Here is a 221,529-nt window from a genome sequence, read left to right on the forward strand (position 1 = left end):
CCTGATCGGCCTGATCATGAACCTGGTGCTGGCGGGGCTTCTGCTCGCCGCGCTGACCATGGGCGTCCGGCTGAACCGCCGCCTGAAGGCGCTGCGCGACAGCCAGGACGGTTTCGCCACCGCCGTCGCCGAGCTGAACGCCGCCGCCCAGCGCGCCGAGCAGGGTCTGGCCGATCTGCGGGCCGCCACCGACGAGGCGACCGACGAACTCGCCGACCGCATCGAGAAGGGGCGCGCGCTCGCCGCCAAGCTGGAGCGCCTGACCGCCCAGGCGCCGGATCACATCCGGTCGGCGCCGGACGTGGACCGGGACGCCGAGCGCCGCCTCGGCGCCCTGCTGGCCGCGGCGCGCGAGGCCCGCGCCAAGCCGGAGCGTCTCGTGCGTGAAGAGCCCCGCCTGACCATGCGCCCCGTCGCGCGCCCGGCCGTGGACCCTGACGCCGACCTCTTCGAGGACGAGCCGCTGACCCTCGATGCGCCCTTCGGAGGCCGCCGGTGAATTCCATGCCCCGCATCCTGCCGCTGGTGGGCCTCGCCATCGGCGGCGTCCTGGCGGTGAATGCGCTGGCCGGCGCCCGCGACCTGCCGGGCATGCTGTCCGGCGCCCGTGCGTTCGCCGAGGAAGCCGTGAAGGGGGGGTGACCCCAAGGCCAGGCCGGAGGACGCCAAGGCCGACACGGGCGAGGCCAAGGACGCCGCCGCGGGCCTGCCGCCCCCGACCCTGCAGCCGAAGGCCGTCTGCGCGCCGACCGCCGCCGAACTTGCCAAGGCCGCCGGGCTGTCGCCGGCCGAGCTGCAGGTGCTGCAGAGCCTGGGCGAGCGCCGGGGAGTCCTTGACGCCCGCGAAAACGACCTCAACACCCAGCTTGCGCTCATGGCCGCGGCCGAGGCCAAGCTGGACGCCAAGATCAAGGCGCTGAACGGCCTGAAGGGCGAGGTGCAGGGCCTCCTGACTCAGGCCGACGCCATGGAGCAGGCCGAGATCGACCGCCTGGTGAAGGTCTTCGAAGGCATGAAGGCGAAGGATGCCGCGCCCCGTTTCACGGCGCTCGACGATTCCGTGCGCCTGCCGATCGCCGCCAAGATGAAGGAGCGTTCGCTGTCGGCGATCATGGCCCAGATGCCGGCGTCCGAGGCCAAGAAGCTGACCGAGGGCCTCGCCAAGCGCTTCACCGACGCCCAGGCCGCTGCGGCCCGCGCCCAGCAACTGGCGCAGAACGGCGCCGAGCCGCCCGCCGCGGCGCCGGCCGCCCCGCCGGCCAAGACCGCCAACGCGCCGCGTCGCCAGGCCCCGCCGCGCAAGGCCGCGCCGGCCAATCAACAGGCCGCCAAGCCCGAGGCCGCGCCGCCCGCCCCGGCGCCGCAGGCCGCCGCCCCGCCGGCCAAGGCCGGCTAGCCGATGCGCCTGCGCCAGGCCCTCCGTTCCGGCGTCGCCGCCGCCTGCATCGCCTCGGTGGCGGCGCCGGCCGGGATGGCTGCGCCCGCGGCGGAGGCCGGCGGCGCCAAGACGGCCACGGGTCCGCTGGACGTTCGGATCGCCCAGGCCGAGACCTTTTCGCGCATCGAGTTCCACTGGAAGGGCCAGGCCGCGGTCGCCGCGAAGCGCGACGGCCAGGTGCTGACCCTCAGTTTCAGCCGCGACGCCGACCCCGACATCTCGCGCCTGCGCACCTCGCCGCCCAGATGGGTGAAGACCGCCGAGAAGCGCCGCGCGGGGGGCAAGCTGCAGCTCGTCCTCACCCTGGCCGATGACGCCGACGCCAAGGTCGGGACCGCCGACGGCGCCTCCTACGTCAACGTCTTCGAGAAGCCGCCGGCCCCGGAGCGCGCGCCGGTGGACGTGGTTCAGGCCGAGCCCGAGCCGCCGCGGCCCGATCCTCTGCCGCCCGGCGGCGTGGTGAAGGTGGGCGTGAACGTCGCCGCCGGTCAGGCGCAGCTCACCTTCAACTGGGCCAATCCCGCCGGCGCCGCCGTCTTCCGCCGCGGCGGGGCCGTATGGGTGGTGTTCGATGCGCCCGCCAAGCTCGACGTCTCGGCCGCGCCCAAGGGGCTGAAACAGCTGGGCGCCATCCAGGCGTTCCGCGGGACCGACCACGCCGCGCTCAGGATCGAGACGTCCCCCGACACGCCGATCTTCGCCACCGCTGTGGGCGACACCTGGACCATCGCCCTCGGGCCCGGCGGCCAGTCCCAGCCCGGCATCGTCCGCGTCGGCCGCGACGCCGCCGGCGGCCCCCCGGTTATCAAGGCCCCGGTGGCCGGCGCCACACGCGTGGTCCGCTTCGCCGATCCGGTCGTGGGCGATGTCGTCACGGTGGTCACGGCCCTGGGCCCGCCCAAGGGCGTTCCGAGCCGGCGCGACTATGTCCAGATGGCGCTGCTGCCCTCGATCCAGGGCCTGGCGGTCGAGAGCTTCGTCGACGACCTCAGCGTCCGGCGCGACGGCGACATCGTCCGCATCGGCCGGCCGCAGGGCCTGACGCTCTCGCCGGCCTGGGCCACCAAGGACCGAGAACAGGCCGAACTCGGCGCGCCGAAGCCGGCCCCCATGCCGGCCCTGATCTCCGAGGAATGGGCGCAGACCGGCGAGCACGGCTTCCTGGCCCGCTACAATTCGCTCATGGCCGCAGCGGCCGCCGAGGGCGCCAACAAGGACCGCCAGGCCCCGGTCGCCGCGCGCATGGCGCTGGCTCGCTTCCTGGTGGGCTCGGAGCTCTCGTTCGAGGCGATCGGGATCCTCAACAACCTGGCGCGCGAACATCCCGAGATGCTCGACGATCCCGAGTTCCGCGGTCTGCGCGGCGTCGCCCGGGTGCTCGCCCGCCGGTACAAGGAGGCCGAGGCGGACCTCTCCGCGCCCGCACTGGCCGACGACCCGTCCAGCGCCATGTGGCGTTCCTACGTCTCGACGCAGCTGGCCCATTGGCCCGACGCCCGCGCCCAGTTCGGCAAGGGCGCCGAGTCCTTCGCGTTGTTCTCCCCCGCCTGGAAGGCCCGGTTCGCCCGCGCGGAGGCCCAGGCCTCGCTGTACCAGGGCGACCTCGTGGGCGCCGAAGCCCGAGTCAAACTCGCCCTCGCGGAGAAGGCCGGCGCGGCCGAGGAACTGCAGAGCCGCCTGCTGCAGGCGCGGATCATCGAACTGCAGGGGCACAAGGACCGCGCGCTCAGGATCTACACCGCCGTCGCCAAGGCCCCGGTCGATTCCATCTCGGCGCCGGCCCTTCTGCGCGCCACCCGGATCCAGCTCGAGACTGGCAAGCTCACGCCGCTGCAGGCGGCCACGGTGTTCGACAACCTGCGCTACCGCTGGCGCGGTGACGCGACCGAACTGGAGACCATCCGGGCGCTCGGCAACCTCTACCTCGACCAAGGGCGCTACCGCGAGGCGCTGGAGGCGCTGCGCACCGCCGGCGGCCGTCTGCCCGACCTGCCCGAGGCGCTGCAGCTCCAGGCCGACCTCTCCGCCGCTTTCCGGGCCCTGTTCCTCGACGGCATGGCGGATGGTCTGGAGCCGGTCCAGGCGCTGGCCCTGTTCTACGACTTCAAGGAACTGACGCCGGTCGGCGCGGACGGCGACCTGATGGTCCGCAAGCTGGTCCGCCGCCTCGTCGACGTCGACCTGCTGCCCCAGGCCGCCGAGCTCCTCAAGTACCAGGCGGACAACCGGCTGGAGGGCGTGGCCAAGGCCCAGGTGTCCACGGACCTGGCGCTGATCTATCTGATGGACCGCAAGCCGGAAGCCGCGATCCAGGCGATCAACGCCTCGCGCACGACGGTCCTGCCGACCGCCCTGAACAACGAGCGCCGTCTGATCGAGGCCCGCGCCTGGGCCGCCGTCGGCCGCCACGAAAACGCGCTGGAGATCATCGAGCGCGACGCCTCCCGTGAAGCCCAGGAGCTCCGCGCGGAGATCACCTGGAAGCAGAAGAACTGGGCGGCCGCCGGCCCGCTGTTCGAGAAGTCGCTGAGCGAGCGCTGGAAGAACCCCGATGCCCTCACCGCTGAGGAGGAGGGCAAGCTGCTCCGGGCCGGGGTCGCCTACAGCCTGGCTGGGGACGACGCCTCGCTCCAGCGGCTGGAGCGTCAGTACGCGGGCTTCTACGAGAAGGCCAACAACCCCGAAGCCCTGCGCATCGCGCTGTCGGGCGAACCCTCCGGCCGGCTCAGCGTCGGCGACTTCGGCCGCGTCAGCGCCGACAACGAGGCCTTCGCGGGCTGGGTCGACCGGATGAAGCAGCGCTTCAAGACGAGGCCGTCGCCGACGGGCAGGGCGGCGGCTCCCAATCCGGCTCCCGCGGCGGCCGGCAAGGCGGCGACGAATTAGCGCCTGCCAGCGCCGTGCAAGGGGGCCGCGCTATCCGCCGGCGCCGCGCTGAAAGCTCTCCACGAGACTGCCGCAGACCAGCCGCCAGCCGTCGACCAGCACGAAGAAGATCAGCTTGAACGGCAGGCTGACCACCGCCGGAGGCAGCATCATCATGCCCATGCTCATCAGCACGCTGGCGACCACCAGGTCGATCACCAGGAACGGCACGAACAGCAGGAAGCCGATCTCGAAGGCGCGCTTCAGCTCGCTGATCATGAAGGCAGGCGTCACCACCCGCAGCGGCGTCTCCTCCGCCGTCGCCGGCTTCTGGATCCGGGAAAGGCGGATGAACAGGCCCAGGTCCTCTTCGTCGACTTGGCTCAGCATGAAGGTCTTCACCGGGCCGCCGGCGGCGTCGAACGCGGCCGGCAGCTCCATCTGCTGGTCCAGCAGCGGCTTGACCCCTTCCTGGTACGACCGCTCGAAGGTCGGGCCCATGACGATGGCGGTGAGGAACAGGGCCAGCGAGACGATCACCGCGTTGGGCGGGCTCTGCTGCACCCCCAGCGCCGTGCGCAGCAGGCTCAGCACCACCACGATCCGCACGAAGGAGGTGGTCATGATGACGATGGATGGGGCCAGCGACAGCACCGTCAGCAGGCCCACCAGCTGAACGACCCGCTCGGTCAGCCCCGCGCCGGTGCCGAGGTCGATGTTCAGCGCCTGCGCCGCCGCGGCCGCCGGGAAGACCAGGGCCGCCAGCGTGGTGATGACCGCCAGGCCCGCGGCGCGGCGCCAATCGTCGGCGGGCAGGACGCGCATCGCCTTCAGGAGGTCGCGCATCAGCGGGCGTCCGTCATCTTGATCTGGGTCTCGCCCAGCAGCCGGCCCTCGCCCAGCAGCAGCAGCCGCTCCTGCCCGTCGCATTCGACGATCAGCAGTCGCCGCGCCGGGTCCAGGATCAGGGTCTCCACCACCTTCAGCCGACGCTCGCGCCGTTGCGGCTGGCCGAAGCGGGCGATTGCATTGGGCCCGTAGCGACGCAGCGCAAGCGCGCCGAGGCCCACAAGGCCCAGGGTCACGGCGAGGGCGAAGACGGCTTGGATGAAGTCGAGGAAACCCATGGGCGCTTCTGCGGCAGGAGGTGCTTTGCGGCCCATACCGGCCCGAGTCTCTTAAGAGGCGATTAACCCTGTTTATTCACCATCTTCGCCATGAACCTGGCCGAGATTCCGCTCTTCGCGATGCTCCGCGACCGCCTCGGCCACCTGTCCGAGCGGCAGCGGGTGATCGCCCAGAACGTCGCCAACGCCGAGACGGCCGGCTACGTCGCCCAGGACGTCAAGCCCTTCGCCGTCCAGGCGCAGCTGCACGGGGCGCGGGGCGCGCCGACCCTGATGGCGGCGACTCAGGCCGGGCACATGCATCCGAAATCCGAGCGCCGCCTGTCCACGGTGGCGGTCAAGGCGGTGGCTGCGCCGGGCTCCGAGACCACGCTCAACGGCAACGCCGTCGTGCTGGAGGAGGAGATGATGAAGATGTCCGAGGCCCGCATGAATTATGACGCGGCCATCGGGTTCTACCAGAAGTCCATGAACATACTGCGCACGGCCGCCCGTGCGCCGAGCCGCTGAGGACCTGATCGATGGCTGAACGCTCCATGGCCGGGGTGGCCCAGGCGATCGCGGCCTCCGCGCTGCGCGCCCAGCAGGCGCGGATGCGGATCATCGCCGAGAACCTGGCGAACGCGAACTCGACCTCCAAGACCGCGGGCGGAGATCCCTACCGCCGCCAGGCGCCGGTGTTCGAGCCGACCAAGGTACAGGGCGCGCAAGGCGTCCGCATGGCTCGCGTCGAGCCGGACCAGAGTGCGTTCCGCACCGAATACAATCCGGGCCACCCGTCGGCCGACGCCCAGGGCTATGTGAAGCTCCCGAACGTCAACTCCCTGGTCGAGGCGATGGACATGCGCGAGGCCCAGCGCGCCTACGAAGCCAATCTCAACGTCATCGAGACGGCGCGCGCCATGGAGACGCGCACCCTCGACCTGCTGAAGAAGTAGGGTCTTAAGCCATGATCACCGCGCTAGCCGCCTCCAAGGCCTACGCCGCCGCCCAGAAGGGGATCTCGCTCGATCCCGGCGCCGAGAGCCAGGCCGCGCCCGCCGCCGCCGGCCCGGGCTTCGGCGACATCCTGAAGGCCGCCATGGGCGACGCTATCCAGGCGTCGCGCCATGCCGAAGGCCAGATGGCCGCCCAGGTCCAGGGCAAGGCCGAGCTGATCGACGTGGTCACCGCCATCTCTGCGGCCGAGGCCAGCCTGGAGACGGTCATGGCCGTCCGCGACCAGGTGATCAGCGCCTACCAGGAAATCCTGCGGATGCCGATCTAGGGCTCTGCGATCCCTCCCCCGTGAAGGGGAGGGATTTGTCAGGGCTATTTGATGACTGCGCACGCCACGCGCGCGCCGGCCCCGCCGATCGGCTGGGTCTTGTGGTCGTCGGCGTTGGCGTGGATCAGCACCGCCGAACCGTCGGCGTCCCGCAGCGCCTTCAGCGTCGTCAGGGTCGTATAGACCTCGGCCGCCGCCGATCCGTCCGCGTGCGCGTGGATGTTCGGCAGGTCGCCGGTCTCGTTGGCTTCCGGGTTCAGCAGTCCATGCACCGCCTTGGCCTCGCCCCCATGGCCCTGATGCCGGGTGTGGGCGCCCGCGCTCGTGAAGTCCGACTTGGAGCAGTCCGCCTTCTCGTGGAAGTGCAGGCCGTGCCAGCCCGGCGTCAGGCCCTTGGCCTCCACCCGCATGACCACCCCCTTCGGGGCCTCGGTCAGGCTCACCGACCCCACCGTCTGGCCGGCTCCGTTCTTCAGCTCGGCCGTGAGCGTTTCGGCCTGAGCAGACCAGGCGGGCGCGGCGCCGGCGAGGGCTGAGGTGGCGGCGAGGACGGCGAACAGTCGGGACATTCGGCTACTCCTTGGGGATACGTGTCTGACGTCATAACGCGCGAGCGAGGCGGCCGGGAATGGCGAAGCGTGCTAGGCCTTGGAAGATGCCGCCCGTGATCGAACTCCAGGCCGTTTCGAAGCGCTACGGAGCCCAGGCCGCGCTGGATGCGGCCAGCCTTCGGGTCGCCTCCGGCGAGTTCGTGGCGCTCGTGGGCGGCTCCGGCTCCGGCAAGACGACGCTGCTCAAGACCATCAACGGTCTCGTCCGGCCGGACGAGGGGCGGGTGACGGCCCTGGGCGAGGACGCGGCGGCCGCTTCGCACGCCTTGCGCCGCCGCATCGGCTACGCCTTCCAGGAGGTAGGCCTCTTCCCGCATCGTACGGTGGCCGAGAACATCGCCGTCACGCCCACGCTGCTGGGCTGGGAGGCGGCCCGCATCGCGGCCCGTGTCGCCGAACTGCTGGCGCTCGTCAGTCTTCCGCGCGCCGTCGGCGACCGCCTGCCGGCGGAGCTCTCCGGCGGGCAACGCCAGCGGGTGGGCGTGGCCCGCGCCCTGGCGGGCGAGCCCGCCCTGGTGCTCATGGATGAGCCGTTCGGGGCCCTCGATCCGGTCACCCGCGACACCCTCGGCGCCGACTACCGGGCGCTGCACGATCGGCTGGGGCTGACCACGGTGATGGTCACCCACGACATGGCCGAGGCCGCCCTGCTGGCCGATCGTGTGGTGGTGATGAAGGCTGGCCGCATCCTCGCCGACGGCGCTCCTGCCGACCTGCTGGCCAGGAACGTCGACCCGGAGGTCCGCGATCTCCTGGAGGCGCCGCTGCGCCAGGCCAGGCGGCTGGAAGACCGGTTCGGCGCATGAGTCCGCGCCTTGCCGCCGCCTTCGAACGCCTGTCGGAATACCTCGGCGCGCACGTCCTGCTGAGCGCCTCGGCCCTGGTGCTGGGCGTCGCGACCAGCCTGCCCCTGGCTATCGCCGCGACCCGCAGCGCTCGCCTGCGCTGGCCGCTTCTCGCCCTGGCCAGCCTGATCCAGACGATCCCCAGCCTCGCGCTGCTGGCGCTTTTCTACCCGCTGCTTCTGGCGCTTTCGGCCTTGAGCCTGGCGGCCCTGGGCGTCGGCTTCTCGGCCCTCGGCTTCCTGCCGTCGCTGCTGGCGCTGACGCTTTACTCGATGCTGCCGATCCTGCGGAACACCGTCGCCGGCATCGGCGGAGTCGAGCCCGCGATCCGCGAGGCGGCGGACGCCCTGGGCATGACTCCGCGCCAAAAGCTCCTGCAGGTCGAGCTGCCGCTGGCCGCGCCCGTCGTCATGGCGGGCATCCGCACCGCCGCCGTCTGGACCATCGGCGCCGCCACGCTGTCCACGCCGGTGGGCCAGACCAGCCTCGGCAACTACATCTTCGCCGGGCTGCAGACCGAGAACTGGGTCTTCGTGCTTTTCGGTTGCGCCGCCTCCGCGGGCCTGGCGCTGGCCGCTGACCAGTTGCTTGGCCTGATGGAGGCAGGGCTGCGCCGGCGACGCCGGCTCTTGGTTCTGGCCGGCGCAGTGGGCCTCGTCGCCGGCGTTGCGTTCGCCTTGCTGCCGCTGGCCGGCCTCGGCAGGCCCGCCGCCTATGTGGTCGGCGCCAAGAACTTCTCCGAGCAGTATATCCTGGCCGAACTGATGGCTGGCCGACTCGAGCGTGAAGGCGCCCGCGTAGCGCGCAAGGACAACCTCGGAAGCGCCGTCGCCTATCGGGCGCTGGCGGCCGGCGAACTCGACGTCTACGTCGACTATTCGGGTACGCTCTGGACGAACGTCCTGGGCCGCACCGACAACCCCGGCCGCCAGGCCGTGCTCGACCAACTCACCGCAGAGCTCGCGCGACGCGACGATGTCCGGGTCCTGGGCTCGCTGGGCTTCGAGAACGCCTACGCCTTCGTCATGCGGCCCGACCGCGCCCGCGAGTTGGGCGTCGCGTCCATCGCCGACCTGGCCCGCCAGGCGCCGGGCCTGAGGCTGGGATCCGACCTGGAGTTCCTGTCGCGCCCCGAATGGAAGGCGGTCGAGACCGCCTACGGCCTGAAGTTCCGCAGCGCCACCGCCTACCAGCCCACCTTCATGTACCGCGCGCTGGCGGGCGGCGAGGCCGACGTCATTTCGGCCTTCTCCTCGGACGGCCGCATCGCCGCCGACCGCCTCGTCGTGCTCACCGATCCCAAGGCCGCGATCCCGCCCTACGACGCCGTGGTCCTCGTCTCGCCCAGGCGGCGGGACGACGCTCGCCTGCTGGCCGCGCTCCAGCCGTTGATCGGCAAGCTACCCGTCGAGGCCATGCGCGCCGCCAACTACAGCGTGGACCGCGACGGCGGGAAGGCGAGCCCGGCCGAGGCCGCCCGCAAGCTCCAAACCGACCTCGGCCTCTGACTGTCCAACTGGGCAATTCCTGCCCACCGGTAGCCGTTCGTTAACCATAGCGGTCGACTCTGCCTCTCGCGGATTCTCCGCGGGTTTCAGTGCGTGTGGGCGGGGGATTCGATGAACGGCGCCGAGGTTCTGGATGTCGGTCGCGAGGCCATCTGGCTGACGATCCAGCTCTCCGCCCCGGTGCTCATCGTCGGCCTGATCGTCGGTGTCGCCATCGGCCTGCTGCAGGCCCTGACGCAGATCCAGGAAGCGACGCTGGTCTACGCGCCGAAGATCGTGGCCATCTTCGTCTCGCTGCTCATCTTCCTGCCGCTCATGGGCGCGCTGATGAGCGGCTTCATGCAGCACATCGCCGCCCGCATCTCGGCGATGTGAGGCGGGGCGCCCAACGCCCCATGGAATCCCCCTAGTGGAATCCTATGCAACAGCCCAGCAGGTGTTCGCCGGCGGCCTCGTGTTCGCCAGGCTCGGCGCCATGGTGCTCCTGCTGCCCGGGCTGGGCGAGACCTTCATTCCCGCCCGGATCCGGCTGTCGTTCGCGCTCGCGCTCGCGCTGATGCTGTTCCCGGTGCTCAGCGCCGGCGCACCGCCGCTGCCGGGGTCGGTCGGCGCCATGGCCGGCGAGGTGATCCAGGAGGTGCTGATCGGACTGATGATCGGCGGCATCCTGCGGATCTTCATGATGTCTCTGTCGACCGCCGGCGAGTTCGTGTCGCTGGGCACCACGCTGTCCTTCGCCCAGACCGCGAACCCGATGCAGGCCCAGCCGTCGCCGACGCTCTCGACCTTCCTCGGCCTGATGGGCGTGGTGCTGATCATGGCGACCGACCTGCACCACATGTTCCTGGCCGCGATCGTCCGGTCCTACAGCCTGTTCCCCTTCGGCCGCGACGTGCCCATCGCCGACGCCGGCCAGCTCGCCATCCAGACCGTCAGCAAGTCGTTCGCCCTGGGCCTCCAGCTCGCCGCGCCGGTCCTGGCCTTCTCGCTGATCTTCAACGTCGCGGTGGGCCTCGTGGGCCGCGTCATGCCGCAGTTCCAGGTCTTCTTCGTCGCCACCCCGCTGATCGTGCTGCTGGGACTGGCGATCTTCGCCCTCAGCCTGGGCACCATCGGCCTCGTCTGGGTCGAGCGTTATCGTGAGCTGGTGGGGGGCTTTCCTCGGCCAATGAGCGAAGACGCCGCCTCCAAGACAGAAGAGCCGACACCGCGAAAACTATCCGAGGCGCGGAAGAAGGGCGACGTCCCGAAAACGCCGGACCTGTCGCCCTTCGCCGTGCTGGCGGGCGTCTCGGCGACGGTCCTGTTCCTGGGCGAATGGCTGGCGCGGAGCCTGACCCTGAACCTGCTGCCCTACGTCGCCCATCCGCACGAGATATCCGTCGACGGGCAGGGCGGCGTCGGCATCATCCGCCATGCGGTCATGGCCGCCGCCCCAGTGCTTGCCGTCGTTTTCGGCGTCGCCACCGTATGCGGCGTGGCCGGCAACATTTCCCAGACCGGCCTGATGTTCAGCGGCGAGAAGCTCAAGCCGGACCTTGCCAAGCTGTCGCCGCTCAAGGGGTTGAAGAAGATGCTCGGCCCGGACGGCCTGATGCAGTTCTTCAAGTCGGTGGTGAAGGTCTGCGTCATGGGCCTGCTCGCCTGGTGGATCCTCGAACCCCACGCGTCCGAGCTCGCCAACCTGGCAGCCCGCGATCCGATGGCGATCCTGCCTTTCGCCGTCGAGATCCTGAAGCGGCTGCTGTTCGCCGTCTGCGCGATGTCCCTGGCCATCGCCGGCGTCGACTGGCTGTGGCAGCGCCAGCGCTTCATGAAGCGGATGCGGATGAGCAAGGAAGAGGTCAAGGAGGACCACAAGCAGAGCGAGGGCGACCCCCACGTCAAGGCGCGCCAGAAGCAGATCCAGTTCACCCGCGCCCGGCAGCGGATGATGGCCGCGGTGCCCGAAGCTACCGTGGTGATCATGAACCCGACCCACTACGCCGTGGCGCTGAAGTACGAAGCCGAGAAGGGCGGCGCCCCGCTGTGCGTCGCCAAGGGCCTGGACAGTCTCGCCCTGAAGATCCGCGCTGTGGCCGAGGAGGCGGGCGTCACCGTCATCGAGGACCCGCCGCTGGCGCGCGCGCTCTACGCCGCGGTCGAGGTCGACGACATGATCCCGCCCGCCCACTACGAAGCCGTCGCCAAGATCATCGGCTTCATTCTGAACGCGGCGTCAGCGCGCCGTGCGACCGCTAAACCCTTGTGACAGAATGCCGATGACCGAATCGCCGGATGCCGTCATGGCCGAGCCGCCGTCCAATGCGAAATCCCGCTTCGACCCCCTGACGGGGGCGGCGGTGGTGTTCTTCCTTCTCGCCGTGGCCTTCGCCGCGGCGCTGGCGCTCGACGCCGGTCCGGCGACTCTGGCCAGCATGATGCTGCTGATCGGCCTGGCGGGCGTGTCCTGCCTCGGGCTGTTCGTCCTGCGCACCGGCGCCGAGGCGCCCGCCGAGAGCGACCAGGGCGCCGAGACCTTCCTCCAGGCGCTGGACGAGCCCGCCGCCATCGCCTCGCCGGACGGCAAGCTGTCGGCGGCCAACGCCGCCTGGCGCGAAGCCATGGGCCCGGTCATGCGTCTGCCGAAGAGCGGCGCCGCCGCCGCCAGCCTGTTCGGCGCACTGGCCGCCGCCCGCCGGGGCGAATTGGGTCGCGCCCTGCTGAAGGTGGCCGGCGAGGAGCGCAAGGCGCTGATCTCGCCCGTCGAGACCCGCGGCGGTCCCCGCCGCTACCTCGTCCGGTTGACCGGCCAGTCCGGCACGCTGGCCCTGCCGTCCGCCGCCATGGAGGTGCTGAACGCCTTCTCCGGCGCCAAGGCCCCGCCGCCCAAGGTGCTGGACGCCTTCGCCGCCGCCTCGCCCTTCGGCGCGGCCCTGCTCGAGGGCGAGGACCCGTTCCTCGCGACCATCGTCGAGGCCAATCCGGCGCTGAAGGCCGTGGCCGGCGAATGGGAGGCCGGCCAGCCATTCGGTGAGCTGATCGAGGCCGGCAGCCGCGCCGACGCCGCCCAGCGCCTGGACGACGGCAGGGCGCCGCTCGAGGTGCGCCTGGCCTGCGATCCGACCCGGATCGCCCACCTGTACCTGTCCAAGAGCGACGGCCGCTGGGTCGCCTACCTGGTCGACGTCTCCGAGCAGAAGCAGATGGAGGTGCAGCTTTCGCAGAGCCAGAAGATGCAGGCTATCGGCCAGCTCGCCGGCGGCGTGGCGCACGACTTCAACAACCTGCTCACCGCCATCCTGATGCAGCTCGACGTGCTGGCCACCCGCCATCCCGTCGGCGATCCCTCCTACGAGGGGCTGAACGAGATCAAGCAGACCTCGATGCGGGCCGCCGACCTGGTCCGCAAGCTGCTGGCCTTCTCACGTAAACAGACCGTCCAGCGCGAGATCCTCGACATCGGCGAGATGATCTCCGAGTCAGAGGTGCTGCTGCGCCGCCTGCTGCCCGAAGACATCAAGCTGGTCACCGACTACGGCCGCAACCTGCCGCACGTCCGCGCCGACCGCGGCCAGCTCGACACCGCCATCATGAACCTGGTGGTCAACGCCCGGGACGCGATCCGCACCCACGGCGGCAGCCGCATCAAGATCAAGACCGGCCGCGTCAGCCAGGAGGAGGCCCAGAAGCTCGGCTATCCGTCCGCCCAGGGCGACCAGGCGCTGATCCAGGTCTCGGACGACGGCCCGGGGATCCCGCCCGAGGCGATGGACAAGATCTTCGACCCCTTCTTCACCACCAAGCCGGTGGGCGAGGGGACCGGCCTGGGCCTCGCCACGGTGTACGGCATCGTCAAGCAGTCGGACGGCTGGATCTCGGTCGACAGCCGGCCGGGCAAGGGCGCGGCCTTCCGCATCTTCCTGCCGGTGCACGTGCCGGCCGTGGAGGTCGCGCCGCCGCCCGAACCGGTCGCCAAACCGAAGCGTCCCGCCGCGCGCGACCTCTCCGGCGCCGGCCGCATCCTGTTCGTCGAGGACGAGGACGCGGTGCGCGGCGTCGCCGCCAAGCTGCTCCGCGCTCGCGGCTACGAGGTGATGGAGGCGGCCAGCGGCGAAGAGGCCTTGGAACTCGCCGAGACCCACGCCGGGGAGATCGACCTGATGATTTCCGACGTCGTGATGCCCGGCATGCAGGGGCCCGAGCTGCTCAAGCAGGCCCGCGGATACCTGGGCTCCGCCCCGGTGATGTTCATCTCGGGTTACGCCGAGAGCGAGTTCTCGGACCTTCTGGAGGGCGAGAGCAACATCTCGTTCCTGCCGAAGCCGATCGACATCAAGACCCTGGCCGAGCGGGTGAAGCAGGAGTTGCAGAAGGCCGCCTGACGCCGCGGGATGCGCCCGCGGCAAGCCGCAGCGGGCGGCCCGAACGGGCTTGCGCGCCACGGCGGGCGCCTCCAAAGATCGCCGCTCGTTTGACCGCGCCGGTCGATCCTGAAGAGCGCCGCCCCTTGAGTTCCGAGCCCCAGACGATCCGCCTGACCCCGCCGCAGGTGCTGGACTATGCGCTCGCGGCCGAGCGGGCCGGCCGGGTCGACGAGGCCCGGCGGCTCTACGGCGCCCTGCGCGCCGCCGACGCCGTCTCCGCCACCACCAACGTCGCCCGAATGGCCGAGGACGCCGCCCGCGACGACGAGGCCGAGGCCCTGTTCCGCCGCGCCTGCGAGATGGCGCCCGACGATCCCGAGCCCGCCTTCCTCCTGGGCTGCCTGCTGCTGAAGCGCGGCCGCTACGCCGAGGGCTGGCCGCTGTACGAGGCGCGCATCCGCCGCCGAGGCCGGGTGAAGCCCGTCTTCCCATTTCCGGAATGGCAGGGCGGCCCGGTTGGCTCGCTGCTGATCCTCCAGGACCAGGGCCTGGGCGACCAGATCATGTACGCCCGCTTCGCCAAGGTCCTGAAGGATCGTGGCGTCGACGTCACCCTGGTCTGCAGCCCCTCGCTCATCCGCCTGTTCGAGCCGCTGGGGGTGCGCCTGATCCCCAGCCCGCTGAGCGGCGAGCCGCCGCGGCACGACGCCTGGGTCCTGGCCGGCTCGTTGCCGCTGCTGATGGGCGTCACGCCCGAGACCCTGCCGGCTGATCCCTATCTGCCCGGCGCGCCATTTGGGTCGGGGGTCGGCTTCATGGCCCGCGGCAACCCGGCTCACGTGAACGACGCCTGGCGCTCGCTGCCCGACGACCTCGCCGACGAGGTGCTGTCATGGCCCGGCGTGCGCAGCCTGGCCCCAGAGGCCACCGGCGCCCTCGACATGGCCGACACCGCCGCGATCGTCCGCGACCTCGATCTGGTGATCAGCGTCGACACCGCTGTCGCCCATCTGGCCGGCGCGATGGGAAAGCCCTGCTGGCTGCTGCTGCCCTTCGATCCCGACTGGCGCTGGATGCGCGACCGCGCCGACAGCCCCTGGTATCCCTCCCTGCGCCTTTTCCGCCAGCCGCGGGCGGAGGATTGGCGCAGTGTCCTGGCCGAGGTGCGCGCCGCCCTCGACGCCCGCTGAACAGGTCCGTTCGAATGTCCCAAGCTCATCCCAAAGGCCAGCTCAGCTTCGTCCGGCTGTTCGAGCTCGCGCAGAAGGCGACCGCCGAAGACCGCCTGGACGAAGCCGAACAGATCTACCGCCGTCTGCTGCGCGACGGCCCGGCCCCGCCTGTCGCCCGAAACCTGTCGGTCTTGCTGGAGCTCGAAGGCCGCTACCAGGAATCCGAGCAGGTCCTGCGTGAGGCCCACGAGCGCTGGCCGGACGACAAGCCCACCGCCTGGTTCCTGGGAATGGCGCTGCTGCGCCGCGGCGCGTACGCCGAGGGCTGGCCGCTCTACCACGAGCAGGACTCCCGCGCCCACTGGACCTCGGCGCTCAGCTTCCCGGAGTGGCAGGGCGGTCCGGTCCGGAGTCTGCTGGTGCTGCCCGACCAGGGGCTCGGCGACCAGATCCAGTTCGCTCGCTTCGTCCGCATCCTGGTCCAGCGCGGGGTCGAGGTGACGCTGTATTGCAAGCCGCCGTTGGTGCGCCTGTTCTCGGGGCTCGGCGCCAACGTGCAGTCGGCCGAGGGCTCGGCCAGCATTCCGCGCCACGACGCCTGGACGATCCTGTCGGCCCTGCCGTGGCGGATGGGCGTGACCGTCGGCACTATCCCGGCCGAACCTTATCTGCCGTCGAAGCCGTTCGGCAGCGGCGTCGGCGTCGTCGCGCGCGGGAACCCGGGCCACCACAAGGACCGCTGGCGCTCGATGCCGGACGAGGTGGCCGCCGAGCTGATGAGCTGGCCGGGCGTCGTCAGCCTTCAGCCCGAGGACACCGGCGCCAAGGACCTCGAGGACACACGCCGGATCATCGAAGACCTCGAACTGGTGATCACGGTCGACACCGCCGTCGCCCATCTGGCCGGGGCCATGGGCAAGCCCGTGTGGCTGCTGGTTTCCACGGTGTCGGACTGGCGGTGGCTGTGCGACCGCACCGACAGCCCGTGGTATCCCTCGATCCGCATCTTCCGCCAGCGGGAGCGGGGCGACTGGACGAGCCTGCTCGCTGAGGTCCGCGCCGCTTTCGACGGCCGCTAGGCGACCCCAGCCGGGGCCGCGGCCCCGTAGGGCGCAAGATCGATGCCGGGGTAGCGCAGGGCGACGTCGGCCAGGGTCTGGGCGTTCCAGTAGGGATCGCCCGGGGGCGGCCAGCCGAAGAGGTCGCGCTGGCGCGGCGTCATCCGCACCATGGCTTCCTTCCAGCCGGGGTTCAGCGTCCGGTCGGGCCAGGCGAGCTTGCCCTGCCAGCGCCAGCCGCGCGGCTTGAAGTCCACTGGCATGACGAACCGCGAGCGCCCCTCGCCCTTGAAGTTCGATCCCCGGTGGAAGACGTCGGTCTTGTAGATCAGGATCGAGCCGGCGGGGCCGGTGACGGCCACCTCGTCGTCGAAGAATTCGCCCATCTGGGTGCGTGTCACCCCGATCGGGATGTGCCGGGTCCTGTCGATCGGCACGGCCTTGGTCGGCCCGTCCAGCTCGCTCACGTCCGACAGCAGGATGAAACAGGTCATCTGCGGCATCAGCTGGTCGGCGCGGGGCACCACGATGGTGTGGTTCTCATAGTCCCGGTGGTGCGCCTGGTCGTAGTCGACCGCGCCCGAGTACTTGGCCCACAGCTCGATCTTGTAGCAGTCGATCTCGTCCGTCTGCAGGAAGCGCTCGGCCGCGTCGATCAGGTCCGGATAGACCGGCACGCGGTTCAGCGCCCAGCTCGGATAGGGGAAGAACCGCAGTCCCGCGAACTGGCTCTTGGCGAAGCTCGGATAGGCCGACGGATCGGCGAAGTAGGCCTCCGGCCGCGGATAGAGCTCCCACAGCGCGTCCTGCGCCGCCGACAGTGTGTCCTTGTCCAGGAAGCCTTCCACCACGGTGAACCCGCGGTCCCAGACCTCGGCGAGCTTGGCGTCGGGGATCCTCATGGGCGAATAGAAGCCCGCCTGCGACGCTACGCGCAAGCACGGTGCGCCCCTGCGGCTTGCCAGCCAAGCTTGACCGTTCGACACTTCCCCCGTGACCGGCAGCAAGACCCCGACCGAGCATCTGCGCCCCGTCTTTGAGGCGGCGGCCGCCAGTCATCGCGCCGGCCGGCTGGACGAGGCCATCGGCGGTTACCTCCAGGTGCTGCGCGAGGCGCCCGACCTCGTGTTCGTGAAGGACAACCTGTCCCTGGCCCTGCTGGCGGCTGGCGACTACGCCCGCGGCCTGCGGCTTTACGAGGTCCGCTTCGATCGCAGCCGGGAGCCCGTGGTGAAGCCGCAGGTTCCGTTCCCGGAATGGCAGGGCGAGGACCTTGCGGGCCGCTCGCTGCTGGTCTGGCCCGAGCAGGGGTTCGGCGACCAGATCATGTACGCCCGCTTCGCCCGTGTGCTCCACGACCAGGGCGTGAAGGTCACCTGGGCCGCGCCGCCCGAGCTCGCGCCGCTGTTCCGGCATCTGCCGGCCACGGTGGTCGAAGCCGGGCCCGAGCTGCGCCTGCCGCGGCACGACGCCTGGTGCATGTCGGGGTCCCTGCCGCTGCGGACCGGCGCGACCCTCGACGCCCTCCCGGTCGAGCCCTATCTGCCTTCGGAGCCTCGGGATGCGCCGCCGCACGGCGTCGGCGTCATGCTGTTCGGCCGCGCCACTCCCGATCCGCTGCGCTCCCTGACGCCCGAGGCCGCCGCCGTGGTCCGTGGCTGGCCGGGCGTGGTCAGCCTCGCGCGCGAGGACGCCGGCGATTTCGAGAACACCCGCCGCATCATCTCCGGTCTCGACTGCGTGGTGACGATCGACACCGCCATCGCTCACCTCGCCGGCGCCATGGGCAAGCCCACCCTGCTGATGCTGCCCTTCGCCCCGGACTGGCGCTGGATGTGGGATCGCGAGGACAGTCCCTGGTACCCCTCGATGCGTCTGTATCGCCAGCCGGCGCCCGGGGACTGGACCAGCGTGCTTGCGCGCGTCAGGGCAGCGCTGGACGCACGCGGCCAGTAGCCGCCTTCAGCCGGCCTGAAAGCCGCTTCAGGTCTTCGAGGCTGGCGCTCCCGCGGCAAGGGCGTAGCGTTGTGGCCGCAAGGAGTCCGCCATGAGCCAAGCCCTGAAGATCCGCCGCGTCGCCGGCGCGTTGGGCGCCGAGATCTCCGGCGTAGATCTGTCAAAGCCGCTGTCCGACGAACTTGTCGCCCAGATCCGCCGGGCCTTCGTCGAGCACCAGGTGATCTTCTTCCGCGATCAGGACCTTACGCCCGCCCAGCAGGTCGCCTTCGGCGCCCGCTTCGGCCCGCTGAACGTCCATCCCTTCGTCGCGGCCATGGCGGGTCAGCCTGAGGTCATGGAGATCATCAAGGAGCCGTCGGATCGTGTGAACTTCGGCGGCGGGTGGCACTCCGACATGAGCTTCCTGGAGCGGCCGTCGATCGGCTCGATCCTCTACGCGGTCGAGATCCCCGAGTTTGGCGGCGACACGCTGTTCGCCAGCCAGGCCGCCGCCTATGAGGCGCTGTCGCCCGGCCTGCAGAAGACGCTCGACGGCCTGAACGCCGTCCATTCCGCCAGCCGCGAGTACTCGTCCCAAGGCCACTCGGCCCAGAAGCGCGGGTCGATGAAGGTGGCCGAGGCCGACGGCTACGTTGGCGAGTTTGTCCACCCCATGGTGTTGGTCCACCCGGAGACCGGCCGCAAGGCGCTCTACGTGAATCCGGCGTTCACCCTGCGCATCGAGGGCTGGAAGACCCGCGAATCCAAGGCGCTACTCGACTTCCTCTTCGAGCATTCGCGCTACGAGGGCTTCACCTGCCGCTTCGCCTGGCGCGAGGGCTCGGTCGCCTTCTGGGACAACCGCTCGGTCTGGCACTTCGCGCTCAACGACTACCCCGGCCAGCGCCGTCACATGCGACGGGTCACGGTCGATCCGTGGCCGGTGGGCGCCGCGGCGCTCAGGCCGGCCGAAGCCGTCGCTTAGGTCAGCCGCGCCAGCGCCCCCTGCGCCGCCGCCAGCCCCGTCGCGAAGCTGGCCTGCAGCAGGTAGCCGCCGGTCGGGGCTTCCCAGTCCAGCATCTCGCCGGCGACGAACACGCCCGGCCGATCCTTCAGCATCAGCTCCGCGTCCACAGCGTCCAACCGTACCCCGCCGGCCGAGGAGATGGCGCGGTCCAGCCTTTGGACGCCGATCAGCCTCAGGGGCGCGGCCTTGATGGCGCGGGCGAGCGCGCCCGGCTCGACCGGCAGGGCCTTGCCGTGCGCCTCGCGCAGCAGGTTCGTCTCCACCGGCGAGAGCTTCAAGACCTTCCGCAGATGATTGGACAGGCTCTGCGCGCCCTGCGGCTTCGCGAGCCGCGAGGTGAGGGCGCCCACGCTCATGTCGGGCCGCAGGTCGATCGCCAGAACGGTCGATCCGTCGGCGGCGATCGCATCGCGCAGCTCGGCCGATATCGCATAGATCGCGCCGCCCTCCAGGCCATAGCGGCTGACCATCGCCTCGCCGCGAACAGTCCGCGCGCCGTGCGTGAGGGCGATGCCCTTCAGCGGCTGGCCCGCGAAGCCCTGCATCACCGGGCTCCAGGTGACATCCACGCCCACGTTCGCCGGCCGGAACGGCGCGACGGCCTCCGGCAGTAAGGCCGCCCAGCCGCCGTCTGTCCCGAGCTTCGGCCAGGACGCGCCGCCCAGCGCCAGGACGACCGCGTCGCAGCGAACCTCGTGTCTGCCATCGGGGGCCTGGAAGAGGAGGGCGCCGTCGTCCGTCCAGCCGCGCCACTCATGCCGGGGCCGCACCTCCACCCCGAGCTCCGCCAGCCGCGCCAGCCAGGCCCGCAGCAGCGGCGAGGCCTTCAGCGCCTTGGGGAACACCCGCCCCGAGGACCCCACGAACGTCGGCTGGTCCAGCCCCTCCGCCCAGGCGATCAACGCGGCCGGCGGAAACCGCTCCAGGTACGGCCGCAGCCGGCCCGCCGCCCCGCCGTAGCGCGCGACGAACGCCTCGAAGTCCTCGGAATGGGTCAGGTTCAGCCCGCCGCGGCCCGCCATCAGGAACTTGCGCGCGACCGACGGCATCCGGTCGAAGACCGTCACCTTGAGCCCCGCCTGCGCCAGCCGCTCGGCGGCGAAGAGCCCGGCGGGCCCTGCGCCGACGACTGCGACTGTCCGCATCACGTCCTTAGCGGTTCGCCATGGCGATCAGCGCGGCCAGGCCGACGCCCATGCCACGCAGGCTCTCGGGCTTGGCCACGTCGATCCATTCGTCCGGCGCGTGCGCGCGGCCGCCCGTGCCGCCCGAGCCGATGGTCACGGCCGGGATGCCGAGGCTGATCGGCATGTTGGAGTCCGTCGAGCTGGCGCCCAGGATCGGCTTGTAGCCCGCCGCCCGCACCGCCGCGGACGTGATCTGCACGATCTCGGCGTCCTCGCGCGTCTTGCCGGTCGGCCGGTCGCCGATCAGCTTCAGCTCGGCGGTGATCTTGCCCGGCCCGGTGTTGCGCGCCGCGTTCTCCGCCGCCACCGCCTCGTCGACGATCTGCTTGAACCTGGCGTCCACCTTGGCGAGCTCGTCCGGGCTCTCGGAGCGCATGTCGACCTCCAGCCAGATCGCCTCCGGGATCGAGTTCACCGACGTGCCGCCGCCCACCACGCTGGTCGCATAGGTCGTCCTCGGGCTCTTCGGGACCTCTACCCGGTTCATCGCCACCACCGCGTTGCCCATCGCCGCCATCGGGTTGACGATGCCGAACGCGCCATAGCTGTGGCCGCCCGGCCCCTTGAAGGTGACCCGATAACGCTTGGAGCCCACCGCGCCGGAAACCACCCGGTCTGCGCTCGTGCCATCCATCGAGAAGAAGGCGGCGATCCGGTCCTTGTACTTGCCCTTGGTGAAGATGTAGCGCACGCCGCGCAGGTCCCCGGGGCCTTCCTCGCCGACGTTGCCGACGAACAGGATGTCGCGTTTGGTCTTCACCTTGCCGGCGTCCAGCGCCCGGATGTAGCCCAGCAGCACCGCGAGCGAATGCGTGTCGTCGCCGACGCCGGGGGCGAAGAGCTTCGTGCCCTCGCGGCGCACCTTCACGTTCGTCCCTTCCGGGAAGACCGTGTCCAGGTGGGCGGCGATGACCACCACCTTCCCGCCGGCCGGATCGGTCCCGCGGCGCAGGCCCATGACGTTGCCTTCGGCGTCCATCTCGACGTCGCTGAGGCCGTGCGCCTTCAGCATTTCCATATAGGCCCTGGCCCGCTTCTCCTCCTTGAAGGGGGAGCCTCGATCTCGGTCAGGGTGATGGTGTCGTTGACGATCCGCTCGTGCTGGGCGTCCAGCGTCGCCACCGCGGCCTTGAACCCGGCCGAGTTGCGGATCTGCTGGATCGTTCTGTCCGCCTGTGCGGGTGACGCCTGCGCCAGCGCGCCTGTCGAGACCGACAGCGAAAGAACAGCGGCCAGCCCCAGCCCCGTAACGCGTAACATCGTGATGGAATCCTTGCCTGAGAGCGGGGGCATATCAGCCGATCCCACCGCCTTTTCCTAGGGCGCGCGGCAAGCTCATGCCGCATTACCCGGAATTAATGCGCGCTTTCGTGCGCGTGCGCTTGCCCGAGCGGCGCCGCGGCCTCTAAGCCTTCGCGTCACAGGTTACGACAAGGGGAGGCGCGCGTGCACAACCGTCGCCAGCTGATGATCGCTGCGGGGGGCCTCGCGGCGCTCGCCGCCACCCGGGCCTACGCTCAGCCGCCCGCTAACGGCGCCGAAGCCCAGCTCGCCCGCTTCCTCGACGAGGTGTTCAAGGAGACCCTTGACGACAGCCCCGAGCTCGTCACGTCGCTGGGCCTCGACAAGGGCGAGCGCGCGGCGGCCAAGGCCCGCCTGCACGACGCCTCCCTGGCCGGCGTCGAGCGGCAGAAGGCCAAGACCGCCGACCAGCTCCGCCGCCTGCGCGCCATCGACCGCAAGCAGCTCTCGGGCATGGCGGCGGTGAACTACGACACCTTGCTGTTCGAGCTCGAAACCACGGACGAGGGCAATCGCCGCTTCGCCTACCCCACCGGCGGCAGCCCCTATGTGCTGGCCCAGATCTGCGGCTCCTGGCAGGAGGTCCCCGACTTCCTCGACAGCCAGCACTCTGTCGAAACCCGGGAGGACGCGGAAGCCTACCTCGCCCGCCTTGAGGCCTTCGCCGCCAACATGGACGCCGAGGTCGAGCGCGTCCGCCGCGACGTCGGCCTGGGCGTGATCCCGCCGGACTTCGCCATCAACGGCGCGCTCGCGGGCATGAAGGTTCTGCGCCAGCCCGCCGACAAGTCGACCCTGGTCACCTCGCTGGCCGACAAGGCGAAGAAGGCCAATGTCTCCGGCGACTGGCGGACCGCCGCCGCCAAGGTCTACGAGGGCCGCGTCATCCCGGCGCTCGATCGGCAGATGGCCCTGCTGGAGAGCCTGAAGCCCAGCGCCACCCGCGACGCCGGCGTGTGGAAGCTGCCCGACGGGGCCGCCTATTACGCCCACATGCTGAAGGCGCAGACGACCACCTCCATCAGCCCGGCCGAGGTCCACAGGATGGGCCGTGAGGTCACGGCCGAGCTGTCCGCCCGCGCCGACGTCCTCTTCAAGGAGCTGGGCTACACCCGGGGCACGGTCGGCGAGCGCTACATCGCCCTCTATGAAGCCAAGACCGGCGTCTATCCGAACACCGACGAAGGCAAGGCCAAGATCATCGCGGACCTCACCGAGGTGGTGAAGAAGATCACGCCGAGGTTGCCAGAGCAGTTCGGCACGCTGCCCAAGGCGCCGCTGGAGATCCGCCGTATCCCCGCCGCCACCGAAGGCGGGTCCTCCACCCACTACGAGGGTCCCAGCCTCGATGGCTCGCGCCCCGGCGTCTACTGGCTGAACCTGCGTGACACGGCCGAGAGCCCGTACTGGTTCCTGCCGACCACGACCTATCACGAGGGCCTGCCGGGCCATCACATGCAGATCTCGATGCAGCTCGAGGCCGACCTGCCGATGATCCGCCGCGTCATGGGCTTCGGCGCCTACGCCGAGGGCTGGGCGCTCTACTCCGAGCAGGTCGTCCAGGAGATGGGCCTTTACCAGGGCGAGCCGCTGAACGAGCTGGGCTACATCCACGACGCCCTGCTGCGCTCCGCGCGCCTGGTCTGCGACTCCGGCCTGCACGACCTGCGCTGGACGCGCGAGAAAGCCATCGCCGAGATGCGCGCCATCGAGGGCGACCCGGAGCCGCTCGCCGCCCAGGAGATCGAGCGCTACTCGGTCTGGCCGGGCCAGGCCTGCAGCTACATGGTCGGCAAGGTCACCATCCTGCGTCTGCGCGAGAAGGCCCAGAAGGCGCTCGGCCCGAAGTACGATCCGCGCAAGTTCCACGACGCCGTGCTGCTGTCCGGCTCGATGCCGCTGACTGCGCTCGAGAACGTCGTCGACCTCTACATCGCCCGCACCAAGCAGGCCTGACCGCATGACCCTCCACCGCCGTCACTTCCTCGCCGCCGCCTCGGCTGCCGCCCTTGCGCCGACGTGGGGCCACGCCCAGGCCCGCAACGCGGAAGACGCCAGGCTCCGGGCCCTGTTCGACGAGATCTTCGAGGAAGGGGCTCGACCATTCGCCCGAGAGCGTCACCCGCCTCGGCCTCCACAAGGGCGCCCGCGTCGCCCAGAAGGCCCAGCTTGACGCCCAGTCGATCGCCAGCCTCGAGGCCGACAAGGCGCGCACCGCCCGCAACCTCAAGCTCCTGAAGACCATCGACCGCGCCAAGCTCAGCGCCGGCGAGGTCCCGCACTACGATGCGGTGATGTTCACCAGCCAGGCCAACGACGAGGCGAACGCCCGCTACGTCTACGGCAACGGCGGCGCGGGCCAGCCCTACGTCCTGTCCCAGCTCACCGGCAGCTATCAGGACATCCCCGACTTCCTGGGCACGCAGCACACCATCGAGACCAAGGCCGACGCCGACGCCTACCTGTCGCGCCTTGAGGCCTTCGCTGCGGTGATGGACCAGGAAACCGAGCGCGCCCGCCGCGACGTGGGCCTCGGCGTCGTCCCGCCCGACTTCGTGCTGGAGCGCGCGCTGACCCAGATGGCCAACCTCAAGGTCGATCCGGGGGCCTCGCCGCTGGTCACCTCGGTCGCCTCCCGCGCCCAGGAGAAGGGGATCGCCGGCGACTACGCCGGCCAGGCCGCGAAGATCTATTCGGACAAGGTGGTCCCGGCCCTCGACCGCCAGATGGCGCTGCTGAGGTCCCTGCAGGCGAAGGCCGTGCACGACGCCGGCTGCTGGCGCCTGCCCGACGGCGAGGCCTACTACCGCGACGCCCTGAAGAGCTCGACCACCACCACGCTGACGCCGAAGGAAATCCACGCCCTGGGCCTGGAGCAGGCCAAGGCGCTGTCGGCCCGCGCCGAGGTCATCCTCCGTGGCCAGGGCCTGACCCAGGGCACGGTCGGCGAGCGCATCCAGCACCTCTTCAGGGATCCTGCGCAGCTCTACGCCGACACCGACCAGGCGAAGGAACAGCTGATCGCCGACTTGAACGAGCTGGTGAAGGCGATCGAGCCCCGCCTGCCGCAGATGTTCGGCCAGCTGCCCAAGGCGCCGGTCGAGATCCGCCGCGTGCCCAAGTTCATCGAGGCCGGCGCGCCCGGCGGCTACTACAATCGGCCCGCGCTCGACGGCTCCCGGCCCGGCATCTACTGGATCAATCTCCGCGACAGCGCCGAGAACCCGCGCTGGACGCTGAAGACGCTCACCTATCACGAGGCCATCCCCGGCCACCACCTGCAGCGCTCGCTGCAGCAGGAGGCGGACCTGCCGATGCTCCGCCGCATCGCCGGCTTCTCGCCCTACTCCGAGGGCTGGGCGCTCTACTCCGAGCAGTTGGCGCTCGAGATGGGCATGTACGAGAACGATCCGCTGGGCGAGCTCGGCCAGATCCAGGCCTCGCTGTTCCGCGCCGCGCGCCTCGTCGTCGACACCGGCCTGCATGCCATGCGCTGGAGCCGCGAGAAGGCGATCGAGACCATGACCTCCATCGACGGTTCACCGGCCAGCTCGGCCGCCACCGAGATCGAGCGCTACAGCGTCTGGCCCGGCCAGGCCTGCAGCTACATGGTCGGCAAGCTCACCTGGCTGCGCCTGCGCGAGAAGGCCAAGGCTGGCCTCGGCCCCCGCTTCGACATCCGCAAGTTCCACGACGCCGCGCTGCTCTCCGGCGCCATGCCGCTGACCGTCCTCGAACGCGTCGTCGACCGCCACATCGCCCAGCAGAAGGCCTGAAACGTCCGATGACCACCCAGTTCGACCGCCGCAGCTTCCTCGCCACCACGGCCGGGGCCGCGCTCGCCGCCGCCACGCCCGCGCTCGCCCAAGGGGGCGCTCAGGGCTCCGAGGACGCCAGGCTCCGCGCCCAGCTCGACGCCATGTTCGAGACCCTGGTTGACGACAGTCCCGAATTCGCCACCCGGCTCGGCCTCGACAAGGACCGCCGGGCCGGCCTGAAGGCGCAGCTCGACGACGAGTCCCTGGCCGCCCGGGACCGCCGCCTGCAGCGCACGCGCGACTGGGTGAGGCAGCTCAGGACCATCGACCGCGCCAAGCTCTCGCAAGGCGCGAAGATCGACTACGACACCGTGCTCTACGTCCAGGAGCAGGCGGTCTATTCCGGCGACCGCTACAAGTTCGGCAGCGTCGGCCGCAACTACAGCCCCTTCGTGGTCAGCCAGCGCACGGGCTCCTACCAGGACATCCCCGACTTCCTCGACAGCCAGCACAAGGTGGCCAACGCGAGCGACGCCGAGGCCAACCTCTCGCGCATCAGCGCCTTCGCCCGTCAGATGGACCAGGATCTCGAGCGCCTGAACCATGACGTCGCCCTGGGCGCCGTTCTGCCGGCCTTCGCCGTGCCGCTGGCCATCGGCCAGATGAGGGCGCTGCGCGAGCAGCCGGCCGCCCAGACGGTGCTCGTCACCTCCCTGGCCAGGAAGACCCAGGCGGCGAACCTGCCCGGCGATTGGGCCGCCCGCGCCGAGAAGATCGTTCAGACCGAAGTCTTCCCGGCCCTCGATCGCCAGATCGCCGCCATGGAGGCCCTGAAGGCCAAGGCGCGTCCCGACGCCGGCGCCTGGGCGCTGCCCAACGGCGAGGCCTACTATGCCGACGCGGTGAAGAGCTCGACCACCACCGACTACACGCCCGACCAGGTCCACCGCATGGGCCTGGACCAGGTCCGCGAGATCACCGCCCAGATCGACGCGATCCTGAAGTCCCAGGGGATGACGCAGGGCTCCGTCGGGCAGCGCCTCGCGGCGCTGAACAACGATCCGAAGCAGCTCTATCCCGACACCGACGAGGGCCGGGCCCAGATCATCGCCGACCTGAACCAGCAGATCGCGGCGATCTACAAGGACCTGCCCAAGGCCTTCCGCACCATGCCCAAGGCCCCCGTGGAGGTGCGCCGCGTGCCGGCCTTCATCCAGGACGGCGCCTCGAACGGCTACTATCAGGCCCCGGCGCTCGACGGCTCGCGCCCGGGCGCCTTCTACATCAACCTGAAGACGACGGCCGACTGGCCCCGCTACAACCTGCCGACCCTGACCTACCACGAGGCGGCGCCGGGCCATCACATGCAGATCGCCATCGCCCAGGAGAACCCGTCGATCCCGATCCTGCGCCGCACCGGCTTCGGCAACTCGGCCTACTCCGAGGGGTGGGCGCTCTACGCCGAGCAGGTCGCCGACGAGATGGGGGTCTACGCCAACGATCCGCTGGGCCGCGCCGGCTACCTCCAGTCCCTGCTGTTCCGCGCCGCCCGCCTGGTGGTCGACACCGGCATCCACGCCAAGCGCTGGACCCGCGCCCAGGCCACCCAGTACATGGTCGACGTCATCGGCTACCCGGAGACCCGCGCCCAGCGCGAGGTCGAGCGCTACTTCGTCAGCCCCGGCCAGGCCTGCACCTACAAGATCGGCCACGTCGTCTGGGTGAAGCTCCGGGAAGACGCCCGCAGGAAGCTGGGATCCAGGTTCCAGATCGCCGATTTCCACGACGCGGCCCTGCTCTACGGCAACATGCCGATGACGGTGCTCGAGCGTCACATCGCCGACTGGGCCGCCGCGCGGGCCTAGAACCAGCCTGCGGCCTTGAGCTGAGGCGCCTGGCTGCGGCTGACGGGGACCACGAGGCCCCCCGCCAGCCGGGCCTCGCCCGCCCCCCGGCGCCAGCGCACCTCCTCGATGGCGTCGGCCGCCACCCACCATGAGCGATGGGTCCGGAACCCGGGCGCCTCGGCCAGCTCCGCCAGCGCGTCGGCGAACCGGGCCGTCACCAGCTCCGACCCGGCGTCGGTATGGACCCGCAGGTAGTGGTCCTCGGCCTCGACGGCGATCAACGCCGCCGCGCGCCGTTTGGCCGACAGCCGCCCACGGAACACCGCGGTGGGATCCGACGCCGTCGGCGACACCGCCGCCGGCGGCTCCAGCTTGGCCAGCATCAGCTGCCGCAAGGCCATGGTCGCGAGGCTCAGCAGGAACACCTGGAACGCCAGGCCCGGTGGATCGAGCACCCGCAACGGGGCGCCGGCCAGAAGGTGCGAGACCACCACGACCAGCCCCATGATGCCGGGGGTCATCAGCACGCTGACCGTGAGCAGCCGCGGCCAGAAGCCGGGCAGGCGCCGCCGCACCGCCTCGTCGATGGCGATGCCGATCAGCCCGCCGCCGATCATCAGGATCAGCCAGTACACCAGCCGCTGCGACAGCGGCCGCTCGCCCGTTTCGTAAGGGCCCAGGAACGCCACCGTCACACCGATCGCCACCAGCAGGGCGAATTCGGTGGCCAGGCGTCGGAGCAGGGGCGCGTCGACTCGCTTCACGCGCCGACTTTGCCACCGGCGCCGTTCGCGCAGAATTGGCGCCGTTCGCGGATTTGCATCTTCCGCCCCGCGCCGGCCCCGTCACCTTCCGCTCGTCTCGATCAACAGGGCCGACCGATGCCGACCTTTCTTTCTCGTTCCGCCGCCCGCCTGGGGTGGGCGCTCGCCGCCGTGCTCAGCGTGGCGGTGGCGCTGTTCTCCTACCGCTATGTGACCTTCGCCGGCCTGCTGGCCGACAACGTCATGGCCAATCTGATGGCCAGGCCCTGGATCGCTGTCCACGCCGGCGGCGCCGCCACCGCCCTGCTGGTCGGCTGTTTCCAGTTCCTGCCCGCCGTTCGCCGTCGACGGCCGCTGCACCGCTGGCTGGGCCGCCTCTATGCCGCCGGCTGCCTGATCGGGGGCGGCGCGGCCCTCGTGCTTGCGCCCACCACCACCGCCGGGCCTGTCGCCGCCTTCGGCTTCGGCGTTCTCGGCGTGCTCTGGATCTGGACCACCGTCCAGGCGTGGCGCGCCGCGCACGCCCGGCGCTTCGACGACCATCGCCGCTGGATGATCCGTTCGTTCGCGCTCACCTTCGGCGCGGTCACTCTGCGGCTCTACCTGCCGATCGGCCCGATGCTGGGCCTGGACTTCATGCAGACCTACGTCGCCGTTTCCTGGCTCTCCTGGGTCCCCAACCTCGCCATCGTCGAGGCCTATCTTCGTCGGGAATCCGGGCGGAATGGCGAACATCGGTCGCTGCTGACAGACCCTGTCAGCAGCCGGGCGTAAGCTCGTCCCGGGTCTGGCGACAACCACCAAGGAGCCCCGCCATGTCGGATGAACTCGTCTTCTACACCAACCCCATGTCCCGCGGCCGGATCATCCGCTGGATGCTGGAGGAGATCGGCCAGCCCTACACCACCAAGGTCGTCAACTGGGGCGAGAACAGGAGCCCCGAGTACCTGGCCGTCAATCCGATGGGCAAGGTGCCGACCATCGTCCACGGCGGCACGACGGTGACCGAATGCGCCGCCATCATCGCCTACCTGGCCGACGCTTTCCCGCAGGCCAACCTCGCGCCGCCGGTCGGCTCGAAGCTGCGCGGCGAATACTACCGCTGGCTCTTCTTCGGCGCCGGTCCGATCGAGCAGGCGGTCTCGACGAAGTTCCTCGGCGTCGAGCCCAATGAGGAACAGAGGGCCATGGTCGGCTTCGGCAGCATGAAGGACGTGCTCGACACGCTCGAAAGCGCCCTGACGGGCCGCGACTATCTGGTCGGCGACAGTTTCACCGCGGCGGACCTGTACATCGCCTCGCACCTCGGCTGGGGCATGCAGTTCGGCACGCTGGAGAAGCGCCCGGTCTTCGAGGCCTATGTCGCCCGCTGCACCGCCCGTCCGGCCGACAAGCGCGCGGTTGAGATCGACGACGCCCTCATCGCCCAGGCCCAGCCCCAGGCGCAGGCTCAGCCGGAGCCCGCTGAATGAGGTCCCAGCCCATCCCATAGAGGTCTTCGAAGACCGCGACGGTCCCATAGGGCTCCCGTCGCGGCGCCTCGCGGAACCGCACGCCGGCCGCGATCATCCGGCGATGGTCGCGGTCGAAGTCGCCCGTTTCGAGGAACAGGAACACCCGACCGCCGGCCTGCTGGCCGACTGCGTCCGCCTGTTCGCCCACCGCCTTCGCCAGCAGCAGCGCCGTTTCGGCCCCGGGCGGCCGCACGACCACCCAGCGCTTCTCCGGACCCATCGACGTGTCCTCGACCAGCTCGAACCCGAGCTTCCCCACGAAGAACCCGATCGCCTCGTCATAGTCCCGCACGAGGTAGCTGAGCTGGGAGATTCGCATCCGCCGATCCTACCTCCCGCCATCGCTGCCGCGATGGGGGAGGTAGAGCGCTAGCCCCTACGCCCCTTCGCGCGCCAGCTTGCCCACATCCTCCGCAAGCCGGCCGTGCAGCTCGCTCATGTGGTCGAAGTCGGCCTCGAAGGCGCCGAGGCCCTGGGTCAGCCCCCCGCAGTTCGGCGATCAGGTCCTGGCGCTCGCTCTGCGGCAGGTAGGCCTCGATGCGCTCCCAGCCGCGCCAGTCCTCCCGCGGCCCGAGCCCCAGGATCTGGCCGCGCCGGGCGGTCAGGGCCGAGGTGACGTTCGAGGCGGCCGGCGAGGGCGAATAGACCACCAGCTTCTCGATGGGCTCGAGCAGGATGGTCCCGGCCGCCTTCATCGCCTCTTCGATGGCGAGGCGTCCCACGGTGCGGAACGCCATCTCCGAGGAGTCGACGCTGTGGGTCTGGCCATCGATCAGCGTCACCTCGACGTCGGTGACCGGATAGCCGGAAGTGCCCCTGGCGAGGCCGTCGCGAACGCCGTCCTCCACCGCCGGAATCCACTGTCGAGGCACGGCGCCGCCCACCACCTTGGACTGGAACACGAACCCCGAGCCGCGGGGCAATGGCCGGGCCTCGATGGTGACGTCGGCGAACTGGCCGTGGCCGCCCGACTGCTTCTTGTGACGCGACCGCTGGGTCACGGCCTGGCGCAGGGTCTCGCGGTAGGGCGTCTTCGGCTGCTGGGTGTCGATCTCCACGCCGTACCGCCGCTTTAGCCGCTCCAGCGCCAGCCGCACGTGGCCCTCGCCCTGACAGGCCAGCAGCACCTGGCGGGCCTCGGCGTCGTGCGTCAGCGACAGACCGGGGTCTTCCTCCACCAGCTTGGCGAGCGCGCCCGACAGGCGGACGTCGTCGTTCCGGTTCTTGGCGATCAGGGCCACGGCGAACAGCGGCCGCCGCGGCCTGGCTTCGGCCTTCACGCTCTGCGGCTGGCCGGTGGTCGACAGGATCTGCCCGGCCAGCGCCTCCTCCACCTTGCCGATGGCGCAGATGTCGCCGATGGCGGCCTCGGCGATCTTCTTCAGCGCCGCGCCCTGCACCGAGAACAGTCCGCCGCCGCGCCGCTTCTGGCCGTCGGGCAGCACAAACTCGGCGCCGTCCGGCAGCTTGGCCCCGAACACCCGCGCATAGGCCATCTTCCCCGACTGGCCGGCATAGGCGGCCTTCAGCACATAGGCCCCGGTGCTGATCCCGATCCGCTCGGCCGCCCGGGAGGGCGGCGGCGTTTCGTGACGCAGCGCCTTCAGCAGCCGGCGCACGCCGAAGCCGTTCTGCGCCGAGCCGAAGAACACGGGCACGATCAGCCCCTCGTTCATCTCCCGCACCAGGTCGGCGAACACCGCGTCGCGGCTGGGCGTCACGTCGGACAGGAGCTGTTCCAGGAGGTCGTCGTCGAAGTCGGCGATCTGCTCCAGCATGTGGAAGCGCGCCTCGGCCTCGGCGTCGGCCAGGTCGCCGGGGATGTCCACCTGCTCGGACGGCTGGCCCGGCCGGTAGACGAAGCACCGCTCGAGGGCGAGGTCGATGAAGCCCGAGACCTTGTCGTCGCCGCCCCAGGTCGGGATCTGCCGCGCCACCAGCGGCGCCGACGACACGGGCGCGAGCGCCTCCAGCAGCTCCTGAAGCGAACCCCGGGCCTGATCCATCTTGTTGATGAACAGCGCGTGCGGCACGCCAAGCCGTTCCAGCTCCCGCAGCGTCGGCTGCAGCAGCACGGCCTTGGCCGGATCGGGTTCGGCCACGACGACGGCCAGGTCCACCGCCGGAAGGGCGGCATCGATCTCGGCGCAGAATTCCAGGGATCCGGGACAGTCGACGACCACATAGCGGTCGCCCATGAAATCGAAGCCGGCGAGGTTCAGCTCGACCGAGTGGCCCCGCGCCTTGGCCTCGGGGCTCGAGTCGCCCACCTCGCCGCGCCGGTCGGCGGCGCCGGTGGCGTGCAGCAGGGCCTCCATCAGGGCGGTCTTGCCGGCGCTTGTGGGGCCCACGAGCGCGAGCGCCCGAACGGACCCCTTGTCCTGGATTGCCATCGTCGTTCTCCCAGCATCAGGAGCGTCCCGGATGCTGGATGGAGAGCGCATCCGTGGCGCGATGATTGGGCGGCCGACGACTGAGCAGGGGCTGGCCGACGCCGCCCGGGGGAAAACCCTACGCCCGAGTTTCTCCGAACGCCGTTCCCGAGTTCGTGATGATACCCAACACGATGCCTGTCATTCCGGCCGCAGCGAAGCTGCAGAGGCCGCGTCCACGGGGTTCGGCCCTGGGTCCGGGATCGGCCTGCGGCCGTCCGGGATGGCAGGTGTCTGTTCGGAAGCGGCGAAGCCCTACCGCGCCAGCGCCGGCCGGATCGCGGGCGGCTTCACCTTCAGCTCCGGCGTGTCCGCGGCGGCGCCGTAGTACCAGCCCTGGGCGTAATCCACGCCCGCCAGCCGCACGGCCCGCTCGGCGTCCGCCGTCTCGACCATCTCGGCCAGGGTCTTCACGTCCAGCTCCCGGCACAGGTTCACCAGGTGGCGGATGAAAGTGCTCTCGCGGCCGCCGTGCTGAAGTTCGCGGATGTAGCGGCCGTCGATCTTCAGGATGTCGATGGTCAGCTGCTGCAGATAGGCCAGCGACGCGGCGCCGGCCCCGAAGTCGTCCAGGCACACCTCGCAGCCCGCCGCGCGCAGCGCCTGCAGCCGTCGGTCGGCGGCGGCCAGATCGTCGATCGCGGCGCTCTCGGTGATCTCCAGGATGAGCCGGTCCTTCACGGTCGGCCGCGCCTTCAGCAGCGCCTCCGCCCGCGCCACGAAGGCGTCCGAGGCGATCGTGCGGCCCGAGATGTTGACCGCCAGCGAGGTCTTCGGCTGGGCCTCGAGCACGTCGAGCGCCTCTTCCAGGATCGCCAGGTCCAGCGGCTCGATGAGGTCCATCTCCTCGGCCGCGCGGATGGTCGGGAAGGGGCTCGCCTCCTCGCCGAAGCGCACCAGCACCTCGTGATGGCTCACCCGGCCGTCCATCAGCCGGATGACGGGCTGGTAGGTCAGGCGGAACTGGCGGTCGCGGATCGTGGCGCCCAGTGCGCGGGCGTCGGTCAGCGCGCCTTCGATGGCGGTGTCCAGCGCCTGACCCAAGGTCTCGGGACGGGCTTCGGTCAGCCCCTCTTCGACGAAGCTGTTCAGGGCGAAGCGCAGCGCCTTGATCGCCTGCTTGGAGCTCTCGACCCCGCCCATGGCGATCACGCCGGCCTCGGGCGTCACCGGGAGCTCGATCAGCCGCTTCAGCCGGCTCTGCAGCGCCCGTGCGTCCTCGCCCTTGGCGCGGACGAGGGCGAAGCGGTCCTCCCCCAGGTCGGTGGCGGCCTCGCCGCGGTGGGCCAGAGAGCGCAGCACGCCCGACAGCTGGTCGGTGAGGGGGCCGCGCTCGTCTTCCGGCGCGGCGTCCAGGGCGGCGCTCAGGCCCGCCAGTTCCACCAGCGCCAGCTCCAGCCCGGGATCGTCGGCCAGCTTGGCGGCCATCGCCTCGAAGTCGGCGCGGCTCAGCAGGCCTTCGCCGGCGGCGCCGCCGGCCCGGGCGAAGGCGCACGAGACGGCGCCCCCGTTCTGCGGCAGCCGAAGGGCGCAGAGGCTGGCCCGGCGGATCGGCTTTCCTTCGGCCGCGGCCAGGCTGACCACCAGCGGCCCGGCGCGCGAGCCGGGCTCCAGGCCGTCCAGCAGGGCGGCCACCATGGCGTGGTCGGCGCGGGCGACGAACTGCCGCCACGGGCGTCCGCTCAAGGAGGTCTCGGCCTCGCCCGACAGGGTCTCGCTGGCGCCCAGCGCGAACGCGATCCGCCCGTCCGCGCCGATCTCCAGCAGGAGGTCGGCGCCGGCGAAGGCGAAGCCCAGCATCCGGTGCGACATCAGTTCCAAAGCGGGTCAGAGTCCTCGAAGTTCAGCCCATACCTGTAGGGCCCGCGGCTTAAGCCCGCGTTTCGGAGGGTGGTTGACGGAGGGTTGACGGCGCGGCGGGGCGGCAGCTCAGGCCGCAGCGGGGGCGCGACGCGGCTTCAGCATGCGCTGGCGGTCCTTCAGCACGGCGTAGAGCCGCTCACGCTGGTGCTCGCCGGCCGGCAGGGGGATGCGGCTGTTCTGGATTTCCAGATCCTGTCCCGCTTCCCGGGCGAGCCTGTCCATCGCCTCCGGATCCAGCCGCCACAGCAGGTCCACCAGGTCGTGGACCAGCAGCTCGAGCGTCGCCACCCGCGAGACCAGGTCGCGGCGGCTGGTGCGGATCGCCTCGGGCGCGGCGGGCATGGCTGGCGTCGATCCTCGGGTTACGCTTACGATGCGGGCCATGCTGCGTGGCCACATCTTAAGGTTTCAATATCGCTACGGGTTTTCAGCCACCGGTTTCAGCTGCGGCGGGCGGGGCTGAGGCTTGGACGCGCTCCCCGTGCGGCCGACCGCCCGCGTCGTCCTGCTTGATCGCACCGACCGCGTGCTGCTGATGAAGGGACGCCTGCCCAGCCGGCCGGACGGCGAGGGGGCCTGGTTCACCATCGGCGGCGGGGTCGAACCCGGCGAGACCATGGCCGAGGCTGCGGCCCGCGAGATCCGCGAGGAGACCGGCTGGCTGGACTTCGACCTCGGACCTGTCCTCTGGCGGCGCGAGGGCGTGATGCGGCTGCCCGCGCCCACGCTGTTGCGGGAAGAGTACTTTCTGGCCCGCTGCGCGGGCGGCGACCCCGACCGCTCCGGCTGGCATCCGCACGAGCACGACCTGATCGACGACATCCGCTGGTGGGACCGCCTCGCGCTGCTGACCACGGCCGACCGCGTCTTCCCGCCCGGCCTCGCCCGCCTGCTGGAGGACGTCATCGCCGGGCGCCCTGCCCGCCAAGCCGCCCCTCATTCCCTGGACATGACCTGTCGCGCTACCGTCAAGCGCCGCCGCTAGAGGATGCCCATGCTCGCGCTCATCGCCGCCGCTGCTCTGGCCATCCCTGCCGACTGCGATCTGGAGCGGCCGTCCGGGGCCGCCGGCTGCACCCTCGCCGCCGTCGACGCCCTGCCGATGAACGCCCTGCAGGCGATCGGCACCCACAACTCCTACAAGCTCGCCATTCCCCCGAACGAGATGGCGCTCGTTCGCTCCGCCGATCCGCGGCAGGCGGACGCCCTGGACTACAGCCACCGCCCGCTCGCCGACCAGCTCGACGCCGGCGCCCGCCAGCTCGAGATCGACATCGCCAACGACCCGCAGGGCGGCCTCTACGCCACGCCGCTCGGCTACCGGATGGCCGGGGCCAAGGCCGAGCCTTACGACCTCACCCCCTGAAGGGCCCTGGGCTCAAGGTCCTCCACGTCCCGGACGTCGACTACCGGTCGAGCTGCCCCACCTTCACCGCCTGCCTTCAGATCGTCCGCGCGTGGTCGGAGGCCCATCCCGACCACGTGCCGATCCTGATCCTGCTCAACCTCAAGGAAGGCGCGCTCAAGCTGCCGGGCGCGGTCGAGGCGCCCGCCTTCGACGCCGAAGCCATGGATCGCATCGACGCTGAGATCCGCGCCGTGTTCCCGGAGAACGAGCTGATCACCCCCGACAAGGTGCAGGGCCGCCATCCCACGCTGCGGGACGCGGCGCGCGCTGGGGCCTGGCCAAGGCTTCGCGAGGCCCGCGGAAAGGTGATGTTCGCCTGCGACTGCCCCGCGGGCCAGGTCGCCCTCTACCGCGGCCCGCGCAAGTCGCTGCAGGGGCGCGCCGCCTTCGTGAACATCGAGGAGACGTCGCCGGCGGCGGCCTACATCACCCTGAACGAGCCGGTCGAACAGGCCGAACGTATCCGCGCTGCGGTGAAGGCCGGCCTGATCGTCCGCACCCGCGCCGACGCCGACACCTGGGAAGCCCGCTCGGGCGACCGCAGCCGCCAGGCGGCGGCCTTCGCCTCCGGCGCCCAGTACGTGTCCACCGACTACATGCAGCCCGACCCGCGGCTCGGCCCCTACGACGTGAAGCTCCCCGGCGGCGGCGTGGCCCGCGTCAGCCCCGCCCGCTAGGCAGGCGGCGGGTCCGCGAACTCCAACTCCGAGTTCGGCGCGGCCGGGTCCTCGGTGGGAACGCTCAGCACCGGCGGCGGCGTCTCTGCCAGAGGCGGACTGGCCGGCGGCGGCGCCTCCACCACGCGGTCCGATGCGTCGACGGCGACCGCAGGGGCTTCCGGCGAGGGCGGCGGCTCGGCCTGCGCCTGCGCCACCTCACCGTTCCTCTCGTCGTCATCCTTGTCGCCGTCGCCGACCACGGCCTTGCCGATCTGCTTGCCGACGAAGCTGCCGGCGATCTTGCCGATCGGACCGCCCGCGGCGCCGGCGAGCCCGCCGATCAGGCCGCCGACCGTCCCGCCGGCCTTCTCCTTGGTCACCAGCTTCTTCTTTTTCGTCTTCGAGCCGTCGACCTCGGCCGGCGCGACTTCGGTCGCGGGCGCGGGGTCGCCCAGCGCCGGGCCGGCCGCCGCTGGCGGCGGGATTGTGGCCGAAGCGTCCGCCGCGACAGGCGCGGGCGCAGGGGCCGGCGCGCCCAGCACGGGCTCGCCGGCGGGGAACTCGGATGCGGGCGGCAGCTGCGCCCACGCGCTGCCGGCCGTCATGGTGGCGGCGCCCATGGCTCCGCAGATGGCCGTGGTCAGCATGAGACGCATGGCGGTCTCCTCAAAAGCGCGTCCCTCCTGGTCGAGGGCTCACAACGCCTTTCGAGAGCCTGCGTTTCAGCTTGGCCGTGGAGGCCGGCGAGGACGCCGGGCCGAGTCGCCAAAGAAAAAGGGGGTCGAAGGCCGCCTGCGCGCGGCCTCCAACCCCCTCTGTCTCAACCGTCCCCCCGGGCGATCCCGGGAGCGCGGACCTCTTAGCCGGTGACCTTCAGGTTGGTCGCCGAGGTCTTGCCCGACCGGCGGTCCTGCTCGAGGTCGAAGTTGACCGTCTGGCCTTCGTTCAGGCCTGACAGGCCGGCCTGCTCGACCGCCGAGATGTGGACGAAGATGTCCTGCCCGCCATTGTCCGGCTTGATGAAGCCGAAGCCCTTGGTCGGGTTGAACCACTTCACCGAGCCCGAGCCCGAGCCGGCGGGCTCGCCGCGCGAACGCTCGCCGCCGCCGAAGCCGCCGCGACCGCCGCCGCCGTAGCCGCCGCCGCCGCCGTAGCCGCCGCCACGGTCACCGTAGCCGCCGCCGCCGCCGTAGCCGCCGCGATCGCCGCGGTCGCCGAACCCGCCGCCCGACCGACGCGGAGCCGGCGCGCCTTGCGCCGTCACCACGATCGACGTCGCGGCCAGCTTGCCGGAACGCCGATCCTGCTCGAGTTCGTACTCGACCTGGTCGCCTTCGTTCAGGGCGTCGAGCCCCGCCTGAGCCACCGCCGAGATGTGAACGAAGATATCCTGTCCGCCGTCATCGGGCTGGATGAAACCAAAGCCCTTGGCCGTGTTGAACCACTTGACCGTGCCGCTCGCCATTCGCCGTAACCTACCGAGATAGAAGAGTCTGCGCCGCCGCCCTGGGCGACGCCCGGCCAATCCACGCGACGGGCCGTGCCGACGTTGTAGCTGTGGAAATCTCGCGTGCCTAGCGCTCACGGGCGGGGCGCGTGACACGGGTCTGCAAACGGCCTATCTAGCGCGCCCTTTCCAGCACAGGTGGAGTTGAAGGCCTCGTGCAGAGCCTCTGCATCTATTGCGGGTCGTCCCCGGGGACCGATCCGCGCTTCATGGAAGAAGCCGTCACCGCCGGCACGCGCATCGCCGAGGCCGGGCTCACGCTCGTCTACGGCGGCGGTCGCGTGGGGCTGATGGGCGCCGTCGCCGACGCCGCCCTGGCCGCCGGCGGCAAGGTCGTGGGCGTCATGCCGGCCGACCTGGTCAGCCAGGAGATCGCCCACACCGGCCTCACCGAACTTGTCGTCGTGAACTCCATGCACGAGCGGAAGTGGAAGATGGCCGAGCTGTCCTCGGGCTTCCTCTGCCTGCCCGGCGGTCCCGGCACCTTCGAGGAAATCTTCGAGCAGTGGACCTGGGCGCTGCTGGGCTTCCACGCCAAGCCCTGCGGCTTCGTCAACGTCGCGGGTTATTACGACCTGCTGCGCCAGACGATCCAGCAGATGGCCGACAACGGCTTCATCAAGCAGCAGTACGTCGACATGCTGATCTACGCCGACACCACGACCGAGGCGATCGAGCGCTTCCAGGCCTACGTCCCGCCGCCGCCGAAGTGGGGCGTCGCCCCCCGTGGAGCAGCGCTACTAGGGCCGGATCGCCTGGCAGGGCGCGTGAACCACGCCGCGCCCGGGTCCCGACGCGCCGCCGCCCGCCCGCGCCAGCAGCGCCACGCGCACCTCCAGCGGGTGCCGCCCGCGCGCCGGCCAGTAGCAGCCCAGCGGCAGGGGCGTCGCGGCCAGCTGGGTCTTCAGCAGGGCGCCGGCGTAGACGCCTCGCGCCTTGGGCCGGCTGAGCATCACGGCGGCGTCGCAGGCCAGCTCCTGGTCCAGCCGCAGCAGCCGCGCCGCCAGGTGGACCATCGGATTGAACCAGCACAGGCACTGGGCGCCCGCCAGCAGCGCGATGGCGCGCGGGTCCTTTCGCGCCACGTGGATGCGCTCGTGGGCGCGGATCAGCGCGCGCTCCTCCGCCGAATAGCCGCCGTCGTCGGCCGGCATCACGATCCGCGGCGAGATGAGGCCCACCACCGCCGGGCCCGCGCGGCCGGCCCGCAGCTCGGCGTGGAACCGCGCCTGCGCCCGGGCGAACGCCGCGCCTATGGCCAGCACGCCGACCAGCCAGGCCAGCAGCGCCGGCCCGGCGAGGGCCGCCGCCGCCGGCGGGGCCTCGAACCCCCTCGGAAGGTTGACGAAGAACAGCACCAGGCCGGCCAGCGCCGCGGCGGGCGGGATCCGCCAGAGCTGGTAGGCCGTCTCGGCGCCGTACAGCCGGCGCACCGGCAGCCGCACCGCCGCCACTAGCCCGATGGCCGCAGCCGCCGCAGCGTTGGCCTGCAGTCCGGCCGCGGCCAGGGTCAGGCCCGGATCGGGCCCCAGGATCGCGTGCAGCGCCTCACCCATCGTCGCTCTCCCAGCCCCGGCCATTCGTCTTACGTCTGTAGCCTTGTTGTGCAGGCTACAAGTGTAATCTCGCCTGTCAAGCCGATCGGTGGCGCCCCGTCCACAGTCGGGCTAGCGTCGCGGCGGGGGAGATCGCATTGACCGCTCAAGCCAGCGTCGCGTCGGCGACCGTTCACGAGGCCCGCATCGGCGTCCTGGGCGCCACCGCCCTGGTCATGGGGGCGATGATCGGCTCCGGCGTCTATCTGCTGCCGGCGACCCTCGGCGCGGTGGGCTCGATCTCGATCCTGGGGTGGCTGGCCGCCACCGCCGCCGCGCTGGCCGTGGCCGGCGTCTTCGCGTGGTTGGGACCGCTGGTCCCCCAGGCGAGCGGCCTGGCGGGCTATGTCCAGGCGGGTCTCGGCCGGTTCGCCGGGGTCCAGACCACGCTCGCCTACTGGTGCTCCTGCTGGTTCGGCAGCGTCGCCATCGCGCTCGCCGTCGCCGGCTACGCCGCCTACCTCGCGCCCGCGCTGGCCGGCCCCGGGCCCAGGCTCGGCACGACGCTGGCTGCGCTCTGGCTCGGCATCCTCGCCGCCTGGATCGGGCCCCGCGTCGTCGCGCGGGTCGAGGGCTGGACCCTGGCGTTGGGCCTCCTGCCGGTCGGGCTGGCGGCGGTGGCGGGCTGGTTCTGGTTCGACCCCGACGTCTTCCGCGCCTCCTGGAATCCGCAGACCCTGAGCGTCCCCGCCGCCATCCGCGACAGCGGTCTCGCCGCCTTCTGGGCGTTCCTGGGGCTGGAGGGCGCGGCCGCCGTCGCTGCGGTGGTCCGCAATCCGGCCCGCGACGTGCCCCGCGCCACCCTCCTGGGCGTGGTCGGCGCCGCGGTCGTCTACATCGCCGCCTGCGTGGCCCTCATGGGCATCCTGCCGGCCGCCCAGCTTTCGGCCTCGACCGCGCCTTTCGCCGACGCCGCCCGCGTGGCCCTGGGCGTGGGCGGCGGCGCCGTCATCGCGGTCTGCGCCCTGGCCCGCACCACCGGCTGCGTCACCGCCTGGATCCTGCTTTCGGCCGAGACCACCCGGGGCGCCGCCGACGAAGGCGCGTTCCTTCGCCGCTTCGCCAGCCGCGACGGCCGCATGCCGGCGGTGAACCTGCTGGTCGTCGGCGTGCTGATGACCATCGCCGCCGTCGCCACCGTCTCGCCGACGCTGGGCGAGCAGTTCGGCATCCTGATCAATGTCGCGGCCCTGCTCAGTCTCTACGCCTACATCCTGGCCGGCGCCTCGCTGATCCGCCTGGCGCGCGGGCTGCCTGCGAGCAGACGCCTCGCGGCGATGCTGACGGGCGGCCTCGCCATCGCCTGCGCGCTCGGGCTCGTCTCGACCGCCAAGCCGATCGAGTGGCTCTACAGCCTGATCCCGGTGGCCTTCGGCGTGGCCCTGTATCCTCGGCCTCCGGCGGCGCTAGAACCTGAGGCGAAGCGGAGGAGGGGCCGATGACCATGCTGCCCGTCGAGTTCTATCGTGGCGAGGACGCGCTGAAGGCCGACCGCGCCCACATCCTGCGCCGCACCTGGCAGTTCGTCGGCCACGTCTCGCAGGTCGCCGCCAAGGGCGACTACATCGCCGACGTCGTCGGCGGCGCGCCGGTGGTCGTGGTCCGCGACGAGGCCGACGGTCACGGGGCCCTCAAGGCCTTCCACAACGTCTGCCGCCATCGCGCCGGCGGCCTGGTGCAGGACGGGACCGGCAACTGCGGCGACCAGTTCGTCTGCCGCTACCACGGCTGGCGCTACAGGCTGGACGGCCGGCTGCGCAGCGCAACCGACTTCGGCCCGGCGCCGGGGTTCGACCCCCGCAACTTCAGCCTCTATCCGATCCGCGTGGACACCTGGCGCGGCATGGTCTTCGTCAACCTCGACCTGGCCGCCGCCCCGCTCGCCGACATGTTGGCCCCGCTCGACCGCCGCTGGGCGGCCGACCTGCCGGAATATGGCCTCACCGAGCAGCGCACGCACCACATCGCCTGCAACTGGAAGACCTACGTCGAGAACTACCTCGAGGGCTATCACCTGCCGATGGTCCATCCGGAGTTCGACGAGGACATCGTGGTCTCGGACTACAGCGTCGAGATCGAGGGCGACCTCTGCTTCCACGCCGCGCCCGCCCGGGACGGTTCCGTCAACGCGGGCCTCTGGGCCTGGATGTGGCCGAACCTCGCCATCAACACCTATCGGCACGGCTACATGGTCGAGCGGATGACCGCGACCGGCCCCGAGAGCACCCGCCTCGACTACTTCTACTTCTTCGACCCCTCGAAGCTGACCGAACTCGCCGAGATGTTCGTGGTCTCCGACCGCGTCACCGCCCAGGACAAGGACATCTGCGAGATGGTCCAGCGCAACCTCGACGCCGGCGTCTATCTCCCGGGCGTGCTGTCGCCCAAGCACGAGGCCGGCATCGCCTGGTTCCAGTCCCGCGTGGCCCAGCACCACGACGGCCCCACCCCTCTCGCCGCGGTTTCTTGAGTACCCGAATGAAGCTTTCCGCCGTTCTCGCCGGCCTGGCGCTCGCCGTCTCCGCCGTCACCTCCGCGCTGGCCGCGCCCCAGCTCACGACCCAGGACTACCTGATCAAGGACTTCGGGTTCGCGACCGGCGAGCGCCTGCCGGAGCTGCGCCTGCGCTACCACACGCTGGGGACGCCGCACCGCAACGCCAAGGGCGAGATCGACAACGCCGTCCTTATCCTCCACGGCACAGGCGGCTCGGGGAAACAGTTCCTCAGCCCCCAGTTCGCCGACGTCCTGTTCGCTCCCGGCGGCCAGCTCGATCCCGCGAAGTACTTCATCATCCTGCCCGACAACATCGGTCACGGCGGCTCGTCCAAGCCTTCGGACGGCCTGCGGGCGAAGTTCCCCCGTTACGACTACGCCGACATGGTCGAGGCCCAGCACCGCCTCGTGACGGAGAAGCTCGGCGTGAAGCAGCTGCGCCTGATCATGGGCACCTCGATGGGCTGCATGCACGGCTTCATGTGGGCCACCCAATGGCCCGCCGGCGCCAAGGCGCTGATGCCGATGGCCTGCCAGCCCGTGGAGATCGCCGGCCGCAACCGCGTCTGGCGCCAGATGGCCATGACCGCCATCACCTCCGACCCGGCCTATATGGGCGGCGACTACAAGACCCAGCCCGAGCAGGGCCTGAAAGCCGCCGCCATGCTGCTGGTCCTCGCCGGCTCTTCGCCGATCCCCTGGCAGGAGCAGATGCCCACGGGCGCCGCCGCCGACGCCTGGGTGGCCCAGGAGCTGCCGCGCCGCGTGGCGACCATGGACGCTAACGACTTCGTCTGGCAGGTCGCCAGCTCCCGCACCTACGATCCCTCGAAGGACCTCGAGAAGATCACCGCGCCGATGACCTGGGTGAACTCGGCCGACGACTTCATCAACCCGCCCGAGCTGGGCCTTGCCGAGGCCGCCGCCAAGCGGCTGCCGACCACCCGCTTCATCCTGCTGCCCGCGACCGACAAGACCCGCGGCCACGGCAGCCACACCTGGGCCGTCCTCTGGCAGGACGAGCTCGCCGACCTGCTGAAGCGCTCGCAGTAGCGGGCGCTCTGTGAGCTCCGCACCGCGCTACACGCTCGCCTTCCTCACCAACGAGTGGGAGTGGAAGGAAGATCTCGACGTCGACGACTTCGATGCCGCCAAGGCCGCCACGCGCGCGGCCCTGGAGCGCGTCGTTCGCGAGGAGGCCCCCGAACTCGCCTGCGTCACCCTCATGGAAGGCGACGTACGGATCGGCGTCTGGGACTGGGTCCTGGACCGCCCCTACTGGACGCCGCTTTAGGCGCGGCGTCGGCTCACTCGCCCCCGTCGGCGGGCTCGGGCGGCCGCAGCACGCCGTCTTCGTCCTGCACATGCAGCACGGCGGCCAGTCCGCCGGACGAGGCCGCCAGCCGGCGGGCCGCACGTATTGCGCTCTCGCGTCGCCGGTAGCGTCCGACGTTCAGGTTCTGGCCGATGATCCGCCACCGACCGCTCTGCTTGACGACGCCATAGTGGACTTGGGGCATCCGCATCTCCTCTGGCTCGGGCTCAGCAGACTCGGTCGATGTGGCCAGACTGCGGCGGGAGGCGGGTCGCCCGTCGGTGAGCGATTTGCCGGGCTGGCGTGTTATCCTCGCGCCAATCAGGGAGGCCCTGCTCGATGAAGCTCTCCGACGAAGACCGCGACCGTCTCGCGCTGCACTCCGCTTTCGCCGTCCACCAGATCGCCCGCTGGATCGCCACGCGCCAGGACGTCCCCGCCGACATCCGTGAGCGCCTGCGCGGCCATATCTCGGCCCTCGAGGGCGTGCTGGTGACCAACGGTCACGACTGGATCAAGGACGAGATCGAGGCGACCGAGCAGGCGCTGAGCTAGTCCCTAGCGGACGAAGCTGGCCCCGTTCGCGTCCAGCACTGCGCCGGTCATAGACGCCGGCGCCTCCAGCGCCAGGTAGGCGGCGATGCTGGCGATCTCGTCGGGCGCGGCCACCCGGCCCAGCGGGATGTCGGCCAGCAGCTTGTCGCCGCCGCGGCTCGCCAGATAGTCGTCGGCCATGCCGGTCATGACGAAGCCCGGGCACACCGCGAACCCCAGGATCTCCTCGCGCGCATAGCCCCGGGCGATCGACTTGGTCATGCCGACCATGCCGGCCTTCGACGCCGCATAGTGCCAGTGCGCGGGGCTGTCGCCGCGATAGGCCGCACGGCTGGCGATGTTGATGATCCGGCCGCCGCCCCCGCGCTCGCGGAAGTGCAGGATCGCACGGCGGCAGAGGTCGGCCGAGGCCTGCAGGTTGATCTGGATCGTCCGCCCCCAGGCGGTCTGCCATTCGTCGGCCGGCGCCGCCACGTCCACGCCCTCGAACACGCCGGCGTTGTTCACCAGCACGTCGATCCGCCCGTTCAGCGCCTCCAGCGCCCGGTCCCACAGTCCGTCCGCTGCGCCGGCCTGGCTGAGATCGGCGCCGATCACGCCCGCTCCATCGCCGCGCCCATGCCCCACCACCTTCGCGCCCTTGGCCTCCAGCGCCGGCACGATGGCCGCCCCGATGCCCCGCGTGGAGCCGGTGACGAGGATGTGGGCGGGCATGTAGCGACTCCGAAAATGGAACTGTCATCCCGGCCGTAGCGCAGCCCCCCGGGTCCGGCCAACGGCCGGCCCGAGGATAAACTCCGCGCCGGGACCCAGGGGGTTTCTGCGTTGCGTCCGCCCTGGGTCCCGGATCGCCTGCGGCGTCCGGGATGACGACGAAGGGTGGACTACACCGTCGTCGAGGTCGGCCGCACGATCACTTCGTTGACGTCCACATCGGCGGGCTGGGCGATGGCGAACCGCACGGCCCGGGCGATGGCCTCGGCCGGCAGCGCCTTCTGGCGGTAGTCGTCGATGAACGCCGCGGTCTCGGCATGGGTGATCGTGTGCGCCAGCTCCGACGTCGTGACACCCGGCGACACCACCGTCACCCGCACCTTGTCGGTCTCCTGGCGCAGCGCTTCCGAGATCACGCGGACGGCATACTTGGTCGCGCAATAGACCGCCGCCGTCGGCAGGATCTGGTGGCCGGCCGTGGACGCGATGTTGACGATCTGGCCGTGGCCCTGCGCCTCCATCACCGGCAGCGCCGCGGCGATGCCGTGCAGGACGCCGCGGATGTTGACGTCGATCATCTGGTCCCAATCGTCGACCTTCAGGGCCGCGAGCGGCGACAGCGGCATGACGCCGGCGTTGTTGACGATCACGTCGATGCGGCCGAACCGCTGGCGCGCCGCGTCGACGAACGCCTGCACGCTCTCTCTCGACGTGACGTCCAGGCCAAGGGCCATCGCCGTGCCGCCCGCCGCCTCGATCTCGGCCTTCAGGGCCTCCAGCCGCTCCACGCGCCGGGCGCCGATCACCACCGTGGCGCCATGCGCCGCTAGGTCCCGGGCCACCGCCTCGCCGATGCCGCTCGACGCGCCGGTCACCAGCACCACCTTGTTCGCAACTTCAGTCATCGCCGTCTCCTTGCTCGTTTGGCGAAGCAAGGGATGCCAGGGCTGGAGGATCGGGCGTTAGAACGCTCCTCCGCGGTTCTTGCACGATCCTCTGAGAAGCGGCCCGCCGGGGTTGCGCGCCCTGAGCCCGCGTGGGAGGCGTGGGTCATGGAAAAGCTCGCGGAACTGATCGCCCGCCACGCGCCCGACGAGGGCATGCACGACATGCCTATTCCTGGGCTGGCGCTGTTCAAGCTCTCGGCTCCGACCGAGGGCGTCCCGGTGCTGCACCAGCCGGCCGTCTGCATTATCGCGCAAGGCGCCAAGGACGTGCTGCTGGCCGACGAGCTCCACCACTACGACGCCGACTGCCACCTGGTGGTCTCGGTCGACCTGCCGCTCACCGGGCGGGTGGTGCAGGCCAGCGCGGAGAAGCCCTACCTCTGCGTCCGCGTCGACCTCGAGCCCGCTCTGATCAGCGAGCTGATGCTGCAGCAGCCGCCGCCGCCGGGCGGGGAGGGCGCCCGCGGCCTGCACATCAGCCGCACCACGCCCGAGCTTGCCGACGCCGCGGCCCGCCTCGTCGCCCTGGCGGATCGGCCGCAGGACGCCGCGGTCCTGGCCCCGCTGATCCGCCGCGAAATCCACTACCGGCTGCTGACGGGCGACCAGGCCGGCATGGTCCGCCAGATCGGGGCGCCCGACAGTCGCCTGGCCCAGGTCAGCCGCGCCATCGCCTGGATCCGCGAGACCTTCGACCGCCCCTTCAGCATCGAGGCCGTGGCCCGCGCCGCCGGCATGAGCCCGTCTGCCCTGCACCAGCACTTCAAGGCGGTCACCGCCATGAGCCCGCTGCAGTACCAGAAGCAGCTCCGCCTGCAGGAGGCTCGCCGGCTGATGATCGGCGAGGCCCGCGACGCCCAGGCGGCCGGCTTCGAGGTCGGCTACGAGAGCCCCTCCCAGTTCAGCCGCGAATACGCTCGCCTGTTCGGCGCGCCGCCCGCGCGAGACGCCGCCCGCCTGCGGGCCGAGGCGCCGGCGTACGTCTAGTCCGCGACCCCCAGCACCTTCTTCAGGAACTGCACCTCGACCGTCCGAACGGCCTCCTGGTTGGCCTTCTTGTAGATGCCGTGGCCCTCGTCCCTGGCCAGCACGTACCAGACCTCGGTGCCCTGGGCGCGCAGCTTGGCGACCATCTGCTCGCTCTCGCTCTGCGGCACGCGCGGGTCGTTGGCGCCCTGGAAGACCATCATCGGCTTCTTCATCTTCGGGCTCATCTTGATCGGCGCGATGCGCTCGAACACCGCCCGCATCTTCGGGTCCCGCTCGTCGCCGTACTCGGCCCGGCGCAGGTCGCGCCGATAGCCCTCGGTGTTCTCCAGGAAGGTGATGAAGTCCGAGATGCCGTAGAGGTCGATCACCCCCGCCAGCCGGTCGTTGTAGTGGCCGGCCACCGCCAGCACCATGTACCCGCCGTAGGACTGGCCCACCACCGCCACGCGGCTCGCGTCCAGGTCCGGCTGCCTGGCCACCCAGTCCAGCAGGGCGCCGATGTCCTTCACCGAGTCCTCGCGCTTCTCGGCGTTGTCGAGGGAGAGGTAGGTCTTGCCGTAGCCGCTGGAGCCGCGGACGTTGGGGATGATCACCGCCGCGCCCAGCTCGTTCACCCACGACTGCCGGCGCGGGTTGAAGCTGGGCTGCTCCTGGCCTTCCGGCCCGCCGTGGATCTGGATGACGACGGGCAGCTTCTTGCCGGCCAAGGTCTTCTGGGCCGCGCCCTTAGGCCGGTAGATGAACGCCGGGATCGTGCGCTTGTCGAAGGTCGGATAGCGGAACAGGGTCGGCTCGACGAGGCGCTCGGCGTCCAGCCCGCCCAGCTCGCTCTCCGTCCACCGCACCAGCTGGCCGCTCGCCAGCTCATAGCTCCAGACGTCGCCCGAGCTCGTCGAGGTCGACAGCGACAGCCCCAGCTTCGTCCCGTCCGGCGAGAACTTCATCGCCGTCAGCACGCCCATCGGCAGCTTCGGCCCCGGCAGCTCGCGCCCGGTGGCCACATCGCGCAGCACGACCTTGGAGTAGCCCTCCTCGTTCACCGCCACCGCGATCGTCCGGCCGTCGGGCGAGACGTCCAGGTCCTCCGCGCCCCACTTGGCGCCCGGCGCCAGGTCCCGCACCCGTCCCGTGGCCACGTCGATCACCACCGGCCGCGTCACCTCCGAGCCGTCGTCCGACAGGATCACCACGCTGCGGCCGCCGTCCAGGAACGCCCCGCCCTGGTAGGCGATCTTGCGGCCCTGCGGCCCCAGCGCCGCCAGGTCGCCGGTCGTCGCGTCCAGCACGAAGATCTCGCTCTGCGCCGCCGAGACGTAGCGCGAGACCAGCAGCCGCTTGCCGTCGGCCGAGATGTCCAGCGGCGAGATCGCGCCCACGCCCTCGTGCGCCACCCGCCGGCTCGTCGGATCGGCCGGATCGGCGACCATGATGTCGTAGTTGGGATCGCCCGGCGTCACCTGGCTCCAGGCGACCAGCCTGCCGTCCTTCGAGAACTTGAAGCCCTGGTTGCGGGTCTTCGGCGCCGTGAGCTGCGCCTCGCGCCCCGCCAGGTCGCGGATGTAGGCCTGGTAGTATTCCGCCCCGCCCACGTCGATCGGATAGAGGAACCGCGCCGCCCCCGGTTGGGCGATCGCCTGGCTGATCGGCTCGCGCGCGAAGGTGAGCTGCGTCCGCGCCGCCCCCGGCGCCTTCACATGGTGGATCTGCTGCACGTCGCCGAACCGGGTGGCGATCAGCATCGAGCCGTCCGGCAGCCAGTCCTCGAACACCGCCGAGCGGGCGTTGTAGTACGGCGCGATCGCCGCCTTCAGCTCGGGCGGCGTCGCCGGCACGCCCTGATAGACGATCTGGCCCTCCTCGCGCGTCGCCACCTGGGCCGACGCCCCGGCCGCCACCATCAGAGCCACGGCCGCACCGGCCAGCCACGCACGCGTCGACATTCTCGAACACCCCCAACAGGACACAGGCCGGCGACCGAAGCGCGGCCGGCGCCTGCCGTCAATCCATCGGCGTGCTACCTGTTTCGCAGAACAGGAGTCGGGCCGAAGGGCCGGGGAGGGCTCGAACATGAAACCGCAGGACATCCTGCCCAGGCTGGCGCTGGCCGCCGCCATCGTCGGCGCGATCGCCTACGTCTTCACCTGGGACGGCGCCGCGCCCGAGAACATCGCCACCGCGGTGAAGGGAACCGGCGTCGGCTTCCTCGCCCTCTACTGCGCCATGCTGGCCCGCGAGCTCGACGGCTGGCTGATCGCCGTCGTCATGCTGCTGGGCATGCTGGGCGACGTGCTCCTGAACGCCGTCGGCCTCACCACGGGCGCGCTCGCCTTCCTGGCCGGTCACGTCGTGGCCATCGTCCTCTACCGCCGGAACGCCCGATCCAAGGCCGGGGGCCCTCTGACGCCCGCGACCATCCTCGGCGTCGTCCTCTTCACCGCCGCCGTCGCCGCCTTCGCCGCCTGGCTGCCGGGCGACCCCGCCCAGGCGCCGGGCGTCGGCCTCTATTCCGCCGGCCTCGCCCTGATGGCCGCCACCGCCTGGATCAGCCGCTTCCCCCGCGCGCTCACCGGCCTGGGCGCGCTGCTCTTCCTGGCCTCCGACCTGCTGATCTTCGCCCAGATCGGCCCGCTCGCCGGCCAGCCCTGGACCGGCTACGGCGTCTGGGGCCTCTATTTCGCAGGCCAGCTCCTCATCGCCCTCGGCGTCACCCGCACGCTGGCCGGGCGCTCCACCTGAACGCCTCCCACGAAAGGAGCTGTCATCTCGGAGGCCGCGCCGCGGCTATCCGGGACCCGGAAGGTTCTGCAGCGCGGCGGCCTTGGGGCCCGGCGCTCCGCGGCGTTCCGGCCGGGATGACGATCTGAGGGTGGTGCGAACACCCACGTCCGAATCCGACGCACCCCGCCCCTACACCTCGCAACATCGATGCGGACGGCCACACCGCCGTCCCCGCCGAACCGCACCACCCGCCGCCATCGCCCTCACGCCACACGGCCCGGGCGACGGAACATCTTGCGAACCTGGAACGAACCAGGTACGCATGAGTCCTCGGCTCTGGTTCGAGTTCGACGGCCGGGTTGGCGGAATCGTGGGATAGATGAGGGCTCGGAAATGACTCAGTCGGCGTTGAGGCTCGTGGCAAAAGAAGACGGTGAAAAGGCGCGGGCGCTCGAGGCGGCCCTGGCGCAGATCGATCGGGCCTTCGGCAAGGGCTCGGTGATGAAGCTGGGCGACAAGGGCAAGGTCGACATCGAGTCGGTCTCCACCGGTTCGCTCGGCCTCGACATGGCGCTCGGCATCGGCGGCCTGCCCAAGGGCCGGATCATCGAGATCTACGGCCCGGAAAGCTCGGGCAAGACGACGCTGGCCCTGCACGTGGTCGCCGAGGTCCAGAAGGCCGGCGGCACCGCCGCCTTCGTCGACGCCGAACACGCGCTCGACCCGTCCTACGCCTTCAAGCTGGGCGTCAACCTGGACGACCTCCTCGTCGCCCAGCCCGACACCGGCGAACAGGCGCTCGAGATCACCGACACGCTCGTCCGCTCCAACGCCGCCGACGTCATCGTCATCGATAGCGTGGCCGCGCTGACCCCGCGCGCCGAGATCGAGGGCGAGATGGGCGACAGCCTGCCCGGCCTCCAGGCCCGCCTGATGAGCCAGGCGCTGCGCAAGCTCACCGCCTCGATCAACAAGGCCAAGACGCTGGTCATCTTCATCAACCAGATCCGGATGAAGATCGGCGTCATGTACGGCTCGCCGGAAACGACCACCGGCGGCAACGCGCTCAAGTTCTACGCCTCGGTCCGCCTCGACATCCGCCGCACCGGCTCGGTCAAGGTCCGCGACGAGATCGTCGGCAACAACGTCCGGGTGAAGGTGGTCAAGAACAAGGTCGCCCCGCCGTTCCGCGAGGTCGAGTTCGACATCATGTACGGCGAGGGGATCTCCAAGCTGGGCGAGATCATCGACCTCGGCGTCAAGGCCGGCGTGGTCGAGAAGTCGGGCTCCTGGTTCTCCTTCAGCAGCCAGCGCATCGGCCAGGGCCGCGACAACGTCCGGGAGTTCCTCAAGAACAACCCCGACATCGCCGCCCAGATCGAGGCCCGCGTCCGCGGCGCCAAGGCCGCCATCGAGGAAGAACTCCTCGTCGGCCCCACCGAGCAGGAAGCCAAGGACGCCGCCGAAGACGGCTCGCTGTAAGGCGGCCTCCTCCGCTCCCCCCACCCAACCCTCGGATGTCATCCCGGACGCCGCAAAGCGGCTATCCGGGACCCCAAAGGGCGAAAGGGGGGAAGGGCAGGGCGCCAACCACTTAGCTCACCCCCGCGCAATCGGGGACGAAGTTCCTCTGAAGCCAACCCGCGCCGGCGTCGGGCCTCCCCGCCAACCCGGCCCGCCGCCACCCACCCTGCGCGCGAGCGCGGCCTCAGAGGACAGGACGCCCAGGGGACGCCCCGGGCGTCCTTTTTGTTGGGGAGACCTGGGCCCGGACGGCTGTTCATGACTGAGGCTGTGTAAAAACGCGAAGCAGGGCAGACTCCTGACACACGGGTCGGGAGGCGCTGATGAGCCGCTTCGTCGAGGGTGAAGATCGCCGTCAGCCGGTGCTGCTTCCCAGCTGTCTGGACGACTACGTCAGCGACGAGAACCCGGCTCGGCTGATCGACGTCTTCGTTGATGAGCTGGATCTCGGCGGCCTGGGTTTCGAGATCGTCCCGGCTGCGACGGGCCGGCCGGCGTATCACCCGGCGATGCTGCTGAAGCTATACATCTATGGCTACCTCAACCGGGTGCAGTCGAGCCGGCGGCTGGAGCGCGAAGCACAGCGCAACGTCGAGCTGATGTGGCTGACGGGGAAGCTCGCGCCGGACCACAAGACCATCGCCAACTTCCGGAAGGACAACGGCGCAGCGATCCAGGCGGCCTGCGCCCACTTCATTGTGCTGTGCCGTCAGATCGGCCTGTTCACTCAGGCGGTGGCTGCGGTGGACGGCAGCAAATTCAAGGCGGTGAACACCCGCGACAAGAACTTCACGCCGGCCAAGCTGAAGAAGCGGATCGAGCAGGTCGCGGAGCACATCGCCGGCTATCTCCAGGAGCTGGACACCGCCGACCGTCTCGAGGGCGAGGCGGTCGAAGCCCGCACCGTGAAGCTCAAGGACAAGATCGCCACGCTGCGGGCGCAGATGCAGGCGCTGAAGGCGATGGAGGCGCAGGTGGAGGCGTCCCCTGACGGCCAGGTATCGCTGACCGATCCGGACGCGCGATCCATGGCCACGAGCGGCCGCGGCAGCGGCATCGTCGGCTACAACGTCCAGAGCGTCGTCGACGCCGAGCACCACCTGATCGTCGCCCATGACGTGATCACCACGGGCAGCGATCGCCAGCAGCTCGCCGAGATGAGCGGCAAGGCCAAGGACGCCATGGGCGTGGAGCGGCTCGAGATGCTGGCCGACCGAGGCTACTTCTCCGGCGAGGAGATCCTGGCCTGCGAGCAGATCGGCGTGACGCCGTACGTGCCCAAGCCGCTCACCTCAGGTGCCAAGGCCGATGGACGCTTCGGCAAGCAGGACTTTGCTTACGTGCCCGAGCAGGACGCCTATCGCTGTCCCGGCGGGAGCCTGCTCCGGCGGCGCATGACGACCGTCGAGAAGGGGCTCACCCTGCATCGCTACTGGGATCGGGCGAGCTGCCAGGCCTGCGCGCTGAAGCCCCAGTGCACGCCCAGCGTCGAGCGCCGGATCACCCGCTGGGAGCATGAAGCCACGATCGAGGCGCTGCAGCGGCGGATGGATCTCGCGCCCTACGCCATGCGGGCCCGCCGGCGGATCGTCGAACACCCCTTCGGGACGATCAAAGCCTGGATGGGCCACACCCACTTCCTAATGAAGCGGCTCCCGAACGTGAAGACGGAGATCAGTCTCCACATCCTCGCCTACAACATGAAGCGGGTGATGCAGATGCTCGGAACGGGGCCGCTGATCGCGGCGATCCGGACCTGAGGGAGCGGCGCGTCTAGCCCGCCTGCCATCAGCGGCTCAGCGCCGGCAGCGAGTTTTTACACGGCCTCGACTCTCTAGCGGAACTTCGTAGAATCCGGTCTTAGGCGCGAAGGTGGGCAACGGGTCGGTTGCGGACGTTCGGGAGGTCTGCTCTGAACCCGCAGTCGAAGTCGCTTGGGCGCGGAGTTCGTTGGCCCTAGCTTCCTGAATATGGCTCTCGCTAACGCTGGCCAACGATCAAGCAGAGGTATGAGACCTGCCGCGGCAGTCATACCACTGCGTCTGTTGGGCCAAGTCGCTTTAGTCGGCGCCCTCGGGCTCTCGGCTTGCGGTGAGACGTCAAGTGCGCCCGTGGTTCAGGACTTCGGGGCTTTCAAACTGAAGGTGCCACGTGACGACGAGATCTGCGGCTCCGCACAGGTCGTGCCTGACACTCTGGTCTTCTACCTGCCGCCCGACAGCGGCCGTTGCGACGCTCCCGCCATCTTGGTGCAGGTAATAGCCGATCGCGAAGGCCCGGCCGCTGTTGGAGTGCCGTTCCGCGCGCAAGTCAGCCTTGCGCAAGCCTTACTTCGGTCCACCCCCAACGAGCGCTACGTCTTGACGGACCCAGGGCTCGGCGGCTTCCAGCCAATGAACTTTGAAGGAGCGATCGCCTGGTCCGCCTGCCGTAGCAGTTGCGTTGCGGTGTTTCGGCATCAGTCGGCAGTCGTGCGGGTGACGTGGAGTCGCGAGGCGACAGCGCGCGCCCCTGGCGAGATCGCATCCGTAGTTCGCGGTCACCTTGTGCGTTGGACCTCGGGCCCCTGAAGCGGTTGGGGGCGAAGGTCCACTTCCGACCGAGGCCGTGTAAAAAGCTCGCTGGCGGCCCTGAGCCGCTGATCTGCAGCGCGCGCGAGACGCGCCGCTCCCTCAGATCCGGATCGCCGCCGTCAGGGTCCCCATTCCGCAGAATGTGGGCCGCAGAGTCGGCGTTCCGGCCGTGACTCAGCGTCCGCTGTCGACCGAGGCCGTGTAAAAACTCGCTGCCGGCGCTGAGCCGCTGATGGCAGGCGGGCTAGACGCGCCGCTCCCTCAGGTCCGGATCGCCGCGATCAGCGGCCCCGTTCCGAGCATCTGCATCACCCGCTTCATGTTGTAGGCGAGGATGTGGAGACTGATCTCCGTCTTCACGTTCGGGAGCCGCTTCATTAGGAAGTGGGTGTGGCCCATCCAGGCTTTGATCGTCCCGAAGGGGTGTTCGACGATCCGCCGGCGGGCCCGCATGGCGTAGGGCGCGAGATCCATCCGCCGCTGCAGCGCCTCGATCGTGGCTTCATGCTCCCAGCGGGTGATCCGGCGCTCGACGCTGGGCGTGCACTGGGGCTTCAGCGCGCAGGCCTGGCAGCTCGCCCGATCCCAGTAGCGATGCAGGGTGAGCCCCTTCTCGACGGTCGTCATGCGCCGCCGGAGCAGGCTCCCGCCGGGACAGCGATAGGCGTCCTGCTCGGGCACGTAAGCAAAGTCCTGCTTGCCGAAGCGTCCATCGGCCTTGGCACCTGAGGTGAGCGGCTTGGGCACGTACGGCGTCACGCCGATCTGCTCGCAGGCCAGGATCTCCTCGCCGGAGAAGTAGCCTCGGTCGGCCAGCATCTCGAGCCGCTCCACGCCCATGGCGTCCTTGGCCTTGCCGCTCATCTCGGCGAGCTGCTGGCGATCGCTGCCCGTGGTGATCACGTCATGGGCGACGATCAGGTGGTGCTCGGCGTCGACGACGCTCTGGACGTTGTAGCCGACGATGCCGCTGCCGCGGCCGCTCGTGGCCATGGATCGCGCGTCCGGATCGGTCAGCGATACCTGGCCGTCAGGGGACGCCTCCACCTGCGCCTCCATCGCCTTCAGCGCCTGCATCTGCGCCCGCAGCGTGGCGATCTTGTCCTTGAGCTTCACGGTGCGGGCTTCGACCGCCTCGCCCTCGAGACGGTCGGCGGTGTCCAGCTCCTGGAGATAGCCGGCGATGTGCTCCGCGACCTGCTCGATCCGCTTCTTCAGCTTGGCCGGCGTGAAGTTCTTGTCGCGGGTGTTCACCGCCTTGAATTTGCTGCCGTCCACCGCAGCCACCGCCTGAGTGAACAGGCCGATCTGACGGCACAGCACAATGAAGTGGGCGCAGGCCGCCTGGATCGCTGCGCCGTTGTCCTTCCGGAAGTTGGCGATGGTCTTGTGGTCCGGCGCGAGCTTCCCCGTCAGCCACATCAGCTCGACGTTGCGCTGTGCTTCGCGCTCCAGCCGCCGGCTCGACTGCACCCGGTTGAGGTAGCCATAGATGTATAGCTTCAGCAGCATCGCCGGGTGATACGCCGGCCGGCCCGTCGCAGCCGGGACGATCTCGAAACCCAGGCCGCCGAGATCCAGCTCATCAACGAAGACGTCGATCAGCCGAGCCGGGTTCTCGTCGCTGACGTAGTCGTCCAGACAGCTGGGAAGCAGCACCGGCTGACGGCGATCTTCACCCTCGACGAAGCGGCTCATCAGCGCCTCCCGACCCGTGTGTCAGGAGTCTGCCCTGCTTCGCGTTTTTACACAGCCTCGACCCATAGCGGACGCGAACGGACGGCACACTTACTCTCGCGGCCAACGTCGCCTAGGCTCTTGAGCCGCTAGTTCGATGCTGAGGTCGGTGCGAGCTTTGGTGTCGATTATGTGCCGCGGACCGAATGGAAGCTCGGTACCGCTCCAGAGTTCTTCGTTCTGCTCGATCGCGTCTGGATCGTTGTCCAGCACCCCCAAGTAGGCTTCTAGTGTGCGCTCTCGAACGATCACCCACATGCGCTCGACAGAGACGGGAGCATCTCCATCGTCGACAGCGATGCGGAAGATCAGCTTGGCGTAGTCGCCGGGCTGGAGTTGCTCCCGCCCCCCCGCCTCGGGAATCCAGAACGTCGACGGCGCTCCACGGTGACGCTCTTCGCCGTCATCTAAGCACCAGCCGTCTCGCTCAAGGTCAGGCTCTCGCATGCACTAGAGCTAAAGCACCCCGTCGACGTCGGCAAACCACCCATAGCTGACGTTCAGCGCGGCAGCTGAGAGGAGCACCGTCGCGCAGCCACCCGAAGGTCCGCTTCCCGGCGCGTCGTCAATGTCCGTGTGTGGACGCCCCTTAGGAAGCAAGAGGTTTTCGGAGAGGTTCAGCGCCACGGGTTCAGGTGCTTCCGTGTGTCCGGCCTGTTGATGCGGCTCATCACGGCCGCTGGCCTGTATGGAGATCGCGGATCGGGTCCATACCGCTCGCTGCGCGCTCGAGGCGCCAGGACATTGTCTGGTTCTCCCGACCCCGTCTCTGACCGTTGCGCCATAACTCTCTGCTGACCTTCCCGCCTCCCTGACGGCTCTGGCCGACGGCTACATCGCCGCGGCCGGAGCTCTATAGGATCCGCCGTGGGCCATCAGCGCCCAGACGATCCTCGCCATCTTGTTGGCCAGCGCCACCGTCACCAGCATGCGCGGCTTCCTGGCGAGCATCCCCATCAGCCACGGGCTCCCGCTCGAGCCCTCGCGGGCGGCGTGGCTGGCGGCGGAGCTGGCGCCGAGGATCAGCAGCCGCCTCAGACTGCGCTCGCCCATCTTCGAGGTCCGGCCGAGCCGCTCCTTGCCGCCGCTGGAGTGCTGTTTGGGCGTGAGCCCCAGCCAGGCGGCGAAGTCACGGCCTCGCCGGAAGGTCGAAGGCGGCGGCGCGAGCGCTACGAGCGCTGTAGCCACGACAGGACCCACGCCGGGAATCGTCATCAGGCGCTTGGCGACGGGATCAGCCTTGGCCCGCGCTGCGATCTCGCGATCGAGCACGGCGATCTTCGCCTGGACCGACTGCAGGCTCTCGGCGATCACCGCCAGCACGGGGCGCGCCTCGGCCGGCAGCTCCGACGCAGGATCCGCCACCAAGTCGATCAGCTTGGCGACGTGGCCCGGTCCCTGCCGCACGACGTAGCCGAACTCACCAAGGTGACCGCGCAGCGCATTGATCAGCTGCGTGCGCTGACGGACCAGCAGATCGCGGGTGCGGAAGACGACGGCCGCGCCCTGCGCCTCCGCGCTCTTGGCGCCGACGAACCGCATCGTCGGTCGCTGCGCCGCCTCGCAGATCGCCTCGGCATCGGCCATGTCGTTCTTCTGCCGCTTCACGAACGGCTTCACGTACGCCGGCGGGATCAGCCGGGTCTCATGACCCAGAGCGGCGATCTCGCGAGCCCAGTAGTGCGCGCTGGCGCAGGCTTCCATCGCCACCAGGCACCTCGGCTGAGCCGAGAAGAACGCCAGTACCTGGTCTCGCCGAAGCTTCTTGCGGAAAGCCACCGCGCCTGACGCATCCGCGCCGTGCGCCTGGAAGATGCTCTTCGCCAGATCGAGCCCGATCGTAGTAACCTCGCACACGGACGCCTCCTTCGTAGTGGTGCTTCAACACCTCCACTCTGGCACTTCGATGCCGTCAGGGGGCGTCCACCCCATCGCTCCTGGCGCATCTCGGTAGTCACCCGGGGCGACGCCTACCTCCGGCAGGGACTGACATAGGCCTCTCGGTATGGCCTGCCGAAGCAGGCGATCAGACCATCAACGACATCCAGATTTGGCGGCCAGCTGAATCGCACTCCGAACCGCGCTTCCGCGTCTGCGACTGTTTGCGCCCAGGTAGGCGGCGGCGTCGCGGCGATAAGCGTCTCGCGGGCAGCCAGCAGTCGCGGCTTGTCACCCTCAAGGAAGGCGATTGTCGCGTCGACGTAAGGGTTCCAGGCCGCGGTGTCCGTGACCTTGCGAGACTTCGCGAGCAGAGGAGCAGCGCTGGGGGCGTCTCCGGCAAACGCACGCAGCTGACCCTCATGCCAATAGAGGATGCCCTCATTGGAACTTCGTGGATGGGCCAGCCGGTAATCGCGAAGGAGGTCGGCTGCAGCGGCTTCGCAGCCCGGGCGGTTAGCGATCGCGCGCCAGCCGCCTTTCGGATCTTGGTCGAATGCCTGCTGGTCGAGCGCAAGCAATGCCGACCGATCATAGCTGCAGTCAGGAGCAGTCGCGGCTAGTGCAGCGGCCAGGATTGCGCCGAGCATGGGACGAGGGCCTCAACGTTGCCGCACCCGCGAAGCTTGCCCCAACACCTGCGCCTGGCAAGTCAGCTTTCGGGTCGAGGCTGAATGTCTGCTGCTGGCGCTGACCCGAACGTCCGCTAACGGCATCAGCGGGTGGTGTCGGAGCTTAGACTGTTTCCCGACTACTCAGCAGCAAACTCTCCGCGACCTGCCTCGCAGCAGCAGGCGCCCAGGGAATATAGGCCGTGCGCGTCTTGCCGATGTTGCTTGTGATCCTCAGTGTCCCCCTGTCATTGCAGTCAACCTCACGAACGGAACCTAGGTTCAGGGCGACTGTTGTGACGCCATAGATTTTGACCTTCCCACCCACCATTTCTGCCACCTTGCCCCCAATGGCGAAAAATCTTACGGCGGCGATGAGGGCCTGCAACACCATCGCTGGGACGAACAAAACAGCGCCGACTAGCCATGTAGTTCGTGCCGCATCTGGATTGTAACTCAGATGCCTGAAAATCGGCATGCAATAGAAGAAGAACGTAGCGAGCGCGATAACTGCGACGTACTTCGCCATGCCGCTCTTGTTTCCGTAGATGGTGTGCAAATCATCGCCCCCGCGCATCTTGCAGGAAGGTATCTATCAGGTTCCGGCGCAGCTCGGCGATAGAGGCAACCAGTCCTTCGCCTAGCTGGTGATCCACGGCACTGAGGTTCAGCGGCAGGTCCGGCATCGCCGCACGCAACGAAAAGCTTGCATTTATGCCGCTTCCATGTTCTCTTTTTGTTCATGTCCGATCCCGCGGAAATGGCCGAGCGGCACGCGCGCATCCTGGCGGAGCTCTCCGAGCTCGGCTTAGGCCTCGCGCGGGCGGCGGCGCGGGATGCTGAAAGCGCCGAGAGCCCTGAGGATCGGGCCCGGGCGGCGCTGGTGTTCCACCGGATCTCCGCTCCGTGCGCCAGAGCCTGGCGCTGGAGGCGAAGCTCGCCCGCGACGCCCAGCGCGAGGCGCGCGAAGCGGCCGCCCGCGCGGCGAGCGCGGAGCGCGAGCGGGTCCGCCATCGCGAGGCGCAGGTCCGCGACGGGGTCGAGGCGCTGATCTGGCGCGAGATCGAGGGCATGGACGCCGAGGAGCACGAGGCCTTCGAGGAGGACCTCATGGAGGCGACGTGGGCGGAGTCCGCGTCCGACACCTTCTTCACCGACGACCTCGCCGACCAGGTGGCCCGCGTGCTGGCCCGCCTGGGCTTCCAGGCCGGCGACGACGGCGTCGTGCGCCGCATCCCCGACGACCAAAGGGCCCCCCACCAGCCTCCAGGCGCGCGCCCGCCTGGCAGGGCTCCGGCTGAGGTCCGCCGGCGGCTCGGCCTATTTCCCCCGCGCACCTGTCATCCGTACGGCGGCGTCCCCATATGCAAGGTCAGACGCCGTCGTCTCCTGTGCCGCGAGCCGCGCGGTCCGATCACGAGCCGACGTGGCGTCGCCTGGGACTGTCCCTGCCATGTCCGTACTGTTCCTGCTCTCCGCGCTCGGCGTGGCGGCGGCGCTCGCCCTGCCCGCGGCGATGCGCGTCCTCGCGCCGGCCCGTCGCCGATGAGCGGCGCCCCTCCCGTTTCCCCGCAAGCGCCCCCACCGCCGGACCTGGCCCGCGAGAACGCCTACCTCAAGCAGCGCGTGGCTCAGCTCGAGGGCGACGTGACCGACCTTTCCGCCGAGAACCAGCGGCTGCGCGAAGAGCGCGAGCGGCTGCACGCCCGACGCGCGGCCACGGCTCCGAACCCGCTGGGGGCCGGCCAATGATGGGCGTTGTCGGCACGCTGCTGCTGATCCTGCCGATGGTCCTGCTGGCGCTCGGCCTGTTCTGGTTCCGCGGCCGTCGCGGCTGACGGGCCAGGGAAGCGCCCCGCCTTCGCCCAGGGCGCGCTTCCCCTCAACCCCCGTCTTCGCGTAAACGGACCGCGCCCCCACATGTGGGGGCTGAAGTCATTGTTTCCGCAGACGAGACCCCATGCCGAGCCTGCCCAAGCCTTCGCTGAACGAGATCCGCGCGCAGTTCCTGCAGTTCTTCGAGAGCAAGGGGCACGCCGTCGTTCCGTCGGCTCCGCTGGTGCCGCAGAACGACCCGACGCTGCTGTTCGTCAACGCCGGCATGGTGCCGTTCAAGAACTACTTCACCGGCGCCGAGACGCCGCCCTGGCCGCGCGCGGCCTCCTCGCAGAAGGCCGTCCGCGCCGGCGGCAAGCACAACGACCTCGACAACGTCGGCTACACCGCCCGCCATCACACCTTCTTCGAGATGCTGGGCAACTTCTCGTTCGGCGACTACTTCAAGGCCGACGCCATCAGCCACGCCTGGGAGCTGCTCACCAAGGTGTGGGGCCTGCCCCCTGAGAAGCTGCTGGTCACCGTCTACCACACCGACGACGAGGCGGCCGACCTCTGGAAGAAGATCGCGGGCCTGCCCGACGAGAAGATCATCCGCATCGCCACCTCGGACAACTTCTGGTCCATGGGCGACACCGGCCCCTGCGGCCCGTGCTCCGAGATCTTCTACGACCACGGCGACCATATCCCCGGCGGCCCCCCGGCAGCCCGGACGAGGACGGCGACCGGTTCGTCGAGATCTGGAACCTCGTCTTCATGCAGTTCGAGCAGTTCGCCGACGGCACGCGCACCCCGCTGCCCAAGCCCTCGATCGACACCGGCGCCGGCTTGGAGCGCGTGGCCGCCGTGCTGCAGGGCGTGCACGACAACTACGACGTCGACCTGTTCAAGGACCTGATCGCCGCGATCAAGGCCGAGCTCGGCCAGCCCGACAGCGAGACCACGCCCTCGCACCGGGTCATCGCCGACCACCTGCGCTCGTCCAGCTTCCTGATCGCCGACGGCGTGCTGCCGTCGAACGAGGGCCGCGGCTACGTCCTGCGCCGGATCATGCGCCGGGCCATGCGCCACGCCCACCTGCTGGGCGCCGAGACCCCGCTGATGCACCGGGTGGCCCCCACGCTGGTCAAGCTGATGGGCGACGCCTATCCCGACCTGCGCCGCGCCGAGGCCAGCATCGTCCACACCCTGAAGGACGAGGAGGAGCGGTTCCGCCGCACGCTGGGCCGCGGCATGACGCTTCTCGAAGAAGCGACCGCTGGGCTCGCCGAGGGCGACGTCCTCTCGGGCGAGGTGGCGTTCAAGCTCTACGACACCTACGGCTTCCCGCTCGACCTCACCCAGGACGCGGTCCGCGCCAAGGGCCTGACCGTCAACCTCGACGAGTTCGACGCCGCCATGACCCGCCAGCGCGAGATGGCGCGCGAGGCCTGGACCGGCTCGGGCCAGCAGGCGGCGGCGGCCGAGTGGTTCTCCATTCGCGAGCGCCTCGGCCAGACCGACTTCGTGGGCTACGACAACACCGAGGCGACGGCCGAGCTCCTGGTGCTGGTCAAGGACGGCCAGGAGGTGGAGCAGGCGGGCGTGGGCGAGACCGTCCAGGCGCTGTTCGACCGCACGCCCTTCTACGCCGAGAGCGGCGGCCAGGCCGGCGACAAGGGCGAGGTCGAGTGGGACGGCGGGAAAGGCCGGGTCCTCGACGTCCAGAAGCAGGCCGGCGACCTCCACGTCCACGACATCGAGATCACCGAGGGCCGTCTCGCGCCCGGCGCCCGTGCGCACCTGATGGTCGACGCCGAGAACCGCACCACCACGCGGGCCAACCACTCGGCCACCCACCTGCTGCACGCCGCCCTGCGCAACGTGCTGGGGCCGCACGTGACCCAGAAGGGCCAGATGGTCGACGGCGAGCGCATCCGCTTCGACTTCAGCCACGGCGGCCCGCTCACGGCCGACGAGATCGACCGCATCGAGGCCGAGGTGAACGCCGTGGTCCGCCAGAACCTCGCGGCCGAGACCAAGAACATGAAGCCCGCCGAGGCCATCGAGGCCGGCGCCATGGCCCTGTTCGGCGAGAAGTACGGCGACACCGTGCGCGTGCTCACCCTCGGCAAGGCGCTGACGGGCGAGGGCGACTATTCCGTCGAGCTCTGCGGCGGCACCCACGTCGCCCGCACCGGAGACATCGCGCTCTTCAAGGTGGTGTCGGAGCAGGGCGTGGCGGCCGGCGTCCGCCGGATCGAGGCCCTGACCGGCGAGGCCGCGCGCCGCTACCTGCTGGAGCAGGCCGGCGTCGCCAAGGGCCTGGCCGAGCAGTTCAAGGTCCCGGTGGCCGAGGTCGTCGCCCGCGTCGAGGGCCTGCAGGCCCAGGCCCGCAAGCTCGAGAAGGAGCTGGCCGACGCCAAGCGCCAGCTCGCCATGGGCGGCGGCGGCGGCGGGGCCGCGGCGGGTCCTGAGGAGATCGGCGGCGTGAAGGTGCTGGCCCGCGTCATGGACGGCGTCGGCGGCAAGGACCTGCGGCCCATCGCCGAGGAGTTCAAGAAGCAGCTCCCCGACGGCGTCATCGCGCTGGTGGGCGTGGCCGAGGGCAAGGCGGCCGTCACCGTGGCGATCACCGGCTCTGCGACCGCGAAGTTCAACGCCGGCGAGCTCGCCAAGGCCGCGGTGCTCGCCATGGGCGGCCAGGGCGCCGGCGGCCGTCCCGACTTCGCCCAGGGCGGCGCCCCCGATGGCTCCAAGGCCCAGGACGGCCTCGACGCCATCAAGGCCGCGCTGGCGGGCTAGACGGCAAAACGCCCGCCGCGGGGTCCGCGGCGGGCGCTCTGAGTACCGCGTGAGGCGAGGGGGCCTTAAGCCGCCAGCGCCTTGTCCAGGTTCGCGGCCACCTTGTCGATGAAGCCCTCGGTGGTCAGCCACCCCTGGGTGTCGCCGACCAGCAGGGCCAGGTCCTTGGTCATCGAGCCGCTCTCGACGGTGTCGACGCAGACCTGCTCCAGGGTCTTGGCGAAGCGGGCCAGCTCCTCGTTGCCGTCCAGCTTGGCGCGGTGCTCCAGGCCCCGGGTCCAGGCGAAGATCGAGGCGATCGAGTTGGTCGAGGTGCTCTCGCCGCGCTGGTGCTGGCGGAAGTGGCGGGTGACGGTGCCGTGGGCGGCCTCGGCCTCCAGCGTCTTGCCGTCCGGCGTCACCAGGACCGAGGTCATCAGGCCCAGCGAGCCGAAGCCCTGGGCCACCTGGTCCGACTGCACGTCGCCGTCGTAGTTCTTGCACGCCCAGATGAAGGCGCCCGACCACTTCAGCGCCGAGGCGACCATGTCGTCGATCAGGCGGTGCTCGTAGACCAGGCCCGCGGCCTTGTACTGCTCGGCGTACTCGGCCTCGAAGATCTCGGCGAAGATGTCCTTGAAGCGCCCGTCATAGGCCTTGAGGATGGTGTTCTTCGTCGACAGATAGACCGGGTAGTTGCGGTTCAGGCCGTAGGCGAAGCAGGCGTGGGCGAACTCGCGGATCGACGAGTCGAGGTTGTACATGCCCATGGCGACGCCGCCGCCCGGGAAGTCGAACACGTCGTGCTCGATCTTCTGGCCGTCCTCGCCTTCCCAGCTGATCTTCAGCTTGCCCTTGCCGGGCACCACGAAGTCGGTGGCCTTGTACTGGTCGCCGAAGGCGTGACGGCCCACGATGATCGGCTGCGTCCAGCCGGGGATCAGGCGCGGAACGTTCTTGCAGATGATCGGCTCGCGGAAGACGACGCCGCCCAGGATGTTGCGGATGGTGCCGTTCGGCGACTTCCACATCTTCTTGAGCTTGAACTCTTCGACACGGGCCTCGTCCGGCGTGATCGTCGCGCACTTGATGCCGACGCCGTACTTCTTGATCGCCTCGGCCGCCTCGATGGTGACCTTGTCCTCGGTGGCGTCGCGGTGCTCGACGCCCAGGTCGTAGTACTCGATCGGCAGGTCGAGGTACGGGAAGATCAGCTTGTCCTTGATCAGCTTCCAGATGATGCGGGTCATCTCGTCCCCGTCGAGGTCGACGACAGGGTTGGCGACTTTGATCTTGGCCATGAGGGGGAGGCGCTCCGGACGGTAATTCGAGTGTCGGGGCCGTATAGCCGCCTCACGCAGCGACCGCAAAGGCCGAAGCCGCGACTTAACCGACGCTTGATCGAGCCAGCGCCGCGACGTCGGCCAGCAGTTTCGCCCGGGCCTGTTCGTCGAGCCTCAGCCCCGAGGCGAAGATCGTCAGCGCATAGGCGCGCCGCTCGGGCAGGGTGAACACGCCCACGTCCACCAGCGCCGGGGTGATGCCCAGGTCCGGCCGGGCCGTCGAGATCAGGTGGGCCCGGCCCTCGCCCCGCCGGATCATCCGGATGAGCTCACGCCCGGCGGCCCGCGAGACGAGCTCGCCGCCACCCAGCTTGCCCAGGAACTCCAGCATGCCCACCGGCGTGGCGGTGTCGCGCGGATCGGCGACGTAGCGCTGCAGGGCCGCCAGCCGCGCCGGCTGCGGCGCCTTGGCCAGCGCCTGTTGGAAGACGGCCTCGGTCCGCCACTCCGGCCGGAACGACGGCAGGCCGTGCCGCTCCACCATCACCTCGCGGGCGTAGCGGTCGACCCGTACGCCCCGCGCGCGCTTGGCGTCCAGCCAGGCGGTGACCGCGCCGGGACCGCCGATCCGCTTCATCAGGACGTCGGCCGCGGTGCTGTCGCCCGCCACCGCGGCGGTCATCAGCTCGCCCAGGGTGAAATCGCGCCGCGCCGGCCAGGCCTCGGCGATCGCAGAAGGAGGCGGCGACAGCTGCTGCGCCTCCAGAACCGTCCGCTCGTCCAGCGACAGGCGCCCGGCCTCCGCCTCGGCGGTGACCGCCGCCGCCAGGGGCAGCACGAACGCGCCGGCCATCGGGAACGGACGCTCGCCCTCGAAGCTGAAGTGCTCGCCGCTCTCCAGATTGGTCAGCCCGACGCCCAGCGCCCCGGGGGCGATCCGTTCGGCGATCTCCGCCACGCCGGTGTTCAGCCGGTCCATGTCGAGCCTCGGCGTCCGCGAGGCCGTCAGCGGCTGGTCCTGGCAGCCGCCAGCCCCGAGGACGAGCCCCAGCGCGGCGCCCCCGGCCAGCACGGTGCGCCGGCTGAGGGTTGCGTTCGCGCGGGATGGCTTCTCTAAACGCGGCATGTCCGAAGCTTCGCCTACTGTTCCTGTCGTCATCCTGAACGCGCCACAGCTCGCGGAGAACATCGGCAGCGTGGCGCGCGTCATGGCCAACTTCGGCCTCTCCGAGCTGCGGCTGGTGAATCCGCGCGACGGCTGGCCCCAGGAACGCGCCTGGGCTTCGGCCTCCGGCGCCGACTGGCCGCTGAACGGCGCGCGCGTGTTCGACAGCGTCGCAGACGCCATCGCCGACCTGACGCTGGTGTTCGCAACGACCGCCCGCCCGCGCGAGCTGACCCTGCCGGTGATCACGCCCCGCCAGGGCGCGGCCGAGCTGCGCCAGGCCGCTGGCGAGGGCCAGCGCACAGGCCTGCTGTTTGGCGGCGAACGCGCCGGCCTCGAGACCCAGGACATCGCGCTGTGCCAGGCGGTGGTGACCATCCCGATCGACCCGCGCTTCCGGTCGCTGAACCTCGCCCAGGCCGTCGCCATCAACGCCTACGAGTGGCAGGCCAGCGCCGCCGATCGCCCGCCGACCAACTTCCGCCAAGGCCCAGGTCCGGCCACTGGCGAGGCGCTTCTTGGCCTTTACGAGCACCTCGAACGCGAGTTGGAGGCCTCGGGCTTCTTCCACCCTCCCGAGAAGACTCCCAACATGATCCAGAACCTGCGCTCGGCGCTCGGGAAGGCGCGCTTCACCGACCAGGAGGTCCGCACGCTGCGCGGCGTCGTCACCGCGCTCAGTCGCGGCCGCGGCAAGGTGCTGGAGAAGATCGCCCGCAAGAAGGAGAACGACGGCGGCGACTAGCCTGCCTTCGGTCTCAGGATCACGTTCTGGGTCAGCGTGTACTGCCGGAAGGCGTGGGCCACTTCATAGCCGTGCTCTTCGATCCAGGCGAAGACCGCATCGCGGTTCGCCGTGTCGATCTCGAGGAAGATTGTCGGACGGTTGGCGGCCAGAGTCCGCTTGAGGCCGTTCAGCACGCCCAGCTCGTGGCCCTCGACGTCGATCTTGATGAAGTCGATCTTGCGGTCGGCGAACAGCTCGTCGCCGACCACCAGGCGCAGCCGGCCGTCTTCCTGCTCCACCATCCGGGCGGCGCCCAGGTTGTTGCGCGGGAACTGGGCCACGACCTGGCGGGGCGCATCGGACAGGCCGACGCCCACGTGCTGGGTGTTCACGACGAGGTAGTTGAGCGCCAGATTGGCCCGGAGCAGCGGGATGGCCTCTGGGTTCGGCTCGACTACGATCACCTCGCCCGGCTGGCAGTACAGCGCCACGTAGATGGCATGGTTGCCGACGTTGGCGCCCACGTCCAGGAACACGTCGCCCGGCCTCAGATAGCCCTCGATGACCGAGAGGGTGTCGGCCTCGTAGAAGTTGCCGTTCAGATGGAAGTTCTGCACGGCGTCGGCCATGTTCTTGACGAAGAACCGCACCTGTCGGCCGCGGTGGGAGAACTCGGTCAGGACGCCGGGAACGTGGGTGATCGACATGGCTCGCCTTTGCCATGAAATGCGCGGCCGTGAAACGCGGCGCGGGACGGCTTGCGAGACACGGATGACAACGCCCGCGCCAGCAGGCTTGATGGCGGCAAGACAGGGGGAACGTCGATGAACCGCAGACAGCTCGTGCTTGCCGCCGCGGCCATGGGGCTGGCGCCGGCCGCCGCCGCCCAGACGGTTGCAAGTCCGCTCCGCGCCGCTGCCCGCGAGGCCTGGCTCTACGGCCTGCCGCTGATCGAGATGGCCGGCACACGGGCGCGGGCGTTCGCGACCCTCAACCCCGGCGCCAATCGTTTCGCCCATGCCCGCCGGCTGGCGGGCCCGGAGAGCCGCGCCGTCACGGCGCCCAACAACGACACGCTCTATTCCAGCGCCTGGCTCGACCTCACCCAGGGGCCGGTGACGCTGACCATCCCGCCCACCGGCGACCGCTACATCTCGGTGGCGGCCATGAACATGTTCACGGACAATGACGCGGTGATCGGTACGCGCACGACCGGCGGGAACGGCGGCCGTTTCATCCTGGTCGGACCGGGCCAGGCCGGCGGCGGCCCCGGCGTCGTGCGTATCGCCACGCCACACGCCTGGCTGCTGGCCCGGACGCTGGTCGACGGCGAGGCCGACCTGCCTGCGGTCCACAAGGTGCAGGACGGGCTGATCCTCGAAGGTCCGACAGGCGCGGGGCTCATCGCCGCGTGGCCCAAAGTTCCCGGCCGCCAGGCCCCGGCGCTCGACTATCTCGAAGGCGTCGCCGCCATGCTCAAGGCCGACCCGCCGTCGGTCACGGACGGCGCCTTCTTCGCTCGGGTCGCCGCCTTGGGGCTCACCCCGCGGGGCGATTTCGACCGCGCGCGGTTCTCGGCCGCCGAGGTGGCCGAGATCGAAGCCGGCGTCGCCGACGCCAAGGCCGCCCTGCGCAGCGCGGGGCCCATCGGGGCGGGCGCCGGCCGGGTGGTCGACGGCTGGACCTATCCGCCCAACACCCTGGGCTTCTACAATCAGGCATACGCCTTCCGCGCCGCTGTGGCGCTCGGCGGCCTTGCCGCGCTTCCGCCCGCCGAGGCCATGTACATGCACCCCGAGGGCGACAGCGGCCGGATGTTCACCGGCGCTGGGCCCTATCGCCTCCACTTCCCTGCCGGCAAGCTGCCCCCGGTGGACGGCTTCTGGTCGCTGACGATGTACGAGGGTACGCCCGAGGGGCAGTTCTTCCTCGTGGAGAACGAGGCCAGGCGCTATGCCATCGGCGACCGCACGCCGGGTCTCGCCCGGAACCGGGATGGCTCGCTCGACATCTGGATCGCCCGCGCCAACCCCGGGGGCGCTCGCGCAGCCAACTGGCTGCCGGCGCCGAAGTCCGGGCCCTTCACCATGAGTCTGCGCGCCTACCTCCCCCGACAGGAGCTGCTGGACGGCCGCTGGCGCGTGCCGCGGATTGTGAAGGCCTGAGGGCTGAGGACGCGGACGGGAGTTTTCTTGACTCTCCGCGCCTCGCTCGGCATATCCGCGCCTCTTCCGCCGCCGGGCCTGCCCGGACGGTCGGCAAGTCTATGACGGATTGATGCGAAGCCGCCGTTGAGATCGCGCCTCCAATGAGGGAGGAGCCGGCCCGCGTCGACAGAGAGTGGAATATGTCCAAGCGCCATAGCGCCAAGTACAAACTCGACCGCCGGATGGGCGAAAACGTCTGGGGTCGTCCGAAGTCGCCGATCAACACCCGCGCCTACGGCCCCGGCCAGCACGGCCAGCGCCGCAAGAGCAAGGTCTCGGATTTCGGCCTGCAGCTGCGCGCCAAGCAGAAGCTGAAGGGCTACTACGGCAACATCACCGAGAAGCAGTTCGTCCGCATCTATACGGAAGCTGCGCGCCGCAAGGGCAACACCTCGGAGAACCTGATCGCGCTGCTGGAGTCGCGCCTGGATGCGGTCGTCTACCGCTCCAAGTTCGTCCCCACTCCGTTCGCCGCCCGTCAGTTCGTCAACCACGGCCACGTCCTGGTGAACGGCAAGCGCGTGAACATCGCCTCCTATCGCGTGAAGCCGGGCGACGTCGTCTCGGTCCGCGAGCGTTCGCGCAACATGGCCCTCGTGCTCGAGGCCCTGCAGTCGGGCGAGCGTGACACCCCCGACTACATCACCGTGGACGTGAAGGGCATGAGCGCCACCTTCGTCCGCGCGCCGGAACTGGCCGAAGTGCCGTACCCGGTGAAGATGGAGCCGAACCTGGTCGTCGAATTCTACGCGTCGTAAGACGCTGACCCGTTCGGAAAAGCTTGCGAAGGCCCCGGAGCGATCCGGGGCCTTTTGCTATGGTGGCCCGATGAACCGACGATGGGTGCTGCTGGGACTGCTGGGCGTGGCGGCCTGCGCGACGACGCCAACTCGCCTGCCGCCGCCACGACTGCTCACCCCGGCCGGCGCCACGCTGCCGGAACTGGAGCCGCTGCATCTCGCCTGGCCCACGGAAGAGGGACTGATCATCCGGGTCGCCTCGAAGGGCTGCACGGCCAAGGCCGACATGCGCTTCTACCTGGAGCGGCCGACCGGCGGCGGGCCCGCCCGGCTGGCGTTCGGCCGCGCCAGGGTCGACGCGTGCCGCATTCCGCCCGGGTCTGCGGCCGGCCAGGTCGATCTCGCCTTCACCTGGAGCGAGCTCGGATTGCCGCCCGGGTCGCAGGTGGTGTTGCTCAATCCGCTCATGATTGCGCCGGGGGCCCGAGCCGCAACGCCTCGACAGGCTCGCCGTGGTCGGTATCGTGAGGACGATGCAACCCTGGGTGATCGTCTCCATGTTCTGGGCCGTTCGGCTGCGACTGATCTGCGGCGCGTTTCTGGCGGCGGGCTTCCTGGCCGCTGGCCCGGCCAAGGCCGACTGGTATCGGGCCGAGACCGACCGGTTCGTCGTCTATGGCGAGGGCCGCGAGGCGAAGGTCCGTGATTTCGCGGTCAAGCTGCAGACCTTCGACAGCATGCTGAGGGTCTTCCATCCCGTCACCAAGACCAAGGCGACGGCGACCAAGGTGCATGTCTACCTGGTCGATGGCGTCCGCGACCTGCGCCGGATCCGCCCTGGCCTGCCGAACCAGGTCGCCGGCTTCTACTCGGCTTCGAACGAAGGGATCGTCGCCGCCGCAGCCACCGCAGGCGGCATGCAGGCCGACGACGTGCTGTTCCACGAGTACGCCCACCACTTCATGCTGGAGAACTTCCCCAGCGCCTATCCCGCCTGGTTCGTGGAGGGGTTCGCGGAGTACTTCATGACCGCCGAGATCACCGAGGGCGGGGTGAAGGTCGGCGGCTACAACCAGGACCGCGCCGAGGCGCTGTTCTTCGCCTCCTGGCTGCCGTGGGAGGACATCTTCGGCAAGACGACGGGCGAAACCCGCAAGCGTGACCGCTACGCCTACTATTCCCAGTCCTGGCTGCTCGCCCACTACATGTACAGTGATGACGCCCGGACCAAGCAGCTGGAGAAGGCGCTGACGGCCATCGCCGCCGGCGCCCGCGCCGCTTCAGGCCTTTCATGACGCCACCGGGCTGGACGCCGCGGCGCTCGACCGTGAACTGCGCCGCTATCGCAAGCTGCGGCTGTTCATGGTGCGCGTCCCGCCCCCGGCGGCGGAGAGTGTGAAGACCGACCGGCTCGGGCCGGGCGAGGCCGAGTTCGTGCTGGACCACGCGCGCCTCATCCTGAGCCCGACGGGCGAGCTCGACCAGGCTTACCTGGATGGCGTCCGCGGCCGCGCGCAACGTTATCCCGCCGATCCGTTCGCCCAGCGGACGCTGGCGCGGGCGGAGTTCGTCATGGGGGATGTGGCCAGAGGGGGAGGCCATTGTCCGGACGCTGCTGGCGGCCCGGCCGGACGACGTCGAGAACCTGCTGATGGCTGGGACGGGCCAGATCCTGGCCGGCATGCGCGAGCGGGAGCCTGAGGACCGCGTCGTCCGCTTCCGGGCGGCCCGGCCGCACCTGGGCAAGGCCTACGCGCTCGACAAGGAGGACTTTCGCCCGCTCTACGCCTATGCCCTGGCCCGGTCGGTGGAGCCCGAGTTCCCCACCGACAACGACATGACCGTGCTGCTGGAGGCTCGGGCCCTGGCCCCCTCGGTGCAGGAGAACGCACTGCGTGCGGGGCTTGCGCTGCTGAAGAAGGGCCGCCTGGAGGATGCGCGGCGCGTGCTGGCGCCGGTGATCAACAACCCTCACGCCGGCGCGTTCGCCGCCCAGGCGCGGGCCCTCCTGGCGGGGCGCTCCGAGGCCGAGGCGCAGGCCGCAGCCAAGGCCGCCGAGGCTGAGGAGGCCGCCGAGCCGGCGTCGCCGCCGAGGCCAGGCGCGCCCGCCCAGCCCGCGGCGTGAGCGGTTACTGCAGCGCCCGGCGCTCGTGTTCCGGCGTTTCGGCGGGGTAGACCTCCAGCCGGTCGCGGGGCAGGGCGTGCGGATACCGGTCGTTGAGGAAGGCGATCAGCCCCTCGCGGACCGCGCAGCGCAGGTCGAAGGCGTCTCCGGCGTTCCGGGCGCCCACCAGGCAGCGCACCTCCATCGTGCGCTCACGGGCGTCGGTGACCTGCAGCACGACAGTTTCCCGGTCCCAGAGCGGCGAGGCTTCGACGATCTCCTGCAGCTTGCGGCGCAGAGGCTCGAGGGGCGTGGAATAGTCCAGGTACAGCAGGACGACGCCGATCAGGTCGGCGGTCGTGCGGGTCCAGTTCTGGAACGGCTTCTCCAGGAAGTACTTCAGCGGCACGACCAGCCGTCGCTTGTCCCAGATGCGGATCACCACATAGGCCGAGGTGATCTCCTCCACCACGCCCCATTCGCCCTCGACGATGAGCGCGTCGTCGATGCGGATCGGCTGGGTCAGCGCGATCTGGACGCCGGCCATGATGTTGGCCAGCAGCGGCTGCAGGGCGAAGCCCACGATGATGCCGGCGGCCCCGCCCGCCGCCAGCAGGCTGACGCCGACCTGCCGCACGCCGGGCACGGTCATCAGGGCGAAGGCGCAGGTCAGGACGATCACCAGGATGGCGCTGGCCTGGCGCAGGATCCGCACCTGGGTGAAGTGCTTGCGGGCGATCAGGTTGTCGGCCACGTCCACCCGAAAGCGCTTCATGTAGAGCGCCGAGCCGATGTCGAGGGCGGTCAGCGCCACCCAGCCGACCAGGACGATGAAGGCCACCAGCAGGCTGTGCTGGATGAAGGCGGCTTCGCGGCCCGAAACGGGGCTGACGCGGATCGCCCAGCTGGCCGCCAGCAGCATCAGCGCCAGCCGGCCGGGGCCGCGGGTCCGGACGACCAGTGAGCGGGTGAAATCGCTGCGGCGGCGCAACCCTCTGCGCACGGCGCGGACCAGCAGGCCGTGCAGGCCGATGGCGGCGACCAGCGCGAGAGCGATCAGGACCAGGCCTACGGCCCAGGGCGGCGCCCAGGGCGCGAGCCCGTGGATGAAGCTGTCGATCGGCATCGGAGTCCAACCCCCGAACGCCGGTCGGGTTCAACCCTAGGTGAAGAGCTCCACCATCCACGGCGGCACCCGTCGCGGCTTGCCGGTGGCCTGCTCGATCAGCACCCAGGTGGTGCGCACCTGGGCGCACATCTGGCCATCAGGGCCGTCAATGCGGATGAAGCGGTCGAACCGCGGCCCCTCGGCCACGTCGGACACCCAGGTGCGGCCCTGGGCGGTCTCGCCTGGCATCAGGGCGCGGCGGTAATCGATCTCATGGCGCAGCGCGATCCAAGCCCAGGTGGCCTGGGCGTCGGCCGGCGCGAGGCTCCGCCAGTGGCTGGTGCCCATGTCCTGGGCCCAGCGCAGATAGACAACGTTGTTCACATGGCCGTTGTCGTCGATGTCGTCGGGCGTCGGCTCGAACGTCAGACGGAAGACCTGCCGGCCCTCCGGCGGCTCGAGCAGTTTCGTCACGCGAGAGCCTCCCCGATCTGGACAGTCCAAATCGGAACAGGAGGCTCGATTCTTGGAGTGCGGACGCGTCGAGCGGCGAAACCGGCTTCCACTTTCGCCTACGCGTCCGCCAGGAGGCCCTGTTCGGCGAAGAGCGTCTTCAGCTCGCCCGACTGGAACATCTCGCGGACGATGTCGCTGCCGCCCACGAACTCGCCCTTCACATAGAGCTGCGGGATGGTCGGCCAGTCCGAGAACGTCTTGATGCCTTCGCGCAGCTGCTCGTTCTGCAGCACGTCGACGCCGGTGAATTCGACGCCCAGGTGATCGAGGATCTGCACCACCACGGCGGAGAAGCCGCAGCGGGGCTGTTCGGGCACGCCCTTCATGAACAGGATCACGGGGTGGTCGGCCACCGCCTTGGCGATCCAGTCGTGCACGGCGGGGTTGGCGGTCGCGGCGTCGGTCATCTCGGTCGCCCTTTCGGCGGGAAATCGTCTGGCCCAGAGCTAGGGACGGCGACCCTCAGGGTCAAGCGCGCCCTGTGGTCCCTCAAGCCGGCGCCGACGTCTCCAGCGCCAGGGCGTGCAGCTCGCCGCCCATCTTCCCCTTCAGCGCCGCATAGACGAGCTGGTGCTGGCGCACGCGCGGCAGGCCGGCGAAAGCCTTCGACACGATACGCGCGCGATAGTGGTCGCCGTCGCCGGCCAGGTCCTGGATCTGGATGTCGGCGTCCGGAAAGCCCTCCTTGAGGGCGGCTTCCAAGTCTTCGAGGGCCATGGGCATGGCGGGGTTCTAACCCCGCCGCCCCGCCTCAGTCGATGCCCTCAATCGAGGATGGCCGAATAGATGATGTTCTTCAGCTGGCCGCGGAAGTTGAACGTCGCCGACGGCATCAGCTGGGTCATGAAGACGACGGAGAGGTCCTCCCTCGGGTCCACCCAGAAGATGGTCGAGGCCGCGCCGCCCCAGTAGTAGTCGCCCAGGCCGTAGCCGCCGCTCTCCACCTGACCCTGTGTGGACGCGAAGCCCAGGCCGAAGCCGACGCCGTCGTAGGCCGTCTCGGAGAACGCGCCGATGGCCAGCTCGGTCAGGCTCTTGCCCCCCGGCAGATGGTTCATGTGCATCATCTCGATGGTGCGCGGACCCAGCACGCGATGGCCGTCCAGCTCGCCGCCCCGGCGCAGCATCTCGCAGAACCGCAGGTAGTCGGCGCTGGTGCCGGTCAGGCCGCCGCCGCCCGACTGGAAGCCCGGCGGCTGGAGGAAGATCGAGGTCTCCGGGTCGTCGATCAGCTTGAGCTGCTTGTCCGCCCCGCGTTCGTAGTTGGCCGCGAACCGCTCGCGCTTCTCCGGCGCCACGTGGAAGGCCGTGTCCTTCATGCCCAGCGGCTCGAAGATGGTCTCGCGCAGGTACTGCTCCAGCGGCTTGCCCGAGATGATCTCCACCAGCGCGCCGACCACGTCGGTCGCCAGCGAGTACATCCAGGCGGTCCCGGGCTGATAGCGCAGCGGCACCTGGCCCATCTTGTCCATGAAGGCGGCCATGGAATCCTGGCCGCCGATCGAGCGGATCTTCAGGCTGCGGTACACCTTGTCGATCGGATGCTGCAGGCCCACGCCCGGCAGCCCGCCGCCGTACGTGAAGCCGGCCGTGTGGCTCAGGACGTCGCGGAAGCTGACCGGACGCGCCAGCGGCTCCGTCACCATGTCCTCGCCCTCGCCGGACACCCAGACGCGATGGTTCCGCCACGACGGCGCGTAGCGGTGCACCGGGTCGTTCAGCTGGAAGTGGCCCTGCTCATACAAGGTCATCAGCGCCACCGAGGCGATGGGCTTGGTCATCGAATAGATGCGGTAGATCGTGTCATCCCGCGTCGGCTTGTTCCGCTCGCGGTCCATCAGGCCGAAGGACTTGAAGTAGGCGAGGTGGCCGTGGCGGGCGACGCTCACCTGGCAGCCGGTGATCTTGCCGGGCTCGATATAGTTCCGCTCCAGATGCTCGGTGATCCGCTCGAGGCGGCCAGCGTCCAGCCCGGTCCACTGCGAATGGGCGTCCATCGAAATCTTCCTCCGGCTATGCTTCTCGTTCTAATGGTCGGCATCATGGGCGCCGAAGCGGGAGAGCGGCAATGCAGGAATTGGAGGCGCTTGGCGCGGAGGTCGGCGAGCGGCTGAAGGAGCTGGGCCATACGGTGGCGGTGGCCGAGAGCTCGTCCGGCGGCCTGATCTCGGCGGCGCTCCTCGCCGTGCCCGGGGCCTCGAAGTACTATCTGGGCGGCGCGGTGGTCTACACGCCCAAGGCCCGCGTCCTGTTCATGGACATCCCGCGCGAGGCGCTGGAGGGCATGCGTTCGGCCAGCGAGCCCTACGCCCTGCTGCTGGCCCGCACCGCCCGCGAACGCTTCGGCGCCACCTGGGCGGTGTCGGAAACCGGCGCCGCCGGCCCCACCGGCAATCCCTACGGCGACGCCGCCGGTCACACCTGCCTGGCGGTGGCAGGACCCGTCGAGGCGGTCGTCACCCTCGAGACCGGCGAAGCCGACCGGTCCGCCAACATGCACGCCTTCGCCGCCGCCGCGCTCCAGCTGCTGAAGCGGGCGCTGGACGCCTGAGCTTCCCCACAACGCCACGTCATCCGGGCCGCAGTCCCCCGGCCCGGCCGGATGGCCGGCCCGAGGGTTTCCCGGATGCCAGGTTTTGTGGAACCTAGAACTGCACGTTCGCCCCGACGAACACCGTCCGGCCGCTGGAGGTCTCGTTCCACAGGCGCTTGGCCTGCAGCCCGTTGTACTGGATCTCCCGCTCGTCGGTCAGGTTGATGCCGTCCACCGTCAGCCGGATCTTGTCGGTCAGCTGGTAGAAGGCCGCGGCGTCGACATAGGTCGTCGAGCGGAAGCCCCCCTGGTCGATCGGATAGTCCGAGCGGTAGTTCGACGACACCCGCACGCCCCACTTCGAGGTCTCGTAGTAGAGGGTGACGTTGTAGGTGGTGTCGCTCATCCCCCAGATCGGCCCCGTCTGGCCGTTGGGGTAGGTGGTCTTCGAGTCGATGAACGTGGCGTTGGCCACAACGCCCATGTCGCTCATGAAGCCCGGCAGGAAGAAGAAGTCGGTCTGGAGGCTCAGCTCGACGCCCGTCAGCTCCGCGTCGTTCAGGTTCACCGGCCGGGTGAACTCGTTGACGTTGGTCGAGCCGGTGACGCCGGCGATCAGGTTGTCTGGCAGGCCGGTGGTCGAATAGGGCACGTTCGTCACCCGCTCGCTCACCACGAAGCCGTCGATCTTCTTGTGGAAGACGCCGGCCGCCAGCATGCCCACGCCGCCGAAATACCACTCGGCCGCCGCGTCGAACTCATCCGAGGTGTAGGGGTCGAGCTCGGGGTTGCCGACGTTGACGGTGACGAAGCCGGAGTTGGCGTCCCGGCTCACCGTGCCGTTCATGGCGTAGGCCGTCAGCGACGGCCGGTTGATGTTCTGGGCGGCGGCGACCCGCACCTGCAGCTCCGGCGTCACCTCCAGCACCGCGTTGAACGCCGGCAGCACGCCGGAATAGGTGTTGCTCACCGTCACCGGCCCCGCGCTCACGACCCCGGACGAGGTCAGCTCGGTCTCGTAGGCCCGCGCGCCCACATTGCCGCGCAGGGTCATCCCGCCGACCTCGGCCCGCCAGTCCAGCTGGGCGTAGCCGGCGGTGGTGTCCTCCTCGACCGAGTAGATCGAGCGCGGCGCGCCCAGGAAACGGGTCACCCCGTACTTGGCCAGCGCCTTGTCCCAGTCGACGGTCACCCACGACTGGTCGTCGTGCTTGTCGAAGATCGTGTAGTAGTCGTTCACGCGGTCATCGAGCGTGCCGCGTTCCCACGGCGTCTTCAGCAGGTCGTCCGTGGCCTGCGAATAGCCCGAGTTGCGGAAGCCGCGGAACGAGCCGCCGGCCTTCAGCGTCAGCGCCTCGCTGAACGCATAGGCGACGTTCAGTTCGGCATTGTCCAGCCGGGTCTTCTGGTAGGTGGCCGAGAAGTCGATCTCGTGCGCGCGATAGCTGTTCGGATCGGCGGTGTTCCACTTGTAGGTGTTGCGCGCGCTGCGCCCGTCGGCCGCATAGTCGGTGACCAGTCCTCCGAAGGCCTCGGTGTAGAACTTGTCCGAGATCGGGATGTCGTAGTCCGACTGTTCGTGGCCCAGGTGCCCCTGGACCTTCAGGCGCTCCAGGTCCCATTCGCCGGTCAGCACCACCTGCTGGAAGGTGTTCTTGGCCTCCTGGCGCCGGGTCTCCGTCGCAAAGACCGTGTTGTCGACATCGGCGTACAGCACCGAGTTGTACGCGTCCCAACGCACCGCGAGCAGCCGCGGCGGCGGGCTGGTGACGCCCGAGTGCGGGACGCTGCCGCCCAGGATCGTCGAGTTCTGCGAGGCCCGCGTCGCCAGATGCCGTTCGTCGCGGTCGTTGGTGAACTCGCCGTAGAGGCCATCCAACGTGAAGGTCAGGGTCTCGACCGGGCGCCACTGCACGGCGGCGGTCAGGCCCAGCCGCTCCTGGTCCGAGCCCCAGACCGACAGGCGGTTCCCGCGCTGGAAGACCAGCGTGCCCGACTGCACCTTGGCGCGATCCTCGGCCGACAGCGCCGACAGGTCGGTCGCGCCCGACCCGATCGGGCTCGCCGCATAGGTGTTGTAGCCCTGCTCCTCGGTCTCCCGTTTCGACCAGGCGGCCGAGACCAGGATGCCGAACTTGTCGTCCCAGTTGTGGCTCAGCATCCCGGCCAGGCGCGGCTGGAAGTCCTCGGTGGCCGAGTTGGTGCCGCCCTGGATCGACAGCGCCGCGCGCGTGCCGCCGTAGTTGAACGGCTTGGCGGTGAACAGGCCGACGGTGCCGGCCATGCCGCCCTCGTCCTGCTCGGCCGAGAACGACTTGCGCACCTCGACCTTGGTGAAGAGCTCGGAGGCGAAGACGTTGAAGTCGAAGGCGCGGTCGCGCGAGGTCTGGCCGCGGCTGTCCATGGGGCTGTCGACGTTGCCCAGCACCTCCATGCCGTTCAGCTGCACGCGGGTGAAGTCGGGGCCCAGGCCCCGAAGGCTGACGCGCCGGCCTTCGCCGCCCTCGCGGTTGATGGCCACGCCCGGCAGGCGCTGCAGCGATTCCGCCAGGTTCAGGTCGGGGAACTTCGCCATGTCCTCGGCGACGATCACGTCCGAGGCGATCTCGGCCTCGCGCTTGGCCTCGCGCGCGGCGACCAATGAGCCGCGGAAGCCGGTGACGACCACCTCGTCGACGTCCTGGGCCTGGGCCCCGGCGGCGAACGCGGACAAGACGGCGGCGGCGGCGCCCGCGAAGAGCGCCTTCCTCGAACGATACATGCTGTCAGCTCTCCAAATCAGCCGGGGATCCCCCGTTTGGTCCGGCGGTTGGAGGCGCGGTTAAGCGGGCCGCATGACGGCCCCTTGACGGTTATGGCAAAGCTTCGTGACCCGGCGGCACGGGGCGCCTAGCCCTCGCGCAGGTCCGCCCGCACCTTGGACAGGATCAGGCTCACGTGGTCGTCCACCTCGGCGACGAAGGCCTGGAGCGCCTCGTCCGGACGCTGGGCCGTCTCGTAGGGCCCGGCCAGGTTGTCGATCGTCCCCGGCAGCTCGATCTCCAGCTCTCCGATCAGCCGCCGCAACAGCACCTCGTGGGCGGCTAGGCGGACACGGAGATCACGATCGGGGTCGCTGCTCATGCGAAGAAGGGAAGCCGCCCGCCAGAGTCGGTCAAGGCATATGCAACGCACGCCGATGGACTCGAAGGCCTTTCCCGTCAAGGATCGAACGGCGCCGGGGAGCCGTCATGAGCTTTGCTATTGCTGCCGCCGCGACCTTGCAGGCAGCCGCCTTCGTCAACGCCGGCGAGCTGCCGTCGGGGTTCGCTGCGGCGGCGGTCCCCGCGGACGGGATAGTTGTCTGTCAGGCGGACGCGGGCGGCGTCCTCACAGGATGCCGGTCGGCGCGAGAGCCGCCTGAGCGCGCGGATGAAGTCGCCGCCGGAGTGCTCGAAGGCCGTAAGACGCCCGCGCCCGCTGGTCCGCTAACCCTGCAGATCCATTTGAATGGCGCGCGCTGGATGCGGGTGGTCACCAATCCGCCGTTTGATCGCCCGGCCGGTCTCGCAATGCTCGAAGCTCAGCGCCGTGCCGGCGTGAAGATCCGGGCGGACGGCGCCGCCACCCTTCACTGCATCATCACCGACAAGGGGCGGCTCTCCGACTGTCAGGTCGCGCGCGAAGCGCCGGAGGGCGGCGGCTCGGCGGCGCTCGCGCTCAAGATCGCCAAGGAGATTCGGCTGCTTCCAGTCGGCCCGGACGGGCTGCCGACGGCGGGCGCGCTGGTCCGCATGCCATTCCAGTTCCGCATGCCCTTCGAAATCCGGCCCGCGAAATGACGAGCACCTGACCGCTACGTGCTGACCGCCGTGCGTCTACTGTGACGCCCCCCCGCGCCTCGATCGGGACGACGGCTTCCAGCACGTCGCCCCGGACGAGGTGCAGCACGTCGTACCGGTCCAACGTCGGATCGATGTGGCCAGGAGCAAAGGCGATGCGTTCGCCGCGGCGCACCTCCGCCTCGGGCCGCATTACCCGCCCATGCTCGTCGCCGAAGAAGCGGTAGCTGCAGCCCTCGAATTTCGCGGTCAGCGGCTGGGGCAGGGGGGCCGTCGGTGGAGAAGGCCTTGAGCCCCGCGTCCACCGTCACCCACTGGGGATGGTTGGCGCTGATCACCGCAGCCTCGATCGACAGGCTCTGGGCGAACGCGCCGTCCGGGTCCTCACCCAGCGCCTCGCGGTACTCGCGGTCCATGAAGGCGTAGGATCCGGGCTGCACCTCGGTCAGCACGCCAAGCGCCGCGTCGGTGGAGAACGTGCCGGTGCCGCCGCCGGTGACGACCTCGATGTCGAACCCGGCCTCCGACAGGGCGGCGCGGCAGGCCTTCAGCCGTTCCATGCCCTCCGCGACGGCGACGGCCCGCGCGCCGGCGCCGGGCATGTGCTGCCAGTGGCCGCCGTAGCCCTGCAGCCCGACCAGGCTCAGCTTCGGCTGGGCGGCGACGGCGTTGGCGGTCGCCAGCGCCTGGCTCGGTCCCGACACCCCGGTGCGCCCGAGCCCCACGTCCACGTCGATCAGCACCTGGATCGGCGAGGTCGCCGCCGCCCCCAGTTCGGCCGCCGCATCGGGATGGTCGAGCACGATGCGGAAGTCGGAGAGCCGCGCCGCCAGCGCCGCCGCCCGCGCAGCCGGGCCTGGGCCGGCGATGGGGGAGGTGATCAGGATGCCGTCGATCCCGGCCGCCGCCAGCGCCTCGGCCTCCGCCAGCTTCGCGCAGCAGACGCCCACCGCGCCCGCCGCGATCTGCCGGCGCGCCACCCACGCGCACTTGTGCGACTTCGAGTGCGGCCGAAGCGCCAGGCCGGCCCCCTTCGCCCGCTCCGCCATCAGCGCCACATTGGCCTCGAAGGCGTCGAGGTCGAGGACGGCGGCCGGCGTGGCGATCGCCTGCCGCGAGCCAGGCCGGCCGAGCAGGGCCAGGGCGGCTTTCAGGTGGGGCCGTTCGGAATCCATGAGACCATGGGATGGACGCACAATCGGAAGCCGTCTAGTCGCCAGCCCGTGAAGGCCACCGATCGAAACGACGCCGCCCTCCAGCTGTTGGAGGAGATCGCGCGCGACCCGCGCCCGGCCGATGCGGTGATCTCGGGCTTCTTCCGGAGCCGTCGTGACCTCAGCGACGCCGACCGCGGCGAGGTCGCCGAGCTGGCCTATGACGTGCTCCGTCACCACGCCCGCCTGACCTGGCTGCTGGATCGCCGTGGGCGCCCGGCCACCGCGCGCGACCGCCTCCAGCTCTTCCTGGCCGGCGGCGCCATCGACCATCCCGACATGCCCGACGACGTGCGCGGCGAGTGCCCTCCCTGGGCGGTCGCGCCGCTCCGCGCCCGCTTCGGCGACGCCTTCGCCGCCGAGATGGCGGCCATGCTCATGCCCCCGCCGCTCGACCTGCGGGTCAATCCGCTGAAGGCCACCCGCGAGGCGGTGCTCGCCGACCTCCGCCGCCTGCGCCTGCCCGCCGAGCCGGCGGCACGCGCACCCTACGGTGTCCGCATCCTCGAACGCATGTCGCTGGCCCGCCTGCCGATGCTGAAGAACGGTGCGGCCGAGATCCAGGATGAAGGCTCCCAACTGGTGGCGGGCCTGGTCGACGCCCAGCCCGGCGAGCGCGTCGTCGACTTCTGCGCCGGGGCCGGCGGTAAGACCCTGGCGCTCGCCAGCCAGATGCAGAACAAGGGCCTGGTGGTCGCCTGCGACGTCTCCGAGGGCCGCCTCAAGCGCGCCGCCCAGCGGTTCCGAAACGCCGGGCTCCACAACATCCAGACGCGCCTGCTCTCCAGCGAGCGCGACAAGTGGGTGAAGCGCCACAAGGGCGGCTTCGATCGCGTCCTCGTCGACGCCCCCTGCAGCGGCACGGGCACGTGGCGGCGCAATCCCGACGCCCGCTGGCGTTCAGACGGGTTTGAGACCCTGCCGCCGCTCCAGCGCGAGATCCTCGACAGCGCCGCCCGCCTGGTGAAGCCCGGCGGCCGCCTGGTCTACGCCACCTGCTCTCTGATCCCGGAAGAGAACGAGGCTCAGGTCGAGACCTTCCTCAGCCTCCACCCCGACTTCCAGCTTATGCCGCAGCAAGCCGTCGCGGACAGCGCGCACGACGCCTACCTGTCCCTCACCCCCGCCCGCCACGGGACGGACGGCTTCTTCGCCGCGGTGCTCACACGCGCCGGATCGGAACGCCCTTCGTCGTGAACTTCGTGCCCGGGTGACGGCGTGGGCCGCCCTGGGGCTTGCCGCCGGCCTTGCCCGTCCCCGGCGGCTGATGGGCCGGGATCAGCTGATCCGGCCTGGGCCCGATCAGGTCGGCGCGGCCCATGGCTCGCAGCGCGTCGCGCAGCACCGGCCAGTTCTCGGGATCGTGGTAGCGCAGGAAGGCCTTGTGCAGCCGGCGCTGCTTCAGCCCCTTCACCGTCTCGACCGTTTCGCTGGCCCCCCGCCGCACGCCCTTCAGCGGATTGACGCCCGAGTGGTACATCGCCGTCGCCGTGGCCATCGGCGACGGGAGGAACGTCTGCACCTGGTCGGCGCGGAAGTTGTTCGTCTTCAGCCACAGGGCGAGGTTCATCATGTCCTCGTCCGTCGTCCCCGGGTGCGCGGCGATGAAGTACGGGATCAGGTGGTACTTCTTGCCCGCCTTCTTGGCCGCCTCGTCGAACATCGCCTTGAACCGGTCGTAGGTCCCGATCCCCGGCTTCATCATCTTGGCCAGCGGGCCTTCTTCGGTGTGCTCGGGCGCGATCTTCAGGAGGCCGCCCACGTGGTGGGTGACCAGCTCCTCGACGTATTCCGGGCTCTCCACCGCGAGATCGTAGCGCACGCCGGACGCGACCAGCACCTTCTTCACGCCCTGGACCTCGCGCACCTTGCGATAGAGGCGGATCAGGTCGTCGTGGCTGGTGTTCAGGTTCGGGCAGATGCCGGGGAACACGCAGCTCGGCCGTCGGCAGGCGGCCTCCACCTTGGGGTCCTTGCAGGCCATCCGGTACATGTTGGCGGTCGGCCCGCCGATGTCCGAGATAACGCCCGTGAAGCCGGGTGTCTTGTCGCGGATCTGCTCGATCTCCTGCAGGATCGAGGCCTCCGAGCGGCTCTGGATGATCCGCCCCTCGTGCTCGGTGATCGAACAGAACGTGCAGCCGCCGAAGCAGCCCCGCATGATCGTCACCGAGAAACGGATCATCTCCCACGCGGGGATCTTGGCGTCGCCGTAGCTGGGATGCGGCGCCCGCGCGTAGGGAAGGTCGTAGACGCTGTCCATCTCCTCGGTAGTCAGCGGGATGGGCGGCGGGTTCACCCACAGGTCGCGGTCGCCGTGCCGCTGCACCAGGGGCCTGGCATTGCCGGGGTTGCTCTCCCGATGCAGCACGCGGCTCGCCCGCGCGTAGGCTTCTGAATCCTTTTCCACCTGCTCGTAGGAGGGCAGGCGGATCACCACCTTGCCCGGCTTGCGCGCGGCGCCTTCCTCTGCGCTGTCCAGATCGTCGGCGGGCAGTTCGACATAGTCCCCGGGGACGCGCCGCCACAGCGCCACGCCGCGCACGTCGGTCAGCTCCCGCGGGTTCTCGCCGGCCGCGATCCGGTTCGCCACCTCGACCACCGCCCGCTCGGCGTTGCCGTACAACAGGAGGTCCGCCTTGGCGTCGGCCAGCACCGAGCGGCGCACCTTTTCCGACCAGTAGTCGAAGTGGGCGATCCGGCGCAGCGAGGCTTCGATCCCGCCCAGGATGATGGGGACGTCCTTGAACGCTTCCCGGCACCGCTGCGAATAGACCAGGGTGCAACGATCGGGCCGCCGGCCGCCTTCGCCCCCGGGCGTATAGGCGTCGTCGCTGCGGATCCGGCGGTCGGCCGTGTAACGGTTGACCATCGAGTCCATGTTGCCGCCGGTCACGCCGAAGAACAGGCGTGGGCGCCCCAGCGCCTTGAACGCCTCGGCCGACTGCCAGTCCGGCTGGCTGATGATCCCGACGCGGTAGCCCTGCGCCTCCAACAGCCGCCCGATGATCGCCATGCCGAAGCTCGGGTGGTCGACATAGGCGTCGCCGGTGACGAGCACGATGTCGCAGGCGTCCCACCCCAGCGCATCCATCTCTGCGCGGCTCATCGGCAGGAACGGCGCGGCGCGCGAGCCGGTCCGCGCGACGTGGCAAGCCCCGGAAATCAAGGGCGTTTCGGTATAGGCCTCGATATCCATGGCGCCTCAGGGAATAGGCGCGCGCGGCCCAAACTTCAACCGAACCCCGCGCCGCAGGGCCTTGTCGAACGGCGATTGCGAGTGTGGCCTCCGGCGCACACTCGCGAGGATGCGGCGCCGCAGCATCTTGCGCGGCGCACGGCTTGGCCTAGATCGGTTCCATGCATCGTCGAGTTGTCACCGCCGCCGCGGCCGCAGCGGCGTTCTTCATGGCGGCCGCGTCCGCGCCACAGGTCGCCCAGGCTCAGCCGGAGACGGGCGACGCCTTCGGCGTCTGGCGCAATCCCAAGGACAACGTGCGCGTCGAGATCCGGCCGTGCGGCGCCGCAGCGTGCGGCACCGTCGTCTGGGCCTCGGCCAAGGCCCAGGCCAAGGCGCGCGAGGCCGGCACCGACAGCCTGGTGGGCACCCAGGTGCTCAAGAACCTCGAGCTGGACGAGCGCCGCGGCGTCTGGCGCGGCCGGGTCTTCGTACCGGAACTGAACCGAAACTTCACCGGCATCGCCGAGCCGGTGGACGACAGGCGCCTCCGCGCCAAGGGCTGCGTGATCGGCGGCCTGCTCTGCAAGAGCCAGATCTGGACCAAGATCACCTGATCGGGCGGCGTTGGCCTGGTCACATCCTCCGAGACCTCCGTCGCCGGACCTGCTAGATGCCGCGGCCTCATGCCGCTCAGCGATAGACCCGCCTACTGCACCGTCGACCGGGACCTGCGCTTTCTCTCGATCAACGAGACGATGCTGACGGTGCTGAAGAAGACGCGGGACGACCTGATCGGTCGCACCTATCTCGAGGTCTATCCCGAGGCCGAGGGCGCGCCGCTCCACCGGATGCTGCAGCAGGCGCTTCAGTCCCTGACGCCGCAGAAGGGGCGTCTCTGGTCCGTACCGCTGGCCCGCGAGCTCGAGGTCGAGATCTTTCCGGTCGGCGGGACCCTCCAGGTCGCCTTCTCACTCGCCGATTAGGGCGTCTCCGGACCGGCCTGCGCCGGAGACGGGCGGTCCAGGATCCGGCGCACCTTCTCCGCCAGCTGCTCGAACGTGAACGGCTTGGTGATGAGGTCCACGCCGGGGTCGAGGCGTCCGTTGTGCACGATGGCGTTGCGCGTGTACCCGGTGGTGAACAGCACCGGGACTGCGATGCCGCGCGCGGCGACGGCCTCGGCGATCTGTCGGCCGTTGTAGCCGCCCGGAAGCACCACGTCCGTGAACAGCAGATCGGGGCGGAAGCCTTTGTCCAGGCAGGCGAGGGCGGCTTCCCCGTCGCGGGCTTCGCAGACCTCGTAGCCGAGCTCCCGCAGGATGCCGGCGGAATAGCTTCGCAGGTCGTCGTGGTCCTCGACCAGCAGGATGCGTTCGTCGCCCACCAGGAGATCGACGCCGACCGCCCGGGACGGCTCCGGCTCGGCCTCCTCGCCCACGTGGCGGGGCAGGTAGATCTTGATGGTCGTCCCGACGCCGACCTCGCTGTAGATCGCCACGTGCCCGTGCGACTGGCGCACGAAACCGTAGACCTGGCTTAGGCCGAGGCCGGTGCCCTTGCCCACCTCCTTGGTGGTGAAGAAGGGCTCGAACACCTGCTTGAGGATCTCGCGCGGCATGCCGGCCCCCGTGTCGGTGACGGCGATCATCACGTACTGGCCGGGCGCGAGCCCTTCCGGCACCGAGTCCGCATAGGCCTCGTCCAGCGCCGTATTCGCCGTTTCGATGGTCAGCCGGCCCCCCTCGGGCATCGCGTCGCGCGCGTTCACCGCCAGGTTCAGCATGGCGTTCTCCAGCTGCACGGCGTCGGCCTGGATCCGCCACACGCCGGCGCTCAGCACCGTCTCCAGGTCGATGGTCTCGCCCAGGCTGCGGCGCAGCAGCTCGCCCAGCCCCTGCACCAGCCGGTTGGGGTCGAGGGTCTGCGGCTGCAGCGGCTGGCGGCGCGAGAAGGCCAGCAGGCGCTGGGTGAGGGTGGCGGCGCGCTCGGCGCCGTGCAGGGCCATGTCGCGCGCGCGCAGCACGCGGGCGCTCTCGGCGCCGCCGGGCAGCTTGGAGAGCTGCCGGCCGATGGTCTCCAGCCCGCCCATGATGACGGTGAGCAGATTGTTGAAATCGTGCGCCACGCCGCCGGTCAGCTGGCCCAGCGCCTCCATCTTCTGGCTCTGCCGCAGCGCCTCCTCGGCGCGCGCCCGCTGGGCCATCTCCTCGCGCAGCCGAGCGTTCGCCGCCTCGAGCTGCCCTGCGCGCTGCTCCAGCCGGATCGCCATCCGGCTGGCGAACCACAGCAGCAAGGCCGCGATGAGGGTCATCAGCCCGAGAGCCAGGTAGCGACCGAGGATTTCCGGCAGCGGATCGCGGGTCGTGACCAGCCGCACCCAGCCGAACGGCACGCCCTCCTCGACCACGGGTCGGGTGACCACCAGGCGGCCATCCTGCCGTAGAGTCCCGGCCTCGCTCGGCGGAACCAGGTGCTGGGAATCGCCCCGGAGCGCGATCGCTTGGCCGCGCATGTCGAAGACGATGGCCTCGGCGATGTCGGGATTGCGCTGGAAGGCGCGCAGCGCCTGGACCAGCGTCGTCCGGTCCTCGAACGCCAGCGGCGCCGAGATCGCGCCGGCCAGGATGTCGGCCTGCACCTCCGCCGCCTCCGCCGCCTGGAGGCGGTACGCGGCTTCCCGGCCGATGCCCAGCAGCAGGCCCAAAAGCAGCAGCACCACGGCGCTGACCCGCACCAGCTGGAACTGCCGGCGCTCGGTGCGGCGGAGGCGGCCGAGGTCTTCGGATTCCATCATCGTCATCGGCGCACCGAGAGGGCCAGAGCCAGGAGTTTCGAGCTGAGCTGCAGCCGGCTGCGCTCGGCCTGGATCGTGTCGACGTGGAAGCGCACCCGCTCGCCCGCCACCACGAAGTGGATCATCCCGCGCGTGCCGCCCGCGCCGGCGTCGGTGATGGTCAGCACCGGATGCCCGGCGACCGCCGCCAGGGCCTCGCGCACCGACTGCCGGGCGCTGCCGGTGACATAGGCCACGTGGCAGCCCGAGGCGGGCGTCACAGCCGGCAGGCGGCGCACCACCACCCGCGTCGCCGCCGCCCGCTCGATGGCGGCGCCGAAGTCGTCCTGGCCCACGATGCAGACGTTCAGCACGCCGCCGTCCGGCAGGCCCTGGGCGAAGGCCGGGAACTTGGTGATGAAGGCCGCCTTCACCGCCGTGTCCATCGGCTGGGCGCGCGCAGGCCCCCCACGCTCCAGACGAGCGCCAGGCCGGCCAGCAGGATGCGCGCCGCGCGGGAGGCCATCAGTGGGTCCAGCGCAGGCTCAGGAAGACGCTGCGCGGGATCTCCGAGCGGCGGGTCTCCGTGGCCTCGGCATGCCGCGCGTGCAGCAGGTCGCGGCCGACCACCGCGAACTCCAGGCCGTCCGTCACCCGCCAGGCCAGCCGCACATTGGCCTCGGCATAGCCCTCGACGCCCAGATAACCCGAGGCCGTCAGCCGCGGCGCGTCGTCGTACAGCCGACCGCCGACCGTCAGGTCCACCCTTTCGCCCAGCCGGAAGGTCGAGCTGGCCTTCAGCCACCAGCCGGGGTCCGCCCCGGCCGCCTCGAACCGCGCCACGTCGCGGCTGCCGGGCTTCAGCTCGAAGTCCTTCCGCAGCACCGCCCCGCCCAGGCTCGCCCGCCACCAGGGCGCGATCTCCACGTCGGTCCAGGCCTCCAGCCCCCAGGTCCGGCCCTGCATGGTGTTGCCCACGAAGATCGGCGGGTTGCGTCCGGGCACCAGCTCGTTGGTCCGCAGTTCGTCGTAGTCGTGCAGGTAGCCGGTCACCGACAGCGTGGCCGCCTCGGTGAGCCGTCCGCGATAGCCGGCCTCGTAGGCGATCAGCTTCTCCGAGCCCATCTGGCCCGGCTCCACCAGGCCCGCGATGGTGAAGTCCCGCTCGATCCGCGAGGGGTTGCGGATCGCCCGCGACACCGCCGCCCACAGGAACTGCCGGTCCGACACCCGCCAGCCCAGGCGCGCGCTCGGCATCCACTCGGCCCGGGTGTAGTCGTTGGTCTCCAGCTTGACGCCCACCGTGAGGTCCACGGCGTCGCCCAGCGCGATATGGTCCTGGATGAAGACGTTGCCGATATCGACGCGGCGGCGCGGCGGCGACAGGAGCTGCGGCTCGGCCAGGGTGCGGAACTCGTCCTTGGTGATCCGGTAGCCCGCGCCCACGACGATGGCGTGCGCCCCCAGGCTGAAGGCGTGCTGCGCCTCCACGTCCCATACCCGGAGCTCGTCGTGGAGGCCGCGCGCCTGACGCTCGATCTGGTCGTAGTAGGCCTGGACCTCGAACTCCCCGCCCAGCGCCGGCCCCCGCCAGCGGCCCAGCACATTGCCGCCCCGCACATAGCCGCCGTCGAAGCCCAGGCTCTGGTCGATGGTCGCGTCCTGCACGTCGCCCTGCAGGGTCAGGCTCTGGTCGCCCAGCAGCCAGTCGGTGCGGAACCCCGCCTGCCAGCCGTCCCAGCCGTCCTGCGCGTCGGATCCGTCCGCGAGCTCCAGGTCGCCCCGCTTGAAGGCGGTGGCGTAGATCCGCCCGGCGCCGGCCTCGCCAAGCGCGCCGCCGAGCCGCACCCGCACGTCGCTGTCCAGCGTGCCCACCGTGCCCGCCGCCAGCAGGCCGCGGGTCTCGAAGGCGCTGCGGGTGGTCACGCTGACCACCCCGTTCACGGCGTTCGCGCCCCACAGCGTCCCGGCCGGCCCGCTGATCACCTCGATCCGCTCCAGGTCGTCCAGCACCAGGTGGTGCTGGTCCCAGTCGACCCCCGAGAACAGCGGCGTGTAGAGGCTGCGGCCGTCCATCAGCACCAGCAGCTTGTTGGCCGACTCGAACCCCGCAAAGCCGCGCGCCGTGATCGAATAGTCCAGCGCGTCGATGCGCATCACTTCCAGGTTGGGAGCCAGCCGCAGCGCCTCGGGCAGCGTCTGGGCCCCGGCCTGCCTGACGGCGTCGGGCGTGATGACATAGATGGACGAGGCGGCGGTGTTCAGCCCCTCCGCCCGCCGCGACACCGACGTCACCCGGATCTGCGCCAGTTCGTCGAGGCTCAGCTCCGCCAGGTCGCTCGCCTGCCGCGCCGTGGCTGCGTCTTCCGCCTCGCCGGCGGCCGCCGATCCTGCCACGCAAACCGCCATGACGGCGCCGAGCGCCAGGGCGGCGCGGACAGACACGGCGAGGCCAGGGGCCGCGTCGCGCGCGGCCAGACCAGGAGAGCCCATCAACCCCTCGTTCCAAGCCCCCCGGCTCGAAGGCTGCGCTTAGCACATCCGGTCATCATGTCGGATCCCCCGGCTTTTCCCGCGCGGGTGGGGCGCCGCTCAGCCGCTCCATCCCTCCGGCATCACCATGCCCACCGGGTAGGCCGGGCTGTCGCTCGACACCACGATGCCCCGCCGGATCGCCTGCGCCGCCTCGGGCGTCTCGTCCTGCGGGTCGGTGAACCGCCGGGTGATCACCACGAAGGGGCGCGTCTTCTCCTCCATCTCCTCGACCATGTTCTGCGCCACCAGCCGCTCGCAATACTTGGTGGGCGCGCCCCGCGCCGCCTGCCAGCGGATGACGTCGAAGTGCAGGCGCCTGGCCCAAACATTGTCCCGGTCGGCCGACAGCGCCACCTCGCGAGCTTCGTCGAACAGGTAGTCCGCATGGAACTGGCGCGCCTGCGCATAGTCGTCGGCGAAGTCCGGCTCCTGCCGCAGCCACTTGTACACCGTCGCCGGCGCCGGCATCCCCGGATCGCGCAGGATCGAGATCAGGCTTTCGCCGTTCGCCAGCCCGAAGCAGATCTGCGCCCGCACCTCGGGCCCATAGCCGCCGCCCGTCTCCGTCTCCGCTTCCCGCGCCGCCGAATAGCGCCGCGGCCGGATCATCCGCTCGGCGGCGAGCGCGTGGGCGCGCGCCACGTCCAGCCGCCGCCGGGCGAGCCGCGCCCGCCGCTGCGCCGCCGTCAGCGCCGCCCCGAACTCGGGATGCGCATAGCGCCATACCCGGATCGACGGCCCGCTCGGCATCCCGGGCGTCCGGCTCAGCGCGCTCAAGGTCTCCCCCGCCGCCACCCGGGCCACGATCTCGCGCCCCAGCTCGTCCGAGAAGAACACGCTCTCCCGCCGCGGCGCAGCCTCGCCCGGGAGCGAGCCCTCGGAAGACCCGAGAGCCGCGCCCAAGGCGGCGCCCCGCGCCGGCCTGTCGCCGCCGCCATCCATGGCCGAAAGATCCAGAAATCAGGCGCAGTCCGCCCAGTCGTAGAGTGGCTCAGGCGAGGCGGAATGTCAAGAACAAACAAAGAACATTCTGGCCTCACGCAACCTCCAAGCCTCACCGTCGATTAGCGCGCCCACGTCGGACGGCAGCCGGCGCCGCCCTCCGGCGGACCTTCGGCCGCCGCCGTCGCGGAGCGCCGCTGATGAAGATCCTGCACGTCCTGGTCATGGCCGGGACTCTGAGCCTCGGCCTGCTGGCGGCTACGGCCGCCGCCGCCGACCCCTGCCGCGCTGTGACTGACGAAGGCTGGCGTCCGGCCGGCCTCGGCGCGGGCGCCGCCTTCGAAGGTCCCGTCGTCCACGTCATCGACGGCGACTCCTTCTGTGTCGCGGTGGCCGAGGGGGGAGGAGGGCTGGGTGGAGGTGCGGCTGGCGGACTTCTTCGCACCGGAACTGCGGGCGGGAGGCGCTGCGGCGAAGTCGACCCTCGAGGGCCTGGCGATGGGGCGCCGCGCCACCTGTGTCGCCGGCCCCACCAGCTACGACCGGATCGTCGCCCGCTGTCGGGTCGACGGCCGCTCTCTGGGCGACGCCATGCGCGCCGCCGGCGTCAGGGAGGGGCGGCGACGGCGCGGGCTGGCGGGACGATCCGGAGCCTCGGCGCGTCCGTCCCGTCTCACGGCCCGTCCGCCCCGCCACGGGGGACGGGATGACCTGCGCACAGCTTCGCGCCCTCGGCGGCGCCCGCCGCGGCCAACCCGGCTACCGGCCCGAGTGGGACGGCGACAACGACGGCATCGCCTGCGAACCCTACCGCCGTCGCCGCTAGGGCGGCGCGGGTTCGACGTTCCCACGTCAGTCCAGCAGCCGTCAGCGCGGCCTTGTCTTCCGCAGCCTGCTCCTCATCGCGTCGCGTCGTTTCCCCCGAGCTAGAGCGCGATTGGAACGGCAGCAACGTAACGGTGACGATTGGGCGCCTCATCGTGCCGTGTTGAACCTGCGGGTGCGCGAACCCGACAACTTCCTCGCGGTCCTGAGGTCGGCGAGCCCTCATCGCTGGCCAGCAAGACTTTCCCGGCGCGAGGACCGCAATGGGTCGGAAGCGGACGTTGGCGTCGGGGTGGGGAGCGGACCTTCCGACGTGCTACCGAGAAGGCTCATCTCTTCGCATCCTCGAGTGAGTTCAGTGTGATCTTTGCGCGCGTGAAGTCCTGATCGGCGCTCCGGCGCAGCCAGCGCTTGGCCTCATCCATGTCGACGGGACAGCCCACGTCGGGCAGGTGACATTCGCCGACGAGGAACTGCGCCTCTGCCAAGCCGCGGCCGCATCCGAAAAACGCGCGCGCGGCCCGCGGAAGACCGCCGATGCACGGGCGTCCCGTGGCAGCCGCTCGGAGGTGAGGTTGGGCGGCGACGAGCCTCGGCAATCGTTCAGGATCATCCATGCGGTAGGTGTTTGTGGCGCCGATCAGGCGCGCAGCCCGAAGGTATTCGGCGAGAGGGTCGCCCCTATCAGCCCAGCAAATAAGATCATCATCGCTGTAGAGCGCGAGGGTGCGATCAGGATCGAGCTGGCGTTCGGCGTCCAGCCCGATCAGGTTGTCCAGGTCCGCGGGCGTATTGGCTATGAGATCAGGTTGGCGTTCCTTGCGCCAATAGACCAAGGCCGGCGATGACCCGGCGCAATGACTCTTCGGTGTGCTGCTTTGTGCGCAACCTCGCCCTGAGAGGTCTACCTGTCCCACGCTGCTGCGGGCGCTGGGGATGTAGACGTACGCCACGTCGCATACCTTCGCTGCCTGCGCTTCCAACACGGGGACGGGAGTAGCGCACGCCCCGAGCACGAGGGCCATCAAGCCGGTGACGCTCGTGAGAAGTCGGATGAGTCTCGGTCGTGGATTTGGCTCACCCAGTCTGCGCATGTCGATCCCCTGAGCTCCATGCCAGGATGCCCGATCGACGCGATCTCACCAGCAGACTTTCCGAGAGTCTCATACCGACCCGTCGCCGACGCTTCGAAGGTCCGCTATGGGCGGTTAGCGGACGCCTATTACCGGCGCCTTCTTGCGGCGCGGCTCGCTGAATATGCGACCCACATCGTTGTCGCTCCTATGACGAACATCACACCGACCCCAGCAACGAACTGAGCGAGAACGAACGCAATCTCAGCAGTCGCAAGCGCGACGGCGACATACACCCAGGTCGGGAACATCGGCGCGGCTCCTCCGAAATTTGAGCGGCCAAGCTACGCCCCCCGGTTGCCCTGAGCAACTTGCGATAGGGGTCGAAAGCGGACCCTCGGAGCGTCTGCTCAGCGGCTTAGAAGTCGAGGGTCAGGAACAGGGCGGCTGTCCGCGGGGCGTTCACCTCGAAGGTCCCGCTGCTCACGACCTTCCAGTCGAACGCGTTCGTGACGTTGGTGACCTGCAGACGCAGCAACGCCGGCGTCTCGCCGATGTCGAAACGATAGCGGAAGCCTGCGTCGTAGATCGTGGCCGCGGGGACATAGGCGCGGTTCAACTGATCGGCGACGCGGCGGCCATGATGGTTGGCGGCGAAGGTGAGCGACAGCCCCTCGAGGGGGAGCGCCCAGGTTCCGCTGAGGGTCAGCACCCGCTCCGTTTGCCCGACGGGCTCGCGCCCGATGCGGCCCTGCGCCACCGGATCCCCGGTGACCCGCGGCTGCATCAGGACGGCGCCGGCGACCAGCGTCAGGCCCGCGACGGGGGAGCCGGTCAGGCTCGTCTCGACCCCTCGGTGGCGCACGGAGCCCATCTCGCGGAAGACATTGAGCTCATCGGGCGCGAAGTACGGTTTTTTCACCTGGAAGGCGCCGGCGACGAGACGCAGGTTGTGCGGCAGGATCCAGCGGACGCCGGCGTCCCACTGGTCGGTGATGATGGCGGGCAAGGCCTGGGTCCGGTTCGCCGCGCTGTCGGGGGCGACGCCGCTCTCCTCAAGGCCGCGCGCGAGGCTGCCGTAGAGTGCGAGCCGGGGCGTGGCGGTCCAGGACGCGGCGGCGTTGTAGAGCCACGCCGGATCGTGGACCCTGGCCTCAGCGGCGCCGGGCCGGCGGACGGTCTTGCGATAGTCCGTGCGCTGCAAGCCCAGCAGGAGCGAGGCGCGGCCGCGCCAGCGGACATCGTAGGCCACCCCGCCGGTCCACTGCTCGACGACGTCGCGGGTCCGGGCGCCCAGGACATAAGGTGGCTCCGGGGCGGCCATCACAGCGGCCACATTGGTGGAGCCGAAGTCGACAGCGGCGCCGCCCCCATAGAGGCTGTCACGCTCGCGGCCGCGCACCGAGGCGTGGAACGCGTGCGCCCACTCGCCGCCCGTGAAGGCGCGGCTGAGTCTGATTTCGCCGCTGGTGGACGCCAGCTCCTGTCGCGGATCGCGGCTGATGCGGCGGAAGGCCGATCCGTCCGGCTGCACGCCGGTCAGCAGGTGAGCGTGGTTCTCGCGCGTGTCGTTCACCGAGCGGAACAGGCCTGCCGCCAGGTCGAAGCCCCCCGGCAGCGGCGCGCGGCCGAGTACGCCGTAGTTGGTGGCGATGTTGCGGTAGTCGGCCCAGTCCGGTCCCGTGTAGCGGCGGCGCGCGACCTTGGGCGGCACGGTCCCAGGCGCCGCGACATAGAGCGGCGTCGCCTCGCGGTCCCAGGCGTCGACTCGACTCCAGAACGGCAGGACCAAGACGTCGTCCGCGGGGCGCCAGCGGGCGGCGATGGCATAGGAGCCGAACACCGCGTCGGAGCCGCTGGCGTACTCGTCGTCGAAGCCCGCTATTCCGGCCGCCACGCTGAGCGCCTCGCCGACCGGAAATTGGCCGTCCACCTCGATCCGGCCTCCGCCCATGGGGCCGTAGCCGGCCACCACGCTGAGAACGCGCCGCTCGCCCGCGGGTCGGATGCGGAAGTCGACCACGCCTGTGGGCGCCGTGAACAGGTAGTTCTGCGCGGCGAGGCCGACCCGCACCACGTTGCTCTCCACCAGCCGGTCGGTGAACGAGGCCGGCCGGTCGACGTAGAGACCTTCCAGCCGAATGTTGCCGGCCATGATCGGCGAGAACCCCCGCACCTCATTGCTGCTGTACAGACCGACGCGCTCATTGCCGATGCTGGCGCCGAAGGCGTCCTCGGCGCCGGCCACGGCGTTGTCGTTGACCCGCTGCGCCAGCGCTTCCGCGGGCAGACCGCATAGCCAGGCGAGGACTAGGCCCGCGAGGGGCCGACGCGATACGCTGGGCATGCGGGTCAGGCCGTGGCGAGATGCCGGGCCGGCCGCCGGCGCGGCCGCAGCAGGCCTGCCAAGCCCAGCAGCAGCGTCACAAGCACGACGCCGGCGAGCAGCGAGCCCGGCCAGGTGGCCCCTTCGACGCGCAGTGCGAAGGCCGGCGCGCGGGCGAAGTCGGCGCGGTCGAACGGACGCTCGTCGAACAGGTACGGATAGTAGAAGCGGCGGAGCTCGCCGTGGAACCCGCGGATGCGGTCGAGATAGGCCATCTGCGCCTGTGGATCGGTGTCGGCCAGGCGGTGCAGGGCCACCTGCACGCCCACGCCCGGCAGTACGTGACCAACCCGCTCGCTGAGTTCGGCGCGACGCAGCACGCCGGCTTTGTAGGCCCGGGCCAGTTCGGCGACGGACTGATCGCCCACCTGATGGAAGGCGAAGTACCATTTCCAGTGGAAGGGGGTGGTCACGGGCGGCGTGGCGGCCCACTCCGGGTGGGTCCGGAAGAAGGCGTCCATCGTCTCGGACTTCGGGATGTCCCAGGCGCGGTGGACGGCGGTCCGCTGGAGCAGGCTGAGCTCCATGCCTTGGCGCAGCGGAACCGCCGCGTTGATGGCCACATGCCCGGACGGCCGGGGCGATCAGGGTGAGCACGAGCCACGCCGCAGCCAGCGTCATGGCGTTGGCCAGCGAGCTTCGCGTCGCCCGCGCGACCACCAGGCAGACCACGGTCCAGAAGGCGAGATAGGCAAGGATCAGCGCGAGCACCGACGCGGTCTTCCAGGCCGCCGTCCCGGCCAACAGCGCGCCGACCAGGAACGGGAGCGAGAGCGCGCCGAACAGCGCCGCTTCGCGGACGGCGATGCGCATGGCCCACAGCCTGCGCGCCGAGCCTGCCGAGGTCTCCAGCGACCGCAGGCGTCCCGCTTCGCGCTCGCCTGAGCGCAGGTCGTGAAAGAGCAGGATCACGAACAGCGGCGCCAAGTAGACCAGCACGAAGGCGAAGTCGAAACGGCCCGGCAGGGCCGCCTCGGGATTGCCGATCTCGCCCTCATAAAGCTGCGCCTCGAGGCCCAGCGCCCGCACGCGGAGCACATAGGGCGCGACGTCGCGCGTGCCGAGCGCCGCAAACGCGAGGTCCGACGGCGCATCCCAGGTGGAGTGGAAGGTGTAGTAGGCGGCGTTCCCGGGATCCTTGTCGCGCGACACCCAGTCGGCGACGGCCTGAACGTCCTGCGCCTGCTGGGGACCGATCCGGGCGATCACCGTCTGCTGGCGCACGACCTCGGCGAGGCCCGCGCCAACGCCGGCGGCGGCCAGCAGGAACAGGCCCAGGATCGTGAGAACAGCCGAGCGCAGGCTGAAGAACAGCCGCGCTTCACGAAGGAAATCGGTCATGCAGCGCTCCGGGTAAGGCGGCGGGCCGCGACGCCAGCCAGGAGGCCGGCGGCGGCGAACCAAAGAACGAGCACCACGAGCGCCGGCAGGGCGCTGCGGGTCACCTCCGCCGGCTTCGGGCGATCGGGGTTGAAGTGAGGCAGGTTGCGCCAGTGATCGGCGGACACCCGGCTGCGCGCCTCGGCGGCGGCGTCGCTGCCCTTCGCCGCGTCGTCGCCGGCGTCCACCGCAGTGGCCTGCAGCCAGTTGAGCCGCTGGATGAGATCGTAGCGATAGGCCTCTGCCTGCCGGAGGAACCGCTGGTAGCCGCCGAGGTCGGTCTCGGCCGCGGTCATCGAGAGGCGGCGGATGGCGACGGTCGGGCTGATGACGGCCAGGCCGTCCATGATCTGGCTCTGGTCGCCCATGGCGGCGAAGGCCTGGTCGGCGTACCGGTTGAAGAGGCCGGATGTCAGCTTCTCGCCTTCCATGCCGAGCAGGCCGCGGTAGTTCAGCGGCAGGTCCTCGACGCGGCTGACGCCGTACTGCTGGAGGGTCTTCTGCTTGAAGGCGGCGAAGTAGGGGTCGTTCGGATCATGGCTGTCGCCCATCGCGCGCAGATCGCGGGCGATGGCGATGTCCGTCTCGATACGCGTCGGCAGCGGCCGGGCGGCGGCGGCCAGCTCGGGGGCGATGCGCGGGATCAGGATCACGGCGAAGGCCCACGCGCCGACCAGGGCCATCAAGGCCGTGCGGCTGCGGCCCGCCAGGGCCGAGACCGCGACGATCAGCACGATCCAAAAGCCGAGGTAGACGCCGTAGCCGCCCGCCGCCAGCAGCACGGCCGAGGGTCGCGCCGGCCCCGAGACGGCGAGCCACACGAGCAGCAGGATCGCCGGCGCCGCGATCGCCAGGGTGGCGACGCCGAGCGCCAAGGCCTTGCCGGCCAGGATGCTGCGGCCGGGAACGCCCGCCAGCAGCGCCTGCCGCAGCGTGCCGCGCTCGCGCTCGCCCGCTATGGCTGCGGCCCCGACGAACACCAGGAGCAGCGGGACCACGACCTGCAACACCAGGGCGGGCGAAAGCTGGCCGAACCGGACGAGCAGCGAGGACTGGCGCGCGTCGCCGAAGTTGGCGCTGTTCTGCCGGTGGCCCTCCAGGAAGATCATGTTGCCGGTGAAGGCCTCGACGCCGGGATCGAGGGCGGCCAGTCCGCTGGCCGGCCGGATCGCGAAGTGGCCGTAGTGCACCACGCGGTGCGGGTGCCGGTCCGGCTGGGATTCGAACTCGGTGTCGGCCGAGGCCTGCAGACGCGCGCGCAGGCCGGCCTGGTCCGCCTGGTATGCGCTGGAGGTCACGGCCGCGGCCAGGGTGAGGAGCGCGGTCAGCACCAGGCCGGTCAGGGCCACCCGGCTGCGCACGAGGTGGCGCAGCTCGTTGCGCGCGACGGAGACGATGGCGCTCATGCCGCCTTGCCCGCGGCCGGCGCCCGCTGGAAGCGGGCATGCAGAGCCCGAATGTCGAAGCGCTCGGGGCCTGAGGCCGCCATCTCCTCGACGATGCGGCCTTGGTCCAGAAAGCCGATCCGGTCGGCCACGTCGGCGGCGCCGAACAGGTCGTGAGTGACCACCAGGATCGCCGCGCCCTCGGTCCGAAGTCGGGAGACCAGATCGTTGAAGTCGGCCGACGCGCCGGGGTCGAGCCCCGAGGTGGGTTCGTCCAGCAGGAGGATCGAGGCCTGACGCAGCATCGCCAACGCGATGGCGGTCTTCTGCCGCATGCCCTTGGAGAAGCCGGAAACTCGGCGCTCCCAGGCCTCCTTCGGAAGACCCACGCTCGCGAACGCGGCCTCGACGTCGGCCGCCGTCCGGCGCGCGCCGGCCAGTTTCAGAAAGTAGTGGACGTTCTCCCGGGCGGAGAGGTGCTCGTAAAGCGCGACGTTCTCGGGGATGTAGGCGATGGCGCGGCGCACGGCCTCAGGTTCGGCGGCGGGATCGCGGCCCGCCACCTGGACGACTCCCGACTGCGGCTTCAGGAAGCCGAGCAGCGCCTGCAGGGTGGTCGACTTGCCAGCCCCGTTGCCCCCAGCAGGGCGTAGACCTCGCCTGCCGCCACCGAGAGCGAAAGGCGGTCCAGGACCCGCCGCTCGCCGTACCTCACGACCAGATCCCGCACGACAATACGCGCCGCGTCCGCAGCCATTCCGCTCTCCCTGGACACCCATCCCAGCCGCCGCAGCGGCGATGTGATGTTATATCGTAACATTCTGATTGACCGGCGATCAAGGCGCCGCTTATCCGTAGCGCCATCGGCGGACGACCGGCGTTACGCGGTTCGGGGATTGGGATGTTCAAGCAGTTCGTGTCGGCGCTTCTCGCCGGAACCTCGGCGGCGGCCGCCGCTTCGGCCGCGTGCGCTCAAGCGACGGCGAGCGACCTGGAGGCCGTCGTTGTCACCGGCTCCCGGGCGGCCAGCGCCAGCATCAACGGCATGGACATAGAGCCCTTGAAGCTGCCGCAGAGCGTGCGGGTGCTCGACGAGGCGCTGATCGTGAACACCGGCATCGCGAACCTGTCGGACATCTTCGACTACGCGGGCGGCATGGCCCGGCAGAACAGCTTCGGCGGCGCCTGGGACGCCTACGCGATCCGCGGCTTCTCGGGCGACATCAACCAGGGACCCGACCTGCTGGTGAACCGGTTCACGGCCAATCGGGGCTTCAACGCACGACGCGACGTCGCGACCGTGGAGCTGTTCCAGGTGCTCAAGGGCCCCGCCTCGGCGCTCTCCGGCAAAGGCGAGCCCGGCGGGTCGATCAACATCGTCACCAAGGCTCCTCGGAACCGGCCGCACGCCTCGGCCGAGCTCGCCTACGGCAGCTTCGACACCCGGCGGGCGATGGGCGACGTCGGGGGCCCGTTAGGGGGCGGCGTCTCGGCGCGGATGATCGCCGTCCATCAGGACACCGACGGCTGGCGCGACTTCGTGGGCAGCGACCGGCTGCTGCTGGCGCCCTCGTTGGCCTGGGAGCCCTCGGACGACCTGCGCCTGCTCTATCAGCTCGAGGCGAACGAGGTGCATTTCGTGCACGACCGCGGCCTGGTGGCGTTCGCCGGCGATGGCAAGGCGCTGCCCCGCGACCGCTTCCTGGGGGAGCCGAACGACGGCGAGATCGAGCAGAAGACGCTGCAGCACCAGCTCACCGCCACCTACAACTTCAGCCCGTCCGTGGCGGTCGAGGCGGGCGTGCAGTATCGGGACGGAAGTTTCGAGGGCCAGTCGACCCACAACGCGGCGCTGGTGGGTACGCAACTCCGCCGGCAGCTCCGCATCCACGCCTACGACTGGGAGGATCTGTCCGGCCGCATCGAGCTCAGCTTCGACGGCGCGTTGGGCGGCCTGGAGCACCAGTTGCGCGTGGGCGCCGACGCCTTCACCTACGACCAGCGTCGGATCTTCTGGCGCTTCAGTCCGTCGGCGGCGAACCCCTACGCCGTCGACATCTTCAACCCAACCTATGGACAGCCCAAGCCCACCGCACCGCTGAACCAGGACCTGCTGGAGGAGCTGCGCGGCGAGAGCCTCTATCTGCAGGACCTCGTCACTCTCGGCGAACAGTTCACCCTGCTGCTCGGCGTCCGCCAGGACTGGGTCCGGCAGACCAACACCAACTACCGCAATGGCCAGGTCACGCGGCAGTCGCCCTCCCAGGCCTCGCCGCGCGCCGCCCTGACCTGGTCGCCGACCGAGAGCTTCTCGGCCTACGCCAGCTGGGGCCGTTCGTTCCGTTACAACCAGGGCGCGGATGCGGCCGGCGGCGCCTTCCCGCCCGAGAAGGGCGAGGCGTGGGAAGCGGGCGTGAAATGGGATCTCGGGGACCTCACCGGGACGGCATCCTTGTTCCGGATCGAGAAGGACAACATCCTCGTCAACGATCCGGCCAACAGCGGCTTCTTCGTGCCCGTCGGCGGCGCGCGCAGCCAGGGTCTTGAGGTGGAGGCGAACCTCGCCCTGCCGGCCGGCGTCACGGCCACCGCCGTCTACGCCTACACCGACACCAAGATCACCCGCGACACCCGACCCGGCCTCGTCGGCAGCCGGCTGAGCAACGTTCCGCTGCATTCCGGCGCGGTTTACGCCAACTGGCGCTCGAACGGCGAAGCGCCCGGCTCGCTCAGCCTGGGCGGCGGCCTCATCTATGTCGGCAAGCGGCCAGGCGACGACGTCAACAGCGGCTTTCGGCTGCCGGACTACGTCACCGTCCGCGCCAACGTCGCCTACCAGCTGACCGACAGGCTCTCGCTTCACCTCGACGTCGAGAACCTGTTCGACGCCTACTACCTGGAGAGCTCCTACAGCGACGTCTGGATCACGCCGGGCGCGCCACGCACGATCACCGGGCGGCTGCGGGTGGCGTTCTAGCGCCTCTCCCGCCGCCTCCGCGATGGCGTCCACGCCAGCCCCGGCGGCTGGTCGCCGGAGTCGTCAGGGGCCGCCCGGCAGCGCGTAGGACACCGGCGCGCCCGGGCCGAGGGGGACGCCGAGCGCCACCCAGACCACCGCCAGCGCCATGCCCGAGATCAGCAGCCAGATCGAATAGGGCGTCATCGTCGCCGCCAGGCTGCCGATGCCGAAGTCCGCTTGCCAGCGCTGGCAGAACACAAGGATCAGCGGGAAGTAGACCATCAGCGGGGTGATGATGTTGGTCGCCCCGTCGCCCACCCGGTAGGCCGCCGTGGTCGCCTCGGGGCTGATCCCCAGCAGCATCAGCATCGGCACCAGCACCGGCGCCAGCAGCGCCCACTTGGCGCTGGCCGAGCCGACGAACAGGTTCAGGCCCGCGGTGAAGAGCACGATGATCGCCAGCAGCGCCGGGGCGGGCAGGGACAGCTGCTGCAGGCCGGCGGCGCCGTGGACGGCGGTGATCAGGCCCAGGTTCGACCAGTTGAACATCGCCACGAAGTGCGCCGCGGCGAACGCCAGCACGAGGTAATAGGCCATGTCGCCCATCGACCCGGCCATCATCTTCACCAGGTCCCGGTGCGTCTTCACCGTCCCGGCCGCCCGCCCGTAGGCCCAGCCGGTGGCCAGGAACAGGATGAAGAAGCCCGCCACCAGCGACTGGTAGAAGGGCGTCAGCCGCCCCGTCGCCGCCGCCGTCTCGTCGATCAGCGGCGTGCCCGGGCCCAGGGTGAAGAACAGCCAGAGCGCCGCCACGCCCGCCGCGGCGAGCCCCGCGCCCCGCAGGCCGCGCTTCTGTTCGGCCGTCAGCGGCGCGTCGGCCACCGTCTCAGCCGAGCTCTCCGCCGCCGCCTCGGCGGCCGAGGCGGGGCTGTATCGGCCCAGCCGCGGCTCCACCACCCGGTCGGTCACATACCAGATGACCGGCAGGAACACCGCCGTCATCGCCGAGATGAAGAACCAGTTGCCGGCGATGTTCGCGTCCCAGGCCGGCGCCAGGGTCTCGGCCGCCGCCTCGGTGATCCCGAACAGCAGGGCGTCCAGCTGGCCGGGCAGCAGGTTGGCCGAGAACCCGCCCGAGACGCCGGCGAACGCCGCCGCGATGCCCGCCACGGGATGCCGGCCCGCCGCGGCGTAGAGCGCGCCGGCCAGCGGGATCAGCACCACATAGGCCGCATCCGCCGCCAGGTTGCCCAGCATGGCCACCAGCGCCACCAGCGGGGTCAGCAGGACCCTCGGCGCGCCCCGCACGGCGGCGCTCATCGCCGTGCCGAACAGCCCCGAGCGCTCGGCCACGCCCGCGCCCAGCATCACCACCAGCACATAGCCCAGCGGGTGGAAGTGGGTGAACGTCGTGGGCATCTCCACCCACAGCCGGCGGATGTTGTCGGCCGAGACCAGGCTCTGGGCCGCCACCACGGCCAGCGCCCCGGTCTCCGGATCCCGCTGCGTCGGGTGGACCGCCGACACCCCCAGCGCGCTGGCCACGACGCTGATCAGGATGAGTCCGCCGATCAGATAGACGAAGAGGAAGACGGGATCGGGCAGCCGATTACCGGTCCGCTCGATCCAGCGCAGGATCCCGCCGGCCTGTTCCTTCGCCTCAGCACTCATCCGTTGAAGCCCTCCGCCGAACCTGGACCGCCGCTCGCGGCGGCGGCCATCTAAGCGCAGCCGCGCGCCGCTTGCATCAGGAACATGGCGCGATGGACGACGGACGGCCGGCGTTCGGCCGGCGGCGAAGCGTTCGCTAGTCGAGCTTGCCCGGGTGCGCCGCCGCGTCGACCGGTCCCTCGAAGGCGATGAACAGGGTGCAGGCCGCGCCCGCCTGGCAGTCCGCCTCGTGCGGCCGGCCCGCCGGCCCGAATGCGTACATGCCCGGCGTCAGGGTCACTGCCGGTGCGCCCTGGTACTTCACCCGCAGCGCGCCGCTGACCAAGATCATCCGCTCGGCCGAGGTGTGGGTGTGCGCCGGCAGCCGCTGACCGCCGGCCACCCGCAGGAAGACGTCGGCGTTGGGCTTGGCCGGGTCCCCGTGCAGCACCGCGATCTGGCATCCCGCCGGGAAGATCGGGGGCAGGGCCCCCAGGTCAGCCCGGGGTCGGCGGCCCCGAGCGCGATGGGAGCCTCGCCCGCGGGGGCGGCCCATCCGGCTGCGGCGGGCGCCGCCAGCGCCGCGGCCGCCGCCATTGCGGGAAGCATGGAGTTCATGAGAGCGCCTCCTTCAAAGCGCCCCCCGACCGGCGTTCACTGTACCACCCGCCCGCCGCGCGCTCCCGCCCATTATCTGAACCGGGTGCGGCCGCCCGGCGACCTCCGCGCCTGCGCTAGGCGGCCGGCCCCTCGTGCGACCGCGCAAGCGCCCGCTTGTACGCCTCGCGCTCCGTCGTGCGCGCCAGATACGCCTGCTCGGCGTCGCCCAGCGCGAACCCCGCGTGGTTCGCCCCCAGCCGCAGCGCATAGCTCACCGAGATGTCGGCGGCGGTGAACCGTTCGCCCGCCATGTAGGGCGCGCGCTCCAGTTGCCGCCGCACCAGCAACAGCCGCCGCTCGACGCAGTCCCGCGCCCAGCGGGCGCCCCAGTTGTCCCGATCCGCCTCGGGCGCCAGGAAGCCGCTCACCAGCGGAACCATCATCAGCGTCGCCAGCCCCGCTTCGCCCAGGTGCAGGAACTGCTGATAGGCGGCGAACGCCGAATCCATCGGCGCCGGCTGCAAGGGCGTCGGCCCATAGCGGCCCATCAGGTATTCCAGGATCGCCACCGACTCGACCATGGTGACGTCGCCGTCCTGGATCGCCGGCAGGAAGTCGCCCGGGTTCACCGCCAGCCAGGCGGGGTCCTTCGCCGGCGCCAGCATGTCCACCTGCCGCACCCGATAGGGCAGCCCCATCTCCTCCAGCAGCCACACCACCCGCAGCGACCGCGAGGTGCTCCCGCCCCAGACCGTGATCATGCCCTTGCGCCTCCGTACGTCCTGACGAGCTACACCACGCCCGGCGCCCCGCCCATCCCGACGGCCCACGCGCCCATCCGTTCAGGCTCTGCCTCCCCGCGAAGCGGCGGGAGGGGGACCGTCGGCCGAGGCCGCAGAGCCGATGGCGGAGGGGGCAGGCGGCTTCCGCGGCCCGCCCGCGCCACACCTTCAGCTGTCGTCCCCGTTTCGCCGCAGGCGAAGACCGGGACCCGTCAGCCCCTTAGGGTCGGCCGTGTACGAGACTGCCGACGTTACGCAGACGTCGCGGGCAGATCGCCGAGGAAGTCGCGCTTGCCCAGCTGCAGCCCGCGGGCCCGCAACAGGTCGTAGGCGGTCACGGCGTGGAAGTAGAAGTTCGGCAGCGCGTAGCCGATGAGGAAGTTCTCGGCGGTGAAGTCGCGCTTCATGCCCTTGAACTCGAAGCGCACGGGCTTGCCGACGAAGCTGTCGATCTCGGCAGGCTCGAGCGCCGCCAGGTCTGTGCGGGCGGCGGCGACCTTGTCGCGAAGTTCGGCGAACGTCGCCGGCGGCATCGCCAGGCTCGGCGTCGCGAACCCTTCACGGACGCTCTGGACGGCGCCGATGGAATGCTCGGCGGTGGATTTCACCTGATAGGTGAAGGGCAGCATGTCGGCGATCAGGCGCGCGTTGATGATCTCTTCGGCCGGCGTATTGGTCTCCGCGCACCACGCCTCGGCGCGGTCCACGAGGCGAGCGACCGAGCCGAGGATCTGCAGGTAGGGCGGGATGGTCGCCGCATGCAACGAGAAGCTCATCTGGTTTCCTGTTCTCTGGCGCGCGGCGAGCCCGAGCGCGCTGACGCCGGGGCCAACGGCCGGGACTGCGCCGAGCCTTACCAAATCGGTCCGCGAGACGACACCCAGCTCTCGGGTTCCGCCAGGACCGGCCGGCGCCTCTTGATCGTGCGGGCCGCAGCCTGGAGGGATCGCGCGCCTAGCGCTTCGAGTGGCTTTGCGGCAGATAGCCGAACTTCTGCGCTGACCTATGTGGAGCCCCTCGTTGGAACGCCTCAAGGCGGTGGTTAAGTCGCCCAGGACGGAGTGGGCCATAACCATCCTGATCATCGTCAATGCAGTGACGCTGGGGCTGGAGACCAGCCCCTGGGCCATGGCCAATTTCGGCCCGGCTCTGCTGGTGATCGATCAGGCCATCCTCGCCGTCTTCGTGCTCGAGATCGCGGCTCGGATCGCCGTGCATCGCTCGGCCTTCTTCAGGGACCCGTGGAGCCTGTTCGATCTCGTCATCGTCGGGATCGCCCTCGTTCCCGCCGCGGGGCCTTCGCGGTGCTGCGCGCCCTGCGGGTGCTTCGCGTTCTGCGGATGATCACCGTGGTGCCGTCGTTGCGCCGCGTCGTTGGGGCGCTCATCAGCGCCCTTCCGGGGATGGGGTCGATCGTCCTGCTGCTGGGCCTGATCTTCTATGTGGCCTCGGTGATGGCCACGAAGCTGTTCGGCGCAAGCTTCCCCCAGTGGTTCGGCTCGATCCCGCTATCCGCCTACTCGCTGTTCCAGATCATGACCCTGGAAAGCTGGTCGATGGGCATCGTGCGCCCTGTGATGGAGGTCTATCCCTACGCCTGGGTCTTCTTCGTGCCCTTCATCCTTTGCACGACGTTCACCATGCTGAACCTCTTCATCGGCATCGTCGTCAACGCCATGCAGAGCGAGCATGAGGAAGCGGCCAAGGGGGAGCGCCACCACATCGAGGTCGAACTCCTCCGCGCGAGCGAGGAGCGCAGGCGCGTCCATGAGCTGGAGGCCGCCGATATGGCCGCCTTGAGCGCAGACGTGTCCTCGCTGCGTCAGGAGATCGCCCAGCTCCGCGCCGCCCTTGCGGGACGAGGTTGAGCTCCGTCGGACTTCGCCCAGCATGGCGGCTTCCAGCCGCGCCGGCCTTGCCGGTCCCGAGGCCGTGACGCCGCAGGGCGGCGAGCTCGCGTCGGACAGATACCAGGCGACCCGAAGTGATAAGTCCGTCCGCGCGCCGGGGCGTCGCGCGCGGCTGCCGCCTAGAGGGCGGTCGTTGGGACGAGAGCGCTGACCTGGCGCTGGAAGGCGTCCTGTTCGCCGCGGATCATCGCCCGGAAGTCCTCCTGCTGCATCCACGCGAGCGTCGGCTCGGCCAGCACGGCCTCCACCCGACGTGCAAGCTCGCCGGATTGCAGGTCCTCCTCTGAAAACTTGAAGGCGTCGGGGAGGGGGAAGTCCTCCTGCACGGCGGCCGCGCCCTTCCGGTGCAGGAAGACAACCGCGCCGCAGATCGCGGCCTCTCGCGGCATGCGGTCCTGACCGGGGAAGTGACCGAAGTCGATGTAGACCCGGGTCTGGGAGAAAACCTCCTGCAGTTGCGCCTTGCTGAAGCCCTGCAGGCGCAGGCCGCTAAGCTGCGGGTGTTGGCTGAAGAAGCGGTCGCCAGCGTCGCCGCCCTTGGCGACATTGTAGGCGCAGATGCGCTTCGCCGACGGTGCGGCGGCCGGGCTGCGGGTGAAGATCGGAGAGGTGTAGTCCCTCAGCTCCCGCACGTCCGCGGCGCCCATCCGCTTCAGGAAATCCCGCGCGTAGGCGCTCTGGTGCAGATGGATCAGGTCGACACGACCGAATAGCTCCCGCTCGAACGCCCTGTCGCGGAGCTCCGGGATGATCGCGTAAGCATTGTCCACGGAAAGCCACCAGATCGCGACCTTCCCCACCCCGAACAGCCGATGCAGATGCGCCATGCCCTCGGGAAGGATGACGAGGCTCCGGGCATCCCAGGGCAGCCGAGCCGCATGCGTCGGCGCATACTGGGCGTAGAACTGCAGCATCTCGGGAGCTCGAGGCGCGTCGTTCTCGATGTGCTCGGAAGCCACGTGAGTGTGGTGGCGGGCGTCGGTGTAGATCATGGAGCAGTCCACGCCGCCGCGGCGCAAGGCGTGGGACAGCTGGTGCAGCGCTTCCGGTCCGCCGCTCGCCGAAACCGGACAGAAGACGGCCACTCGTTCGATATCGGCGAGGTCCATCGGGTCCTTCCGGCAGAGACGCGCCCCTGTTAGCCCGCCGCCAAACGCCGTCAAGTTGCTCCAGCCGAGGCGCCGCCGGGGGGCGCGCGTTCAGGCTGCAACCCACTCAGCGCCCTCGCGGCACAGGCGCCCTTACGCCCGCACCGCCGCCGTCAACCGCACCACCAGCCCCTCCGGCTCATACGCGGGCTCGGCGCTGCCCCGCAGATCCCCGGCCGCGAGCTTCGCGATCAGCCGGCTCCCGAAGCCCAGCGCCGCGGGCGGCGTCACCGGCGGTCCGCCGCGCTCGGTCCACGTGAGCGCCAGCCGCGGGCCCTCGCGCGTCCACACGACCTCCACCACGCCGTCCTGCGACGACAGCGCCCCGTACTTCGCCGCATTGGTCGCCAGCTCGTGCGCCACCATCGCCATCGCCACCGAGCCGGCGGCGTCGAGCTGCACCTTCGGCCCGCGCAGCCGCACGCGGTCGCTGTAGGCGGCGAGCTCGCGTTCCAGCACCGTCGACAACTCGGCGCCCGCCCAACTGTTGAGGGTCAGCACGTCGTGCGACCGGGCTAGGGCCAGGAGCCGCCCTTCGAAGTCCGCGAAGAACTGCGGCACGCTCTCGGCGCGCCGCGCGGTCTGGGCCGCCATCGACTGCACCGTCGCCAGGTTGTTCTTCACCCGGTGGTTCAGCTCGGCCAGCATCAGCGCCTGGTTCTCCCGATGCTGCACCTCCTCCGTCACGTCCTGCAGCGTCCCCAGCACGTGGGTGGGCGCGCCCGTCGGGTCGAACAGCACCTGCCCGTGGCCGCGCACCCAGCGGGTCAGCCCGTCGCGCCCCTCGACGCGGTGCACGACGCTGTAGCGGCCGCCGCCTTCCCCTTTGAGCGCCGCCTCGAACCGGGCGCGGATCTCCGGCGCCTCCTCCGGCCGCAGGCGGGCGGCGTAGGTTGCGTAATCCATCGGCGCGTCGGGGGCGACGCCGAACAGCTCACGGGTGCGGTCGTCCCAGGTGACGACGTCGCGCGCCAGGTCGAACTCCCAGAACCCGAGCCCGCCGGCGCTCAGGGCCAGCTCCAGGCGCGCCTGCTGCCGCTGCGCCTCCAGCTGGGCGAGCTTGCGCTCGGTGACGTCCACCAGCACGAACGAAATCCGCGGGACCTCGCCCGGGATCGGCGAGAAGGTGCCTAGGAACCAGCCGCTGCGGCCGGCGTGGTCGAAGGCATATTCGCGGCTGAGGGTCTCGCCACTTCGCCAGCAGTGGCGGAGCGTCTTCATGCGCGTCGTGAAATGCGGCTCGCCGACCCCCAGCTCGCGACCGGTCCGGCCGATCAGGTCCTCCGGCGCGAGACCGTAGAACGCGGCGGTCTTCGGGTTGGCCAGGAGGTAGCGGTAGTCGTCTTCCAGCAGCTCGAACGCGCCGGCCATCAGGCCCGAGCTTTCGAACATCGCCCGCCAGAGCGCCGCTTCGGCCGCCAGAGTCGCCGCGCGCGTGCGGGCGCCCGTCGTCGTCGTCCGAGGGGGTGGCGGTCATGCGCCCGTACCAGGCTCGCGCCCGGTCCGGCCGGCGGAGGAGGCGTCCGGCCCCGGCGTCAGAGACGAATTGCGCGCAAGCTGCACCGCCACGCCGCTTCCCCCCATGCTGCAGCTTGATGTCAACGTGCGCGACGGCGCTGCAGTTCCGGCCGGCTCGGGAAGGGGGGCGGTCAGTCCCCCATCCACCCCGGCATCCAGCCCTCGTGCGTCTGCCGCAGCTCGTCCAGGCTCAGCTCGAACAGCCCAGGGCAGCTCAGCGCCTCGCCACCGGCGACGCCGACCACGTCGGCCAGCACGCCGGCCTTGCCGGCGGCGGCAAGGACGTCGGCCGGGTCTTCGACGGCCACCAGGTAGCGCGCCTGGTCCTCGCCGAAGAGCAGCGCGTGCGCGCGGGGGCCGGGCTCGATGTTCAGCCGGACGCCGACATTGGACGCCAGCGCGATCTCCGCCGCCGCAGCCACCAGGCCGCCGTCCGACAGGTCGTGGACGGTCTTCACCTGGTCGGCCTGAATCAGGGTGCGGACGAGGTCGCCGACCCGCTTCTCGGTGGCCAGGTCGACGGGCGGCGGGGCGCCGTCCTCGCGGCCCAGGCATTCGCGCAGGTACATCGAGGCGCCGAGCTCGCCCAGGGTCACGCCCAGCAGGATGAGGGTCTCGCCGGGCTTCAGGTTGGAGAAGTCGGCGCGGTGGGCGTAGTCGGCGATCAGGCCCACGCCCCCGACCGTGGGGGTGGGCGGGATGGCCGCCCCGTTGGTCTCGTTGTAGAGGCTGACGTTGCCGGAGACGACGGGGAAGTCGAGCGCCCGGCAGGCTTCGGCCATGCCCTCGATGGCGCCGACGATCTGGCCCATGATCTCGGGCCGCTCGGGATTGCCGAAGTTCAGGTTGTCGGTGATGGCGATGGGCGTGGCGCCCACGGCGGTCAGGTTGCGCCAGGCCTCGGCGACGGCCTGCTTGCCGCCCTCGTAGGGGTCGTTCTGCACATAGCGCGGGGTGACGTCGGAGGTGACGGCCAGCGCCTTGCGCGTGCCGTGCACCCGCACCAGGCCGGCGTCGGCGCCGGTGGCGCTGTCCTCCAGGGTGTCGGCCATCACGTGGCGGTCGTACTGCTCCCAGATCCAGCGCTTGGAGGCCATGTCGGGCGAGCCCATCAGCGTCAGGACCGCCGCCTTGTAGTCGGTGGGGGCGGGGACCTGCGCCGGGTCCAGCCGCGGCTGCGGCGCCTGGGCCACATAGGGGCGGTCGTACAGCGGGGCGTCGTCGCTGAGCGGGGCCAGCGGCACATCGCAGACCACCTCGCCCCGGTGCTTCAGCACGATGCGGCCGGTGTCGGTGGTGGTCCCGATGACGGCGGCGTCCAGGCCCCACTTCTCGAAGATGGCGTGGCCGTCGCGCTCGCGGCCGGGCTTGAGGATGGCCAGCATCCGCTCCTGGCTCTCCGACAGCATCATCTCGTAGGCGGTCATGCCCTCTTCGCGCTGGGGCACCTGATCGAGGTCGAGCTCGATGCCGACGCCGCCCTTACCGGCCATCTCGACCGACGAGGAGGTGAGGCCGGCGGCGCCCATGTCCTGGATCGCGGCGACGGCGCCGGTGGCCATCAGCTCCAGGGTGGCCTCGATCAGCAGCTTCTCGGCGAAGGGGTCGCCGACCTGGACGGTCGGGCGCTTCTCCTCGGCGTCCTCGCTGAACTCGGCGCTGGCCATGGTGGCGCCGTGGATGCCGTCGCGGCCGGTCTTGGAGCCGAAGTAGACGACGGGGAGGCCTGCGGCGGGGGCGGCGGAGTAGAAGATCTTGTCCGCGTCGGCCAGGCCCACGCACATGGCGTTGACCAGGATGTTGCCGTCGTAGCCGCGGTGGAAGTTCGTCTCGCCGCCCACCGTGGGCACGCCCACGCAGTTGCCGTAGCCGCCGATGCCGGCCACCACGCCCTGCACCAGGCGCCGGGTCTTCGGGTGGCTGGGGTCGCCGAACCGCAGGGCGTTCAGCAGGGCGATGGGGCGCGCGCCCATGGTGAAGACGTCGCGCATGATGCCGCCGACCCCCGTCGCCGCGCCCTGGTTGGGCTCGATGTAGGACGGGTGGTTGTGACTTTCCATTTTGAAAACAACGGCTTGGCCGTCGCCGATGTCGACGACCCCGGCGTTCTCGCCCGGCCCGCAGATCACCTTCGGCCCCTTGGTCGGGAACTTCACCAGGTGCTTCCGCGACGACTTGTAGGAGCAGTGCTCGGACCACATCACCGAGAAGACGCCCAGCTCGACGTCGTTCGGCTCGCGGCCCAGCCGCTTGACGATCAGGTCGTACTCTTCCGGCTTCAGGCCGTACTCGGCGGCCTTCTCGGCCAGGGTCTGTGCAGGCTGGGCGCTCATGCCGCGCCTAATAGCGGGACTCTCCCGCAAGGGCGATAGCCCCAGGCCCTCGCCCGCGCTGCAGGCAAAGAAAAAGGGCGCTGCCAGGAACACAGCGCCCTTTCCCCCAAAGACGGCCGGCGGTTGTGGGCCCGCCGGCCGGCTCTCCCAGCTTTAGTACCGCAGGGTGAAGTTCGCGAAGAACACGCGGCCCAGAACGTCGTAGGTGTTCGGGTAGCCGCTGTTCGGCGGCGAGGCGTTGCCGCCCAAGACCGGGTAGGACTCCTGGGTCAGGTTGCGCACGCCGGCGGTGAACGCCACGTTCTCGGTCGCTTCCCAGTCCACGGACAGGTTGATGTAGTTCTTGGCCCCGATCTTCTCGACGGTGAAGTTGGAGGCCGGGTTGTCGTCGATCACGTCGTCCAGGTGGTTCCAGATGACGTTGACGCCGTAGTTCTTGTACGCCCAGCGAACCGAGGTGTTCACCTTGTGCCGCGGCGTGATGCCGGTGCCGCCGCCGTTGCAGTTCGGGCCGAACTTGTCGGCGCACTTCAGCGGAGCCGAAATCTCGTCCGGCGTGAAGGTGAGGTCCCACGTGTTGGTGTACAGCGTGCGGATCGCGAGCGAACCCCAGTCGGGCAGGCCAACGTCGACCAGGTCGAACTGATAGGAGACCTGGATGTCCACGCCTTCGGTCGTCTGCTTCGCGACGTTCTGCAGTTGCAGCGAGACGAAGTCGATCGAGCCGTTGGAGAGGCGGTTCACCGCACGGCAATACGGCGACGTCGGGTTCCCGTTCACCTGGGCGTTGCGGTAGCAGACGCTCAGAACGTTGGCCGTGCTGCCGCCGAACGAGGCGATGTAGTCGTCGATCTTGATGTTGAAGTAGTCGACGGTCACCGAAAGGCCCGGGACGAACGAGGGCGTCCACACAACGCCCGCCGTGTAGGTGTCGGCCACTTCCGGCTCGAGGTTCGGGTTACCGCCCGTCAGGGTCTGGGTCTGCTGGTTGGCTTGGATCACGCCGACCAGATTGGCCGCGACGCCCGAGTTGATACAGGCTTGGCGGACAGCCGCGGTCGGGTTGCCCTGAGCCGAGCAGGGGTCGGTGGCGGTCGGGAAGCCGTTGCTGATGGGGGGCGAAGAGTTCACCCACCGACGGAGCGCGGACGGCTCGGTTGTACGACGCCCGCAGCCGCAGGTCGTCGTTCACGGCCCAGTCGCCGGCGACCTTGTAGGTCTTGGTCAGCTTGTCTTGCGACGAGTAGTCAGACAGACGGCCAGCCAGTTCCAGCGACAGGTCCTTGACGAACGGGAGGTCCTTCAGAAGCGGGACCCGCGTTTCGCCGTAGAGCTCATAAACATCAATGTAGCCCGACACCGGCGGCGAGGCGTTGAAACCGGTCAGGTTACCGACCGCCAGGTCCTGGCTGGGCCGGAAGGCGAACTCGTCCGAGCGGTACTCGGCGCCGACGGCGAAGCCGATCGGGCCAGCCGGCAGGCTGAAGAAGTTTTCGGTGTCGCCGCTCAGGAAGGCCTGGGCGATGATCTCTTCGAAGTCTTGGGTCGAGTTGATGCGGGTCGAGATGAACCGCGCCGCTTCAGGGCTGATCCGGCCGAGGCCGAAGAAGTTCAGCGGGACGCAGCCGCCCGACGGATCCAAGCAACCGGTGCCGGAGGCATTCAGAAGCAGAGCCTGCTGGATGCGAGCCAGGCTCGTATCGCCGAGCAGCGAGTTCGAACCGTGCGTGTTGCCGTACTGGACGCCCAGTTCCCACGCCCCGTTGATCGCGTCGACCTTGCCGTTCAGGCCTCCCTGCATCTGGAAGCCGTAGAAGTTGAAGTTGGAAATACGCGGACCAACTTCAGTCAGGCGGCGGTTGAACACGCCCGTGACGGTCTCGAAGATCCCGTCGCCATCCGTGTCCACGTCGGTGAATGTGCCCGCGGTCCAGGACGAGGAGGCCGGGATCGTATACGGCGTCGTCGAACCCAGCGTATTCAGCGCCTGCTTGGCGGCGGCAGATAGGAATGGGTTGTTGTCCAGCGTGAAACGGAACGTCCGGCTGCCGATGGGCGTCGGGGCGAGCTGGGTCGTGATCCGGCTGTTGACGAAGTTGCCTTTCAGGGTCGCTTCGATCGTGTCGGTAAGGTCGTAGCGGCCGATCGCCGTGACGGAGTAGCGTTCCTGCGGGGTCTGCGTGTAGTTGACCGGAGCGAAGTTGTAGGTGTCCGGAGCGCCACGGTAGAGACGCACGTCGCCGTTCTGCAGGAAGAGCGCCGAATTGGCCGCCAGGTTCGGCTGGCCCGGGAGCGTGACGAACCGGCCGGCGACGAACGGGTTGACGCGACCGTTTTCCTCGGAGCCGGAGCCCGAGAAGATCAGCGTACCGGCAGCTGAAGCCGGCGGCTCACCGAGCGACAGGTGCAGCTTGTCGGAGGGGTGGTCACCCTGGAAGAAGGGCTCGCGCTTGTTGTAGCCGAGGCTGACCATGACGTTACCGCGATCGAAGCTGACGCCGGTCGTGGCGGAAGCGTCGTAGATCTTGGCGTCGCCTTCGTCAGTCGCCGAGAAGCCTCCGCGGAACTCGAAGCCCTCGAAGTTGCGCTTCAGGATGAAGTTCACAACGCCCGAGATCGCATCCGAGCCGTAGACCGCCGAGGCGCCGCCGGTCATCACTTCGATCCGGTCGATCATCGCCGGCGGGATCAGGTTGATGTCGACGGTGCCGGTCGAAGTCGTCGGAATTTGGCGCTTACCGTCAACCAGGACGAGCGTACGGATCGCGCCCAGGCCGCGGAGGTTGACCGTGGACACGCCGCCGTTGCCATTGTTCACGGTGCCGGTCACGCCCGGCGCGGCCTGCGGCAGGGTGGCCAGCAAGTTCTCGGTGTTGACGACACCTTGAGCTTTCATCTCGGCCTCGCCAACGGTCGCGACCGGGCTGACCGAGGTCAGGTCTTGGCGCGCGATGCGCGAGCCCGTGACGACCAGTTCTTCGACTTCCTGCGCCAAGGCCGGGGAGGCCACCAGCACAGCGCCGAAGACCGTCGACGCCATAAGGCGCGCACGGTTGGACGATCTCATCATTCTGGAATGCTCCAAAAGTAGCTCGCAGGGCGGCGCACGCAAAAGCGGCGCCCACCATGCCCCCCTCGCCAACCCCTTTGGCGAGCTCTGTTATCCGGGGTGTGGCGAAGCTCGGTCACGGTCAAGGTGCTCTTCGTCGCATGTGACCGTGGAACGGTGATTTTCAGTAACAACGCGTAGCGGTGTTACATTTTGGTCACTTTATTCGGCGCCAGACGCGATACTGCAGCAGCCCTGCTAAGCTCGCTTGTCAACCTGGGTTCGGAGCGATTCCACCTTGAGCCTGCCGCCTATTCATATCCGCCCCGGACAATCCGCTCGGGCGTTGACCGAGCGGTATCGCGACGTCGGCGTCGTTCAAGCGGCGGACTTCTTGGACGCACCGGCAGCCGATGCGGTCGGAGACCTGCTTCCCCGGCTACCGTATGTGATCGTGGCACCGGATGAAGGCGGTCAGACCCTGGTGATCAATGACGAGGTGATGCGGCGTTTCGGTGAGCAGCAGGTTCGCACCTTCCTCAGCGATACCGTCAAGCGTGCCTCGAGCGGCTTTTCCTTCATCCATCGGAGCTACGCGTTGCAGGACGAGTATGCGCGCGGGGCTGACGAGCCGATCGCACGCGTCACTGAGTTCCTGCAGGGCCGTGAGTTCTTGGATTTTGCGGGTGAGATTGTTGGGGAACACGTCGACGGCGTGCGGGTCCAAGCGAGCCACTACCGGCGCGGCGACTTCCTCACGGTGCATGACGACAGCCACTCGAGGGACGACCGCATCGCAGCGTTTACTCTCGGCTTCACCCGGGGTTGGCGGCCGGATTGGGGTGGTCAATTACTCTTCCATGATGCCGAGGGGGGACATCATTCGCGGGTTCGCGCCGCGGTTTAATGTGTTGACGGTGTTCAGAGTGCCGACCGCGCATTCCGTGGCTCCTGTGGCGGCGTACGCGGAGACTCCGCGTCTCTCGATCACAGGTTGGTTCATCCGGGAGCCGAAACGATGAGCGGCTGGCTGAACCCGACCCTCAACCCACAGGCTTTCCGTGAAGCTTATGAAGGCGATGGCTGGGTGCAGATCCCGGACCTGTTGGCGCCGCAGATAGCTGAGGCGCTCGCCGACGCGCTTGAGCGAGCGACCCCTTGGCGCCTCGTCCACTCGGGGCCCGCAGGCGAACCGATCTATGTGGATGCTGCAGCGCTTGAGCCGCTACATAGGAGCGAACTGCAGGCGAGGCTGCAAGAGACCGGAAGGCGGGCGGCAGCCGGCTTCGCCTACCTCTATTACGTTTATCCGATGATCGAGGCCTACCTCGGTGGCCGTGATCCTGGCCACCCCCTGCATCGGGTTACTGAATTCCTGAATGGTCCGGAATTCATGGCGTTCGCCCACGAGGTGACGGGCGAACCGGTGGTTAAGGTGGATGCTCAAGCCAGCCACTACCGGCCGGGTCACTACTTGACGCTGCATGACGACCGTGGGGACGGGGAGCGCCGCGCAGCCTACACGATCGGCCTGACCCGAGAATGGCGCCCCGATTGGGGCGGGCAACTCCTGTTCCACGATGCAATGGGCGACGTGACGCGCGGTTTTACGCCCAAGTTCAATGTGCTGACGCTCTTCAAGACGCCGCAGTGGCACTCCGTGGCGCCGGTTGCGCCTTACGCCGCCCGCCCTCGATTCGCCATCACCGGCTGGCTGCGGGACGATCCGCCCTATGCGGCAAAGCCGCCGCCTGCCCGATGAGATCGCGGATCGCCGTCAACTCCGCCCGAGCCGCAGCGTCACCAGCCTCCGCCAAGCCCATCAGTTTTCGCACTGCAGAGTAGGCCGCGCTGGCCCGCGCCGCGGGCCGGCCGCCCCGCCCGCCGGCAAAAGCCAGTGCGCGGGCTCTGGTCACCTCGCGCAGATTGACCCGGCGGACAGCCGTTTCAAGCACGCAGAGAAGATCATGGGGCGGCAGGTCTGCCGCTGCTTCGGGCGGTCGCATTTCGAAAAAGCCGAACTGCAGGATAGCGCGGCCCTCGGACACCACCTTCTTCAGCCCGCCCGGGGTCGGGCCCAGCCTGTCGGCATAGACGCGTGCTGCGCAAGACAGAGCTGCCTCCCGGTTCATGGACCGGGTGCTCTGCAGATATAACGTTGCCGCGGCTATTCGCTTGGCGGCCGGGAGGTCTCCCAGCGCATCCAGCGCGATTGCGGCCGTCGCCTCGTCGACCATCCCTGCCGCTGAGGACCCCATGGGCCCGGATCCGTCCACTTACACCCCCCGATGTAACAGCTCAGTTGCACGCCTATGAGGCAAGTAACATTGATACGCGTTCAGTTGGAAGTGGCTCGCTCGAGCTGCGCCTTAACGCCGCGCTCGACGGAGGGGCTCACCGTCGGATAGTCCGAGTGGCGCGAAACGGCCCGGAGGAAGCGACCATGCGCGGAGAACTATCCTGGTGGGCTGCAGGGATCGTTGCGGCGTTGCCGTCGCTTGCGCCGCTGACCGCGATGGCGGAACCAGCGGATGCCACACTGAAGGGCTTGGCCGCCTGCACGGTCCTGCAAGAGCCATCGACGAAGGCGGCATGCTACGACGCCGCGTATCAGGCGCTGAATGAGCAAGTTAGCGCCGGCGAGATCAGCATTATCCGCCGTAAGGAGGCGCAAGACGCCCAGCGCGGAGCGTTCGGCTTGAACCTCCCATCGCTAGCTTTGTTCGATCGTGCTGCGGGCAGCGAGGGGCCGCTGGAGAGCGTAACGGACGAACTGGTGCGCGCCTCACAGGAAGCAAGCGGCCGCTGGGTCTTCCAACTGAAGAGCGGCGCCACCTGGCGACAGATTGACAACGGCGCGATCTCGCCGAGGCCCAAAATTGGCGCGCCGGTCGAGGTCCGCCGCGCCGCGTTGGGCAGCTTCTTCTTGAAGGTTGGCGATGCGCGCGGCGTCCGAGCCAGGCGCAGTGAGTAGTCCGTCCCTAGTCTAGAGGCACGATCGGCAGCTCGATGGCCGAGGAGGTGGCCCCAGTATGGAAAACCCGCTGGGTCGCCTTCCGGTAGTCAGAGGGCTTGGCCATGAAGATGTTCTCAACATAACTCTGCGGATTGCGGTCATACAGCGGGAACCAGCTGGACTGGACCTGCACCATGATCCGGTGCCCCGGCAGGAAGACGTGGTTCGCGGTGGGCAGTTCGAAGCGGTACTTCTGGACCTTGCCCGCCGGGATTGCCGAAGGCTTCTCGTAGCTGTCGCGGTAACGGCCGCGGAAGATCTCCATCGAGACCGGAAGCTGGTAGCCGCTCATGCCGAGGTCCGACGCGACGAAGTCGGGCTGGACATCAATGAGCTTCACGACCCAGTCGCTGTCCGTGCCGCTGGTCGATGCGAACAGGTTCACGACCGGCTCGCCGGCGATCTTCAGCGGCTCTTTCAGCGGCTCCGATGCATAAACCAACACGTCGGGGCGGGTGGCGGCATGCCGCTGATCTGACGCCAGCCAGTAACGCCACTGGTCGGCGTCATCGGCACGCACCGGCCTGGGGACGAACGGAACGGGCTTGGCGGGATCCGAGACGTATTCGTCGTAGGCCGCGCCGACAGGTCTCTCGAAAGCTAGCTTGAGGCCAGGCTGCAGATAAAGCGGCTTCAGAACTTGGGCCTGGGGCCAGCGGTCGTAACGTTTCCATTGCAGCGTCCCGGTCTCGAACATCGTCACCGGCGCGATGTCGGCCTTTCTGCCGTTCGTCTTCAGATATTGATCGAGGAACGGCTTCATCACCTTCAGGCGGAACTCGGTGGCGGTGTCGCCGGGCATCTTCACAGGTCCCAGCGCGCGCTGCTCGTAGTTGACGCCGGAGTGGCGCCAGGCGCCCAACGCCAGGAAGTTCATGTCGTTGTTGGCGTCCTTTGTCTCCGTCGCTTGATAGGCGTGGACCGCGCCGTAGATGTCTTCCTGATCGTAGAGCGAACCGACCCAGAGCGTCGGCACCTTCAGCGGGCGCTTCGCTAGCTGCTTATCGAGCGCCTGCTCCTGCCAGAACTGATCGTAGGCGGGATGCTCGACGATCTTGCGGAAGGCCGGGATCTGGTCGAGGCCGGCGCGCCTGCCGAACTCCCAGACGTTGCCGGCGCGCAGGAAGTTCTCGTAGTCGTCCACGGTCTCACGGGGCAAGTCGGGACCGGAGCCCTTCTCGGTCATCTGGTTCATGAACCAGTCCAGCATGGTCTGACGGAAGGCGCCGTTCTGGAACCAGTCGTCACCCATCCAGCCGTCGATCATCGGGCTCTGCGGCACGGCGGCCTTCAGCGCCGGATGCGGGTCAATCAGCGCCATCGCGGCCGTGAAACCCGGATAGGACGAGCCCGTCACGCCGACGCGGCCGTTGGTCTCCGGCGTGTTCTTCACCAGCCAGTCGATGGTGTCGAAGGCGTCGGAGGAATGGTCGACCGGCGTGTTGTTCAGGGGCCCGCGCAGAGGACGGGTCAGCACATACTCGCCCTCAGAGGCGTGCTTGCCGCGGACGTCCTGATAGACCCGGATGTAGCCGTCCGCGAGGAATGCCTCGTCCACCTGGGCGCCCGTCGCCGAGGCGTAGGGCGAGTTGAACCGCTTGCTTGGCGTCTTGGCATTGTAGGGCGTGCGCGTGAGCAGGATCGGCGCGTCCTTCGCGCCCTTCGGCACAATGATGACCGTGTAGAGCTTCACGCCGTCGCGCATCGGGATCATCACCTCGCGCCGCTCGTAGTCGTAGGCGGCGGTGGGCGCGACGAACTTCGCCGGAATGTCCGGCGTCATCGGCGGGGTCTGCGCCGCATTTTGAGCCCGAGCGGGCAGCGCAATGGCGGCGCACGCGACAGCGGCGCGCAGCAAGGTCTTCAAGGTCATGAACATCCCCACAGAACGATGCGGGGACGCTAGCCTGAGCGTTAGGCGCTGGCGAGTGCGCTCTGGAACAGGGTTGCGCCGTCTGCCGATCCGAGCTCGGCTTCGAACGCGCGGTCCGGGTGGGGCATCATGCCGAGCACGTTGCCGCGGCCATTTATGATGCCGGCGATGTTGCGCTGCGAGCCGTTGGGATTCTCGAGGTAGCGGAACACCACCTGGCCCTCGCCCTCGAGACGGTCCAGCGTCTCCTCGTCGGCGAAGAAGTTGCCCTCGCCGTTGCCGACGGTCATCGAGACCTGGCGGCGGCCCTTGTACCCAGCGGTGAAGCGCGTCTGAGCGTTCGTGACCTCCAGTTCGATCGGCTTGCACACGTACTTAAGCTTCTCGTTGCGGAGCAGGGCGCCGGGCAGCAGGCCCGCCTCGCAGAGGATCTGGAAGCCATTGCAGATCCCGACCGTCGCCACCCCGCGCTCCGCAGCCGCAACCACGTCGGACATGATCGGCGACAGCGAAGCCATAGCGCCGCAGCGCAGATAGTCTCCGTACGAGAAGCCGCCCGGCAGGACTACCAGATCAACGCCGCTGGGCAGCGTCGTGTCCCCGTGCCAGACCATCTCGACCTGAGCACCGGTGGAGCGCTCGACGGCGACCTTGCAGTCGCGATCGCAGTTGGAGCCCGGGAAGACGATGACGGCGGCTTTAGTCATGGGCGCCTCAGGTGGTCGAGGGGAGGGGAGTCGTCAAGCGCGGCGGTGAAGATCACTGGCGCCGCCAGTGCTTCAATCCATCGAGGTAGGCATGCAACTGGTCGAAGCCGGCCTTGTCGCCGTACGGGCATCCGGTGGTGACCACATCCGAGCCCTTGGCCTGCTGCATCATGATCGCCGGGTGCCCCGGCGCGGCCGGTTCGGTGATCAGGTAGGAGGTGCGGCCGTCGCTGCTGGAATAGAAGCGGTAGGGCTCAGCTGGATCCTTGGGCGCGGGCACAAGCTGCGGCTGCGCAACGAGCGCGGCGGCCTGGGCCTCGAAGGGCTGGCCGCAGTCCAGAGCCTTGTAGGTGACCGGCGCTTCAGCTGGGTCCGAGCAGGCCCCGAGCGTGAGGAGGGCGGCGAAGACCGCCCACGCCTTCACGCCACCTCCACCCGGTAGCTTTCGATGACGGTGTTGGCGAGCAGCTTCTCGCACATCGCCTTGACCTCGGCCTCGGCCGCCGCAGCGTCGGCGCTCTTGAGGTCGAACTCGATCGTGCGGCCGACCCGGACGTGCTCGACGCCGCCCCAGCCGAGGCCGTGCAGCGCCTGTTCGACGGCCTTGCCCTGCACGTCCAGGACGCCCGGCTTCAGGAACACGTGGACTTTCGCGCGCACTAGTGGAGGCCCCCTTGGATGACGGTCGGCATCTCTTTCATGATGCCGAGACGGCGAGCCACCTCGGTGTAGCTCTCGATGACGTTGCCCAGGTCCCGGCGGAACCGGTCCTTGTCCAGCTTCTCGTTGGTCTGGCTGTCCCACAGCCGGCAGCTGTCGGGGCTGATCTCGTCGGCCAGGATGATGCGGGAGAAGTCGTTCTCCCAGATGCGGCCGAACTCGATCTTGAAGTCCACCAGGGTGATGCCGACGCCGCCGAACAGCCCGGTCAGGAAGTCGTTCACCCGTAGGGTGAGCGCCATCATGTCATCGATCTCCTGGGTGGTGGCCCAGTTGAAGGCGGTGATGTGCTCTTCGGCGACCATCGGGTCGTGAAGCTTGTCGTCCTTCAGGTAGAACTCGATGATCGAGCGCGGCAGGGCCTGGCCCTCGGGCAGGCCGAAACGCTTCGACAGCGAACCGGCCGCCACGTTTCGGCAGACCACCTCCAGAGGGATGATCTCCACTTCGCGGATCAGCTGCTCGCGGAGGTTCAGCCGCTTGATGAAGTGGTTCTGCACCCCGATCGAGTTCAACCGGGTCATGATGTACTCGGAGATCCGGTTGTTGATGACGCCCTTGCCCTCCAGCACCGCCTTCTTCGTCGCGTCAAAGGCGGTCGTGTCGTCCTTGAAGTACTGGATGAGGGTGCCGGGCTCCGGACCTTCGTAGAGGATCTTGGCCTTGCCTTCATAGATCTTCTTACGCCGGGTCATCGAACGGCCTTCTCCATGGCGAGGGTTGGCTGGTCGGCAGAACGAAAAACGCGCGCGTCCGATTTTTTCGCGCGCGGCTCCGACTCAGGGGTCTCGCCCAATTCAGGCGGCGCGAAATTAGCGGATGCAGCGAGCCCACGCAAACGTGGCGGAAAGGCCGCCGCTTTCGATTGCGGGGCGCGCTGGCGCGGGCTATGGGAACGCCCGCTTCGAGATACGGACCTTCGGACACAGATGACCACCTTTGACGACCGCGAGCAGGGCTTTGAGAAGAAGTTCGCCCTGGACGAAGAGCAGGAGTTCAAGGCTCACGCGCGGCGGAACAAGGCGCTGGGCCAGTGGGCTGCCGGGCTTATGGGGCTGCAGAACGTCGACGAGTACGTGAAGGCGGTCGTGAAATCCGACCTCGAACTCCCTGGCGACGAAGACGTGTTCCGCAAGGTCTTCGAGGATCTCAAAGGGGCCGGAGTGTCTGCGACGGAAGGCGAGGTCCGGATGAAGATGGCCGAACTGCTCGCGCAAGCCCGTGAGAGCGTGAAGAGCGGCAACTAGCTCACGCACGAGAGCCGGAAGCGTAAGGGCGCGCCTCGTGGCGCGCCCTTCGCGCTTCTAGGCCTTCATCTGGCTGTCGAGATACTTCCGTATGCCGGCCCCATAGGGCGGGCGCATGGCCTGCAGCGGGCCGATGTCCTTCTTGATCTGGGTGTAGATCGCCTTCCGGTGGCTGAACTCCCGGAAGCCGCCGACGCCGTGATAGCTGCCCATGCCGGACGGGCCGACGCCGCCGAACGGGAGCTCCTCCTGGGCCACGTGGAAGATCACGTCGTTGACGGTGACGCCGCCGGACGTCGTGGTCGCCAGCACCTTCTCCCGCTCTGCTTCGTCGACGCCGAAGTAGTAGAGGCCGAGCGGCCGCTCGCCCTTGTTCACGTAGGCGATGGCCTCATCCACGGTGCGGTAGGTCTTCACCGGCAGGACCGGGCCGAAGATCTCCTCCTGCATCACCTTCATGTCGTCTGTGGGGTCGAGGATCAGCGTCGGTGCGATCTTGCGGTGCTCCTGCTGCGACAAGTCTTCGCCGTCCGGCTTGAGCTCGACCACCCGAGCGCCCTTGGCGCGGGCCTCGTCGACGTAGCCCATGATCCGCTCGTAGTGACGCTGCGCGACGATCGCCGTGTAGTCGGGGTTGTCCTTGATGGTGGGGAACATCTTGGCCACGGACCGCCTGGCGCTCTCGACGAAACCGTCCACCTTGTCGGCCGGGGCCAGGACGTAATCGGGCGCCAGGCAGATCTGCCCGGCGTTCAGCGTCTTGCCGTTCATGATCCGCGCTGCGGCGACGTCGAGGTCGGCGTGCTTGCCCAGGATCACGGGGCTTTTCCCGCCCAGCTCCAGGGTCAGCGGCACCAGGTTCTCGGCGGCGGCGCGCATCACGTGGCGGGCGACACCCGTGGCGCCGGTGAAGATCAGGTGGTCGAAGGGCAGACGCGCGAAAGCCTCACCGACGTCCGGTCCGCCCGTCACGACCGCGATCTCCTCCTCGGAGAACGCAGAGCCGAACATGATCTGCATCAGCTCGGACGTGGCCGGCGTGTACTCAGAAGGCTTGATCATCGCCCGATTGCCGGCTGCCAGTATGCCCGCTAACGGCGCGAAGGTGAGGTTTACCGGGAAGTTCCAGGGGCTGATGACGCCCACGACACCCTTCGGCTGGAACCGGACCTCGGCCTTGGCGCCGAACAGGCCCAGGATCGCGGGCGTCGTTTTGCGCTTCTCCGGCCGCATCCACTTCCGCAGGTTCGCCTTGGCGTGCTTCAGCGGTGCGATCGACCCCGATACATCGGTGAAGGCCGTTGCCTCTCGTGAGCGCGAACCGAAGTCCGCGTTTAGCGCATCCTCAATGGCCTTGCGGTTCTCGATCAGCAGCCGGATGCAGCGGTCAATGCGGTTGATGCGCTCCTCGGCCGATGGCGCACCGTCGCGCAGATGAGCCGCCTTCTGGCGTTGCAGGATGCCTTGCATGTCCATGTCGCGTCCTCCCGTTGGGGAAGAGGCGACTAGCTGACGCCGCGGCGGTCAAGGGTTTCGAAAAAGGGGCGGCTGACCCGTTTAGGCACGACGCCGGCCCAGGCTTCGCGGACCAGATCGGTCAGCTCCGCCTCGTCGATCCTGGCGAGCTCCACGTAGGCCCAGCGGTTCGGACCGAACCGGAACGGCTCGAAAGTGTCCGGACGGGCTTCGAAGAGGAGTTCCTGGTGGTCCCGGTCAAGCTTCAGCACCGCGCGTCCGCCCCAGCCCAGGGCAAAGGCTTTCGAGCCCACCTGGAAGTAGGGCGCGCCCTTCCAGTCGACTTCGCGCGCGCCCGGTAGGGCGAGCGCCAGTTGGCGGAGATCCTCGAAGCTAGCGATTGGCTAGGCTCCCTGTTTGGCTTCCTGGCCGAAGACACGGGCGAAGACGGCGTCCACGTTCTTGAAGTGATAGCCGAGGTCGAAGAGCTGCTCGAGTTCGGTGTCTGAAAGGGTGATCTCGGGGTCGGCCTTGAGGAAGTCGAGGAAGTTTCCCTCTCCGCGCCACACCTTCATGGCGTTGCGCTGGACGGCGGCGTAGCTCGCCTCGCGGCTGAGGCCTTTCTGGGTGAGGCCCAGCAGGACGCGCTGGGAGTGAACGAGGCCGCCCAGGCGATCGAGGTTCTTCGCCATGTTCTCCGGATAGATCACCAGCCGCTCGATAACGCCGGCCAGGCGACGCAGCGCGAAGTCCAGATGGACGGTTGAGTCGGGGCAGATGCCGCGCTCCACCGACGAATGGCTGATGTCGCGCTCGTGCCACAGCGCCACGTTCTCCATGGCTGGCACGACCGCTGAACGCACCAGCCGGGCGAGGCCGGTCAGATTCTCTGTCAGGATCGGGTTGCGCTTGTGCGGCATCGCCGACGAGCCCTTCTGGCCCGGATCGAACGGCTCCTCGGCCTCCAGCACCTCGGTGCGTTGCAGGTGGCGGATCTCGACGGCGAGCCGCTCGATGGAGCTCGCGACGACAGCCAACGCGGCGAAGTAGGCAGCATGCCGGTCGCGCGGGATCACCTGGGTCGAGACCGGCTCGACGGCGAGGCCCATCTGCTCGGCGACGTAGGCTTCGACCTCGGGCGCCACATTCGCGAAGGTGCCGACGGCGCCGGAGATGGCGCAAGTGGCGATCTCGAACTTGGCCATCGCCAGGCGCTCCTTCGCGCGCTGGAACTCGGCGTAGTGGCCGGCGAGCTTGAGGCCGAAGGTGGTGGGTTCGGCGTGGATGCCGTGGCTGCGGCCGACGGTCGGCGTCAGCTTGTGCTCGAAGGCCCGGCGCTTCAGCGCCGCCAGCACCATGTCGACATCCTCGATCAGCAGATCCGTGGCGCGGACGAGCTGGACGGCCAGAGTGGTGTCGTTGACGTCCGAGGATGTCATGCCCTGGTGGAGGAAGCGCGCCTCGGGGCCGACGATCTCGGTGACGTGGGTCAGGAAGGCGATGACGTCGTGTTTCACCTCCCGCTCGATCTCGTCGATGCGGTCGGCGTTCCAGACGGCGTCGCGGCCCTTCTCCCAGATGACGCGGGCGGCCTCCTTCGGAATGACGCCCAGCTCCGCCATCTTGTCGGCGGCGTGGGCCTCGATCTCGAACATGATCTTGAACCGGGTCTGCGGCTCCCAGATCTGGGCGGCTTCCTTGCGGGCGTAGCGGGGGATCATGGCGACGGGATATCCCGGCGCCCCGGCCCGATGTCAAATCTGACGTTTCCGTCAGTTCTGCTGGGCCGCCTGGGCCCGGGCGATGTCCCTCGGCAGCGTCAGCGCCGCCAGCAGGTAGTGCAGGCCGGCCCAGGCGTAGATCAGGGTCGTGCCCAGCAGCCCCAGCCGCGTCCCCACCGCCGTCGCGCCCCGGCACGCCGCATCCACCGCACCCCCGGCCCCCGCCGGCCCCACGCCGCCCGGACACGCCGCCTCCAGCGCCCCGGCTCCGCCCGCCGTCACCCAGGCGTTCTGCGCGAACAGGTCGATCAGCCACCCCGTGAAGGGCGGGCCGAACCCCAGCGCGATCAGGTTGACGATGAACAGCAGCAGGGCCGCCGCCGTCGCCCGCATCCGGGTGTCCATGGCGTTCTGCACCACCCCGAACGTCGGCCCCAGGTAGGTGTAGTGCAGCACGCCCCCCACCATCCAGAACGCCACCCCGGCCTGCCAGGTGTCGCGCGTGAAGGTCCACAGGTACAGCGGCGTCGCCACCATCAGCCCGATGGCCGGCACCAGCGCATACCAGCGCACGCTGCGCTTGCTCGCCCAGTCGGTCAGGAACCCGCCCAGCAGCGTCCCCGCGCCGTTGGCCACCCCGGCCACCAGGCCGAACAGCAGGCCCGCGGTCGCCAGGTCCAGGCCGTACTGGCGGATCAGGTAGGGCGGCACGTACTGCCCCGCGCCATAGCCGGCGAAGCTCGCCAGCGTCATCCCGGCCACGATGTGGAACAGCCCCCACGAGCCCAGCAGCCGCTTGGCCACCGCCGCCATCGACGGCGGCTTCCGCTCCGCGTCCAGGGCCGGATCGGACGAGGCGAGCGGCGGGTTCGGCGCGCCCGCGATCGAAGCCTCCCGGCCCAGCGCCCCCGCGCTCTCGGCCTCGATCGCCAGCTGCCGGTCGGCCCAGCCGCGCGGCGGCTCCTTGACCACCAGCTTGATCAGCAGCGCCACGGCGATACCGGGCAGGCCCACCAGCATGAAGGCCGCCTGCCAGCTCACGTTCTGGGCGATCCAGCCGCCGGCGATGGCCCCGAACATGGTCCCCAGCGGAATGCCGAAGGCGTAGATCGACAGGGCCGAGGCCCGCTTCTTGGGCTCGAAATAGTCGCTGATCAGCGAGTGCGCCGGCGGCGACAGCCCCGCCTCGCCGATCCCTACGCCCACCCGGAACAGCAGGAGCTGGACGTAACTGGTCGCCAGGCCGCACAGCGCCGTGAAGCCCGACCAGACGACGATGGCGATGGTGATGATGTTGACCCGGCTCTTGCGCTCGGCCAGCCGCGCGATCGGGATGCCCAGCGTCGTGTAGAGCAGGGCGAACGACAGGCCCCCCAGCCAGCCCAGCTGGGCGTCGGTGAGCTTCAGGTCCTCTTTGATCGCCTGTCCGATCGTCGAGATGATCGTCCGGTCGATGAAGTTGAAGGTGTAGGCCAGCACCAGCAGCCACAGGACCGTGGTCTTGTAGGCTGGGGTGAACTGGGGGGGCGGCGCCGGGCGCGGAGCTGGACGGGGAGGCTCCTGGGGAGGCCGGAGGTGTGGTGGCCATGTGTGTGCGCTTCCCCGGAAGCCGCCGCTGGCGGGCGGTCGTGGGCCTTAAGGCGGCGGCGCTTCAGCGCCGGCGGCTCAAGGCGTTGGGGCGGAGGTTAGGCCGGTTACGTCGGGGTGGGGAAGGGTGTTGTCTCGCGCTCGCTATTAGTACTATATAGCAGAAGGTGGTGCTAGAGGTGCTGGGATGAAGACTATCCAGATTGGGCTCGAGGTGCACAAGGCGATCGAGGCTGAGCGACAGTCAATGGGGGAGCCCGAGAACGCCATCCTGATGAGGCTGCTCGGACTCGAGTGCCTAGACGCAACGGATACAGCGTCGCGGCCGGCCAGGAACGGCGGCGCGTGGCGGAAGGATGGGGTCGAGCTGCCCGAAGGGACCCAGTTGCGGGTCATTTACTCCGGTCAGCACGTGGACGGCCTCGTGAGTGCTGGGAAGTGGGTGGTTCGGGGGGAGGCCTTCTCCTCGCCATCCATGGCGTTGATCCATAGCGTCACGACCAAGGATGGTCGCAAGACGAACCTCAACGGCTGGAACCATTGGACGGTAAAGCGGCCAGGCGATCCGGATTTCATCCGCCTGTCGTCATTGCGACGTTAGGCGCCGGGCAGCGGCGCAGGTATTCGCCGCTTTAGAGTTGATACTGCGGCTGGGAACGCGAAAGTGCCGGCGGAGGATCCGGACGCGCGGTGGCTGTGAGGGGGGCGGGCGATCGGCGGCTCGCCCCCTCCACCATCGGCTCTGCGGCCTGCGGCCTCGGCCGATGGTCCCCCTCCCCCGCTACGCAGGGGAGGTAAGGCGGACCCAGGCCTGGCCTTCGTGGCCGAAGTGGACAGCGCCCGGGTGGAGGATCTCGGCGACGATCTCGGCGCTCTCGACGAGGCGGGGGGCCGGGGCGGTTGAAGTAGTGGTGGCCGTCGATGGCGTAGACCTGGCCCTGGCGGACGGCCTGGAGCCGGGGCCAGAGCGGGTGGGACGCGAGCGCCGGCAGGTCGGAGAGGCTCTGGGCGAGGGTGAAGCCGCAGGGCAGCAGCAGGATCACGTCGGGGTCGGCGGCGGCGAGGTCGTCCCAGGCGAGCCAGGGGGAGTGCTGGCCGGCCGTGGCGAAGAGGGAGCGGCCGCCGGCGGCCTCGATCAGCTCGGGCATCCAGTTGCCGCCGGCCATCAGCGGCTCGAACCATTCCAGGGCGGCGACGGTGGGCTTCGGGCGGCCAGTGGTCTTGGGCGCGACGGCGGCGGAGAGCGCGGCGAGGCGGGCCTGGAGGGACGCGATCAGGGCCTCGCCGGCCGGGACGGCGCCCAAGGCCCGGGCGACCTTGCGGATGTCGCCCCAGACGTCGGCGAGGTCGTCGGGCTCGAGGCTGACGAGCTCGGGGGCCAGGCCGGTCCAGCTGCAGAGGGCGGCTTCCAGGTCGGCCGGGGTGACGGCGCAGATGGCGCACTGGGTCTGGGTGAGGATGACGTCGGGCTTCAGCCGTTTAAGGGTCTCGGTGTCGACGTCGTAGACGCTGACCGCCTGGCGCAGGATGTCGTTGACCTGGGCGTCGATGGCGCCCGAGCCGAAGCCGGCCGCCGTATCGAGCGGGCGGACCTTGGTGGAGCTGAGCGCCGGCAGGGCGGCGACGCCGGCCGGGAAGTCGCACTGGTGGGAGCGGCCGACCAGGCGGTGGCCGAGCCCCAGCGCCGCCACGATCTCGGTGGCGCTGGGGAGCAGGCTGACGATGCGCTGCGGTTCGCTCATGCGGCGCGCGCGGCCGGCCGGCGCTGGGCGAGCGCGTCGAGGGCCAGCAGGGCGGCCAGCCAGCCGGCGTTGATCAGGCCGATGGCGGTGATCACGCCGGGGACGATCTCGCAGCTGCCCTCGACCGCGAACTCGACGGCCAGCGCCGTGAGCTGGTTGGCGACGAAGGCCGGGACGAAGGCTGTGGCGACGCGGAAGGCGGTGGGCCAGTGCTGCGGAAGTCGCGGCAGGACGACGGCGGCGGTGACGAGGCTGGCCAGGGCCATGACGCCGAGGCCTGCGCCCCAGCCGACGGTCTGGACGTCGACGGGATAGTCGCGGAGGCCGAAGCCGATCGCCTGGCCGGTGAGCCAGACGGCGGCGGTGAGCGCGAGCGCCTGCGGGAGCCTGAGGCGGGCGGCGGCGAGGACGGCGATGGCGACCAGGGGCTCCAGGCAGGCCAGGCCCAAGCAGCCCAGGACGACGGCGCCGTAGACGCCAGCTGACCATGTGAGGCGGTTCATGGGCGGGGCTCCCTAGTCGAGGCTGACGCGCAGGCCGGCGAAGGCGCCGCGGCCGGGGCGTTCGAAGCCGACCGGGTTCTCGTAGCGCTCGTCGGTGAGGTTCTCGACGCGGCCGAAGACGGTGACGCGGTCGGAGAGGCGGTACTGGGCGGCGAGGTGGGCGACCGTGTAGTCGGGCGCCTTCAGGCGCGGGACGGTGAAGCTGCGGTCGCCGTCGATCCAGCGGCCGACGTGGACGACGGTGGCCGAGACGGTCAGGGCGTCGGTGACGGCCCAGTCGGCGGCGGCGGTGGCGCGGTGCTTGGGCCGGCGGAGCAGGGTGAGGCCCGTGTCGCGGTCCTCGGCGTCTGTGTAGGTGTAGTCGAGGCGGACGTTGAGCGCGGGCGTCAGCGCGGCTTGCGCGAAGGCCTCCACGCCCTTCGCCCGGGCGCGGCCGATGTTGGCGTAGCTGTCGAACGTGGCGTTGGTGGTGATCAGGTTCCGGATGGTCTGGTCGAAGTAGGTCGCGCCGATGGTGAGGCGGTCGCCGAGCGGCTGTTCGAGGCTCAGGTCGAAGCCGCGGCTGGTCTCGGGCTCGAGGTCGGGGTTCGCGAAGAAGAAGAACTCGGGGAAGCTGACGAACAGCTGGGTGAGCGTCGGCGCCTTGAAGCCCGTGCCGTAGCTGGCGCGCAGGATCGTGCCGGTGGCGGGCAGGGTGTGGGCAGCGGCGAGGCGCCAGGTGGCCTTCCCGCCGAAGCGGTCGTTGTCGTCGAGGCGGACGGACGCGGTGAGGCTGACCGGGGCGCCCGGCCGGGTCTGGGCCTCGGCGAAGACCGCGAGGTTCTCGGTCTCGTAATTGGGCGCGGTGTCGGCGAGGCGCTCGCGCTCGGCTTCGAGGCCGGCGATCAGGGTATGGCCCCCGTCGAAGGCAAGATCGAGCCGCAGGTCGCCCTTCAGCTCGTCGCCCGCGTTGCGGGAGACGAAGCCGCCGGGCGAGGTGATCTTCGTGCGGTAGTCGGTGACGTTCACGCCGGCGCGGGCGGCCAGGCGGTCCGGGATGACGTCGAGGCGGGCCTCGGCGCGGGCGACGAGGCCGCGGGCGTCCTGGCGCGAGCGCTCGGCGGCGGGGGCGGACGGGAAGCCCTCGTCGGAGGTGAAGAAGAGCTCGCTGTCGGCCAGCCGGGCCACGCCGTTGAACTCGAGGCGATCGGAGGCCCGGGCGCGGAGGCGGGCGGTCAGCGTGGTGTTCTCGTATTCGTCGGCGTCGACCGCGCGGCCGTTCGGGATCAGCGCCAGCGGGGTCGTGCTGCTTTCGCCGGTGCGGGCGTGGGCGAGGTTGACGGCGTAGCCCAGCGGACCCGCTTCGCCCGCCGCGCCGAGCGCCTGGTCGAAGGTCTCGAAGCTGCCGGCCTCGAGCCGGGCGCGAAGGCGGTTCGGGCCGCCGGGCGGGGCGGTGACGATGTTGACCACGCCGCCGATCGCGTCCGAGCCGTAGAGGCCGGACTGCGGGCCGCGCAGGACCTCCACGCGGGCGATGTCGTCGGTGAGGATGGCGCCGAAGTCGAAGACGCCGCCCTGGCTGGGATCGTTGGCGTCGACGCCATCGATCAGCACCTTGGTGTGGTTGGCGTTGGCGCCGCGGATGAAGACCGAGGCGCGGCCGCCCGGGCCGCCGGTCTGGACGACGTTGAGCCCCGGCGAGAGCTGCAGAACGTCGGGCAGGGTGCGCTGCTGGCGCCGGGCGATGTCGTCGGCGGTGAAGACGGTGACGGCGGAGCCCACCTCCTCGGCGGCGGTCGGCCGGCGGGTGGCGGTGACGACGACGCCGTCCACCTGTGCATCTTCGGCCAGGGCCGGAGTCGCAAGGAGCGTCAGGGCGATCAGGGAAACGGAAGAACGGTACATGAGGCCTCGCGGCGGACGTGGAGACGTCACCGCGAAACGACGGCTGTCGCCGGGCTCGAAACCCGGCGGTCCATCCACATCGGCGCACCCCGTCCGACGCGATCGCGCGTGACCACGGCTTGTGGCAGGTCTCCTGGCTCGCGGGTCACAGCTTCCGTCCGGCCTTCCCAGGACCTTTCGGCCCCAGTGGCTTAATCGGGGGAAGCTCGCCGCTTACAGTTGCGGGGGCAGCCGCGGCTTAGGATCGAAAGATCCGCACCGCATTCCCTATTGAGCCCTCTCGGGCGCCACGCCCCGCCTTTGGGCCGCGCCGGGGCGGGCGTCAAGCTGCCTCAGGGTGAAGGCTGGCCGTCCCACCAGGCCAGCACGCCGTAGCGCTGCAGCCGGGCCATCATGCGCATCAGGTTGACGTTGTTGTCGTGGAACAGCCGCTGGGCGCCGGGGCGGACGGCGGCGTCGATGGCGAAGACCACGCCGTCGGGGCCGCTGCGGCAGTAGCCGCGCTGTTCGAGATCGATGAGGCGGCGGCGCACGGTCTCGGACGGCAGGCCGACGCTGCGGGCCACCTCGCTGCGGCGGACGGGCCGGCGGAGGCTTTCGGGCAGGGGGGCGGGCGTCGCGCGCTGTTCGGGCGTCAGGTGGCGCAGGTTCAGCTGGCCGAGCTTCAGGAGGATGATGCCCGTCAGCGGGTCGCCGACGCGGCGGCCCAGCAGCTCCAGCGCCCGGAGATAGTATTCGGAGAGCAGCCGGTTCACGAGGCGGACGGGCGGCTCGTCGAAGGCGGCGTCGCCCTCGGGCCAATGCATGCCGGGCAGGGCGGGACCGGTGTCGCCGCCGCGGGCCATGTCGACGAGGGCGCCGAAGTCGCGGAGTTCGAGATACAGCCGCCGGACACGCTCGTAGCGCAGGGTCGAAATCCGCCGGTAGTGATCGGAGGCGAGGCGGGCGGTGGGCACCACGACGCCCTTGGGGCCGATGACGCACTCGCCGCGGGCGGCCAGCGCGTTCAGCCGCCGCCGGGTGGTCTCGAACGGCTGGCCCAGGGAGGCGGCGACGGCGTTGATGCTGACCGGGCGGCGCAGCTCGTCGGGCGGCGGCGCGTCGAGGGCGCCGTACTTCTGCTGCAGCACCGGATCCTGGTTGATCGGGGCGACATTGGCCTCGATGACGGCGGTCAGGAACAGCGGATCGAGGACCGGACCGCCGTCGCGGACGATGTCGGCTACATCCGTGACCAGCTCGATACTGAGCCGAACCAGCAACCAGTGCGCGGTCAGAGGGGGCGGAAGCGGTTCGTGCTCGCCCCCGCGCAGCATCTCAACCATCCCCGCACGCTTCCGTAGAATCGTCGGGGCGCCAAGCGACCGTAGGTGGAAGAACCTGTTATATCGGCGTTCTAGGACACCGTGTCGCGGTGCAGCGTCTTCCGCGCCAGCCAGAACAGCACGAACGGGATGACGCCGAAGAGGGCCGAGATGATCAGCGCCCAGCGCACGCCCTCGGCCGAGCCGAGACCCATGCCGGTGTTCAGCCCGTCGGAGAGCAGGCCCACGGCCACCGGACCCATGCCAAGGCCGATCAGGTTGGCGAGGAACAGCAGGATCGCCGAGGTGGTGGCGCGCATGTGGGGCGGGACGATCGACTGGGCGGAGCCGTACACCGGCCCGTACCAGGTGGACGCCACGAGATAGTTCAGGCCCAGCAGGCAGATCCCGAGGGGCGCGGAATCCACCAGCACCGCCGCCGAATAGATCGGCACCGACAACAGCGCGCCGATGGCGGGCGTGATCATCTGATGGCCCAGGTTGCGCTTGGCGACCTTGTCGGCGATCCAGCCGCCCGCGAAGGTGCCGATGGCGCCGCCGATGCCGGCCAGCAGGCCGATGGCGAGACCCAGGAAGCCCACCGACTTCAGGCCGAAGCTGGCGGCGAGACCCGCCACCTCCTCGGTATGGTTGCGCAGGAAGAAGGAGGCGGTGAACGGCGCATGGCCATAGCCGATGAAGGCCTTCAGCGAGGCGCCCATGGAGATGTACCAGAAGGTCGGCTTGCGGGTGACGTAGCGCAGGGTCTCGCCGAAGCTGGCGGTGGCGGCGGTCACCTTGGCCGCCTGTTTGGCGATGATCCGCCGCGGCTCCTTCAGCGTGGTGAAGACCAGGACCGCGAAGAGCAGCCCGGGCGCGCCGGCGACGAGGAAGGCCACGCGCCAGCCGTAGGCGTCGGCCACCAGCCCGCCCAGCACGAGGCCGAGCAGGCTGCCCAGCGGCGTGCCCATGGAATAGAAGGCGAGCGCCGAGGAGCGCTTCTCCTTCGGCACCATGTCGGAGATCAGCGAGTGGGCCGGTGGCGTACAGCCGGCCTCGCCGACGCCCACCCCGATGCGGCAGAGGGCGAGCTGGGTGAAGTTCTGGGCCTGGCCGCAGAGGGCGGTGAAGCCCGACCAGACGGCCACCGAGGTCCCGATGATGTAGGCACGGTTCTTCCGCTCGGCGAGGCGCGCCAGCGGGATGCCCAGCACGGTGTAGAAGATCGCGAACGCCAGGCCGCTCATGAGGCCGAGCTGGGTGTCGGAGAGGCCGAGGTCGTTCTTGATCGGCTCGGCGAGGATGTTGATCACCTGCCGGTCGAGGAAGTTGATGATGTAGATGCCGAGCAGCAGCCACATGGCGTAGCGGGTGTAGCCGCGGGAGAACGGGACGGCCGGCGCGGCGTCGACGGCGGCTGGGCCAGGCGCGGCGACGGCGCCGGGCGCGGCGCCTTCCACGCCGGGGGTGACGACGGTCATCGGACGTTTCTCCCTCGGTTTCTGTCTTTTCGTTGGTTCGAGGTTGACCGGCTGCCGTAGGGCGCGGCAAGCGCTGAAATGTTTCAACCCGGAGAACGGAGGCCCTCCATGGAGCTGGTGATCGGCACGAAGAAGTGGTCGACGTGGTCGCTGCGGCCGTGGCTGGCGATGAAACGCTCGGGCCTGCCGTTCACCGAAACGCTGATCGAGCTGCGCCAGGAGAACAACCGGACCGAGGCTGAGATTAAGCCGCACTCCCCGTCCGGGCTGGTGCCGGCGCTGAAGCTTGGGCCGGACGAGGGCGGGGCGATCCTCGTCGACAGCCTCGCCATCTGCGAGTTCCTGGCGGAGAAGGCGCCTGGCCTGTGGCCGGCCGATCCGATCCTCCGGGCCCTGGCCCGCTCGGCGGCGGCGGAGATGCACTCGGGTTTCGCGAGCCTGCGCGGCGAATGCCCGATGGCGCTGGAGGTCGAGCCCCGCGCCGCCGAACTCTCCGAGGCCACGCAGAAGAACATCCGCCGCATCGTGGAGCTGTGGCTCTACATGCTGGATCGCTCGGGCGGCCCGTTCCTGGCGGGCGACTGGTCGATCGCCGACGCGTTCTACACGCCCGTGGCCACCCGCTTCCGGACCTATGGCGTGAAGCTCACCGACTACGGCGACGACGGCCGGGCCGGCGCCTATGCGGGCCTGCTGCTGGAACAGCCGGACTTCCTCGAGTGGGAGGCGGCGGCGCGGTGAGGCGGCCCCGATGAGACGGCTGGCCATCCTGCTGCGGGCGGTGAACGTCGGCGGCATCCAGCTGAAGATGGCCGACTTCAAGGCCGTGCTGGCGGCCGAGGGCTTCGAGGCGCCGGAGACCCTGCTGGCCAGCGGCAATGCGGTGGTGGCGACCAACGCCAGGGCGGACGCCGTGGAGGCGCAGATCGCCGCCGCCCTGACGGCGAAGCTCGGCCTCTCCACGGACGTCTTCGCGCGTGACCGGGCGGAGCTGGAGGCGGTGATCGCCGCCAATCCGTTCACGGCCTTCGCCGCCGAACAGCCGTCGCGGATGATGGCGGTGTTCCTGAAGGCGGAGCCGCCGAAGGACCTGGACCCGCTTCGCCGCCATGCGGTCTTCGGCGAGGAGATCGCGCCGGGGCCGGGCTGCCTCTACATCACCTATCCGGACGGGGCGGGCCGCTCCAAGCTGGCCGGCGCCAAGGCGCTCACCGGCATCGGGACCTCGCGCAACTGGAACACGGTGCGCAGGCTCGCGGAGAAGCTGGCCTGAGGGCGGCCCACGCCCGCCCTGAGGGCTGGCTGCCTGGCTCTCAGAGCCTCAAGCCCGTGAGGTGGAGCGCCACGCCGGCCGCCGCACAGCCCGCCAGCAGCGGCAGCACGCCGACCTTGAAGCGGAAGGCCGCGACGGCGGCGAGCGCTGCGAGAAGCAGGCTGGAGATGTTGGCCGAGGCCAGGACCGGCGTATCCAGCGCGAGCGGACCTGCCACGACGGTCCGCACCTCGCGGAACAGGACGTGCAGACCGAACCAGAGCGCCAGGTTCAGGATCACGCCGACGACGGCGGCGGTGATCGCGGACAGGGCGGCGTTCAGCGCCCTCGCGCCACGGAGGGCTTCGACGAAGGGCGCGCCCAGGAAGATCCACAGGAAGCAGGGCGTGAACGTCACCCAGGTGGTGAGCAGCCCGCCGAGCACGCCGGCCAGGAGCGGATCCACGCCGGCGGCGCCCCGGTAGGCCCCCATGAAACCGACGAACTGGGTGACCATGATCAGCGGGCCGGGCGTGGTCTCTGCCATGCCCAGGCCGTCCAGCATCTCTCCGGGACCCAGCCAGCCGAAGGTCTGCACCGCCTCCTGGGCGACATAGGCGAGGACGGCATAGGCCCCGCCGAAGGTGACGACCGCCATCTTGGAGAAGAAGACCGCGATCTGCGTGAACACGTGGTCCCAGCCGAGCGCCAGGCCGAGCGCCAGGACCGGCGCCGTCCAGAGGCCGAGCAGCACGGCGCTCACGCCGAGCGCCCATCGCAGGTTGGGTCTCGCATGGTCCGGCGTCTCTTCGCCCAGCACGGTCTCGGCGTCGGGGACGGCGTTCTCCACCTTGGGCCCGTGAGCCCCGCCGACGGCGAAGGCGGGCAGGTCCAGCCGCCCGCCGAGGAAGCCGATCGCCCCCGCGGCCAGGATGATCAGCGGGAAGGGCGCATCGAAGGCGTAGATCGCCACGAACGCCGCCGCCGCCAGGCCGATCATGACCGGGTTTCGCAGCGACTTGCCGCCGACGCGGATCACGGCCTGGACCACGACCACGAGGACCGCGGCCTTCAGGCCGAAGAAGACCGCGCTCACCGCCCCGAGCGATCCGTACAGGGCGTAGAGGATGCTCAGCGCCATGATCGCAACGGCGCCTGGCAGCACGAAGAGGACCCCGGCGATAAGGCCGCCCAGCGTCCGGTTCATCAGCCAGCCGATGTAGATGGCGAGCTGCTGGGCCTCGGGGCCGGGCAGCAGCATGCAGTAGTTGAGCGCGTGCAGGAACCGGCGCTCCCCGAGCCACCGCTTCTCCTCGACCAGGATGCGGTGCATCACGGCGATCTGGCCGGCGGGGCCGCCGAAGCTCAGGGCGGCGATCCGCGCCCACACCCTGAGCGCCTCGGCGAGGCTGACGTTGTTCGGGGGCGTTCGGGCGCCGGCCATGCGCGTCTCCATGCGGAGTTGCGCGGTGCTTGGGCCGAAGCCTGACCGGGACACCGCTTCATCCCGGTAAGGCCTTCATAGCACGGGCATCGAGCCCCTCAAGCGGGGGCGGAGCTTGCGAAGGCGGCGGGCAGGTGAGGGGGCGGACGAGAGCCTGAGCTGGTTTGCCGGATGCCGGCAGGTGGTCGGGCGTGGACTGCGGCTCTCGGCTCCAGAGCCGACCCTCTCAAGTGCGGCTAGGGGTGGAAAGGCGACGTTGGCACAGCTAGCGTCACCGTTGATGCGTAGACCATGGATCGTCGTTGCAGCGCTCTGCGGAGCCGGGCTCCTGGCCCTACTGACGTATATTCGGCTCTCACCGGAGGTCGCCCGAGATGTCTGCCTTGATGGAGGCGGAGCGTGGCGGGAAGGTAAGTGCGTCGGGAGGCGACCCGTTGCGGACCTTTAGCGCGAGACGTCGCACGGTAGCGTAGGCGCGCAGCGACAGACGCAACTGAGAACTACGGGTTCGCTGGAACTCTTTCGACCGCGCTGACCCATTCCACGCCGAAGGCGGCCGCTCTGAAGGTCGGCAGGGTGGTGAGCGGACGTTGGCTCAGCGACGCTCGCCAACGAGCGGACGCCGCCTTACGGCCCAGCTCGCAGAACTTAAAAGGAGCAGGCTCGCGCCGACCAGGAAAGCCATCGCAAGCGCGCACCCCGCAGCTATGGCCGTGACCACGCCGACGAGCGGACCGCCAGGAAGATCGAGCAAGTCCCAGTATCCGCCGCCTATCGCCCCAACCGTGACCATGGCAATCGGCGTCAGGAGTAGACCGAGCATGAGCCCTCCGGCGAAGAGCGCCTTTGGGTGACGCCGGCCAAAGGAAGACCGGGAAGCAATCAGCCACGTTGCGCCTCCCGAACAAGCCGAGGGGATGACGACAAGCGCTGTGGCAAACGCGAACTCCGCTGCGCTCATGCAGTCTCCAATCCGACCTGGCTCCGAGCGTAAGAGATTTGAGGCGCACCGCCGATAGAAGACGTTCTGAACGCCGGGAATGGGTCGTGCGCCGACCTTCGCCTGGGTCCCGAATGCGGACCTTCGCGCTGGCCACCGCAAGGCTGACGTTGCGAACATCAGCCCGGCCCGGTGAGGGGACGCAGCCGTCGCTGCGCCCGGGGCGCTCATGCCGCGGGAGCCTGGATGAGTTCGTGGTAGCGGTCGGCGAGGCGGTTCAGCTCTCCCGCCGCATCACCTTCGAATGACGAGCCATGCATCAGCGCCAACCGCCGCGGCCTGAGCTCGGCGAGCTTGCGGATCGTCGGGACGGTCAAGACGCCGAGGCTGGTGGCCTGAAAGGTCGCCTCCGCCGCCATTGCAGCCTCGACGATGGGCTGGCGTGTCAGCGGCTCTCCGTCACCGACATGGGTGAAGAGATCGCCGCAGAAAAGCGTCTCGGTGGTCTCTTCATAGAGGACCTGGGCTTCCCATCCGTGGGGGGACGTGCGGCGTGGCGATGATGCGGACCCGTTTGCCGCCGAGGTCCAACACTTCATCCTGCGCCAGGGCGCGGGGAGGCCGCACGGCCAGATCGCTCACGGAAACCTGGCAGCCCAGCTCGCTGTAGACCACCTGGGCCTGCGGAGCGGCCTCGAGCCACAGGTTCATCGCCCCGCATTCGTCAGCCTCGACATGACCGAAGCTGATCCAACGCAGCTGCTCCAGGGGGAGTATTTTCGCGAAGGCGTCGGAGACCAGCGGAAACATCGCGCGCTGACCGCAATGAAACAGGAGCGGCTCGTCGCCTGCGATGAGGAACTGGTTGAAGGTGAACCCGGCCGGCGGCGCCACGTCCGGAACATGGGTCGACAAGCGGAAGATGCCGTCGGCGATCTCGGCAACCCTTGTTTCCATGAGAGGACCCCGCGGTTGTGAGCCGCGCGCAGGCTAGGCCCTGGGCGGCCGTGCAGCAAGGTCAGCAGCGGCCGATGCGCCGGCTCCGCGCGGGGCGGCGGCTCGACAAGGCGGGCGCCGCCGCCTAGCGTCCGGTTTTCCGCCCTGCGCCGCCACATGCCCTCGGTCCCCCTCCGCAACTGGACGTCACCGTTCCTCACCAGCGTCTATGGCGCGCTGGCCCTGGGGGTGTTCCTGGGGTTCTCCGGACCGTTCGGCTCGTTCCGGTCGCTTTCGGCGCCCCCGCGCTACGCCTTCTGGTTCGGCTGCGTGGCGACGGGCTATGGACTGGCGATCGCCACCCTGCAGCTGCTTCGTCCCATGGCGGCGTTCGCGCGCCTGCCGAAGGTCGCCGCGATCATCCTGGTGGGGCTGGTCTCGACGCTGCCGATGATGTTCGTCGTCGCCTGGGGCCTGCAGGTGGTGCTTCCCGGACGGTCGACGGCGCCGGGACAGCTGGTGTCGCTCTATTTCTCGGTCGCGGCGGTGCAGGTGGTCATCGCGGGCATCGCCACATGGCCGTTCCTGGCGCCCCGCGACGCGGCGCCCGCCGCGGACGACCCGAACCTCGACCGCTTCTTCGAACGGGTTCCGGAGCGCCTGGGACGCGACCTGTTGGCGCTCGAGGCCCAGGACCACTACCTGATGGTCCACACGCGCCGGGGCTCGGCCCTCATCTACATGCCGCTCAGCGAGGCCACGCAGATCCTGCCGCGGCAGCTCGGCTTCCAGGCGCACCGGCGCTGGTGGGTCGCCCGCAAGGAAGTCGAACGGCTGCGCCGGGACGGTCATCAGACGCATCTCGAGCTGACGGGCGGCCTGACGGTGCCGGTGGGCCGGACCTACCTCGCGGCCGTCCGCGCCAGCCTCGCGGCGTCGGTGGCGTTGCCGTAAAGCTCCGCCGCGCGAATGGCATTGGCGGAATCCGCCGTTGCCGGGTCGGGTCGGCCGAGCGAGAGGGCGGCGAATTCCAAGCCGCTTCACCCGGAGACCCGATGCGCCACCGACTTCTCGCCTGCGCCCTCATGCTCGCCACGGCCGCACCGGCCGCGGGCTTCGCGCAGCAGCCCACCGTCCTGAAGACCACCTGCGACGGGGGCCCGTCACGCCCCGCGGACCCGGCCGCCGGCGCGGCGGACCTGGCGGGGGTCTGGGACTTCTACCTCGATGTGGGCGGCGTCCCCAGTTTCGGTCTGCTGGCCGTGGGCCGGCTCGACGGACGCTATGGCGGGACGCTGACGCCGGTGCGGACCGCGCCGGTCATCCTGCGCAGCCTGACGGTCAGCGACCAGACGGTGCGGATGGTCGTCGGATCGGCCGAAGGCGACGTCATCTTCGACGGCGTGCTTTCCGGCGCGGCCGACCGCATGTGCGGGATCGTGGCCTATCACGGCGGTCAGCTGCTGCCGATGGTGGCGCAGCGGCGGTCGCGGCCGCCGCCCGGCCCGCGCTAGGCCCCGCGCCCGGCGAGGGGCAGCTCAGAACCTTGGCCGTCGAGGATCGTTGTAGCTGGCGAGGGCGTAAGGCGGGGCAGCGATGGAGACAACATGGCCGACAGTCCGCGGGCGCGCCGCACATCCCCGATGAGCCTGATCGTCATTGCAGTGGTCTTCGCGGTGGCGGCGACGGTGGCCTTCCTGCTCTACGACGCGAACCGGCCGCGCGCGCTGGACGCCGGCGGCCTTCCGGCGGCCGCGCCCAGCGCCGCCGACCAGGGGCGGCCGACGCCGTGAGGGGCCGGGCCGGGCGCGGCCCGGGCGGCTAGGGGTAGAGCACCTCGCGCCAGGCGGCGACGTCGGGGCGGGCGCGCTCGCGGTGCAGGCGCGCGAGCTTCAGGGGGCCATCCCAGACCTCGACGACCGACACCTCGGGCGCGCGGGAGAAGATCAGGTCGACGTGGGCGAGCGCCCGATCGTCGTCAGGGTGCCCGGTGGCCAGGAAATCCGGTTCATCGCCGGCTTCGCCGATGAGGAAATAGGAATAGACGGTCACGGCGGCTCCTCTGCCTGCGTTGAAGTCCGCGAACGCGAGACGATCGAAGCGGCCTGGACGGTCATTCCTCGCCGAGGCCCTGGAACAACGAGGTAGGTCGGCCGTCGCCGCGCTTCAACGACTGAGCAGGGCTGCTCCTGGTCTTGTGATCGGGGCGTCGTGACTGGCGGCGGGGACCCGCGCGCCCTTAGCCGCCGGGGTGGAGACCTGGCGCTTCCTGACCCGTGCGGGCGACGTATTCGGTGTAGCCGCCGCCGTACTGGTGCACGCCGTCCGGGGTCAGCTCCAGCACGCGGTTCGACAGCGCCGCCAGGAAGTGGCGGTCGTGGCTGACGAACAGCATCGTCCCCTCGAAGTCCGCCAGCGCCTGGACCAGCATCTCCTTCGTGGCCATGTCGAGGTGGTTGGTCGGCTCGTCGAGGACCAGCAGGTTGGGCGGGTCAAACAGCATCTTGGCCATCACCAGGCGGGCCTTCTCGCCCCCGGAGAGGACGCGGCAGGGCTTCTCGACGTCGTCGCCGGAGAAGCCGAAACAGCCCGCCAGGGTGCGCAGCTGGCCCTGGCCGGCCTGGGGGAACGAGCCGTCCAGCGACTCGAAGATCGTCTCCTCGCCGTCCAGCAGATCCATGGAGTGCTGGGCGAAATAGCCCATCTTCACGCTGGCCCCGACGTTCACCACGCCCCTGTCCGGCTTGATGGCGCCGGCCGCGAGCTTCAGCAGGGTCGACTTGCCGGCCCCGTTGGCGCCCAGCACGCACCAGCGTTCCCTGCGCCGCACGAGGAAGTCCAGGCCCTGGTAGATCGGCTGCTCGCCATAGGCCTTGTGGACGCCCTTCAGGCTGACCACGTCCTCGCCCGAGCGCGGCGGGCTGCGGAACTCGAACTGGACCGACTGGCGCCGGCGCGGCGGCTCGACCCGCTCGATCTTGTCCAGCTTCTTGACGCGGCTCTGCACCTGGGCGGCATGGCTGGCGCGCGCCTTGAAGCGCTCGATGAACTTGATCTCCTTGGCCAGCATGGCCTGCTGGCGCTCGTACTGCGCCTGGCGCTGCTGTTCGGTGAGCGCCCGCTGCTGGTCGTAGAAGTCGAGGTCGCCGGAATAGGTGACGAGCGAACCCGCGTCGATCTCCACCACCTTGCCGATGATGCGGTTCATGAACGCGCGGTCGTGCGAGGTCATCAGCAGCGCGCCGTCGTAGGCCTTGAGGAAGCCCTCCAGCCAGATCAGGCTTTCCAGATCGAGGTGGTTGCTGGGCTCGTCGAGCAGCATCGCATCCGGGCGCATCAGCAGGATGCGGGCCAGCGCCACGCGCATCTTCCAGCCGCCGGACAGCAGGCCGACGTCGGCGTCCATCCGCTCCTGGCTGAAGCTGAGGCCGGCCAGCACCTCGCGGGCGCGGGCCTCCAGCGCATAGCCGTCCAGCTCCTGGAACCGCTCCTGCACCTCGCCGTAGCGTTCGATGACGGCGTCCAGCTCGTCGGCCCGGTCGGGATCGACCATGGCCGCCTCGAGCTCGGCCATCTCGGCGGCGAGCGCGCTGACCGGACCCACGCCGTCCATCACCGCGGCCACCGCGCTCTGGCCCGACATCTCGCCCACGTCCTGGCTGAAGTAGCCGATGGTCATGCCGGGATCGATGACGACGAGGCCGTCATCGGGCTGCTCCTGGCCGGTGATCATGCGGAACAGGGTGGTCTTGCCGGCGCCGTTCGGGCCGACGAGGCCGACCTTCTCCCCTTGAGGACGCCCATCGAGGCTTCGATGAACAGGATCTGGTGGCCGTTCTGCTTGGAGATGTTGTCGAGGCGGATCATCGGGCGCCCTGCTAGCCCGCGGCCGGGGAGAACGCCAGCGCGGCGGGTGGGCTATTCGTCCCAGTCCGCGCGCCTACTCGCGCCCGACGGAAGGGGGTAGACTGCGGAGGATGGCTCCACGTGGGGTGGGTTGGAGGACGCGAGAGATGCCTGAGGCCGCGAACGATGCGGGGCCCGCCCGGCTGACGATCACCGACGCCGACCTCCACGCCTATGTCCACCACGCCCTCGAGTCCGGCCGGCGACGGGAGGTCGAGGGGCTGCTGGCCTGCAATCCCGACCTGGCGGCGCGGGTGATGACGCAGATGCACCTGCGCGGACGCGAGCGCCCGAGGCGGCGGCGCGGCTTCGCCGTGACCAGCCTCGCGCTGGGCCTGGCCGCCTGCCTCGGCACCGGCGCCGGCTGGGCGGCCGCGGAGTACCGCGACCTCGATGGCTGGCGCGAGATCGACGGCGGCGCGCCGCCGGAATACGTGGAGGAGGCGGCGGAGTCCCGCCAGGCCGCGGACCTGCGCGAGCGCATGGCCTCGCAGGCGGAGACCGCCGAGCTGGACGTCGGCGAGATCCGCGACCGGCTGGGCGTGGAGCTGCCGGCGGCGCCGGAGGGCTGGCGCGTCCGCAACGTTCAGGTCTTCCCCACCGACGACGGCCCGGGCGTGAACCTGGTGCTGGAAACCGGCGACCAGCGCCGCCTGCAACTGTTCGCCGTCGCGGCGGGCCGCCGCACGGCGGCCCGAGCTGGCGCGGAAGGGGGACGAGACCGTGGCGTTCTGGCAGCGGGACGGGGCGGCGTTTGTGCTCAGCGGGTCACGGTCGCGGTCGAAACTTCTGGAAGACGTGGCCGCGCTCGGCGGAAACGGCCGGCTCTAGGCCGGCGGGCGTTGGAACGGGCGGCGTCACACCCTAGCTGTGCGGCATGCACATCGATCTGAACGCCGCCGACAGCCCTGCCGAACTGAAGACCGACGTGTGCATCGTCGGCGGCGGCGCGGCGGGGATCACCGCGGCGCGACGGCTGCTTGAACAGGGGCTCTCGGTCGTGCTGCTCGAAAGCGGCGGGCTCGACTACGAGCGCTCGACCGCGGCGCTGAACGCCGGCCAGAACGTCGGCGAGGCCTATTACGACCTGGAGGACGCACGCCTGCGGTTCTTCGGCGGCACGACGGCGATCTGGGGCGGCCGCATCGCCGAACTGGACCCCATCGACCTGGAGCGGCGGGACTGGGTGCCCCACTCCGGCTGGCCCATCCGCTGGTCCGAACTCGCCCGGTACTACGGGCCGGCTCGGGCGATCTTCGGCGAGCCGCCCGAGGGCGCCACCGCGGACGACCTGCGGCGCGCGGGCGCGCCGACGCCGGCCTTCGACGCCGCGCGGCTGGAGGTCGGCGTCTGGACGTTCGACCGCCGGTTCAACCGCTTCGTGTTCGACGCCTGCTCCGACCTGGTCCGCGACCCGCGCTGCCGGATCGTCACCCATGCGACGGTGACGGAGATCGAGCTCCACGCCGACGCGGGCCATGTGCGGCGCCTTCGAGCCCGGTCGCTCGCCGGCCGCGGCCTCGCCGTGGACGCGCAGATGTTCATCCTGGCGGCCGGCGGGCTGGAGAACCCCCGGCTGCTTCTGGCCTCCAACCGGGTGATCGGCGCAGGTATCGGCAACGGCCACGATCAGGTCGGCCGGTACTTCATGGAGCACCCGCACGCGCGCGGCGGACGGGTCGTAGGCGCGCGCGCCTGGGACCTGCTGAAAGCGTTCTCGCGCACGCACCGGACGGCCTCGCAGGAGCTCGCGGGCCTGCTGAAGCCGAGCGCCCGGGCGCAGCAGGACCTCCGCATCCTGAACAGCTCGCTGACCATCGCCGCGCGCCAGCCGGCCGACGCGGCGATGAACTGGGGCGTCCGGGCCTATTCGCGGCTGAAACACAACATCGCGCCCTCGCGCGGCGGGCGCGCGCTATGGATGACGACCAAGTCGGCGGTGAAGTGGGCGCAGCAGCGCACCGATCCGCTCCGGCCATGGCTGCTCCACCGGCTGGGCCTGCGCGACCTCGCGCTGCTGGTGCGGGCGGAGCAGGCGCCGAACCCGTCCAGCCGCGTGCTGCTGACCAGCCAGCGCGACCCGCTGGGCGTGCCGCGGCTGGCGCTGGACTGGCGGACCACGCCGCTGGACGGCGACAGCGTGGGCGGGCTGGTGACCCTGCTGGACGCGGAACTCCGCCGCCTCGGCTTCGGGCGGGTGGAGCGCGCGCGCTGGCTGGACGAGCCCTACGACGGCTGGCGCACCGATCCGCTGATCAGCGCCCACCCGATCGGCGGCTACCACCACATGGGAACGACCCGGATGTCGGACGATCCCAGGCAGGGCGTGACCGACGCGTTCGGTCGGGTGCACGGGGTGGAGAACCTCTACGTCGTCGGCAGCTCCGTCTTCCCGACGTCGGGCTGGGCCAACCCGACGCTGACGATCGCCGCGCTGACCCTGCGGACCAGCGACCAGATCGCGCGGCGCCTGGCGCGGACGGCGGCGGCCTAGGCGGGCGACCGGCGGCTCAGCCGCCCAAAGCCCGCGCCGCCTCCCGGGCGGAGGACGCGAGGGGAGCGGGCAGGGCGTCGAGGGCGAACCAGCCGAGGCCCGTGTGCTTCTCGGGCTCGAGCAGGGCGGGCTCGCCGTCGAAGGTCCGGGCCAGGAACACCGGCGACACCCAGTGCGCCGCCTCTTCGGAGACAATGAGGTCGACGAGGCAGAGGAGCTCGAGCGGGCCGAGCTGCAGACCCAGCTCCTCGGCGACCTCGCGGCGGGCGGCGGCCTCGGTGGGCTCGCCGAAGTCGACCTTGCCGCCCGGCAGGCTCCAGGAGTCGGCCTCGGGGGACCGCGCGCGACGGATCAGCAACAGCGCGCCGTCGCGGACAATGGCGACGCCGCAGCCGACGCGCGGGGCATTCGGGACAGGAGACGACATCGGGCGAGGGTCCCAGAGTCGGCGCCGGCTTTCCAGCCGCCGCGGCCGCCCCTCTGGAGCTTGACGGCGTCAAGGCCGGACGAGGACGCCCCTGCGAGCCAAGGCGCATGATCTCCGCCCACGGAGCGCGATGCTGACCTTGCTGGGCTACCGGCGGATCCGGGATGCGGGATGCGGGATGCGAGATGCGGGGGGCGTGACGCCTATCGCGTCTGGCCGCCGTCGACCGGGACCACGGCGCCGGTCATGAAGCTGGCGCGCGGGGAGAGCAGGAAGGCGGCGACCGCGCCGATCTCCTCGGGGCGGCCGAAGCGCTTGAGGGGGACCTCGCGGTTGATCCAGCGGGTCCAGTTCTCGGCCCGCGGGCCGTTGGCGCGCTCCTCCCACTCGCCGCCGGGGAAGATGATGTTGCCGGGCGCGATGGCGTTGATGCGCACGCCGCTGGCGCCGGCGATGCGGGCGAGCTCCTTGGTCAGGTGGTTCATCGCCGATTTGGAGACGCCGTAGGTCAGCGGCGTGCCGAGCGCGCCGAGGCCCGCGATCGAGCTGATCAGCAGGACCGACCCCTCCTTGCGCGGGGTCATGCGGCGGAGCGCGGCGCGGGCCAGCCGCCAGGCGCTGTCGAGGTTCTGCGAGAAGCCGGCGTCCCAGGTCTCGTCGTCGACCTCGAAGCCGGGCGGGCAGGGATGCAGGCCGACGTTGGCGACCGCGCCGAAGATCGGGCCGAGCTCGTCCTCGGCGCGGGCGACGGCGTCCTCGATCACCCGGGTGTCGCGCATGTCGCCGGCGATGGCGAGCAGGCGGTCGTCGCCGTAGGTCCCGGCGAGCCGCGCGCGCTGGGCCTCCAGCGCCTCGGCGCCGCGAGCGGTGATCGCCACCTTGGCGCCCTCGGCCAGGCAGGCCTCCAGGATGCCCAGGCCGATGCCGCGGCTGGCGCCGGCGATGAAGACGACCTTGCCGTCGAGTCCGAGATCCATGCGCGCCTCCGATGCGAACAGCAGGCAGCCAATACATGTGCCGCCGCGTCAGAGAAGTCCCACACGTGTGGCGCCGCGGACGCAACCCTGTGCGGTCTGAAGGGTTATGATCGGCCGAACGCCGTTCACCGTGTGCCCGCAGATGACGCCTGACGATTGCCGCCGACGAGCCGACGACCTGCTGCGCGCAGCCGCGCAGGCCGCCAACATGCGCGAGCGCGGCCAGCTGATCGACGAGGCCATGCGCTATCACAACATGGCTCAGGACAACGGACAGGGGGCCCGCGCGGCCGAGGCCGACGACGGATCGGATCCGGACGCCCGGACCTGAGGGTTCTTCGAAAGCGAAGAGCCCCCGGCCCGTGCGCCGGGGGCTCCTAACGCGACTGGAGAGCGCATTCGTTGGGGGACGAACGCTCCGAGGCAACGGCGCCGCTTGCCGCGCAGTTCCTGGATTCGGCCTCAGCGCGTAGAAATACGGGAACCCGGAACGCCGTTCGCTCTTGCTAGCGTGCGGACCATGAAGCGGCCCGTGGACTATCGCCGGAACGCACAGGAATGCCGCAAGCTCGCCGCGCGGATGCCGCCGGCGCACAAGCAGCAATTGCTGGAAATGGCGCGCCAGTGGGAGGCGATGGCCGAGGAAGAAGCCCGCGGCGCCGCCAACGACGAACGCTGAGGCCGGCGCCGGAAAAGCCGCCGCCTTTGTCGGATCGGCGGAGCCTGGCGCGTCCTTGGGGCCAGCCTCGCGGATGATCGGAAGGAGCGCGCCGTGGCCGAAGCGAAGATCAAGGGACCGGCGTCCTACTTCCCCTCGATCGAGAAGACCTACGGCCGGCCGATCGCCGAATGGAAGGCGCTGGTGCGCCGCCACCAGCCGGCGAAGCATATGGCGCTCGTCGCGATGCTGAAGACCGAACACGGGATGGGCCACGGGCACGCCAACGCCATCGTGGCCCACACGCTGGCCGAGGACCTGGCGGAAGATCAGGCCTGATCTTGCCTCGGGCCGGGCGTCGTCCTAGAGCCCTGACGACCGATCCGTGTAGAGCATCGGGCTGACCAAGGGAGTTCGGTGGCGCCGCCTGGGCCGTCGCAGAGTGGGGACGGGGGAGCCCGCTGGTCCGCGCGTTCTTCGAGCGCCGCGAGGCCCTGATCCTGTTCGTGGCGGCGCGGACGCGCGACATGGCCACGGCCGAGGACGTGGTGCAGGACCTGTATCTGAAGATTGCGGGACTGGACCCCACGGCCGAGGTGCGGGCGCCCGAGGCGCTGCTCTACCGCATGGCGGCCAACCTGCTGGTGGATCATGCGCGCAGCGTGCAGCGGTCGTCGCGCCGGAGCGCCGAGTGGCGGCTGGAGACCCGCACCGTGATGGACGGCCAGGACGTGGCGCACGATCCGCCGGCCGACGAGGTGGTGATCGGCAAGGAGCGGGTGCGGCTGCTGGCCGACGCCGTCGCCAGCCTGCCGCCGCAGATGGGCCGGGCGTTCCGTCTCCACAAGCTGGACGGCATGACGCAGGCCCAGACCGCCCAGGTCATGGGCGTCTCGGTGAAGATGGTCGAGGCGCACATCGCCGCCGCCATCAAGCATCTGGCGCAGAGGCTGCGGTCATGATGTTTTCGGCGCGACATAGGGGTGGGACGGTGCGGCGCCGTCTGTTCTGCCGATGACCAGCATGGCGACGCGGAACGAGGAGGTGATGGCGCAGGCCAGCGCTTGGCTCGCGCGTCTGCAACGCGACGAGGTCAGCGAGGCGGACGGGCTGGCGTTCGACGCCTGGCTGGCCGCCGCGCCCGACCACCCCGAGGCCTATCGCGCCGCCCTGGCCGCCTGGCAGGCGTTCGACGGCTGCGAAGCCGCGGTGCTGGACGAACTGGCCGCCGAGGCCACGCGCGAGACGCGCCGCGCCGCGCGGCGGCCCGGAGCCAGCCGGCGCTGGCTGATCGGCGGCGGGATGGCGATCGCGGCCGGGCTGACGGCGGTGGCGGTGCTCCCGACGCTGGACGCCCCGACGGTCCAGACCTACGCCACGGGCAAGGGCCAGCACGAGCGCATCACCCTGGCCGACGGCTCGGTGGTCGACCTCAACGCCGAGAGCCAACTGACGGTGCGCTTCGGACGCCGGGCCCGCGAGGTGGAGCTGGGCGACGGCCAGGCGGTGTTCGACGTGGCGCATGACGCCAAGCGGCCCTTCACCATCGAGGCGTCGGGACGTGCGGTGCGGGTGCTGGGCACCCAGTTCGACGTGCGAAACCGCGCCGGCGACGTGACCGTGACGGTCGCGCGAGGCCGCGTGCAGGTGCGGCCCGTCGCCTCAGTCCAGGGAGGCCAGGCCTTCGTCCTAACCCCGGGGCAGCGGCTGGCGATCCGCCGGACGGGTGCGGCCGAACTGAGCGACGTGGACCCGCAGGAGACGCTGAACTGGCGCTCGGGCCGCCTTGTGTACCGGGGCGAGCCGCTGGCCGAGGTGGTGGCGGACCTGAACCGCGAATTCGTCGAACAGATCGAGGTGACCGACCCGACGCTGGCCCGGATGCCGGTGACGGGCGTCATCGTGCTGGACGACCAGGCCTCGGTCGCCGCGCGTCTGTCCTTGATGCTCCCGGTAAGATCGGTACCTTCCGAGCGGGGGCTGCTGCTGCTTCGGAAATGACCGGGGGCTCGTCCCCTGGCGGACGATCCGGGCTGAGGCGGAGCTGACCATCCATAGGCGTCGGGAGTGGGGAGCCGCCATCGCGTGCGTTGCGATGGCGCTGGGCGGCGGCGACCCCGCCGCGGCCGCGCCCGCGCGCGTCCGGTTCCGCATCCAGCCGCAACCCTATCCCGAGGCGCTGCTGGACTTGGCGCAACAGGCGAACGTGACGCTGATCGGGGCGGCCGCCTGCCCGGGCGTCTCGCGCGTTCGCCTGGCCGGGGCCATGACCGTGGAAGAGGCCCTGTCGCGGCTGCTGGCCGGGGCGCCCTGCAACTGGCGGATGATCGCGCCGGGCGCGCTGGAGATCACCCCGGCCCGCCAGGGCGAGGCCGCGCGGCCCGCCCCGGGCCCGCCGGTGACGGTGGGCGAACTGCTGGTGACCGCGACCAAGCGGGTGGCCGACCCGCGGGAGCTGGCCGTCGGCATCACCGCCATCCCGCGGCGGCGGCTGCGCGAGACCGGCGCCAGCGATCCGGGCGACGCGGCGGCGCAGATGGCGGGGGGTGCTGACCACCAACCTGGGCCCCGGGCGCAACAAGCTGCTGCTGCGCGGCCTGGCCGACGGGGTCTTCACGGGCCGGGCGCGGACGACGGTGGCCACCTACCTCGACGACATCCCGGTGAACTACAACGCCCCGGACCCGGATTTCCGGCTGGTGGACGTGGAGCGGGTGGAGGTGGCGCGCGGGCCGCACGGGGCGCTGTACGGCGCCGGTGCCATGGCCGGGGTCTATCGCATCGTCACCCGCAAGCCGGACCTGGGCCAATGGTCGGCCGAGGCGCTGGCGACCGGCGCCACGACGCGGGGCGGGGGGCCGAGCGGCGCGGTGGAGGGCTACGTCAACCTGCCGCTGGTCGGCGACATGGCCGGCCTGCGGCTGTCGGCCTACCACGAGGTGCAGGGCGGCTATCTCGACGACGTGGTCCAGAACCGCAGCAACGTCGACCGGACCGAGCGCCAGGGGGCGCGGCTGAGCTTCCTGGCCCAGCCGAAGGACGAGCTGTCGATCACCCTGACCGGCGCGGCCCAGCACCTGCGCTCGGAGGACACCCACTACACGATCCGCGGCATCGGCCGGAAACGGGCGGTGCTGATCCCCGAGCCGCACGTCAACGACATCGAGCTGCTGACCGGGGTCGTGCGCTATTCGTGGGCCGATGCGGAGCTGACGTCGGCGACCGGCTTCGTGCGCCACGCCTACGGCAGCCTGTTCGACGCGACCCCGGTGCAGGAGAACTACACGGCGCGCGCCGAAACATCGGCCTACTCCGAGCGCACCCGCACCCGGATGCTGGTGCAGGACCTGGTGCTGACGTCGCGCGGGGCCTCGAGCCTGGAATGGCTGGCCGGGCTCTACGCGTCCGAGGCGCGGCTGAACTCGCCGAGCGAACTGCTGGCCCAGAACACCGGCCAGCCGAACGTCTCGGTCTATTCCGAGCTGCGGCACGAGACGATCCGAGAGTTCGCCGGCTATGCCGAACTGGCCTACGAGCCGTCGCCGGGCTGGACGCTGGCGGTGGGCGGGCGGCTGTACCACATCGACCGGCGCATCCGCTCGGACGTGGCCTCCGAGCGGTTCGCGCCGCGCAGCCTGGACCGCAGCAACCAGTTCACCGGCTTCTCGCCCAAGATCTCGCTGCAGCGGCAGTTCGAGAACGGCGACCTGGTCTATGCGGTGATCAGCGAGGGCTTCCGGCCGGGCGGGGTCAACACCGGCGGCACGCTGCCGGCCCCCGAAGCGCAGGAGACCTTCTCCTCCGACCGGCTGCGCAACTACGAGATGGGCGTGAAGCTGGAGCGCTTCCAGCGCCGGCTGTCGCTGAGCTCGGCGGTCTATTACGACGTCTGGAAGGACATCCAGACCGACCAGTTCCGGGAATCCGGGATCCCCTACACCACCAATGCCGGCGACGCCCACGTCCTGGGCCTCGAGGCCGAGTTCGCGCTGCGCACCGACAACGGCTTCCTGGCGCAGCTGAACGGGCGGGTCACCCGCACCCGGACGGCCAACGCCAACCTCGAGTTCATCCCGATCCTGGCCAAGACCCTGCCGGGCGCGCCGCCGGTGTCGGGGGGCGCGCTGCTGAGCTACGAGCGCCCGGTGTTCGGCGACTGGACGGGACGGATCGTCGGCCAGGCGATCTATGTGGGCCTGTCGCGGGTTTCGTTCGACCCGCGCCTGCCGAAGACCGGCGGATTCACCCAGACGCGGCTGCTGGCCGAGCTGAGCCGCGACGGCCGCGGGGCGCAGGTGTTCGTCACCAACACCCTGGATCCGTTCCGCGACACGTTCTCGTTCGGCAATCCGTTCACCGCCCCCCAGGCGCGCCAGATCACCCCGCAGCGCCCCATCACCGTGGGCGCGACCCTCTTCGCGGCGTTCTAGACGAAAATCTTTCGACCCGACCTAGGGTTGGGGACACGCGGCGCCGTCTTCCCCGCGACCTACGGCTCCGTGACAAGTCCGCAGGTCGTCAATCGGATGCGCCTTTGACCGGCGCAGCAGTCAAACGTCGCGTGCGTTCCGAGCCCACGGTCACGCGACGGGCGGCTGAGGGCGGCCCTGGCGGGAGAGCGTCAGGGCCGCGCCTCCCTTGGACGGGCCTGCGGCGACGCGGGCCGACGATCCCGTTTGGCCCTTATCCACAGCAATGCTAGGCTGGCGCCGTCGATGGCGGCCGGCTCGGGCCGCGCCAAGCGCCCCAGGCGAACTCGGGGCGCGGGAACATCGACCCCGCGTCGGCTCTCCAGTCGCTGGCACGAGACCTATCGCCCCGGTTCGAGGATCGTCACACCCTCAGCCGGGGCCTCTCGTTTTCTTTCCGGTTCCCGATCCCAGTGCGCCGCCCGCACGCGCGGCGTTGGCTCACGCCAGGGAACTGCGGCAGTGTCGGCCCGAACCGAAGAACCGCCTCGAGGGGATCCATGGAATTCGACGACGTCGTGCTCGGCCGCCGGAGCATCCGCGGCTACAAGCCGGACCCCGTGCCGAGGGCGCTGATCGAGGAGATCCTGACGCTGGCGATGCGGGCGCCGTCGTCGATGAACACCCAGCCCTGGAACTTCTACGTCGTCACCGGCGAGCCGCTGGACCGCATCCGGGCCGGCAACACCGAGCGCAACCTGGCGGGCGTGCCGCACAGCCGCGAGTTCCGGACCGGGGAGGCCTTCGCCGGCGTCCACCGGGAGCGGCAGATCGGCGTCGCCAAGCAGCTGTTCGCGGCCATGGGCATCGCGCGTGAGGACACCGCCATGCGCCAGGACTGGGTGCTGCGCGGCTTCCGGCAGTTCGACGCGCCGGTGTGCGTGATCATCACCTACGACAAGGTGCTCGCGAGCAGCGACGACACGCCCTTCGACTGCGGAGCGGTGACCAACTGCCTGGTCAACGCGGCGTGGTCGCGGGGGCTGGGCTGCGTGATCAACAGCCAGGGGATCATGCAGTCGCCGGTGGTGCGCGAGCACGCCGGAATCGCCGACGACCAGGTGATCATGAAGGCGATCGCGCTGGGCTGGCCCGACGACAGCTTCCCGGCCAATGCAGTGGTCTCGGAGCGCAAGAGCGTGGCCGAGGCCACGACCTTCGTCGGGTTCGGCGACTAGCGGCGCCGAGCCCGGTCAGCGGCGTCAGATGTCGGCCTGGTTGGCGAGCGAGGCCAGGGCGACGACGATCTGGGCCGGGGCGAAGGGCTTGGTGACGATGACGCTGAGCGGCACGCCCTTGGACGCCCACTCGTGGCTGCTGTCGCCGGTGACGTAGACGATGGGCAGGCTGGGGTTCAGCTGGCGCGCGCGGCTGGCCACCTCCCATCCGCTGCGGCCGCCCTTCAGCCTGACGTCGGTGACGAGGCCGTGGAGATCGCGCGCCCGGTCCATCTCGAGGATGGCGATCGCTTCCGAGGCGCTGGCGGCGGTGCGGACCCCGTAGCCGCCATCCTCGAGCGCGGCCTGGATGACCTCGAGGACGAGCGCCTCGTCATCGACGGCCAGCACGACGGGCATGGGGGAAAGGACAGACATGGGCTCACCTGCTCGACGGGCGGGAGCACACTCTGTCTCTCTGGCTGGCGCAGCCGGTTTCGGCGCCAACTGAACCCAGTTTATGGGAGGCCCGGCCGCAAACCAATGTAATTCGCTGCGGCGCGGCGCCGCGTTCAGGCCGCAGGCGGCGGGCCCTGCAGCGAAACCGGCGTCGAGATCGTGCAGTGCACGCCATCGGCGTCCAGGGCGTAGGTGGTCTTCGCGCCCAGCTGGTAGGGCAGGGCCTGCTCGATGAGCTCGCGCCCCTGGCCCGCGCGCGGCGCGCCGGCGGCCGGAACCTCGACCCCGGTTTCGCGCCAGTCGATATGCAGCCAGGGCTTGCCGCCCGGACCCTCGGCCTCGAACGACCAGGTCACCTGCAGATGCGCCTGCGGCTGCCGCAGCGCGCCGTACTTCATGGCGTTGGTGGCCAGCTCGTGAAGCGCCATGGCGAGGGTCTGCACGGTCGATGAGCGCAGCCGAATGCCCTTGGGCCCTTCCAGCCGCATGCGCTCGGGCTGGCCGCCCACGGCCGACAGTTCCAGGTGGATCAGTTCGTCGAAGGTGACCCGGTCCTGCTCGCCCAGGCGCGACAGGAGGCCCTGCACGCGGGCGAGCGCGTCCATGCGGTCGGCGAAACGGGCGGAGAAGTCCGGCAGGTCGGTGCTCGCCCGGGCCGTCCGGTCGGCCAGCGAGCGGATGATGCCGATGAGGTTCCGCGTGCGGTGCTGCAGCTCGGCGACCAGCACCTTCTGGATCTCTTCCCACTGGCGGCGCTCGGTGATGTCGACCATCGCCCCCACCATCCGGACCGGCCGGCCGTGTTCGTCGTAGGAGAAGCGGCCGCGCGCGTAGTGCCAGCGGACCTCGCCGTCGGGACGGACCGTGCGGAACTCGCGGGCGTATTCGGTGCGGCTGTCCATCGCCGCCTGCAGCGCCGCCTCGGTGGCCGCGCGGTCCTCGGGATGGAGTCGGGAGGCCCAGGCCTCGTAGCTGGGGGTCACCTCGCCGACGACGTAGCCCTGCATCCGGAAGTGGCCGTCCGACCAATGGACCTCGCCGGTGCGCACGTTCCAGTCCCATAGGCCGAGCTGACCGACCTCGATCGCGCTGCTCAGCCGCTCCTCGCTCTCCTCCAGCCGCTGCTGGCCGAGCTTGTCCTCGGTGACGTCGCGGCCGATCTTGAGATAGCCGCGCAGCCCCTCCCGCGGATCCTTCAGCGCGATGGTCTGGCCGTCGAGGAACACGGCGCTGCCGTCCTTGCGCCGATGCCAGCGGACGTTCGCCGCCGCCCCGTGCTCGCGCGCGCCGGACAGTTCGCGCTCGGGAATGCCGGCGGCGCGGTCCTCGTCTGTGAAAATCAGGTCGGTCCGCTGTCCCATGACCTCGGCGGCCGACCAGCCGAGGATTTCCTGCGAGCCGCCGAGCCAGTCGGTGATGCGGTCCTCCGCGTCGCTGACGATCAGCACATAGGCGCGGGCGTTCTCGACGAAGAGGCGCAGGCGCTCGTCGGTGGCGCGCAGTTCGGCGACGGTCTTCAGGCGGTCGATGACCGGGCCCAGGGTCATCGCATAGGTCTTCAGGAACGCGATGTCCTCCCGGTCGAACGTCCGCACCCGGCGGGCGTCGACCTGCAGGACGCCGAAGGGCGTACGGCCCGGCAGCAGGATCGGGACGTTCACCAGCGCGATGACGCCGTGCTCCACCAGGAACGGGGGGAAGACGAACCGCGTCTCGAGGGCGATGTCGTTGGTGATGACCGGTTCGGTCCGCTCGATCGCATAGGCTTCGGACGACCGCTCGCTCAGGTCGATGCGTTCGCGGCCCACGATGCCGGGGGCGCCAGCCGATCCCCGCCCGGACAACCCCGGTGTTGGAGCTCCGCTCGATCTCGATGACCTTGGCGAGGTCGACGTCGAGCGCCTCGGCGATGATCCGACACCCCTCGTTCAGGATCTCATCGAGGTCGTCGTGGTCCAGCACGAAGTCGCCGAAGTCGGCGAGGGCGCGTTGGCGCCGGATGAGTTCGCTGTGATCGGCCATCCCGGACCACAACGCCCCCGCATCGCATGCGCTGCAAGGGCGAAGTCGCCGGGGCCGCCGTTTTGCTTCGTGGAGCGGCTTGGCCGGCGGCGCGTTTGAGGCTCCGAACCGACACGGGATGAGGAACCTTCCATGACCAAGACCGCTCCGATCGCCATCGCCGCCGTCCTGACGCTGGGCCTGGGCCTGGCCGCCTGCGGCGAGCGCGCCACGGGCACGGCCCCGCAGGGCTCGGACGTGGCCGCTGCGATGCCGGACACCTCGACGACCCGCGAAGCGGACCGCCTCCCTGACCGCCCCGGACGCCGGCGCGACGGGCACGGTCCCGGCCGACGGTTCGGCCCCGGCGGTGGCGCCGACGCCGCCGGTCGGCACCGCCGGCGGCTCGGCGGGCGTGCCGGGCGCCAGCGAGCGTCCGGTGGAGCCGGGTCAGCGCTAGGCGGCCGGACCCGGGTACCTGAGCCAGAGCGCACGGAAGTCGGCGCGATAGTCGGCTTCCGCGTGCGAGCGCGGGTTGTCGAACACCATGGTCGTGCGGCGGGCCCGGTCGTAGGGCGCCCACGCCGGGAGCTTCGGGGTGTTCGGGTCGCCGGTCTTCACGAAGGCGGCGAGCGCTGACGAAAGTTCGTCGGCCAGGCGCATGTTGTTGGCTTCCGGGCCTTGCAGCGCGCCGCGGATCTCGCGGGCGCTGGGACCGACGTCGACGCCGTGGGTCGCCCCGTAGCGGCCGCCCCACGCGGGGCTCGGCGACTTCCACAGATAGACCCAGACCGGCGCGCCGCCCTGAGCGGCCTGCGCCGCCTTGCGCTCGGCCATGGCGAAGCTGGCGCCGCGGCCCTGGTCGCTGATGATCCTCGCCTGGATCAGGTAGGGCGAGGCCGCCGGGTCCTCCTGGCGGTAGCGGTCGAGGACGGCGTCGGCGTCGGCGCCGACCCGCGGCTTGAGCATCGCCTTCACCCCGTCCCACGTCTGGTCGAAGTCGCGCTGGCGGTAGCTGCGCTCGTCGAGCGTGGTCGAGACGATCATCGGCACGTCGGCGCTGATCGCCGGCGCATCGGGATCGAACGGGTGACGCGGCAGGGCGACGCCGTCGAGCACCGGGGTGAAGGAGCCGGGCGCCTCGCCGCGAATGCGGGCCGAGGCCTCCATGTCGGCCTGGGCCGAGAGCAGGTCGTAGAAGGGGACGGCCTGCAGCTTGCGGATGTCGCCGCCGCCGAGGTTCAGCGTCTTCAAGAAGGCGTCGGTCGTCTGTTTCGCCCGTTCCCGGGGCGCCACGCGGATCATCGCGCCGCTCTGCTGGACCGCGCGGTGGAAGAGGCCCTTGGCGGCGGGCATCGCCATCATCGCGCTGACCTTCGCCCCGCCGCCCGACTGGCCCATGATCATGACCTTGCCGGGATCGCCGCCGAACGCCTCGATGTTGTCGCGCACCCAGGCCAGGGCCGCGGCGAGGTCGGACAGGCCGGCGACGCCCGACTGGGCGAACTCGGCCGGGGCGCCGGAGTCGGCGAGATGCAGGAAGCCGAAGGCGCTGAGGCGCTGGTTGACCGAGACCACCACGCAGTCGGCGAAGCGGGCCATCATCTCGCCGTCCATGCCGGGCGAGTTGGACGAGCCGCCATAGAAGCCGCCGCCGTGGAAGCGGACGATCACCGGCTTGCGGGCGGTGCGCGTCAGGTCCGGCGTCCAGATGTTGAGGTTCAGGCAGTCCTCGCCCATCCCGCCCGGCTGGATGTCGAGGTAGATGAGGTTGGCGTAGTCGGCGCGGCGGTCGCCAGGCGTCTGGGGCGGGATCTGGCCGTAGTCGAGGGCGTCGCGGACGCCCGCCCAGGGCTTCACCGGCTGGGGCGGCCGGAAGCGGTTCCGCCCCGAGGTGTCGGCGCCGTAGGGCACGCCCTTGAACACCTTGATCCCGCCGGACACCAGACCGCGGAGCTTGCCGGCGCGGGTCTCGACGATCGGGAAGATGTCGGTGGTTGCGCCGCGGGCGACCCCGGCCATGAAGAAGGACGCGCCTGCGGCGCCAAGCAGGGCGCGGCGGTTGGGCTGGAACAAGGTCATCGGCGACTCCCCCGGATCATCGTTCCGCGGACTCGTACCGAAGTTTCGAAAACGTGCAAGCGGGCGGGATGCGAGGAGCGACGGACGCCGCATTGGCGCGCGCGCCGATCGGCGCCAAGCTACGCCGTCCAGGCAGGGCGAGGGGGCACCACATGGCGCAGGTTTCCGGCGTACCCGTCAGCTTCATCAATGTGAGCGAGCGCGAGCGGGCGCTCGCGTTCTACACCGGCACGCTGGGGCTCGCCGTGCGAAGCTCCGACGCGTTCGGGGACTTCCTCGCCGTGGACGGTGGGCTGATCCGGCTGACGGCGTTGCCGGACTACAAGGCCGGTCCGCATCCGGTGTTCGGCTGGAACGTCGCCGACATCGAGGCGGCGGTGCGACGCCTGAGCGCGCAGGGCGTAGCCTTCAGCATCTACGAGGGGATGGGGCAGGACGCGGCAGGCATCTGGACCGCTCCGGACGGGGACGCGAAGGTGGCCTGGTTCGCCGATCCCGACGGCAACGTGCTGAGCCTGGCGCAGGCCTGAGGGGCAAGCCTCTCGAGGGATCCGCGCCCGCGGGGGACGGGCGCGGGACGGAGCCCTAGTGGATGCCGTCGGGCGAAACGGCCTGGCCGGCGGCGAAGCTGCGGCTTTCCGCCGGTCGCACGGCGGTTTCCACGTGGCGCTCGGCCTCCTCGCGGAACCGTCGGGTCAGGTGGGCCTGGTCGTCGTACTCGGCCTTGATCTTGAGGAACCAGGAGCCCTCTTCCTCGAAGATGTGGTGCAGGACGGCGCCACGGAGGTGCTCCAGCTTGTCGGCCCATTCCGGGGTGGCGGGGTCGATCCGCTCGAGTTCGGCCATCTGCATCTTGGCCGTGGTCTGCTCGGTGTAGGCCATGCCGGCGTGCGTCTTCTCGCCGGCCTTGGCGAGCGCCGGGTAGAGCACGACCTCCTCGGCGATGGAGTGGCCGGCGAGCAGGCGGCCCAGATGTTCCATGGCCTCGACGCGGGCGTGCGCCTGCGTCGCCGTGCGGCAGGCCTCGAAGGCGGCGCGGATCAGATCGTGATGGTCGAGCGCCAGGCTGAGCCAGTCGTCGCCCTGGGCGGCGGCCCGGGCCCTGGCGGTGGCTTCGGCGCGCTTCTCGTCGCTCTCCGGAGGCGTGATCGCCCCCAGGGCCTTGTCGATGATCGACATCTGGAACTCCCTCGAAGGACGACGCGCGCCCGCCGATCGGGCGGCGCCGGCCCTGGAAGAGCCAACCCACAAGGGGAGGCGCCGTTCCGCGCGCAGGCCGTCGGCGACGCGAAGGGGCGGCCGTCGTTCGCGCCGCACCGGCCGCCGGCCGTCAAGCCGCCTCTGGCGCGGGCGCGCCCGGAACCGGGTCGCGGACCCATTCGACGACGACGGCGTGCGGCCGGCCGCCCGCGGCGGTCCAGCTGAAGGCGTCGCCCGCGCTGAGCCCGATGAGGGCGGCGCCGGCGGGGGCGGCGACGGAGAGGCGGCCAGCGTCGACATCGGCTTCGGCGGGCAGGACGATCTCGACCTGGCGCGTGCGGCCGCTAAGCAGGTCGCGGTATTCCACGTGCGAGCCCAGGCGCACGAAGGGGACCGCGCCGGGACGCGGCTCGCGCACCAGGCGGGCGCGGTCGAGCTCGCGGCGCAGGAGGGCGCCGCCCTCGGTCTGCAGCGCTTCGGCGAGGTCGGCGAGCTGATTGTAGTCGGTTTCGGTCAGCCGCACCGGGGGCGGCCGGGGCGGGTGGATGGCGGTGGTCACGAAAAGACTCCTTCGCCGCGGCGTCGCGAAGCGACGCGCGCAGCCATAGTCTTCCGCCAAAGGACGGAAGGTGTTCTGGGTTGCGGAAAAGATTTCGACCACACGCTACGGCCGAAGGGCGCTGCGTCGAAAGATCAGGGCGAAATCAGGGGCTAACCCCGGTCCACGCTATACAGCGCAGGAGGGACCGGGGCTCAGTGGCCTGCGACCAGGCGACCGGCGTGATGCGTTCGACGCTGATTGGCGACCGATTTGCACATAGCAAGGTCTAGATGAGTGTTCGTGGCGGCAAAGTCAAATCCGCGCACGGCCGCTCTCGCCCGACTGAACCTTCCGCACGCCTGCGCGTAGCCGCTCCGGATCGGAGCTTCGCATTTGTTCGAATTCTCAGCCTACCATGTCCTGCTGGCGGCGCTCGGCATGGCGATCATCCTCGCCTACTGGCTGCCGCGGTTCTTTTCGGGACGTGAACCGGCCGCCTCGGGGCTGCTGATCGGGCTCGGCTGGCTGACCTTCGGCTGGATCCCGGACATGCCGCAGGCGATGAGCCCCATCACCGCGCCCAGGCCGTGGGAGGTGGTCAGCGAGCTCTGCGTGATCGTCGGCCTGTTCGGCGTCGGGCTGCGGATCGACCGACTGATGAACCTGACGCTATGGGGGCCGACGGTTCGGCTGCTGGCGATCGCCATGCCGCTGACCATCCTGGGCGTGGCCGCGATGGGCTGGGAGCTGGCCGGCATGACCCTGGCGGGGGCCCTGCTGCTGGGGGCGGTGCTGGCCCCCACCGACCCGGTGCTGGCCGGCGACGTCCAGGTGGGCCGGCCAACCGAAGGCGGCGAACATCCGATCCGCTTCACCCTGACCACCGAGGCCGGGCTGAACGACGGCCTGGCGTTCCCGTTCGTGCACCTGGGCCTGGCGATCGCCGCGGCGACGGTCGTCTCGCCGGAGCTGCTGGCCGAGTGGGCGTGGCGGGACCTGGCCTACCGGGTGCTGGTGGGCGCGGCCTGCGGGGTGGCGATCGGCTGGCTGCTGGGCAAGATCCTCTTCGCGCTGCCGAGGGCGAACGCCCTGTGCAACACCCAGGCGGGGGTGTTCGCCCTGGCCGGAGTTTTCGTCGCCTATGGCGTCACGGAGCTGGCCGAGGGCTATGGCTTCATCGCCGCCTTCGTGTCGGGCGTGACCCTGCGGCGGGCGGAGTCCGACCACGCCTTCCACGTCCGGCTGCATGATTTCTCCGAGAACATCGAACATGCGCTGACCGCGGTGCTGCTGATCGCGCTGGGCGCGGCGATGCCGGCGTTGCTGCCGTCGCTGGACCTCGCGGGCGCGGCCATCGGCCTGGCGCTGATCCTGGTGATCCGGCCGGCGGCGGGGCTGCTGTCGTTGATCGGTTCGCGCCTGCGTCGGGGCGAGCGGCTGGTGGTGTCGTTCTACGGCGTCCGCGGCGTGGGCTCGATCTACTACCTGAGCTACGCCGGCAGCCACGCCGAGCTCACCAACGAGGCGCGGCTGTGGGCGGTGACGGCGTTCACGATCCTGCTCTCGACAGTGCTCCACGGCTTCACCGCCGCCCCGGCGCTGGAGCGGGTGACCGGCGAGAAGCAGACCGCGTGAGCGGAGGCAGATGGCGGCGCCGACATACGCGCGGGCGGCCGGCCCGGCCGCTCAGCGGTTCGCCGGGATCCGGAAGCTGACAGGTTGGAGCACCGTGGCGCCCTCGGCGACCGGCGCGGAGTTGGCCCGGACCTTCACGTTCTTCTCGGCGATATAGATGGCGTGCTTGCCGAAGCCATGGCCCTTGGGGCTCTCGTCGATCACCTCGCAGCCCTCCGCCCCGGCCTGGGTGAGGCGGCAGCGCAACAGGACGTCGCCGCCGACGTCGTCGTAGGACGCCCGCAGGGGATAGTAGCTGGCGGCGGGCGCGGCCGGGTCGTAGGCGGGCGGCGGCTCGGCGGACTTGGGGCCCGCGGTGACGGTCAGGCCCTTCAGGCGCGGCTCCGCCGCGTCGCGGGCGGCCTTCACCGGCGGCGATGAGGCGCGGCCCCGCCGGGGCGTCTCACCCGTGGCAGGCGGCGCGATCAGGCCTTCCGGCCGGCCATTGGGTTCGACGAACTGCAGGGTGAGCAGCATGCGGCCGGTGAGGTAGCGGGTCTGCCGGAACTGAGCCTTGGCGGCCGCGGCGAGGGCCGTGTCGCGAAGCCCCGCGGTCTCGCGGCTGACGTCGAGCACGAAGCAGTTGTCCAGCACGAAGTTGTCGTACCGGCAGTCCAACTGGGCGGTGAGGCCTGCGTATCGGGCCGAGGCCACCTGCAGCGGCGGGGGCTGGGTGTCGTGGGCGAGGCGGAAGGTGATGGGGACGCGGACAACGCCCTGGCCGCTGGCCGGCGGCCGCGCCTGGAAGGCGCGTGAGAGCTTCATCGCCGCGTCGCCGAAGCCCTTCCCGGCGGGCTCCTCGGCGACCACCTGGCAGCCGGAGAGGCGGCCCTCCGGCCCCACGGCGCATTCGAGTTCGGCGCGGCCGGCATAGGCGAACTTGCGGAGCGGCTTGGGGTAGGCGGCCTCGAACTCTTCGGCGGTCGGCGTCTTCAGCCAAACGGACTCAGGAGCGCCTTGGGCGGCGGCGAGCAGGAGGGCGGCGGCGAGGGACATGCGGCTCTAAATGACCGGGGCGGCCCCGCGGTTCTAGCGGACGCGCCGCCGCAGGCGGATCACGGCGGCGAAATGCGCCCGGCCGCGACCGGTGCTAGGGAAGGGCGATGCGGGGCCTGGGGACCTATTGCGGGTGGGGCGCAGCCGCGGCGCTGCTGGCCGCCGGCGGCGCGTGGGCGCACGAGATCGGCGGGACCGACGCAGCGTTCGTCGCCGGCACGACGGGCCCCGATCCCATCCCCTTCCTGTACCTGGGCGCCAAGCACATGGTGACCGGCTACGACCACCTGCTGTTCCTGGTGGGAGTCATTTTCTTCCTCCACCGGCTGCCGCAGATCGCGCTGTACGTCAGCCTGTTCTCGCTGGGCCATTCGCTCACCCCTGCTGGCCGGAGTGTTCTTCGACCTGCATGTCGATCCCCGGCTGGTGGACGCGGTGATCGGCCTGTCGGTGGCCTACAAGGCCTTCGACAATCTGGGCGGCTTCCGGACGCTGTTCGGGGTGCAGCCCGACCCGCGCGGCGCGGTCCTGTTCTTCGGTCTGATCCATGGCTTCGGCCTGGCCACCAAGCTGCAGGCGCTGGACCTGAAGGGCGAGGGGCTGCTTGCCAACCTCGTGGCGTTCAACGTGGGCGTGGAGCTGGGGCAGTTCCTGGCGCTGGCGCTGATCCTGGTGGCCATGACCGCCTGGCGACGGACCCGAACCTTCGCGCCGCTCGCCGCCTCGGCCAATGTGCTCCTGATGCTCGCAGGCTTCATCCTGTGCGGCCAGCAACTCGCCGCCTACGCCTTCGGAGGTCCCGCATGAACGCGCCGCAGAGCCTGCCGAAGAACCGGCTGATCGCCGCCACCGTCGGGACCCTGGCGGTCGCGGCGCTGGTAGTGGTGGGAGCGGTGCTGCCGGCGGAGTACAACCTCGACCCGTTGGGGGTCGGTCGGCTGACCGGGCTGTCGCGGCTGTGGGCGCCCGACGACCGGACGGTGGCGGCCGAGGGCGCGGGCCCGGCCGCGCGGGAATACCGGACGCCGTACCGCACCGACGTGGTGGAGATCCCGCTGGGCGGCTTCCTGGACGGCGCCGACCGTTCGCAGCTGGAGTACAAGGTGCGGATGGCGGAGGGGGCGACACTGACCTACGCCTGGCAGGCCCTTGGCGCGACCGACGCCCGCGACGTGCGCTTCGACCAGCACGGCCATACGACGCCGAAGCCCGGCGAGGGCATGAGCGTGGTCACCTATCGGCAGGGCGCGGGGCTCTCGCAGCAGGGCGCGCTGACGGCGCCCTTCGAGGGCATCCACGGCTGGCAGTTCGTTAACGGCGGCGACGGGCCCGTGGTGATCCGGCTTAGGCTAAGCGGCTTCTACGAGCTGGTCCCGCCGGGCGCGGCGGGGAACGAGGCGGGCGTGGTGGCCAATGTTCCGGCCGCCCAGGCGGCGCCCGGGCGGTAGGGCCCGCTCGGCCGTCCGGTCAGGCGTCGCCGCGCCGAGGGCGGGGGCGACCCATGATCATGGTCACCTGGTCGGCAAGCTCGCTCGGATCGAACGGCTTGGGGAACATCAGCGCATCGTCGACGCCGAAGCGCTCGAGATGGGCCGCGTGGCCGGTGATGTAGACGACGTTGAGGTCCGGGTTGAGCGCCCGGGCGCGGCGGGCCACGTCGAAGCCGGTGGTGCCGGCGCCCAGGTTGATATCGGCTATGAGGGTGGTGAACCGGCGAGCGTCGCGTTCCAGGCGTTCATAGGCTGTCTTGTCGTCATGGGCGACGACGACGCTGAGGCCAGCGTCCTCGAGAGCCTCCTGAACGAGCTCGGCGACTTCCGGCTCGTCCTCGACGAGAAGAACGTCGTTCATATGCAGACCCGATGCATGGCGTTCGCCCACCGAGGGCGAAGAACGCGGGGAACCCAGCAGCGTTGCTCCGTGAAGCCGGCGAATCGCCGAAACCGGGTGAACGCGCGACGTGCTGTATGCAACCCCGAGTGTGGCGACAAGTCGACATTGCGCCAAATTATCATTCGATAACGATGTAATTCGTCGGGGGGCCGTTGTCGGGGCCGGGCGCCTGGCTTCGTCCTAGGCTCGGACCCATCGAACAGGAGGAGCTCTGATGGCGTATGTCGACGGTTTCGTGCTGGCCGTGCCGAAGGCGAAGGTCGAGGACTACAAGAAGATGGCTCAGCTGGGGGCCGAGGTCTGGATGAGCCACGGCGCGACATCGTACGTGGAGTGCTTCGGCGACGACGTGCCCTGCGGCGAGCTGACGTCCTTCCCACGCGCCGTGCAGGCCAAGGACGACGAGGTGGTGGTCTTCTCGTGGATCACCTATCGCGACAAGGCGTCCCGCGACGAGATCAACGCCAAGGTGATGGCCGACGAGCGGATGAAGGGCAGCATGGAAGATGCGCCGTTCGACGGGAAGCGGATGATCTTCGGCGGCTTCGTGCCGTTCCTGCAGGTCTAGCGGCCGCCTCAAGCCGCGGGCGCGTGCAGCCGGCAGACGAGGCCCTCGGGGCGGTAGTCGAGCTCGGCGGGCGCGCCCAGCTCGCCGGCCAGGCCCTGGGTGAGAAGCCGCGAGCCGAAGCCGCGGACGCCCGCCGGCGCGACGACCGGCGGGCCGCCGGTCTCGGTCCAGGTGAGCGCGATGCCGGCCTCGTCGCCGAGGCGCCAGCCGACGTCGACCCGCCCGGCGGGCGCGGAGAGGGCGCCGTACTTCACGGCGTTCGTGGCCAGTTCGTGCAGGGCCATGGAGACGGCCAGGGCCACGTTGGGCGCCACCTGCACGGCCGGGCCGGCCAGCGCGATGCGCGGCGTCCAGGGCCTGACGGCCTCCTCGGCGATCTCGGCCAGTTCGGCGCTCTCCCAGTTGCGGCGGGTGAGCACGTTGTGGGCGGTCGAAAGCGCCAGCAGCCGCTCGGTGAACCGCTCGCGGGCCTCCCGGGTGACAAGGCCGTCGCGCAGGGTCTGGCGGGCGAGGGACTGCACGGTGGCCAGGGTGTTCTTCACCCGGTGGTTCAGCTCGTTGATGAGCAGGGCCTGGCGCTCCTCGGCCCGGCGGGCCTCGGTGATGTCCATCGACATCCCGACATAGCCCTGGAAGACGCCCTGGGCGTCGAACCGCGGCTGGCAGGACGCCCGCATCCAGCGCCAGTCGCCCGACGCGTGGCGGAAGCGGGCTTCGAAGCCATAGGGACGGGCATCGACACGGGCGTCGGCGCGCGCCTGGACGACCCCCGCCACGTCGTCGGGGTGCATCAGCCCGACCCAGGAGTCGGCCAGCAGCTCCTCGAACGGCTTGCCGACGTGGTCGCAGAAGGCCCGGTTCACGAACTCGACCGGTCCGGCGGCGCTGGTGACCCAGACCGGCGAGGGGGGCGCTGTCGGCCATGGCGCGGAAGCGGGCCTCGCTCTCGCGCAGGGCCATCTCGGTGCGCGCGCGGGCGAGCGCCGAGAACGTGCGGCCGGCGACCTCCTCGGCGAGGGCGACATCCTCGCGCGACCAGATGCGCGGCGTGCGGCAGCTGGCGAAGATGAACGCCTCCAGGCGTCCGGCGCGGAACAGCGGCACGTTCAACAGGGCCCGGGCGAGCACGGTCTCGAAGGCCCGGGCGTAGGGCGCCGTCCGGGGATCGGTGGCGGTGTCGGCGATGGCCAGGGGCGCGCCGGCGTCGAGAGCGTCGGCCACCACGGGCCCGAAGGCGTCGGCGGGGAAGCTGACGCCCGCGAGCTTCGGCCCGTCGAGGGTCGACCACTCGCCGCGGATGATGATGGACCGGCGATTGTCGGCGATCTCGGCGTAGCCGACCCGGGCCGCGCCCAGCCGTTCCGCCAGCAGGCGGGCGGCGGCGGTGAGCAGCTCGTCAGGCTCGGACAGCGGCCGGATCGCGTCGGTCAGTTCGAGCAGGAAGGCGCGGCGGCGCTCCAGCTCCGCGAGCCGCGCGGCCCGGTCCCGGCGTTCGGTGACATCCCGGAAATTGACGGCGAGGCCGGTCTTGAGCGGGAAGGCGCGGAAGGAGATCCAGCGGCCGGGGTAGAGCTCGGACGGCACCTCGGCCTCGCTCGGCCGCCGGCTGGCCATGACGCCGGAGAGGAAGGTGCGAAGCTCGCCGCCGGGGGTCACGCCCTCGGCCACGTCGCGCCAGATGATGCGTCCGATGACGTCCTCGCGGCGGCGCTGGAAGTGCGCTTCGGCGGCCCGGTTGCAGTAGGTGACGCGCCAGTCGAAGTCGAAGGCGACGAAGCCTTCGGCGAGGCCGTCGAGGATCTCGACCACGTGTCCCCCGAGGCCGTGCGGATCGGCCGTTCCGAGCGACGAAGGCGCCGGACTGTCGTTCATGCCCTCTCGCGAACCTGCAGCCGCGCGCGCGACCGGTCTCTCTCCCGAAGGCCAGAATGCCTCAAGAGACGGGCTCTGCCCCTGGGACGAATGGCCGCCGTCCTTCCGGTTGTCGGCCATGAAATGAAAAAGGCGCGGCGGCGGGAACGCCCTGCGGGGAACGGCGTTTTCCGATCCGACCGCACGAAGCCCCCCACGTGACGGTCGGAAGGCCGGCTCCGCACACTCCCCTCGCATTCCCCTGGACCCGAGCGGAGCCGGCCCACTTCCCCAAACAAGCGCAATCCCGCCTGGCCGCCCGTCTCCCGACATGTGCGGCCGTGCGCATTTGCACAACCTGAGAGCGAGTACGAAAAGGCCCCCCACGCTCGGAGCTTCGTGGGGGGCCGGCGACGAGGGGAAGCTGGTCGACGTCCCTCGAGTTCCCGTCGCGGCCCTACAACTGGGGGTGGACCCAGGTTGTTCCCCACCATCACGGCTTTTTCCGTCGCCGGTTGGTTGCGCCGGGGCGGAACCCGGGCCCGGAGCTGCGGGTTTGGCCGCGCATGTCTGCGAGCTCTCATTTGCTGGGACGGCTGAGCGGAACGGCCCGCCTGCTGACGGCGGGCGCGGTGTTCGCGGCGGCGCTGGGCACCGGCGCGGGCGCGGCGCTGAGGCCCGACCCGGCGGAGCGCGGCCGGGCCGCCGCTCCGCAGCAGATGATCCTGACGGCCCCTGAGCTGGCGATGGCCGAGGCCGTCGGCCAGGGCTGGCCGGCTCGGGCGGTGGACCACGGCGCCGCCCACAGCGATGCGACCGCTCGCCAAGACAACACCGAAGCGTCTGGCCGCGGCGCCTGACCCGGTGCGAATACGGGGCTCGGCCCACGGGCGCCATTAACGGATTCCCAGCCTTCGTGTCGGCCAAATGGTCGCATGGCCGCCGCTATCCCGTCCGGATCCCGTACGCCGCTCCCCGCGCTCGGCGGCCTGCTGCTGCTGGCGGCGAGTGTGGCGGTGCTCGCCTATTTCGGCCTGACGGCGCCGCGCGACGCGCACCGGGTCTCGCCGATCTGGCTGGCCAACGCCCCGGTGCTGGCCTGTCTGCTACGGGCGCCGCCGCGGCAATGGTGGATCTGGCTGCTGGCGGCCTTCGCCGGCAACATGACCGCCGATCTGCTGGCCTCGCACAAGCCGCTGATCAGCCTGGGGCTTTCGCTGTGCAACGGCTTCGAAGCGGCGTTCTGCGCGGCGCTGATGCTGAGGATGATGGGCGGCCGGGTGGACCCCAGCCAGCCGCGGCACCTGGTCGTCAGCCTGGCGGCCGCCTCGCTCGCGGCGCTGACCGCGGCGTTCCTGGCCTCGGCGTTCCTGGGCCTGACGGACAACTCCGACTTCCTGCTGAACCTGGCCATGTGGGCGGTCGCCGACGGCTTGGGCCTGGTGATCCTGACGCCCTGCATCCAGGTGCTGATCGACCGGCGACGCTACCTGGCCGAGCGACCCGTGAAGCCCGCGGGCATGCTGGCGCTGCTGGGCGTGGCGGCGACGTCTGTGGTGGTGTTCAGCCAGGACTGGCCGCTGATCTTCCTGGCCCCGCCGGCGATCCTGCTGGCCTGCCTGGCTCTGGAGCTGTTCGGCGCGGCGGTGGCGACCCTGGTCGTCAGCGCCGTGGCGGTGAGCTTCACCTTCCGCGACCTGGGCCCGCTGGCGCAGCCGCAGGCCGGTTGGACCGCGCGGCTGCTGGTGCTGCAGCTTTTCCTGCTGGTGAATTCCGGCATGGCGTTCCAGCTCGCCGCCGTGCTGCGCAACCGCCGGCGCATGCGGGAGGAGCTGGAGTTCGCCCGCGCCGAGGCCGAGGCCCAGGCGGCCGAGGCCCTGGAGGCCAAGGCCCAGTACCGCCAGCTGGCAGAGCGGGTGAGCGACATCATGACCCGCGCCGATGTCTCGGGCGGCATCACCTATCTGTCGCCGAGCGTCGAAGCGATGACGGGATACAGGCCCGAAGAGATCGTCGGCGCCAATGTGTTCGAGCAGGTGCACCCCGAAGACCGCGGCGAGTTCGCCCAGGCGCACCTGGACATGCTGAGCCGCCGGCGCGCTCCGGGAACGCCGATCCGCTACCGGGTGCGCCGCAAGGACGGCAGCTGGCTGTGGGTCGAGGGCAACCCCTCGCTGGTCCGCGACGAGAACGGCAAGCCGCTCGAATTCGTCGACGTCTCGCGCGACATCACCGAACGCGTGGAGCTGGAGCTCCGCCTGGCGCAGGCGCTCGACGAGGCCGAGCGGGCGGCCCGGGTGAAGTCGGAGTTCCTGGCCAACATGAGCCACGAGATCCGGACGCCGCTGACCGCGATCATGGGCTTCGCCTCGATCCTGGATGAGATGGAGCTGGACCCGCCGGCCGGCCGCTATGCGCGCAAGGTGACCAGCGCGAGCCGCACCCTGCTGGCGATCGTCAACGACGTCCTGGACTTCTCGAAGCTCGAGGCCGGCCTGCTGGAGATCAAGCCGCGGCCCACCGACCCGGCCGAGTGCGCCGCCGACGTGCTGGAGCTGTTCGGGCCGCAGGCCGAGGCCAAGGGGCTGCGCGTGGAGCTGTCGACCGGCGCCCGCGGCCTGGCGATGGTCGACCCCGACCGGCTGCGGCAGGTGCTGATGAACCTGGCGGGCAATGCGGTGAAGTTCACCCAGGCCGGGTCGGTGCGGGTGACGGTGGCGTGGGACGCCGAGGAACGCCGCCTGCGCTGCGGCGTCGCCGACACGGGCCCGGGCCTGGACGAGACGGCGCGGGCCAAGCTGTTCCAGCGGTTCAGCCAAGTGGACGGCTCCACGGCGCGCGCGCACGGCGGGACGGGTTTGGGCCTGGCCATCTCCAAGGGCCTCGTCGAGGCCATGGGCGGGACGATCGGCGTCGAGAGCCAGGCCGGCGAGGGCTCGCTGTTCTGGTTCGAGATCCCGGCGCCGGCCGCCCAGGCGTCGGACGCCGCGCCGGAGGAGCCGCCGCAGCCCCTGGCCCTGACCGGGGTGCGGGTGCTGGCGGCGGACGACAATCCCCAGAACCTGGAGATCCTGCGCTCGATCCTGACGCCGCTGGGCGTGGACCTGACCGAGGCGGGCAGCGGCGCGCAGGCGGTGGAGATCGCCAAGCTGTCGGCCTTCGACCTGGTGCTGATGGACCTGCGGATGCCGGAGGTGGACGGATGGGCGGCCGCCGGGGCGATCCGCGAGGGCGGCGGCCCCAACCGGGACACGCCGATTCTGGCGTTCTCGGCCGATGTGGCCCCCGACCGGCGCGAGGCCATGGGCGTCTTCCAGGACCTGGTGCGCAAGCCGATCGAGCCGCTGGAGCTGGTCCGGGCGATCCTGACCTGGTCGGCGCCGCGCGTCGCGGCCGACACCGTGGAGCCCACGCGCGGCGACGCCAGCGCGGCTTGACCGCCCGCACGGCAGACGCGAACAGTGCTCGCCTCCGCGGGACCTCGCCGTGCTCCGAATACTGAGTCATACCGACCTGCTCGCGCGCGCAGGGGAGGGGGCCCCCGCCGGCTCGTGCAGGTGAGCGTCGCACTGGTGGCCACCGCGCTCGCACTGGTCACGCGGGCGCTTATCGAAATCCTCGTGCCGGGCGTGGTCCCCTTCGCGCTGCTGTTCCCGGCCATGCTCGGCGCGGCCCTGCTCGCGGGGTGGGCGTCCGGCGCGATCACCCTGGTGCTGGGTGGGCTGCTGACGTGGTGGCTGGTGCGCCAGACCGAGGGCATGCTGGTGGCCGGCGCGCCGGAGACGGTGGTCAGCCTGGCGCTCTATGTGGTGGCCGGCGGAACCGTGGTGGCGCTGGCCGAGGCCTATCGGACGGTGGCGGGGACGCTGGCGCGGGAGCGCAGGGCGTTGCTCGAGAGCGAGGCGCGGCTGGACCTCGCGACGCGGGCCGCCGGTCTCGGCGTCTGGGACTGGGACCTGCGGACCAACGCCATGATCTGTTCCGAGGAGGCGAAGCTCATCCTGGGCTTGCCCGCGGACGAACCCGTGACGCGGGCGCAGATCGTCTCAGCCACTCACCGGGCGGACCGGGACCACACCTGGGCGCAGGTGCGGCGGGCGCTGGATCCCGCGATCCGCGACCTCAGCCCGTATGAGTACCGCATCGTGCGCCGAAACGACGGGCGCACCCGCTGGGTCTGGGCCATCGGCGAGCCGGTGTTCGAGACCGTTGACGGCCGCCAGACGGCCGTGCGCTACGTCGGCACGATCCAGGACATCACCGACCGCAAGCTCGCCGAAGACGCCGTGCGAGCTTCGGAGCAGCGGCTGCGGCTGGCGCTGGAGGCGGGGCGGATGGCGGTGTGGCGGATGGAGGTCGGCGCGGGGCTGATCCCGACGCCCGAGCTGAACCGCCTGCTGGGGTTCGCGCCGGACGCGCGGCCGAGCGTGGAGGAGATCCTGGACGGCTATCTGCCCGGCGAGCAGGACCGCGTGCGCGGCGTCATGGAGGCGGCGCTGGCGCGCGGCGAACGCTTCTTCGAGGTCGAGTACCGCCACCGCCGCCAGGACGGGGCGGTGCTGTGGCTGCTGAACCGGTCCGAACTGACTCTGGATGCGCAGGGGCGGCCGGTGAGCGCGCTCGGCGTGGTGATGGACATCACCGACCGCAAGGCCGACGAGGAGCGGCTGAAGCTGCTGGCCCGCGAGGTCGACCATCGCGCCAACAACCTGATGACGGTCGTGCAGGGGACGGTGTCGCTGTCGCAGGCCGACACGCCCGAGGCGCTGAAGGACGTGATCGTCGGTCGCGTCGCGGCTCTGGCCCGGGCCCATCAGCTTCTGTCGGAGACCCGCTGGGAGGGCGCGGACCTGCGACGGCTGGTCGAGGAGGAGCTGCTGGCTTTCAGCCTGGGCGCCGCCACGCGCGTGACGATCCGTGGCGAGGACCTGGCGCTGCCGCCGGCGGCGGCGCAGTCGCTGGCCATGGCGCTGCACGAACTGGCCACCAACGCCGCCAAGTATGGCGCCCTGAGCCGGCCCGAGGGACGGGTGGAGGTGGCCTGGGCCGGCGGCGGTCGCGCGCCCCTGCTGCTGACCTGGACCGAGACGGGCGGCCCCAGGGTTTCGCCGCCGCGCAGGCGGGGCCTGGGCACGGCGATCCTCGAGCGCGCGCTGGGCGGCGCGCTGGGCGGGCGCTCACGGCTGGAGTGGCGACCGCAGGGCCTGGTCTGCGAGCTGGAGCTTCCGGCCACGGCGGCGGCTCAAGACAAGGTGAACTGAGGCCCGAGCATCATTTGCTGTTGTCAAGCTGGCCGGAGTGGCGTTGGGTGTGATCTGCGTCACAAGGCCGCAAATTCGACATGATCAGCCTCACCCCGTCCCTCCAAGTCGCCGCCGTCATCGCGGCCGTCGGTTGGCCCCTGGCCGCCGGGCTGGGCCTGGTGATGTGGTCGAAGATGCGCTCGGGCGAACGCCAGCGCCGCATGGCGGCGCTGCAGGGCGACCTCCGCGGCCTGTATCAGGGCGTCGCGGCCCAGCCGACGCCCGACCGGCTGATCATGGTGATGGACGCCCTGGAAGAGGGCGAGGCGCTGCAGCCGCGAAACGCGCCCGCGCCCGCCAAGAAGCCGATCGGCGCGGGCTGAGCGGAAGCGTCGGGCCCGTGGTCAGGCGCGCTTGCGCTTGAGGAAGACCTGGACGGCGAGCACGATCAGGCAGACGACGAGCAGGAAGCCGGCGATGGCCCGAGCCGCATCGACCAGGAAGCCGACGACGGCGAGGCCGACGATGGCGGCGAGAAGGATGGCGATCCACTTACCCATGCGTAGGAAATGGTCCACCGGAAAGACCGTTCCGGTCAAGCTTCGGGTGGCGTACGTCTGCGGTCTTGAAATCGCCATGCAGGCGGCTTTCCAATGCCAGCGCGGAGCTTCGTGTGCTTCGCGACGTACAGGGCGGCAGGCATGACTGAAACGCTCAGACGGGCGCTGACCCATCGCATCGCGACCCTGGCCGCCGCGACCGCGGCGCTGGTGATGGGCGTCCTGCTGGCGATATCCTGGAGCTCGTGGACGGCCGAACGAAGCGCCCTGGAGCGCCGGATCTCCGAGCTGACGCAGCAGGCCGACCGGTCGCAGTCCCTGTGGAAGGCGCAGCTGGCCGCCTGCCATGCCGCCGCCGATCCCGACAAGCGGCTGACCGAGGCGGCCTACGAGGCGCCGGCCGATACGCGTGCGGCGGCGCGCCGCCTGCTGACCGAGCGACCGGAGGGGATCGACGTGTGCGCCCGCATGGAGAGCGCCGACCAGGCGGTTCTGTCGACGCTGCAATGACGCACACCCGAGGGACGGCCATCCTGCTGCTGGGCCTGGCGGCGACCGCGCTCGCCGGCTGCGAGACGTTGCGCGGCGGCCGCAAGCCGCCGCCGGAACCGCCGCCCGTCGTCGCCGAGCCCGCGCCCCTACCGGCCGCCGCGCCGCCGCCCCCAGTTCTGCGGCCCCCGCCGGCTCCCGCGCGCAGCTGCGTTCCGAGGACGCTGCCGGGCCCGCCGCGCTATCCCGACAGCGACGCCGCCCTGCGCAATGCGCCCGGCGCCGCCGACCGCTACCAGCTGATGGCCGCTGGCCGTCTGATGCGCCAGAAGCGCCTCGAGGAGCTGGAGCGGGTGATCGCCGGCTGCCGCTAGCCACCACGACATCGCCGCAAAGGAAAACGCCCCGGCCGTGAGGCCGGGGCGCTGAAGGTTCGGACCGCGTCCAGGACCTAGAAGCGGTACTGCAGCTCCACGCCGTAGGTGCGCGGCGGCACGTACGAGATGGTGCGGTTGACGAAGAGGTTGTTCGGGTTCGAGTTCGGGCCGGTCGTCGGACGGCTGCCGTCGGCCCCCGCGATGCCGTCCTGCTTGAAGATGTTCTTCACGAAGCCGATGACCGTGTAGCGGCCATCGATGTCGTTCCAGAGCAGGCGGGCGTCGGTCTGGTTCCAGGCCTTACCCTCGTTGTAGTAGCGGTTGAAGATCGAATAGTAGGTGTCGTCCTTCCACACGTGGGTCACCGACGCCGACAGGTTCCCCGCGTCGAGCTCCCAGGTGTAGTTGACGTTCACCGTGAAGCGGTGCGGCGTCGACGACGGCAGCTTCTGGCCCTTCAGGTCCTGATTGAGCGGCGTGGTGTTCGGCGCGCCGGTGGCGGTGGTCGGCGCGAGCGCCGCCGCCGTGTTCCCGGAGAGCACCGCGCCGGGAGCCTGGCCTCGAGGATCTTCCGGATCCTGGAAGCAGCAGGCCTCCCGCAGCTCGGCGTCGAGGTAGGAGTAGTTGGCCAGGATCTGCAGGTTGTCGATCGGCTGCCAGATGGTCTCCAGCTCGAAGCCGATGATCCGCGCCTTCGGCATGTTGAAGAAGCGGGTCACGTTCAGGTCGGTGACCGGATCGCGGCCGGTGATCGGGATCTGGATGTCCTGATAGTCGTAGTAGTAGGCCGACGCGTTGGCCTGGAAGGTGCCGCCGAAGGTCCGCTTGTAGCCGACCTCATAGGCGTCGATCGTCTCTTCCTCGGTGGTCACGTTCGGGGTGAGGGTCGTCGTCCCCGAGTTGAAACCGCCCGCCTTGTAGCCCCGGGTGTACTTCGCATAGGCCAGGGTGTCGGTGTCCGGCTGCCAATCGATGCCGAGGGTGCCGGTGACGCCGCTCCAGTTGTTCTTCAGGCCGCGATGACGCAGGCCAGTCGTGGGATCGGTGTGGGCGGGCAGGTAGACGGACGGATCCGAGCTGGTGCCAGGCGCCGCGGCATCGGTGATATCCACCGGACGACCGGTCAGTCGGGTGATCGGGCAGCTCGCCGTATAGAGGCAGAACAGCCGGGCGCTCTCGTACGACCGCTTCCTGTCGTAGGTGTAGCGCAGGCCGGCGGTGACCTTCAGCTCGTCGGTCAACTGGTAGTCGGCCTGGCCGAAGACCGCGTAGGACTCGCTGACGTTGGACGAGCTGCCGTAAGCGTAGCGCCGTTCCGGGTTGCCGACCATGGATGCGCCCGACTGGTTGGTCGGCCGCTCGAACCGGGGATCATCCGGGAAGCGCGCATCCGAGAGCGTGTAGTTCGACCCCTCGCGGAACTGGTAGAGGCCGAGGATCATCTGGAGCGGACCGTCCCAGGTGGAGGCGAAGTTCAGCTCGTTCGAGAACCACCAGACCTCTTCCTGGTACTGGTTGTGCTGCCGGGGATAATAGAGGTAGCCGCCGGCCGGCGCCGGGACCGGGGCCCCTTGTGCCGCGTACGGGAGCAGGAACGGCGCCTGCCGCGACGTGCCGTCGAGGTCGGTCTGCAGCCGGTAGTCGTAGTAGGTGTAGCCGCCGACGTACTTCACGTCGAAGTTGTCGAGATGCAACGTCGCATGCAGCGCGTACATGTTGCTCTCGAGGTTGATGTAGTTGCCGTCGTCGGTGTTGAAGCACCGCTGGCAGAGGTTGCCGGGCAGGTTGGTGTCCGGCAGCCCGAAGTTGGCGGCGTTGGGGGGTCAGCGCGGCGCGCGAACCGATGGTCGTGATGTCGCGCAGGCCATACTGCGCCGTCGTGCGGCCGCCGGGCCCGCGGCCCAGGTTGTGCCACTCGACCGTCTCGCCCTTCAACCACCACTCGAACTGGCCGTCGGCGAGTTCGCCCTGCAGCTGGCCCTCGACCTGCCACTGGTCGCCGACGCCGCCTTCGTCACGGCCGTTCGGGTTGAGGTTCTTGAAGTAGGCGTCGCCCTGGGAGCTGTAGGAGCCGGCGAGGCGGCCCTGGATGTTGCCCACCAGCGGGCCGGAGATGGCCGCTTCCGTGGCCCAGGTGTCGTAGTTGCCGATGCTGCCGCGCACCTCGGCGAAGAACTCGTCCGTCGGGCGCTTGGAGATGATGTTCATCGCGCCGCCAATGGAATTGCGGCCGTAGAGGGTGCCCTGCGGGCCCCGCAGCACTTCCGTGCGGTCGATGAACAGCGTCGACTTGGCGAACTGCGTCACCGACGAGGTGTAGACGCCGTCCGCATACATCGCCACGCCGCCCTCGGAGGAGCGGTTGTTGGTGAAGCGGCCGATGCCCCGCATGTTGATGCGGTCGTTGTTGGTCGAGTAGGCCAGGCCCGGCGTGAAGTTCGTCAGGTCCTGCACCGAGTTGATGCCGACCAGTTCGCGACGCTCGTCGGTGTAGGCCGAGACGGCCACCGGCACGTCCTGCAGGGACTGTTCCCGCTTTTCGGCGGTGACCACCAGTTCCTGGATCTGGTTGCCCGGTTCGGCCTGGGCGAAGGCCTGCCCCGCAAGGGCCGTCGTGGACGCGAAGACGCACGACAGCAGTAGAGTCTTTCTGGAATTCATGGACGTTCCCCCAAGCCGGTTATCGACTGCGCCTTTGCAGCGCTTAGATTCGAAAATCGAGCATGGCGCACGCCACGTCAATGGGGCTTCGCCGCAACCTGGGCGGAAAGACGGCGGAGCGTGCTCCTCAGGCCATCGACGCATCCCAGAAGTTGAAGAGGCGGTACGGCGCAGCCGCGCCGCGATCCCGCCGCAACCGTGAACCCCTCCTGACCGTTCGGCTCATCGCCCCGTTCAGCCGCCGCCCTGCAGGCTGGCCGGCTGTCTGAAACAGGCGAAGGACCGAGGAGATGATCGCATTGCGCTCGAAGACCCGGGGCCGGATGGCCCTGCTGGCCGCGGCGGGCGCGCTCGCGCTGGGGGCGGCGGGCTGCCGCGAGGACGACCGGGCCGCCCGCATCGCGGTGCCCGACCCGACGCCGGCGGCGCTGCTGCCGGAGCCGATGGCGCTGCCGTACGCCGAGGCCGCGCCCATCGCCTGGACGGCGCCGGACGCCGGCTATCGCTTCGCGGAACGCGCCTACGGTCTGGAACAGGCGTTCTACGACGCGCCGCCGGACTACGCCTTCGACTACGGCGGCGTCGAACCCTGGGTCTGGGAGACCGCCGACAACTGGTCGATGTACGCCGAGCCCTGGGAGGCAGGATACCGCTATTACTATTATGAGCCCGGCGCGGCCTACCCCTACTTCGTGCGCGACGGGCTGTACGGCTACGGCTTCGATCCGAGCGGCGCTCTGATCACGCTGATCGGGGCCGACGGCCGCTACCTGCCGGCTGCGCGCTTCGCCGACGTCGCGCCCCTGGCGGGCCGCTACTATGTGCACGGGCGGGATCTGCGGAACGCCGCGGCGCAGGGTCGACGGGCCCGGGTGCAGGAGGCCGCCTGGATCCAAAGGGCGCCGCAAGTGCGCCGGGCGTCCGAGCCGTGGCTGCAGGCGGCGCGCAGCGACGCCGACTGGCGGGGCTGGCGTGAGAAGGCGGGCAAGCGCGAGCTGAAGCGCTTCGAACAGGAGGCGCGCCGACGCGAGCGGGACGCTGAGAGCTGGCGGCGCGACGCGCGCCGCATCGCCGCCCAGCAGGCCGCAGCCGCGCCGGCCGTCCAGCCCGATCCGCGCATGAACCTGCCCGAGGTGCAGGCGCGCCGCGACATGGCGCTGGCGCAGCGCGAGCAGCTGCGGGCGCAGCGCGACCAGGCCAAGCAACAGGCCAAGCAACAGGCCAACCAACAGGCCGGCGAGCGCGGGCGCCAGCAGGCGCAGGCGGAGCGGCAGTTCGCCGAGCGACAGGCGTCCGAACAGCGGCAGGCGGCCCGCCAGCAGGCCGAGGCCCAGCGGCAGGCCGCGCGGCAGCAGGCCCGCGCCGCCGAGGACCATGCCCGTCAGGCGGCGGCCCAGGCCCAGAACCAAGCCCGGGGGCAGGGGCCCGTCAAGGGCGGCGGCCAGCCCGACCGCGGCCCGAAGGCCGAGCGCGGCGGCGACAAGGCCGGCGGCGGCGACAGGGGCGGCGGCAAGGGCGCCGGCAAGAAGGACTGATCTACTCCGTCAGCCCGACCTCCTCGGGCGTGCGCCCCTCGGCCTCGGCCTTCCGGGCGCCGGCGAGGATGCCGGGCAGGGAGTAGTTCCCTTCGTGGCAGGCGTACTCGTAGACCGGCCCCCGGGCGGCGTTCAGCGGCATCTCGGCCCGCCACGTCCGGGCGTAGATCCCGGGATCGTCGACGCTGAAGTCATAGAGGATCTGGGTGGGCGAAATGCGGGTGAAGCGCTCCGTCACCCGGGCCTGCGGCGAGAGGAACAGGCTGGCGCCGAAGTAGGGGCGCAGCGACTCGCCCGGATTGAAGTTGCGGGTCTCCACGACGAGGGTGTCGCCCTCCCAGCGGCCGACGGACCAGCCCATCCAGGGCGTGCCCGGCGGCGGCGGCTCGGCCTTCAGCGGTATGATGCGCGCGTCGTGGTTCATCTCGACCACGATGACCACGTGATCGGGCGTCTGCTGGATCTGGTAGTGGTTGTTGTAGAGGACGTTCAGCATCGGCGGGCCGGCGGTGGAGCCGAAGCCCAGGATGCAGCGCTCGCCGAGCGGGCGCGACTCGGGGCCATCGAAGGTGTTGCGGGCCTTCTGCAGGGTGGCCTCGTAAAGCCGGCGGCCCTGCGCCGTGTAGGGCAGGCGGCCATCGGCGGGGTCCACCAGCCAGGACGAGCGCGGCTCGCCGCGGACGCGGCCGATGGTGGTGCCGGGATCGACCCAGAAGCTGTTGTATCCGCCGGGATCCTCGCCGGCCGTGGGGGGCGCCGGCGTTGGGGTCGGAGGGGCGGTTCTGGGCCTCGCTGGCGCGGGCGCGCATCTGCTCCAGCGCGCGGGCCTGATCCTCGGACACGACCAGGGACTTGAACTGCGGCGGACGCTCGAGGCTGGTGAGCGAGGCATTGGTCCAGACGCCCTGGAGGTCGGGCGCGCCCCAGGCGGTCCGAGGCGCCTTGTACGCCTGGGCCGAGGCCGCGGAGGCGAGCGCCAGGAGGGCGCAGATCAGCAGCGATCTCATGCGCGGCGCTCCTGCAGGGCGGCATAGACCAGTTTGGCGGACTCGCCCCGGACATCGGGCGTGCCCGCGCCGGGCACGGAGCCGCGCAGGTTCTGGATCATGCCGACGAAGACCAGGTCGTTGGTGGGATCGATCCAGAACCAGGTGCCGAAGGCGCCGCCCCACCAGTAGCTGTCGAGGCCGTGCGGCAGGCCGCTCTCGGCGGGGCGCTTGTGGACCGCGAAGTCCATGCCGAAGCCCAGGCCTTCCTGGTTGGGGCCGTAGAGATCAACCTTCACGCCCGGCTGCAGCACGTCGGCGCGCATCAGCTTGACGGTCTCGGGTTTGAGGATGCGCGCGCCCTCCAGCTCGCCGCCGTTCAGCAGGGCCTGGCAGAAGCGGAAGTAGTCCTCGGCCGTCGAGAAGAGGCCGCCGCCGCCGGCCAGGAAGCGCGGCTTCTCGGTGCGGACCGACCGGTCGCTGGTGGGGACGATCGTCCCGGCGGCGTCGTAGGTGTGGACCTGGACGACGCGGGCGGCCTTGGCGGGGGCGACCCAGAACTGGGTGTCGGGCATCTTCAGCGGATCGAAGATGTGGCGCTGCATGTAGTCGGCGAGGTCGAGGCCGGACAGCTTCTGGACGACATAGCCCTGCAGGTCGACGACCGGACCGTAGGCCCAGTCCGTGCCGGGCTGGCTGGCGAGCGGCAGCCTGGCGAGCTTGTCGACCATGCCCTGCAGGTCGCTGTCGCGCAGGCCGGCCTGTTCGTACATGGCGCTGACGCCGAAGCCCGCGGTGTGGCTCATCAGCTGGGCCATGGTCATGGGGCGAGTCTGGTCGACGAGGGCGCCTTCGGCGGTCTTCACCTTCAGGCCCGCGAACTCGGGGATGTGCCTGGCCACCGGGTCGTCCAGCTTCCAGAGGCCCTTCTCGTAGAGCTGCATCATGGCCACGCCGGTGATCGGCTTGGTCATGGACGCGATCCGGAAGATGGCGTCGGGCCTGATCGGCGCCGGCTCCGCGGCGTTGGCGCGTCCGTAGGCGTCGAGGCTGACGACCTTGCCCTTGCGCGCCAGCAGGGTGACGACGCCGGCCAGCTTCTTCTGGTCGACGAGGCCGTGCATGTGGGCGTTGAGGGCCGCGACGCCCGCAGGCGAGAAGCCGGCCGAGGCTGGCGGTTGCACGGCGATCCTGGCCAGCGCCGGAGACGCGGCGAATGCGACGCCCGCGGCCAGCAGGCCACGTCGACTGAAGGTCATCGGATCCTCCCCAGATCTCGTCTTTCGTTGGCCTGAGCATTCCCGACTTTCGAACTTTCGGCCACTCATTTCGATGGCGACATTCTTGGGATAGGGTCCCGCGGAGTTTGGGGGAATCCGATTGGTCAGGGCGCCTGAGGCCGTGGCGGCGACGCCGCTGAAACGCACGCCGTGGTGGGCGCAGCTCTATGTGCAGGTGTTGGCCGCCATCATCCTGGGCGCGGTCATCGGGCATTTCTGGCCGACGCTCGGCGCCTCGCTGAAGCCTTTGGGCGACGCCTTCATCAAGCTGGTGAAGATGATCATCGCCCCGGTGATCTTCCTGACGGTGACGACCGGCATCGCCGGCATGCGCGACCTAGGCAAGGTGGGCGGCGTGGCCGCCAAGGCCTTCGCCTACTTCATCGCGGTCTCGAGCTTCGCGCTGGTGGTCGGGTTGATCGTCGCCAACGTGGTGCGGCCCGGCGCGGGGATGAACGCCGACCCGGCGACGCTGGACGCCGCGGCGGTCGCCGACTACGCGGCCAAGAGCCACGAGATGACCATCACCGGCTTCCTGATGGACATCATCCCCTCGACGGTGGCCGGCGCCTTCGCCGAGGGCAACATCCTGCAGGTGCTGTTCTTCTCGATCCCGTTCGGGGTCGCGCTCGCCATGGTCGGCGAGCGGGGCGAGCCGCTGCTGCGCGTGCTGAACGCCACCGCCGAGGCCTTCTTCAAGCTGGTGGCGATCTTCATGCGGGCCGCGCCGATCGGCGCGTTCGGAGCCTTCGCCTTCACCATCGGCAAGTACGGCATCGGCAGCATCGTCAGCCTGGCGGCGCTGGTGGGGACGTTCTATGCGACCTCGGCGCTGTTCGTGCTGGTGGTGCTGGGGGCGATCGCGCGGCTGAACGGCTTCTCGATCCTCAAGCTGATCCGTTACCTGAAGGAGGAGCTGCTGCTGGTGCTGGGGACCTCGTCCTCGGAGGCGGCGCTGCCATCCCTGCTGGAGAAGATGGAGCGGGCCGGTGCGCCCAAGACCGTGGTCGGGCTGGTGGTGCCCACCGGCTACAGCTTCAACCTCGACGGCACCAACATCTACATGACCCTGGCGGCCCTGTTCATCGCCCAGGCGCTGGGGATCGACCTGACGTTGCCCGAACAGCTGCTGCTGCTGGCGGTCGCGATGCTGAGCTCGAAGGGCGCGGCGGGCGTGACCGGCGCGGGCTTCATCACCCTGGCGGCGACGCTGTCGGTCGTGCCCAGCGTGCCGGTGGCCGGCATGGCGCTGATCCTGGGCGTCGACCGGTTCATGAGCGAGTGCCGGGCGCTGACCAATTTCATCGGCAACGCGGTGGCGACCCTGGTGGTCAGCCGCTGGGAGGGCCAGCTTGACCGCGCCGCTCTTGACCGGGCGCTGGACAGCGAGCCGCAGCCGATCGCCGCCCTGCCGGTCGAGGCCGACGCCGACTAGCTGGCGCGGGAGAAGCGCCGGGAGGGGATCCCGGCGACGGCGCGGCGGACCGACGCCATCAGGCCCGAGACCAGGATGGGCTTGGAGACGAAGTCGGCGAACCCGAGAGCGGCGTAGTCCTGCGGCCGCCGCGACAGCACGTCGGCCGTGAGCGCTATGACCGGGGTGTTGCGTTCCGGACCGAGGGAGGCGCGCAGGCGCTCGACCACCTCGATGCCGGTCATTTCCGGCATGTGGATGTCCATCAGCACGACGTCGAAACGCTCGCACGCCAGGCGGGCGAGGGCCTCCTGCCCGGAGCTGGCCATCACGGCGGTGTGGCCGAAGGCGGTGAGGATCTCCTGCACGACGCGCAGGTTCATCGGATCGTCGTCCACATGAAGGACGCGTAGGGTCGGCTCTTTTGAGCCATCAGGGGCGCGTTCGGCGCTCACGCTGTTCACAGCGGTACTCCATCGGGACCACGCCCGATTGAGGCCGAAAGTTGGCGCCTAGAAGCTAAGGTAAGACTGACGGACGTGGCTAACCGGCGTTAAGGACGCTGAACCAAAGTCGGTTTCCGGACATCGGCCCGGCGGCGCAAAGACGCTCGCAAGTCGGCCACAGCATGCTGAGACGCCGGCCAAGTCGAAGCACGGTTAAACCCCGGCCGCTCTATTCGGATCTCCCGCCGCGCGCGTGCATCAGCGCCCGACTCAACCACTGCGAGTTACCCCATCTGGGGGATGTTCCCCTGGCCGCGATGTGGTCGCCTAGGGTCGAGCTTGTTCGGGGGGGACGTCGCCTTTCCCAAGGGGGGCGCCGGGGGGCTCGAGGTTGTCGCACCGGCCTTCCCGCAAGGCCGGTGCGCGCCACAGGGGGAATTGGGGTCTTGCACGTGAAATCGTTCGTCGCGGCCGCCGTCGCCGCCGTCGTCGGCCTGTCGCTTGCGGGCGCGGCCGAAGCCCAGCCGCGCGCGAAGCGGGCGAAGGCATCCGACACCGTCTATCGCGACACCACCTCGCCGGACAGCGTGCGAGGCGTCGGCACGGAGAGCCAGGATATCGTCTCCATGGCCGACACTATGGTGCGAGACCTGCTGCTGGTCCCGGCGCTGATGAACCAGCCGACGCCGCCGCGGGTGATCGTCGATTCCAAGTTCTTCCGGAACGAGAGCAGCGAGATCATCGACAAGTCGCTGATCACCGACCGCATCCGCGTGGGCCTGAACCGCGCCGCCAGCGGGCGGATGATGTTCATCGGCCGCGAATACGCCGAGATGGTTGAGCTGGAACGCGACCTGAAGGCCGAGGGCAGGGTGGACGTGGGCACGACCGGCCGCACGCGCGCCCAGGCCGGGGCCGACTACCGCCTGGTCGGCCGGATCGGCACGCGGGATGCGGTCGACACGCGGACGGGCGTCACCAGCCGCTTCTCGCAATACACCTTCGAACTCGTGGACCTGGAGTACGGGGCGATCGTCTGGTCGAACCTCTACGAGTTCAAGAAGGAGAACCGCGACGACGTCGTCTACCGCTGAGGGACGAGGCCGATGAAGTCGCTGCCCCTGATCGCCGCGGTCCTGCTGAGCGCAGGCATCCCCTGGGGCCCGGCGCTGGCGGCCAAGGCGCCGCCGCCGCCGCCGGTCCTGCCGATGGACGCCGGCCCGGAGGAATTCCAGGCGCGGCTCACCGCCAACGGCGACCGCGACCGGGTGCTGAACCAGATGGAGATCGGCGCGCGGTCGTTCTGGAAGGGCGACCATGCCACGTCGAAAGCCGCGCTGGACGACGCCATCGGGCAGATCGGCCGGGTGTTCGCCAACAACCCCGACGCCGCGAAGGCTCGCCAGCTCTGGTACGACGAGGGCTCGAAGACCTTCAAGGGCGAGCCCTACGAACGGGCGATGGTCTTTCTCTACCGGGGGGCTGGGCTACCTTCGCGACGGCGACTTCGAGAACGCCCGCGCCGCCTTCCGGCAAGGGCAGATGCAGGACGCTTTCGCCGAGGAGAGCCAGAACCGCGCCGACTTCGGGCTGCTGGTGTTCCTGGAAGCCTGGGCGAGCCACCAGAACGGCGACGAGGACCTGCGCGACGAGAGCCTGGCGCGTCTGAAGGAGCTGCGGCCCGACTTTGCCGGCATCGGCAAGGGTGATGACACGCTGGTGCTGGTGGAGACCGGCGCCGCGCCGCGCAAGCTGGGCGATGGGCTCGACCACAGCTACTTCGTCTATCGACGCGGCAAGAACATCGCCATGGACGCCGCCGAAGTGGTCCGCGCGGGCGAGGCGCAGCGCGCGTACCGGATGGAGGACATCTACTGGCAGGCCTCGACCCGCGGCGGCCGCGAGGTGGACAAGATCCTGCAGGGCAAGGCGCAGTTCAAGGCCGGCACCGGCGCGGTGGGTTCGGCGCTCGCCGACGGCGTCGGGGCCTACAACGACATCGCCGGGGCGAGCACGGCGGGCGCCGCGGTGGGGGCGGTGGCCGGCGTGTTCCTGATCGTCTCGTCCAGCACCAAGCCACAGGCCGACACCCGCTACTGGTCGTCGCTGCCCGACCAGGTCCACGTGCTGACCTTCGCCTCCCAGGGCAAGCCGCCCGAGATGACCGCCCGCTTCCTCAAGGGCGACCAGCCGGCGGCGACGCCGGAGGCGGCGATCCGCTGCGACACCTTCGAGAGCCGCAAAACCCTCTGCCTGGTCCGCGCCTACTGACGCGCGCCCGGCCCAAGCCAAAGGCTGAACCGATGAAGACCGCCGTTCGAACTGCCGCCGCGCTGTCGCTGATGGCGGCGCTCGCCGCCTGCGCCACCCCCGAGGCCCCTGAAGGCGGCGTGCGGATCGACCAGCAGAACAACGTCCGGCCGGCGCTGAACTCGGTGCGGGTGATCGACGGCTCGCTGGCCCGCTACATCGGCCGCGACTACAAGGTCGACAGCGCCCTGGACGTCGAGGGGACCTACGTCACGCAAGGCCCGACAGGCCTGCCGAAGCTGACGGTGCAGATCCGCAACAAGACGAACCACCCAATCCCGCTGGAGGTGCGCGCCTCGTGGTTCGACGCCAGCGGCGCGCCGACCGATGCGGCCGCCTCGTGGACCGGGCTGTTCGCCCAGCCGCAGGCGATGGTCACCTTCGAGACCTCGTCGATCAAGTCGAGCTCGGCGCAGTACTACGTCGAGGTGCGGGGCGCCCAATGAGGACCGCCCTGATCGTCCTGGCGCTCGCCGCTGCGGCCGCGCCCGCCGCCGCCCAGTACCGCCCGGGCCTGCCGGCGGTGAACCCCGCGCCGCCGCGGGCCGACCCCGACGCGCCCAACCACGACGCGGCCGGCGCCTTCTCGGCCTGGAACGCGCGGAACGGGCGGCCGAGCATCCTGGTGTTCTGGAACCGCGAGCTCATCGAGGACGGCGCCAGCCAGTACGATGGCGTGGTCACGACGCGGGCCGACGGCGCGGCCGAGCGGGCCGGCTATGTGGCCCGCGGCTACGGCACGACGGTGGCCGGTTCGGCCGCGGCCGCGACGGTGACCTCCGAGACGCGCGTCTATGCCGAGCGCTCGACTCACAGCCGCTACGGCTTCCGGGACGATATCTTCGCCAAGAAGGTGGAGAGCGCGATGGTGGGGGCGTTCCTCAGCGCCGGCGCCAAGGTGATGGACCGCGAGGCGCTGATCCGGAACCTTTCGGCGGGCAAGTCGAGGGACGAGCGGCTGGACATCCAGCACCTGGAGTCGGTCGCGATGAAGCAGGGCGTGCAGTACCTGGTGGAGGTGCTGCCCGACCCCAGCGCCGCCTCGCCGACGGGCGTGAGCTTCACGGTGAAGGTGACGCATCTGCCGAGCGCGACCGTGCGCGGCCAGTTCGTCACCACGGGCGAGCCCCCGGCCGGGCCTGCCCGCCTCGTGGCCGGACCCTCGGGCTTCGAGCGGCGCGCGGCGGAGAGCCGCACCACGCCCGAGCTGGTGGGGGCGCAGGTGGCCTACGAGACGATGGGACGCCTGCGGTAATCGCGCGCCCTTGCGGCCGGCCGGGCCTCGGCTAGGTAGGGCCGATGCAGGACGCTTACGCCAAGACGGTGACCACGGGCTGGCTCGTGGCTGTGATGCTCGAGGTCGACGGCGAGCGGGGCCCGATGCGCCACTACTACGCCGTCGGCCACGCCGACCAGGGACGCGCGGAGTGGACCGCAGTGGACCGGGCGGTGATGAGCGGCAAGGTGGCGACGAGCCCGATCGGCGGCCTGGAGCCGGTGCAGGCGCTGAAGGCTCTGAGCGCCTGGCGCATGAAGGTCCTGGGCCTGGCGCTGGGCGAGGTGCGCGAACTTGGGCCCAATCACCCGAGGCGCTGGCTGGCCTAGGCCGGCGGCGCCGGCTACCAGCCGCGGCCCATGACCCTGACGCGCAGGACCGGCCCCGAGCCGGCCGTGGCCGCGGCCTCGTCGACCGGTGCGACGCCCCGCTCGCGCAGCCAGGCGGAGACGGCGCCGATCCGCTGGGTCAGCAACTGGGTCTCGACGCCCGGCCGGCGGTAGTGCGGTTCGACGACGCCGACCAGCACGACCGCGCCGTCAGGATGGCACGCCCGCCAGGACACGACGCGGGTCAGCGCCCCCTCGACCTCGTCGGTCAGGGCGAATGCGGCGTACGGGAAGGGCGCGTCGACCGTCCCGATCCCCTCGAAGGCGGTGCAAGGCGGTGGCGGCGGGCGCGGGGCGCGGGCCTCGAGAACCGCGGGGCTCGGCGTCGGCCGGACCGTGCGGACACAGCCGCCGCCCACCCCCGCAAGCGCCACCGCAAGCGCCGCCGCGCCGACGGCGTGGCGGCTCAGGGCGCGTTCCCCTGGCCGAGCTGCCGCAAGGCCTTGCGGAGGGCGACGAGGGTGACGGGGCGGGGTTTGGTCACGCCCTGCTCGAAGTGATGCACGGTGCGGTCGGTGACCCCCGCCCGCAGGGCGAAGCGCTCGACCGTCAGGCCGAGCGCTTCACGCGCCGCACGGAGCTCGGCTCCGGTCATCGCTCGCCGAGGCCGATGAGCACGGTGTGGGCGTTGCGGTTGCGCGCCCAGGCCTCCTCGCCCGAGCCCGAATCGATCGGCCGCTCCTTGCCGTACGAGACGGTGTCGATGCGGCCGGCGGGGATCCCGAAGCCGATCAGCGCCTGACGGGCGGCCGCGGCGCGGCGGGCCCAGGGCGAGGTTGTATTCCCGCGTGCCGCGTTCGTCGGCGTTGCCGGCGATGCGGACCCGGGCGTCGGTGCGGGTGCGCAGCCATTCGGCCTGGCGGCGCAGGGTGTCGCGCGCCTCAGCGTCGATCAGGTCGCTGTCGAACGCGAAGTACACGCGGTCGCCGGCGGTGGCGGCGAGTTCGGCCTGCAGGCTGGCGTAGGCCGGCGGCTGCCCCTCGGGCGCCGTCGACGGCGGGGCCTCGCTGTAGGCCGGCGGCGGCTCGGCGGCAGGCGCCGGGCCGGGCTTGGGCTTGCTGGCGCAGCCGGCCAGGAGGGCGCCGATGGCGGCGGCGAGCAGGAGGTTTTGTGCGGCCTTCATGAGGCAGGATCTTCCTTGAGGGTCTGAGCGTGTTGATGCGACGCGGCCGGGCGGAATTCAGGCGTCCACCGGCCGCTGAGGGCGAAGCGGACGAGCCGCACCCAGATGAAGAGGGTGAACAGGGCCAGGACCACGCCGAAGCCCCAGAGCAGAACGTTCGAATCCATGGGCCTTTTTCCTGTTGAAGGCCCCGGTCGCGGCCGCTGTGGGGAAGCAGACCAGCGATACGCGCAGGACGACCGGAGCCTTCGAGACGTTGATGGCCCGCTCCCGCGACACGTCACAGCATAAGGAAGTTATAATGATCGAACGCCGGTCGGCAGGCGTCATAAGGGGCTCATAATTGACCGGCTCGCAGCGATGATGAAGTTCCGTCCCATGTGGTGGGACTCCTCCGAACATCGGGACGCGCCGCCGCTGCGGAACGCGGTGCGGCACGTCGCACGCTACCTGGCAGTGCTTCCGATCATCGGCGGGGCGACCGGGCTCGCCGAGCTGTTCTACCGCATCACCGGAAGCGACCGGCTCTCGGCCATCTTTCTGGCGGGCGTGCTGCTGTCGGCGTTCCTGCTGGGGTCTGGTCCAGCCTACGTGTCGGCGGCGCTGGCCTTCCTGGTCTATCTGTTCCTGGTCAATCCGCGGTTCCAGTTCAGCTTCGGCGGAGCCGAGGACTTCAACGTCATGATGATGTTCCTGGCGGTGTCGGTCCTGATCGGCCTGCTGACGGGACGGATGCGTGACGAAGCGGCGCGGGCCCGGGCGCGCCAGCGGGTGAACGGGGCGCTGCTCGACGCCACGCGGGACTTCTCGGCGACGTCGGACGAGACCGCGATCCGGCAGCGGCTGGCGGCGCACATCGCGCGGGCGGCCCGCGGCGAGGCCGAGATCCGCGACAACGGCGGGGCCTATCGGGCGAGGGCCGAGGACGCCGGGCACCAGGCGTCGGGACCCTGGCGGGTGCAGGGGCTGCGCACGGGCGACGCCGACTTCGGGGAGGCCGCGTGGCGGCCGCGGGGCGGCTATCCGCTGTCGGAGGAAGAGCAGACGCTGATCGGCATCCTGGCCGACACCGGCGCGGCGGCGATCTCGCGGGCGCGGCTGGCGGCGGGCAAGGCCGAGGCCGAGGCGCGGGCCCGGACCGAAGACCTGCGCAACGCGCTGCTGTCGTCGATCTCGCACGACCTGCGCACTCCGCTGGCGGCGATCCTGGCGTCGGCCACCAGCCTGCGGGAGTTCGGCGGGCGCTTCGACCCTGCGGTCCGGGCGGATCTCGCCGACACCATCCGCGAGGAGGCGGAGCGGCTGGACGCGACGGTGGCCAACCTGCTGAGCATGAGCCGGCTCGAGGCGGGCCAGCTCACCGTAGCGACATCGGCCTTCAACGTGCCGGAGGTGGTCGAGCGGGCGGTCGGACGGCGAAACCGCACCGAGCAGCGGCCGTTCGAGGTGCGGATAGACCCGGCGACGCCGGAGGCGGAGGGCGACGCCGTGCTGTTCGAGCAGGCGCTGGGCAATGTGGTCGAGAACGCCATGCGGTATTCGCCCGCGGGCGCGCCGATCACGGTGACGGTCGCAGGGGCCGGAGGTGAGGTGATGGTCGAGGTGACGGACGCCGGGCCGGGCGTGGCCCCCGAGGACGCCGAGCGGATCTTCGAGAAGTTCTATCGGGCGCCGGCCACCGGCAGCCTGCCGGGCACGGGCCTGGGCCTGGCGATCAGTCGGGGCCTGCTGGCCGGCATGGGCGGGCGCATCGCCGTGCGAAACCGCACCGACGGCGCCCGCGGCCTGGTCGCGACGCTTTGCCTCAAGGCCGCGGCATGAGCGGCCTGCGCCTGCTGATCGTGGACGACGAGCCGCAGATCGTCCGGGCCCTGACCCCGGCGCTGCAGGCGGCGGGCTATGCGGTGGAGAGCAGCGCCTCGGGGGCCGAAGCGCTGAGCGCGCTGGCCGCCGACCCCTGCGAGGCGATCATCCTCGATCTCGGCCTGCCGGACATGGACGGCAAGGAGGTGATCGGCCGGGTGCGGGAATGGTCGGACGCCCCGATCATCGTGCTGTCGGCCCGCGACCTGGAGACCGAGAAGATCGCCGCCCTGGACGCCGGCGCGGACGACTATGTGAACAAGCCCGTCGGCGTGGGCGAGCTCCTGGCGCGGCTGCGGGCCGCCCAGCGCGGGCGCGATCGCCGCTTCACCTCGCAGGCGCGCGTGCGGGCCGGCGACCTGGAGATCGACTTCCCGCTGCGGCGGGTGAGCATCCAGGGCGAGGAGGTGCACCTGACGCCGCGCGAATACGACCTGCTGCGCGTGCTCGCGAGGCACGCCGGCCGCGTCGTGACCCACCGGCAGCTGATCGCCGCGGTCTGGGGCGCGGGGGCCCAGGTCGACGCCCAGTTCGTCCGGGTGCTGGTGGGCCAGCTGCGTCAGAAGGTGGAGGCCGAGCCCGCTTCGCCCCGCCTGGTGATGACCGAACCCGGACTGGGCTACCGGCTGGTGGCCGAGAACGAGGCCGAGGGCGGCGGGCGGCAATTATAAGGTTCTTATGATTGCCCGCTTGGGCGGGAGCGGGGATGCGGGCGTCATGAGCTATTCCCGGATGCTGGGCGGACCGTTGCCGGTGTTCACCGCCCGCACGCACGCCAACCCGAAGTTCGCCTTCAGCACGGTGGGCGGCCGCTTCGTGCTGCTGCTCTTCCTGCCGCGCGATCGCGCCGCGGCGCACGCGATCGTCGAGCACCTGCTGGTCAACGAAAAGCTGTTCAGCACCTCGAGCTGCATCGCCATCGCGCTGACCCAGGATCCGGAGCTGTTCGCCTCCCTGCCCGAGCGCAACGCCCTGCTCTGGATGCTGGACGAGACCGGCGACGTCTTCCGGAGCTATGGCGCGATCACGGCCGGACGGCGCGGAGAGCCCGTTCTGGGTGAGCGGCGATCCGACGATGCGCAGCTTCTCGACCGGCGACTTCGCCAACCTCGCCCGCCTGACTGCGATGATCAGCCAGCTTCCCGCGCCGGCCGCTCACGCGGGAGTCGAGGTGCATGCGCCGGTGCTGATCACGCCGCGGGTGCTGGAGCCGCGCCTCTGCCGCGAGCTGATCGCCTATTACGAGCAGACCGGCGGGACGCCTTCCGGGGTGATGCGCCTGCGGGACGGCAAGACGACCGGCGTCATGGACGACAGCTTCAAGCGCCGGCGCGACGCCCTGATCAGCGACGAGTCGCTGCTGCGGGAGATCCGGGTGCGGCTGAGCCAGCGGCTGCTGCCGGAGATCGAGCGCGCCTTCATGTTCCCGGTGACGCGCGTCGAGCGCTACATCGTGGCGGCCTACGATGCGGAGGAGGGCGGCCACTTCCGGGCCCACCGCGACAACGAGTCGCCGGGCACCGCGCATCGGCGGTTCGCGTGCTCGATCAACCTCAACGCCGAGGAATTCGAGGGCGGCGAGCTGCGGTTTCCCGAATATGGGACCCGCCGCTATCGGCCGCCGACCGGCGGGGCGGTGGTGTTCTCGTGCTCGCTCCTGCACGAGGTGACGCCGGTGACCCGCGGGCGGCGCTATGCGGTGCTGCCCTTCTTCTACGACGAGGCGGCGGCGCGGATCCGCGAGCAAAACGCCCATCTGGTGGCGAAGGAGACGATCGTCGCCGAGCCCAGCCAGGGCTAGCGGGGCGCGGGGGCTTGGCTGCACGCCCGAGCCGGGGAGGCGGGAGCTATCTCAGCCGACCGAGCTTGGCCGTCAGTTCGCCGGTCCGGCGGACACCCACCTTGGCCAGCAGGCTGCGCACCTGGCTGCGCACGGTCTCGACGGATGCGCCGCGGCCGATGGCGATCGCCTCGCGGGTTTCCCCCTCAACCAGGCGAACGGCGACATCGGCCTCGGATGGCGTGAGCCGGAAAGCCAGGCGCAGGAGCTCGGGGAAGCGCCCCCTGGACCCCTCGGCGCCGCGGACGACCGCCACTGCCCGGGGCTGGAAGCCAAAGGCGAAGGGCCGCCGCGGCAGGGGCACGAGGTCCACCACTTCGATCTCGCCGGGATCGCGGGGATCGCGCAGCACCAGGGTCTGGAACGGATCGCCCGTCCCGGGTTCAGGGGCGGAGACGGCGCGGCGCACCCCCGCCTCGAGGGCGCGAGAGTCCTCGTCCCGGGCGGCGGCCAGACGCTGGCCCCGCAGCCTGAGGAGCCCGCGCGAGAGGGCGATCTCGGCGGCGGGGGTGTGGGCGCAGACCCGGCCGGCGCCGTCACAGACGAAGGCGGCCGCGCCGATCGCTTCCAGCGTGCCGCCGATGAGCGCGGCGCCCTGGCCTTCGAGCGCCAGCTGAGCCCGGACGGCGGCCCGGACCTGTGGCGCGAGCGCCTCGAACGCCTGGCGGTCCGCCGCCTCCGGCCGGCCCTGGCGTTCGGTGCGCAGGACGGCTAGGCCGATCAGCATGCCGTCGTTGCGCAGCAGCGTCGCCTGACTGCCGTAGGGGATATCCCAGCGGCGGCAGATGTCGGCGTAGGCGAAGTTGCGGCGCAGTTCGTCCTCGGTCGAACAGGCCGCGTCGTGCCAGCCGGCCAGCAGCGGGTCCCGGATGCCGCGAGCCACGCGTGGATTGACATCTGGATGGCCGCCGCCGATCGCCGTGAGCTCGGCGTTGATCGGCTCCATGTCGATGCGGCTCATCCAGTTGAAGGGCAGGGCGCGGTCCGCCCCGACGCCGATGAGCTCGCCCCGTTCCGCGCCACAGGCGTCGCCGAGCGCCTCCAGGGCCTGAAGCCAGTCGCCGCCGAGGGCGGCGTCGCCGAACGCATCGACGACGGAGACCCAATGATCATCGTTGCGGATCAAGCCGGGGCGCCCCGCCCCTTGGCCGCCGCCGCCGCCGCGTGGGCAAGCAACGCGCCGTACAACTTCCACCCGAATACGCGGGTGAAACGCAACCAATACATGTACTTACGCCCCCGAACCCCGGCGCACCGTGTTCGATGACTACGGAGACGTCAATGTTCGTATCCCCCTTTTGAGGGACGATGGCGTAGATCTACGGGTCTAAACTGTAGGCGATGAGAGTTTCAGCGGCCCGGCAGAAGATCGCGCAACTGCGCCTGGCGTCGGACGCCGGTCTTCGCGAAGATCGATTTCAGGTGCGAGCGGACGGTGCTCTCGGCGACGCCGAGCTCGTCGGCGCAGGTCGCCACCGACCCGCCGTCCACCAGATGCAGCAGGATCCGGGTCTCCTGCGGCGAGAGGCTGTGGACGTCGCGCAGGTGCTGTTCCCGGGCTCCGGCGGACCGCTCAAGGGCCACCCCCAGCGCGCGGGCCACTTGCCGGGCCATCGGATTTCCGGAGTCGTAGGCGGCCTTCAGACGGTCGTGGATGCTGGGATAGAGCTTGGCGTAGGCGGCGGCCCGTTTCACCAAACGCTGGTCGAACGCGTCGTCGTCGCTCATGCTGGGGCTCTGAGTAGGGGTCGGGGCCAGTAATGAGCGTTGCGTATGGAGTTGACCAGACGGTTACCGGCCGTCTGGACATCGAGACCATGGACAGTCCGCTCGGGCTGTCCCTCTCATCGGTGGGCCGCAAGCTGGTCAACCGAACGATGCAGTGGCTGGTCACGCGATCGATGCGCCAGGCGGTGCAGGCCGACCTGCAGGGGCGCGAGGCCCTGCTGGCCTATGTGGAGCGCCAGCGGCGGCTGCATGAGCGGACCGACGCCCCCCTCCTTGGCCCGATCCTGCCGATGATGGAGGCCGAGGCGATCCGGGTGGCCGGGCCGGGGGTCCTGTCGTCGCCGCCCGCGCCCTCGGAGTGGTTCGCGCCCAAGAGCACCAAGCCGCGCGGCCATGTCTTCTATGTGCATGGCGGCTCGTTCGTGGCGGAGCGGAGCCCCAGGATCACCCAGCTGGTGGCGCGGTTCGCCGCCACGGCGGAGGCGCAGGTGTTCGCCCCCAGCTATCGGCTGGCGCCGGAACATCCCTGCCCGGCGGCCGTGGAGGACATCGTCGCCGCCTGGGCCTGGTTCCGGAGGACCTATCCGGACGAGCCGGTGGTGGCGCTGGCCGAGTCGGCGGGGGCGGCGGTTCTCCTCTCGGCCCTGCAGCAGGCGAACGCCCGTGGCCTCGGCCTGCCGTCGGGGGTCGTGCTGCTCTCGCCCTGGGTGGATCTGTCGCTGCAGAGCTGGAGCGTCACAGCGGCGTCCCTGATGGGGACCACGCCCTACACCATGGAGAGCCTGGCCCTGGTGGCGCGGTTCTATCTGGACGGGCTCTCGGCGACCGACCCGATCGCATCGCCGCTGTTCGGGTCGTTCGATGGCTTTCCGCCCATGCTCATCCACGCGAGCAAGGGCGACATCCTCTACGACGACGCCGTCCGACTGGCTGAGAAGGTGCGCGACGCCGGCGGCGACCTGACCGTGCGGCTGTGGACCGACGAGACCCACGTCTGGGAGCGGATGAATACCCCCAAGGCCAAGCAGTCGATCCTGCTCGCGGCGGACTTCATCCGGCGGCGACTGGACCACGCCGCGCTGAACTGATTTCCATCGCCGGCTCCACCGTCCGCCGCGACAAACAGCGCTCGGCGAACTGACGCACCTCCCCCAAATGGGGGAAGCGGTAGCTTGTAACATCTCAGTAACTTCCGCCCCAACGGGGGATTTCGTCCGACATACCGGCGTTATCCAGAGATTCGCGCGCGGAGGCTGACACTTCGCGCGCGCTGCAATCTGTAGTGGTGGGGCGCATGGCTGACTTCAACGGTACGTCGGACAACGATTACTTCCAGGGCGGCGGTGAAAACGACTCCATCATCGGGCTCGCCGGCAACGACGCCCTCTACGGCGGCCGCCGGCAACGACACGCTCGTCGGCGGCGACGACGATGACCAGCTACGCGGCGAGGATGGCGACGACAGCCTGAGCGGGGGCGACGGCGACGACTTCCTGAACGGCGGCCCGGGCAACGACACCATCGACGGGGGCGCCGGCGGCGACCGTGTGACCTACTACGCCGCGGATCCGGCGACGGGGGTTTCCGTCGACCTCGTCGCGGGAACCGCGACAGGCTACGGCACGGACGTGCTGATCGGCATCGAACACGTTTCGGGTTCGCTGGGCTCAGACACCATCATCGGCAATGACGCCGGCAACTTCATCCTGACCAACGGCGGCAACGACAGCGTTTCCACGGGCGGTGGCGATGACCTGATCGCCGTCACCGACGCCGGGAGCCATCTGACGGTCGATGGCGGGCGCCGGGAACGACACCCTCGGTTTCGCCGGCACGACGCTGCCGGTCGGCCAGGGCGCGAACATCTCGCTGCTGGTGTCCGGCGCGCAGAACATCGGCTTCAGCACGCCCACGACGGTCACCCTGACCAGCATCGAAAATCTGTCGGGCACGCTGAGCAACGACACTCTGATCGGCGATGGCGGGAACAACGTGCTCGCCGGCACGGGCGGCGCGGACTCGCTGGTGGGCGGCGACGGCGACGACGTGCTGCTGGGCGACGGCGAGATCCTGACCAACGGCACGAACGGCAATGGCGCGATCGTGACGGTGAACATCGTCACGCCCAGCGCCTTCGTCGTTCACGGCAACGACACCCTGTTGGGCGGCAACGGCGCCGACACGATCATCGCGGGCGGCGGCGCGGACGTCATCAATGGCGGCGCGGGGGACGATTCGATCGACGGCGGGGCGGGTCTCGACCGCGTCTCGTTCTTCGGCGGTGCGGCCGTCAACGTGAACCTCGCGACCGGCGTCGCCACGGGCCAAGGGACGGACACCCTGGTCGGCATCGAGCACGTCACCGGCACCAACGGGGACGACACCCTGGTCGGCGACGACAGCGACAACTGGCTGTGGGGCACGGGCGGCTCGGACAGCATGTCCGGCGGCAACGGCGCCGACCTGTTCTTCGTGGGCTTCGGCAACCACACCGTCGACGGCGGCGCGGGCCAGGACACCCTGCAGTTCTACTCGGACACGCTGGTCAACAGCCCGGCGACGGTCGACCTGCGGATCACCACGGCCCAGACCACGGGCCAGGGCAGCTACACCCTCACGAGCGTCGAGAACGTGGTCGGGACTAGCTGGGGCGACGACACGCTGATCGGCGACGGGTTGAACAACGTGCTCGCGGGCTGGGGCGGCTCAGACAGCCTGGACGGCGGCGACGGCGACGACCGGCTGCTGGGCGACGGCGGGTTCGACATCACCCAGGCCGGCGCCATCGTCGAGGTCGCCCAACTCGGCATCGTGTCGAACCCGCCCTTCACCGTCACGTACAACGACACCCTGATCGGCGGGAACGGCGCGGACACCCTGGTCGGCGGCGCCGGCAATGACAGCCTGGTCGGCGGCGCGGGCAATGACCTGGCCATCTTCAGCGGCGCGCGCAGCGACTACACCATCACGGTGGCGCCGGACGGCGTGATCACCGTCGTCGACAACCGGACGAACTCGCCGGACGGCACGGACACGCTGGTGGGCGTGGAGTCCCTGCAGTTCTCGAACGAGACGATCGCGGCGCCGACCTACTCGCCAGGGGCGGGGACTGCGGGCGCGGATACCCTGATCGGCACGAGCGGCGCCGACACGCTGGAAGGGCTGATGGGCGACGACAGCCTGTCGGGCCTGGACGGCGCCGACAACCTGCAAGGCGGCGGGGGCAACGACACACTCTCGGGCGGCGCCGACAACGACACCCTGACCGGCGGCGCCGGCAATGACCTCATCGACGGCGGCGATGGCGTCGACATGGTGCTGTTCCCCGGTTCGGCGGGCTTCACCGTGGACCTGTCCAACACCGGCGCGCAGGCCATCAACGCCGATCACGGCACGGATACGATCACCAACGTCGAGAACGTCGGCGGCAGCTTCGGCAACGACACGATCCTCGGCAACGCCGGGGCCAATGTGCTGACCGGCGAAGGCGGCAACGACAGCCTTGTCGGCCGCGACGGCGACGACGTCCTGATCGGCGGCAACGGCGCGGACACGCTTTCGGGCGGCAACGGCGCCGACACCATCATGGGCGGCAACGGCGCCGACTACATCGGCGGCGGCGCGGGCGACGATTCCATCGACGGCGGCGCCGGGTTCGACCGGGTGACGTTCTACGGCGGGGCCGCCGTGAGCGTAAACCTTGCCACCGGCGCGGCCACCGGACAGGGGACCGACGCCCTGGTCAGCATCGAGCATGTCACCGGCACCGACGGGAACGACACGCTGGTCGGCGACGACGGCGACAACTGGCTGTGGGGCACGGGCGGCTCGGACAGCATGTCCGGCGGCGACGGGGACGACCTGTTCTCGGTCGGCTTCGGCAACCACACCCTGAACGGCGGGGCCGGACAGGATACGCTGCAGTTCTATTCTGAAACGCTGGTCAACAGCCCGGTCACGGTCGATCTGCGGATCACCACGGCCCAGACGACGGGCCAGGGCGACCTGACGCTGAGCGGCATCGAGAACGTCGCCGGCACCAGCTGGGGCAACGACACCCTCATCGGCGACGGCCTGAACAATGTGCTGGCCGGCTGGGGCGGCTCGGACAGCCTGGACGGCGGCGACGGCGATGACCGGCTGCTGGGCGATGGCGGCGTGTTCGTCGACGCCAACGGCGAGATCACGGGCGCCGAGCAGCTGGCCATCCTCTCGGGCGCGAACTTCACCGTCACCTACAACGACACCCTGATCGGCGGGAACGGCGCGGACACCCTGGTCGGCGGCGCGGGCAATGACAGCCTGGTCGGCGGCGCGGGCGCCGACCTCGCCATCTTCAGCGGCGCGCGCAGCGACTACACCGTCACGGTGGCGCCGGACGGCGTGATCACCGTCGTCGACAACCGGACGAACTCGCCGGACGGCACGGACACGCTGGTGGGCGTGGAGTCCCTGCAGTTCTCGAACGAGACGATCGCGGCGCCGACCTATGCGCCGGCGAGCGGCACGTCGGGGCCGGACACCCTGATCGGCACGAGCAGCGACGACACGCTGCAGGGGCTGGGCGGAGACGACAGCCTGTCGGGCCTCGACGGGGCCGACAACCTGCAGGGCGGCGGCGGCAACGACACCCTTTCCGGCGGCGCCGGCAACGACACCCTGACCGGGGGGCGCGGGCAACGACGTGATCGACGGCGGCGACGGCATCGACATGGTGCTGTTCTCCGGCTCGGCCGGCTTCCAGGTCGATCTGTCGAACACCGGGCCGCAGGTCATCAACGCCGACCACGGCACGGATACGATCACCAACGTCGAGAACGTCGGCGGCAGCTTCGGGAACGACACGATCACCGGCAACGCCGGCGCCAACCTGCTCACCGGCGAGGCCGGGAACGACAGCCTGTCGGGCGGCGGCGGCGACGACACCCTGATCGGCGGCCCGGGGATCGACACGCTCAACGGCGGCGACGGCATCGACACCGCGGTGTACGCGGCCGAGACCACCTCGGTGCAGGTGAACCTGTCGGCCGGTACGCTTCAACGCTGGAACGGGACCGGCTGGTCCGGGACCGAGGGGACGCTGACCGGCATCGAGAATGTCGTCGGCGGCAACTGGCATGACATCCTCTGGGGCGACGGCGCCAACAACCTGCTGATCGGCGGCGCGGGCTTCGACGGCCTGCGGGGGCAGGGCGGCGACGACACGCTGCGCGGCGACGACGGCAACGACTTCCTCGTGGGCGGCGCGGGCAACGACGTTCTGGACGGCGGCGCGGGGATCGACCGGGCGGCCTACAGCTCCGGCGCCACGCACGGCGTCCAGGTGGACCTCAGAATCCAGGGCGTGGCGCAGAACACCGGCGCCGTCAGCGGCTGGGACACCCTGATCAGCATCGAGCATGTGTCGGGCACGCGGTTCAACGACACCCTGATCGGCGACAGCGGCGACAACTGGATCTGGGGCGGTTCGGACGGCTCGGGCGTGGTCGGCGACGACAGCCTATCCGGCGGCGACGGCAACGACCTGATCGTGGTGGGCGCGGGCGCCCACACCCTGGACGGCGGCGCGGGGAGCAGCGACACCCTGTCGTTCCTCGCGGCCACGGCGGGGGTCACGCAGCCCGACATCACCGCCGGAGTGAACGTCTCGCTGGCGGCCCAGGGAACGACCCCGCAGGTCACCGGCCAGGGCTCCATGGTGATCCAGGGCTTCGAGAACCTCTCGGGCGCGCAGCTCAACGACACCCTGACCGGCGACAACAACGCCAACCTGCTCGCAGGCTATGCCGGCTCGGACTCCCTCGTCGGAGGCGGTGGCGACGACGTCCTGCTGGGTGACGGCAAGGTCGACGTCGACAGCGAGGGCTTCGGCACCGCCGGCCCGATCGTGGTGACGGCGGACGTCGGGGCCGGCGGCGCGGACACCCTGATCGGCGGCGACGGCGCGGACACCCTGGTGGGCGGCGCGGGCAACGACAGCCTGGTGGGCGGCGCGGGCGCCGATGTGGCGATCTTCAGCGGCGCCCAGGGCGACTACACCATCACGGTCGCGCCGGACGGCGTGGTGACCATCGTGGACAACCGGACGAACTCACCGGACGGCACGGACACGCTCGCGGGCGTGGAGACGCTGCAGTTCTCCGACGGCTCGATTCCGGCTCCGGTCTATACGCCCGGCAGCGGCACGTCGGGCAACGACAGCCTGCTGGGCGGAACGGGCGCGGACTCGATCGCCGGCGGCGCCGGCAACGACACCATCGAGGGCGGCAACGGGGCGGACACGCTGTCGGGCGAGGACGGCGCCGACGTGCTGCGCGGGCAGGACGGCAACGACAGCCTCTCGGGCGGCGACGGTGCGGACCTGCTGGTCGGCGGCGCGGGCGACGACGCCTTGGACGGCGGCGCGGGCAACGACCGGGCCAGCTTCGGCCTGTCGGCGGCGGGCGTGAACGCCAGCCTGGCGACCGGCACGGCGACCGGCGAGGGTTCGGACACCCTGACGAGCATCGAGCACCTGACCGGCTCGAACCACAACGACACCCTGACGGGCGACGACGGCGACAACTGGCTGTGGGGCCTGGGCGGCTCGGACAGCCTGTCCGGCGGCAATGGCAATGACCTGGTCTCGGTCGGCCAGGGCGCCCACACGGTCTCGGGCGGCAATGGTGTCGACACGCTCTCGTTCTACTCGGAAACCCTGACCGGGCCGGTGACGGCGTCGCTGGCCAGCCAGGGCGCGCCGCAGAACACGACCCAGGGCAGCATGACCCTGACCGGGTTCGAGAACCTGACCGGCACGATGTACGGCAACGACACGCTGACCGGCGACACCGGCGCCAATGTGCTGGCCGGCTGGGGCGGGTCGGACAGCCTGTCGGGCGGCGACGGCGACGACCAACTGCTGGGCGACGGCGCCACCTATGGCGATGTCGCCGGCGGCATCAGCACCGCCGACAACTTCGGCGCGGTGTCGGGCGCGTCCTTCACGGTCACCTACAACGACACTCTGAACGGCGGGAACGGCGCGGACACCCTGGTCGGCGGCCTGGGCAACGACGTCATCGACGGCGGAGCCGGGACCGACAGAGCGGTGTTCTCGGGCAACCAGGCCGACTACCTGATCACCGTGGCGGCCAACGGCACGGTGACGGTGGTCGACAACCGGAGCGGCTCGCCGGACGGCACGGACACGCTGACGAACGTCGAGCAGCTGCAGTTCGCCGACGGGACGATCGCGACGCCCCTCTACAACGCCAGCATCAACGGCGGCGCCGGCAACGACAGCCTCGTGGGCGGCGAAGGCGCCGATACCCTGAACGGCCTCGGCGGGAACGACACGCTGAACGGCGGCAACGGCGCCGACAGCCTCATCGGCGGCGACGGCGACGATCAGTTCAGCGGCTGGAACGGCGACGACACCATGCTCGGTGGCAACGGCGCCGACTTCTTCTTCGCCGGAACGGGGAACGATTACATCGACGGGGGCGCCGGCTTCGACCGGGTGGCCTTCGACGGCGGCCCGCCGGTCAACGTGGACCTGGCCATCACCTCGGCCCAGGCCACCGGCCACGGCACGAAGACAATCGTCAACGTCGAGGCGGTGTCCGGGACGAGCGGCAACGACACGCTGGCCGGCGACAGCCAGAACAACTGGCTGTGGGGTCACAACGGCGGGTCCGACAATCTTTCGGGCCGTGACGGCGACGATACGCTGATGGTCTCGGCCGGCGACCACACGCTCGCCGGCGGCAATGGCACGGACACCATTGTCCTGGGTTACAGCGCCATCAACGCGGCGGGCGTCAGCCTCGACCTTCGCCAGACTTCGGCTCAGGCGACCGGTCAGGGAACCTGGATCGTCTCGGGCGTCGAGAACGTCTCGGGCACGATCCATGGCGACACCCTCATCGGCAACGATGAGGCGAACACGCTGGCCGGCATGAAGGGCTCTGACAGCCTCGTCGGCGGGGCCGGAGCCGATCGCCTCTGGGGCGACGGGGAGATCGGTCCGCAGGGCGGCGCGATCTCGAGCAGCCTCACGCCGTTCCCGGGATCGCCCTCGGGCGTCGAGGGCGACGACACGCTGGTCGGCGGAGCCGGCAACGACACCATCGACGGCGGCGGCGGCATCGACACCGCGGTCTTCGCAGGCCTGCGCTCGGCGTACACGATCGTGATCGCGGCGAACGGCGTGATCACCGTCAGCGGGCCGGACGGCGTCGACACCCTGACCAACGTCGAGTGGCTCCAGTTCGACGACGGCGTGGTCTCGGCGGACGGCGGCGAGAACCTGGTCGGCACGTCCGGCGCCGACAGCTGGCAGGGCGGCAATGGCGCCGACACCTATGCGGGTCTCGCCGGCGCCGACACCCTGATCGGTGGCGGCGGATCGGACAGCCTCTCCGGCGGCGACGATCGCGACACGCTCCGCGGGGAAGCGGGGAACGACACCCTGTCCGGCGGCAACGGCGCCGACCTCCTCGTCGGCGGCCCAGGATCCGACAGCCTCGACGGCGGCGCGGGCAACGACCGGGTCTCCTACAACGACGCCACCAACGGCGTGAACGTCAGCCTGGCGATCACCGGACCGCAAACCACGCTGTGGGGCACGGACACGCTGGTCTCGATCGAGCACCTGACCGGCTCCAACTTCAACGACACGCTGATCGGCAACGACGGCGACAACTGGCTGTGGGGCACGGGCGGCACGGACAGCCTGTCCGGCGGTAACGGCGACGACCTGCTGACCGTGGGCTTCGGCGGCCACACGGTCTCCGGCGGCAACGGCGTCGACACCCTACTGTTCTATTCCGTGACCCTGCTGGCCAACGGCGCGAGCGTGAACCTCACGCAGACCTCGGCCCAGAACACCGGCCAGGGCGTGATGACCATCACAGGCGTCGAGAACGTCGTCGGCACGATGATCGGCGGCGACACCCTGACGGGCGACAGCGGCGCCAACGTTCTGGCGGGCTGGGGCGGCGCGGACAGCCTGTCAGGCGGCGACGGCAATGACCTGCTGCTGGGCGACGGCGTGATCTTCCCGGACGGCGACGGAGTCATCACCCGCTACGACATCGACACCGACCCGGCCATCGTCCAGGGCAACGACACCCTGTCCGGCGGCAACGGCGCCGACACCCTGCTGGGCGGCGGGGGCAACGATCAGCTAAGCGGCGGGGCCGGCAACGACAGCCTCGACGGCGGCGCCGGGATCGACGTGGCGCTCTATGTGGACGCCGCCGGCGGCGTGAACGTGAACCTGACGGCGGGCACGGCCACCGGCGGCGCCGGTTCCGACACGCTGGTCAGCATCGAGAACGTGAACGGCTCGGCCTTCGCGGACACCCTGACCGGATCGGCCACCGCCAACAGCCTGTTCGGCGGCGCGGGCGCCGACAGCATCTCCGGCCTCGACGGGGACGACGTCCTCTCCGGCCAGGCTGGGGCGGACACCCTCTTGGGCGGCGACGGCGCCGACACCCTGGTCGGCGGGACGGAGAACGACCTGCTGATCGGAGGGGCAGGCAATGACAGCCTCGACGGCGGCGGGGGGATCGACACGGCCTCCTACGCCGACGCGGCGGGCGCGGTGACCGTCAATCTGCAGACCGGCGCGGCCACCGGAGCCGGCACGGACAGCCTGACGGGCATCGAGAACGTCATCGGCTCGGCGTACAACGACACGCTGACCGGCGACGGCGGGAACAACGTCCTCGAGGGCGGAGCCGGCGACGACAGCCTCGTCGGCGGCGCGGGCAACGACCTGGCTTCCTACGCCGGCGCCAGCGGCGCCGTGACGATCGACCTGTCGTTGACCACCCAGACCGCCGGCGGCGGGACGGGCGTCGACACCTGGGTCAGCATCGAAGGCGTGGTCGGCTCGGCCTACAACGACACGGTGACCACCGGCACGACGGCGTCGACCATCCAGGGCGGCGCCGGGGCCGACGAGATCCGCCTTTCGACCGCGACGCCGACCGGCGCCACAACGGTGATCGGCTTCCAGGCCGGCACGGGCGGCGACATCCTGAACCTCGTCCAGTGGCTGACGAACAACACCACCTGGGACGGCGTGGAGAACCCCTTCACAGCGGGCTACCTGCGCCTCGTGCAGGAAGGCAACGCCACCCTCGTGCAGGTGGACGCCGACAGCGGCGAGGACGACTACGTCACGCTGGTGCGCCTGGAGAACAGCAGCCTGGGCCTCACCGCGGCCAACTTCACCGGCGGGTTCCTGCCGGCGGCGGAGATCAACGGCAGCGCCGGCCAGGAGACGTTCCTGTGGTCGCCGGAAAACTGGACGCCGGGCGATCCGGTCGTGACGGTGAACGGCGGCGGCGGCAACGACCAGCTGACCATCGAAGCTCCGCCTCTGGCCACGCCGAGCTCGACACCGAAGATCACGGTGTCCGGCAACAACCTGCTGCTGGACCTCGACGGCGACGGAACGCCCGACCTGACGGTGACGAACGTGGCCGAGCTGGTGATCAGCGTCATCCGTCTGATCCTGGAGGGCAACTTCAGCACCACGGGCCTGGCGCCGAACACCATCCACTACGACGGCACGGTGGACGACAACCTGCTGGACGCCACCGCGATGACGTCGAACGAGTCCATCGACGCCAAGGGCTTCGCAGGCGAGGACACCCTGATCGGGGCGGGCGGCAACGACCGGCTCGACGGTGGGCTCGGCGACGACAGCCTGAGCGGCGGCAGCGACAATGACACGCTGATCGGCGGCGCGGGCAACGACACCCTCGACGGCGGAGCCGGCACGCTGGACGTGGCGATCTTCACCGGCAACCGCTCGGACTACACGATCACGGCGCTTGGCGGCGGCGTGATCCAGATCAGCGGTCCGGACGGGATCGACAACCTGCGCAACATCGAGCGCCTGCAGTTCGCCGACCAGACGACGGACGGCAACGGCGCCGCCCTCGGCGGCGGGGGTGACGGCGGCGGCGGCGGCGGTGGCGGCTTCGCCATCCCGACCTCGGGGGCCGACAACCTGTTCCTCAGCGCCGGGCCGGATTCGGTGCAGGCCGGGGCGGGCAACGACACGGTCTCGGCGGGTGCGGGCGACGATTTCGTCCACGGCAACACCGGCGACGACGTCCTCAACGGCGGCGACGGTAACGACACCCTCCACGGCGGCCAGGACAACGACGTGGTCAATGGCGACGCCGGGAACGACATCCTGTTCGGCGACAAGGGCGACGACCTCGGTGTTCGGGGGGATCGGCAACGACGTCATCTATGGCGGCGAAGGCCGGAACTTCCTTCGCGGCGGCGACGATGACGACGTGATCTGGGGCGGCGACGACTTCGACGACGCCCACGGCAACATCGGCAACGACACCGTGCATGGCGGCGGCGGCGGCGACTGGGTGGTCGGCGGGCAGGGGCAGGACCTGCTGTTCGGCGACGACGGCCACGACGTGGTGCTGGGCAACCTGGGCGAGGACACCGTCTATGGCGGCGCCGGCAACGACTGGGTCCGCGGGGGTCAGGGCGACGACCTCGTCTACGGCGGCGACGGGGACGACTGGCTGGCGGGGGATCGCGGCAGCGACACCCTCTACGGCGGCGTCGGCGCGGACATCTTCCACAGCTGGGGCGACGCGGGCATCGACCGCGTCATGGACTTCAACTTCGCCGAAGGCGACCGGGTGAACCTCCTGGCCGGCACGACGTACAGCGTCGCGCAGGTCGGCGCAGACACGGTCATCACCATGACCGGCGGCGCGCAGATGACCCTGGTGGGCGTGCAACTCACCAGCCTCAGCGACGGCTGGATCACGGTGGGGTAAGGGCCTGTGGCCGGACCTTCGGGTCCGGCCGCTTCGCCACGCTAGAGCGCGCCGAGCAGGACGGCCACGAGGCCCAGCGCCGACGCGGTGAGGGCGAGGACTTCCGGCACCCGCGACCAGCGGATCTCGTAACGCGCGCGCATGCAGGCTTCACCTCGGTGGTCCTCGTCACCCGGGGATGGAAGCGTGCTCGGGGGGGAGGGGTGAGACGCCGCGGGCCGCAGACGGGGGCGCGCCTGGGCCCGACCCCGGGTGACGAGATTCGATAATCCAGTAGCTATGTGTTTAGTTTAAACTGGAGTCGCGGTCAAGCGGGCGCGCGGTGTTAGGGTGTCGAAAACGACGCTCGGAGGATCGCCGGTGATCAAGCTGACCTTCTGCCTGACGCGGCTGCCGCATCTGACGCGCGCGGCGTTCCAGGAGTACTGGTTCAACACCCATGCCCCGCTGGTGGCGAGCGTGGCCGAGACGCTGCAGATCCGGCGCTATGTGCAGCTGCACAGCCTGCCGCCGGAGGCGAGCGCCGGGATTCGTGCGAGCCGCGAGGCGCCGCCCGAGTATGATGGGGTGGCCGAGTTGTGGTTCGACAGTCTGGAGGCGGTGGCGGCCAACGGATCGCGGCCGGAGGCGCAGGCCGCAGGGCGGCTGCTGCTCGAGGACGAGCGGAAGTTCATCGACCTGCCGCGCTCCCCGCTCTGGTGGAGCGAGGAGCGCGTGGTCGTCGGAGGCTAGCAGTCTAGGCGGAAGCTAGCAGGCGTAGCGACGCTTCACGGTCACGTGGCGGCCGGCGTAGGGATCGTAGAACCGCTCCTTGGCCGTGCAGGTGCGCGCGGCGTAGCCATAGCTCGGTCCATATCCGTAGGAGTAGGGCCGGTCGTAGCGGTAGTCGTAGCCGTACCGCGGCGCGTAGCCGCCGCCGTAGTAGCTGTTCCCGTAGTAGCCGCGGCTGTTGTTGTTGCCGGCGATGGCCGCGCCCAGGGCGAGGCCGGCGACGCCGGCCACGATGGCGGCGGCCGCAGCGTCGTTGTCGTTGCCGCGGTGGTAGCGGCGGTAGTCGCGGGCCTCGGCCGGGGCGGCGCTCGCGGCGACCGCGGCCGCGGCGGTGACGGCGGCGACAGAGGCGGTGAGGAACTTACGCATTGAGGAAGCCTCCTGATCTTGCGCGCCATCCTCCGCCCCGCCGGCTGAACCGCGGCTGAACGCCGCGGTCAGCTAAGGCCCCACTGGGGCGGAGGGCTACTTCCGCTGTGCGGCCGTCTCGGCCCGGATGGCGCCGAGCTCGGAGCCGGCGTTCCATTCCGGCCAGTCGCGGGAGTTGGCGAGCGCCTTGCCGATCTCGAAGGCGAGGTTCACGTCCGCCGCAGCGCCGGAGTAGTCGTGCCAGGTTTCCCACCGGTCGCAGGTCTGGTGGTAGCAGCGGGCGGTGAACTCCTCGACCCACTGGTCACCTTTCGCGCGTCCGCCGTCGACCACGTCGGGGCCTCCGGCCAGCGCCATCAGCAGCAGGGTGGGCACGCCGCGGCGTCCGAAGGAGAAGTGGTCGGCGCGATAGTTCAGAGCGCGCTCGGGCCGCGGGTCGGGGGTGATCGTCCGGCCGCGCTTGGCGGCGGCGGCGCGCAGTCGGTCCTCGAGCTGGTTCTGGCCCGAGCCGATCAGCACCACGTCGCGGGTCGGGCCGAGCGGATGGAAGGTGTCGTAGGCGATGCTGGCGACCATCTTGCCGGCGGCGTAGGGGCTGGTCTGGGCGAAGTACTCCGAACCCAGCAGGCCGCGCTCTTCGCCGGTCCAGAGCCCGAAGAGGATGGTGCGCTGCGGACGCGGCCCCGCCTTGAAGGCGCGTGCGGTCTCGATGACGCCGCCCACCCCGCTGGCGCTGTCCAGCGCGCCGGGGCGGATCGTGGCCCCCTGGGCGTCCGGCGCGCCGATCCCGTAGGCGTCCCAATGGGTCGAGTACATGATCGTCTCGTCGGGATGCTTCGAGCCGCGGATGGCGCCCACCACATTGCGGCTGGTGAGCTGCTCGACGGCGTTGCGGTAGTCGGCGGAGAAGCTCGCGCCCTTGAGCTCGACGGGCCGGAAGGCGGCCGTGCGGGCGCGGGCCTTCTCGGCCTCGAAGTCGAGGCCGGCGGCCTTGAAGAGCTCGACGGTTAGCGGCCGCTGGATCCAGCCCTGCATCAGCAGGCGGGCCGAGGCGGGATCCTGCCGGACGACGTCGTAGCTCTCGCCGCCGCCGGCGACCACGGTGCTCCAGGGATAGGCGGCGCCGGCGGTCTCGTGGACGATGAGCGCGCCCAGCGCGCCCTGGCGGACCGCCTCCTCGTACTTGTAGGTCCAGCGCGCATAATAGGTGGCCGCCTTGCCGCCGAACCTGCCGGCCACGGGTTCGCCAGGCTGTGCCTCGAAGTCGGGATCGTTGATCAGGATCAGCGCGACCTTGCCCTTCAGGTCCACGCCCTTGAAGTCGTCCCACCCCCGCTCGGGCGCGGTGACGCCGTAGCCGACGAACACCAGCGGCGCGTCCTGGATCCGGACCTGCTCGACGGGCCGCTGGGTCTCGACGCGCAGATCGGTCTGGGTCTGCAGGGTCTTGGAGAGGCCCGGCGCCTTGAGGCTGTAGGCGCCGTTCGGTTGGGTCTGGAAGCGGTAGAGCTGGACGTCCTGGACGAAAGAGCCCTTGTCGCCGGCCGGCTCGAGGCCGAGCGCCTGGAACTGCTTCACCAGATAATCGATGGTCTTCGGTTCGCCGGGACCGCCGGGCGCGCGCCCGGCATAGGGATCGCTGGCCAGTTCGCGGGTGATGTCGGAGATCCGCTGGGCCGAGATGGGCCCGGCGCTGGTGTCCAGCTTCTGCGCCGGCTTCTGTCCTGGCGTCTGGACGGGAGCCTGGGCGAGGGCGGGGCTTGCGGCGAACACGGCCGCGGCGGCGATAAGCGCTTTCATGGGGCTCACCTATAGGCCCGCGCAGCCCCCAGTTTCCACCCGATCCGCGGCTGGGAGGGAACCTGCGAAGAATTTTGCTGTTTTCGCCGCGCCCGGCCGGACCGATCGGCGGTCCGATGCGTTTACGGGAAGCGCGCGGCGAAGCTCGCGGCGCGCGATGATATTCGCCTGCCCCGGGTTGCGTGGGATTGGCGTGCGGCTTGCGGAGAGACCTCATGAGCGAATTCGACACCACCGGCGGCGCGATGGGTTCGGGAGCGGAAGGCTCCGGAGCCAAGGCCCAGGCCAAGGCCGCGATCGGCCAGGCCAGCCAGGCGCTGAAGCAGGAAGCGCAGACCTTCGCTTCGGCCGCGCAGGAGAAGGCGCGCACCGAGGCGCAACGCCGGACCGAGACGGCCACCAGGACGCTCGGCGATTTCGCCAACGCCATCCGGCGGGCGGGCGACGAACTGGCCCAGGCCGACCAGAGCCCGGCGGCGCGGCTGATCGGCCAGGCGGCCGATGGGCTGGAGAACTTCTCGCGCAACCTGGCCGGCAAGCAGCCCGAGGAGCTCCTGGACGCGGTGCGCGACTTCGGCCGCCGCCATCCGGTGGCCTTCATCGGCGGCGCCGTGCTGGCCGGTTTGGCCCTGGGCCGTTTCGTGCGCGCCTCGGAAGAGATGTCCGGCCTGTCGGGCGAGGTGGGCGGCGCGCCCTATCCGATCGCGACCACGGCCTACTCGGGCGCAGTCGGTTCGGACGACCTGGAAGTCGGCGCGGCCGGCGGCCTGGCGAGCGCGCCCACGACCCTCGCGTCGGCCGACCTTTCGACGACCATGGATGACAGCCTGGGCGTCCAGGGCACGGACGCCGAGGTCATGGCCTCTGACGTGCTGGGCGACGGGACCGAAGACATGACGGCCACGGATCTCGACCAGTTGGGCGACGGGCTGGGCGCTGGGCCCACCGGCCGTCCGTCGGGGGTCTGAACCCGATGGACGACGGCATGAGGACAGATGCTCGGACGCTGCCCGAGCTCGTCTCGCAGCTGACGACGGACCTGGCCACCCTGGTGCGCAAGGAGTCCGAACTCGTCCGCACCGAGATGACGGAGAAGCTGCACACCGCCGGCAAGGCGGCGGGCGAGATCGTCGCCGGCGGCGTCTTCGTGCTGGCGGCGCTCGGCGTTCTGCTGGCGGCGCTGGTGGCGGCGCTGTCGGAGTACATGCATCCGGCCTTCGCCGCGCTGATCGTCGGCGTGGCGGTGGCGGCGGTCGGCGTCGTGCTGATCCGCGCCGGGCTCAAGATGCTGAAGCCCGAAAACCTGAAACCCGACCGGACGGCGCGCCAGCTCCAGAAGGACGCCCAACTTGTGAAGGGAAAGTAGGATGACCAAGTCTTCGGCAGAGGTGGAGCTCGAGGTCGAGGCCACCCGGGGGCAGATCGACCGGACGGTCGAGGCGCTCAAGGACAAGATGCAACCCAAGGAACTGTTCGACGAGGCGACGAGGATCATGGGCGGAACGAGCAACAAGGTCCTGACCACGGTGGTGGAGCAGGCCAAGGAAAACCCGATCCCGGTCGCGCTGATCGGCGCCGGGATCGCCTGGCTGGCGCTGAGCCAGAGCCGGAAGAACAAGGGCTACGACCCCTACACGGGGCAGGGCTACTACGAGACCTATGAAGGTTATGACGAGAACGGCGGACTGAAGGACAAGATCAAGTCCAAGGCCCGCGAGGCGGTGCAGGCGGCCAAGTCCGGCATCCACACCGCCAAGGACAAGGTCTCGGGCGCAGTGGACACGGCCCGCACCTCGACCACCGACGGCGTCGGCACGGCGAAGACCCGGGCGACCGGCCTGATGGGCTCGGTGCAGACCCGCGCGGGCGACCTCGGCCATCGCGCCCAGGTCCGCTACCAGGAGACCCTGGACACCGAGCCGCTGATCATCGGCGCGATCGGGCTGGCGGTGGGCGTGGCCATCGGCGCCTCGTTCCCGGCCACCCGGACCGAGAACCGATACATCGGCCCGCACCGGGACAAGCTGGTCGGCCGCGGCCGCGACCTGGCGAAAACCTCGCTGGACGAAGCCCGCACCGTCGCCGAGCGCGCCTATGGTCAGGTCAAGAACGAGCTGCATCGGCAGACCGGCCCGGAAGGCGAGGGCTCGACCCTGAAGGACAAGGCCAAGGCGCTCGCCGACGCCGGCGTCTCGACGGTGCGCGACGAGGTCGACACCCGCCTGCAGCACTAGGAAACTCAGGCCAGAATGACGAAGGGCGGCTCCGCAGGGAGCCGCCCTTTTCACATCCGGCAGGCGGGATCAGTGCTGGTGCTGGTGCTCGGCCGGCGGCTTCGGCGCGTCGGGCTTCGGCGCCTCCTTCTTGTGGTGGTCGCAGCACGGCATGGGCTTGCCGTCCTTCATCTGTTCGCAGCAGGGCTTCTTGTCCTTGCAACAGGCCATTTCCTCTGCGGCGAGCGCGCCGCCGGCGCCGATCACGGCGAGGGCGAGGCCGATCGCGGCCGACTTCATCAGGTTCATGGCGGATCTCCGTATTGACGACTGGCGGCGACCATAGGTCCGGCCGCGCGGCTCACGATTGACCTCGATCATACCGCCTCCAGCAGGCGGGATGAAAGCCGCGCCGGCTATCGGGCGGTGCGCTCGAGGAGCTGGATCAGTTCGGACGCCTTCTTCCGCTGCTCGTCCTTGTCGCCGCTGACGATGGCGCCTTCGATGCAATGGCCGAGATGGTCGCGCAGCATTTCGGTCTCGACCTTGGCCAGGGCGGCGCGGACCGCCTGGATCTGGGTGAGCACGTCGATGCAGTAGCGGTCTTCCTCGATCATCCGGGCGATGCCGCGGACCTGGCCCTCCACGCGGTTCAGACGGTTCAGCAGGCGGGGTTTGTCGTTACGATCCATGATCTGCAGAATATACCCCCCATGGGTAATTGCAACCTGCGGCCCACGGGTATATCTCCAGTCAGCATGGATGCCCCTATGGGGTATATCGACCGACGGAGGCTCCGATGGCCAAGGCGCACGAGCATCATCACCATCAGCACGGCCACCACCACGCTGAGGGTCACGGCTGTTGTTCGGGGGGCGGCGCCGCGGGGCGGGGGGTGGACCCCGTCTGCGGGATGAGGGTCGATCCCGCCGCGACGCCCCACCATGCTGAGCACGCCGGCGAGACGTTCCACTTCTGCTCGGCCGGATGCCTTACGAAGTTCACGGCCGATCCCGCCAGGTACCTGGACAAGGACGCGGGCGCGGCCGAGCCGCCGCCCCCGGCCGGCACGATCTACACCTGTCCCATGCACCCGGAGATCCGGCAGGTCGGTCCCGGCAGTTGCCCGATCTGCGGCATGGCCCTGGAGCCGGAAGTGTTCACGGCGGAGGCCGGGCCCAATCCGGAGCTGGCGGACATGAGCCGGCGGTTCTGGATCGGCCTCGGGCTGGCGCTGCCGGTCTTCGGGCTGGAGATGGGCGCCCACCTGTTCCCGGGCCTGCACCACCATGTGTCGCCAACGACCTCGACGTGGCTGCAGTTCGTGCTGGCGACGCCGGTGGTGCTGTGGGCGGGTTGGCCGTTCTTCGAGCGGGGCTGGAGGTCGCTGGTCACCCGCAACCTCAACATGTTCACGCTGATCGCCATGGGCGTGGGCGTGGCCTGGCTCTACAGCGTGGTTGCGACGCTGGCGCCGCAGGTCTTCCCGCCCGCGTTCCGCAGTGAGGACGGGGCGGTCCCGATCTATTTCGAGGCCGCGGCGGTCATCACTGTGCTGGTGCTGCTGGGCCAAGTGCTGGAGCTGCGCGCCCGGGAGCAGACCTCGGGGGCGATCAAGGCCCTGCTGGACCTGGCGCCGAAGACCGCGCGGCGGGTGCGGGCGGATGGCGAAGACGAGGAGGTGACCCTCGACCACGTCCTGGTCGGCGACCGGCTGCGCGTGCGGCCGGGCGAGAAGATCCCCGTCGACGGCGAGATGCTGGAGGGGCGGGTGTCCATCGACGAGTCGATGGTCACCGGGGAATCGATGCCGGTGACGAAGTCGGCCGGAGACAAGGTGATCGGCGGCGCGATCAACCGGACCGGGTCGTTCGTCATGCGGGCCGAGAAGGTGGGCGCCGACACCCTGCTGTCGCAGATCGTGCAGATGGTGGCCCAGGCGCAGCGCAGTCGGGCCCCGATCCAGCGGCTGGCCGACGTCGTCGCCGGGTGGTTCGTGCCGGCGGTGATCGTGGCGGCGGGCGTGGCGTTCGCGACCTGGGCGGTGCTGGGGCCGGAGCCGCGGTTCGGCTTCGCCCTGGTGGCGGCGGTCTCGGTGCTGATCATCGCCTGTCCGTGTGCGCTGGGCCTGGCGACGCCGCTCTCGATCATGGTCGGCGTTGGCCGCGGGGCGCAGGCGGGCGTGCTGATCAAGAACGCCGAGGCGCTGGAGCGTTTTGAGACGATCGACACCCTGGTGGTGGACAAGACCGGCACCCTCACGGAGGGCCGCCCGGCGGTGACGGCGATCCGGCCGGCGGCCGGCTACGAGGAGGCCGAGCTGCTGCGGCTCGCCGCGAGCCTGGAGCGGGGCAGCGAGCATCCGCTGGCCGAGGCGATCGTGCAGGCCGCCAGGGCGCGCGGCCTGCCGCTGTCGGAGCCGAGCGGGTTCGACTCGCCCGTCGGCAAGGGCGTGCTGGGCGAGGTCGACGGCCGCACGCTGCTGCTGGGCTCGGGCAGGTTCCTGGCGGAGCAGGGGGTCGACACGGCCGGCGTCGAGGCTGAGGCTGACGTGCTGCGGGCCGACGGCGCCACGGCGATCTTCATGGCCGTGGACGGACAGGCGGCGGCGGTGTTCGCGATCGCGGACCCGATCAAGGCCACCACGCCGGAGGCCGTGCGGGCGCTGAAGGCGGCGGGCGTGCGGCTGGTGATGATGACTGGCGACAACCGGACGACGGCGCAGGCGGTGGCGCGCCGGCTGGGCATCGAGGACGTCGAAGCCGAGGTGCTGCCGCAGGACAAGGCCGCCGTGGTGGAGAAGTTCCGCCGCGAGGGACGCAGGGTGGCGATGGCCGGCGACGGGGTGAACGACGCCCCCGCCCTGGCGGCGGCCGACGTGGGCGTGGCGATGGGGGCTGGCGCCGACGTGGCCATCGAGAGCGCCGGCGTCACCCTGCTGAAGGGCGACCTTCAGGGGCTGGTCAAGGCAAGGCGGCTGTCGAAAGCGGTCATGGCCAACATCCGTCAGAACCTGTTCTTCGCCTTCGCCTACAACGTCGCCGGGGTCCCGATCGCGGCGGGCGTGCTGTATCCGGTCTTCGGCTGGCTGCTGTCGCCGGCCATCGCCGCGGCGGCCATGGCGCTGTCGAGCGTCAGCGTGGTCGGCAACGCCCTGCGGCTGCGATCCGTCGCGCTCTAGGGAACCGGCCGGGGCTTCCGCGGCTTCACCGGACGGTCCAACCCAGGAGATACCGATGACCCGGAGTTCGAAGGCGGCCGTCGCGGCCGTAGCCCTGCTCGCGAGCGCGTCCCTGTTGACCGCCTGCGGAAACCGCGAACGCGAGGCCGAAGTCAACACCGGCACGGCCCAGGCGGAGGTCTCGACGACCCTGCCGGAGAGCCAGGTGAGCGACGCTCAGCTGAAGGCGGCGGCCGAGGGCGCCGCGGCCGTCGCCGAGACGCCGCAGGGCTCGAACACCGCCGTGGTGGTGACGCCGCCTTCGGATTCCAGCGGCGTCACGACCGCGCCCGCGGGCGCGGCGCCGCCGAGGTAGGGCGTCTAGGCACCGGCGGCCTTCCACTTGCGGAGGGCCGCCGCCGCACGCCAGCCGAGCCACGCGCCCGGCAGCATGAAGAGGCCCGCCGCGAACACCGGCGCCCAGGGCCCGATCTTCGAGAACAGCACGCCGCCCAACAGAGGGCCCAGCACGCGCGACAGCGAGCCCGAAGCGGTCGCCGCGCCCAGCACGGCGCCCTGCCTGTCCGAGGTCGTGGACTGAGAGGCGATGGCCATGGCCGCGGGCTGCCAGGCGGCATGGCCGACCACCGAGGCGACCAGCAGGACGGCGGCGAGCCAGCCCCACGGCGAGGCGGCCATCGCGCAGGTCGTGACGGCGGCCGCCACCAGGCCGACGGCGATGGTGGGGCCCTGGCCCAGGCGACGGACCATGACGCCGGCGACCATGCCCTGGGTCAGAGCGGCGGCGATGCCCGTCATGGCCATGACGAAGCCCACTTCCCGCGGGCCCCAGTGGAAGCGGGCGTCCATCCAGAGCCCGAGCACCGACCACAGGGCCGAGCTGGCGAAGAAGCCGAAGAAGATCGTTCCGAAGACCAGGGTCAGCACTGGATGGCCCGCGACCTCCTTCAGGCCCTCGAGGGGATTGCGGCGCGGCCCGGCCGCGGCGCCGGGGGTGCGGAACTCGCGGACGAAGGCCAGGATGCCGACCACCGCCAGGCCGCAGGCGCCCGCGGCGAGCAGCAGGGGCGGGCGGAAGCCGGCGGCGCCCAGCTCGGGACGGGCCAGCAGCCCACCGATCGCCGGTCCGACCACGAAGCCCACCCCGAAGGCCGAGCCCACTAGGCCCAGCCGTCCGGCAAGCCGCTCGGGCGGCGAAACGTCGACGATGTAGCCCTGGATGGCCGACATGTTGCCCGAGAAGAACCCGGCGAAGGCGCGGGCGGCGACGGCCACCCAGATGCCGGGCGCGAAAGCCAGGCCGATGTAGCCCAGCGCCGACCCGACGATGGTGATGAGCAGCACGGGGCGGCGGCCGATGCGGTCCGACAGTCGGCCCCAGGTCAGCTCGCCCAGGAACTGGCCTGCGGAGAAGACGGAGAACAGGAGCGCCACCTGCCAGGCCTCGGCCTCGAAGACCTCGGCGAAGAACGGCAGCAGGGGGATCACGACGCCAAAGCCGATCAGGCTGAGGAACACCAGCAGCAGCATGACCGGCAGCGCCGCCTTCGGGGCGGGCTTCGGCGCCGCGGCGGTCGGCTCGGCGGTCGGCTCTGGCTCCGGCGGGGACATCGCTCGGGCTTAGCGTCCGCCGCGCGTGGCCTCCACCCCAAAACGAACGGGGCCCCGGCTGTCGCCGGGACCCCGCGCATCATCGTCAGCGTCGTCCGTTAGCGGGTGGTCATGCGGCCGTGATGATCGGCCTCGGCGTTGACCTCGCCGACGCGCATGGCCTTGAAGAAGGGCATGAGCTGCCACAGCGCCGACAGGCCCACCAGACCGTAGACGACCCGCGCCAGGCCGCTGTCCTGGCCGCCGAACAGGCTGGCGACGAGGTCCATTTCAGGCCCGCCCAGGGCGACCAGACCCCAGTTCAGGCCGCCGATGATCACCAGGGCCAGGGTGATGACATTGAGCCACTTCATTCGTCGTCTCCTCGAGGTTTCCGTGCCTGAAGCAACCATCGGGGGACTGGAAGTATCCCCCGCGTCTCAAATGAGGGTCAGGGTTTCAGGACCACCTTCACGCAGCCGTCCTGCTTGTCGCGGAAGATCTTGTACAGCTCCGGCGCCTGGCCGAGCGGGGCGGTGTGGGTGATGAGGAAGGTCGGGTCGATGTCGCCCTCGTCGATGCGGCGGAGCAGCTCGTCGGTCCAACGCTTCACATGGGTCTGGCCCGTGCGGATGGTCAGGCCCTTGTTCATGAGCGCGCCCATGGGGATCATGTTGGACAGGCCCCCGTAGACGCCGGGAATCGAGACCGTGCCCGCCGCCTTGCAGGCCATGATCGCCTCACGCAGCGCGATCGGCCGCTCGGTTTCCAGCTTGAGCGCGGTCTGGACACGGTCGATCAGCTCGAGCACGGCAGTCGGCCCATGGGCTTCGATACCGACGGCGTCGATGCACTTCTCCGGGCCGTGACCGTCGGTCATGTCCTTCAAGGCCTGCAGGACGTTCGTGCCGCGCCGGTCGAGAACCTGGGCGCCGAGGCTGGCGGCCATCTCCAGTCGTTCGGGGACGTCATCGATGGCGATGACCCGCTGAGCGCCCATCTTGATCGCGGACAGGACGGTGAAGAGACCGACGGGGCCGCAGCCCCAGACGGCGACCGTGTCGGTCGGCTGGATGTCGGCGAAGGCCGCGGCCTGCCAGCCGGTCGGCAGGATGTCGGAGAGGAAGATGTACTTCTCGTCGATCCCCGTCTTCGGGATCTTGACCACAGTGGAGGCCGCGAAAGGCACGCGCAGATATTCGGCCTGACCGCCAGCGTACCCGCCCGTGATGTGCGAGTAGCCGAACAGGCCCGCCGTGGTGTCGCCGAAGAAGGCCTTGGCGAGGTCGGCGTTTCGGTTCGTGACCTGGCAGACCGAGTAGTTGCCGGCGCGGCACTGTTCGCACTGGCCGCAGATCATCTGGAACGGGACGACCACCCGGTCGCCGACATTCAGGCCGGCGGCGCGGGCCTCGGCGCCCACCTCGACGACTTCGCCCATGGGTTCGTGACCCATGACGTCGCCCTTGCACATGGTCGGCACGAAGCCGTTCATCAGGTGCAGATCCGAGCCGCAGATGCAGGTCGAGGTGACGCGGATGATCGCGTCCTTGGGATCCTCGATGATCGGATCGGGCACCTCCTCGCAACGGAGGTCCTTCTTGCCTTGCCAGCAGATGGCTTTCATCGCGGGCTCCTCTCTTTACGGGCAGGTGCGCTTGACGGTGCTCAGTCGCCAGGCGGCGAGCACGTCGAGTGCGGTGACGGCGACGACGACGCCCAGGGCCAGGCGGACGTTGCCCCGCTTGGGGTTCTCGGGCTTGTCGAGCGAACGCAGGACGGCGATGTCGAACACGTCGCCCGCTACGCGCGCCCAGAGCGTCATCTTGCAGGTGGGATCGCTGACCAGGCGCAGGCCGGTCGCCATCTCGCGGGCGCCGAACAGGAGCTGCACGGTCTGGGGATTGGCGTCCATCCCGAGGAAGCGGTTCACGCTGTTGGGCGAGGTCAGGCCCCCACACGCCAAGGCCGATGGCGTTCTGCCCGAGCGTGCCAGACAGGGTCGGGGTCAGCGCGGGCTTGGCGCGCACGCGGTCGGTGGCCAGCGTCACGCGCTTGCCGCCGGGCAGGCCGATCGCGGCGGAGGGCGACCTGGCGAAGTTCTGGAACGCCTCGCCGCTGAGCCAGCTTCGGGGTTCGGGGGCGGCGCCTGACGCGCCATCGGCGCGCGGCCGCGCCTCGGATGAGGTGTGTGAGAGCGACACGTCCGGGCTCCTCTCGCAATCTGTGGTGGATGCGACAGATGAGACCGTCGAGCGGGGCGTCCTGTTCCCAGACTTGCTTAAAGATCGGCGGGGTCCGTCGCGGCGGGCCTTCGCCGACGCGAAAACGCCCGCCGGAAGACCGGCGGGCGTTGGCGTCCCGGATGCGGGAGAAGGGTCTTACTTCATGCCGGCCTTGATCTGGTTCACCTTGTCGTGGTGGGCCTGGATCTTGGGCGCGGCCTTCTGGGCGAGCGCCTTCAGCTCGGCGTTGTCGCCGTTCTGGGCGTAGCCCGTCATCAGGGTGTGCGCCTCGGCGTGGGCGGCGTCCTGCTGGGCGATGTAGGCGCGGTCGAAGTCGGCGCCGTTGGCCGCCCGCAGGTTGTCGAGCATGCCCTTGCGGCGCTGGTCGAGCTCGGCGGGCGGGGTCATGTTGTTCTTGGCGAGGATGGCCTTCATCTCGTTCGACATCGCCGTATGGTCGGTGACCATCTGCTTGCCGAAGGCCTTCACGTCGGCGGACTGACCCTTCTCCTGGGCCATCTTGCCGGCTTCGATCTCGTACATGTCGCTCATGGCGGCGTTGCCGACGAAGGCGTCGGTGGAGTTGGCGCCCATGGTCGAGGCCGAAACCTGGCCCACCGCGGCGCCGACGGCGTCCTGGGCGGCATTGACCGGTTGGCTCTGGCCGGGGTTGGCTTCGTTGGTCGCGGCCTCCTGGCGGTTGCAGGCGGCGAGCGTGAGGGCCGAAAGCGCGGCGGCGCTGATCAAAAAGGCGCGTTTCATGGACGGCATCTCCCTATCCGTGTGGGAGGCGGAATGCCGCGCTACGGCCTTGGTTCCCGTACGAGGCTCGCCGCCGCGGGAATGAGGAAGAGCCGGCCGCCGTCGAGATCGAGCGCCATGCGGTAGCGGCGGAAGAGGCCTGAGCCCAGCAGGCCCGGCGGAATCGCCCCCTTGGCGCTCGGCGCATAGATCTGCACGTCGACCCCGCGCAGGGTGAGCCCCGCAGCCTCCACCGTCTCTGCGCGCACCAGCTGGTCGAGGCTGATCCCGCCGAGGCTGACGGAGTGGGCGCTGTCGACCCTGCGCCCCGGCGCGAGCAGTCCGGCGCTGCGGGCCGCCTCGGTCGAGAGCGCAAGAACGCCGCTGGCGCCGGTGTCCACCAGGACGTCGACCGGAGCGGACCCCTCGACGCTGACGGGCGTCATCGGCGCGCCCCCGACCAGCTTGAGCGCCACGGGCCGGGCGTCGGGCGGCGGCCGGTAGGCCTCGGGGCGGTGGAAGCGGACGCGGTCGCGCGGGAAATCGGCTTCCAGCACCAGCTCGCGCAGCACGTCGCGGCCGAGCAGCATGTGGAACTCGCGGCCGGTGGCGGCGGCGAGGCCGGCGATGTCCAGCACGGCCGCGCGCATGCCCTGCACGGCCAGCCCCTCGAGGGCGAGGTCGAAGCGGACGGTGTGGGTCAGGCTGGGCTGACCGCTGACGCCATAGGCCAGCATCGGCAGGGTCGCCGCCTGGGGGAGTTCGAGCGCCTGGGCGAGCGTCCGGTCGATGGCGGAGAACTGCGCGCCCGAGTCCACGACGATGCGCACCGGATGGCCCGCGGCGCGACCCTCGATCTCGATCAGCCGCGCGTCGCGGGGCAGCGGTATCCAGGGCGTGCTGGGCTCGGCGTCGAAGACCGTCCTCGGCGGCGGCCAGGGGATGCGATCGCGGACGAGCCACAGCGCCGCGCCGCCAGCAGCGAGCAGGCCCAGGCGCGAAAGAAGGACGCGGCGGGAGAACACGCGTCACCTCTAGCCGGAAGCCGCGGGCGGAAGAAGGGCGCCGCTCATTTGCTGGAGGCTGGAACAGGCGCCCGGGCCCGGCCGTCTCCTGCAGGTCAACAGAAGGAGGCGACCATGGGACAGGAAACCGGACGGCCAGATGGCGGCGAACGGACCCAGGAGAGCAGCCAATGGACGGCGCCCCAGGGGCAGCAGGAGGCTGGAGGGCAGGGTGAACGGATCGAAGGCACGCTGACCAACGGCGGCAGCCAGCCCGGCGAACGCAGCTTCGCCCCGCGCACGCCGGGCCCCACGGCCTCGGAAGGCGAGGGCGGCGGCGCGATGAGCGGCCGCGGGCAGGAGGAGGGCGGCGAGGCGGCCTCGGGCCAGCAGGGCGACCAGGACAGACCGGACGCCGACTACGACGATCGCGGGTACGGCTGAGGCGGAGATTCTTCAACCATCTCATCTAATTGTCGGAGGACGCCAACCCGCGGCAGTTTCGGGCTGCGCGGCGCAGGCCGGAGGCGGGGCGGGATGGCTAGCTACTGGGTCTGCAGTTCGTCGGCGCCGATGGCGTAGGCGCCGTCCAGCCAGGCCTCGATCTCGCGGGCGGCGGGGTGGTCGTGCTCCGCAAGCCGCTCCCGAAGCTTGCGCTTCAGGTCGTCGGACATGCCGTCGAGGCCGGAGTCCTGCAGGGCCAGCAGGTTGCGCTCGATCAGGGCGGCGAAGTCGTCGCCCAGCACCTGCCGCGCGGCGCGGCGGAAGCTCGCGGCATAGGCGTAGGCCGCGCCGTCGCGGTAGCTGTCGACGAGGGTCAGCGCGGGGATGCGGCTGAGGACCGCCTGGGACGCAGTGTTGATCGCGTGCGCGGCCAGGTGCCCGCCGATCTCGGCCGGGCGGCCGGTGAAGGCCCGCAGGTGCAGGAAGCGGCTCATTCGCGGGCCATCGTTGACCGGGTAGTTGTCCCACAGGAACGGCTTGCGGCGCAGCTGGCCGGCGACGCGTTCGAGGTGGGCGGGCATGATCTGCAGGCTGCACACCTCCTCGCCGGTCCACATGACGTCGATGGCGGGGTCGAGCCCTGCGCCCAGGTCGTCGAGATAGTTCGCGGGCCGCTGGCCGAACACGCGGTCCAGCACGCCGTCGTCGGAATAGTAGCTGGGGCAGGCGATCAGGCGGGCGTCGGGCACGCGCCCGGCGATCCAGTGGACGATCTCGACCTGGCTGGCCGCGAGGTCCGGCAGGTCGCCGCGCATGTCGTCGAAGAAGACGCCGAGGTCGTCGAGACCGAGGCTGGCGAGCTGGTCCAGCTTGGCGGCGAGCGCCGCCTTCGAAGCCTGGTCGAAGTCGCGGTAGAGCTCATAGGGGCTCAAGCCCACGCCGAAGCGGACGCCCACGTCGCGGCAGACGGCGGCGAAGTCGGCCAGCCGCCGCAGGTCGGCCTCCGCATACGGCTCACGCCAGCGTTTGCGCAGGAAGGCGTCGGCCTTCGGGGCATAGAGGTAGAAGCCGTAGCCGGCGGGCGCGAGCGCCCGAACCATCTCGGCGCGCTCCTCCCACGAATAGGGGCGGCCGAAGAAGCCTTCGATGATTCCGAGCGGCGGCATCGTGGGACCATAAGCCGACGATTGCTGTAACGACGTAAATTCGTAAGGTCGCGCGTCAACACGAGGGACGCCCGATGAACGCCAACGCCGAGTTCGACCTGATCGTCTATGGAGCCAGCGGCTATACCGGCCGACTGGTGGCCGAGCACCTGGCGCAGCGCTACGGAGTCGGCGGCGAGGTGAAGTGGGCCATGGCCGGCCGGTCGGCCGAGAAGCTGGCCCAGGTGCGTGACGAGATCGGCGCGCCGAAGGACACGCCGCTGGTGGTGGCCGATGCCGCCGACCCGGCCTCGGTGCGGGAGATGGTGCGTCGGGCCAAGGCGGTGGTGACGACCGTCGGCCCTTATCAGCTGTACGGCTCGGACCTGGTGGCGGCCTGCGCGGAAGCCGGGACCGACTACCTCGACCTGTGCGGCGAGCCCAACTGGATGCGCAAGATGATCGATGCGCACGACGCCACGGCCAAGCAGACGGGCGCGCGCATCCTGTTCTCGTGCGGCTTCGACTCGATCCCCTTCGAGCTGGGCGTCTATTTCGTGCAGGAGGCGGCCAAGAAGACGCTGGGCGCGCCGGCCCGGCACGTGAAGGGCCGGGTGCGGAAGATCCAGGGCGGGCTGTCGGGCGGCACCGCGGCGAGCGGCAAGGCGACCATGGAGGCCCTGCAGAAGGATCCGTCGCAGATGGCGGTGATGATGAGCCCCTTCGGGCTGACCCCAGGCTTCGAGGGGCCGGCCCAGCCGCCGGGCATGTCGCCCGAGGAAGACCCGGACGTCGGGCCCGTGGCGCCGTTCATGATGGCGGTGATCAACACCAAGAACGTTCACCGCTCGAACCTCTTGATGGGACACGCCTACGGCAAGGACTTCGTCTACGACGAGATGGCCATGGGCGGGCCGGGCGGCCCGGCGACCTTCACCGACCTGGGCTCGATCCCGGGCGGCGGGCCGAAGCCCGGCGAGGGCCCGACCAAGGCGGAGCGCGAGAGCGGCTTCTACGACCTGCTGTTCATCGCCCGCGCCGACGACGGTCGGCAGGTGCGAGCCGCGGTGAAGGGCGACAAGGACCCGGGCTATGGCTCCACTTCGAAGATGCTGGCCGAAACCGCCATTGCGCTGGTCAACGCGCCCGACGTGCCGGGCGGCGTCTGGACGCCCGGCGCGGCCCTGCAGGGTCGTCTCGTGGACCGGCTCTCGCAGAACGCGGGGCTGACTTTCGAGGTCGAAGCCGCTTAAAGACGCAGCCCATGGGGCGCGTGATCTCGATCGGCGAAGTGATGGTGGAGCTCAGCCTGGCCGGCGCCGGCCAGGGGGCTTTGGGCTATGCAGGCGACACCTACAACACCGCGGTCTATCTCGCGCGACTGGGCCACGACGTGGCCTATGCGACCGTGCTGGGCGGGGACGATCCGTTCAGCGGCGGGATCGTCGAGGCCATGGCCGCCGAGGGCCTCGACGCGGGCCTGATCCGGCGGGTCGAGGGCCGCGTGCCGGGGCTCTATGCGATCGAGCGGGATGCGAACGGCGAGCGGCGGTTCTTCTACTGGCGCGGCGAGGCGCCGGTGCGGCAGTTCGCCGAACTGGCCGATCAGGCGGCGTTGGGCGCAGCGGCGAAGGCTGCGGACCTGACCTACTTCTCGGCCATCACGCTCGCGGTGGTCGGCGAGTCGGGCCGGACGCGGCTGGCGGAACTCGCGGGCGAGGCCAAGGCTGTCGGTTTTGACCTCAACTATCGGGCGCGGCTATGGCCGGACGCGGAAACGGCGCGAGCGGCGATCGAGCAGGCGGCGGGCAAGGCGCGCTTCGTCTCGGCCAGCGCCGAGGACCTGGACGCCCTGGGGCTCGGAGACGAGGCGCCTGAGCGCTGGGCGGCGGCCGGCGCCGAGGTGGTGCATCGCCAGCACGACCATTCGCTGCGCGTCCTGACGCCTGATGCAGAGCCGCTGCGGATCGCGCCCGGGGCGACGGTGAAGCCCAAGGACACCACGGGGGGCTGGCGACAGCTTCAACGCGGGCTATCTGGCGGCGCGGTTGGACGGCGCGTCTCCCGAAGACGCGGTGGCGGCGGGCCGCAGGCTGGCGGGCCTGGTCGTGCAGCACATCGGGGCGATCGTCCCGCGCGAGGCGATGCCTGTCGCTTGAGGTCCCCCCGGCGGGCCTGACGGATGAGGCCGCCCGGCGCGAACCGGACGGCCTGCAAGTTCGACACGCCTATGGCCAGAAGTCCATCAGTCGGGACCCCAGGCCTAAGACCAGGATCCAGAAGATCACGACCGCAGCCAGGGGTAGAACCCTGTCCCAGCGGATGCGCATTTCGTCCCTCAAGTGCGCTCCCCCACAACGCAGGGTGGCGGAAATTCCGCCCTGCGGCAACAGCCCTGCGGTAGAATCCCTTACATCACAGCATCTTGCGTCGACTACCCGCCATTTGAGAAGGATCAAGGCGGCGTGGACGTCGGCCCGGGAAGATGCCGCATGGGCGAGACACGGCGCATTGGTTGGAAGCGAGCTGTCGGCGGGGCGGTTCTGGCGCTCGCGGGCTCTGCCGCCCTCACCTGGATGGTCTGGGCCATGTCGACGTCCGACGCCTGGGCCATGCGGCTGGGCCTCGCGCCCGCGGCGGTCTATTCGGCAGTGGCCCAGGCGATGGTGTTCTCCGGCGTCGCCCTGATGTGGAGCGCCTTCCGGGCCGGCCGCTAGCTCAGATCAGGCCCAGCGCCTTGAGGCTCGCCGTGCCGTTCCGGCCGACGACCAGATGATCATGCACGGCGATGCGCAGCACGCGGGCGGCGTCCACCACCTGGCGGGTCATGTCCACGTCGGCCGTCGACGGCTGCGGGTCGCCCGAAGGGTGGTTGTGGACCAGGATCAGCGCGCTGGCCGAGAGCTCCAGCGCCCGTCGGGCGACCTCCCGCGGATAGACCGGCGCATGGTCGACGGTGCCCCGGTTCATCACCTCGTCGGCGATGAGCCGTCAGAAAAAGCCGCGCAATGTCAGTGGGTTGTAAGATCGTCCGACCGGAAAGTCAGACGGCCGTCAGACTCTCGGCCTCTAGCTGTTCACGATGCCGCGCTTGCGCTGCGCGTTTTCGGCCACCTTCGTATCCCGCGGGAGGTAGTGGCTGAGGATGTTGTGGACCGACGCCAGCGTGTGTCCGGTGATGCTCGCGATCTCCGGGATCGTCGCGTCGTGCCGGGCGAGTTGGACGACGCAGGAGTGCCGCAGCCACTTCATTTTCAGAGCCCGGCCGCCGGCCGCCACTACGTCGTCTCGGATCGGCTCGAACACGCGCACTAGGCGCTCTGCGGTGTAGGCCTTGCCGGTGCTCTCATCCCGGAAGACGAACATCTGCCCGTCTCCCTGCTCGTCGAGCATCTCGCGCAAGGCGTCCGAGACACGGATTTCGACCTCGGCTCCGGTCTTTGACTGCGCGAACTTGAACACGCCGTCGCGATACTCGGCGCCGGCGCGGAAGCTCCTGGCGTCGGTGACGCGCTGGCCGATCTCCCACAGCATCAGGATCATGACTGCGATGCTCGGGCGCCCCCGCTTCTTGGCCGCGGCGACATAGGCGTCGACGTCGGACTGCTCCCAGATCAGCGCCTTGGCCGTTGGCACCTTGACCTTGACGGTCGCGCAGGGGTTGTCTGTCCGCCAGCCGAGCCCGATCGCGTAGTTCATCAGGATCCGCAGCACCTTCAGCGTGTGCTTCTTGGTGGTCGGCTTGTCGTTGAAGAACGACAGGAAGGCCTTCACGTCGACGACGGAGAGGTGTGTCGGATCCGGGTGGCCGGCGGCCTCGGAGAGGGCCAGGACGTTGCGGATATACGCCTTGTAGCTCTGCACCGATGCCGGCTTGAGCACCTTCCACTCGTCGCTTGCCTGCCACGCGCGGACCAGCACCTTCATGCTGCGGTCGGGCTCCTTGACGATCCCGCGCCGCTCGCGCTGCAGCTTCTCGTAGAGAGCCTTAGCGTCCTGCTGGATGCGCCGGACCTCGTCCGCGTCAGCGAGGTTGCCGGCGCGCGGTTCCTTGATCGGAAGCGGGATCGTCGCCGACCAGCCGGAGGGCCGGAGCCTGGGCGGCACCTCGAACAGCACGCGATGCGTCCCGTCCGCGCGAGGGCGGAGCGTTACGAACTTGCCGAGCTCTAGCTTGACGGAAGGCATCGGGATCGACGGCCCAGGCTGATTTCGGCGCATCATTCTTTATCCCGAGGGCTTTGAGAACATCGTCGCGGGCGAAAAGCGGGGATCGGCCGCGGTCGCAGGGGGGTGAGGTCGAGGGCGCCCGACTTGATCCTCCGCCAGAGCGTCACGGAGCTGATGCGCGCGAGCTCGCACACCTCTGCCGTCGTGAGGCGCAGGGGGAGGTTGTTCAGGTCGAGCGCCGGGCTCATCCCTCATCCCTCCTGAGAGAAGATAAGGGTGAAGAGTTTGTATTACCTACCGCTGGGCTTGTCTGGCTCTGAGCCGTAAGCTTCGCGGCGGCCTCGGAACTGGCGGTGCTGTCTGCGGATGGCGCGGGTGTTTCAGGCATCGCGCGGCCCCTCGATCATCAGGTGCTGCGGCATGTGGCCGAGACGGTAGGCCTCCTCGATCTGCGGCTTGGCCCACTCGCCCATGGTCGAGCCATCCGGCAGGACCGTGTGCGCAAGGAACTCATCCTCGACGGTCGTGATACCCGCGCTCACCGCCTCGAGTTTGGCCTTGATGACCAGGGCAAGCGCACGCCACCGCTGGCGGCAAGCCTGCTCCCAGGCGCGCTCGGCTTCGGCGGCAGTCCGCGGCAGCCCCTTGGCCGGTGTGTGGGTGAACTCCCTCGCCTGGGGATCGGGTAGGGGCAGGATGAACTTGATGTGGCGACCGCTCAGCGTGAACATGATCGCCGCGCCTCGCGCGTTCGTCACATAGCCGAACTGATCAGCCTTATAGCGGCGCAGCGTCGTCTCGATCTCGGCGCGGCTGCGGTCGGTTGAAACCGACGTGTCGGCGGCATAGCGGCTCAATCGTCTTCCTCCAAGAGACCCCATTCGACAAGCTCCCGAACTGTGGCCGCGAAGCTTTGGCGGGCGTTGACCGCTCGCTGTCGGATTTGGGCGAATGTCTCCTCATCGAAGGAGACGACGATGCGCCGCTGATCGCGGACGTGCGTTCGTGTCGAACCTTCGCCGGGTATGCGCCGCCCCATCACTCCCCCTCCCCAGACACAGCGCCATCGGTAGGCGGGGGGAGGAAGTGGCATCCAGTGGGTAGGCTCGAACATCAGCCTCGCGTTCCCGCCGGGACTACCTGCGACCCGCCAGACGCCGGTCACGTCCACAAAGGCCGCCGCTGGTCCGAACCAATACTTGGGAGCGCGATGAACCACGAGCGCGGGGGTCGCTCCATCATAGCTCGCCAGTGGCCGCCACAGAGACACAGCGTCAGCCGTCATTGCGCGACCTCCTGTTTGGCGCAGCTCAATCATTGCTGCGCTCCACTGCTGCGGGTGGCCCATGCCTTGTGTTCTGGACGGCGATAGGCAGGCTTTGCGTCGGGCCGCCCTGTGCGCCCACAGCGCACGGTGAAAGGCTCAGGCTTCATGCACCTCGCTTCGTAAATGTGCAGGCCTGGCTGAGCCGCCTCGATAGAGTCGAAACTGGAAGGCTCAAGGGTATGAACCCAGACCTCCTGGCCCGCCCACTCCTTCGGCGCTTGCCAGTAGCCGCGTTGGAACAGGATGGTGCCGTCAGATCGAACACGGCGCAGGCCACCCAACAGGTAGCCGTCGGGCGCCTTAATGTCGTGGTCTCGGCGGGCCATCATTCGCCCCCCCTGAGACACCGCGCCCTGCGGGTCCTGGCTGGGCTTGTTGTTTGGCAGCGCGTCAGCACATCCCGGATCGTCACCACAGCCCCGGGAACTCTTCTGATCCTTACCGGCTAC

At 70.2% G+C, this 221,529-nt stretch carries 209 protein-coding genes, 17 pseudogenes and 1 riboswitch (2 of these 227 cut by a window edge); of the genes and pseudogenes, 110 read left to right on the forward strand and 116 right to left on the reverse strand.

Going from position 1 to position 221,529, the window contains the following annotated elements:
* The 4 genes from LRS10_RS12515 to LRS10_RS12530 all read left to right on the forward strand — a co-directional run.
* Window positions 1–499 carry the 3' portion of a DUF6468 domain-containing protein gene (locus LRS10_RS12515; RefSeq protein ID WP_257837549.1) on the forward strand. The gene continues 5 nt to the left of window position 1, outside the view, so the window shows 499 of its 504 coding nt (coding positions 6–504); the start codon falls outside the window, past its left edge; it ends in the stop codon at window positions 497–499.
* Window positions 496–642 carry a hypothetical protein gene (locus tag LRS10_RS12520; RefSeq protein ID WP_257837550.1) on the forward strand — a complete coding sequence of 49 codons (147 nt, stop codon included), beginning with the start codon at window positions 496–498 and terminating at the stop codon, window positions 640–642. The genes LRS10_RS12515 and LRS10_RS12520 overlap by 4 nt, the downstream gene beginning before the upstream one ends.
* A 157-nt stretch (window positions 643–799) precedes the next feature.
* Complete coding sequence (locus tag LRS10_RS12525; RefSeq protein WP_257837551.1) at window positions 800–1,396, forward strand: MotE family protein; 597 nt, start codon at window positions 800–802, stop codon at window positions 1,394–1,396.
* Between the two features lie 3 nt (window positions 1,397–1,399).
* On the forward strand, window positions 1,400–4,324 hold the full coding sequence (locus LRS10_RS12530) for an endoglucanase (RefSeq protein WP_257837552.1): 2,925 nt from the start codon (window positions 1,400–1,402) through the stop codon (window positions 4,322–4,324).
* 30 nt (window positions 4,325–4,354) lie between these two features.
* Here the strand turns inward: LRS10_RS12530 and fliP are convergent, their stop codons facing one another.
* On the reverse strand, window positions 4,355–5,152 hold the full coding sequence (gene fliP, locus LRS10_RS12535; RefSeq protein WP_257839155.1) for a flagellar type III secretion system pore protein FliP: 798 nt from the start codon (window positions 5,150–5,152) through the stop codon (window positions 4,355–4,357).
* Window positions 5,149–5,430 (reverse strand): flagellar biosynthetic protein FliO, encoded by a 282-nt coding sequence (locus tag LRS10_RS12540; protein WP_257837553.1) that lies wholly within the window; start codon window positions 5,428–5,430, stop codon window positions 5,149–5,151. Before LRS10_RS12540 ends, fliP begins: the two co-directional genes overlap by 4 nt.
* 90 nt (window positions 5,431–5,520) lie before the next feature.
* Here LRS10_RS12540 and LRS10_RS12545 point away from each other — a divergent pair, with 90 nt between their 5' ends.
* The 3 genes from LRS10_RS12545 to LRS10_RS12555 are packed head-to-tail and all read left to right on the forward strand — an operon-like array spanning window position 5,521 to window position 6,697.
* A complete protein-coding gene (locus LRS10_RS12545; protein WP_257837554.1) occupies window positions 5,521–5,940 on the forward strand; it encodes a flagellar biosynthesis protein FlgB in 420 nt (139 codons plus the stop codon).
* An 11-nt stretch (window positions 5,941–5,951) separates the two neighbouring features.
* Window positions 5,952–6,368: a flagellar basal body rod protein FlgC gene (gene flgC / locus LRS10_RS12550; protein ID WP_257837555.1), complete on the forward strand. Its 417-nt coding sequence runs from the start codon at window positions 5,952–5,954 to the stop codon at window positions 6,366–6,368.
* An 11-nt stretch (window positions 6,369–6,379) separates the two neighbouring features.
* A complete protein-coding gene (locus LRS10_RS12555; RefSeq protein ID WP_257837556.1) occupies window positions 6,380–6,697 on the forward strand; it encodes a flagellar hook-basal body complex protein FliE in 318 nt (105 codons plus the stop codon).
* Between the two features lie 44 nt (window positions 6,698–6,741).
* Here LRS10_RS12555 and LRS10_RS12560 read toward each other — a convergent pair whose 3' ends face one another.
* Window positions 6,742–7,266, reverse strand: coding sequence for a superoxide dismutase family protein (locus LRS10_RS12560; protein WP_257837557.1), 525 nt, complete (start codon window positions 7,264–7,266; stop codon window positions 6,742–6,744).
* An 86-nt stretch (window positions 7,267–7,352) separates the two neighbouring features.
* Between LRS10_RS12560 and LRS10_RS12565 the strand changes: the two genes are divergently transcribed.
* From LRS10_RS12565 to LRS10_RS12600, 8 genes and pseudogenes are all read left to right on the forward strand, one after another.
* The gene (locus LRS10_RS12565) at window positions 7,353–8,114 is read left to right on the forward strand and encodes an ABC transporter ATP-binding protein (protein WP_257839156.1); all 762 of its coding nucleotides are present in this window, start codon (window positions 7,353–7,355) and stop codon (window positions 8,112–8,114) included.
* Window positions 8,111–9,661: an ABC transporter permease/substrate-binding protein gene (locus LRS10_RS12570; RefSeq protein ID WP_257837558.1), complete on the forward strand. Its 1,551-nt coding sequence runs from the start codon at window positions 8,111–8,113 to the stop codon at window positions 9,659–9,661. Before LRS10_RS12565 ends, LRS10_RS12570 begins: the two co-directional genes overlap by 4 nt.
* Before the next feature lie 111 nt (window positions 9,662–9,772).
* Window positions 9,773–10,036, forward strand: a complete 264-nt coding sequence (fliQ, locus tag LRS10_RS12575; protein ID WP_257837559.1) for a flagellar biosynthesis protein FliQ — start codon at window positions 9,773–9,775, stop codon at window positions 10,034–10,036.
* Between the two features lie 34 nt (window positions 10,037–10,070).
* Window positions 10,071–10,820: pseudogene (fliR, locus tag LRS10_RS12580) on the forward strand (flagellar biosynthetic protein FliR); the annotation flags it as partial.
* 39 nt (window positions 10,821–10,859) lie between these two features.
* Window positions 10,860–11,912, forward strand: a pseudogene (gene flhB / locus LRS10_RS12585) (flagellar biosynthesis protein FlhB); the annotation flags it as partial.
* Between the two features lie 34 nt (window positions 11,913–11,946).
* Window positions 11,947–14,025, forward strand: a complete 2,079-nt coding sequence (gene cckA, locus LRS10_RS12590; RefSeq protein WP_257837560.1) for a cell cycle histidine kinase CckA — start codon at window positions 11,947–11,949, stop codon at window positions 14,023–14,025.
* A 125-nt stretch (window positions 14,026–14,150) separates the two neighbouring features.
* Window positions 14,151–15,197, forward strand: coding sequence for a tetratricopeptide repeat protein (locus tag LRS10_RS12595; protein WP_257837561.1), 1,047 nt, complete (start codon window positions 14,151–14,153; stop codon window positions 15,195–15,197).
* Window positions 15,198–15,211: 14 nt separating this feature from the next.
* Window positions 15,212–16,258, forward strand: a complete 1,047-nt coding sequence (locus LRS10_RS12600) for a tetratricopeptide repeat-containing glycosyltransferase family protein (protein ID WP_257837562.1) — start codon at window positions 15,212–15,214, stop codon at window positions 16,256–16,258.
* Here LRS10_RS12600 and LRS10_RS12605 read toward each other — a convergent pair.
* Window positions 16,255–17,139 carry a phytanoyl-CoA dioxygenase family protein gene (locus tag LRS10_RS12605; RefSeq protein WP_257837563.1) on the reverse strand — a complete coding sequence of 295 codons (885 nt, stop codon included), beginning with the start codon at window positions 17,137–17,139 and terminating at the stop codon, window positions 16,255–16,257. The two genes, LRS10_RS12600 and LRS10_RS12605, sit on opposite strands and share 4 nt — an antisense overlap.
* A 91-nt stretch (window positions 17,140–17,230) precedes the next feature.
* On the opposite strand from LRS10_RS12605, the gene LRS10_RS12610 reads away from it, so the two are divergent.
* Window positions 17,231–18,193 carry a hypothetical protein gene (locus LRS10_RS12610; protein ID WP_257837564.1) on the forward strand — a complete coding sequence of 321 codons (963 nt, stop codon included), beginning with the start codon at window positions 17,231–17,233 and terminating at the stop codon, window positions 18,191–18,193.
* A gap of 91 nt (window positions 18,194–18,284) precedes the next feature.
* On the forward strand, window positions 18,285–19,160 hold the full coding sequence (locus tag LRS10_RS12615) for a TauD/TfdA family dioxygenase (protein ID WP_257837565.1): 876 nt from the start codon (window positions 18,285–18,287) through the stop codon (window positions 19,158–19,160).
* Here LRS10_RS12615 and LRS10_RS12620 read toward each other — a convergent pair.
* Genes LRS10_RS12620 through LRS10_RS12630 form a run of 3 tightly spaced genes read right to left on the reverse strand, consistent with a single transcriptional unit; the run spans window position 19,157 to window position 21,649 of the window.
* Window positions 19,157–20,347 carry a TIGR03862 family flavoprotein gene (locus LRS10_RS12620; RefSeq protein ID WP_257837566.1) on the reverse strand — a complete coding sequence of 397 codons (1,191 nt, stop codon included), beginning with the start codon at window positions 20,345–20,347 and terminating at the stop codon, window positions 19,157–19,159. The genes LRS10_RS12615 and LRS10_RS12620 overlap by 4 nt on opposite strands.
* Before the next feature lie 7 nt (window positions 20,348–20,354).
* Window positions 20,355–21,407 carry a M20/M25/M40 family metallo-hydrolase gene (locus LRS10_RS12625; RefSeq protein ID WP_257837567.1) on the reverse strand — a complete coding sequence of 351 codons (1,053 nt, stop codon included), beginning with the start codon at window positions 21,405–21,407 and terminating at the stop codon, window positions 20,355–20,357.
* Complete coding sequence (locus LRS10_RS12630; RefSeq protein WP_257837568.1) at window positions 21,395–21,649, reverse strand: hypothetical protein; 255 nt, start codon at window positions 21,647–21,649, stop codon at window positions 21,395–21,397. The genes LRS10_RS12625 and LRS10_RS12630 overlap by 13 nt, the downstream gene beginning before the upstream one ends.
* 207 nt (window positions 21,650–21,856) lie before the next feature.
* On the opposite strand from LRS10_RS12630, the gene LRS10_RS12635 reads away from it, so the two are divergent.
* The 3 genes and pseudogenes from LRS10_RS12635 (at window position 21,857) to LRS10_RS12645 (ending at window position 27,314) form a co-directional block, all read left to right on the forward strand.
* Window positions 21,857–23,647: a DUF885 family protein gene (locus LRS10_RS12635; protein WP_257839158.1), complete on the forward strand. Its 1,791-nt coding sequence runs from the start codon at window positions 21,857–21,859 to the stop codon at window positions 23,645–23,647.
* 4 nt (window positions 23,648–23,651) lie between these two features.
* Window positions 23,652–25,467, forward strand: a pseudogene (locus tag LRS10_RS12640) (DUF885 family protein).
* An 8-nt stretch (window positions 25,468–25,475) separates the two neighbouring features.
* Window positions 25,476–27,314 (forward strand): DUF885 family protein, encoded by a 1,839-nt coding sequence (locus tag LRS10_RS12645; RefSeq protein ID WP_257837570.1) that lies wholly within the window; start codon window positions 25,476–25,478, stop codon window positions 27,312–27,314.
* On the opposite strand, the gene LRS10_RS12650 is transcribed toward LRS10_RS12645, so the two are convergent.
* Window positions 27,311–28,060 carry a LytTR family DNA-binding domain-containing protein gene (locus LRS10_RS12650; RefSeq protein ID WP_257837571.1) on the reverse strand — a complete coding sequence of 250 codons (750 nt, stop codon included), beginning with the start codon at window positions 28,058–28,060 and terminating at the stop codon, window positions 27,311–27,313. The genes LRS10_RS12645 and LRS10_RS12650 overlap by 4 nt on opposite strands.
* Window positions 28,061–28,177: 117 nt before the next feature.
* Here LRS10_RS12650 and LRS10_RS12655 point away from each other — a divergent pair, with 117 nt between their 5' ends.
* Both LRS10_RS12655 and LRS10_RS12660 read left to right on the forward strand, forming a co-directional pair.
* On the forward strand, window positions 28,178–28,834 hold the full coding sequence (locus tag LRS10_RS12655) for a DUF2306 domain-containing protein (RefSeq protein ID WP_257837572.1): 657 nt from the start codon (window positions 28,178–28,180) through the stop codon (window positions 28,832–28,834).
* A 41-nt stretch (window positions 28,835–28,875) separates the two neighbouring features.
* Window positions 28,876–29,532: a glutathione S-transferase family protein gene (locus LRS10_RS12660; RefSeq protein WP_257837573.1), complete on the forward strand. Its 657-nt coding sequence runs from the start codon at window positions 28,876–28,878 to the stop codon at window positions 29,530–29,532.
* Here LRS10_RS12660 and LRS10_RS12665 read toward each other — a convergent pair.
* The 4 genes from LRS10_RS12665 to LRS10_RS12680 all read right to left on the reverse strand — a co-directional run bounded on the left by LRS10_RS12665 (window position 29,480) and on the right by LRS10_RS12680 (window position 34,211).
* Entirely contained in the window at window positions 29,480–29,893 is a 414-nt protein-coding gene (locus LRS10_RS12665; RefSeq protein WP_257837574.1) for a VOC family protein, read from the reverse strand. The genes LRS10_RS12660 and LRS10_RS12665 overlap by 53 nt on opposite strands.
* Window positions 29,853–31,967 carry an elongation factor G gene (locus tag LRS10_RS12670; protein WP_257837575.1) on the reverse strand — a complete coding sequence of 705 codons (2,115 nt, stop codon included), beginning with the start codon at window positions 31,965–31,967 and terminating at the stop codon, window positions 29,853–29,855. The genes LRS10_RS12665 and LRS10_RS12670 overlap by 41 nt, the downstream gene beginning before the upstream one ends.
* Window positions 31,968–32,261: 294 nt before the next feature.
* Complete coding sequence (locus LRS10_RS12675; protein ID WP_257837576.1) at window positions 32,262–33,818, reverse strand: EAL domain-containing protein; 1,557 nt, start codon at window positions 33,816–33,818, stop codon at window positions 32,262–32,264.
* A 117-nt stretch (window positions 33,819–33,935) separates the two neighbouring features.
* Complete coding sequence (locus LRS10_RS12680; protein ID WP_257837577.1) at window positions 33,936–34,211, reverse strand: hypothetical protein; 276 nt, start codon at window positions 34,209–34,211, stop codon at window positions 33,936–33,938.
* A 124-nt stretch (window positions 34,212–34,335) separates the two neighbouring features.
* Between LRS10_RS12680 and LRS10_RS12685 the strand changes: the two genes are divergently transcribed.
* Genes LRS10_RS12685 through LRS10_RS12695 form a run of 3 tightly spaced genes read left to right on the forward strand, consistent with a single transcriptional unit; the run spans window position 34,336 to window position 35,954 of the window.
* Window positions 34,336–34,854, forward strand: a complete 519-nt coding sequence (locus LRS10_RS12685) for an NUDIX hydrolase (RefSeq protein WP_257837578.1) — start codon at window positions 34,336–34,338, stop codon at window positions 34,852–34,854.
* 9 nt (window positions 34,855–34,863) lie between these two features.
* The gene (locus LRS10_RS12690) at window positions 34,864–35,235 is read left to right on the forward strand and encodes a phosphatidylinositol-specific phospholipase C1-like protein (RefSeq protein WP_257837579.1); all 372 of its coding nucleotides are present in this window, start codon (window positions 34,864–34,866) and stop codon (window positions 35,233–35,235) included.
* Window positions 35,232–35,954 (forward strand): phosphatidylinositol-specific phospholipase C1-like protein, encoded by a 723-nt coding sequence (locus LRS10_RS12695; RefSeq protein ID WP_257839159.1) that lies wholly within the window; start codon window positions 35,232–35,234, stop codon window positions 35,952–35,954. Before LRS10_RS12690 ends, LRS10_RS12695 begins: the two co-directional genes overlap by 4 nt.
* Here LRS10_RS12695 and LRS10_RS12700 read toward each other — a convergent pair.
* The 3 genes and pseudogenes from LRS10_RS12700 to LRS10_RS12710 form a co-directional block, all read right to left on the reverse strand.
* Window positions 35,951–36,592, reverse strand: a complete 642-nt coding sequence (locus tag LRS10_RS12700; RefSeq protein ID WP_257837580.1) for a hypothetical protein — start codon at window positions 36,590–36,592, stop codon at window positions 35,951–35,953. The two genes, LRS10_RS12695 and LRS10_RS12700, sit on opposite strands and share 4 nt — an antisense overlap.
* 203 nt (window positions 36,593–36,795) lie before the next feature.
* The gene (locus LRS10_RS12705) at window positions 36,796–36,993 is read right to left on the reverse strand and encodes a cold-shock protein (protein ID WP_257839160.1); all 198 of its coding nucleotides are present in this window, start codon (window positions 36,991–36,993) and stop codon (window positions 36,796–36,798) included.
* Window positions 36,994–37,212: 219 nt separating this feature from the next.
* Window positions 37,213–37,401 (reverse strand): annotated as a pseudogene (locus LRS10_RS12710) (cold-shock protein); the annotation flags it as partial.
* 251 nt (window positions 37,402–37,652) lie between these two features.
* Here LRS10_RS12710 and LRS10_RS25155 point away from each other — a divergent pair.
* Window positions 37,653–38,075, forward strand: a pseudogene (locus LRS10_RS25155) (TIGR00730 family Rossman fold protein); the annotation flags it as partial.
* A 108-nt stretch (window positions 38,076–38,183) separates the two neighbouring features.
* Here LRS10_RS25155 and LRS10_RS25160 read toward each other — a convergent pair.
* Window positions 38,184–39,023, reverse strand: coding sequence for a M56 family metallopeptidase (locus LRS10_RS25160; RefSeq protein WP_374570992.1), 840 nt, complete (start codon window positions 39,021–39,023; stop codon window positions 38,184–38,186).
* Window positions 39,024–39,136: 113 nt separating this feature from the next.
* Here LRS10_RS25160 and LRS10_RS12720 point away from each other — a divergent pair, with 113 nt between their 5' ends.
* The 4 genes from LRS10_RS12720 to LRS10_RS12735 are packed head-to-tail and all read left to right on the forward strand — an operon-like array spanning window position 39,137 to window position 42,828.
* Entirely contained in the window at window positions 39,137–40,480 is a 1,344-nt protein-coding gene (locus tag LRS10_RS12720) for an amino acid permease (RefSeq protein WP_257837582.1), read from the forward strand.
* Window positions 40,477–41,508 carry an aromatic ring-hydroxylating dioxygenase subunit alpha gene (locus LRS10_RS12725; protein ID WP_257837583.1) on the forward strand — a complete coding sequence of 344 codons (1,032 nt, stop codon included), beginning with the start codon at window positions 40,477–40,479 and terminating at the stop codon, window positions 41,506–41,508. Before LRS10_RS12720 ends, LRS10_RS12725 begins: the two co-directional genes overlap by 4 nt.
* Window positions 41,509–41,516: 8 nt before the next feature.
* Window positions 41,517–42,587 (forward strand): alpha/beta fold hydrolase, encoded by a 1,071-nt coding sequence (locus tag LRS10_RS12730; RefSeq protein WP_257837584.1) that lies wholly within the window; start codon window positions 41,517–41,519, stop codon window positions 42,585–42,587.
* Window positions 42,588–42,597: 10 nt separating this feature from the next.
* On the forward strand, window positions 42,598–42,828 hold the full coding sequence (locus LRS10_RS12735; protein ID WP_257837585.1) for a hypothetical protein: 231 nt from the start codon (window positions 42,598–42,600) through the stop codon (window positions 42,826–42,828).
* 13 nt (window positions 42,829–42,841) lie between these two features.
* On the opposite strand, the gene LRS10_RS12740 is transcribed toward LRS10_RS12735, so the two are convergent.
* On the reverse strand, window positions 42,842–43,054 hold the full coding sequence (locus LRS10_RS12740) for a DUF2188 domain-containing protein (RefSeq protein WP_257837586.1): 213 nt from the start codon (window positions 43,052–43,054) through the stop codon (window positions 42,842–42,844).
* A 134-nt stretch (window positions 43,055–43,188) separates the two neighbouring features.
* Between LRS10_RS12740 and LRS10_RS12745 the strand changes: the two genes are divergently transcribed.
* Window positions 43,189–43,404, forward strand: coding sequence for a hypothetical protein (locus tag LRS10_RS12745; RefSeq protein ID WP_257837587.1), 216 nt, complete (start codon window positions 43,189–43,191; stop codon window positions 43,402–43,404).
* 3 nt (window positions 43,405–43,407) lie between these two features.
* Here LRS10_RS12745 and LRS10_RS12750 read toward each other — a convergent pair whose 3' ends face one another.
* Together LRS10_RS12750 and LRS10_RS12755 are read right to left on the reverse strand one after the other, a co-directional pair.
* Window positions 43,408–44,118, reverse strand: coding sequence for an SDR family NAD(P)-dependent oxidoreductase (locus tag LRS10_RS12750; RefSeq protein ID WP_257837588.1), 711 nt, complete (start codon window positions 44,116–44,118; stop codon window positions 43,408–43,410).
* Between the two features lie 170 nt (window positions 44,119–44,288).
* Entirely contained in the window at window positions 44,289–45,023 is a 735-nt protein-coding gene (locus LRS10_RS12755) for an SDR family oxidoreductase (RefSeq protein WP_257837589.1), read from the reverse strand.
* Window positions 45,024–45,170: 147 nt separating this feature from the next.
* Between LRS10_RS12755 and LRS10_RS12760 the strand changes: the two genes are divergently transcribed.
* On the forward strand, window positions 45,171–46,052 hold the full coding sequence (locus LRS10_RS12760; protein WP_257837590.1) for an AraC family transcriptional regulator: 882 nt from the start codon (window positions 45,171–45,173) through the stop codon (window positions 46,050–46,052).
* Here LRS10_RS12760 and LRS10_RS12765 read toward each other — a convergent pair.
* Window positions 46,049–47,995 (reverse strand): alpha/beta fold hydrolase, encoded by a 1,947-nt coding sequence (locus LRS10_RS12765; protein ID WP_257837591.1) that lies wholly within the window; start codon window positions 47,993–47,995, stop codon window positions 46,049–46,051. The genes LRS10_RS12760 and LRS10_RS12765 overlap by 4 nt on opposite strands.
* Before the next feature lie 127 nt (window positions 47,996–48,122).
* Here LRS10_RS12765 and LRS10_RS12770 point away from each other — a divergent pair, with 127 nt between their 5' ends.
* From LRS10_RS12770 to LRS10_RS12780, 3 genes are all read left to right on the forward strand, one after another.
* Window positions 48,123–48,791 (forward strand): lysoplasmalogenase, encoded by a 669-nt coding sequence (locus LRS10_RS12770; RefSeq protein WP_257837592.1) that lies wholly within the window; start codon window positions 48,123–48,125, stop codon window positions 48,789–48,791.
* A gap of 375 nt (window positions 48,792–49,166) precedes the next feature.
* Window positions 49,167–50,255, forward strand: coding sequence for a recombinase RecA (gene recA, locus LRS10_RS12775; RefSeq protein ID WP_257837593.1), 1,089 nt, complete (start codon window positions 49,167–49,169; stop codon window positions 50,253–50,255).
* A gap of 365 nt (window positions 50,256–50,620) precedes the next feature.
* Entirely contained in the window at window positions 50,621–52,057 is a 1,437-nt protein-coding gene (locus LRS10_RS12780) for an IS1182 family transposase (RefSeq protein WP_257835611.1), read from the forward strand.
* Window positions 52,058–52,396: 339 nt separating this feature from the next.
* On the opposite strand, the gene LRS10_RS12785 is transcribed toward LRS10_RS12780, so the two are convergent.
* From LRS10_RS12785 to LRS10_RS12805, 5 genes are all read right to left on the reverse strand, one after another.
* Window positions 52,397–52,621, reverse strand: coding sequence for a hypothetical protein (locus LRS10_RS12785; protein ID WP_257837594.1), 225 nt, complete (start codon window positions 52,619–52,621; stop codon window positions 52,397–52,399).
* 510 nt (window positions 52,622–53,131) lie between these two features.
* On the reverse strand, window positions 53,132–54,568 hold the full coding sequence (locus tag LRS10_RS12790; protein WP_257835611.1) for an IS1182 family transposase: 1,437 nt from the start codon (window positions 54,566–54,568) through the stop codon (window positions 53,132–53,134).
* An 870-nt stretch (window positions 54,569–55,438) separates the two neighbouring features.
* Window positions 55,439–56,464, reverse strand: coding sequence for an IS110 family transposase (locus LRS10_RS12795; RefSeq protein WP_257837595.1), 1,026 nt, complete (start codon window positions 56,462–56,464; stop codon window positions 55,439–55,441).
* Window positions 56,465–56,577: 113 nt separating this feature from the next.
* The gene (locus LRS10_RS12800) at window positions 56,578–57,135 is read right to left on the reverse strand and encodes a hypothetical protein (protein WP_257837596.1); all 558 of its coding nucleotides are present in this window, start codon (window positions 57,133–57,135) and stop codon (window positions 56,578–56,580) included.
* Between the two features lie 145 nt (window positions 57,136–57,280).
* The gene (locus LRS10_RS12805; RefSeq protein WP_257837597.1) at window positions 57,281–57,685 is read right to left on the reverse strand and encodes a hypothetical protein; all 405 of its coding nucleotides are present in this window, start codon (window positions 57,683–57,685) and stop codon (window positions 57,281–57,283) included.
* Between the two features lie 377 nt (window positions 57,686–58,062).
* Here LRS10_RS12805 and LRS10_RS12810 point away from each other — a divergent pair, with 377 nt between their 5' ends.
* Both LRS10_RS12810 and alaS read left to right on the forward strand, forming a co-directional pair.
* Window positions 58,063–58,908 (forward strand): cell division protein ZapB, encoded by an 846-nt coding sequence (locus LRS10_RS12810; RefSeq protein ID WP_257837598.1) that lies wholly within the window; start codon window positions 58,063–58,065, stop codon window positions 58,906–58,908.
* A gap of 208 nt (window positions 58,909–59,116) precedes the next feature.
* Window positions 59,117–61,776: pseudogene (alaS, locus tag LRS10_RS12815) on the forward strand (alanine--tRNA ligase).
* Between the two features lie 65 nt (window positions 61,777–61,841).
* Here alaS and LRS10_RS12820 read toward each other — a convergent pair.
* Window positions 61,842–63,056 (reverse strand): NADP-dependent isocitrate dehydrogenase, encoded by a 1,215-nt coding sequence (locus tag LRS10_RS12820; RefSeq protein ID WP_257837599.1) that lies wholly within the window; start codon window positions 63,054–63,056, stop codon window positions 61,842–61,844.
* An 85-nt stretch (window positions 63,057–63,141) separates the two neighbouring features.
* Window positions 63,142–64,164: a class A beta-lactamase-related serine hydrolase gene (locus LRS10_RS12825; protein ID WP_257837600.1), complete on the reverse strand. Its 1,023-nt coding sequence runs from the start codon at window positions 64,162–64,164 to the stop codon at window positions 63,142–63,144.
* Here LRS10_RS12825 and LRS10_RS12830 point away from each other — a divergent pair.
* Window positions 64,163–64,948: an RNA methyltransferase gene (locus LRS10_RS12830; protein WP_257837601.1), complete on the forward strand. Its 786-nt coding sequence runs from the start codon at window positions 64,163–64,165 to the stop codon at window positions 64,946–64,948. The genes LRS10_RS12825 and LRS10_RS12830 overlap by 2 nt on opposite strands.
* Here the strand turns inward: LRS10_RS12830 and LRS10_RS12835 are convergent.
* Window positions 64,945–65,637 (reverse strand): FkbM family methyltransferase, encoded by a 693-nt coding sequence (locus LRS10_RS12835; RefSeq protein ID WP_257837602.1) that lies wholly within the window; start codon window positions 65,635–65,637, stop codon window positions 64,945–64,947. The two genes, LRS10_RS12830 and LRS10_RS12835, sit on opposite strands and share 4 nt — an antisense overlap.
* 117 nt (window positions 65,638–65,754) lie before the next feature.
* Here LRS10_RS12835 and LRS10_RS12840 point away from each other — a divergent pair, with 117 nt between their 5' ends.
* The 4 genes from LRS10_RS12840 to LRS10_RS12855 all read left to right on the forward strand — a co-directional run bounded on the left by LRS10_RS12840 (window position 65,755) and on the right by LRS10_RS12855 (window position 70,002).
* The gene (locus LRS10_RS12840) at window positions 65,755–67,095 is read left to right on the forward strand and encodes a DUF1254 domain-containing protein (protein ID WP_257837603.1); all 1,341 of its coding nucleotides are present in this window, start codon (window positions 65,755–65,757) and stop codon (window positions 67,093–67,095) included.
* Window positions 67,096–67,277: 182 nt separating this feature from the next.
* A complete protein-coding gene (gene rpsD, locus LRS10_RS12845; RefSeq protein WP_257837604.1) occupies window positions 67,278–67,895 on the forward strand; it encodes a 30S ribosomal protein S4 in 618 nt (205 codons plus the stop codon).
* A gap of 539 nt (window positions 67,896–68,434) precedes the next feature.
* A complete protein-coding gene (locus tag LRS10_RS12850; RefSeq protein ID WP_257837605.1) occupies window positions 68,435–69,172 on the forward strand; it encodes a hypothetical protein in 738 nt (245 codons plus the stop codon).
* Between the two features lie 284 nt (window positions 69,173–69,456).
* Window positions 69,457–70,002, forward strand: coding sequence for a hypothetical protein (locus LRS10_RS12855; protein ID WP_257837606.1), 546 nt, complete (start codon window positions 69,457–69,459; stop codon window positions 70,000–70,002).
* Between the two features lie 4 nt (window positions 70,003–70,006).
* On the opposite strand, the gene LRS10_RS12860 is transcribed toward LRS10_RS12855, so the two are convergent.
* From LRS10_RS12860 to LRS10_RS12880, 5 genes are all read right to left on the reverse strand, one after another.
* Window positions 70,007–71,107, reverse strand: coding sequence for a mechanosensitive ion channel family protein (locus LRS10_RS12860; RefSeq protein WP_257837607.1), 1,101 nt, complete (start codon window positions 71,105–71,107; stop codon window positions 70,007–70,009).
* Window positions 71,108–71,143: 36 nt separating this feature from the next.
* Window positions 71,144–71,563 (reverse strand): thioesterase family protein, encoded by a 420-nt coding sequence (locus LRS10_RS12865; RefSeq protein ID WP_257837608.1) that lies wholly within the window; start codon window positions 71,561–71,563, stop codon window positions 71,144–71,146.
* 98 nt (window positions 71,564–71,661) lie between these two features.
* Complete coding sequence (gene grxD, locus LRS10_RS12870) at window positions 71,662–72,012, reverse strand: Grx4 family monothiol glutaredoxin (RefSeq protein WP_257837609.1); 351 nt, start codon at window positions 72,010–72,012, stop codon at window positions 71,662–71,664.
* Between the two features lie 82 nt (window positions 72,013–72,094).
* Window positions 72,095–72,328 (reverse strand): BolA family transcriptional regulator, encoded by a 234-nt coding sequence (locus LRS10_RS12875; RefSeq protein WP_257837610.1) that lies wholly within the window; start codon window positions 72,326–72,328, stop codon window positions 72,095–72,097.
* A 41-nt stretch (window positions 72,329–72,369) separates the two neighbouring features.
* Window positions 72,370–73,602, reverse strand: a complete 1,233-nt coding sequence (locus tag LRS10_RS12880; protein WP_257837611.1) for a serine hydrolase — start codon at window positions 73,600–73,602, stop codon at window positions 72,370–72,372.
* Window positions 73,603–73,673: 71 nt separating this feature from the next.
* Here LRS10_RS12880 and LRS10_RS12885 point away from each other — a divergent pair, with 71 nt between their 5' ends.
* The gene (locus tag LRS10_RS12885; RefSeq protein ID WP_257837612.1) at window positions 73,674–74,156 is read left to right on the forward strand and encodes a CinA family protein; all 483 of its coding nucleotides are present in this window, start codon (window positions 73,674–73,676) and stop codon (window positions 74,154–74,156) included.
* A 94-nt stretch (window positions 74,157–74,250) separates the two neighbouring features.
* Here LRS10_RS12885 and LRS10_RS12890 read toward each other — a convergent pair whose 3' ends face one another.
* Together LRS10_RS12890 and LRS10_RS12895 are read right to left on the reverse strand one after the other, a co-directional pair.
* Window positions 74,251–76,899, reverse strand: a complete 2,649-nt coding sequence (locus tag LRS10_RS12890) for a TonB-dependent receptor (RefSeq protein WP_257837613.1) — start codon at window positions 76,897–76,899, stop codon at window positions 74,251–74,253.
* A 128-nt stretch (window positions 76,900–77,027) separates the two neighbouring features.
* A complete protein-coding gene (locus tag LRS10_RS12895) occupies window positions 77,028–77,261 on the reverse strand; it encodes a hypothetical protein (protein WP_257837614.1) in 234 nt (77 codons plus the stop codon).
* Between the two features lie 380 nt (window positions 77,262–77,641).
* Here LRS10_RS12895 and LRS10_RS12900 point away from each other — a divergent pair, with 380 nt between their 5' ends.
* Window positions 77,642–77,959, forward strand: a complete 318-nt coding sequence (locus LRS10_RS12900) for a hypothetical protein (protein ID WP_257837615.1) — start codon at window positions 77,642–77,644, stop codon at window positions 77,957–77,959.
* A gap of 419 nt (window positions 77,960–78,378) precedes the next feature.
* Here the strand turns inward: LRS10_RS12900 and LRS10_RS12905 are convergent.
* Window positions 78,379–79,134, reverse strand: a pseudogene (locus LRS10_RS12905) (alanine racemase); the annotation flags it as partial.
* Window positions 79,135–79,182: 48 nt separating this feature from the next.
* On the opposite strand from LRS10_RS12905, the gene LRS10_RS12910 reads away from it, so the two are divergent.
* Window positions 79,183–80,370 carry an RsmB/NOP family class I SAM-dependent RNA methyltransferase gene (locus tag LRS10_RS12910; protein WP_257837617.1) on the forward strand — a complete coding sequence of 396 codons (1,188 nt, stop codon included), beginning with the start codon at window positions 79,183–79,185 and terminating at the stop codon, window positions 80,368–80,370.
* On the opposite strand, the gene LRS10_RS12915 is transcribed toward LRS10_RS12910, so the two are convergent.
* Window positions 80,336–82,372, reverse strand: coding sequence for a YgiQ family radical SAM protein (locus LRS10_RS12915; RefSeq protein ID WP_257837618.1), 2,037 nt, complete (start codon window positions 82,370–82,372; stop codon window positions 80,336–80,338). The genes LRS10_RS12910 and LRS10_RS12915 overlap by 35 nt on opposite strands.
* A 161-nt stretch (window positions 82,373–82,533) precedes the next feature.
* On the opposite strand from LRS10_RS12915, the gene LRS10_RS12920 reads away from it, so the two are divergent.
* Both LRS10_RS12920 and LRS10_RS12925 read left to right on the forward strand, forming a co-directional pair.
* Window positions 82,534–82,968, forward strand: a complete 435-nt coding sequence (locus tag LRS10_RS12920; protein ID WP_257837619.1) for a DUF2147 domain-containing protein — start codon at window positions 82,534–82,536, stop codon at window positions 82,966–82,968.
* Between the two features lie 69 nt (window positions 82,969–83,037).
* Window positions 83,038–83,337, forward strand: a complete 300-nt coding sequence (locus LRS10_RS12925; protein ID WP_257837620.1) for a PAS domain-containing protein — start codon at window positions 83,038–83,040, stop codon at window positions 83,335–83,337.
* Here LRS10_RS12925 and LRS10_RS12930 read toward each other — a convergent pair.
* The 5 genes from LRS10_RS12930 to LRS10_RS12950 form a co-directional block, all read right to left on the reverse strand.
* A complete protein-coding gene (locus tag LRS10_RS12930; RefSeq protein ID WP_257837621.1) occupies window positions 83,334–85,145 on the reverse strand; it encodes an ATP-binding protein in 1,812 nt (603 codons plus the stop codon). The two genes, LRS10_RS12925 and LRS10_RS12930, sit on opposite strands and share 4 nt — an antisense overlap.
* Window positions 85,146–85,150: 5 nt before the next feature.
* Window positions 85,151–85,573: a YfiR family protein gene (locus LRS10_RS12935; RefSeq protein WP_257837622.1), complete on the reverse strand. Its 423-nt coding sequence runs from the start codon at window positions 85,571–85,573 to the stop codon at window positions 85,151–85,153.
* Window positions 85,574–85,652: 79 nt separating this feature from the next.
* A complete protein-coding gene (locus LRS10_RS12940) occupies window positions 85,653–87,620 on the reverse strand; it encodes a TonB-dependent siderophore receptor (RefSeq protein ID WP_257837623.1) in 1,968 nt (655 codons plus the stop codon).
* A 99-nt stretch (window positions 87,621–87,719) separates the two neighbouring features.
* Entirely contained in the window at window positions 87,720–88,604 is an 885-nt protein-coding gene (locus LRS10_RS12945) for a hypothetical protein (RefSeq protein WP_257837624.1), read from the reverse strand.
* Window positions 88,605–88,726: 122 nt separating this feature from the next.
* Complete coding sequence (locus LRS10_RS12950; RefSeq protein WP_257837625.1) at window positions 88,727–88,963, reverse strand: hypothetical protein; 237 nt, start codon at window positions 88,961–88,963, stop codon at window positions 88,727–88,729.
* Window positions 88,964–89,310: 347 nt separating this feature from the next.
* Between LRS10_RS12950 and LRS10_RS12955 the strand changes: the two genes are divergently transcribed.
* Window positions 89,311–89,430 carry an excalibur calcium-binding domain-containing protein gene (locus tag LRS10_RS12955; RefSeq protein ID WP_257837626.1) on the forward strand — a complete coding sequence of 40 codons (120 nt, stop codon included), beginning with the start codon at window positions 89,311–89,313 and terminating at the stop codon, window positions 89,428–89,430.
* Window positions 89,431–89,758: 328 nt separating this feature from the next.
* Here LRS10_RS12955 and LRS10_RS12960 read toward each other — a convergent pair whose 3' ends face one another.
* From LRS10_RS12960 to LRS10_RS12980, 5 genes are all read right to left on the reverse strand, one after another.
* Window positions 89,759–90,382: a hypothetical protein gene (locus LRS10_RS12960; protein ID WP_257837627.1), complete on the reverse strand. Its 624-nt coding sequence runs from the start codon at window positions 90,380–90,382 to the stop codon at window positions 89,759–89,761.
* Window positions 90,383–90,920: 538 nt separating this feature from the next.
* Entirely contained in the window at window positions 90,921–92,849 is a 1,929-nt protein-coding gene (locus LRS10_RS12965) for a TonB-dependent receptor domain-containing protein (RefSeq protein ID WP_257837628.1), read from the reverse strand.
* 5 nt (window positions 92,850–92,854) lie between these two features.
* A complete protein-coding gene (locus tag LRS10_RS12970) occupies window positions 92,855–93,415 on the reverse strand; it encodes a DUF3526 domain-containing protein (protein ID WP_257837629.1) in 561 nt (186 codons plus the stop codon).
* Between the two features lie 810 nt (window positions 93,416–94,225).
* Window positions 94,226–95,674: a DUF3526 domain-containing protein gene (locus tag LRS10_RS12975; protein WP_257837630.1), complete on the reverse strand. Its 1,449-nt coding sequence runs from the start codon at window positions 95,672–95,674 to the stop codon at window positions 94,226–94,228.
* Entirely contained in the window at window positions 95,671–96,432 is a 762-nt protein-coding gene (locus tag LRS10_RS12980) for an ABC transporter ATP-binding protein (protein WP_257837631.1), read from the reverse strand. Before LRS10_RS12980 ends, LRS10_RS12975 begins: the two co-directional genes overlap by 4 nt.
* Window positions 96,433–96,554: 122 nt before the next feature.
* On the opposite strand from LRS10_RS12980, the gene LRS10_RS12985 reads away from it, so the two are divergent.
* Window positions 96,555–98,630 (forward strand): TonB-dependent siderophore receptor, encoded by a 2,076-nt coding sequence (locus LRS10_RS12985; protein WP_308237956.1) that lies wholly within the window; start codon window positions 96,555–96,557, stop codon window positions 98,628–98,630.
* A 63-nt stretch (window positions 98,631–98,693) separates the two neighbouring features.
* Here the strand turns inward: LRS10_RS12985 and LRS10_RS12990 are convergent, their stop codons facing one another.
* The 4 genes from LRS10_RS12990 to LRS10_RS13005 all read right to left on the reverse strand — a co-directional run bounded on the left by LRS10_RS12990 (window position 98,694) and on the right by LRS10_RS13005 (window position 102,420).
* Complete coding sequence (locus tag LRS10_RS12990; protein WP_257837632.1) at window positions 98,694–100,283, reverse strand: AbgT family transporter; 1,590 nt, start codon at window positions 100,281–100,283, stop codon at window positions 98,694–98,696.
* Window positions 100,284–100,419: 136 nt separating this feature from the next.
* On the reverse strand, window positions 100,420–100,818 hold the full coding sequence (locus LRS10_RS12995) for a cupin domain-containing protein (protein WP_374569926.1): 399 nt from the start codon (window positions 100,816–100,818) through the stop codon (window positions 100,420–100,422).
* Between the two features lie 178 nt (window positions 100,819–100,996).
* Window positions 100,997–101,623: a glutathione S-transferase family protein gene (locus LRS10_RS13000; protein WP_257837634.1), complete on the reverse strand. Its 627-nt coding sequence runs from the start codon at window positions 101,621–101,623 to the stop codon at window positions 100,997–100,999.
* Window positions 101,624–101,895: 272 nt separating this feature from the next.
* Window positions 101,896–102,420, reverse strand: a complete 525-nt coding sequence (locus LRS10_RS13005) for a DUF1993 family protein (RefSeq protein WP_257837635.1) — start codon at window positions 102,418–102,420, stop codon at window positions 101,896–101,898.
* 244 nt (window positions 102,421–102,664) lie between these two features.
* Between LRS10_RS13005 and LRS10_RS13010 the strand changes: the two genes are divergently transcribed.
* The gene (locus LRS10_RS13010) at window positions 102,665–102,988 is read left to right on the forward strand and encodes an ion transporter (RefSeq protein ID WP_257837636.1); all 324 of its coding nucleotides are present in this window, start codon (window positions 102,665–102,667) and stop codon (window positions 102,986–102,988) included.
* Window positions 102,949–103,512 carry an ion transporter gene (locus LRS10_RS13015; protein WP_257837637.1) on the forward strand — a complete coding sequence of 188 codons (564 nt, stop codon included), beginning with the start codon at window positions 102,949–102,951 and terminating at the stop codon, window positions 103,510–103,512. The genes LRS10_RS13010 and LRS10_RS13015 overlap by 40 nt, the downstream gene beginning before the upstream one ends.
* Window positions 103,513–103,673: 161 nt before the next feature.
* Here LRS10_RS13015 and LRS10_RS13020 read toward each other — a convergent pair whose 3' ends face one another.
* The 5 genes from LRS10_RS13020 to LRS10_RS13040 form a co-directional block, all read right to left on the reverse strand.
* Window positions 103,674–104,663, reverse strand: coding sequence for a hypothetical protein (locus LRS10_RS13020; RefSeq protein WP_257837638.1), 990 nt, complete (start codon window positions 104,661–104,663; stop codon window positions 103,674–103,676).
* A 132-nt stretch (window positions 104,664–104,795) separates the two neighbouring features.
* On the reverse strand, window positions 104,796–106,124 hold the full coding sequence (locus tag LRS10_RS13025; protein WP_257839161.1) for a sensor histidine kinase: 1,329 nt from the start codon (window positions 106,122–106,124) through the stop codon (window positions 104,796–104,798).
* A gap of 227 nt (window positions 106,125–106,351) precedes the next feature.
* Complete coding sequence (gene purL, locus LRS10_RS13030; RefSeq protein WP_257837639.1) at window positions 106,352–108,553, reverse strand: phosphoribosylformylglycinamidine synthase subunit PurL; 2,202 nt, start codon at window positions 108,551–108,553, stop codon at window positions 106,352–106,354.
* Between the two features lie 153 nt (window positions 108,554–108,706).
* Window positions 108,707–109,555 carry a TonB-dependent receptor domain-containing protein gene (locus LRS10_RS13035; protein WP_257837640.1) on the reverse strand — a complete coding sequence of 283 codons (849 nt, stop codon included), beginning with the start codon at window positions 109,553–109,555 and terminating at the stop codon, window positions 108,707–108,709.
* Window positions 109,512–111,620 carry a TonB-dependent receptor domain-containing protein gene (locus LRS10_RS13040; protein WP_257837641.1) on the reverse strand — a complete coding sequence of 703 codons (2,109 nt, stop codon included), beginning with the start codon at window positions 111,618–111,620 and terminating at the stop codon, window positions 109,512–109,514. Before LRS10_RS13040 ends, LRS10_RS13035 begins: the two co-directional genes overlap by 44 nt.
* A gap of 484 nt (window positions 111,621–112,104) precedes the next feature.
* On the opposite strand from LRS10_RS13040, the pseudogene LRS10_RS13045 reads away from it, so the two are divergent.
* Window positions 112,105–112,624 (forward strand): annotated as a pseudogene (locus LRS10_RS13045) (2OG-Fe(II) oxygenase family protein).
* Entirely contained in the window at window positions 112,621–113,364 is a 744-nt protein-coding gene (locus LRS10_RS13050; RefSeq protein WP_257837643.1) for a 2OG-Fe(II) oxygenase family protein, read from the forward strand. The pseudogene LRS10_RS13045 and the gene LRS10_RS13050 overlap by 4 nt, the downstream one beginning before the upstream one ends.
* Here the strand turns inward: LRS10_RS13050 and LRS10_RS13055 are convergent.
* The gene (locus LRS10_RS13055; protein WP_257837644.1) at window positions 113,306–113,839 is read right to left on the reverse strand and encodes a hypothetical protein; all 534 of its coding nucleotides are present in this window, start codon (window positions 113,837–113,839) and stop codon (window positions 113,306–113,308) included. The genes LRS10_RS13050 and LRS10_RS13055 overlap by 59 nt on opposite strands.
* 206 nt (window positions 113,840–114,045) lie before the next feature.
* Between LRS10_RS13055 and LRS10_RS13060 the strand changes: the two genes are divergently transcribed.
* Window positions 114,046–114,576, forward strand: a complete 531-nt coding sequence (locus LRS10_RS13060; protein ID WP_257837645.1) for a hypothetical protein — start codon at window positions 114,046–114,048, stop codon at window positions 114,574–114,576.
* Window positions 114,577–114,583: 7 nt separating this feature from the next.
* On the opposite strand, the gene LRS10_RS13065 is transcribed toward LRS10_RS13060, so the two are convergent.
* From LRS10_RS13065 to purC, 5 genes are read right to left on the reverse strand one after another with little or no spacing between them, the layout of a single operon-like run.
* Window positions 114,584–116,491, reverse strand: a complete 1,908-nt coding sequence (locus tag LRS10_RS13065; protein WP_257837646.1) for a CocE/NonD family hydrolase — start codon at window positions 116,489–116,491, stop codon at window positions 114,584–114,586.
* Between the two features lie 41 nt (window positions 116,492–116,532).
* A complete protein-coding gene (gene purQ, locus LRS10_RS13070) occupies window positions 116,533–117,198 on the reverse strand; it encodes a phosphoribosylformylglycinamidine synthase subunit PurQ (protein WP_257837647.1) in 666 nt (221 codons plus the stop codon).
* 52 nt (window positions 117,199–117,250) lie between these two features.
* Window positions 117,251–117,622: a hypothetical protein gene (locus LRS10_RS13075; RefSeq protein ID WP_257837648.1), complete on the reverse strand. Its 372-nt coding sequence runs from the start codon at window positions 117,620–117,622 to the stop codon at window positions 117,251–117,253.
* A complete protein-coding gene (purS, locus tag LRS10_RS13080) occupies window positions 117,619–117,858 on the reverse strand; it encodes a phosphoribosylformylglycinamidine synthase subunit PurS (protein ID WP_257837649.1) in 240 nt (79 codons plus the stop codon). The genes LRS10_RS13075 and purS overlap by 4 nt, the downstream gene beginning before the upstream one ends.
* Window positions 117,858–118,613: a phosphoribosylaminoimidazolesuccinocarboxamide synthase gene (purC, locus tag LRS10_RS13085; RefSeq protein WP_257837650.1), complete on the reverse strand. Its 756-nt coding sequence runs from the start codon at window positions 118,611–118,613 to the stop codon at window positions 117,858–117,860. The genes purS and purC overlap by 1 nt, the downstream gene beginning before the upstream one ends.
* Before the next feature lie 234 nt (window positions 118,614–118,847).
* Between purC and LRS10_RS13090 the strand changes: the two genes are divergently transcribed.
* On the forward strand, window positions 118,848–119,165 hold the full coding sequence (locus LRS10_RS13090) for a DUF1476 domain-containing protein (RefSeq protein ID WP_257837651.1): 318 nt from the start codon (window positions 118,848–118,850) through the stop codon (window positions 119,163–119,165).
* A 57-nt stretch (window positions 119,166–119,222) separates the two neighbouring features.
* Here LRS10_RS13090 and LRS10_RS13095 read toward each other — a convergent pair whose 3' ends face one another.
* Genes LRS10_RS13095 through LRS10_RS13110 form a run of 4 tightly spaced genes read right to left on the reverse strand, consistent with a single transcriptional unit; the run spans window position 119,223 to window position 123,820 of the window.
* A complete protein-coding gene (locus LRS10_RS13095; RefSeq protein ID WP_257837652.1) occupies window positions 119,223–120,641 on the reverse strand; it encodes a coniferyl aldehyde dehydrogenase in 1,419 nt (472 codons plus the stop codon).
* A 29-nt stretch (window positions 120,642–120,670) separates the two neighbouring features.
* Window positions 120,671–121,021, reverse strand: a complete 351-nt coding sequence (locus tag LRS10_RS13100) for an MmcQ/YjbR family DNA-binding protein (RefSeq protein WP_308238019.1) — start codon at window positions 121,019–121,021, stop codon at window positions 120,671–120,673.
* 3 nt (window positions 121,022–121,024) lie between these two features.
* On the reverse strand, window positions 121,025–122,341 hold the full coding sequence (gene purB, locus LRS10_RS13105) for an adenylosuccinate lyase (protein WP_257837653.1): 1,317 nt from the start codon (window positions 122,339–122,341) through the stop codon (window positions 121,025–121,027).
* Window positions 122,342–122,392: 51 nt separating this feature from the next.
* Entirely contained in the window at window positions 122,393–123,820 is a 1,428-nt protein-coding gene (locus LRS10_RS13110) for an MFS transporter (protein ID WP_257837654.1), read from the reverse strand.
* Between the two features lie 295 nt (window positions 123,821–124,115).
* On the opposite strand from LRS10_RS13110, the gene LRS10_RS13115 reads away from it, so the two are divergent.
* Window positions 124,116–124,529, forward strand: a complete 414-nt coding sequence (locus LRS10_RS13115; protein ID WP_257837655.1) for a hypothetical protein — start codon at window positions 124,116–124,118, stop codon at window positions 124,527–124,529.
* A 31-nt stretch (window positions 124,530–124,560) separates the two neighbouring features.
* Here LRS10_RS13115 and LRS10_RS13120 read toward each other — a convergent pair whose 3' ends face one another.
* The 5 genes from LRS10_RS13120 to LRS10_RS13140 all read right to left on the reverse strand — a co-directional run bounded on the left by LRS10_RS13120 (window position 124,561) and on the right by LRS10_RS13140 (window position 130,842).
* Complete coding sequence (locus LRS10_RS13120; protein WP_257837656.1) at window positions 124,561–125,670, reverse strand: cobalamin-binding protein; 1,110 nt, start codon at window positions 125,668–125,670, stop codon at window positions 124,561–124,563.
* A complete protein-coding gene (locus LRS10_RS13125; protein WP_257837657.1) occupies window positions 125,667–126,173 on the reverse strand; it encodes a hypothetical protein in 507 nt (168 codons plus the stop codon). The genes LRS10_RS13120 and LRS10_RS13125 overlap by 4 nt, the downstream gene beginning before the upstream one ends.
* A gap of 12 nt (window positions 126,174–126,185) precedes the next feature.
* A complete protein-coding gene (locus LRS10_RS13130; protein WP_257837658.1) occupies window positions 126,186–128,057 on the reverse strand; it encodes a TonB-dependent siderophore receptor in 1,872 nt (623 codons plus the stop codon).
* Between the two features lie 105 nt (window positions 128,058–128,162).
* Window positions 128,163–128,364, reverse strand: a riboswitch (cobalamin riboswitch).
* A 25-nt stretch (window positions 128,365–128,389) separates the two neighbouring features.
* Entirely contained in the window at window positions 128,390–129,373 is a 984-nt protein-coding gene (locus LRS10_RS13135; RefSeq protein WP_257837659.1) for a hypothetical protein, read from the reverse strand.
* A gap of 80 nt (window positions 129,374–129,453) precedes the next feature.
* Window positions 129,454–130,842 (reverse strand): MFS transporter, encoded by a 1,389-nt coding sequence (locus LRS10_RS13140; protein WP_257837660.1) that lies wholly within the window; start codon window positions 130,840–130,842, stop codon window positions 129,454–129,456.
* Window positions 130,843–130,950: 108 nt separating this feature from the next.
* Here LRS10_RS13140 and LRS10_RS13145 point away from each other — a divergent pair, with 108 nt between their 5' ends.
* The gene (locus LRS10_RS13145; protein ID WP_257837661.1) at window positions 130,951–131,583 is read left to right on the forward strand and encodes a glutathione S-transferase; all 633 of its coding nucleotides are present in this window, start codon (window positions 130,951–130,953) and stop codon (window positions 131,581–131,583) included.
* 10 nt (window positions 131,584–131,593) lie between these two features.
* Window positions 131,594–132,115 (forward strand): DUF1697 domain-containing protein, encoded by a 522-nt coding sequence (locus LRS10_RS13150; RefSeq protein WP_257837662.1) that lies wholly within the window; start codon window positions 131,594–131,596, stop codon window positions 132,113–132,115.
* Window positions 132,116–132,155: 40 nt separating this feature from the next.
* Here LRS10_RS13150 and chrA read toward each other — a convergent pair whose 3' ends face one another.
* From chrA to LRS10_RS13165, 3 genes are all read right to left on the reverse strand, one after another.
* Window positions 132,156–133,538, reverse strand: a complete 1,383-nt coding sequence (gene chrA, locus LRS10_RS13155) for a chromate efflux transporter (RefSeq protein WP_257837663.1) — start codon at window positions 133,536–133,538, stop codon at window positions 132,156–132,158.
* 1,167 nt (window positions 133,539–134,705) lie between these two features.
* Window positions 134,706–134,897: a hypothetical protein gene (locus LRS10_RS13160; RefSeq protein WP_257837664.1), complete on the reverse strand. Its 192-nt coding sequence runs from the start codon at window positions 134,895–134,897 to the stop codon at window positions 134,706–134,708.
* Window positions 134,898–134,988: 91 nt separating this feature from the next.
* The gene (locus LRS10_RS13165) at window positions 134,989–135,372 is read right to left on the reverse strand and encodes a hypothetical protein (RefSeq protein WP_257837665.1); all 384 of its coding nucleotides are present in this window, start codon (window positions 135,370–135,372) and stop codon (window positions 134,989–134,991) included.
* Between the two features lie 219 nt (window positions 135,373–135,591).
* Between LRS10_RS13165 and LRS10_RS13170 the strand changes: the two genes are divergently transcribed.
* The 3 genes from LRS10_RS13170 to LRS10_RS13180 all read left to right on the forward strand — a co-directional run bounded on the left by LRS10_RS13170 (window position 135,592) and on the right by LRS10_RS13180 (window position 137,207).
* A complete protein-coding gene (locus LRS10_RS13170; protein ID WP_257837666.1) occupies window positions 135,592–136,368 on the forward strand; it encodes a LytTR family DNA-binding domain-containing protein in 777 nt (258 codons plus the stop codon).
* A 101-nt stretch (window positions 136,369–136,469) separates the two neighbouring features.
* Window positions 136,470–136,928 (forward strand): hypothetical protein, encoded by a 459-nt coding sequence (locus LRS10_RS13175; protein ID WP_257837667.1) that lies wholly within the window; start codon window positions 136,470–136,472, stop codon window positions 136,926–136,928.
* A 93-nt stretch (window positions 136,929–137,021) separates the two neighbouring features.
* The gene (locus LRS10_RS13180; protein WP_257837668.1) at window positions 137,022–137,207 is read left to right on the forward strand and encodes a hypothetical protein; all 186 of its coding nucleotides are present in this window, start codon (window positions 137,022–137,024) and stop codon (window positions 137,205–137,207) included.
* A gap of 28 nt (window positions 137,208–137,235) precedes the next feature.
* Here the strand turns inward: LRS10_RS13180 and LRS10_RS13185 are convergent, their stop codons facing one another.
* Together LRS10_RS13185 and LRS10_RS13190 are read right to left on the reverse strand one after the other, a co-directional pair.
* On the reverse strand, window positions 137,236–137,466 hold the full coding sequence (locus LRS10_RS13185; RefSeq protein WP_257837669.1) for a hypothetical protein: 231 nt from the start codon (window positions 137,464–137,466) through the stop codon (window positions 137,236–137,238).
* Between the two features lie 187 nt (window positions 137,467–137,653).
* Window positions 137,654–139,281 (reverse strand): annotated as a pseudogene (locus tag LRS10_RS13190) (ABC-F family ATP-binding cassette domain-containing protein).
* Window positions 139,282–139,427: 146 nt separating this feature from the next.
* On the opposite strand from LRS10_RS13190, the gene LRS10_RS13195 reads away from it, so the two are divergent.
* Together LRS10_RS13195 and LRS10_RS13200 are read left to right on the forward strand one after the other, a co-directional pair.
* Window positions 139,428–140,213, forward strand: coding sequence for a hypothetical protein (locus LRS10_RS13195; RefSeq protein ID WP_257837670.1), 786 nt, complete (start codon window positions 139,428–139,430; stop codon window positions 140,211–140,213).
* Window positions 140,198–141,814: an FAD-dependent oxidoreductase gene (locus LRS10_RS13200; protein WP_257837671.1), complete on the forward strand. Its 1,617-nt coding sequence runs from the start codon at window positions 140,198–140,200 to the stop codon at window positions 141,812–141,814. The genes LRS10_RS13195 and LRS10_RS13200 overlap by 16 nt, the downstream gene beginning before the upstream one ends.
* Window positions 141,815–141,830: 16 nt before the next feature.
* On the opposite strand, the gene LRS10_RS13205 is transcribed toward LRS10_RS13200, so the two are convergent.
* Both LRS10_RS13205 and LRS10_RS13210 read right to left on the reverse strand, forming a co-directional pair.
* A complete protein-coding gene (locus LRS10_RS13205; RefSeq protein WP_257837672.1) occupies window positions 141,831–142,241 on the reverse strand; it encodes an NUDIX domain-containing protein in 411 nt (136 codons plus the stop codon).
* Between the two features lie 203 nt (window positions 142,242–142,444).
* Window positions 142,445–143,218, reverse strand: coding sequence for an SDR family NAD(P)-dependent oxidoreductase (locus LRS10_RS13210; protein WP_257837673.1), 774 nt, complete (start codon window positions 143,216–143,218; stop codon window positions 142,445–142,447).
* 106 nt (window positions 143,219–143,324) lie between these two features.
* On the opposite strand from LRS10_RS13210, the gene LRS10_RS13215 reads away from it, so the two are divergent.
* From LRS10_RS13215 to LRS10_RS13235, 5 genes are all read left to right on the forward strand, one after another.
* Entirely contained in the window at window positions 143,325–143,549 is a 225-nt protein-coding gene (locus LRS10_RS13215) for a hypothetical protein (RefSeq protein WP_257837674.1), read from the forward strand.
* A gap of 201 nt (window positions 143,550–143,750) precedes the next feature.
* Complete coding sequence (locus LRS10_RS13220) at window positions 143,751–143,897, forward strand: hypothetical protein (RefSeq protein WP_257837675.1); 147 nt, start codon at window positions 143,751–143,753, stop codon at window positions 143,895–143,897.
* 93 nt (window positions 143,898–143,990) lie between these two features.
* Window positions 143,991–144,215 (forward strand): DUF4287 domain-containing protein, encoded by a 225-nt coding sequence (locus LRS10_RS13225; RefSeq protein ID WP_257837676.1) that lies wholly within the window; start codon window positions 143,991–143,993, stop codon window positions 144,213–144,215.
* 122 nt (window positions 144,216–144,337) lie between these two features.
* Window positions 144,338–144,838, forward strand: a complete 501-nt coding sequence (locus LRS10_RS13230) for an RNA polymerase sigma factor (RefSeq protein WP_257839163.1) — start codon at window positions 144,338–144,340, stop codon at window positions 144,836–144,838.
* Window positions 144,839–144,899: 61 nt separating this feature from the next.
* On the forward strand, window positions 144,900–145,877 hold the full coding sequence (locus LRS10_RS13235) for a FecR domain-containing protein (protein ID WP_257837677.1): 978 nt from the start codon (window positions 144,900–144,902) through the stop codon (window positions 145,875–145,877).
* A 165-nt stretch (window positions 145,878–146,042) separates the two neighbouring features.
* Here LRS10_RS13235 and LRS10_RS13240 read toward each other — a convergent pair whose 3' ends face one another.
* Window positions 146,043–146,345, reverse strand: a complete 303-nt coding sequence (locus tag LRS10_RS13240) for a hypothetical protein (RefSeq protein ID WP_257837678.1) — start codon at window positions 146,343–146,345, stop codon at window positions 146,043–146,045.
* 77 nt (window positions 146,346–146,422) lie between these two features.
* Here LRS10_RS13240 and LRS10_RS13245 point away from each other — a divergent pair, with 77 nt between their 5' ends.
* Window positions 146,423–148,306, forward strand: a complete 1,884-nt coding sequence (locus tag LRS10_RS13245) for a TonB-dependent receptor (RefSeq protein WP_257837679.1) — start codon at window positions 146,423–146,425, stop codon at window positions 148,304–148,306.
* Window positions 148,307–148,845: 539 nt separating this feature from the next.
* A complete protein-coding gene (locus LRS10_RS13250; protein ID WP_257837680.1) occupies window positions 148,846–149,523 on the forward strand; it encodes a nitroreductase in 678 nt (225 codons plus the stop codon).
* 24 nt (window positions 149,524–149,547) lie between these two features.
* Here LRS10_RS13250 and LRS10_RS13255 read toward each other — a convergent pair whose 3' ends face one another.
* Window positions 149,548–149,940, reverse strand: coding sequence for a response regulator (locus tag LRS10_RS13255; RefSeq protein ID WP_257837681.1), 393 nt, complete (start codon window positions 149,938–149,940; stop codon window positions 149,548–149,550).
* 134 nt (window positions 149,941–150,074) lie between these two features.
* Window positions 150,075–151,769, reverse strand: a complete 1,695-nt coding sequence (locus tag LRS10_RS13260; RefSeq protein ID WP_257837682.1) for a PAS domain-containing protein — start codon at window positions 151,767–151,769, stop codon at window positions 150,075–150,077.
* 1 nt (window position 151,770) lies between these two features.
* On the opposite strand from LRS10_RS13260, the gene LRS10_RS13265 reads away from it, so the two are divergent.
* A complete protein-coding gene (locus LRS10_RS13265) occupies window positions 151,771–152,082 on the forward strand; it encodes a hypothetical protein (RefSeq protein ID WP_257837683.1) in 312 nt (103 codons plus the stop codon).
* Between the two features lie 336 nt (window positions 152,083–152,418).
* Here the strand turns inward: LRS10_RS13265 and LRS10_RS13270 are convergent, their stop codons facing one another.
* On the reverse strand, window positions 152,419–154,044 hold the full coding sequence (locus LRS10_RS13270; protein WP_257837684.1) for a carboxylesterase/lipase family protein: 1,626 nt from the start codon (window positions 154,042–154,044) through the stop codon (window positions 152,419–152,421).
* 152 nt (window positions 154,045–154,196) lie between these two features.
* Between LRS10_RS13270 and LRS10_RS13275 the strand changes: the two genes are divergently transcribed.
* The gene (locus tag LRS10_RS13275) at window positions 154,197–154,574 is read left to right on the forward strand and encodes a VOC family protein (RefSeq protein WP_257837685.1); all 378 of its coding nucleotides are present in this window, start codon (window positions 154,197–154,199) and stop codon (window positions 154,572–154,574) included.
* Window positions 154,575–154,629: 55 nt separating this feature from the next.
* Here LRS10_RS13275 and LRS10_RS13280 read toward each other — a convergent pair whose 3' ends face one another.
* Together LRS10_RS13280 and LRS10_RS13285 are read right to left on the reverse strand one after the other, a co-directional pair.
* Window positions 154,630–155,223: a hemerythrin domain-containing protein gene (locus LRS10_RS13280; protein WP_257837686.1), complete on the reverse strand. Its 594-nt coding sequence runs from the start codon at window positions 155,221–155,223 to the stop codon at window positions 154,630–154,632.
* Between the two features lie 151 nt (window positions 155,224–155,374).
* On the reverse strand, window positions 155,375–155,803 hold the full coding sequence (locus LRS10_RS13285) for a GreA/GreB family elongation factor (RefSeq protein WP_257837687.1): 429 nt from the start codon (window positions 155,801–155,803) through the stop codon (window positions 155,375–155,377).
* A 375-nt stretch (window positions 155,804–156,178) separates the two neighbouring features.
* On the opposite strand from LRS10_RS13285, the gene LRS10_RS13290 reads away from it, so the two are divergent.
* On the forward strand, window positions 156,179–157,420 hold the full coding sequence (locus tag LRS10_RS13290; RefSeq protein ID WP_257837688.1) for a sodium:proton antiporter: 1,242 nt from the start codon (window positions 156,179–156,181) through the stop codon (window positions 157,418–157,420).
* Between the two features lie 51 nt (window positions 157,421–157,471).
* Here the strand turns inward: LRS10_RS13290 and LRS10_RS13295 are convergent, their stop codons facing one another.
* Complete coding sequence (locus tag LRS10_RS13295) at window positions 157,472–158,455, reverse strand: energy transducer TonB (RefSeq protein WP_257837689.1); 984 nt, start codon at window positions 158,453–158,455, stop codon at window positions 157,472–157,474.
* Between the two features lie 266 nt (window positions 158,456–158,721).
* Between LRS10_RS13295 and LRS10_RS13300 the strand changes: the two are divergent.
* From LRS10_RS13300 to LRS10_RS13310, 3 genes and pseudogenes are all read left to right on the forward strand, one after another.
* Window positions 158,722–158,775 (forward strand): annotated as a pseudogene (locus tag LRS10_RS13300) (hypothetical protein); the annotation flags it as partial.
* Window positions 158,776–158,848: 73 nt separating this feature from the next.
* Window positions 158,849–159,262: a HupE/UreJ family protein gene (locus LRS10_RS13305; RefSeq protein ID WP_257839164.1), complete on the forward strand. Its 414-nt coding sequence runs from the start codon at window positions 158,849–158,851 to the stop codon at window positions 159,260–159,262.
* Window positions 159,259–159,903 (forward strand): hypothetical protein, encoded by a 645-nt coding sequence (locus tag LRS10_RS13310; RefSeq protein ID WP_257839247.1) that lies wholly within the window; start codon window positions 159,259–159,261, stop codon window positions 159,901–159,903. The genes LRS10_RS13305 and LRS10_RS13310 overlap by 4 nt, the downstream gene beginning before the upstream one ends.
* A 19-nt stretch (window positions 159,904–159,922) precedes the next feature.
* Here LRS10_RS13310 and LRS10_RS13315 read toward each other — a convergent pair whose 3' ends face one another.
* Window positions 159,923–160,306 (reverse strand): response regulator, encoded by a 384-nt coding sequence (locus LRS10_RS13315; protein ID WP_257837690.1) that lies wholly within the window; start codon window positions 160,304–160,306, stop codon window positions 159,923–159,925.
* A gap of 256 nt (window positions 160,307–160,562) precedes the next feature.
* Here LRS10_RS13315 and LRS10_RS13320 point away from each other — a divergent pair, with 256 nt between their 5' ends.
* A complete protein-coding gene (locus LRS10_RS13320) occupies window positions 160,563–160,916 on the forward strand; it encodes a DUF1428 domain-containing protein (RefSeq protein WP_257837691.1) in 354 nt (117 codons plus the stop codon).
* 8 nt (window positions 160,917–160,924) lie between these two features.
* Here LRS10_RS13320 and LRS10_RS13325 read toward each other — a convergent pair whose 3' ends face one another.
* Both LRS10_RS13325 and LRS10_RS25165 read right to left on the reverse strand, forming a co-directional pair.
* Window positions 160,925–161,779: a sensor histidine kinase gene (locus LRS10_RS13325; RefSeq protein WP_257837692.1), complete on the reverse strand. Its 855-nt coding sequence runs from the start codon at window positions 161,777–161,779 to the stop codon at window positions 160,925–160,927.
* 190 nt (window positions 161,780–161,969) lie between these two features.
* Window positions 161,970–163,100, reverse strand: a pseudogene (locus LRS10_RS25165) (PAS domain-containing protein); the annotation flags it as partial.
* Between the two features lie 251 nt (window positions 163,101–163,351).
* Here LRS10_RS25165 and LRS10_RS13335 point away from each other — a divergent pair.
* From LRS10_RS13335 to LRS10_RS13350, 4 genes are all read left to right on the forward strand, one after another.
* A complete protein-coding gene (locus LRS10_RS13335; RefSeq protein WP_257837694.1) occupies window positions 163,352–163,627 on the forward strand; it encodes a hypothetical protein in 276 nt (91 codons plus the stop codon).
* Between the two features lie 75 nt (window positions 163,628–163,702).
* Window positions 163,703–166,204 carry an ATP-binding protein gene (locus tag LRS10_RS13340; RefSeq protein WP_257837695.1) on the forward strand — a complete coding sequence of 834 codons (2,502 nt, stop codon included), beginning with the start codon at window positions 163,703–163,705 and terminating at the stop codon, window positions 166,202–166,204.
* Between the two features lie 120 nt (window positions 166,205–166,324).
* The gene (locus LRS10_RS13345) at window positions 166,325–168,028 is read left to right on the forward strand and encodes a PAS domain-containing protein (RefSeq protein WP_257837696.1); all 1,704 of its coding nucleotides are present in this window, start codon (window positions 166,325–166,327) and stop codon (window positions 168,026–168,028) included.
* Between the two features lie 80 nt (window positions 168,029–168,108).
* Entirely contained in the window at window positions 168,109–168,393 is a 285-nt protein-coding gene (locus tag LRS10_RS13350; protein ID WP_257837697.1) for a hypothetical protein, read from the forward strand.
* Window positions 168,394–168,414: 21 nt separating this feature from the next.
* On the opposite strand, the gene LRS10_RS13355 is transcribed toward LRS10_RS13350, so the two are convergent.
* On the reverse strand, window positions 168,415–168,570 hold the full coding sequence (locus tag LRS10_RS13355; protein WP_257837698.1) for a hypothetical protein: 156 nt from the start codon (window positions 168,568–168,570) through the stop codon (window positions 168,415–168,417).
* A gap of 141 nt (window positions 168,571–168,711) precedes the next feature.
* On the opposite strand from LRS10_RS13355, the gene LRS10_RS13360 reads away from it, so the two are divergent.
* Complete coding sequence (locus LRS10_RS13360; RefSeq protein ID WP_257837699.1) at window positions 168,712–169,080, forward strand: hypothetical protein; 369 nt, start codon at window positions 168,712–168,714, stop codon at window positions 169,078–169,080.
* On the forward strand, window positions 169,077–169,433 hold the full coding sequence (locus tag LRS10_RS13365) for a hypothetical protein (RefSeq protein WP_257837700.1): 357 nt from the start codon (window positions 169,077–169,079) through the stop codon (window positions 169,431–169,433). Before LRS10_RS13360 ends, LRS10_RS13365 begins: the two co-directional genes overlap by 4 nt.
* A 77-nt stretch (window positions 169,434–169,510) precedes the next feature.
* Here LRS10_RS13365 and LRS10_RS13370 read toward each other — a convergent pair whose 3' ends face one another.
* On the reverse strand, window positions 169,511–171,151 hold the full coding sequence (locus LRS10_RS13370; protein WP_257837701.1) for a TonB-dependent receptor: 1,641 nt from the start codon (window positions 171,149–171,151) through the stop codon (window positions 169,511–169,513).
* 505 nt (window positions 171,152–171,656) lie between these two features.
* Window positions 171,657–172,241, reverse strand: a pseudogene (locus LRS10_RS13375) (TonB-dependent receptor plug domain-containing protein); the annotation flags it as partial.
* Window positions 172,242–172,387: 146 nt separating this feature from the next.
* On the opposite strand from LRS10_RS13375, the gene LRS10_RS13380 reads away from it, so the two are divergent.
* On the forward strand, window positions 172,388–173,632 hold the full coding sequence (locus LRS10_RS13380) for a hypothetical protein (RefSeq protein WP_257837702.1): 1,245 nt from the start codon (window positions 172,388–172,390) through the stop codon (window positions 173,630–173,632).
* A 1-nt stretch (window position 173,633) separates the two neighbouring features.
* Here LRS10_RS13380 and LRS10_RS13385 read toward each other — a convergent pair whose 3' ends face one another.
* Window positions 173,634–174,284, reverse strand: a complete 651-nt coding sequence (locus LRS10_RS13385) for a hypothetical protein (RefSeq protein WP_257837703.1) — start codon at window positions 174,282–174,284, stop codon at window positions 173,634–173,636.
* Window positions 174,285–174,635: 351 nt separating this feature from the next.
* Entirely contained in the window at window positions 174,636–175,877 is a 1,242-nt protein-coding gene (locus LRS10_RS13390) for a serine hydrolase (RefSeq protein ID WP_257837704.1), read from the reverse strand.
* 121 nt (window positions 175,878–175,998) lie between these two features.
* Here LRS10_RS13390 and LRS10_RS13395 point away from each other — a divergent pair, with 121 nt between their 5' ends.
* A complete protein-coding gene (locus LRS10_RS13395; protein ID WP_308237957.1) occupies window positions 175,999–177,333 on the forward strand; it encodes a dicarboxylate/amino acid:cation symporter in 1,335 nt (444 codons plus the stop codon).
* Here LRS10_RS13395 and LRS10_RS13400 read toward each other — a convergent pair.
* Window positions 177,330–177,710: a response regulator gene (locus tag LRS10_RS13400; protein WP_257837705.1), complete on the reverse strand. Its 381-nt coding sequence runs from the start codon at window positions 177,708–177,710 to the stop codon at window positions 177,330–177,332. The genes LRS10_RS13395 and LRS10_RS13400 overlap by 4 nt on opposite strands.
* A gap of 500 nt (window positions 177,711–178,210) precedes the next feature.
* On the opposite strand from LRS10_RS13400, the gene LRS10_RS13405 reads away from it, so the two are divergent.
* From LRS10_RS13405 to LRS10_RS13425, 5 genes are all read left to right on the forward strand, one after another.
* The gene (locus tag LRS10_RS13405; RefSeq protein ID WP_257837706.1) at window positions 178,211–178,852 is read left to right on the forward strand and encodes a penicillin-binding protein activator LpoB; all 642 of its coding nucleotides are present in this window, start codon (window positions 178,211–178,213) and stop codon (window positions 178,850–178,852) included.
* Between the two features lie 448 nt (window positions 178,853–179,300).
* Window positions 179,301–180,029, forward strand: coding sequence for a hypothetical protein (locus LRS10_RS13410; protein WP_257837707.1), 729 nt, complete (start codon window positions 179,301–179,303; stop codon window positions 180,027–180,029).
* Between the two features lie 32 nt (window positions 180,030–180,061).
* On the forward strand, window positions 180,062–180,514 hold the full coding sequence (locus LRS10_RS13415) for a hypothetical protein (RefSeq protein ID WP_257837708.1): 453 nt from the start codon (window positions 180,062–180,064) through the stop codon (window positions 180,512–180,514).
* Window positions 180,511–181,323 (forward strand): hypothetical protein, encoded by an 813-nt coding sequence (locus LRS10_RS13420; RefSeq protein ID WP_257837709.1) that lies wholly within the window; start codon window positions 180,511–180,513, stop codon window positions 181,321–181,323. Before LRS10_RS13415 ends, LRS10_RS13420 begins: the two co-directional genes overlap by 4 nt.
* A gap of 44 nt (window positions 181,324–181,367) precedes the next feature.
* The gene (locus LRS10_RS13425; RefSeq protein WP_257837710.1) at window positions 181,368–181,673 is read left to right on the forward strand and encodes a hypothetical protein; all 306 of its coding nucleotides are present in this window, start codon (window positions 181,368–181,370) and stop codon (window positions 181,671–181,673) included.
* 14 nt (window positions 181,674–181,687) lie between these two features.
* Here LRS10_RS13425 and LRS10_RS13430 read toward each other — a convergent pair whose 3' ends face one another.
* The 4 genes and pseudogenes from LRS10_RS13430 to LRS10_RS13445 form a co-directional block, all read right to left on the reverse strand.
* Window positions 181,688–182,107 (reverse strand): hypothetical protein, encoded by a 420-nt coding sequence (locus LRS10_RS13430; RefSeq protein ID WP_257837711.1) that lies wholly within the window; start codon window positions 182,105–182,107, stop codon window positions 181,688–181,690.
* A gap of 32 nt (window positions 182,108–182,139) precedes the next feature.
* Window positions 182,140–182,328: a DNA-binding transcriptional regulator gene (locus tag LRS10_RS13435; RefSeq protein WP_257837712.1), complete on the reverse strand. Its 189-nt coding sequence runs from the start codon at window positions 182,326–182,328 to the stop codon at window positions 182,140–182,142.
* A pseudogene (gene pal / locus LRS10_RS25170) lies at window positions 182,325–182,856 on the reverse strand (peptidoglycan-associated lipoprotein Pal). The gene LRS10_RS13435 and the pseudogene pal overlap by 4 nt, the downstream one beginning before the upstream one ends.
* On the reverse strand, window positions 182,853–183,023 hold the full coding sequence (locus tag LRS10_RS13445) for a hypothetical protein (RefSeq protein ID WP_257837713.1): 171 nt from the start codon (window positions 183,021–183,023) through the stop codon (window positions 182,853–182,855). Before LRS10_RS13445 ends, pal begins: the two are co-directional and overlap by 4 nt.
* 196 nt (window positions 183,024–183,219) lie before the next feature.
* Here LRS10_RS13445 and LRS10_RS13450 point away from each other — a divergent pair, with 196 nt between their 5' ends.
* On the forward strand, window positions 183,220–184,677 hold the full coding sequence (locus tag LRS10_RS13450) for an ATP-binding protein (protein ID WP_257837714.1): 1,458 nt from the start codon (window positions 183,220–183,222) through the stop codon (window positions 184,675–184,677).
* Window positions 184,674–185,390 carry a response regulator gene (locus tag LRS10_RS13455; protein WP_257837715.1) on the forward strand — a complete coding sequence of 239 codons (717 nt, stop codon included), beginning with the start codon at window positions 184,674–184,676 and terminating at the stop codon, window positions 185,388–185,390. The genes LRS10_RS13450 and LRS10_RS13455 overlap by 4 nt, the downstream gene beginning before the upstream one ends.
* Before the next feature lie 51 nt (window positions 185,391–185,441).
* Here the strand turns inward: LRS10_RS13455 and LRS10_RS13460 are convergent, their stop codons facing one another.
* Entirely contained in the window at window positions 185,442–185,639 is a 198-nt protein-coding gene (locus LRS10_RS13460; RefSeq protein WP_257837716.1) for a hypothetical protein, read from the reverse strand.
* Window positions 185,640–185,776: 137 nt separating this feature from the next.
* Between LRS10_RS13460 and LRS10_RS13465 the strand changes: the two genes are divergently transcribed.
* Window positions 185,777–186,520: a 2OG-Fe(II) oxygenase gene (locus LRS10_RS13465; RefSeq protein ID WP_257837717.1), complete on the forward strand. Its 744-nt coding sequence runs from the start codon at window positions 185,777–185,779 to the stop codon at window positions 186,518–186,520.
* Between the two features lie 46 nt (window positions 186,521–186,566).
* On the opposite strand, the gene LRS10_RS13470 is transcribed toward LRS10_RS13465, so the two are convergent.
* Window positions 186,567–187,685 (reverse strand): helix-turn-helix transcriptional regulator, encoded by a 1,119-nt coding sequence (locus LRS10_RS13470; RefSeq protein WP_257837718.1) that lies wholly within the window; start codon window positions 187,683–187,685, stop codon window positions 186,567–186,569.
* A 224-nt stretch (window positions 187,686–187,909) separates the two neighbouring features.
* Entirely contained in the window at window positions 187,910–188,287 is a 378-nt protein-coding gene (locus LRS10_RS13475) for a helix-turn-helix transcriptional regulator (protein WP_257837719.1), read from the reverse strand.
* Window positions 188,288–188,319: 32 nt separating this feature from the next.
* Here LRS10_RS13475 and LRS10_RS13480 point away from each other — a divergent pair, with 32 nt between their 5' ends.
* From LRS10_RS13480 to LRS10_RS13505, 7 genes and pseudogenes are all read left to right on the forward strand, one after another.
* Window positions 188,320–189,375: an alpha/beta hydrolase gene (locus LRS10_RS13480; protein WP_257837720.1), complete on the forward strand. Its 1,056-nt coding sequence runs from the start codon at window positions 188,320–188,322 to the stop codon at window positions 189,373–189,375.
* Between the two features lie 206 nt (window positions 189,376–189,581).
* Entirely contained in the window at window positions 189,582–189,722 is a 141-nt protein-coding gene (locus tag LRS10_RS13485) for a hypothetical protein (protein ID WP_257837721.1), read from the forward strand.
* 7 nt (window positions 189,723–189,729) lie between these two features.
* Window positions 189,730–190,035 (forward strand): annotated as a pseudogene (locus tag LRS10_RS25175) (calcium-binding protein); the annotation flags it as partial.
* A gap of 46 nt (window positions 190,036–190,081) precedes the next feature.
* Window positions 190,082–192,952, forward strand: a pseudogene (locus LRS10_RS13490) (beta strand repeat-containing protein); the annotation flags it as partial.
* 19 nt (window positions 192,953–192,971) lie between these two features.
* On the forward strand, window positions 192,972–199,589 hold the full coding sequence (locus LRS10_RS13495) for a hypothetical protein (RefSeq protein ID WP_257837722.1): 6,618 nt from the start codon (window positions 192,972–192,974) through the stop codon (window positions 199,587–199,589).
* Window positions 199,516–200,100 (forward strand): calcium-binding protein, encoded by a 585-nt coding sequence (locus tag LRS10_RS13500; RefSeq protein ID WP_257837723.1) that lies wholly within the window; start codon window positions 199,516–199,518, stop codon window positions 200,098–200,100. Before LRS10_RS13495 ends, LRS10_RS13500 begins: the two co-directional genes overlap by 74 nt.
* Window positions 200,101–200,460: 360 nt before the next feature.
* Window positions 200,461–200,832, forward strand: coding sequence for an EthD domain-containing protein (locus tag LRS10_RS13505; protein ID WP_257837724.1), 372 nt, complete (start codon window positions 200,461–200,463; stop codon window positions 200,830–200,832).
* Window positions 200,833–200,847: 15 nt separating this feature from the next.
* On the opposite strand, the gene LRS10_RS13510 is transcribed toward LRS10_RS13505, so the two are convergent.
* Together LRS10_RS13510 and LRS10_RS13515 are read right to left on the reverse strand one after the other, a co-directional pair.
* On the reverse strand, window positions 200,848–201,240 hold the full coding sequence (locus LRS10_RS13510) for a hypothetical protein (protein WP_257837725.1): 393 nt from the start codon (window positions 201,238–201,240) through the stop codon (window positions 200,848–200,850).
* Between the two features lie 96 nt (window positions 201,241–201,336).
* The gene (locus LRS10_RS13515; RefSeq protein ID WP_257837726.1) at window positions 201,337–203,040 is read right to left on the reverse strand and encodes a M28 family metallopeptidase; all 1,704 of its coding nucleotides are present in this window, start codon (window positions 203,038–203,040) and stop codon (window positions 201,337–201,339) included.
* A gap of 215 nt (window positions 203,041–203,255) precedes the next feature.
* Here LRS10_RS13515 and LRS10_RS13520 point away from each other — a divergent pair, with 215 nt between their 5' ends.
* From LRS10_RS13520 to LRS10_RS13530, 3 genes are read left to right on the forward strand one after another with little or no spacing between them, the layout of a single operon-like run.
* Complete coding sequence (locus LRS10_RS13520) at window positions 203,256–204,008, forward strand: hypothetical protein (protein WP_257837727.1); 753 nt, start codon at window positions 203,256–203,258, stop codon at window positions 204,006–204,008.
* A gap of 17 nt (window positions 204,009–204,025) precedes the next feature.
* Entirely contained in the window at window positions 204,026–204,406 is a 381-nt protein-coding gene (locus LRS10_RS13525; protein ID WP_257837728.1) for a phage holin family protein, read from the forward strand.
* A 1-nt stretch (window position 204,407) separates the two neighbouring features.
* A complete protein-coding gene (locus LRS10_RS13530; RefSeq protein WP_257837729.1) occupies window positions 204,408–205,274 on the forward strand; it encodes a DUF3618 domain-containing protein in 867 nt (288 codons plus the stop codon).
* Between the two features lie 69 nt (window positions 205,275–205,343).
* On the opposite strand, the gene LRS10_RS13535 is transcribed toward LRS10_RS13530, so the two are convergent.
* Window positions 205,344–205,562 (reverse strand): ammonium transporter family protein, encoded by a 219-nt coding sequence (locus tag LRS10_RS13535; RefSeq protein WP_257837730.1) that lies wholly within the window; start codon window positions 205,560–205,562, stop codon window positions 205,344–205,346.
* Window positions 205,563–205,669: 107 nt separating this feature from the next.
* On the reverse strand, window positions 205,670–205,945 hold the full coding sequence (locus LRS10_RS13540; protein WP_257837731.1) for a metal-sensitive transcriptional regulator: 276 nt from the start codon (window positions 205,943–205,945) through the stop codon (window positions 205,670–205,672).
* 107 nt (window positions 205,946–206,052) lie between these two features.
* Here LRS10_RS13540 and LRS10_RS13545 point away from each other — a divergent pair, with 107 nt between their 5' ends.
* Together LRS10_RS13545 and LRS10_RS13550 are read left to right on the forward strand one after the other, a co-directional pair.
* Entirely contained in the window at window positions 206,053–208,434 is a 2,382-nt protein-coding gene (locus LRS10_RS13545) for a heavy metal translocating P-type ATPase (protein WP_257837732.1), read from the forward strand.
* A gap of 55 nt (window positions 208,435–208,489) precedes the next feature.
* On the forward strand, window positions 208,490–208,789 hold the full coding sequence (locus LRS10_RS13550; RefSeq protein WP_257837733.1) for a hypothetical protein: 300 nt from the start codon (window positions 208,490–208,492) through the stop codon (window positions 208,787–208,789).
* 5 nt (window positions 208,790–208,794) lie between these two features.
* Here the strand turns inward: LRS10_RS13550 and LRS10_RS13555 are convergent, their stop codons facing one another.
* The 6 genes from LRS10_RS13555 to LRS10_RS13580 form a co-directional block, all read right to left on the reverse strand.
* Entirely contained in the window at window positions 208,795–210,045 is a 1,251-nt protein-coding gene (locus LRS10_RS13555; protein ID WP_257837734.1) for an MFS transporter, read from the reverse strand.
* Window positions 210,046–210,143: 98 nt separating this feature from the next.
* The gene (locus LRS10_RS13560) at window positions 210,144–210,398 is read right to left on the reverse strand and encodes a DUF378 domain-containing protein (protein ID WP_257837735.1); all 255 of its coding nucleotides are present in this window, start codon (window positions 210,396–210,398) and stop codon (window positions 210,144–210,146) included.
* 77 nt (window positions 210,399–210,475) lie between these two features.
* Entirely contained in the window at window positions 210,476–211,651 is a 1,176-nt protein-coding gene (locus tag LRS10_RS13565) for a zinc-dependent alcohol dehydrogenase (RefSeq protein ID WP_257837736.1), read from the reverse strand.
* Window positions 211,652–211,666: 15 nt separating this feature from the next.
* Complete coding sequence (locus LRS10_RS13570) at window positions 211,667–211,957, reverse strand: hypothetical protein (RefSeq protein ID WP_257837737.1); 291 nt, start codon at window positions 211,955–211,957, stop codon at window positions 211,667–211,669.
* 448 nt (window positions 211,958–212,405) lie between these two features.
* Entirely contained in the window at window positions 212,406–213,011 is a 606-nt protein-coding gene (locus LRS10_RS13575) for a DUF4142 domain-containing protein (protein ID WP_257837738.1), read from the reverse strand.
* 41 nt (window positions 213,012–213,052) lie between these two features.
* Window positions 213,053–214,015 (reverse strand): aspartyl protease family protein, encoded by a 963-nt coding sequence (locus LRS10_RS13580; protein ID WP_257837739.1) that lies wholly within the window; start codon window positions 214,013–214,015, stop codon window positions 213,053–213,055.
* Window positions 214,016–214,129: 114 nt separating this feature from the next.
* Here LRS10_RS13580 and LRS10_RS13585 point away from each other — a divergent pair, with 114 nt between their 5' ends.
* Complete coding sequence (locus LRS10_RS13585) at window positions 214,130–214,438, forward strand: hypothetical protein (RefSeq protein ID WP_257837740.1); 309 nt, start codon at window positions 214,130–214,132, stop codon at window positions 214,436–214,438.
* A 101-nt stretch (window positions 214,439–214,539) separates the two neighbouring features.
* Here the strand turns inward: LRS10_RS13585 and LRS10_RS13590 are convergent, their stop codons facing one another.
* Entirely contained in the window at window positions 214,540–215,604 is a 1,065-nt protein-coding gene (locus LRS10_RS13590; RefSeq protein ID WP_257837741.1) for a protein O-GlcNAcase, read from the reverse strand.
* Window positions 215,605–215,678: 74 nt separating this feature from the next.
* Here LRS10_RS13590 and LRS10_RS13595 point away from each other — a divergent pair, with 74 nt between their 5' ends.
* The 4 genes and pseudogenes from LRS10_RS13595 to LRS10_RS13610 all read left to right on the forward strand — a co-directional run bounded on the left by LRS10_RS13595 (window position 215,679) and on the right by LRS10_RS13610 (window position 218,300).
* Complete coding sequence (locus LRS10_RS13595; protein WP_257837742.1) at window positions 215,679–216,836, forward strand: trans-acting enoyl reductase family protein; 1,158 nt, start codon at window positions 215,679–215,681, stop codon at window positions 216,834–216,836.
* 41 nt (window positions 216,837–216,877) lie between these two features.
* Window positions 216,878–217,444: pseudogene (locus tag LRS10_RS13600) on the forward strand (PfkB family carbohydrate kinase); the annotation flags it as partial.
* Between the two features lie 187 nt (window positions 217,445–217,631).
* Entirely contained in the window at window positions 217,632–217,742 is a 111-nt protein-coding gene (locus LRS10_RS13605; RefSeq protein WP_308238021.1) for a hypothetical protein, read from the forward strand.
* A gap of 333 nt (window positions 217,743–218,075) precedes the next feature.
* Complete coding sequence (locus LRS10_RS13610) at window positions 218,076–218,300, forward strand: hypothetical protein (protein WP_257837743.1); 225 nt, start codon at window positions 218,076–218,078, stop codon at window positions 218,298–218,300.
* Window position 218,301: 1 nt separating this feature from the next.
* On the opposite strand, the pseudogene LRS10_RS13615 reads toward LRS10_RS13610, so the two are convergent.
* From LRS10_RS13615 to LRS10_RS13630, 4 genes and pseudogenes are all read right to left on the reverse strand, one after another.
* Window positions 218,302–218,574 (reverse strand): annotated as a pseudogene (locus LRS10_RS13615) (RadC family protein); the annotation flags it as partial.
* A 78-nt stretch (window positions 218,575–218,652) separates the two neighbouring features.
* Window positions 218,653–219,771 carry a tyrosine-type recombinase/integrase gene (locus tag LRS10_RS13620; protein ID WP_257837744.1) on the reverse strand — a complete coding sequence of 373 codons (1,119 nt, stop codon included), beginning with the start codon at window positions 219,769–219,771 and terminating at the stop codon, window positions 218,653–218,655.
* A gap of 362 nt (window positions 219,772–220,133) precedes the next feature.
* Window positions 220,134–220,610 carry a hypothetical protein gene (locus LRS10_RS13625; protein ID WP_257837745.1) on the reverse strand — a complete coding sequence of 159 codons (477 nt, stop codon included), beginning with the start codon at window positions 220,608–220,610 and terminating at the stop codon, window positions 220,134–220,136.
* A gap of 457 nt (window positions 220,611–221,067) precedes the next feature.
* Window positions 221,068–221,529, reverse strand: the end of a protein-coding gene (locus LRS10_RS13630) for a hypothetical protein (RefSeq protein ID WP_257837746.1). The gene runs 486 nt beyond the window's last position; the window shows 462 of its 948 coding nt (coding positions 487–948); its start codon lies off the right edge, out of view; it ends in the stop codon at window positions 221,068–221,070.

Source organism: Phenylobacterium sp. J426 (assembly GCF_024699945.1).
Classification (GTDB): domain Bacteria; phylum Pseudomonadota; class Alphaproteobacteria; order Caulobacterales; family Caulobacteraceae; genus Phenylobacterium.

Excerpts from the sequence above, each read along its gene's own strand:
- LRS10_RS12980 (WP_257837631.1), bottom strand. The coding sequence starts at position 96,432 with ATGGGTGTCCAGGGAGAGCGGAATGGCTGCGGACGCGGCGCGTATTGT.
- LRS10_RS13340 (WP_257837695.1), top strand. The coding sequence starts at position 163,703 with ATGGCCGCCGCTATCCCGTCCGGATCCCGTACGCCGCTCCCCGCGCTC.
- LRS10_RS12780 (WP_257835611.1), top strand. The coding sequence starts at position 50,621 with ATGAGCCGCTTCGTCGAGGGTGAAGATCGCCGTCAGCCGGTGCTGCTT.
- LRS10_RS13095 (WP_257837652.1), bottom strand. The coding sequence starts at position 120,641 with ATGGACATGCAAGGCATCCTGCAACGCCAGAAGGCGGCTCATCTGCGC.
- LRS10_RS12600 (WP_257837562.1), top strand. The coding sequence starts at position 15,212 with ATGTCCCAAGCTCATCCCAAAGGCCAGCTCAGCTTCGTCCGGCTGTTC.
- LRS10_RS13355 (WP_257837698.1), bottom strand. The coding sequence starts at position 168,570 with ATGGGTAAGTGGATCGCCATCCTTCTCGCCGCCATCGTCGGCCTCGCC.
- LRS10_RS12680 (WP_257837577.1), bottom strand. The coding sequence starts at position 34,211 with ATGCCCGCCGCGCCCGAGGCGATCCGCACCAGCCGCCGCGACCTGGTC.
- LRS10_RS12970 (WP_257837629.1), bottom strand. The coding sequence starts at position 93,415 with ATGGAGCTCAGCCTGCTCCAGCGGACCGCCGTCCACCGCGCCTGGGAC.
- LRS10_RS12700 (WP_257837580.1), bottom strand. The coding sequence starts at position 36,592 with ATGCGTCTCATGCTGACCACGGCCATCTGCGGAGCCATGGGCGCCGCC.
- LRS10_RS13525 (WP_257837728.1), top strand. The coding sequence starts at position 204,026 with ATGAGGACAGATGCTCGGACGCTGCCCGAGCTCGTCTCGCAGCTGACG.
- LRS10_RS13595 (WP_257837742.1), top strand. The coding sequence starts at position 215,679 with ATGAACGCCAACGCCGAGTTCGACCTGATCGTCTATGGAGCCAGCGGC.
- cckA (WP_257837560.1), top strand. The coding sequence starts at position 11,947 with ATGGCCGAGCCGCCGTCCAATGCGAAATCCCGCTTCGACCCCCTGACG.
- LRS10_RS13445 (WP_257837713.1), bottom strand. The coding sequence starts at position 183,023 with ATGGATTCGAACGTTCTGCTCTGGGGCTTCGGCGTGGTCCTGGCCCTG.
- LRS10_RS12690 (WP_257837579.1), top strand. The coding sequence starts at position 34,864 with ATGCTCGCGCTCATCGCCGCCGCTGCTCTGGCCATCCCTGCCGACTGC.
- LRS10_RS13365 (WP_257837700.1), top strand. The coding sequence starts at position 169,077 with ATGACGCACACCCGAGGGACGGCCATCCTGCTGCTGGGCCTGGCGGCG.
- LRS10_RS12740 (WP_257837586.1), bottom strand. The coding sequence starts at position 43,054 with ATGCCCCAAGTCCACTATGGCGTCGTCAAGCAGAGCGGTCGGTGGCGG.
- LRS10_RS12615 (WP_257837565.1), top strand. The coding sequence starts at position 18,285 with ATGAGCCAAGCCCTGAAGATCCGCCGCGTCGCCGGCGCGTTGGGCGCC.
- LRS10_RS13545 (WP_257837732.1), top strand. The coding sequence starts at position 206,053 with ATGGCCAAGGCGCACGAGCATCATCACCATCAGCACGGCCACCACCAC.
- LRS10_RS13160 (WP_257837664.1), bottom strand. The coding sequence starts at position 134,897 with ATGGCGGCGGAGGCGACCTTTCAGGCCACCAGCCTCGGCGTCTTGACC.
- LRS10_RS13315 (WP_257837690.1), bottom strand. The coding sequence starts at position 160,306 with ATGAACGACGTTCTTCTCGTCGAGGACGAGCCGGAAGTCGCCGAGCTC.
- LRS10_RS12655 (WP_257837572.1), top strand. The coding sequence starts at position 28,178 with ATGCCGACCTTTCTTTCTCGTTCCGCCGCCCGCCTGGGGTGGGCGCTC.
- LRS10_RS12930 (WP_257837621.1), bottom strand. The coding sequence starts at position 85,145 with ATGGAATCCGAAGACCTCGGCCGCCTCCGCCGCACCGAGCGCCGGCAG.
- LRS10_RS13150 (WP_257837662.1), top strand. The coding sequence starts at position 131,594 with ATGAGACGGCTGGCCATCCTGCTGCGGGCGGTGAACGTCGGCGGCATC.
- grxD (WP_257837609.1), bottom strand. The coding sequence starts at position 72,012 with ATGACCGACGCCGCGACCGCCAACCCCGCCGTGCACGACTGGATCGCC.
- LRS10_RS13540 (WP_257837731.1), bottom strand. The coding sequence starts at position 205,945 with ATGGATCGTAACGACAAACCCCGCCTGCTGAACCGTCTGAACCGCGTG.
- LRS10_RS12945 (WP_257837624.1), bottom strand. The coding sequence starts at position 88,604 with ATGGATGGCGGCGGCGACAGGCCGGCGCGGGGCGCCGCCTTGGGCGCG.
- LRS10_RS13575 (WP_257837738.1), bottom strand. The coding sequence starts at position 213,011 with ATGAAACGCGCCTTTTTGATCAGCGCCGCCGCGCTTTCGGCCCTCACG.
- LRS10_RS13510 (WP_257837725.1), bottom strand. The coding sequence starts at position 201,240 with ATGCGTAAGTTCCTCACCGCCTCTGTCGCCGCCGTCACCGCCGCGGCC.
- LRS10_RS13215 (WP_257837674.1), top strand. The coding sequence starts at position 143,325 with ATGATCGGCCGAACGCCGTTCACCGTGTGCCCGCAGATGACGCCTGAC.
- LRS10_RS12860 (WP_257837607.1), bottom strand. The coding sequence starts at position 71,107 with ATGCCGATCGACAGCTTCATCCACGGGCTCGCGCCCTGGGCGCCGCCC.
- LRS10_RS13145 (WP_257837661.1), top strand. The coding sequence starts at position 130,951 with ATGGAGCTGGTGATCGGCACGAAGAAGTGGTCGACGTGGTCGCTGCGG.
- LRS10_RS13175 (WP_257837667.1), top strand. The coding sequence starts at position 136,470 with ATGCGCCACCGACTTCTCGCCTGCGCCCTCATGCTCGCCACGGCCGCA.
- LRS10_RS13370 (WP_257837701.1), bottom strand. The coding sequence starts at position 171,151 with ATGTACGCGCTGCATGCGACGTTGCATCTCGACAACTTCGACGTGAAG.
- LRS10_RS13425 (WP_257837710.1), top strand. The coding sequence starts at position 181,368 with ATGCAGGACGCTTACGCCAAGACGGTGACCACGGGCTGGCTCGTGGCT.
- LRS10_RS13380 (WP_257837702.1), top strand. The coding sequence starts at position 172,388 with ATGATCGCATTGCGCTCGAAGACCCGGGGCCGGATGGCCCTGCTGGCC.
- LRS10_RS12880 (WP_257837611.1), bottom strand. The coding sequence starts at position 73,602 with ATGGACGCCCATTCGCAGTGGACCGGGCTGGACGCTGGCCGCCTCGAG.
- LRS10_RS12925 (WP_257837620.1), top strand. The coding sequence starts at position 83,038 with ATGCCGCTCAGCGATAGACCCGCCTACTGCACCGTCGACCGGGACCTG.
- LRS10_RS13410 (WP_257837707.1), top strand. The coding sequence starts at position 179,301 with ATGCAGGACGCTTTCGCCGAGGAGAGCCAGAACCGCGCCGACTTCGGG.
- LRS10_RS13065 (WP_257837646.1), bottom strand. The coding sequence starts at position 116,491 with ATGACCTTGAAGACCTTGCTGCGCGCCGCTGTCGCGTGCGCCGCCATT.
- LRS10_RS12885 (WP_257837612.1), top strand. The coding sequence starts at position 73,674 with ATGCAGGAATTGGAGGCGCTTGGCGCGGAGGTCGGCGAGCGGCTGAAG.
- LRS10_RS13275 (WP_257837685.1), top strand. The coding sequence starts at position 154,197 with ATGGCGCAGGTTTCCGGCGTACCCGTCAGCTTCATCAATGTGAGCGAG.
- LRS10_RS13485 (WP_257837721.1), top strand. The coding sequence starts at position 189,582 with ATGGCTGACTTCAACGGTACGTCGGACAACGATTACTTCCAGGGCGGC.
- LRS10_RS13455 (WP_257837715.1), top strand. The coding sequence starts at position 184,674 with ATGAGCGGCCTGCGCCTGCTGATCGTGGACGACGAGCCGCAGATCGTC.
- LRS10_RS12995 (WP_374569926.1), bottom strand. The coding sequence starts at position 100,818 with ATGGGCCGCCCCCGCGGGCGAGGCTCCCATCGCGCTCGGGGCCGCCGA.
- LRS10_RS13055 (WP_257837644.1), bottom strand. The coding sequence starts at position 113,839 with ATGGTCGACGAGGCGACGGCCGCAATCGCGCTGGATGCGCTGGGAGAC.
- LRS10_RS13560 (WP_257837735.1), bottom strand. The coding sequence starts at position 210,398 with ATGAAGTGGCTCAATGTCATCACCCTGGCCCTGGTGATCATCGGCGGC.
- LRS10_RS12990 (WP_257837632.1), bottom strand. The coding sequence starts at position 100,283 with ATGAGTGCTGAGGCGAAGGAACAGGCCGGCGGGATCCTGCGCTGGATC.
- LRS10_RS12895 (WP_257837614.1), bottom strand. The coding sequence starts at position 77,261 with ATGAGCAGCGACCCCGATCGTGATCTCCGTGTCCGCCTAGCCGCCCAC.
- LRS10_RS12630 (WP_257837568.1), bottom strand. The coding sequence starts at position 21,649 with ATGTTACGCGTTACGGGGCTGGGGCTGGCCGCTGTTCTTTCGCTGTCG.
- LRS10_RS13320 (WP_257837691.1), top strand. The coding sequence starts at position 160,563 with ATGGCGTATGTCGACGGTTTCGTGCTGGCCGTGCCGAAGGCGAAGGTC.
- LRS10_RS12875 (WP_257837610.1), bottom strand. The coding sequence starts at position 72,328 with ATGCCCATGGCCCTCGAAGACTTGGAAGCCGCCCTCAAGGAGGGCTTT.
- purC (WP_257837650.1), bottom strand. The coding sequence starts at position 118,613 with ATGACCCGGCGTAAGAAGATCTATGAAGGCAAGGCCAAGATCCTCTAC.
- LRS10_RS13610 (WP_257837743.1), top strand. The coding sequence starts at position 218,076 with ATGGGCGAGACACGGCGCATTGGTTGGAAGCGAGCTGTCGGCGGGGCG.
- LRS10_RS12760 (WP_257837590.1), top strand. The coding sequence starts at position 45,171 with ATGGAAAAGCTCGCGGAACTGATCGCCCGCCACGCGCCCGACGAGGGC.
- LRS10_RS12770 (WP_257837592.1), top strand. The coding sequence starts at position 48,123 with ATGAAACCGCAGGACATCCTGCCCAGGCTGGCGCTGGCCGCCGCCATC.
- LRS10_RS13235 (WP_257837677.1), top strand. The coding sequence starts at position 144,900 with ATGGCGACGCGGAACGAGGAGGTGATGGCGCAGGCCAGCGCTTGGCTC.
- LRS10_RS12900 (WP_257837615.1), top strand. The coding sequence starts at position 77,642 with ATGCGGGTGGTCACCAATCCGCCGTTTGATCGCCCGGCCGGTCTCGCA.
- LRS10_RS13125 (WP_257837657.1), bottom strand. The coding sequence starts at position 126,173 with ATGAACCGCCTCACATGGTCAGCTGGCGTCTACGGCGCCGTCGTCCTG.
- LRS10_RS12635 (WP_257839158.1), top strand. The coding sequence starts at position 21,857 with ATGATCGCTGCGGGGGGCCTCGCGGCGCTCGCCGCCACCCGGGCCTAC.
- LRS10_RS12570 (WP_257837558.1), top strand. The coding sequence starts at position 8,111 with ATGAGTCCGCGCCTTGCCGCCGCCTTCGAACGCCTGTCGGAATACCTC.
- LRS10_RS13265 (WP_257837683.1), top strand. The coding sequence starts at position 151,771 with ATGCCGGGGGCGCCAGCCGATCCCCGCCCGGACAACCCCGGTGTTGGA.
- LRS10_RS13460 (WP_257837716.1), bottom strand. The coding sequence starts at position 185,639 with ATGGCGATGCAGCTCGAGGTGCTGAACAGCTTTTCGTTGACCAGCAGG.
- LRS10_RS13515 (WP_257837726.1), bottom strand. The coding sequence starts at position 203,040 with ATGAAAGCGCTTATCGCCGCCGCGGCCGTGTTCGCCGCAAGCCCCGCC.
- LRS10_RS12660 (WP_257837573.1), top strand. The coding sequence starts at position 28,876 with ATGTCGGATGAACTCGTCTTCTACACCAACCCCATGTCCCGCGGCCGG.
- purQ (WP_257837647.1), bottom strand. The coding sequence starts at position 117,198 with ATGACTAAAGCCGCCGTCATCGTCTTCCCGGGCTCCAACTGCGATCGC.
- LRS10_RS12625 (WP_257837567.1), bottom strand. The coding sequence starts at position 21,407 with ATGGAAATGCTGAAGGCGCACGGCCTCAGCGACGTCGAGATGGACGCC.
- LRS10_RS13390 (WP_257837704.1), bottom strand. The coding sequence starts at position 175,877 with ATGACCTTCAGTCGACGTGGCCTGCTGGCCGCGGGCGTCGCATTCGCC.
- LRS10_RS13360 (WP_257837699.1), top strand. The coding sequence starts at position 168,712 with ATGACTGAAACGCTCAGACGGGCGCTGACCCATCGCATCGCGACCCTG.
- LRS10_RS13020 (WP_257837638.1), bottom strand. The coding sequence starts at position 104,663 with ATGGACCTCGCCGATATCGAACGAGTGGCCGTCTTCTGTCCGGTTTCG.
- LRS10_RS12750 (WP_257837588.1), bottom strand. The coding sequence starts at position 44,118 with ATGCCCGCCCACATCCTCGTCACCGGCTCCACGCGGGGCATCGGGGCG.
- LRS10_RS12675 (WP_257837576.1), bottom strand. The coding sequence starts at position 33,818 with ATGTCGCACCGGATGCTGGGCTTCGCCTTCGCCGGCGCCGACCTCCTG.
- purL (WP_257837639.1), bottom strand. The coding sequence starts at position 108,553 with ATGAGCGCCCAGCCTGCACAGACCCTGGCCGAGAAGGCCGCCGAGTAC.
- LRS10_RS13295 (WP_257837689.1), bottom strand. The coding sequence starts at position 158,455 with ATGTCCCTCGCCGCCGCCCTCCTGCTCGCCGCCGCCCAAGGCGCTCCT.
- chrA (WP_257837663.1), bottom strand. The coding sequence starts at position 133,538 with ATGGCCGGCGCCCGAACGCCCCCGAACAACGTCAGCCTCGCCGAGGCG.
- LRS10_RS12605 (WP_257837563.1), bottom strand. The coding sequence starts at position 17,139 with ATGAGGATCCCCGACGCCAAGCTCGCCGAGGTCTGGGACCGCGGGTTC.
- LRS10_RS13620 (WP_257837744.1), bottom strand. The coding sequence starts at position 219,771 with ATGCCTTCCGTCAAGCTAGAGCTCGGCAAGTTCGTAACGCTCCGCCCT.
- LRS10_RS12940 (WP_257837623.1), bottom strand. The coding sequence starts at position 87,620 with ATGGGCTCTCCTGGTCTGGCCGCGCGCGACGCGGCCCCTGGCCTCGCC.
- LRS10_RS13530 (WP_257837729.1), top strand. The coding sequence starts at position 204,408 with ATGACCAAGTCTTCGGCAGAGGTGGAGCTCGAGGTCGAGGCCACCCGG.
- purB (WP_257837653.1), bottom strand. The coding sequence starts at position 122,341 with ATGATCCCCCGCTACGCCCGCAAGGAAGCCGCCCAGATCTGGGAGCCG.
- LRS10_RS12890 (WP_257837613.1), bottom strand. The coding sequence starts at position 76,899 with ATGTATCGTTCGAGGAAGGCGCTCTTCGCGGGCGCCGCCGCCGCCGTC.
- LRS10_RS12820 (WP_257837599.1), bottom strand. The coding sequence starts at position 63,056 with ATGGCCAAGATCAAAGTCGCCAACCCTGTCGTCGACCTCGACGGGGAC.
- LRS10_RS13590 (WP_257837741.1), bottom strand. The coding sequence starts at position 215,604 with ATGCCGCCGCTCGGAATCATCGAAGGCTTCTTCGGCCGCCCCTATTCG.
- LRS10_RS13450 (WP_257837714.1), top strand. The coding sequence starts at position 183,220 with ATGAAGTTCCGTCCCATGTGGTGGGACTCCTCCGAACATCGGGACGCG.
- LRS10_RS12540 (WP_257837553.1), bottom strand. The coding sequence starts at position 5,430 with ATGGGTTTCCTCGACTTCATCCAAGCCGTCTTCGCCCTCGCCGTGACC.
- LRS10_RS12730 (WP_257837584.1), top strand. The coding sequence starts at position 41,517 with ATGAAGCTTTCCGCCGTTCTCGCCGGCCTGGCGCTCGCCGTCTCCGCC.
- LRS10_RS12825 (WP_257837600.1), bottom strand. The coding sequence starts at position 64,164 with ATGCCGCGTTTAGAGAAGCCATCCCGCGCGAACGCAACCCTCAGCCGG.
- LRS10_RS13475 (WP_257837719.1), bottom strand. The coding sequence starts at position 188,287 with ATGAGCGACGACGACGCGTTCGACCAGCGTTTGGTGAAACGGGCCGCC.
- LRS10_RS13120 (WP_257837656.1), bottom strand. The coding sequence starts at position 125,670 with ATGAGCGAACCGCAGCGCATCGTCAGCCTGCTCCCCAGCGCCACCGAG.
- LRS10_RS13255 (WP_257837681.1), bottom strand. The coding sequence starts at position 149,940 with ATGTCTGTCCTTTCCCCCATGCCCGTCGTGCTGGCCGTCGATGACGAG.
- LRS10_RS13250 (WP_257837680.1), top strand. The coding sequence starts at position 148,846 with ATGGAATTCGACGACGTCGTGCTCGGCCGCCGGAGCATCCGCGGCTAC.
- LRS10_RS12665 (WP_257837574.1), bottom strand. The coding sequence starts at position 29,893 with ATGCGAATCTCCCAGCTCAGCTACCTCGTGCGGGACTATGACGAGGCG.
- LRS10_RS13480 (WP_257837720.1), top strand. The coding sequence starts at position 188,320 with ATGAGCGTTGCGTATGGAGTTGACCAGACGGTTACCGGCCGTCTGGAC.
- LRS10_RS13535 (WP_257837730.1), bottom strand. The coding sequence starts at position 205,562 with ATGAACCTGATGAAGTCGGCCGCGATCGGCCTCGCCCTCGCCGTGATC.
- LRS10_RS12645 (WP_257837570.1), top strand. The coding sequence starts at position 25,476 with ATGACCACCCAGTTCGACCGCCGCAGCTTCCTCGCCACCACGGCCGGG.
- LRS10_RS13205 (WP_257837672.1), bottom strand. The coding sequence starts at position 142,241 with ATGTCGTCTCCTGTCCCGAATGCCCCGCGCGTCGGCTGCGGCGTCGCC.
- LRS10_RS12555 (WP_257837556.1), top strand. The coding sequence starts at position 6,380 with ATGATCACCGCGCTAGCCGCCTCCAAGGCCTACGCCGCCGCCCAGAAG.
- LRS10_RS13180 (WP_257837668.1), top strand. The coding sequence starts at position 137,022 with ATGGCCGACAGTCCGCGGGCGCGCCGCACATCCCCGATGAGCCTGATC.
- LRS10_RS13310 (WP_257839247.1), top strand. The coding sequence starts at position 159,259 with ATGAACGCGCCGCAGAGCCTGCCGAAGAACCGGCTGATCGCCGCCACC.
- LRS10_RS13520 (WP_257837727.1), top strand. The coding sequence starts at position 203,256 with ATGAGCGAATTCGACACCACCGGCGGCGCGATGGGTTCGGGAGCGGAA.
- LRS10_RS13000 (WP_257837634.1), bottom strand. The coding sequence starts at position 101,623 with ATGATCACGGTCTGGGGCGGGAGCACCTCGCGGTCGCTGCGGGTGGTG.
- LRS10_RS12850 (WP_257837605.1), top strand. The coding sequence starts at position 68,435 with ATGTTCTGGGCCGTTCGGCTGCGACTGATCTGCGGCGCGTTTCTGGCG.
- LRS10_RS13550 (WP_257837733.1), top strand. The coding sequence starts at position 208,490 with ATGACCCGGAGTTCGAAGGCGGCCGTCGCGGCCGTAGCCCTGCTCGCG.
- LRS10_RS12745 (WP_257837587.1), top strand. The coding sequence starts at position 43,189 with ATGAAGCTCTCCGACGAAGACCGCGACCGTCTCGCGCTGCACTCCGCT.
- LRS10_RS13040 (WP_257837641.1), bottom strand. The coding sequence starts at position 111,620 with ATGAGATCGTCCAACCGTGCGCGCCTTATGGCGTCGACGGTCTTCGGC.
- LRS10_RS13090 (WP_257837651.1), top strand. The coding sequence starts at position 118,848 with ATGACCACCTTTGACGACCGCGAGCAGGGCTTTGAGAAGAAGTTCGCC.
- LRS10_RS13420 (WP_257837709.1), top strand. The coding sequence starts at position 180,511 with ATGAGGACCGCCCTGATCGTCCTGGCGCTCGCCGCTGCGGCCGCGCCC.
- LRS10_RS13350 (WP_257837697.1), top strand. The coding sequence starts at position 168,109 with ATGATCAGCCTCACCCCGTCCCTCCAAGTCGCCGCCGTCATCGCGGCC.
- LRS10_RS12805 (WP_257837597.1), bottom strand. The coding sequence starts at position 57,685 with ATGGCGAAGTACGTCGCAGTTATCGCGCTCGCTACGTTCTTCTTCTAT.
- LRS10_RS12840 (WP_257837603.1), top strand. The coding sequence starts at position 65,755 with ATGAACCGCAGACAGCTCGTGCTTGCCGCCGCGGCCATGGGGCTGGCG.
- LRS10_RS13240 (WP_257837678.1), bottom strand. The coding sequence starts at position 146,345 with ATGCCGACGGCCAGCTCCCGCGGGTCGGCCACCCGCTTGGTCGCGGTC.
- LRS10_RS13050 (WP_257837643.1), top strand. The coding sequence starts at position 112,621 with ATGAGCGGCTGGCTGAACCCGACCCTCAACCCACAGGCTTTCCGTGAA.
- LRS10_RS12755 (WP_257837589.1), bottom strand. The coding sequence starts at position 45,023 with ATGACTGAAGTTGCGAACAAGGTGGTGCTGGTGACCGGCGCGTCGAGC.
- LRS10_RS13115 (WP_257837655.1), top strand. The coding sequence starts at position 124,116 with ATGAAGACTATCCAGATTGGGCTCGAGGTGCACAAGGCGATCGAGGCT.
- LRS10_RS12725 (WP_257837583.1), top strand. The coding sequence starts at position 40,477 with ATGACCATGCTGCCCGTCGAGTTCTATCGTGGCGAGGACGCGCTGAAG.
- LRS10_RS12765 (WP_257837591.1), bottom strand. The coding sequence starts at position 47,995 with ATGTCGACGCGTGCGTGGCTGGCCGGTGCGGCCGTGGCTCTGATGGTG.
- LRS10_RS12565 (WP_257839156.1), top strand. The coding sequence starts at position 7,353 with ATGCCGCCCGTGATCGAACTCCAGGCCGTTTCGAAGCGCTACGGAGCC.
- LRS10_RS13140 (WP_257837660.1), bottom strand. The coding sequence starts at position 130,842 with ATGACCGTCGTCACCCCCGGCGTGGAAGGCGCCGCGCCCGGCGCCGTC.
- LRS10_RS12985 (WP_308237956.1), top strand. The coding sequence starts at position 96,555 with ATGTTCAAGCAGTTCGTGTCGGCGCTTCTCGCCGGAACCTCGGCGGCG.
- LRS10_RS12975 (WP_257837630.1), bottom strand. The coding sequence starts at position 95,674 with ATGAGCGCCATCGTCTCCGTCGCGCGCAACGAGCTGCGCCACCTCGTG.
- recA (WP_257837593.1), top strand. The coding sequence starts at position 49,167 with ATGACTCAGTCGGCGTTGAGGCTCGTGGCAAAAGAAGACGGTGAAAAG.
- LRS10_RS13005 (WP_257837635.1), bottom strand. The coding sequence starts at position 102,420 with ATGAGCTTCTCGTTGCATGCGGCGACCATCCCGCCCTACCTGCAGATC.
- LRS10_RS13270 (WP_257837684.1), bottom strand. The coding sequence starts at position 154,044 with ATGACCTTGTTCCAGCCCAACCGCCGCGCCCTGCTTGGCGCCGCAGGC.
- LRS10_RS13130 (WP_257837658.1), bottom strand. The coding sequence starts at position 128,057 with ATGTACCGTTCTTCCGTTTCCCTGATCGCCCTGACGCTCCTTGCGACT.
- LRS10_RS12855 (WP_257837606.1), top strand. The coding sequence starts at position 69,457 with ATGTGGCCAGAGGGGGAGGCCATTGTCCGGACGCTGCTGGCGGCCCGG.
- LRS10_RS25160 (WP_374570992.1), bottom strand. The coding sequence starts at position 39,023 with ATGGCCGGGGCTGGGAGAGCGACGATGGGTGAGGCGCTGCACGCGATC.
- LRS10_RS13135 (WP_257837659.1), bottom strand. The coding sequence starts at position 129,373 with ATGCTGCGCGGGGGCGAGCACGAACCGCTTCCGCCCCCTCTGACCGCG.
- LRS10_RS12835 (WP_257837602.1), bottom strand. The coding sequence starts at position 65,637 with ATGTCGATCACCCACGTTCCCGGCGTCCTGACCGAGTTCTCCCACCGC.
- LRS10_RS13555 (WP_257837734.1), bottom strand. The coding sequence starts at position 210,045 with ATGTCCCCGCCGGAGCCAGAGCCGACCGCCGAGCCGACCGCCGCGGCG.
- LRS10_RS13415 (WP_257837708.1), top strand. The coding sequence starts at position 180,062 with ATGAAGACCGCCGTTCGAACTGCCGCCGCGCTGTCGCTGATGGCGGCG.
- LRS10_RS12935 (WP_257837622.1), bottom strand. The coding sequence starts at position 85,573 with ATGGACACGGCGGTGAAGGCGGCCTTCATCACCAAGTTCCCGGCCTTC.
- LRS10_RS12530 (WP_257837552.1), top strand. The coding sequence starts at position 1,400 with ATGCGCCTGCGCCAGGCCCTCCGTTCCGGCGTCGCCGCCGCCTGCATC.
- LRS10_RS12915 (WP_257837618.1), bottom strand. The coding sequence starts at position 82,372 with ATGGATATCGAGGCCTATACCGAAACGCCCTTGATTTCCGGGGCTTGC.
- fliQ (WP_257837559.1), top strand. The coding sequence starts at position 9,773 with ATGAACGGCGCCGAGGTTCTGGATGTCGGTCGCGAGGCCATCTGGCTG.
- LRS10_RS12920 (WP_257837619.1), top strand. The coding sequence starts at position 82,534 with ATGCATCGTCGAGTTGTCACCGCCGCCGCGGCCGCAGCGGCGTTCTTC.
- LRS10_RS13435 (WP_257837712.1), bottom strand. The coding sequence starts at position 182,328 with ATGACCGGAGCCGAGCTCCGTGCGGCGCGTGAAGCGCTCGGCCTGACG.
- LRS10_RS13200 (WP_257837671.1), top strand. The coding sequence starts at position 140,198 with ATGCACATCGATCTGAACGCCGCCGACAGCCCTGCCGAACTGAAGACC.
- LRS10_RS13195 (WP_257837670.1), top strand. The coding sequence starts at position 139,428 with ATGCCTGAGGCCGCGAACGATGCGGGGCCCGCCCGGCTGACGATCACC.
- LRS10_RS12670 (WP_257837575.1), bottom strand. The coding sequence starts at position 31,967 with ATGGCAATCCAGGACAAGGGGTCCGTTCGGGCGCTCGCGCTCGTGGGC.
- LRS10_RS12620 (WP_257837566.1), bottom strand. The coding sequence starts at position 20,347 with ATGCGGACAGTCGCAGTCGTCGGCGCAGGGCCCGCCGGGCTCTTCGCC.
- LRS10_RS13280 (WP_257837686.1), bottom strand. The coding sequence starts at position 155,223 with ATGTCGATCATCGACAAGGCCCTGGGGGCGATCACGCCTCCGGAGAGC.
- LRS10_RS12545 (WP_257837554.1), top strand. The coding sequence starts at position 5,521 with ATGAACCTGGCCGAGATTCCGCTCTTCGCGATGCTCCGCGACCGCCTC.
- LRS10_RS12800 (WP_257837596.1), bottom strand. The coding sequence starts at position 57,135 with ATGCTCGGCGCAATCCTGGCCGCTGCACTAGCCGCGACTGCTCCTGAC.
- rpsD (WP_257837604.1), top strand. The coding sequence starts at position 67,278 with ATGTCCAAGCGCCATAGCGCCAAGTACAAACTCGACCGCCGGATGGGC.
- LRS10_RS12560 (WP_257837557.1), bottom strand. The coding sequence starts at position 7,266 with ATGTCCCGACTGTTCGCCGTCCTCGCCGCCACCTCAGCCCTCGCCGGC.
- LRS10_RS13060 (WP_257837645.1), top strand. The coding sequence starts at position 114,046 with ATGCGCGGAGAACTATCCTGGTGGGCTGCAGGGATCGTTGCGGCGTTG.
- LRS10_RS13585 (WP_257837740.1), top strand. The coding sequence starts at position 214,130 with ATGGGACAGGAAACCGGACGGCCAGATGGCGGCGAACGGACCCAGGAG.
- LRS10_RS13210 (WP_257837673.1), bottom strand. The coding sequence starts at position 143,218 with ATGGATCTCGGACTCGACGGCAAGGTCGTCTTCATCGCCGGCGCCAGC.
- LRS10_RS12830 (WP_257837601.1), top strand. The coding sequence starts at position 64,163 with ATGTCCGAAGCTTCGCCTACTGTTCCTGTCGTCATCCTGAACGCGCCA.
- LRS10_RS12790 (WP_257835611.1), bottom strand. The coding sequence starts at position 54,568 with ATGAGCCGCTTCGTCGAGGGTGAAGATCGCCGTCAGCCGGTGCTGCTT.
- LRS10_RS12965 (WP_257837628.1), bottom strand. The coding sequence starts at position 92,849 with ATGCCCAGCGTATCGCGTCGGCCCCTCGCGGGCCTAGTCCTCGCCTGG.
- LRS10_RS13565 (WP_257837736.1), bottom strand. The coding sequence starts at position 211,651 with ATGAAAGCCATCTGCTGGCAAGGCAAGAAGGACCTCCGTTGCGAGGAG.
- flgC (WP_257837555.1), top strand. The coding sequence starts at position 5,952 with ATGGCTGAACGCTCCATGGCCGGGGTGGCCCAGGCGATCGCGGCCTCC.
- LRS10_RS13170 (WP_257837666.1), top strand. The coding sequence starts at position 135,592 with ATGCCCTCGGTCCCCCTCCGCAACTGGACGTCACCGTTCCTCACCAGC.
- LRS10_RS12955 (WP_257837626.1), top strand. The coding sequence starts at position 89,311 with ATGACCTGCGCACAGCTTCGCGCCCTCGGCGGCGCCCGCCGCGGCCAA.